General features: G+C 44.7%; 181 protein-coding genes, 15 tRNA genes, 3 rRNA genes, 2 pseudogenes, 2 riboswitches and 1 other annotated feature (2 of these 204 only partly in view). Of the genes and pseudogenes, 146 read left to right on the top strand and 55 right to left on the bottom strand.

Annotated features, from left to right (window positions below; translation table 11 throughout):
• The 20 genes from R50345_RS31795 to R50345_RS03890 form a co-directional block, all read left to right on the top strand.
• A protein-coding gene (locus tag R50345_RS31795) for an S-layer homology domain-containing protein (RefSeq protein ID WP_081953992.1) crosses the window boundary here: on the top strand, nt 1-3,416 show its 3' portion. It extends 949 nt beyond the left edge of the window; 3,416 of the gene's 4,365 nt are visible here — the last part of the coding sequence; the start codon falls outside the window, past its left edge; the stop codon is at nt 3,414-3,416.
• A gap of 469 nt (nt 3,417-3,885) precedes the next feature.
• Nucleotides 3,886-5,443 (top strand): 16S ribosomal RNA (locus tag R50345_RS03800).
• 333 nt (nt 5,444-5,776) lie between these two features.
• Nucleotides 5,777-8,705 (top strand): 23S ribosomal RNA (locus R50345_RS03805).
• Between the two features lie 72 nt (nt 8,706-8,777).
• Nucleotides 8,778-8,894, top strand: a 5S ribosomal RNA gene (gene rrf, locus R50345_RS03810).
• The 16S, 23S and 5S rRNA genes sit together here with 15 tRNA genes alongside, the layout of an rRNA operon.
• A 57-nt stretch (nt 8,895-8,951) precedes the next feature.
• Nucleotides 8,952-9,028, top strand: a tRNA-Ile gene (locus tag R50345_RS03815).
• Nucleotides 9,029-9,031: 3 nt separating this feature from the next.
• Nucleotides 9,032-9,107, top strand: a tRNA-Asn gene (locus tag R50345_RS03820).
• Between the two features lie 5 nt (nt 9,108-9,112).
• A tRNA-Ser gene (locus tag R50345_RS03825) sits at nt 9,113-9,205 on the top strand.
• Between the two features lie 130 nt (nt 9,206-9,335).
• Nucleotides 9,336-9,407, top strand: a tRNA-Glu gene (locus R50345_RS03830).
• Between the two features lie 6 nt (nt 9,408-9,413).
• A tRNA-Val gene (locus R50345_RS03835) sits at nt 9,414-9,489 on the top strand.
• A 17-nt stretch (nt 9,490-9,506) separates the two neighbouring features.
• Nucleotides 9,507-9,583 (top strand) — tRNA-Met (locus tag R50345_RS03840).
• Between the two features lie 72 nt (nt 9,584-9,655).
• A tRNA-Met gene (locus tag R50345_RS03845) sits at nt 9,656-9,732 on the top strand.
• 25 nt (nt 9,733-9,757) lie between these two features.
• Nucleotides 9,758-9,835, top strand: a tRNA-Asp gene (locus R50345_RS03850).
• Nucleotides 9,836-9,851: 16 nt separating this feature from the next.
• Nucleotides 9,852-9,926: transfer RNA gene (locus R50345_RS03855), tRNA-Gln, on the top strand.
• A gap of 7 nt (nt 9,927-9,933) precedes the next feature.
• Nucleotides 9,934-10,009: transfer RNA gene (locus R50345_RS03860), tRNA-Lys, on the top strand.
• A 15-nt stretch (nt 10,010-10,024) separates the two neighbouring features.
• Nucleotides 10,025-10,108, top strand: a tRNA-Leu gene (locus R50345_RS03865).
• A 6-nt stretch (nt 10,109-10,114) separates the two neighbouring features.
• A tRNA-Gly gene (locus R50345_RS03870) sits at nt 10,115-10,189 on the top strand.
• Nucleotides 10,190-10,197: 8 nt separating this feature from the next.
• Nucleotides 10,198-10,274, top strand: a tRNA-Arg gene (locus R50345_RS03875).
• Between the two features lie 30 nt (nt 10,275-10,304).
• Nucleotides 10,305-10,378, top strand: a tRNA-Pro gene (locus R50345_RS03880).
• Between the two features lie 12 nt (nt 10,379-10,390).
• A tRNA-Gly gene (locus R50345_RS03885) sits at nt 10,391-10,461 on the top strand.
• Between the two features lie 102 nt (nt 10,462-10,563).
• Nucleotides 10,564-11,028 carry a YdeI/OmpD-associated family protein gene (locus R50345_RS03890; protein WP_042124249.1) on the top strand — a complete coding sequence of 155 codons (465 nt, stop codon included), beginning with the start codon at nt 10,564-10,566 and terminating at the stop codon, nt 11,026-11,028.
• Nucleotides 11,029-11,130: 102 nt separating this feature from the next.
• On the opposite strand, the gene R50345_RS03895 is transcribed toward R50345_RS03890, so the two are convergent.
• Nucleotides 11,131-11,586: a GreA/GreB family elongation factor gene (locus R50345_RS03895; protein ID WP_042124251.1), complete on the bottom strand. Its 456-nt coding sequence runs from the start codon at nt 11,584-11,586 to the stop codon at nt 11,131-11,133.
• Nucleotides 11,587-11,984: 398 nt separating this feature from the next.
• On the opposite strand from R50345_RS03895, the gene R50345_RS03900 reads away from it, so the two are divergent.
• Entirely contained in the window at nt 11,985-12,179 is a 195-nt protein-coding gene (locus R50345_RS03900) for a sporulation protein Cse60 (RefSeq protein ID WP_042124253.1), read from the top strand.
• 191 nt (nt 12,180-12,370) lie between these two features.
• On the opposite strand, the gene katA is transcribed toward R50345_RS03900, so the two are convergent.
• Nucleotides 12,371-13,825 carry a catalase KatA gene (gene katA, locus R50345_RS03905; RefSeq protein ID WP_042124255.1) on the bottom strand — a complete coding sequence of 485 codons (1,455 nt, stop codon included), beginning with the start codon at nt 13,823-13,825 and terminating at the stop codon, nt 12,371-12,373.
• 254 nt (nt 13,826-14,079) lie between these two features.
• Complete coding sequence (gene glgP, locus R50345_RS03910) at nt 14,080-15,693, bottom strand: alpha-glucan family phosphorylase (RefSeq protein ID WP_042124258.1); 1,614 nt, start codon at nt 15,691-15,693, stop codon at nt 14,080-14,082.
• A 258-nt stretch (nt 15,694-15,951) separates the two neighbouring features.
• Here glgP and rbsK point away from each other — a divergent pair, with 258 nt between their 5' ends.
• Both rbsK and aroD read left to right on the top strand, forming a co-directional pair.
• Nucleotides 15,952-16,887, top strand: coding sequence for a ribokinase (gene rbsK, locus R50345_RS03915; protein WP_231574037.1), 936 nt, complete (start codon nt 15,952-15,954; stop codon nt 16,885-16,887).
• A 46-nt stretch (nt 16,888-16,933) separates the two neighbouring features.
• A complete protein-coding gene (gene aroD / locus R50345_RS03920) occupies nt 16,934-17,698 on the top strand; it encodes a type I 3-dehydroquinate dehydratase (RefSeq protein ID WP_042124262.1) in 765 nt (254 codons plus the stop codon).
• A 74-nt stretch (nt 17,699-17,772) separates the two neighbouring features.
• Here the strand turns inward: aroD and R50345_RS03925 are convergent, their stop codons facing one another.
• The 4 genes from R50345_RS03925 to bglX all read right to left on the bottom strand — a co-directional run bounded on the left by R50345_RS03925 (nt 17,773) and on the right by bglX (nt 22,782).
• Nucleotides 17,773-18,564, bottom strand: a complete 792-nt coding sequence (locus R50345_RS03925; RefSeq protein ID WP_231574039.1) for a MerR family transcriptional regulator — start codon at nt 18,562-18,564, stop codon at nt 17,773-17,775.
• 112 nt (nt 18,565-18,676) lie between these two features.
• Nucleotides 18,677-19,429, bottom strand: coding sequence for a 3'-5' exonuclease (locus R50345_RS03930; protein ID WP_042124264.1), 753 nt, complete (start codon nt 19,427-19,429; stop codon nt 18,677-18,679).
• Between the two features lie 194 nt (nt 19,430-19,623).
• Complete coding sequence (locus tag R50345_RS03935) at nt 19,624-20,592, bottom strand: metallophosphoesterase family protein (protein ID WP_042124266.1); 969 nt, start codon at nt 20,590-20,592, stop codon at nt 19,624-19,626.
• Nucleotides 20,593-20,622: 30 nt separating this feature from the next.
• Nucleotides 20,623-22,782 (bottom strand): beta-glucosidase BglX, encoded by a 2,160-nt coding sequence (gene bglX / locus R50345_RS03940; protein ID WP_042124268.1) that lies wholly within the window; start codon nt 22,780-22,782, stop codon nt 20,623-20,625.
• Nucleotides 22,783-23,373: 591 nt separating this feature from the next.
• Between bglX and R50345_RS03945 the strand changes: the two genes are divergently transcribed.
• The 5 genes from R50345_RS03945 to R50345_RS03965 all read left to right on the top strand — a co-directional run bounded on the left by R50345_RS03945 (nt 23,374) and on the right by R50345_RS03965 (nt 28,915).
• Nucleotides 23,374-24,309 carry an ABC transporter permease gene (locus R50345_RS03945; protein ID WP_231574041.1) on the top strand — a complete coding sequence of 312 codons (936 nt, stop codon included), beginning with the start codon at nt 23,374-23,376 and terminating at the stop codon, nt 24,307-24,309.
• Nucleotides 24,310-24,337: 28 nt separating this feature from the next.
• Nucleotides 24,338-25,234, top strand: a complete 897-nt coding sequence (locus R50345_RS03950) for a carbohydrate ABC transporter permease (RefSeq protein WP_197069743.1) — start codon at nt 24,338-24,340, stop codon at nt 25,232-25,234.
• Between the two features lie 77 nt (nt 25,235-25,311).
• Nucleotides 25,312-26,892, top strand: coding sequence for a DUF3502 domain-containing protein (locus tag R50345_RS03955; protein WP_042124270.1), 1,581 nt, complete (start codon nt 25,312-25,314; stop codon nt 26,890-26,892).
• A gap of 68 nt (nt 26,893-26,960) precedes the next feature.
• Entirely contained in the window at nt 26,961-27,989 is a 1,029-nt protein-coding gene (locus tag R50345_RS03960) for a LacI family DNA-binding transcriptional regulator (protein ID WP_197069744.1), read from the top strand.
• 38 nt (nt 27,990-28,027) lie between these two features.
• On the top strand, nt 28,028-28,915 hold the full coding sequence (locus R50345_RS03965; protein ID WP_042124274.1) for a sugar phosphate isomerase/epimerase family protein: 888 nt from the start codon (nt 28,028-28,030) through the stop codon (nt 28,913-28,915).
• Nucleotides 28,916-28,996: 81 nt separating this feature from the next.
• Here the strand turns inward: R50345_RS03965 and R50345_RS03970 are convergent, their stop codons facing one another.
• The 6 genes from R50345_RS03970 to R50345_RS03995 all read right to left on the bottom strand — a co-directional run bounded on the left by R50345_RS03970 (nt 28,997) and on the right by R50345_RS03995 (nt 36,335).
• The gene (locus tag R50345_RS03970) at nt 28,997-29,779 is read right to left on the bottom strand and encodes a spermidine synthase (protein ID WP_081390062.1); all 783 of its coding nucleotides are present in this window, start codon (nt 29,777-29,779) and stop codon (nt 28,997-28,999) included.
• Nucleotides 29,751-31,250, bottom strand: coding sequence for a response regulator transcription factor (locus tag R50345_RS03975; protein ID WP_042124276.1), 1,500 nt, complete (start codon nt 31,248-31,250; stop codon nt 29,751-29,753). Before R50345_RS03975 ends, R50345_RS03970 begins: the two co-directional genes overlap by 29 nt.
• A complete protein-coding gene (locus tag R50345_RS03980; protein ID WP_042124278.1) occupies nt 31,251-33,104 on the bottom strand; it encodes a sensor histidine kinase in 1,854 nt (617 codons plus the stop codon). It abuts the gene before it with no gap.
• A gap of 30 nt (nt 33,105-33,134) precedes the next feature.
• Nucleotides 33,135-33,968, bottom strand: a complete 834-nt coding sequence (locus R50345_RS03985) for a carbohydrate ABC transporter permease (protein WP_042124279.1) — start codon at nt 33,966-33,968, stop codon at nt 33,135-33,137.
• A gap of 2 nt (nt 33,969-33,970) precedes the next feature.
• Entirely contained in the window at nt 33,971-34,864 is an 894-nt protein-coding gene (locus R50345_RS03990) for a carbohydrate ABC transporter permease (protein WP_042124281.1), read from the bottom strand.
• Between the two features lie 118 nt (nt 34,865-34,982).
• Nucleotides 34,983-36,335, bottom strand: a complete 1,353-nt coding sequence (locus tag R50345_RS03995; protein WP_042124283.1) for an ABC transporter substrate-binding protein — start codon at nt 36,333-36,335, stop codon at nt 34,983-34,985.
• Between the two features lie 380 nt (nt 36,336-36,715).
• Here R50345_RS03995 and R50345_RS04000 point away from each other — a divergent pair, with 380 nt between their 5' ends.
• From R50345_RS04000 to R50345_RS04010, 3 genes are all read left to right on the top strand, one after another.
• Nucleotides 36,716-39,268: a beta-mannosidase gene (locus tag R50345_RS04000; RefSeq protein WP_042124285.1), complete on the top strand. Its 2,553-nt coding sequence runs from the start codon at nt 36,716-36,718 to the stop codon at nt 39,266-39,268.
• Nucleotides 39,269-39,293: 25 nt separating this feature from the next.
• The gene (locus tag R50345_RS04005) at nt 39,294-41,447 is read left to right on the top strand and encodes an alpha-galactosidase (protein WP_042124287.1); all 2,154 of its coding nucleotides are present in this window, start codon (nt 39,294-39,296) and stop codon (nt 41,445-41,447) included.
• Between the two features lie 197 nt (nt 41,448-41,644).
• Nucleotides 41,645-42,628, top strand: a complete 984-nt coding sequence (locus tag R50345_RS04010; RefSeq protein ID WP_156114720.1) for an alpha/beta hydrolase — start codon at nt 41,645-41,647, stop codon at nt 42,626-42,628.
• A gap of 77 nt (nt 42,629-42,705) precedes the next feature.
• Here the strand turns inward: R50345_RS04010 and R50345_RS30110 are convergent, their stop codons facing one another.
• Nucleotides 42,706-43,539, bottom strand: coding sequence for a helix-turn-helix transcriptional regulator (locus R50345_RS30110; protein ID WP_052414455.1), 834 nt, complete (start codon nt 43,537-43,539; stop codon nt 42,706-42,708).
• Nucleotides 43,540-43,709: 170 nt separating this feature from the next.
• Between R50345_RS30110 and R50345_RS04020 the strand changes: the two genes are divergently transcribed.
• From R50345_RS04020 to R50345_RS04035, 4 genes and pseudogenes are all read left to right on the top strand, one after another.
• Complete coding sequence (locus R50345_RS04020; protein WP_042124291.1) at nt 43,710-45,761, top strand: beta-galactosidase; 2,052 nt, start codon at nt 43,710-43,712, stop codon at nt 45,759-45,761.
• Nucleotides 45,762-45,960: 199 nt separating this feature from the next.
• On the top strand, nt 45,961-46,935 hold the full coding sequence (locus R50345_RS04025) for a phosphotransferase enzyme family protein (RefSeq protein ID WP_042124293.1): 975 nt from the start codon (nt 45,961-45,963) through the stop codon (nt 46,933-46,935).
• A 90-nt stretch (nt 46,936-47,025) separates the two neighbouring features.
• Nucleotides 47,026-47,572, top strand: a pseudogene (locus R50345_RS04030) (GNAT family N-acetyltransferase).
• Nucleotides 47,573-47,669: 97 nt separating this feature from the next.
• Nucleotides 47,670-48,655, top strand: a pseudogene (locus tag R50345_RS04035) (phosphotransferase).
• On the opposite strand, the gene R50345_RS32165 reads toward R50345_RS04035, so the two are convergent.
• Nucleotides 48,641-48,763, bottom strand: a complete 123-nt coding sequence (locus tag R50345_RS32165) for a hypothetical protein (RefSeq protein WP_269321979.1) — start codon at nt 48,761-48,763, stop codon at nt 48,641-48,643. The pseudogene R50345_RS04035 and the gene R50345_RS32165 sit on opposite strands and share 15 nt — an antisense overlap.
• A gap of 177 nt (nt 48,764-48,940) precedes the next feature.
• On the opposite strand from R50345_RS32165, the gene R50345_RS04040 reads away from it, so the two are divergent.
• The 5 genes from R50345_RS04040 to R50345_RS04060 all read left to right on the top strand — a co-directional run bounded on the left by R50345_RS04040 (nt 48,941) and on the right by R50345_RS04060 (nt 55,244).
• The gene (locus R50345_RS04040; RefSeq protein ID WP_042124295.1) at nt 48,941-49,444 is read left to right on the top strand and encodes a CYTH domain-containing protein; all 504 of its coding nucleotides are present in this window, start codon (nt 48,941-48,943) and stop codon (nt 49,442-49,444) included.
• A gap of 103 nt (nt 49,445-49,547) precedes the next feature.
• Complete coding sequence (gene thrC / locus R50345_RS04045) at nt 49,548-50,936, top strand: threonine synthase (RefSeq protein WP_042124297.1); 1,389 nt, start codon at nt 49,548-49,550, stop codon at nt 50,934-50,936.
• Nucleotides 50,937-51,197: 261 nt separating this feature from the next.
• Nucleotides 51,198-52,184, top strand: a complete 987-nt coding sequence (locus tag R50345_RS04050) for a Gfo/Idh/MocA family protein (protein WP_042124299.1) — start codon at nt 51,198-51,200, stop codon at nt 52,182-52,184.
• Between the two features lie 19 nt (nt 52,185-52,203).
• Nucleotides 52,204-53,079 carry a radical SAM/SPASM domain-containing protein gene (locus R50345_RS04055; protein WP_042124302.1) on the top strand — a complete coding sequence of 292 codons (876 nt, stop codon included), beginning with the start codon at nt 52,204-52,206 and terminating at the stop codon, nt 53,077-53,079.
• 95 nt (nt 53,080-53,174) lie between these two features.
• Nucleotides 53,175-55,244, top strand: a complete 2,070-nt coding sequence (locus R50345_RS04060; protein WP_042124304.1) for a class I SAM-dependent methyltransferase — start codon at nt 53,175-53,177, stop codon at nt 55,242-55,244.
• Between the two features lie 100 nt (nt 55,245-55,344).
• On the opposite strand, the gene R50345_RS04065 is transcribed toward R50345_RS04060, so the two are convergent.
• Nucleotides 55,345-56,103, bottom strand: a complete 759-nt coding sequence (locus R50345_RS04065; RefSeq protein ID WP_042124306.1) for a hypothetical protein — start codon at nt 56,101-56,103, stop codon at nt 55,345-55,347.
• Between the two features lie 104 nt (nt 56,104-56,207).
• On the bottom strand, nt 56,208-57,098 hold the full coding sequence (locus R50345_RS04070) for an AraC family transcriptional regulator (RefSeq protein WP_042124308.1): 891 nt from the start codon (nt 57,096-57,098) through the stop codon (nt 56,208-56,210).
• 127 nt (nt 57,099-57,225) lie between these two features.
• Between R50345_RS04070 and yicI the strand changes: the two genes are divergently transcribed.
• Together yicI and R50345_RS04080 are read left to right on the top strand one after the other, a co-directional pair.
• Nucleotides 57,226-59,547, top strand: coding sequence for an alpha-xylosidase (yicI, locus tag R50345_RS04075; RefSeq protein ID WP_042124310.1), 2,322 nt, complete (start codon nt 57,226-57,228; stop codon nt 59,545-59,547).
• A gap of 124 nt (nt 59,548-59,671) precedes the next feature.
• The gene (locus R50345_RS04080) at nt 59,672-60,838 is read left to right on the top strand and encodes an SGNH/GDSL hydrolase family protein (protein WP_042124312.1); all 1,167 of its coding nucleotides are present in this window, start codon (nt 59,672-59,674) and stop codon (nt 60,836-60,838) included.
• 99 nt (nt 60,839-60,937) lie between these two features.
• Here R50345_RS04080 and R50345_RS04085 read toward each other — a convergent pair whose 3' ends face one another.
• Together R50345_RS04085 and R50345_RS04090 are read right to left on the bottom strand one after the other, a co-directional pair.
• Nucleotides 60,938-62,599 carry a helix-turn-helix domain-containing protein gene (locus tag R50345_RS04085; RefSeq protein ID WP_042124314.1) on the bottom strand — a complete coding sequence of 554 codons (1,662 nt, stop codon included), beginning with the start codon at nt 62,597-62,599 and terminating at the stop codon, nt 60,938-60,940.
• Nucleotides 62,596-64,416, bottom strand: a complete 1,821-nt coding sequence (locus R50345_RS04090; RefSeq protein ID WP_042124316.1) for a cache domain-containing sensor histidine kinase — start codon at nt 64,414-64,416, stop codon at nt 62,596-62,598. The genes R50345_RS04085 and R50345_RS04090 overlap by 4 nt, the downstream gene beginning before the upstream one ends.
• A gap of 136 nt (nt 64,417-64,552) precedes the next feature.
• On the opposite strand from R50345_RS04090, the gene R50345_RS04095 reads away from it, so the two are divergent.
• The 4 genes from R50345_RS04095 to R50345_RS04110 all read left to right on the top strand — a co-directional run bounded on the left by R50345_RS04095 (nt 64,553) and on the right by R50345_RS04110 (nt 69,748).
• Nucleotides 64,553-65,434 (top strand): carbohydrate ABC transporter permease, encoded by an 882-nt coding sequence (locus tag R50345_RS04095; protein ID WP_042124318.1) that lies wholly within the window; start codon nt 64,553-64,555, stop codon nt 65,432-65,434.
• Nucleotides 65,434-66,267: a carbohydrate ABC transporter permease gene (locus R50345_RS04100; RefSeq protein ID WP_042124320.1), complete on the top strand. Its 834-nt coding sequence runs from the start codon at nt 65,434-65,436 to the stop codon at nt 66,265-66,267. Before R50345_RS04095 ends, R50345_RS04100 begins: the two co-directional genes overlap by 1 nt.
• A gap of 61 nt (nt 66,268-66,328) precedes the next feature.
• Nucleotides 66,329-67,630 (top strand): ABC transporter substrate-binding protein, encoded by a 1,302-nt coding sequence (locus R50345_RS04105; protein WP_042124322.1) that lies wholly within the window; start codon nt 66,329-66,331, stop codon nt 67,628-67,630.
• Nucleotides 67,631-67,756: 126 nt separating this feature from the next.
• A complete protein-coding gene (locus R50345_RS04110) occupies nt 67,757-69,748 on the top strand; it encodes a beta-galactosidase (RefSeq protein ID WP_042124324.1) in 1,992 nt (663 codons plus the stop codon).
• Nucleotides 69,749-70,425: 677 nt separating this feature from the next.
• On the opposite strand, the gene R50345_RS04120 is transcribed toward R50345_RS04110, so the two are convergent.
• Nucleotides 70,426-71,259, bottom strand: coding sequence for an AraC family transcriptional regulator (locus tag R50345_RS04120; protein ID WP_231574046.1), 834 nt, complete (start codon nt 71,257-71,259; stop codon nt 70,426-70,428).
• Between the two features lie 118 nt (nt 71,260-71,377).
• On the opposite strand from R50345_RS04120, the gene R50345_RS04125 reads away from it, so the two are divergent.
• Nucleotides 71,378-73,408 carry a beta-galactosidase gene (locus R50345_RS04125; RefSeq protein ID WP_042124329.1) on the top strand — a complete coding sequence of 677 codons (2,031 nt, stop codon included), beginning with the start codon at nt 71,378-71,380 and terminating at the stop codon, nt 73,406-73,408.
• A 72-nt stretch (nt 73,409-73,480) separates the two neighbouring features.
• Here R50345_RS04125 and R50345_RS04130 read toward each other — a convergent pair whose 3' ends face one another.
• Nucleotides 73,481-74,146 carry a hypothetical protein gene (locus R50345_RS04130; RefSeq protein ID WP_042124331.1) on the bottom strand — a complete coding sequence of 222 codons (666 nt, stop codon included), beginning with the start codon at nt 74,144-74,146 and terminating at the stop codon, nt 73,481-73,483.
• Between the two features lie 176 nt (nt 74,147-74,322).
• On the opposite strand from R50345_RS04130, the gene R50345_RS04135 reads away from it, so the two are divergent.
• A complete protein-coding gene (locus R50345_RS04135) occupies nt 74,323-74,880 on the top strand; it encodes an SLOG family protein (protein ID WP_042124333.1) in 558 nt (185 codons plus the stop codon).
• Between the two features lie 86 nt (nt 74,881-74,966).
• On the opposite strand, the gene R50345_RS04140 is transcribed toward R50345_RS04135, so the two are convergent.
• Nucleotides 74,967-76,424: an amidase family protein gene (locus R50345_RS04140; protein WP_042124335.1), complete on the bottom strand. Its 1,458-nt coding sequence runs from the start codon at nt 76,422-76,424 to the stop codon at nt 74,967-74,969.
• 165 nt (nt 76,425-76,589) lie between these two features.
• Between R50345_RS04140 and R50345_RS30115 the strand changes: the two genes are divergently transcribed.
• Nucleotides 76,590-77,717: a copper amine oxidase N-terminal domain-containing protein gene (locus R50345_RS30115; RefSeq protein ID WP_052414456.1), complete on the top strand. Its 1,128-nt coding sequence runs from the start codon at nt 76,590-76,592 to the stop codon at nt 77,715-77,717.
• A gap of 90 nt (nt 77,718-77,807) precedes the next feature.
• Here the strand turns inward: R50345_RS30115 and R50345_RS04150 are convergent, their stop codons facing one another.
• The 3 genes from R50345_RS04150 to R50345_RS04160 all read right to left on the bottom strand — a co-directional run bounded on the left by R50345_RS04150 (nt 77,808) and on the right by R50345_RS04160 (nt 80,455).
• Nucleotides 77,808-78,302 carry a hypothetical protein gene (locus tag R50345_RS04150; protein ID WP_042124337.1) on the bottom strand — a complete coding sequence of 165 codons (495 nt, stop codon included), beginning with the start codon at nt 78,300-78,302 and terminating at the stop codon, nt 77,808-77,810.
• Between the two features lie 69 nt (nt 78,303-78,371).
• Entirely contained in the window at nt 78,372-79,787 is a 1,416-nt protein-coding gene (locus tag R50345_RS04155) for a HAMP domain-containing sensor histidine kinase (RefSeq protein ID WP_042124339.1), read from the bottom strand.
• Complete coding sequence (locus tag R50345_RS04160) at nt 79,775-80,455, bottom strand: response regulator transcription factor (RefSeq protein ID WP_042131853.1); 681 nt, start codon at nt 80,453-80,455, stop codon at nt 79,775-79,777. The genes R50345_RS04155 and R50345_RS04160 overlap by 13 nt, the downstream gene beginning before the upstream one ends.
• Nucleotides 80,456-80,604: 149 nt before the next feature.
• On the opposite strand from R50345_RS04160, the gene R50345_RS04165 reads away from it, so the two are divergent.
• The 5 genes from R50345_RS04165 to R50345_RS04185 all read left to right on the top strand — a co-directional run bounded on the left by R50345_RS04165 (nt 80,605) and on the right by R50345_RS04185 (nt 83,678).
• Entirely contained in the window at nt 80,605-81,318 is a 714-nt protein-coding gene (locus R50345_RS04165; RefSeq protein WP_042124340.1) for a YceI family protein, read from the top strand.
• A gap of 165 nt (nt 81,319-81,483) precedes the next feature.
• Entirely contained in the window at nt 81,484-81,879 is a 396-nt protein-coding gene (locus R50345_RS04170) for a (deoxy)nucleoside triphosphate pyrophosphohydrolase (RefSeq protein WP_042124343.1), read from the top strand.
• 39 nt (nt 81,880-81,918) lie between these two features.
• Nucleotides 81,919-82,245: a nucleoside triphosphate pyrophosphohydrolase gene (locus R50345_RS04175; protein ID WP_042124344.1), complete on the top strand. Its 327-nt coding sequence runs from the start codon at nt 81,919-81,921 to the stop codon at nt 82,243-82,245.
• A gap of 40 nt (nt 82,246-82,285) precedes the next feature.
• A complete protein-coding gene (locus tag R50345_RS04180; RefSeq protein ID WP_052414457.1) occupies nt 82,286-82,636 on the top strand; it encodes a DUF1648 domain-containing protein in 351 nt (116 codons plus the stop codon).
• Nucleotides 82,637-82,679: 43 nt separating this feature from the next.
• Complete coding sequence (locus R50345_RS04185) at nt 82,680-83,678, top strand: Gfo/Idh/MocA family protein (RefSeq protein WP_042124348.1); 999 nt, start codon at nt 82,680-82,682, stop codon at nt 83,676-83,678.
• Between the two features lie 85 nt (nt 83,679-83,763).
• Here R50345_RS04185 and wrbA read toward each other — a convergent pair whose 3' ends face one another.
• Nucleotides 83,764-84,399: an NAD(P)H:quinone oxidoreductase type IV gene (gene wrbA / locus R50345_RS04190; protein WP_042124350.1), complete on the bottom strand. Its 636-nt coding sequence runs from the start codon at nt 84,397-84,399 to the stop codon at nt 83,764-83,766.
• A 154-nt stretch (nt 84,400-84,553) separates the two neighbouring features.
• Between wrbA and R50345_RS04195 the strand changes: the two genes are divergently transcribed.
• Together R50345_RS04195 and R50345_RS04200 are read left to right on the top strand one after the other, a co-directional pair.
• Entirely contained in the window at nt 84,554-85,036 is a 483-nt protein-coding gene (locus tag R50345_RS04195; RefSeq protein ID WP_042124352.1) for a GyrI-like domain-containing protein, read from the top strand.
• 317 nt (nt 85,037-85,353) lie between these two features.
• The gene (locus R50345_RS04200) at nt 85,354-85,908 is read left to right on the top strand and encodes a pyridoxamine 5'-phosphate oxidase family protein (protein WP_042124354.1); all 555 of its coding nucleotides are present in this window, start codon (nt 85,354-85,356) and stop codon (nt 85,906-85,908) included.
• Between the two features lie 201 nt (nt 85,909-86,109).
• Here the strand turns inward: R50345_RS04200 and R50345_RS04205 are convergent, their stop codons facing one another.
• The 3 genes from R50345_RS04205 to R50345_RS31120 form a co-directional block, all read right to left on the bottom strand.
• The gene (locus tag R50345_RS04205) at nt 86,110-87,888 is read right to left on the bottom strand and encodes a hypothetical protein (RefSeq protein ID WP_042124356.1); all 1,779 of its coding nucleotides are present in this window, start codon (nt 87,886-87,888) and stop codon (nt 86,110-86,112) included.
• Nucleotides 87,889-88,020: 132 nt separating this feature from the next.
• Nucleotides 88,021-88,947, bottom strand: a complete 927-nt coding sequence (locus tag R50345_RS04210) for a hypothetical protein (RefSeq protein ID WP_042124358.1) — start codon at nt 88,945-88,947, stop codon at nt 88,021-88,023.
• Nucleotides 88,940-89,110, bottom strand: coding sequence for a hypothetical protein (locus R50345_RS31120; protein ID WP_231574047.1), 171 nt, complete (start codon nt 89,108-89,110; stop codon nt 88,940-88,942). Before R50345_RS31120 ends, R50345_RS04210 begins: the two co-directional genes overlap by 8 nt.
• Nucleotides 89,111-89,297: 187 nt before the next feature.
• Here R50345_RS31120 and R50345_RS04215 point away from each other — a divergent pair, with 187 nt between their 5' ends.
• From R50345_RS04215 to R50345_RS04255, 9 genes are all read left to right on the top strand, one after another.
• Complete coding sequence (locus tag R50345_RS04215) at nt 89,298-91,115, top strand: vWA domain-containing protein (protein ID WP_052414458.1); 1,818 nt, start codon at nt 89,298-89,300, stop codon at nt 91,113-91,115.
• 79 nt (nt 91,116-91,194) lie between these two features.
• Nucleotides 91,195-94,584 carry a tubulin-like doman-containing protein gene (locus tag R50345_RS04220; RefSeq protein WP_042124360.1) on the top strand — a complete coding sequence of 1,130 codons (3,390 nt, stop codon included), beginning with the start codon at nt 91,195-91,197 and terminating at the stop codon, nt 94,582-94,584.
• A 4-nt stretch (nt 94,585-94,588) separates the two neighbouring features.
• The gene (locus R50345_RS04225) at nt 94,589-96,991 is read left to right on the top strand and encodes a transcription initiation factor TFIID (RefSeq protein ID WP_042124362.1); all 2,403 of its coding nucleotides are present in this window, start codon (nt 94,589-94,591) and stop codon (nt 96,989-96,991) included.
• Between the two features lie 330 nt (nt 96,992-97,321).
• Complete coding sequence (locus R50345_RS04230) at nt 97,322-98,593, top strand: vWA domain-containing protein (RefSeq protein WP_042124364.1); 1,272 nt, start codon at nt 97,322-97,324, stop codon at nt 98,591-98,593.
• A 22-nt stretch (nt 98,594-98,615) separates the two neighbouring features.
• The gene (locus R50345_RS04235; RefSeq protein ID WP_042124365.1) at nt 98,616-99,257 is read left to right on the top strand and encodes a hypothetical protein; all 642 of its coding nucleotides are present in this window, start codon (nt 98,616-98,618) and stop codon (nt 99,255-99,257) included.
• An 86-nt stretch (nt 99,258-99,343) separates the two neighbouring features.
• Nucleotides 99,344-100,606, top strand: a complete 1,263-nt coding sequence (locus tag R50345_RS04240; RefSeq protein ID WP_042124368.1) for a TRAFAC clade GTPase domain-containing protein — start codon at nt 99,344-99,346, stop codon at nt 100,604-100,606.
• A complete protein-coding gene (locus tag R50345_RS04245; RefSeq protein ID WP_052414459.1) occupies nt 100,603-103,587 on the top strand; it encodes a GAP1-N2 domain-containing protein in 2,985 nt (994 codons plus the stop codon). The genes R50345_RS04240 and R50345_RS04245 overlap by 4 nt, the downstream gene beginning before the upstream one ends.
• A 121-nt stretch (nt 103,588-103,708) precedes the next feature.
• Nucleotides 103,709-103,909: riboswitch (cobalamin riboswitch) on the top strand.
• Between the two features lie 176 nt (nt 103,910-104,085).
• Nucleotides 104,086-106,665, top strand: a complete 2,580-nt coding sequence (locus tag R50345_RS04250; protein ID WP_042124370.1) for a DUF4430 domain-containing protein — start codon at nt 104,086-104,088, stop codon at nt 106,663-106,665.
• A 207-nt stretch (nt 106,666-106,872) separates the two neighbouring features.
• Nucleotides 106,873-108,579 (top strand): methyl-accepting chemotaxis protein, encoded by a 1,707-nt coding sequence (locus R50345_RS04255; RefSeq protein WP_042124372.1) that lies wholly within the window; start codon nt 106,873-106,875, stop codon nt 108,577-108,579.
• Nucleotides 108,580-108,653: 74 nt separating this feature from the next.
• Here R50345_RS04255 and qoxD read toward each other — a convergent pair whose 3' ends face one another.
• The 4 genes from qoxD to qoxA are packed head-to-tail and all read right to left on the bottom strand — an operon-like array spanning nt 108,654 to nt 112,519.
• Nucleotides 108,654-108,944, bottom strand: a complete 291-nt coding sequence (gene qoxD / locus R50345_RS04260) for a cytochrome aa3 quinol oxidase subunit IV (RefSeq protein WP_036680878.1) — start codon at nt 108,942-108,944, stop codon at nt 108,654-108,656.
• A gap of 4 nt (nt 108,945-108,948) precedes the next feature.
• Nucleotides 108,949-109,545: a cytochrome aa3 quinol oxidase subunit III gene (gene qoxC, locus R50345_RS04265; protein WP_042124373.1), complete on the bottom strand. Its 597-nt coding sequence runs from the start codon at nt 109,543-109,545 to the stop codon at nt 108,949-108,951.
• Nucleotides 109,542-111,485, bottom strand: coding sequence for a cytochrome aa3 quinol oxidase subunit I (gene qoxB, locus R50345_RS04270; protein WP_042124376.1), 1,944 nt, complete (start codon nt 111,483-111,485; stop codon nt 109,542-109,544). Before qoxB ends, qoxC begins: the two co-directional genes overlap by 4 nt.
• Before the next feature lie 38 nt (nt 111,486-111,523).
• A complete protein-coding gene (qoxA, locus tag R50345_RS04275) occupies nt 111,524-112,519 on the bottom strand; it encodes a cytochrome aa3 quinol oxidase subunit II (RefSeq protein WP_042124378.1) in 996 nt (331 codons plus the stop codon).
• A 483-nt stretch (nt 112,520-113,002) separates the two neighbouring features.
• Here qoxA and R50345_RS04280 point away from each other — a divergent pair, with 483 nt between their 5' ends.
• From R50345_RS04280 to R50345_RS04335, 12 genes are all read left to right on the top strand, one after another.
• Nucleotides 113,003-114,112, top strand: coding sequence for a polysaccharide deacetylase family protein (locus tag R50345_RS04280; RefSeq protein ID WP_042124380.1), 1,110 nt, complete (start codon nt 113,003-113,005; stop codon nt 114,110-114,112).
• 210 nt (nt 114,113-114,322) lie between these two features.
• On the top strand, nt 114,323-115,093 hold the full coding sequence (locus R50345_RS04285) for an amino acid ABC transporter substrate-binding protein (RefSeq protein WP_042124381.1): 771 nt from the start codon (nt 114,323-114,325) through the stop codon (nt 115,091-115,093).
• A 29-nt stretch (nt 115,094-115,122) separates the two neighbouring features.
• Nucleotides 115,123-115,782, top strand: a complete 660-nt coding sequence (locus tag R50345_RS04290; protein ID WP_042124383.1) for an amino acid ABC transporter permease — start codon at nt 115,123-115,125, stop codon at nt 115,780-115,782.
• A gap of 15 nt (nt 115,783-115,797) precedes the next feature.
• The gene (locus R50345_RS04295) at nt 115,798-116,550 is read left to right on the top strand and encodes an amino acid ABC transporter ATP-binding protein (protein ID WP_042124385.1); all 753 of its coding nucleotides are present in this window, start codon (nt 115,798-115,800) and stop codon (nt 116,548-116,550) included.
• A 167-nt stretch (nt 116,551-116,717) separates the two neighbouring features.
• Complete coding sequence (locus R50345_RS04300; protein WP_042124387.1) at nt 116,718-117,107, top strand: GntR family transcriptional regulator; 390 nt, start codon at nt 116,718-116,720, stop codon at nt 117,105-117,107.
• Nucleotides 117,100-118,002, top strand: a complete 903-nt coding sequence (locus R50345_RS04305; RefSeq protein WP_042124389.1) for an ABC transporter ATP-binding protein — start codon at nt 117,100-117,102, stop codon at nt 118,000-118,002. The genes R50345_RS04300 and R50345_RS04305 overlap by 8 nt, the downstream gene beginning before the upstream one ends.
• Nucleotides 117,977-119,998: a hypothetical protein gene (locus R50345_RS04310; protein WP_042124390.1), complete on the top strand. Its 2,022-nt coding sequence runs from the start codon at nt 117,977-117,979 to the stop codon at nt 119,996-119,998. Before R50345_RS04305 ends, R50345_RS04310 begins: the two co-directional genes overlap by 26 nt.
• Nucleotides 119,999-120,374: 376 nt before the next feature.
• Nucleotides 120,375-121,178, top strand: coding sequence for a nucleotidyltransferase domain-containing protein (locus R50345_RS04315; RefSeq protein ID WP_042124392.1), 804 nt, complete (start codon nt 120,375-120,377; stop codon nt 121,176-121,178).
• Between the two features lie 42 nt (nt 121,179-121,220).
• Entirely contained in the window at nt 121,221-122,603 is a 1,383-nt protein-coding gene (locus tag R50345_RS04320) for a 3' terminal RNA ribose 2'-O-methyltransferase Hen1 (RefSeq protein WP_042124395.1), read from the top strand.
• Entirely contained in the window at nt 122,603-125,224 is a 2,622-nt protein-coding gene (locus tag R50345_RS04325) for a polynucleotide kinase-phosphatase (protein WP_042124397.1), read from the top strand. Before R50345_RS04320 ends, R50345_RS04325 begins: the two co-directional genes overlap by 1 nt.
• A 38-nt stretch (nt 125,225-125,262) precedes the next feature.
• Nucleotides 125,263-125,817, top strand: a complete 555-nt coding sequence (locus tag R50345_RS04330) for an RNA 2'-phosphotransferase (RefSeq protein WP_042124399.1) — start codon at nt 125,263-125,265, stop codon at nt 125,815-125,817.
• 38 nt (nt 125,818-125,855) lie between these two features.
• Nucleotides 125,856-126,377 (top strand): mismatch-specific DNA-glycosylase, encoded by a 522-nt coding sequence (locus tag R50345_RS04335; RefSeq protein WP_042124400.1) that lies wholly within the window; start codon nt 125,856-125,858, stop codon nt 126,375-126,377.
• A 399-nt stretch (nt 126,378-126,776) separates the two neighbouring features.
• Here R50345_RS04335 and R50345_RS04340 read toward each other — a convergent pair whose 3' ends face one another.
• On the bottom strand, nt 126,777-127,712 hold the full coding sequence (locus R50345_RS04340; protein WP_042124401.1) for an MraY family glycosyltransferase: 936 nt from the start codon (nt 127,710-127,712) through the stop codon (nt 126,777-126,779).
• A 169-nt stretch (nt 127,713-127,881) separates the two neighbouring features.
• Here R50345_RS04340 and R50345_RS04345 point away from each other — a divergent pair, with 169 nt between their 5' ends.
• Nucleotides 127,882-128,580, top strand: a complete 699-nt coding sequence (locus tag R50345_RS04345; RefSeq protein WP_042124402.1) for a YjjG family noncanonical pyrimidine nucleotidase — start codon at nt 127,882-127,884, stop codon at nt 128,578-128,580.
• 62 nt (nt 128,581-128,642) lie between these two features.
• Here the strand turns inward: R50345_RS04345 and R50345_RS04350 are convergent, their stop codons facing one another.
• Nucleotides 128,643-129,620 (bottom strand): ring-cleaving dioxygenase, encoded by a 978-nt coding sequence (locus tag R50345_RS04350; RefSeq protein WP_042124403.1) that lies wholly within the window; start codon nt 129,618-129,620, stop codon nt 128,643-128,645.
• Between the two features lie 166 nt (nt 129,621-129,786).
• Between R50345_RS04350 and R50345_RS04355 the strand changes: the two genes are divergently transcribed.
• The 3 genes from R50345_RS04355 to R50345_RS04365 all read left to right on the top strand — a co-directional run bounded on the left by R50345_RS04355 (nt 129,787) and on the right by R50345_RS04365 (nt 132,912).
• Nucleotides 129,787-130,593, top strand: a complete 807-nt coding sequence (locus R50345_RS04355) for an AAC(3) family N-acetyltransferase (protein ID WP_042124404.1) — start codon at nt 129,787-129,789, stop codon at nt 130,591-130,593.
• A gap of 96 nt (nt 130,594-130,689) precedes the next feature.
• On the top strand, nt 130,690-131,622 hold the full coding sequence (locus tag R50345_RS04360; protein WP_042124406.1) for a manganese-dependent inorganic pyrophosphatase: 933 nt from the start codon (nt 130,690-130,692) through the stop codon (nt 131,620-131,622).
• A 183-nt stretch (nt 131,623-131,805) separates the two neighbouring features.
• Complete coding sequence (locus R50345_RS04365; RefSeq protein WP_042124408.1) at nt 131,806-132,912, top strand: Glu/Leu/Phe/Val family dehydrogenase; 1,107 nt, start codon at nt 131,806-131,808, stop codon at nt 132,910-132,912.
• Nucleotides 132,913-133,150: 238 nt separating this feature from the next.
• Here R50345_RS04365 and R50345_RS04370 read toward each other — a convergent pair whose 3' ends face one another.
• Nucleotides 133,151-133,834, bottom strand: a complete 684-nt coding sequence (locus R50345_RS04370; protein WP_042131856.1) for a peptidylprolyl isomerase — start codon at nt 133,832-133,834, stop codon at nt 133,151-133,153.
• A gap of 204 nt (nt 133,835-134,038) precedes the next feature.
• On the opposite strand from R50345_RS04370, the gene R50345_RS04375 reads away from it, so the two are divergent.
• On the top strand, nt 134,039-135,244 hold the full coding sequence (locus R50345_RS04375) for an MFS transporter (RefSeq protein WP_042124410.1): 1,206 nt from the start codon (nt 134,039-134,041) through the stop codon (nt 135,242-135,244).
• Between the two features lie 94 nt (nt 135,245-135,338).
• Here the strand turns inward: R50345_RS04375 and R50345_RS04380 are convergent, their stop codons facing one another.
• Nucleotides 135,339-135,743 carry a hypothetical protein gene (locus R50345_RS04380; protein ID WP_042124412.1) on the bottom strand — a complete coding sequence of 135 codons (405 nt, stop codon included), beginning with the start codon at nt 135,741-135,743 and terminating at the stop codon, nt 135,339-135,341.
• A 224-nt stretch (nt 135,744-135,967) separates the two neighbouring features.
• Here R50345_RS04380 and R50345_RS04385 point away from each other — a divergent pair, with 224 nt between their 5' ends.
• Both R50345_RS04385 and R50345_RS04390 read left to right on the top strand, forming a co-directional pair.
• A complete protein-coding gene (locus tag R50345_RS04385) occupies nt 135,968-137,866 on the top strand; it encodes a sensor histidine kinase (RefSeq protein WP_052414460.1) in 1,899 nt (632 codons plus the stop codon).
• A gap of 113 nt (nt 137,867-137,979) precedes the next feature.
• Nucleotides 137,980-139,890, top strand: a complete 1,911-nt coding sequence (locus R50345_RS04390; protein WP_231574218.1) for a sensor histidine kinase — start codon at nt 137,980-137,982, stop codon at nt 139,888-139,890.
• Between the two features lie 16 nt (nt 139,891-139,906).
• Here R50345_RS04390 and R50345_RS04395 read toward each other — a convergent pair whose 3' ends face one another.
• Both R50345_RS04395 and R50345_RS04400 read right to left on the bottom strand, forming a co-directional pair.
• Nucleotides 139,907-140,146, bottom strand: a complete 240-nt coding sequence (locus tag R50345_RS04395; protein WP_170880314.1) for an NHLP leader peptide family RiPP precursor — start codon at nt 140,144-140,146, stop codon at nt 139,907-139,909.
• Nucleotides 140,147-140,240: 94 nt separating this feature from the next.
• Nucleotides 140,241-141,176: a hypothetical protein gene (locus R50345_RS04400; RefSeq protein WP_042124416.1), complete on the bottom strand. Its 936-nt coding sequence runs from the start codon at nt 141,174-141,176 to the stop codon at nt 140,241-140,243.
• A 103-nt stretch (nt 141,177-141,279) separates the two neighbouring features.
• Here R50345_RS04400 and R50345_RS04405 point away from each other — a divergent pair, with 103 nt between their 5' ends.
• The gene (locus R50345_RS04405) at nt 141,280-141,573 is read left to right on the top strand and encodes a hypothetical protein (protein ID WP_042124418.1); all 294 of its coding nucleotides are present in this window, start codon (nt 141,280-141,282) and stop codon (nt 141,571-141,573) included.
• A gap of 41 nt (nt 141,574-141,614) precedes the next feature.
• Here the strand turns inward: R50345_RS04405 and R50345_RS04410 are convergent, their stop codons facing one another.
• Entirely contained in the window at nt 141,615-143,525 is a 1,911-nt protein-coding gene (locus R50345_RS04410) for a beta-N-acetylhexosaminidase (protein ID WP_042124420.1), read from the bottom strand.
• Between the two features lie 84 nt (nt 143,526-143,609).
• On the opposite strand from R50345_RS04410, the gene R50345_RS04415 reads away from it, so the two are divergent.
• From R50345_RS04415 to R50345_RS04515, 22 genes are all read left to right on the top strand, one after another.
• Nucleotides 143,610-144,464 (top strand): AraC family transcriptional regulator, encoded by an 855-nt coding sequence (locus tag R50345_RS04415; protein WP_042124422.1) that lies wholly within the window; start codon nt 143,610-143,612, stop codon nt 144,462-144,464.
• A 316-nt stretch (nt 144,465-144,780) separates the two neighbouring features.
• Entirely contained in the window at nt 144,781-146,427 is a 1,647-nt protein-coding gene (locus R50345_RS04420) for a sensor histidine kinase (RefSeq protein ID WP_042124424.1), read from the top strand.
• Nucleotides 146,428-146,450: 23 nt separating this feature from the next.
• Nucleotides 146,451-147,086 (top strand): response regulator, encoded by a 636-nt coding sequence (locus R50345_RS04425; RefSeq protein ID WP_036676623.1) that lies wholly within the window; start codon nt 146,451-146,453, stop codon nt 147,084-147,086.
• Nucleotides 147,087-147,351: 265 nt separating this feature from the next.
• Nucleotides 147,352-148,092, top strand: a complete 741-nt coding sequence (locus R50345_RS04430) for a YveK family protein (RefSeq protein WP_042124427.1) — start codon at nt 147,352-147,354, stop codon at nt 148,090-148,092.
• Nucleotides 148,076-148,717, top strand: coding sequence for a CpsD/CapB family tyrosine-protein kinase (locus R50345_RS04435; RefSeq protein ID WP_042124429.1), 642 nt, complete (start codon nt 148,076-148,078; stop codon nt 148,715-148,717). The genes R50345_RS04430 and R50345_RS04435 overlap by 17 nt, the downstream gene beginning before the upstream one ends.
• 83 nt (nt 148,718-148,800) lie before the next feature.
• Nucleotides 148,801-149,691: a UTP--glucose-1-phosphate uridylyltransferase GalU gene (galU, locus tag R50345_RS04440; protein WP_036676615.1), complete on the top strand. Its 891-nt coding sequence runs from the start codon at nt 148,801-148,803 to the stop codon at nt 149,689-149,691.
• Between the two features lie 30 nt (nt 149,692-149,721).
• Nucleotides 149,722-150,414 (top strand): sugar transferase, encoded by a 693-nt coding sequence (locus R50345_RS04445; RefSeq protein ID WP_042124430.1) that lies wholly within the window; start codon nt 149,722-149,724, stop codon nt 150,412-150,414.
• 25 nt (nt 150,415-150,439) lie between these two features.
• A complete protein-coding gene (locus tag R50345_RS04450; protein ID WP_042124432.1) occupies nt 150,440-151,375 on the top strand; it encodes a glycosyltransferase in 936 nt (311 codons plus the stop codon).
• Between the two features lie 9 nt (nt 151,376-151,384).
• Nucleotides 151,385-152,731, top strand: coding sequence for an O-antigen ligase family protein (locus tag R50345_RS04455; RefSeq protein WP_042124434.1), 1,347 nt, complete (start codon nt 151,385-151,387; stop codon nt 152,729-152,731).
• A complete protein-coding gene (locus R50345_RS04460) occupies nt 152,728-153,501 on the top strand; it encodes a WecB/TagA/CpsF family glycosyltransferase (protein ID WP_042124436.1) in 774 nt (257 codons plus the stop codon). Before R50345_RS04455 ends, R50345_RS04460 begins: the two co-directional genes overlap by 4 nt.
• Nucleotides 153,498-154,976 carry an O-antigen ligase family protein gene (locus R50345_RS04465; RefSeq protein WP_042124438.1) on the top strand — a complete coding sequence of 493 codons (1,479 nt, stop codon included), beginning with the start codon at nt 153,498-153,500 and terminating at the stop codon, nt 154,974-154,976. Before R50345_RS04460 ends, R50345_RS04465 begins: the two co-directional genes overlap by 4 nt.
• A gap of 22 nt (nt 154,977-154,998) precedes the next feature.
• Nucleotides 154,999-156,327: an oligosaccharide flippase family protein gene (locus R50345_RS04470; RefSeq protein WP_231574048.1), complete on the top strand. Its 1,329-nt coding sequence runs from the start codon at nt 154,999-155,001 to the stop codon at nt 156,325-156,327.
• A 26-nt stretch (nt 156,328-156,353) separates the two neighbouring features.
• A complete protein-coding gene (locus tag R50345_RS04475) occupies nt 156,354-157,211 on the top strand; it encodes a glycosyltransferase family 2 protein (RefSeq protein WP_042124442.1) in 858 nt (285 codons plus the stop codon).
• Complete coding sequence (locus R50345_RS04480) at nt 157,198-158,385, top strand: glycosyltransferase family 4 protein (RefSeq protein WP_042124443.1); 1,188 nt, start codon at nt 157,198-157,200, stop codon at nt 158,383-158,385. Before R50345_RS04475 ends, R50345_RS04480 begins: the two co-directional genes overlap by 14 nt.
• Nucleotides 158,385-159,524, top strand: coding sequence for a glycosyltransferase family 4 protein (locus R50345_RS04485; RefSeq protein ID WP_042124445.1), 1,140 nt, complete (start codon nt 158,385-158,387; stop codon nt 159,522-159,524). The genes R50345_RS04480 and R50345_RS04485 overlap by 1 nt, the downstream gene beginning before the upstream one ends.
• Before the next feature lie 61 nt (nt 159,525-159,585).
• Entirely contained in the window at nt 159,586-160,686 is a 1,101-nt protein-coding gene (locus R50345_RS04490; RefSeq protein WP_042124446.1) for a glycosyltransferase, read from the top strand.
• Between the two features lie 4 nt (nt 160,687-160,690).
• Nucleotides 160,691-162,031, top strand: coding sequence for a UDP-glucose dehydrogenase family protein (locus R50345_RS04495; protein ID WP_042124448.1), 1,341 nt, complete (start codon nt 160,691-160,693; stop codon nt 162,029-162,031).
• Nucleotides 162,032-162,058: 27 nt separating this feature from the next.
• Nucleotides 162,059-162,247: a hypothetical protein gene (locus R50345_RS31805; protein WP_231574049.1), complete on the top strand. Its 189-nt coding sequence runs from the start codon at nt 162,059-162,061 to the stop codon at nt 162,245-162,247.
• 464 nt (nt 162,248-162,711) lie between these two features.
• On the top strand, nt 162,712-164,085 hold the full coding sequence (locus R50345_RS04500; protein WP_042124450.1) for a sugar phosphate nucleotidyltransferase: 1,374 nt from the start codon (nt 162,712-162,714) through the stop codon (nt 164,083-164,085).
• Between the two features lie 136 nt (nt 164,086-164,221).
• Nucleotides 164,222-164,301, top strand: a riboswitch (cyclic di-GMP riboswitch).
• A 12-nt stretch (nt 164,302-164,313) separates the two neighbouring features.
• Nucleotides 164,314-165,858: a glycosyl hydrolase gene (locus R50345_RS04505; protein WP_042124452.1), complete on the top strand. Its 1,545-nt coding sequence runs from the start codon at nt 164,314-164,316 to the stop codon at nt 165,856-165,858.
• 153 nt (nt 165,859-166,011) lie between these two features.
• Nucleotides 166,012-167,523, top strand: coding sequence for a glycosyl hydrolase (locus R50345_RS04510; protein ID WP_052414461.1), 1,512 nt, complete (start codon nt 166,012-166,014; stop codon nt 167,521-167,523).
• Between the two features lie 51 nt (nt 167,524-167,574).
• A complete protein-coding gene (locus tag R50345_RS04515) occupies nt 167,575-170,280 on the top strand; it encodes a discoidin domain-containing protein (RefSeq protein ID WP_081953995.1) in 2,706 nt (901 codons plus the stop codon).
• 99 nt (nt 170,281-170,379) lie between these two features.
• Here R50345_RS04515 and R50345_RS04520 read toward each other — a convergent pair whose 3' ends face one another.
• The gene (locus R50345_RS04520) at nt 170,380-171,447 is read right to left on the bottom strand and encodes a GNAT family N-acetyltransferase (RefSeq protein ID WP_042124454.1); all 1,068 of its coding nucleotides are present in this window, start codon (nt 171,445-171,447) and stop codon (nt 170,380-170,382) included.
• Between the two features lie 193 nt (nt 171,448-171,640).
• On the opposite strand from R50345_RS04520, the gene R50345_RS04525 reads away from it, so the two are divergent.
• Entirely contained in the window at nt 171,641-173,119 is a 1,479-nt protein-coding gene (locus R50345_RS04525; protein ID WP_042124457.1) for a potassium/proton antiporter, read from the top strand.
• 188 nt (nt 173,120-173,307) lie between these two features.
• Nucleotides 173,308-173,763 carry a Dps family protein gene (locus tag R50345_RS04530; RefSeq protein WP_042124459.1) on the top strand — a complete coding sequence of 152 codons (456 nt, stop codon included), beginning with the start codon at nt 173,308-173,310 and terminating at the stop codon, nt 173,761-173,763.
• Nucleotides 173,764-173,844: 81 nt separating this feature from the next.
• On the opposite strand, the gene R50345_RS04535 is transcribed toward R50345_RS04530, so the two are convergent.
• Nucleotides 173,845-174,549 carry an AIM24 family protein gene (locus tag R50345_RS04535; protein ID WP_042124461.1) on the bottom strand — a complete coding sequence of 235 codons (705 nt, stop codon included), beginning with the start codon at nt 174,547-174,549 and terminating at the stop codon, nt 173,845-173,847.
• Nucleotides 174,550-174,598: 49 nt separating this feature from the next.
• Nucleotides 174,599-175,066, bottom strand: coding sequence for a DUF3450 domain-containing protein (locus R50345_RS04540; protein WP_042124464.1), 468 nt, complete (start codon nt 175,064-175,066; stop codon nt 174,599-174,601).
• Nucleotides 175,067-175,292: 226 nt separating this feature from the next.
• On the opposite strand from R50345_RS04540, the gene R50345_RS04545 reads away from it, so the two are divergent.
• From R50345_RS04545 to modB, 5 genes are all read left to right on the top strand, one after another.
• Nucleotides 175,293-175,979 (top strand): M50 family metallopeptidase, encoded by a 687-nt coding sequence (locus R50345_RS04545; protein WP_042124466.1) that lies wholly within the window; start codon nt 175,293-175,295, stop codon nt 175,977-175,979.
• Nucleotides 175,980-176,171: 192 nt separating this feature from the next.
• Entirely contained in the window at nt 176,172-176,858 is a 687-nt protein-coding gene (locus R50345_RS04550; RefSeq protein ID WP_042124468.1) for a hypothetical protein, read from the top strand.
• Nucleotides 176,859-177,056: 198 nt separating this feature from the next.
• A complete protein-coding gene (locus R50345_RS04555) occupies nt 177,057-178,022 on the top strand; it encodes a helix-turn-helix transcriptional regulator (protein ID WP_042124470.1) in 966 nt (321 codons plus the stop codon).
• A 239-nt stretch (nt 178,023-178,261) separates the two neighbouring features.
• Entirely contained in the window at nt 178,262-179,050 is a 789-nt protein-coding gene (gene modA / locus R50345_RS04560; RefSeq protein WP_042124472.1) for a molybdate ABC transporter substrate-binding protein, read from the top strand.
• A 34-nt stretch (nt 179,051-179,084) separates the two neighbouring features.
• Complete coding sequence (gene modB / locus R50345_RS04565; RefSeq protein WP_042124473.1) at nt 179,085-179,747, top strand: molybdate ABC transporter permease subunit; 663 nt, start codon at nt 179,085-179,087, stop codon at nt 179,745-179,747.
• Nucleotides 179,748-179,874: 127 nt separating this feature from the next.
• Here the strand turns inward: modB and R50345_RS04570 are convergent, their stop codons facing one another.
• The 4 genes from R50345_RS04570 to R50345_RS04585 all read right to left on the bottom strand — a co-directional run bounded on the left by R50345_RS04570 (nt 179,875) and on the right by R50345_RS04585 (nt 182,704).
• A complete protein-coding gene (locus R50345_RS04570; RefSeq protein WP_042124475.1) occupies nt 179,875-180,846 on the bottom strand; it encodes a helix-turn-helix transcriptional regulator in 972 nt (323 codons plus the stop codon).
• Between the two features lie 66 nt (nt 180,847-180,912).
• Entirely contained in the window at nt 180,913-181,662 is a 750-nt protein-coding gene (locus R50345_RS04575; RefSeq protein ID WP_052414462.1) for a polysaccharide deacetylase family protein, read from the bottom strand.
• 52 nt (nt 181,663-181,714) lie between these two features.
• On the bottom strand, nt 181,715-182,347 hold the full coding sequence (locus R50345_RS04580) for a class F sortase (RefSeq protein ID WP_042124477.1): 633 nt from the start codon (nt 182,345-182,347) through the stop codon (nt 181,715-181,717).
• Nucleotides 182,348-182,389: 42 nt separating this feature from the next.
• The gene (locus tag R50345_RS04585) at nt 182,390-182,704 is read right to left on the bottom strand and encodes a hypothetical protein (protein WP_052414463.1); all 315 of its coding nucleotides are present in this window, start codon (nt 182,702-182,704) and stop codon (nt 182,390-182,392) included.
• 189 nt (nt 182,705-182,893) lie between these two features.
• Here R50345_RS04585 and R50345_RS04590 point away from each other — a divergent pair, with 189 nt between their 5' ends.
• The gene (locus R50345_RS04590) at nt 182,894-184,303 is read left to right on the top strand and encodes a deoxyguanosinetriphosphate triphosphohydrolase family protein (protein WP_042124479.1); all 1,410 of its coding nucleotides are present in this window, start codon (nt 182,894-182,896) and stop codon (nt 184,301-184,303) included.
• 308 nt (nt 184,304-184,611) lie between these two features.
• Nucleotides 184,612-189,384 carry a glycosyl hydrolase gene (locus R50345_RS04595; RefSeq protein ID WP_052414464.1) on the top strand — a complete coding sequence of 1,591 codons (4,773 nt, stop codon included), beginning with the start codon at nt 184,612-184,614 and terminating at the stop codon, nt 189,382-189,384.
• Between the two features lie 171 nt (nt 189,385-189,555).
• On the opposite strand, the gene R50345_RS04600 is transcribed toward R50345_RS04595, so the two are convergent.
• The gene (locus R50345_RS04600; protein WP_042124481.1) at nt 189,556-190,512 is read right to left on the bottom strand and encodes a D-2-hydroxyacid dehydrogenase; all 957 of its coding nucleotides are present in this window, start codon (nt 190,510-190,512) and stop codon (nt 189,556-189,558) included.
• Nucleotides 190,513-190,600: 88 nt separating this feature from the next.
• On the opposite strand from R50345_RS04600, the gene thpR reads away from it, so the two are divergent.
• From thpR to R50345_RS04615, 3 genes are all read left to right on the top strand, one after another.
• Nucleotides 190,601-191,203, top strand: coding sequence for an RNA 2',3'-cyclic phosphodiesterase (gene thpR / locus R50345_RS04605; protein WP_042124483.1), 603 nt, complete (start codon nt 190,601-190,603; stop codon nt 191,201-191,203).
• A 77-nt stretch (nt 191,204-191,280) separates the two neighbouring features.
• Nucleotides 191,281-192,186 carry a cell wall hydrolase gene (locus R50345_RS04610; protein WP_042124484.1) on the top strand — a complete coding sequence of 302 codons (906 nt, stop codon included), beginning with the start codon at nt 191,281-191,283 and terminating at the stop codon, nt 192,184-192,186.
• 74 nt (nt 192,187-192,260) lie between these two features.
• Nucleotides 192,261-192,944, top strand: coding sequence for a metal-dependent hydrolase (locus R50345_RS04615; RefSeq protein ID WP_042124486.1), 684 nt, complete (start codon nt 192,261-192,263; stop codon nt 192,942-192,944).
• Nucleotides 192,945-193,013: 69 nt separating this feature from the next.
• On the opposite strand, the gene R50345_RS04620 is transcribed toward R50345_RS04615, so the two are convergent.
• Nucleotides 193,014-194,201: a UDP-N-acetylglucosamine--LPS N-acetylglucosamine transferase gene (locus tag R50345_RS04620; protein ID WP_042124488.1), complete on the bottom strand. Its 1,188-nt coding sequence runs from the start codon at nt 194,199-194,201 to the stop codon at nt 193,014-193,016.
• A 267-nt stretch (nt 194,202-194,468) separates the two neighbouring features.
• On the opposite strand from R50345_RS04620, the gene R50345_RS04625 reads away from it, so the two are divergent.
• From R50345_RS04625 to R50345_RS04645, 5 genes are all read left to right on the top strand, one after another.
• Complete coding sequence (locus R50345_RS04625) at nt 194,469-195,044, top strand: TetR/AcrR family transcriptional regulator (protein WP_094871433.1); 576 nt, start codon at nt 194,469-194,471, stop codon at nt 195,042-195,044.
• A gap of 205 nt (nt 195,045-195,249) precedes the next feature.
• Nucleotides 195,250-197,604, top strand: coding sequence for a YhgE/Pip domain-containing protein (locus tag R50345_RS04630; RefSeq protein WP_042124492.1), 2,355 nt, complete (start codon nt 195,250-195,252; stop codon nt 197,602-197,604).
• Between the two features lie 363 nt (nt 197,605-197,967).
• Nucleotides 197,968-202,563: a glutamate synthase large subunit gene (gene gltB / locus R50345_RS04635; protein ID WP_042124494.1), complete on the top strand. Its 4,596-nt coding sequence runs from the start codon at nt 197,968-197,970 to the stop codon at nt 202,561-202,563.
• A 213-nt stretch (nt 202,564-202,776) separates the two neighbouring features.
• Nucleotides 202,777-203,688, top strand: coding sequence for an ABC transporter ATP-binding protein (locus R50345_RS04640; protein ID WP_231574220.1), 912 nt, complete (start codon nt 202,777-202,779; stop codon nt 203,686-203,688).
• Nucleotides 203,681-204,469 carry an ABC transporter permease gene (locus tag R50345_RS04645; RefSeq protein ID WP_042124498.1) on the top strand — a complete coding sequence of 263 codons (789 nt, stop codon included), beginning with the start codon at nt 203,681-203,683 and terminating at the stop codon, nt 204,467-204,469. The genes R50345_RS04640 and R50345_RS04645 overlap by 8 nt, the downstream gene beginning before the upstream one ends.
• Nucleotides 204,470-204,478: 9 nt before the next feature.
• Here the strand turns inward: R50345_RS04645 and R50345_RS04650 are convergent, their stop codons facing one another.
• The gene (locus R50345_RS04650) at nt 204,479-204,928 is read right to left on the bottom strand and encodes a bactofilin family protein (protein ID WP_042124500.1); all 450 of its coding nucleotides are present in this window, start codon (nt 204,926-204,928) and stop codon (nt 204,479-204,481) included.
• Nucleotides 204,929-204,968: 40 nt separating this feature from the next.
• A complete protein-coding gene (locus tag R50345_RS04655; RefSeq protein WP_052414465.1) occupies nt 204,969-206,087 on the bottom strand; it encodes a M23 family metallopeptidase in 1,119 nt (372 codons plus the stop codon).
• A 207-nt stretch (nt 206,088-206,294) separates the two neighbouring features.
• Here R50345_RS04655 and cls point away from each other — a divergent pair, with 207 nt between their 5' ends.
• A complete protein-coding gene (gene cls / locus R50345_RS04660) occupies nt 206,295-207,725 on the top strand; it encodes a cardiolipin synthase (protein ID WP_081953996.1) in 1,431 nt (476 codons plus the stop codon).
• A 240-nt stretch (nt 207,726-207,965) separates the two neighbouring features.
• A complete protein-coding gene (locus R50345_RS04665; protein WP_231574223.1) occupies nt 207,966-208,805 on the top strand; it encodes a YitT family protein in 840 nt (279 codons plus the stop codon).
• Between the two features lie 217 nt (nt 208,806-209,022).
• On the opposite strand, the gene ligD is transcribed toward R50345_RS04665, so the two are convergent.
• Nucleotides 209,023-209,907 carry a non-homologous end-joining DNA ligase gene (ligD, locus tag R50345_RS04670; RefSeq protein WP_042124503.1) on the bottom strand — a complete coding sequence of 295 codons (885 nt, stop codon included), beginning with the start codon at nt 209,905-209,907 and terminating at the stop codon, nt 209,023-209,025.
• A 146-nt stretch (nt 209,908-210,053) separates the two neighbouring features.
• On the opposite strand from ligD, the gene R50345_RS04675 reads away from it, so the two are divergent.
• The 6 genes from R50345_RS04675 to R50345_RS04700 all read left to right on the top strand — a co-directional run bounded on the left by R50345_RS04675 (nt 210,054) and on the right by R50345_RS04700 (nt 215,327).
• The gene (locus R50345_RS04675; protein WP_052414466.1) at nt 210,054-210,632 is read left to right on the top strand and encodes an RNA polymerase sigma factor; all 579 of its coding nucleotides are present in this window, start codon (nt 210,054-210,056) and stop codon (nt 210,630-210,632) included.
• Complete coding sequence (locus R50345_RS04680) at nt 210,596-211,780, top strand: hypothetical protein (protein WP_042124504.1); 1,185 nt, start codon at nt 210,596-210,598, stop codon at nt 211,778-211,780. Before R50345_RS04675 ends, R50345_RS04680 begins: the two co-directional genes overlap by 37 nt.
• A 656-nt stretch (nt 211,781-212,436) precedes the next feature.
• Complete coding sequence (locus tag R50345_RS04685; RefSeq protein WP_042124505.1) at nt 212,437-213,249, top strand: hypothetical protein; 813 nt, start codon at nt 212,437-212,439, stop codon at nt 213,247-213,249.
• A 29-nt stretch (nt 213,250-213,278) separates the two neighbouring features.
• Nucleotides 213,279-214,082 carry a hypothetical protein gene (locus R50345_RS04690; RefSeq protein ID WP_042124506.1) on the top strand — a complete coding sequence of 268 codons (804 nt, stop codon included), beginning with the start codon at nt 213,279-213,281 and terminating at the stop codon, nt 214,080-214,082.
• Nucleotides 214,083-214,176: 94 nt separating this feature from the next.
• Nucleotides 214,177-214,575: a helix-turn-helix domain-containing protein gene (locus R50345_RS31810; RefSeq protein ID WP_042123336.1), complete on the top strand. Its 399-nt coding sequence runs from the start codon at nt 214,177-214,179 to the stop codon at nt 214,573-214,575.
• The gene (locus R50345_RS04700; RefSeq protein WP_231574225.1) at nt 214,527-215,327 is read left to right on the top strand and encodes an IS3 family transposase; all 801 of its coding nucleotides are present in this window, start codon (nt 214,527-214,529) and stop codon (nt 215,325-215,327) included. Before R50345_RS31810 ends, R50345_RS04700 begins: the two co-directional genes overlap by 49 nt.
• Before the next feature lie 70 nt (nt 215,328-215,397).
• Here R50345_RS04700 and R50345_RS04705 read toward each other — a convergent pair whose 3' ends face one another.
• Nucleotides 215,398-216,345: an ATP-dependent DNA ligase gene (locus R50345_RS04705; protein ID WP_042124509.1), complete on the bottom strand. Its 948-nt coding sequence runs from the start codon at nt 216,343-216,345 to the stop codon at nt 215,398-215,400.
• Between the two features lie 12 nt (nt 216,346-216,357).
• Nucleotides 216,358-217,326 (bottom strand): non-homologous end joining protein Ku, encoded by a 969-nt coding sequence (gene ku, locus R50345_RS04710; RefSeq protein ID WP_042124511.1) that lies wholly within the window; start codon nt 217,324-217,326, stop codon nt 216,358-216,360.
• A gap of 140 nt (nt 217,327-217,466) precedes the next feature.
• Here ku and R50345_RS31130 point away from each other — a divergent pair, with 140 nt between their 5' ends.
• From R50345_RS31130 to R50345_RS04745, 7 genes are all read left to right on the top strand, one after another.
• The gene (locus R50345_RS31130) at nt 217,467-217,637 is read left to right on the top strand and encodes a hypothetical protein (RefSeq protein WP_156114724.1); all 171 of its coding nucleotides are present in this window, start codon (nt 217,467-217,469) and stop codon (nt 217,635-217,637) included.
• A 31-nt stretch (nt 217,638-217,668) separates the two neighbouring features.
• Nucleotides 217,669-217,854, top strand: coding sequence for an H-type small acid-soluble spore protein (locus R50345_RS04715; RefSeq protein ID WP_042131867.1), 186 nt, complete (start codon nt 217,669-217,671; stop codon nt 217,852-217,854).
• A gap of 212 nt (nt 217,855-218,066) precedes the next feature.
• Nucleotides 218,067-218,549, top strand: coding sequence for a tRNA (adenosine(37)-N6)-threonylcarbamoyltransferase complex ATPase subunit type 1 TsaE (gene tsaE, locus R50345_RS04720; RefSeq protein ID WP_042124513.1), 483 nt, complete (start codon nt 218,067-218,069; stop codon nt 218,547-218,549).
• A gap of 5 nt (nt 218,550-218,554) precedes the next feature.
• Nucleotides 218,555-219,388, top strand: a complete 834-nt coding sequence (gene tsaB, locus R50345_RS04725) for a tRNA (adenosine(37)-N6)-threonylcarbamoyltransferase complex dimerization subunit type 1 TsaB (RefSeq protein WP_042124514.1) — start codon at nt 218,555-218,557, stop codon at nt 219,386-219,388.
• Nucleotides 219,385-219,909 carry a ribosomal protein S18-alanine N-acetyltransferase gene (gene rimI / locus R50345_RS04730; protein ID WP_042124516.1) on the top strand — a complete coding sequence of 175 codons (525 nt, stop codon included), beginning with the start codon at nt 219,385-219,387 and terminating at the stop codon, nt 219,907-219,909. The genes tsaB and rimI overlap by 4 nt, the downstream gene beginning before the upstream one ends.
• Nucleotides 219,906-220,955, top strand: a complete 1,050-nt coding sequence (tsaD, locus tag R50345_RS04735; protein WP_042124518.1) for a tRNA (adenosine(37)-N6)-threonylcarbamoyltransferase complex transferase subunit TsaD — start codon at nt 219,906-219,908, stop codon at nt 220,953-220,955. The genes rimI and tsaD overlap by 4 nt, the downstream gene beginning before the upstream one ends.
• A 389-nt stretch (nt 220,956-221,344) precedes the next feature.
• Nucleotides 221,345-221,628, top strand: a binding site (T-box leader).
• Between the two features lie 239 nt (nt 221,629-221,867).
• Nucleotides 221,868-223,403 carry a 2-isopropylmalate synthase gene (locus tag R50345_RS04745; RefSeq protein WP_042124522.1) on the top strand — a complete coding sequence of 512 codons (1,536 nt, stop codon included), beginning with the start codon at nt 221,868-221,870 and terminating at the stop codon, nt 223,401-223,403.
• Nucleotides 223,404-223,809: 406 nt separating this feature from the next.
• Here the strand turns inward: R50345_RS04745 and R50345_RS04750 are convergent, their stop codons facing one another.
• The gene (locus R50345_RS04750; protein WP_042124525.1) at nt 223,810-225,750 is read right to left on the bottom strand and encodes an ABC-F family ATP-binding cassette domain-containing protein; all 1,941 of its coding nucleotides are present in this window, start codon (nt 225,748-225,750) and stop codon (nt 223,810-223,812) included.
• 244 nt (nt 225,751-225,994) lie between these two features.
• On the opposite strand from R50345_RS04750, the gene R50345_RS04755 reads away from it, so the two are divergent.
• From R50345_RS04755 to groL, 7 genes are all read left to right on the top strand, one after another.
• On the top strand, nt 225,995-226,630 hold the full coding sequence (locus R50345_RS04755; RefSeq protein WP_042124527.1) for a 5-formyltetrahydrofolate cyclo-ligase: 636 nt from the start codon (nt 225,995-225,997) through the stop codon (nt 226,628-226,630).
• 3 nt (nt 226,631-226,633) lie between these two features.
• Nucleotides 226,634-227,107, top strand: a complete 474-nt coding sequence (moaC, locus tag R50345_RS04760) for a cyclic pyranopterin monophosphate synthase MoaC (protein ID WP_042124529.1) — start codon at nt 226,634-226,636, stop codon at nt 227,105-227,107.
• A 79-nt stretch (nt 227,108-227,186) separates the two neighbouring features.
• The gene (locus tag R50345_RS04765; protein WP_020429419.1) at nt 227,187-227,672 is read left to right on the top strand and encodes a MogA/MoaB family molybdenum cofactor biosynthesis protein; all 486 of its coding nucleotides are present in this window, start codon (nt 227,187-227,189) and stop codon (nt 227,670-227,672) included.
• Nucleotides 227,673-227,809: 137 nt separating this feature from the next.
• A complete protein-coding gene (locus R50345_RS04770) occupies nt 227,810-228,052 on the top strand; it encodes a twin-arginine translocase TatA/TatE family subunit (RefSeq protein ID WP_042124532.1) in 243 nt (80 codons plus the stop codon).
• Between the two features lie 150 nt (nt 228,053-228,202).
• The gene (gene tatC / locus R50345_RS04775; RefSeq protein ID WP_042131868.1) at nt 228,203-228,973 is read left to right on the top strand and encodes a twin-arginine translocase subunit TatC; all 771 of its coding nucleotides are present in this window, start codon (nt 228,203-228,205) and stop codon (nt 228,971-228,973) included.
• Between the two features lie 458 nt (nt 228,974-229,431).
• On the top strand, nt 229,432-229,713 hold the full coding sequence (groES, locus tag R50345_RS04780) for a co-chaperone GroES (protein WP_036676506.1): 282 nt from the start codon (nt 229,432-229,434) through the stop codon (nt 229,711-229,713).
• A gap of 78 nt (nt 229,714-229,791) precedes the next feature.
• On the top strand, nt 229,792-230,686 hold the 5' portion of the coding sequence (gene groL, locus R50345_RS04785; RefSeq protein ID WP_042124534.1) for a chaperonin GroEL. It continues 734 nt past the right edge of the window; only the first 895 of its 1,629 coding nucleotides appear in the window; it begins with the start codon at nt 229,792-229,794; its stop codon lies off the right edge, out of view.

The raw sequence follows: 230,686 nt of genomic DNA on the forward strand, positions 1-230,686 counted from the left end.
ATAAGGTCATTGCCGACAAATTGCAGCCGGGAACGGAGTATGCTTACCGTGCTGGGGATGGACAAGCTGACAATTGGAGTGACATCGGAACGTTTACAACAGAAAGCTCCAGTAATCAGGCCTTTAAGTTCTTATATACAACGGACTCTCAAGGAACAACTGAAGGTGATTTTGATATTTGGAATCATACCCTTCAAGAGGGATTGGCTAAATTCCCGACAAGTGAATTCATTCTGAATTCCGGTGATTTGGTAGACAACGGTGATATTGAGGAGCAATGGGGATGGTTCTTCAATAAACCAAAGGATATTCTAGCAAATATTCCATTGGTTCCACTGGTAGGTAATCACGAAAGTAAGAGTTATAGCAATTACACAACTCATTTTAATTTACCTAATATCTCAAATACGGGCGCGAAACCAGATGGCTCTGTTTATTCTTTTGACTATGGTTCAGCACACTTTATGGTTATTAATACAGAATATTATGGTGCTAGCTCGAATCTTGAGAATAATGAAATTTACAATAAACAAGTAGAGTGGCTACGCAGTGAAGCCGCGAAAAGCGATCAGAAGTGGAAGGTTGTGCTCTTGCATAAATCACCTTATTCTGTTGCCAGTCACACAAATGATACAGATGTACTCTATTACAGAGCTAATTTGACAAAGGTATTTGATGAGCTTGGTATTGACATGGTTATCGGTGGACATGACCACACCTATACTAGAAGCTATCAAATGTACAACAATCAGCCGTTGACGGATATTAAGCCGGACAAAAACGGAGTGGTAACTGATCCTAAGGGTACGCTATACCTGATTACAAATGCTGCGGGCAATAAAAAATATAATGTTGGCGCAGGTCCGTTTCCTTTTGCAGCTAAATACGAACAGCCTGGTAAGGAAATGTTCACAGGAATGACTGTAACTAACGATGAATTCTCGTACGAAGCCTACACCACAACAACTGGTGGAACTACAGACTTGTATGATAAGTACAGCATTCATAAGTCTGACGTAGCTGTTAAACCTGTGCAGAATGCAAAAGCTACTGTAGCAGATGGCGGTAAAATCACGTTAACTTGGGATGCGCCTGCATCCGGTGCACCAGTATCGGGATATCGCATTTATGAGCAAAATGATCTGGTATCTGCAAATTGGACGGTCAGTGTTCCTAATGTAGAAGGTCAAACTTCTTATAGTTACACTGTAGAAAATACTAATCCAAACCAAACCTATCAATTTGTTATCAAAGCTGTAAGTGACAGAACAAATTCAGAAGCTAAAGTTGCTTCTACCGATGCTATCAAAAAAGTTACCGTTACCTTTAACGGTGACCCAGTTAGTGCTAAAGGATTCACTTGGTACACAGCGTTGAAATCTGCAGGAAGCGACCTGCAGGTTGTAGAGAATACGGGCGTTACTCCAGACTTTACAAAAGCTGCTGAGTTTACAGGACGTTCAGCTGTTTCCAGAAATTCAAAGAATGAATTAGTTCATAAAGCTGAAGCTTCTGACCTTAAGGCTGATACGAAATACTACTTCCGTGTAGGTGATAAAGCACTAGGATTGTGGAGTGCAGTGGGAACTTTCGAAACTGCTGCTAAGACAGGTGCATTTACTTTCATTGATCTGGCAGACACACAGGCTAAGACGGAAGATGAAGCGATTCTTTCCGGTGAAACGATGGCAAAAGCACTTACGACATTCCCGAATGCAGAGTTTGTGGCGATTAACGGAGATATCGTAGATACTGGAACCAATGAATCACAGTGGAATTGGTTGCTTGGCCATTCGCAGGAAACCTTGCTCAATACGACTGTTGTTCCAGTTGCGGGGAACCATGAGGATAAAGCGAATGCCTTCTATGAGCACTACAATATTAAGGAAGCAGCAGGCTCACCGACAGAAACAGGAGCATACTATTCCTATGATTACAGCAATGCGCACTTTGTAGTCTTGAACACGAATGAGAATTCGGACGAATATGCTAACTTCAGCAAAGCACAGTTGGATTGGATGAAGGCCGATGTAAAAGCAGCGAAGGCTGCTGGAGCGAAGTGGATTATCGTCGCTATGCATAAAGGACCATACACAACCTCTAACCACGCTACTGACAAGGATATTATGGGTGCAAATGGAGAAAGAGCGAAAGTCGCTCCAATGATGGCTGAACTGGGCATTGACTTGGTTCTTCAAGGCCACGATCATATTTATGCACGGACGAAGCCAATCAAGGCTGACGGAACTGCAGCAGACACAGTGAAGATCAAGGAAAGCTTCAATGGTCAAACTGTGGAGTACACAGTAAACCCAGATGGAACGATCTATCTGATTCCAGCTACAGCAGGAGCAAAGGTTTACTACAAGAACATGAAACCTGAGTTGGGAGATGCGTACTATAACCTCTTTGAAGTAGCCAATGAGAATACAGCTGCTAAATACGGAGCGGACCCAAGTGATGCTACGCGTCCAATGCGCGGTCAAGTTCAGACCTTTGTTGGTATCACTGTAGATGCAGGGAAGCTGACAGCTGTATCTTATGAGATTGATCAGAATGTTAATGAGGCTAAACCATATGTTCTTGAAGAGTTCGGCATTGTTAAAGGTGATGAGAATGGTGGAGTTACACCAACACCAACACCAACACCGACGCCAACAACAGAGCCGACAACAGCACCAACAACAGCGCCAACAACAGCGCCAACAACAGCGCCAACAACAGCACCAACAATAGCACCAACAACAGCACCAACAACAGCGCCAACAACAGCACCAACAACAAAACCGACAGCAACACCAACGCCAACAGTAGCGCCAACAGCTACACCAGCACCAACAACGCCGCCTTCCCCAACTGCAACGCCAGTTAGTAAGCCATCTTTAACGGATACTAGCAATCACTGGGCAGCTGCTGTTATCGAGAAAGCAGTAGCAGCTGGTTTTGTTAGTGGTTATCCGGATGATACTTTCCGTCCGAATCAGAAAGTAAATCGGGTTGAATTTATCACAATGCTGGCGCGTGCTTTGCAATTGCCGGACAATGGTGATACATCAAGCTTTAAGGATTCTGCGAAGATTCCAGCATGGGCAAAGTCTTTTGTAGCACAGGCTGTATCTTTGCAAATTATCAGTGGCTATGATGATGGGACATTCCGACCTACACAGGAGCTGACGCGTACAGAATTAGCAGTTATGGTTGTTCGTGCTCTTGGCATTACAGTAGATCCTAAAGCGACATTAACCTTCAATGATGCTAAGGATGTACCAGCATGGGCTGTGCCGTATATTGCAGCAGCAGCGAAATCAGGCCTTGTGAATGGTGTAGGGCAGAATAAATTTGCACCTAACCAAAAGGCAACAAGAGCAGAGGCAGTTACTATAATCCTTTCCTTGTTAGAAAAAGGGCAGAAATAAACTAGTATCAGTGTGAAATGATCTCAAGCTTACTAAGTATCAAACAAAGGGGCTCAGCTTATCTGCTGGGCCTCCTTTTTGTTTATTGCGGTTTTTAGAAGAACTCTTAAACTGTTCAAACCCTTACTAAAGTAAGCGGAGGCGGAAGAAGATGAACTAACGGAATGCGAAGTAATATTAATTTATAAAAAAGTGTTGCAATCAATCTCTATACATGATATATTCTAATTCCGGCCAAGAAATACACATGCCGAGCTCGAAAAAGAATTTAAAAAAAGAGCTTGACATTAAATAGCCGAACATGATATAGTATAAGAGTTGCTGCTGAGACATTAAACGGCGCCAACGAGAACTTGATCTTTGAAAACTGAACAACGAGTGAGTAGGAAATCACGAAAGTGAATTCCAAATTAGAGAATTAATTTTCTCGTCAGATGTTTCAAAATGAGCATATCGCTCTTTTCAATACTAATTGGAGAGTTTGATCCTGGCTCAGGACGAACGCTGGCGGCGTGCCTAATACATGCAAGTCGAGCGGAGTTATTTTGAAAGCTTGCTTTCGAAATAACTTAGCGGCGGACGGGTGAGTAACACGTAGGCAACCTGCCCCTTAGACTGGGATAACTACCGGAAACGGTAGCTAATACCGGATAATTTCTTTTTTCTCCTGAAGAAAGAATGAAAGACGGAGCAATCTGTCACTGAGGGATGGGCCTGCGGCGCATTAGCTAGTTGGTGGGGTAACGGCCCACCAAGGCGACGATGCGTAGCCGACCTGAGAGGGTGAACGGCCACACTGGGACTGAGACACGGCCCAGACTCCTACGGGAGGCAGCAGTAGGGAATCTTCCGCAATGGGCGAAAGCCTGACGGAGCAACGCCGCGTGAGTGATGAAGGTTTTCGGATCGTAAAGCTCTGTTGCCAGGGAAGAACGTCCGGTAGAGTAACTGCTATCGGAGTGACGGTACCTGAGAAGAAAGCCCCGGCTAACTACGTGCCAGCAGCCGCGGTAATACGTAGGGGGCAAGCGTTGTCCGGAATTATTGGGCGTAAAGCGCGCGCAGGCGGTCATTTAAGTCTGGTGTTTAAACCTTGGGCTCAACCTAAGGTCGCACTGGAAACTGGGTGACTTGAGTACAGAAGAGGAAAGTGGAATTCCACGTGTAGCGGTGAAATGCGTAGATATGTGGAGGAACACCAGTGGCGAAGGCGACTTTCTGGGCTGTAACTGACGCTGAGGCGCGAAAGCGTGGGGAGCAAACAGGATTAGATACCCTGGTAGTCCACGCCGTAAACGATGAGTGCTAGGTGTTAGGGGTTTCGATACCCTTGGTGCCGAAGTTAACACAGTAAGCACTCCGCCTGGGGAGTACGGTCGCAAGACTGAAACTCAAAGGAATTGACGGGGACCCGCACAAGCAGTGGAGTATGTGGTTTAATTCGAAGCAACGCGAAGAACCTTACCAGGTCTTGACATCCCTCTGAATCCACTAGAGATAGTGGCGGCCTTCGGGACAGAGGAGACAGGTGGTGCATGGTTGTCGTCAGCTCGTGTCGTGAGATGTTGGGTTAAGTCCCGCAACGAGCGCAACCCTTAACTTTAGTTGCCAGCAAGTAATGTTGGGCACTCTAGAGTGACTGCCGGTGACAAACCGGAGGAAGGTGGGGATGACGTCAAATCATCATGCCCCTTATGACCTGGGCTACACACGTACTACAATGGCCGGTACAACGGGAAGCGAAGCCGCGAGGTGGAGCCAATCCCATCAAAGCCGGTCTCAGTTCGGATTGCAGGCTGCAACTCGCCTGCATGAAGTCGGAATTGCTAGTAATCGCGGATCAGCATGCCGCGGTGAATACGTTCCCGGGTCTTGTACACACCGCCCGTCACACCACGAGAGTTTACAACACCCGAAGTCGGTGGGGTAACCCGCAAGGGAGCCAGCCGCCGAAGGTGGGGTAGATGATTGGGGTGAAGTCGTAACAAGGTAGCCGTATCGGAAGGTGCGGCTGGATCACCTCCTTTCTATGGAGAATCGTCTTCTGCAATGAAGACATTCAAATCGGAAGTTAAACTTCCACAATCTCAGGTTTAGGCCTGTTACTCACTCGTTGCTCAGTTTTGAGAGTTTAAGCTCTCAAGTAAGACTTGATCCTTGAAAACTGGATACCGAAACGAATTTGCGTTTTAGAACATCTTTTAGCTAGAACTTGTGTGAACAAGTTAAATTAGTTATTGGCTGGAAGCGAAGATTTTCGATTGTGAAACGACCTTTGGCTTTGAATGATTCTGCGAACGGAGTAATCCGGTAGCGACACTCAAAACAAGATGAGTGAACAAGCGAAACATCGGAGCGATGGTTAAGCTAATAAGAGCACACGGAGGATGCCTAGGCGCCAGGAGCCGACGAAGGACGTGGCGAACAACGAAACTGCCTCGGGGAGCTGTAAGCAAGCTTTGATCCGGGGGTGTCCGAATGGGGAAACCCAGCTGTGGTAATTCGCAGTTACTCATACCTGAATACATAGGGTATGTAGAGGCAGACCAGGGGAACTGAAACATCTAAGTACCCTGAGGAAGAGAAAACAATAGTGATTCCGTCAGTAGCGGCGAGCGAACGCGGAACAGCCTAAACCTAAGAGCTTGCTCTTAGGGGTTGTGGGACGTCTCACATGGAGTTACAAAGGAATATGGTAGGTGAAGAGGTCTGGAAAGGCCCGCGATAGAGGTAAAAGCCCTGTAACCTAAACTGTGTTCTCTCCGAGACGGATCCCGAGTAGTGCGGGGCACGTGAAACCCCGTATGAATCCAGCAGGACCATCTGCTAAGGCTAAATACTACCTGGCGACCGATAGTGAAACAGTACCGTGAGGGAAAGGTGAAAAGCACCCCGGAAGGGGAGTGAAATAGAACCTGAAACCGTGTGCTTACAAAAAGTCAGAGCCCTATTAATGGGTGATGGCGTGCCTTTTGTAGAATGAACCGGCGAGTTACGTTTAACATGCAAGGTTAAGTCGAGAAGACGGAGCCGCAGCGAAAGCGAGTCTGAATAGGGCGAATTAGTATGTGGACGTAGACCCGAAACCGTGTGATCTACCCCTGTCCAGGGTGAAGGTGCGGTAACACGCACTGGAGGCCCGAACCCACGCACGTTGAAAAGTGCGGGGATGAGGTGGGGGTAGCGGAGAAATTCCAATCGAACTCGGAGATAGCTGGTTCTCCCCGAAATAGCTTTAGGGCTAGCCTCGGTATAAGAGTAGTGGAGGTAGAGCACTGATTGGGTGCGGGGTCCGCAAGGATTACCAAGCTCAGTCAAACTCCGAATGCCATATACTTATTGCCGGGAGTCAGACAGTGAGTGCTAAGATCCATTGTCAAAAGGGAAACAGCCCAGACCATCAGCTAAGGTCCCCAAGTGTGTGTTAAGTGGGAAAGGATGTGGAGTTGCACAGACAACCAGGATGTTGGCTTAGAAGCAGCCACCATTGAAAGAGTGCGTAATAGCTCACTGGTCGAGTGACTCTGCGCCGAAAATGTAACGGGGCTAAACACACCACCGAAGCTATGGCTAGATACGTATGTATCTGGGGTAGGGGAGCGTTGTATGTGGGTTGAAGGTGTACCGTAAGGAGCGCTGGACAGCATACAAGTGAGAATGCCGGTATGAGTAACGAAAAGATCAGTGAGAATCTGATCCGCCGAAAGCCCAAGGTTTCCTGAGGAAGGCTCGTCCGCTCAGGGTAAGTCGGGACCTAAGGCGAGGCCGAAAGGCGTAGTCGAAGGACAACAGTTTGAAATTACTGTACCACCGTAATCCGCTATGAGCGATGGGGTGACGCAGGAGGGTAGTGACGCGGACTGATGGATATGTCCGTCTAAGCAGTGAGGCTGATGTGTAGGCAAATCCGCACATCATTAAGGCTGGGCTGTGATGGGGAGCGAAAATTGTAGTAGCGAAGGTCATGATCTCACACTGCCAAGAAAAGCCTCTAGCCAGGAGAAGGTGCCCGTACCGCAAACCGACACAGGTAGGCGAGAAGAGAATTCTAAGGCGCGCGGAAGAACTCTCGTTAAGGAACTCGGCAAAATGACCCCGTAACTTCGGGAGAAGGGGTGCCCCGGTAGTGTGAATAGCACGAGGGGGCCGCAGTGAAAAGGCCCAAGCGACTGTTTAGCAAAAACACAGGTCTGTGCGAAGCCGCAAGGCGAAGTATACGGGCTGACGCCTGCCCGGTGCTGGAAGGTTAAGGGGAGTGGTTAGGGGTAACCCGAAGCTATGAACCGAAGCCCCAGTAAACGGCGGCCGTAACTATAACGGTCCTAAGGTAGCGAAATTCCTTGTCAGGTAAATTCTGACCCGCACGAATGGCGTAACGACTTGGGCGCTGTCTCAACGAGAGATCCGGTGAAATTTTAATACCTGTGAAGATGCAGGTTACCCGCGACAAGACGGAAAGACCCCATGGAGCTTTACTGCAGCTTGATATTGAATTTGGGTACGATCTGTACAGGATAGGTGGGAGCCGTAGAAATCGGAGCGCAAGCTTCGGTGGAGGCGCCGTTGGGATACCACCCTGATCGTATCTAGGTTCTAACCTAGTGCCCTAATCGGGTACGGGGACCGTGTCAGGCGGGCAGTTTGACTGGGGCGGTCGCCTCCTAAAGAGTAACGGAGGCGTTCCAAGGTTCCCTCAGAATGGTTGGAAATCATTCGAAGAGTGCAAAGGCATAAGGGAGCTTGACTGCGAGACCTACAAGTCGAGCAGGGACGAAAGTCGGACTTAGTGATCCGGTGGTACCGCATGGAAGGGCCATCGCTCAACGGATAAAAGCTACCCTGGGGATAACAGGCTTATCTCCCCCAAGAGTCCACATCGACGGGGAGGTTTGGCACCTCGATGTCGGCTCATCGCATCCTGGGGCTGAAGTAGGTCCCAAGGGTTGGGCTGTTCGCCCATTAAAGCGGTACGCGAGCTGGGTTCAGAACGTCGTGAGACAGTTCGGTCCCTATCTGTCGTGGGCGCAGGAAATTTGAGAGGAGCTGTCCTTAGTACGAGAGGACCGGGATGGACGTACCGCTGGTGCACCAGTTGTTTCGCCAGAAGCATGGCTGGGTAGCTACGTACGGACGGGATAAGCGCTGAAAGCATCTAAGCGTGAAGCCCCCCTCAAGATGAGATTTCCCAATTAGTAAGACCCCTTGAAGACGACGAGGTAGATAGGTTGGAGGTGGAAGTGCAGTAATGCATGGAGCTGACCAATACTAATCGGTCGAGGGCTTATCCTATACTTAAAATGCAAATTCAATTCGGATTCAGTTTTCAGGCGATTAAGCCTGAGCATTACGCTGTAATGTCCGTTTGGTGGCGATAGCGGAGGGGTTCCACGCGTACCCATCCCGAACACGACCGTTAAGCCCTCCAGCGCCGATGGTACTTGGACCGAAGGGTCCTGGGAGAGTAGGACGCCGCCAAGCGGACAACCACATTACCCGTGGTATTTTTTTTGCCCTTAATATTCGTATGTCTTAAAAGGGCCTTTAGCTCAGCTGGTTAGAGCGCACCCCTGATAAGGGTGAGGTCGGTGGTTCGAGTCCACTAAGGCCCACCATATTCCCTGATAGCTCAGTTGGTAGAGCACTCGACTGTTAATCGAGTTGTCACAGGTTCGAGTCCTGTTCGGGGAGCCATTTATGGAGAGGTGTCCGAGTTTGGCCGAAGGAGCACGATTGGAAATCGTGTAGGCGCCACAAGCGTCTCGAGGGTTCGAATCCCTCTCTCTCCGCCATGAATTTACTTCCCTGTTAGGGATGAGAAGCCTAGGTGGTTCGTTGAAGCATAAGCTTCGTTAGGAATGCTTCGCAATCTCGATCGTAGTGAGAGTATCCCTCTCTCTCCGCCATAAAGTTTATTAGCATGGCCCGTTGGTCAAGGGGTTAAGACACCTCCCTTTCACGGAGGTAACATGGGTTCGAATCCCATACGGGTCATAACATGGAGGCTTAGCTCAGCTGGGAGAGCATCTGCCTTACAAGCAGAGGGTCGGGGGTTCGATCCCCTCAGCCTCCACCATATTCATTTAAGAACGACGCGGGGTGGAGCAGCCCGGTAGCTCGTCGGGCTCATAACCCGAAGGCCGCAGGTTCAAATCCTGCCCCCGCAACCAAATTTTCCTTAAGCATGATGTTTTGGGACTAGCTGGCGTAGTGTAAATGAATAGTATATACTTATTAAATGACGCGGGGTGGAGCAGCCCGGTAGCTCGTCGGGCTCATAACCCGAAGGCCGCAGGTTCAAATCCTGCCCCCGCAACCAATTTACATTTATGCATTATGTCTGTGGAACCGTGGTGTAGTTGGCCTAACATGCCTGCCTGTCACGCAGGAGATCGCGAGTTCGAATCTCGTCGGTTCCGCCATTTAGTTAATTATTGTTGGGGATTAGCCAAGCGGTAAGGCAACGGACTTTGACTCCGTCATGCATAGGTTCAAATCCTATATCCCCAGCCATTTATGAGAGCCATTAGCTCAGTTGGTAGAGCACCTGACTTTTAATCAGGGTGTCGAAGGTTCGAGTCCTTCATGGCTCACCATTATTTTTAAAGTGTGCGCGTGTGGCGGAATGGCAGACGCACCAGACTTAGGATCTGGCGTTTCACGACGTGGGGGTTCAAGTCCCTTCACGCGCACCATATTTTGCGGAAGTGGCTCAGCGGTAGAGCATCGCCTTGCCAAGGCGAGGGTCGCGGGTTCGATTCCCGTCTTCCGCTCCATAATTTTTGCGCCCTTAGCTCAGCTGGATAGAGCGTTTGACTACGAATCAAAAGGCCGGGAGTTCGAATCTCTCAGGGCGCGCCATTTTTATTACTAAGTCATTACATGTTTTGACGGGATGTAGCTCAGCTTGGTAGAGCACCTGGTTTGGGACCAGGGGGTCGCATGTTCAAATCGTGTCATCCCGATTTTATACCTTTGCGGGTGTAGTTCAATGGTAGAACTTCAGCCTTCCAAGCTGATAGCGTGGGTTCGATTCCCATCACCCGCTTATAATTAAGAAACACCTGTCTATTATAGGCAGGTGTTTTTTTGTATAGTTACATTCATATGGATACAATAGAACTTAGGGCTTTTAGTTGAGGAGGTAGCTATGTTTGAATTCGAAGCTAAATTAGTGCGACCTGATGCAAGTGGGAGCTGGACTTATCTTAACGTCCCTTTTGATGCCGAACAAATATTTGAAACAAAGTCCAGGGTACAGGTAAAAGGAACTGTAAATGGAATCCCCTATAGAGGAACGCTTATGCCCCATGGAAACGGAAAGTATTTTATGGTGGTAAAGAAAGAACTACGGGATCTAGCCAAAGCTCAACCTGGTGATATTGTGCGTGTGACGATGGAGCAGGATCATCAATTACGAGAGGTAGAAGCTCCAGAGGATTTACTTGATGCGCTGAGTAGCCATGAGCAGGCAGAAGCTTATTACAACGGTCTGGCTTATTCTTATCAGAAGGAATATGTATCTTGGATCGAAGCGGCGAAAAGACCTGAAACCAGAGCATCTCGTATCGAGAAATCAGTTAGCAAGCTCGCAGATGGATTGAGGCTAAAATAAAAATACGAATAATCGATGCAAGGTATGAACATAAGAACAGCGTCCCTTTCCCGTCATAAGGAAGAGGACGCTGTTTACGTTGGTGGATATGCGTGGGTTGGCTTAAATAAGAACGGCTACCTCACCACAATTCACAAACTTAATACTTTCGATCATTACCGACAGTTCACCTGAAGGTATGGCTAACTGGCATGTGCTACCGATCTGAGCTAACAGTAGCTGCATGCCAATAGGCGAGAACATTGAAATCTTGTTATCATTGGGTTCAGCCTGGTTTGGAAATACGATGGTGTAGGTATCTGTAGTATTGTCGTCTAAGTAACGAAGCTGAAGCTGACTTCCAATCAATACGAGTGAGTTCAATTCTTCTCCATTAAAACGGGATAGTAATTGTTCCAGCTCGGAGCAATAACGGGACAGCAACGTTTCAGCATGGCTTCTTTGTTTACTTCGTTCCGGGAAATATTGATTTAGAAATGCGATTTTTTCCTCATCAAAATATATAAGCTGCTGGACCAATTGTGTCCTTGAGCCTTCATAAATTAGACTATGGTTCATAGTAGATTTCACCCCCTCTAAGTAGCACATTCTTTGCAAATTTGTTATGACGCGTTGCCATATTAAAATCCCTCCTATACAAATAGAGGTCCCCTAGAGGGAACCTTCTGATCAGTATAACAGCTTCTATATGTAAATCCAATCCATTTTGTAAAGGCAATTAATTCTTACTAAATATTGTATTTAAAACGTTTGACTATTACATATTTGGGTGCTATGATAGGCTGATGTTATAGGCATTTCGTAGAAAACTGCGGAATGCCTATACTATATTTCGATGATGTTTTTACATTAATGTTACCAGGGGAGTGATACGCGCCATGTACATTTCGTTGAGTTTACCTATAGAATCTAGACATAAAAATTAACTAATAAATTTATCAAAAGGAGAGATCAGGATGATTCAAGTAAAAGAGTTTGTAGATGCGGATAATTCGTATGCTGAGAATAAGGCAAATGAGTTCTTGGCAGGGCTGCGGGAGGAACAGATTGTGAATATCTGTTATGGTTCGATAGTTAAATCTTCACGTGATGGGGCAGAGCATCAAAGAAGCACAATACTGGTCGTGTATAAGACAAATGAAAGGCAATAACTGGAATACGTTTTTTTCATGCTTATCGGTTGTGTCCACGCTGTGCATCGTGATCGTTCTTATGTATTATATGTTTAGCTAATTAGCCCCTAAATTGGAATACTTAAATCGATAACTTTTCCTACAAACAAAGAGGACCTTTCCCATTATGGGTAAAGGTCCTCTTTGTTTGTATAAGTGCATTTACAGTCTTACACTCCGTCTGGGACAGATAATCCTAAACCGGATGCGACACGCTGTCCCAATTCTGGATCAGCTTTATAAAAATGTACAATTTGACGAAGTTTAATATCGTTACTTTCAACGGGTGTCATAGCGCCTACGATATTTTGAACAAGACGGGTACGTTCTTCTTCACTCATCAGGCGATACAAGTCACCAGGTTGTGTGTAATGATCATCACTATTATAGGAGACACTGTCGGCATCTCCAGATACTTCGAATGGTGATGTTTTGTACTGTGGTGCTTCTTTAGGTCCACCTAAGCTGTTAGGCTCGTAATAAGCACCTGATCCGCCATTGTTGCCGAGTGCCATACCGCCGTCACGTTGATAGTTCTTCACTTCTACCTTTGGACGGTTGATAGGCAGGCTGTTATGGTTAGGTCCTACACGGTGACGGTGAGCATCGCCGTAAGCAAACAGTCGACCCTGTAGCAATTTATCAGGAGAAGCTTCAATACCAGGGACGAAAGAGCCAGGAGAGAACGTAACTTGCTCTACTTCCGCGAAGTAGTTCTCTGGATTGCGATCCAATACCATGCGGCCAACCTCAATTAATGGATAATCCTTTTGTGACCATACTTTGGTTACATCAAATGGATCAAAGCGGTAAGTCTTTGCATCTTCGATCGGCATAATCTGTACGTAGAGCTTCCACGCAGGGAAATCTCCTTTATCAATAGCATTGAACAAGTCCTCTGTATGATAATCTGGGTTCTCCCCAGCGATTTTGGTAGCAAGTTCTGGATCAAGATTCTTAATCCCTTGTTCTGTTTTGAAGTGATATTTCACCCAGACGGCATTGCCTTCGGCATTTACCCACTTGAAGGTGTGGCTTCCGAACCCGTGCATATGTCTCAGCGTAGCTGGAATTCCGCGATCTGACATCAAAATCGTAACCTGATGTAGAGATTCCGGTGATAAAGACCAGAAGTCCCAAACCGCATTAGGGTTCTTTAAGTGTGTCTGTGGATCACGCTTCTGTGTATGAATAAAATCAGGGAACTTGATTGCATCACGAACGAAGAATACAGGTGTATTGTTACCTACGAGATCATAGTTTCCTTCTTCGGTATAGAATTTCACAGCAAAACCACGAGGGTCCCGTACAGTATCAGCAGAACCTAGCTCACCAGCTACCGTTGAGAAACGGATGAACAGAGGTGTACGCTTGCCTACCTCAGACAAGAAATTTGCTTTTGTATATTGGGTCAAATCTTGAGTGACCTCAAAGTACCCATGAGCGCCAGCGCCTTTAGCATGAACGACGCGTTCAGGAACACGTTCTCTGTTAAAGTGGGCTAATTTCTCAAGCAGATGAACATCTTGCAGCAAAGTAGGACCGCGATCACCGGCTGTCATTGAGTTTTGATTGTCGCCTACTGGAGCACCCCAGCTGGTTGTAAGATTATTATTGGAGCTCATTAATAGAATCACCTCGTAAGATTTGATTTTAGATTTAGTATAAGTTCTATATTAATGTTTTTTGGAGAAAATGCAATACTTTTTGAATAATTGGCACATTACAGTATGTGGTAATCGCCGTCATATTCAGAAGTATATGATAGATCTAGTGATTAATTGCTAACCAGAATTAAAAAAGAAACAGCGTGCCTCTACCATCGCTGGAGGGGTACGCTGTACTTTTTTGAAAGAAAGATATCCGTTTTCTACACTTATTATTTAATATACATTCTGTTGTAATATTCATCTAGCATTCGTTTGGTGGCAAATTCGGTACGAGTCGTTTCAATACTCTTCTTCATCATTTGTACCCACTTGTCCTGATTCTCGTAATAGGTAGGGAGTACACGATTTAATAAGGTGTCGTATAACGCATCACTATCATGCTTATCCAGAACCTCGAAGTCGGTTGTCTCAAAGCCGTCTCCAATCTGCCAGCCATTCTCGCCATCTATACAGGCTTCCGGCCACCAGCCATCTAGTATGGAACAGTTCAATACGCCGTTCATAGCTGCTTTCATCCCGGAGGTTCCGCTTGCTTCCAGCGGTCTACGCGGATTGTTGAGCCAAATATCAGAACCGCGCGTCAGCTGTGCTCCGATAGTCATATCGTAGTTCTCCAAGAAGACAACACTTTTCGGATATTTTTTCATCATCGCCACTAGATTGCTGACAATTTTTTTGCCGTTATCATCGAGCGGATGGGCTTTGCCAGAGAAGACGATTTGTATTTTTCCAGACTCCAGATAAGGCTCAATAATTTCCGGCTGCGAGAAAATCAGGTCACTACGTTTATAAGGAGCAGCTCTGCGTGAGAAGCCAATGAGTAGATTGTCAGCATTTAGACTAATGCCGGACCGTTCTTTGATAAAATCAATCAGTTCACCCTTAATTTCTTGATGTACTGCCCATAGATCGCCATTTTCTTCATAGGCTTGCGTGATTCTTTCATCTACCCAAGTAGGGGTATGAATAGCATTAGTAATACCAATGATGTCCGATCGTCCAGCAACCTCTTTCCACATTTTATTAGCTGTATCCGCATGAAGCTGCGCTACTGCATTAGATATGCGGGAGAGTCGCAGACCGGCAACCGTCATGTTGAACGGATCACCACCGATTCGCTCCATCTGCTCGCGGCTTAAACCATTGAATGCACTCATGTACTCTAGACGATCTAGCGGATGGGTTTCGTTGCCTTCTTTTATCGGCGTATGTGTAGTGAACACAACCTCTTCCCGAGTAGCTTTCCAAGCTTCCTCAAAGGTGTTGCCTCCTGACATTTTCTCACGGATTAGCTCGATGGCTGCTAAGGCTGCATGACCTTCGTTGAAATGATAGACATCAATCGGAATTCCTAGCGCACGCATAGCTTTGACTCCACCGATACCCAGTACGATCTCTTGTGCGATTCGTTCCTCGCCAAACCAGCCGTACAATTGTCCGGTAATCCAGGCATCATTATTCTCGGGGATATCCGTATCCAGTAAATACAACGTGCTGTTGCCAAAATAATCAGTCTTCCATACTTTGCACACCACATCGGTCTTTCTGACTTTAACGGTTACCTTAACCCCTGTATCTTCTAGAAAATCATAAACATAATTGTGATAGGAGTCGTACGGATTTCCGTTCGCATCAATCTTTTGGTCCGTATAACCTTGTTTCCACTTCAGCCCAATAGGGATGATAGGAGCGTTGATATCTTTGGCTCCCTTAATGTAGTCACCGGCAAGAATTCCAAGCCCTCCGGCATACATTTTGAAATCGGAATGTAACCCGTACTCCATACTGAAATAAGCTACTGATGGTAATTTTTGTTCGTTCACTTGATAAGCCTCCTAATCGCGGATTAGATTGAATTGCAGTAAAGCTGCTGGCATTATCTACGATGCAAACGTTTGCTCAAAAAACAGTCAACAATCGTTGTGGAAGCGATTGCACAACATTATTCTAGCACACTTTATCTGTGAAAGCATAACGTCGATTTGGTGAAAATAGCCAATTAGGGGCAAAATCGACGGAAGTGATTGATAAAGTGAAGGGAAGACCCTAAGATAAAGAGATTGAAGAAATAATTAATGGTGGTGTCTAAGTTGGGTATAGTTGTGATTGGAAGCTTAAATATGGATATGGTAGTACGTACGAACCGGGCACCGAATGCAGGAGAAACACTTATGGGACAAGCATTTTCTCTATCTCCCGGTGGAAAGGGAGCGAATCAAGCCGTTGCTGCAGCCCGTCTAGGTGCTGAGGTTAGTATGATCGGCAGCGTCGGAAAAGATACCTTTGGAAGCGAAATGCTGGAGATTATTAAGCAAGAGGGTATTCATATAGAGCATATCTCGGTGAGCGAAACTGAGGCAACGGGCGTAGCCTCAATCGTTATTGAAGAAGATGGAGAGAATCGGATTATCGTTGTACCCGGAGCGAATATTGATCTATCTGTGGACGATATACAGGCGTTAGAGTCTGTGATTAGCCAGGCTGAGATGATTGTGATGCAGCTTGAAATGGAACTGGCGATGAGTGAGCATGCTATTGCTATTGCACATCGTTATGGAATTCCGGTCATTCTGAATCCAGCACCAGCAAGAGTGCTTAAAGATGAGATGCTGGGTCAAGTATCGTATCTGACTCCTAATGAGACTGAAGCGGGGATTTTGACTGGAATGACGGTAGATAGTTTAGAGACTGCTGAACAGGCGGCCCGTATTTTGCTGCAAAAGGGTGTTAAGAACGTTATCGTTACCTTGGGATCTAAAGGTGCATTAATCGTTAATGCTGAGGGTGCTAAGTCAGTTCCGGGATTCCCGGTCAAGGCGATAGATACGGTTGCTGCGGGAGATTCATTCAATGGGGCATTAGCCCAGCAATTGGTTTTAGGCAAAACGTTGGAAGAAGCTGTAAGCTTCGCTAACGCTGTTGGAGCACTGGCTGTAGGGAAAGAAGGCGCAATCCCATCGCTGCCGAAGTTATCAGAGGTTGAACAGTTTCTAAAACATGTATCGGTAGTAGAATAAACAAGTACAGAATCTATAGTAGATGACTGGATAAGGGGCTGAAATTATGAGCAGAACAGTAACTGTTAAAAATGTAATCATCGGCGAAGGAATTCCTAAAATATGTGTTCCGTTGATTGGAGCTACCTTGTCTGAATTGAAACAGGAAGCCGAAGCGTTGAAAGAACTGAGTCCCGATTTGGTGGAGTGGCGGACGGATTTTTTTGATGAAGTTGAAGACGTAGAGGCGGTTAAGTCAGCGTTAAAACAAATTCATTCTGTAATTCCGGAGTTACCACTGATTTTTACTTTTCGGAGTGCCAAAGAAGGCGGCGAAAAGCAGGTCAGCACGGAATATTACATAGCGTTGAATATAGCTGCTGCCGAAAGCGGATTAGCAGATATAATAGATGTTGAATTATTCAATGAGGAACAGAATGTGAAGTTACTAGTCGAGACTGCTCATACTCATAACGTGGCTGTCATTATATCGAATCATGATTTTCATGGAACACCTTCTCAAGAGGAGATCATCTCGCGGCTATGCAAGGCACAGGAGCTTGGCGGAGATTTGCCCAAAATCGCGGTGATGCCTCAGGATGCGGGGGATGTACTGACATTACTAGAAGCTACCCATAAGATGAAAGAACAATATGCGGACCGCCCGATTATAACGATGTCCATGGCGGGAGCTGGGGTAATCAGCCGTTTAGCCGGAGAAGTTTTCGGTTCAGCGCTAACCTTCGGAGCGGCGCATAAGCCTTCTGCACCCGGTCAGATTGCTGTGGTTGAGCTGCGCAATGTACTGTCGCTGCTGCATCGCAGTCTATAGGAGTTATTGCAAGGTTCCGAATAATAGAAATAGAGCGGCAACCGGATTTCCGATGTCGCTCTATTTCTATTTCATTATTTTGTTCCCGTGTATACGTGAACAGCATCCCTTAAGAAAGCAGCAAGTCCAGGGCTCCGCTTGTCATAATACTTGGTAAAACGCTCATCATCAACATACATTTGCGCAACACCAGCATGCGCCTCTTTGGAATAGGAATCCCAGTAGAAGGAGAGCCACTGGCGGTGCAGGTCAGCACTTTTTTGCGCCAATACACTGGCAGGATCTCCATGCTCCATTGCCTGCACTAGCGTCTCGAACATCTCCTCCTCAAGCTGCTGTATAGTCGCATATTGCTCCTCTGTCATGCCTTTAAGCTTCTTGTTGGATTGATCCACGGTGCTGTCCCCGTATTTCTCCCGAATTTCTTGACCGTATTTCTTCTCGTTATCGTCTACCAGCTTTTGCTTAAAGCCTTCGAATTTTTCAGCGTCACTCATGGTCATTCTCCCTTCTTGGTGAGCCAGCGTCTGTTCGACGTTAGCAATTAATAGGTCTAATTGATGTCTCTTTTCAAGCAGCTTGTCATGATGATCCCGTAGCGCCTTGGCCCCGTCGAAGGACGGTTCGGTCATTATAGCTTTGATTCGTTCCAGGCTTAAGCCGAGCTCTCGATAAAATAAAATTTGCTGTAGTAGATCTACTTCGGCACGGCCATAGATACGATACCCCGAGGAGTTGATTCTCGCCGGCTTAAGAATGCCAAACTCATCGTAGTAGCGCAGGGTTCGCGTGCTGATTCCAGCTAGCTCTGCGAGCTTCTGTACTGTGTATTCCGTAGTATCACCTCCTACAAACTCAATGTACACCTTTACGTAGCGTGAAGGTCAAATGTTTTTTTAGCGTACCCAAAACAGCGGCAGTTACCCGCTGAAGATCATTGGGAAGACTGCCGCTGTTATAGTTTGCTGATGTTTGAAGTTATTTTTGACCCATCTGCGCCGCAAAATAATTCTGTAATTCCTCTAATTTCCGAGGATCGGTTAGGGTGGTTTTGTCTGAGAAGTAGTGTTCAAGAACAAGGTCCCAGGTTGGCACTATTTTTTGTGAGTTCATCGCTTTAATGGCGATTTTGACCGTCTTGCGTTCTTTGGCATTAGAGAAGGTATCTACGTAATGCTGTGAGCGCTCGAAATCCAGATCCTTAAATACAGCACGGAAGATCTCCGAAGTCATCTTTGCATCATCCAGTGCTCGGTGAGCAGATCCAGACGGCTCAAGTTCAAACAAAGCCATCGCGCTTTCCACGCTGACATCATTGCTTAGGCCGCGAGCCCGCAGTACACCCTTCAGTAAATCAAAATACGTTGCGGACATCCAGTAGGAATCGTCCATTTTATGCATGCGCACATCCTGAATGATACGCTTCATGTCCTCGCCGCCCCAAGTTAGTAGCAGAACTCCATCTGTACTTAGATCAAGCCACTCTCTAAAAGCAGTGATGACTTTCGGGAAGCGGGGTGCAATATCGATTTCCTCTTGGGGAATCCCGGTTTTTTTCTTAATAAAAGAATTAAGGGTAGAGAAATATATGGGTTTGATCAAGGAAGAGAATTCATCCTTATACTGCAATGAAGAGTCTAACCGGACAGCTCCAATCTCAATGACCTCCATAGGGTGCTCGCTGGCAAACTTACGGCCGTTGAATTCGATGTCCAGAATAATATAATCCACAGGTACTTGCCTCCGTTCCATGACTGACGCTGTAGTGCTTAATACGTCGACTACTCTATTTTAACAAAAAAAGCGATGTAATGGGGAGTATGGGAACAAGCTAATATTGGAACATAAAAAAGAACCTGCACTATGCGGGTTCTTTCTATAACTATAAATGAGCAAAGATGATTGCAGACAATAAAGTAAGACGATTAATGCTCTGGAACGGAAGCAGGTTCAGGCTGATGAATTGGCTGTTCCAGCAGGACAGATCCATCTTCAAGACGAAGCCAGGTATCGAAGTCTTGGGTGCCTTGGGTCAGTCTGATGACGCGTGCGCCCCGCATAAAGCCTTCTTTTCCATAAGTATTGTAGCCGGTAGCACGGCCATAGGAAAGACGTATGCCATACAGGCTGCCCGTAAAATCATTGATATGGTCATGTCCGCAGAAGGTGCCCAGCACATCACCCATTTCAAGCAAAGCCGAGAATAATCCCGAGTTAACCTCAGGTGAGCATACACGCTCATACTTATACCCATGACAGACTTGTGTAGACCAGACCTCACGATATTCGGGAATCGGGATATGGAAGAAAGCTAATGCAGGCAGCCTGTTCTCAGCAGTTTTAGGATTCAACCGAGCGGATTCAGCAGTTAGCCAGTTAATCTGATTCCGGCTAACCCAATTGTAGCCAGGGATATGCTCCATCTCGGAGTAGCTGCCGGAGTCAACAAAATAAAGGACAGCGGCTGCTTGGCCATCCTGATCTTTTATTTCAAGTGTGTAATTGCCTGAGCCTTCAAGTTCCTCTGGACCGGCTTCGGCCAGACAGTGGGGATGTTCCAATGCAATCTGCATCAGTTCACTGCGGGAAATCAGAGTTTCTGTATCATGGTTGCCAAATACGAAGGCCCAAGGGGTACCTGTTTTCTCAACAGCAGCGACAGCATCCCGAAATGCTTGGGCAGGGTCTTCACACGCCTGTTCACCAGGTGAGACAGGGGCAGTGTAAATCAGATCTCCCGTGAAGACCACAAGATCAGGTTGTTCCGCTTCCAGAACGCGTTCCATCAGTTCCCGAGTACGCTGATCTTCGGCTCTTCCATCCATCCAGTGAAGATCAGTGAACTGTACAATTTTCAAGGTTCCATCTTGCTGAAATGATAAGCTGTGTCTCATTGGGGGTATCTCCCTTACTGTGTAATATTGTTAGCCGATCCAGATCCGCTGTGTGAAATGATCTCCGGAGTTTCTACCAATCATAATATCAAATTCTCCGGGCTCGTAGACCAATTGATCGTCTTTTCCGTAGAACATCAGCATATCTCTAGTGATCTCGAAAGAAACCACTTGTTTTTCATGCGCTGCGAGTGTAATTTGCCGGAAGCCCTTCAGTTCTTTGACAGGGCGAACGACACTTGCGCTGACGTCGTGGATATAGAGTTGAACGGTTTCCTTACCGTCGATGTCTGAAGTATTCTCCACCTCAATGGAGGCAACAATCCGATCGGCAGCATCAACATTGAAGTTGCTGTAATCAAAACTGGAATAGCTCAGACCATAGCCAAAGCAGAAGAGAGGGTCATTAGGGCAATCCAGATATCGAGTTACATATCGTACATTGGGATATAGGGGATCATAGGGACGCCCCGTCTGATAGGCATTGTAATAGATAGGAATTTGTCCAACCGAGTAAGGGAAGCTCATAGATAAACGACCGGATGGATTATAATCTCCGAACAGCACATCAGCTAGTGAGTTTCCGGATTCTGTACCCAGAAACCAGGCTTGCAGCAAAGCGTCGCTGGCCTCAAGAACAGGTTTTAGTTCCAGTGGTCGGCCGCTAAATACAATGGTAACAATCTTTTTGCCAGTATCTTTCAAACGCCAGATCAGCTTCTCCTGATTGGTCGACAAGCGCAGATTGGTTTTGCTTCCGCCTTCCCCGGTATCCTGCTGATTCTCACCTACAGCAGCGAGAATTACATCGCAATCCTTCAGGCGCTGGAAGGCTTCTTCGATTTCATCCTCTACATCAAAAACACCCTCCAGCATGCTTCCCAGCTCACCAGTCATGGCCGTAATAATATCTGCGGCAGATGTTTTTTGAGAAATGCCGTTGTAGAGTGATACGGCCGGGTCTTTTTCCGTTCCAGACCAGCCGCCCAGCACATGAATAGAGGTAGCGAAGGGACCAGCCAATCCAATTTTCATACCACGTTTAAGGGGCAGAGCGTCATTATCATTTTTCAGCAGTACCACTGAGCTGGCACCCAGCTCTCTCGCTGCTTGTAAATTCTCCGTGCTCGGCGTGGGCGCCTCATCTACTAACGGGTCTGCATCCTTGAACGGATTGTCAAACAAGCCGAGGGCATCCTTAAGTTCTAGAACTCGGATAACGGCTTCATCGATCAAAGAGACATCCAGCTTGCCTTCCTCGACCAGACCGGCACCGTGGTTTAGATAATGGGTGGACATCATTTCAATATCAAGTCCTGCAGCTATACTTTTCTCCGCTGCTTCACGGCCATCCTCAGCTGCACCATGAGGGATTAGCTCATTGACGGAATTGAAGTCGGCAATGGTAACGCCGTTGAAGCCCCATTCCTCACGCAAAATTCCCCGGAGAAGTTTGGAATTACCGCTTGCTGGTATGCGGTCAATCGTATTGAATGCGGCCATCACCATGGCTACACCAGCATCTACAGCAGCTTTATAGGCTGGTAGATAGAACTCACGTAATACGCCGAGGGACATATCGACCGTATTATATTCTCGACCGCCTTCGGGAGCGCCGTAACCGGCGAAGTGCTTCACACAGGCAGCGATACGACCTTTTTCATTTAGGTCTTTGCCCTGATAGCCTCGTACCATGCTCTCAGTTACACGGGCATTCAGATAAGGATCCTCACCGGATGTCTCCATCACCCGTCCCCAGCGCGGATCGCGTACGAGATCTGTCATAGGTGAGAAAGTGAGATGGATGCCGGCAGCTGCGCTCTCTTTGGCTGCAACTTCAGCAAATCGCTCGCAAGCTTCCATATCAAAGCTACAACCTATCGCAAGCGGGATCGGAAGAATTGTTCTGTAGCCATGAATGACATCCGCCATGAAGAGCAGAGGAATCTTCTGACGACTGGCTTGCAAATGCCGGGTCTGCAGATCAATCACATTTCTAGCTCCAATACCATTCAGAACACTTCCTATGTTCTCCATCACCTGTGGCTGAATGTTCAGTTCTTTAAATGGGCCGGTTAAATCCACGGTATCATCCAAACCCCAATAGTGAGGGCCTAGCTGGGTTAATTGGGCCAGTTTTTCTTCCAGAGTCATATCGTTCACAAGATCTTGGATAAAAGATTTAGTCATGGTTAACACCTTCCTCGTGAGCGCATTGATAGTTATTGTGACAATTAGATGTGCTATACCAATAAGAAAGCGCTTGCGATTTCTGTTCGCCGCTGCTTTAAGCGGGAGAGGATTCCGAGTAAAGGATAGCTTTCAATACCCTGTTCCGTGTGCATACGCAGATTAATATTATTGGATGAGACATGTAATAGATCGGTACGGGGAGTTCAACGTCAGACGTCATAGATAGAGGCTGACATGTTTATGAAAGAACAGATAGAAACGTTTCCATAAACGATACATATCGATCTTAGTCCGAAGGCCATAAAAAGTCAATTATCTTCGTGAAATCGGCCGATTCATTATATTTAGGTTGTAAAATGTGATTTTTATTACTAGAAAAACAAAAATAAAATGAATTGACAGCGCATACATCTAGGGAGTATGATTTTCGTACAGGGAGTTTCAAAGAAATTATGGAAACGTTTCTATATCATCCGATACGCTTTATCATAAAGGATGAGCAATCAGTTTTAAGCTGGTTGCGGGACAGGAAAGGAAGCTAAGTTATGCATCTGACGAAATGCATTTTTCAAATTGGAGGTGGGCTCATTGGCAAGAATTAAGCTTGCGGGTGGAAATATTGTCCGGGAAGTCATTAAGAACAAAGTGCTTTTTCTAATGTTGCTGCCTGTAATCCTATACTTCATTATTTTTCACTATGCGGTAATGCCTGGCGCTTACGTCGCATTCGTAGATTACAAGCTCAATAAGGGTATTTTCGGTAGTAATTTCATTGGCCTTAAGAACTTTGAGTTCCTGTTTCAAAACGGTGATCTCTGGAATATTACCAAAAATACACTACTCTACAATGTTGTATTTCTTGCCTTGGGGAATATTATTCAAATCGTTTTCGCCATTATGTTATCTGAAATAGCAGGTAAGTGGTTCAAGAAGATAACGCAGTCCGTCATTCTTCTTCCAAACTTTATCTCAATGGTTATCGTCGGTGTATTTGCCTACAACTTGTTCAACTTCAACTCAGGTTTTATTAATACGATGTTTGTAAGCTTGGGGTTAGATCGTTATGAATTTTACTCTGACCCTGGGATTTGGAAGTATATCATTGTTGCCTTTAAGATTTGGGCTGGAACTGGATACGGTATGATTGTCTATTTGGCAACCATTACAGGAATTAATCATGATTTGTATGAGGCGGCCTATATGGATGGGGCTACGACGTGGCAGCGGATTCGCTACATGACTCTTCCAATTCTGAAGCCTACTTTTATTCTATTGCTGTTGTTCGGATTGGGTGGCATTCTTAAAGGCTCCTTCGACCTATTCTACAACCTGATTGGTACTAACTCCGTGCTGTATCCGCAGACGGATATCATTGATACCTATGTCTTCCGTTCATTAGTGGGGCAATTCAACTTCTCCATGGGTGCGGCAGTCGGCTTCTATCAATCCTTATTCGGTCTGATTCTGGTACTGGTGATAAACTTTATTGTTCGTAAGGTCGAACCAGACAGCGCATTATTCTAAATTCAGAAACGAAATAGGGGTGATATCAGTGGAACAATCAAAAATCAAGCAGGATTCTGGCAGTATTCTCATTAAAGCGGTCAGCTATCTCTGCATTACAATCTTTGCACTATTTTGTGTATTTCCTTTTGCATTAATGATCTCTTCCTCGTTCATGAATGAACAGGAAATTGTCCGTGAAGGCTATAAGCTCTGGCCAAAGGAATTCTCAATAAAGGCTTATGAATTGCTGTTAAATAACTCTGGCAAACTAGTAAGTGCTTATCAGGTTACGATTTTTATCACCGTAGTAGGTACGGTACTTGGACTATTCATGATGTCAATGGCTGGGTTCGTACTTAACCGAAAAGATTTCAAATATCGTAATTTCTTCTCCTTTATGATTTACTTTACAACGCTTTTCAGCGGTGGTTTGATTCCAACGTATATCCTGATGGTCAAACATCTTCATATGAAGGACAGCTTATTCGCCATGATCCTTCCGGGTGTAGTGGGCGCTTGGTCCATCTTCCTAATGCGTAACTTTATGAAAGCTATTCCGGATTCTCTATATGAATCCGCTACAATTGACGGCGCCGGTGACTTCCGCATCTATTGGCGGATATTCATTCCACTAGCAGTTCCATCCTTAGCTACGATTGGATTGTTCTCGGCACTGGGCTTTTGGAATGAATGGTATAACGGAATGTTGTATATCGACGATCCGACGAAGTATCCGCTTCAATACTTCTTGCAGCGAATGGTCAATCAGGCGAATCTCGGAGCGCTAGTCAATTCGGGGGCGGTAATCAATACTGCTGATCTTCCGACGCAATCCATTAAAATGGCTACAGCTGTGCTAGCTACTGGACCTATTATTCTTCTATATCCATTTGTGCAGCGTTACTTCGTAACAGGCCTCACAATCGGGGCAGTAAAGGGTTAATGGACGTTTCCTTTTCATAGGGCGTTTATTATAAATCAAGCAATCATTATTAACAGAAAAAAAGGGAGGTTTACCTAATGAAAGGTAAAAAAACGGCGTCTTCTTTACTAGCTGTCCTAATGCTTACGGGGGCACTTACAGCTTGCTCATCATCCAAAGACAATGCTTCTAGCAATGATGCAGCAGCTACTAAATCACCAGAAACATCTGCTAACAATACAGGAGGAGTCGATACTTCCAAAGAAGCTAAGCTGACGTACTACTTGTGGGGCAGTGAAGGTGTTCAAAATAAGGCGATTCTAGCTGAGATTAACAAAAAACTCAAGGCAGATATCAATACAACTTTAGAAATTAAATATATCGACTGGCCAGATATTGCAACGAAATATCCATTGCTATTTGCTTCTGGTGAAACATTTGATTTGTCACATGCTTCTCCTGGAGCACCGGTAAACTACTATACATTAGCAAGTGAAGGTGCATTGGTAGACATTACTGACATGCTCGACAAAGTTGCTCCTAAGCTGAAGGCAGAAATTCCAGCAAGTGTGTGGGAAAATACGAAGGTCAAAGGTAAAATCTATGGTGTTCCGAGTCTTTATAGCGAATATACACCAAGCGGTTATGCTTATCGTGTAGACTTGCTGAAAAAATACGGCATGGAAAAAATTGCATCTATCGACGATATGGTTAAATACATGGACAATGTAGTTGCCAATGAATCATTCCCACCTATTAATGGTAAAGCTGAAGATGCACAAAATATGTTCAGAATGCTCGTAGATACTACTGGTCAGTGGCTTAATGCACCAGGGATCTCAACAAATGAAATCAATTTAGTGACTAAGAGCGCAGAGGACTACAAAACAGTGTTCTCTCCAGCCTACACCCAAGAATTCGAAGATTGGGCTGTGAAGATGCGTGAATGGGCAGACAAGGGATACTGGGGCAAAGATGTACTGTCCTCATCACTTGGAAGCAAGGATAACTTCAGAGCAGCAAACTCCGCGGGTTACTTGACTCATACTCAGGACTGGCTCGGTCAATATGGCGGGGATAAGACGGCACTACCAGAGGTAGAAACTGATTTCTATACTTTTGCAGAAGCTAACAAGAAGATTAAACGTAAAATGGGTGTTGATAACTCTACCGTAATTAGTGTCAACTCTGAGAATCCAGAGCGTTCTTTGATGGTAATCGAGAAGTTCATGACTGACGAAAGCTACTACAACCTCATCCAAAACGGTATTGAAGGTAAGCAATATGTCATGGAAGATGGAGTTAAAAAGCAGCCTGCAGGCTTCAACGAAAAAACAGACGGCGGAGGTTTCGCTGCTTGGTCACTTCGTAATGACAAATTCGTAGTTCCTACGGACACAGAGAACCCAATCCGTAACTCTCTGTTCGCAGAGTGGGATAAAGTGGCTATCAATGATCCATACAACGGCTTTACTTTCGATCCAGCGAATGTAACTACAGAAATTGCTTCCATCTCCAACGTGAATTCCCAGCTTGGTATTCAATTGATGCTTGGTAAAACAAGCAAAGATCCTAAAGCTGCTGTAGCGGATTACCGTGAGCAACTGAAAAAAGCAGGAATTGACAAGGTTATTGCCGAAGTAGAAAAGCAATTGGCTGAGTTTGTTCCGGTGAACTAAAGAACGTTAAAAGGTGTGAGGGAGCTATAGTTTCATATAGCTCCCTTATTCATAAGTGGGGGAGTATAGTGGACGTAAATATCAAGGATATCGCGCGGATTTCCGGTGTGGGCATCTCGACGGTTTCCAGGGTCATCAACAACAAGGGGCTGGTGAGCAAGGCTACACGGGAAAAGGTTCTAAATGTTGTAAAGGAATATAATTACATTCCCAATTCGAATGCAAGAAATTTAAAAACTACGGAGTCTAAGAACATTGCACTTATGGTCAAGGGGATTACGAATCCGTTCTTCTCCAATATGATCAAAGAAATCGAGCGCCAGGCTAATCTGCGAGGTTATCCTTTCCTTATTCATCAGGTAGAGGACGGTACGGATGAAATCAATGCGGCGATTCAGCTGATCAAAGAAAAAAATCTATGCGGGATCATCTTCATGGGGGGAACCTACAATCATTCCGAAGAGAAATTCAAGCAGCTGACGGTTCCGTTTGTACTGACGACGATCACCTCCACGCAAGAGGTAGACCCGGATATCTTTTCTAGTGTCACCATTAATGAATTGAAAGAAGCATATAAAGCCACCAATTATTTGATCTCACTTGGGCATGAGAATATTGGTTTTCTAGCCAAGTCCCCACTGCTGGATGAAACTACAGGGAACCGGCGATATTTGGGCTACAAAAAAGCACTGGAAGAACATAATCTGCCTTATGATCCACAGCTGGTAGAGGATTGTGAATACAGTCCTAGCTCGGGATTTGATGCAGCACGAAGACTGCTTAAAAGGAATAAGGGAGTAACCGCAATATTTGCGGCTTCTGACACGATTGCTATCGGTGCTGCCAAAGCTGTACTTACCGCGGGGTTGTCTATCCCGGATGATATTTCAATCATTGGCTTTGACGGAATTGAGATGGCTGAATATTTTCATCCTTCACTCGATACGATCAGCCAACCGGGTACAGAAATGGCCTTATCTAGCGTGGGCGTCCTGTTTGATCTTATTTCTGGACGATCAGGCCATCAGCATATTGTCTACGATGCGGTATTGCTCAAACGAGGCTCTTGCAAGATGCTCAAAACACTTAAGGTATAATACTGGCTATAAACGCTATCATTGGAGTGGTAACCCAAATGCAAGACACATTAAGAATAGGTACTCTAGTTCGTGGCGGGGAGGCCGTCGCCGTTATTCCGCAAATTGTTCAGCATGGGTTTGAGTCCTTTAACTTGAACTTTTGGCAGACCACCGGTGAAACCAATCTTGTAGAAACAGCTGCACGACTTAGGGAACTGGCTGCTGAACATGATTTTGTCATCTCTTCTGTTGGGATTTATGGCAATCCACTATCAGGAACAGGCGACAACGCTGACACACTCGCCAGCTGGGAGCGGCTGATTGATCATGCGCATTTATTCGGCACAGATATTATCGGCGGATTCACCGGACGTCTTCCAGGTTCTTCGATTGACGAGTCGATTCCGAGATTTGCAGAGGTGTTTAGTGAATTGTCCAAAAGAGCAGCCGATCGAGGCTTAAGAATTGCTTTTGAAAATTGCTCTATGGGTGGAAATTGGCAGGCCGGAGAGTGGAACATTGCTCATAATCCTTTAGCCTGGGAGAAGATGTTCAATGCGGTTCCAGCAGATAATTTAGGTCTGGAATGGGAACCGTGCCACCAGCTGATCGGTCTGATTGATCCGATTCCGCAGCTACGAAAATGGGTGGATAAGGTATTCCACGTACATGGCAAGGATGCCACCATTGCTTGGGATATCGTCAAGGAATATGGGATTCACGGACCTAAGTCTTATGTGTGGGATCGGACACCTGGCTTTGGAGATACGAATTGGGTGGATATCATCACGATTCTGCGCCAAGCCGGCTATAAGGGAACTATTGATATTGAAGGCTGGCATGATCCTGTCTATCAAGGTGAGTTAGAAATGACTGGACAAGTGCATGCGCTAAATTATCTGAAGTATTGCCGAGGTGGCAGTTTTGTCCCTAATCCGGTGTAAAGGATATCAGATAGTAACAGCCCAAAAATGACCTCAACATCCACAATGAAGTGGAGGATGAGGTCATTTTTAATATATACTTTAATCCCGAATAAGATATCCTTGCCCAAGCTGGATTTCATTAAAGCCTGCCATGTGGCGAGCTTGAAAGCGAATCGGCTTAAATCCACCTATAATAATGATGTTTTTGATATCCGCAGCCCCTTCTGAAGCCAGCGCAAAGGATTTGATGTAGGTGAATTCTTCCGCAAGCGTGGTATGAATCGCGTTAATGTGAGGGTCATTTTCTCCTTTTCCCATAAGATTCATAAGGAGATACCCTTCGGCATTCAGTTTTGAATACGCGATGCTGAAAAATTCACTGGAGATTAAATGTCTCGGTGTACCTGCGGCGGTGAAAGCGTCCAAGATGATGTAATCATATTTCTGGTGTTCCTCACCTTCAAGGATCTGACGTCCGTCACCGATCACTACGTTATCTTGTGTGTATCCGAAATAGCGGCGGCTTAATTCGACTACTTCACTGTCCACCTCAGCAACTTTGAATCTTTTGTCTAGAAAATACCCAGCAATCGTTCCAATCCCATGACCAATAAGAAAGGCATCCTCGAAAAAGGGAGCGTTAATTTCCATCAAGTGAATAATGGCTCGCGGATACTCAAACACAACTCGTTCCGGGTGATTGAGATCCATTGCACCTTGAATGGCCTGATTGGAAAACTGCATGACGCGGAACATACCTTTTTCACCATATAGTTCTGTTGTGTCATAGACGGTGATTGTTTCATGATTATCGCTACTCGTGTGAAGCTGTGACTGCAAGTGATCAATCTCCTTATACGATAGAAATTCGTTTATATTCATTGGGTGTAACACCGACTACACGTTTAAAAAGCTTATTGAAGTAGGCAGGATCGCCATATCCAACTTCTGCACCAATCTCGTGAATCTTTAGGTCAGGGGCATTCTTGAGCAGATGCTTGGCTTTACGCAGCCGGATTTCCGTGATGTAGTCCGTTAAAGTAAGTCCAGTCTCTTGTTTGAACAGCTTACTTAGATAGCTTGGTGTCAAAAAAACCATATTCGCCAAGGTGTTTAGATCCGCATGTTGATTATAGTTGGCTGATATCCAGCGCTTTATGGTTTCTACAGCTGTACCGGACATCTCTAGGCGATGGGCTCTGATCTCAAACAGAATGCTAGAGAATTGGTCGGTGAAACCACGCTCAATTTCACTGAAGCTCATACTGGACGCGATGCTTTCATCCAGCCCGAGAGGGCGAGCATCTTTGTAGAGGGTCTCGAATTCCTGCAGTTCTTTCTGCGCAGATTCAATAACCCATCCACAGACACGGAGAATTTGATCGGGCGCAGCTTGTTGTGATCTCAGTACTGAGAATAAGCTATGCACACGTTCTAAGGCACCCTCCATATTCAGAATCTGCAGATCATGGATTAAGGGTTCCTTGATCGCATTAAAAGGCTCTAGAATATTTATCTCAGGCTGTCGAATGTCCTGAATATTCACATAATGCAGTCGATCTGGATTATAAATACCGACACTGCAGGCTAACTTAGCATCTAGATATGCTTGTCTAAGCTTGGTGGTATCATTATATGAACGGCTAGCACCTATATGCAATATCATACCATTGGCAGAGATACGGATCCTGTCACCCATGTCATTCCAATCGCTGTTTGAGAGTGGCTTTGTAGAATACAGGATACAGACGTGCAGACCATTCTGAATCTCTAAGCTGTCGATGCTAAATGTCCTCTCTTGCCTCAGACTGTCTACACAGAAACAGACGGTCTCTCGGGGTCTTCCTTTGAACACAAAGACCGAGAAATAAGGCTGGGGCAAGATAAGACTCGACAACAGCAAGGGGGAAGGGGGCTCATCGACTTGAAGTAGGGTCAGCAAGAGACCAGAACGGTGACGTACCTCCTTGTCATGAGAGAACTGTTGCTCTTCCTCCAATTGATAAAGCAGCTCGAATAGTTGCTCCTTATCGATCGGCTTTAATAAGTAGTCTACTGCAGAGCTGCGTATGGCTTCTCTGGCATAATTAAATTCAACAAATCCACTCATCAGAATGGAGCGGATTTGAGGGTGACTGGTTTTTAACTGTTTAATTAATTCCAAGCCGTTGATTTGCGGCATACGAATATCAGTAATCACAGCATCAAGTTGAAGTGAAGGTAACTCGTCAAGCAAGTGTTTCCCATCGGGGTAGGTGCCGATGACCAGGAATTCAGTGTTTTCTTTGCTGATCATTCGGGCTAGACCTTCGCGGATCAGGATTTCATCGTCAACAATTGCAATTCGCAGCAATCAGAGCATCTCCTCTCCGTAATTCATGTCATCTTCACTATGCGTAGTGAAGGTAATGTCCTCAATGCGTAGCGTAACACGAGTACCCACTCCGAGCGTGCTCTCTACAAGGAGCCCGATTGAGCTGCCGTAATGCAGGCGGATTCTCTCATTCACATTTCGTAGACCAATACCGAACATTTCACTTTCAGTCCCATTTTGCAGACTATTATTTAAGGATCGAAGGGTAGCTTCATCCATCCCGATCCCATCATCTTCTACACAGAATACGACTTTTCCATGCTCACTCCATGCGGTGATGCGCAAGGTACCGAGCCCTACTTTTTGATCCAAGCCATGAAAGACCGCGTTCTCCACAATCGGCTGAAAGACAAGCTTGATTACAGGAAAATGTAAAAATTTCTCGGGCACATCAATGTCTAGACTAAACTTATCTGGGAACCGGATTTGCAGCAGATGATAATAATTTCGTACATGATCCAGCTCTTGTCTGATCGTAACGGCTTCTTCGCTTCGGACAATACTGTAACGCATCTGAAGTCCAAGCAAATAGGTAAGCTTCGCTACACGTGGGTCATCATTACTCTCTGCCAGCATACGGATAGACTCCAGCGTATTATAAATAAAATGTGGATTGATCTGGTTCTGAAGTGCTCTCATATCGGCCTTTTGCTTACGCTTCTCGGTGAGGGATACTTCCTGCAGCAGATCCTTGACCCTTATGATCATTCGATTAAAATGACTGCCGAGCATTCCGATCTCATCATTGTATTTGGAGTGCTGCCAGACATCCAGATTACCGTGCTGTACCCGTTTCATTAGACGGACTAAAGATTTAAGAGGTTTGGTCAGCGCATGTGAGATAATCGTCGCAACACAAAGTGCAAAAGCAATAATGATCAGTGTAGTCAATATAAGAGCATTGCGATTCTTTTGTACAGGTGACAGGATACGGGCCAAAGGAATCGTAACCATTGTCGTCCAACCTGTCTGTTTCGAAACGGTATACACTGCAAGATAAGACTGGCCATTGATTTCTATTTGAAAATGATCCTGTTGCTGATTCACATGCTGCAGCAAAAGCTGCGTGTTCAGACTTTGCTCCTCGCCAGCTTGCATCGAGTCTGCGGACTCTTCACCGGCATAGATCAGTTCTCCGTTATTATCTACAATTAGTGTATTGCCTTGCGTTACCGCATTTACGGGATCGATGATCCCCTTAAACAAGTTGATGTCTACATCAAATACGAGAATTCCTATATTATCTAGCGTGCTTACAGAATTAATGGTACGAAGTACACTAATAACCTCTCTATGGAGATTGGAGTTTACACGAATCGTATGTTTGCCTTGAATGACAGGAGCGGCCCCAGCTTCTTCACTTAAGGTCCTCCACTCAGCTAATCGTTCCTCAGGATATAGCTCGTGAATTCCTGGGACTCTATCATAAAAAACAGAACCGTATTGATCCACCATGTACACGGCGATGATCTCTTCCTTCGTATGCTTCAAGTAGCTCAGGAACATCGCCATGCCAGTATTTTTATCCCAGTCGGTATTTTGCTGAGTAAGGTAGAATTGTACATCGGTATTATACAGCGGCAGCGCAGTATATCTTTTTAGATCGGCGACATAACGGTCAATGGTATCAGAGGCGTTCGATGTCATTTGGTTCGCGCTTTCCGTTGCATTCACAAGAACAGAATTAAACATGGAGCGGGAGGACAAATAACTAACATAAGTGATTGGAAGCGAGATCAAAAAGATAAATACGACGATCAGTTTCCGCTCCATCGGAAGATTGGCAAGGAACAACCACATTTTACGTAAGACTAGCCGGATGAATGATACCATTTGCGTTGTCCTTTCTTAAAGTGAGCTTCCTTATTTAACTGCACCGCTGGTTACGCCTTCAAAGATATAACGTTGTAGGAAGAAATATAGAATTATTGTTGGAAGTAAGATAAGTAGAATGGCCGCACAGATCAAATTCCACTCTCCTGAATTGACCCCCTGAAAACGCATCAGTATCGTCGTAACTACGCCCAGGCTTTGTTTTGGCATATATAGATAAGGGATGTACATGTCATTATAAATACTAATCGTCTTCAAGATAATCAAAGTAGCTGTAGCCGGCGTCAATAGTGGGAAAATAATCGAGCGATAGATTTTGAAAAGAGATGCGCCTTCAACCATCGCATTCTCATCGAGATCTACGGGAATATTACGGATAAATTGCAAATAAAGAATAATTTGAATCACATCTGCTCCGATGTAGAGCACGATAGGTGCGCCGAGCGTGTTATAAAGCCCCATGCTTTTGATGATACCAAAAGTCGCTACTTGTGTCGTGATGCTTGGAATAATAGTGGCTATTAAATAAGCACCGAAGACAACAGGTTTTAATTTAAAAGAGAAGCGACCCAGTACAAATGCTACCATAGTTCCAAATAGAATGTTCAGAATTAAAGTAATAGCAATAATAATTAACACGTTACCAAAGCCGTTAAGTAGACCCCCACGCTGGAAGACTGCAATGAAATTATCAAAGTTTAAAAAGCTTGTCGGCAACGCCATGGAGCTACTGCTGTTGAATTCATCAGTTGATTTGAAGGCGTTTACGATTACAACATAAGGAGGAAAGAGTACGACAAATACGCCGATTATCAGCGAGAAGTATTTAATAAAGTCTGTGAAGCGAAACTTGGAGTGTGTCATGTCTATTTGTCTCCTCCCCGGCTAAGAACTAGTTGTTGAATTAACAGTACGATAACGACAAAGAAGAGCAGGATAATACTCATGGCAGAAGCGAGACCATAGTTGTTGTAAGCAAATGCAGTATCCACAACTTTCTGAACGTAAGTTTCGCTGGCACCTGCAGGGCCGCCCTTGGTCAGTACGAAGGGGAGATCGAATACTTCCAGTGCCCCGGTGACGGTAAGAAATAAGTTGAGCTGGATGACTGGCTTCATATTGGGTAAAGTGATTCTCCAAAGCGTCTGAAAAGGTCCGGCACCATCGATCTTTGAGGCTTCATAGATATCGTTTGGTATGGCCTGCAAAGAGGCGATGTAGATGACCATGTTATAGCCCATGAAACGCCAAAATCCTGTGGACGCCAGAGAGTAGTTGACCAGACCTTCTGTTCCGAGCCAGCTGGTCTGTCCTAGTCCGGTTAGACCGATGCTATTCAGGAACATGTTCAATGAGCCGTTAGTAGTGTCAAAGACATAACCAAACATAAAAGCAACGGCAACCCCGTTCATGATGTAAGGAAGGAAAAGTAAGATTCGGAATGCATTTTTACCTTTGAGTTTACTATTCAGAACAACTGCAAAATAAATGGCGACAATGTTCTGAATAATTCCCATAGCGAAATAAGCAAAGTTATGTGTAAATACTTTGAAAATATCAGGATTAGAAAAGACCTCGCGGTAATTAGCAAGACCAACCCAAGGTTTCTCAGGGCTATAGCCATCCCAGTTGGTAAAGCTGTAATAGATCAGCTTAAGCGCTGGATAATACGTAAACGTCGCAAGGAGCAACAATGGGATCGTGAGGAATGATACGATGATTATCATTTTCTGTTTGTTATAGGAAAGTGTTCCGAACATCGCTAGCCCTTCTTTCATAAAAGCTTGATATGGAAAGGCAAAATGGATTATCCGTAAGGGCGATAATCCATTTTGCGCCGTAGTGTACTTCTATTTCATGAGTGAAAAGATGCCTTAATTAATAGCCGAGGTCTTTCTTGGCTTTTGCCCAAGCCTTGTTCCACTTGTCTATTACAGATTGTGGGTCCTTAGCAAGCACGAATTCTTGAACTACTGCAGGTAGATCCAGTTGTGCCTTATTGCCGATCTCTGTAACCTTCGCATCATCGACAGTTCCTTCTATAAGCTCTACTCCAGTAGCTTGGAATTCTTTTAGCTGAGCCAGATTAGATTCTTTTCCTTTTAATGGAGAGATAAAGCCGGCAAAATCCTCATATCCCGAATCCTCAATCATCCATTTTACAAATGCTTTTGCTGCCTCTAAGTTTTTACTGTTTTTGGCGACAGCATAGAAGAAGTCAGGGCTGAGGGTAGCAGATGGTTTGCCCGAATTATCATAAGGCAACGGGAAGAAGCCAACATTGTCTGAAGGAGCTCCGACTCCAATAACTTGGTTAATAACCCAGTTTCCGAGATAGTACATGGCGAACTTGCCGGAAGCGATGTCTTTTTTCGATTGCTCCCAGTTAGTAGAGTTGATGTCTTTTTCCAGATAGCCTTTTTCGTTAAGCTCTCTCAGCAGACTAAAGGCTTTCCCATAGCCGTTATCCATCGTGAATGGTGTTTCTGTGTTCAATTTCTCGTTAGGGAAGTCAGGATTACCTGCAATCAGGCGTGGTGTATCATAAGCCCATGTACCAAGCGGCCATTTATCTTTGAAGTTAGAAGCCAGTGGAATGACACCTTTTTCTTTCAGCTTCTCGCAGGCAGCTAAGAATTCATCCCAAGTCTTTGGTGTTTCTGTGATACCGGCATCGGCAAATGCTTTTTTGTTATAAACAATCCCGGATGTAGAGTTCCCTGTGGTAATTCCGTACAGCTTGCCATCAAAGGATTTAAAGTCTTTAAAGGTGATTTGATCGTTCAGGCCAAGATCATCCAGTGAAGCGAAGTATTTCGGCAGGTCGGAGTTAGGGATGGTAGGTACGAACATAACGTCTGGAAGCTCGCCGCTGGCCATTCTGACTTTAGCTTGTTGATTATAGTCGGTCTGAGAAGCTTCGAATTCGACTTTGATATTCGGGTATTTCTCATTAAAGCGCTTTAAATATTCGTCGTATTCTTTGCCAATCATATCTGTTCTGTTGGTCAGGAAGGTGATTTTTCCGCTAATATCAGCTCCCGCTGCAGGCTCAGCTGTTGCGGTGTTTGTTGAATCACCACTTGTATTTTCTGTATTCGTTGCTGCAGGTTTATCTGTTGCGGAAGCCCCGTTATTTGTGCTGTTGCCGTTGTTCGAGCCGCAGCCAGCAAGCGTTGATGATAAAACCATAATCATAACAAAAGATAACGAAAATAACTTATTTCTCATAACTTAATCCCCTTTTCATTATTTTGTTAGCGTTTACATGAACATTATAGCTTTGAATAAAGCGTTTAGAAATGTATTGTATTATTATTTATTGTCTTTATTTGTTTTGTTTGAGCGATTATAATTAGTGCATACCTAACGAATGGATAACAAAATACAAAGAATATCAATTGACTTCAATGAAATGCTAGAAGAGGTATGCTATTTTGAAAGATGAATAGGCTTACAAAACTTAAGCTGCTGCTTTCGAAGTGAGTTTTGTACGAAGTCGTTCAAAGAAGTGTATGCTATACAAAACTTTAAGCAAATGCTTTCGAAGTGAGTTTTGTACGAAGTCACTCAAAGAAGCATATGCTCTACAAAACTTTTAGGAGGATAAAATGAAACAGCTAGAGATGAAGCTTGCAAAGTGGGAATTTAGAGGTTGCGGAGATGAGGAGTGGCTTCCGGCTACTGTGCCAGGCACGGTCCATACGGATTTACTGAAGAACGGAAAAATTGAAGATCCCTTCTATGGGACGAATGAACATAATCTACAGTGGATTGATAAGAAGGATTGGGAATATCAAACGACTTTGCAGCTTGGTGAAGAGTGGGCGGGGCTTTCTTGCACGGAGCTGATCTTTGAAGGTCTTGATACCTATGCTGATGTTTATGTGAACAATGTACATGTACTCGCGGCAGATAATATGTTTTTGGCGTGGAGAGTGGATGTCAAAGATCAGCTGAAGATTGGTGAGAACAATATTAGAGTGAGGTTCCGCTCTGTAGTCAAAGAGGATTTGCCTAAACTAGCAAAGCTGGGATATACATTGCCTGCACCGAATGATCAATCCGAGCTTGGGGGGCTGGATGAACAGCGGATTAGTGTTTTTGCCCGCAAAGCTCCTTATCATTACGGCTGGGACTGGGGCCCGCGTTTCTTGACCAGTGGCATATGGCGTGAAGCATCCCTTGAGGGACGTGACGAAGTTCAAATCACAGATCTCTATATCCGTCAAAATGTGATCACCAAGGAAGAAGCTCGACTGACCGCAGTTATTGAAGTGGATGCTCCTACTGCTTGGCAGGGAATGCTGCGCATAAGCGCCGATGGCTTAGAATGGATGCGAACAGTTACATTAGAGGGTGGCAAACAGCAAGTAGAGATGGATATCGTGATAGATCAGCCGCAGCTCTGGTGGTGTAGAGGGCTAGGCGAGCCTCATTTATATACTTTCCAAGCCGATTTGGTGCAAGGTAAGGAAGCTATAATTAGCAGAAGTGTAAGAACCGGACTGCGCAGTATTCAATTGATTCGGGAACGCGATGCCAAGGGAACTTCATTTTCTTTCGCGCTGAATGGAGTGCCGGTCTTTGCTAAAGGTGCCAACCATATTCCAAATGACAGCTTCATCACAGAAGTTACCGAGGAGCGGTATCGGCATGAAATTGTCACGGCGGTAGAATCAAACATGAATATGCTGCGCGTATGGGGCGGCGGTTTTTATGAAGAGGAGATTTTTTATAAGCTTTGTGATGAATATGGTCTGCTGGTCTGGCAAGATTTTATGTTTGCTTGCAGCATGTATCCGGGGGACGAGGCATTCCTTGCAAATGTGAAGAAAGAAGCGGAGTATAACGTCAAAAGATTGCGCAATCATCCCTGCATCGCCTTATGGTGTGGCAATAACGAGATTGATTCGGCCTGGTCACAGTTCGAGGAAAATATGGGCTGGGGCTGGAAAGAAAAAATCGATGCTGAACATAGAGCGAGCATGTGGGCTGATTATGAGAAAATATTCCACCATATTCTGCCGGAGGCTGTTACCGCTTTCCATCCAGGAGTAGACTATTGGCCGTCTTCGCCGCTGCGGGATCTGACGGGCAATATGGATCAGCATGCGACGCGGATGGCGGGGGATGGGGATGTTCATTACTGGGGCGTGTGGCACGGAATTGAGCCTTTTGAGAATTATAATACAAAGGTTGGCCGCTTTATGAGTGAGTATGGCTTCCAGTCGTTCCCGGAACTGAAAACCGTAATGAGTTATGCCGAAGAGCAGGATTTGGAGCTTACTTCAAAGGTGATGCTGGCTCATCAGAAGAATGGCCGCGGTAATCTGCTGATCAAAGAATATATGGATATGTATCTGCCGCAGCCGAAGGATTTCAAAGCATTTCTATATATGAGTCAAATTCTGCAAGCTGAAGCGATCCGAATTGCGATTGAAAGTCATAGAAGAAATAAACCTTATTGTATGGGCACTTTATATTGGCAGATGAATGATTGCTGGCCGGTTGCTTCTTGGGCGGGTATGGATTACAACGGGCGCTGGAAAGCTTTGCAATATACTGTACGCTCAAGCTTCAAGGATGTCTTGTTGTCTATTGATGGTACGGACCGTGAGCGGATTGACGTTCATGTCGTTTCTGACTTAAGAAGAGCAATAACTGCTGAGCTGATGCTTAGGCTGTATAAGTTTGACGGCTCGGTGCTACGAGAGTGGACACATCCGGTTGAGCTCGGAGCCGATTCTACGGCTATTGTATTCTCGTCTCCTGTGGTGGAATTGCTAGAAGGTCATGGATCAGGCGAGGTAGTGTTAGAGATTAGCTTGCAGGCTGATGGCCAGGTGATAGACCACAAGGTACATTATTTTGTCCCGGAAACAGAAATTCAGTTGCAGCATTCAGTGATTACGATAAAGGAAACTCCGGATAGCGGTGGTTTAAGCTTCACTGTGACAAGTGATGTGTTGGCTAGGGGCGTATACCTGATCTCAGAGGATGAAGGTATATTCTCCGACAACTTCTTTGATCTTCTCCCAGGACAGTCCAAGACGATAGTATTCTCTCAGCGGGGCAAGGATGGAAGAGACTGGACTCCGGCCGTTCCTAAGGGGCTAAAGGTTAAATCTATGGTTGATTTTGTTAGCGAAGATTTACTGTAAATCTTAAGGAGAGAAGGACTAGCGCATGGGGATTTTAATTCAGGAAGATCAGGGACTTTTCCATTTACAAAGTGCAGGAATGAGTTATATTCTTCAGCTTATCAATGATTATCCGGCACATGTGTATTGGGGCAAGAAGCTACGGAGTGACAGTAATTTGGAAGGGCTGTTGAATCTGGGAGGAAATACGGGGCTTGACCGACTCCCGCAGGAATACCCACAATACGGTACGGGAGATTTCAGAACACCTGCTTATCAAGTTCGGCTTGAAGATGGCACTCGTATCACGGAATTGAAATACAGTGGATACCGGGTCATGAAGGGGAAACCAGCACTTGCCGGGCTGCCTTCAGTATATGTGGAGTCCGACCAAGAAGCGCAGACGCTGGAGCTTACGCTCAAGGATGATTATGCCAAGCTAACTGTTATTTTACGATATACCATATATGAGGATTCTAACGTGATTACCCGCTCTGTGGAGTTCACAAATGGTGGAGATGCCCAGCTCCAATTACAACGTGCACTGAGTGCCAGTGTCGATTTCTCGTCTGGCGAAATGGATATGATCTATTTGGCAGGGGCTTGGTCAAGAGAAGGTAATCTGACTCGCAGACGTCTGGTGCAAGGGGGTACGACCATTGGGAGCCGCAGAGGGATGAGCAGTCATCAGTTAAATCCATTTGCAGCGCTGGTGAAACCTGAAACGGATGAAAATCATGGAGAGGCCTACGGCTTCAGTCTTGTATATAGCGGAGGCTTTGAAGCCGAGGCAGAGGTCGATTCCTTCGGGATGACAAGGTTTACGATGGGGCTGAACGCTTTTGATTTCTCATGGCTACTGGAGCCGGGAGAACAATTCCAGACCCCAGAAGTAGTTATGGTGTATTCATCTGAGGGGATCGGGGAAATGTCGAGAACCTATCACCGTTTGTACCGGACCCGTTTATGCAGAGGGGTATTTAGAGATAAGGAACGGCCTATTCTGGTCAACAATTGGGAAGCTACCTATTTTAACTTCAATGCGGACAAACTGGAGTCCATTGCGGCCGAAGGCGCGAAGCTTGGGATCGAGCTATTCGTGCTGGATGATGGCTGGTTTGGCAAAAGAGACGCTGACAATTCCTCTCTCGGAGACTGGGTGGAGGATCTACGCAAGCTTCCAGGCGGATTGTCTGATGTTGCCCAGCGTGTGAACCATCTAGGTTTGCAGTTTGGCCTCTGGTTCGAGCCGGAAATGATCTCGCCAGACAGCGACCTCTATCGTAAGCATCCCGACTGGTGTCTGCATGTGCCGGGACGCCGCCGCAGCGAAGCACGCTGGCAATTGGTGCTGGACTATACACGGGAAGATGTGCGCCAGTACATTTATGAGTCATTATCCCGAATTTTCTCGACGGTGCCCATTAGCTATGTGAAATGGGATATGAACCGTTGTTTAACGGAGATTGGCTCTGCAGAGTTACCCCCTGAACGCCAAGGGGAGACTGCACATCGTTATGTCCTTGGTCTGTATGAGCTATTGGAGCGAATCACTTCAGAGTTTCCACATATCCTGTTCGAGAGCTGCTGTAGTGGTGGTGGACGCTTCGACCCGGGTATGCTGCATTACATGCCGCAGACCTGGACCAGTGATGATACCGATGCTGTGGAACGGCTAAAGATTCAATATGGAACAAGTCTGGTATATCCGGTTAGTTCGATAGGCGCGCATGTGTCTGCCGTACCGAATCATCAGGTAGGACGGATCACCCCGCTTTCCTTTCGTGGAGATGTAGCTATGTCCGGTAATTTTGGTTACGAGCTGGATCTTACGAAGTTTACAGACGAAGAGAAGGAGCTTGTGAAGGAACAGGTTGCGAACTATAAACAGATCCGCAGTCTTGTTCAGCAGGGCAATCTGTATCGTCTGCAAAGCCCCTTCGAGGGTAACGAGACGGCATGGATGTTCGTCTCAGACGATCAACATGAGGCACTCATTTATTACTTCCGGGTAATGGCTGTGCCGCATCCGCCACGCCGCAGCTTGAAGCTGAATGGCTTGAATCCGGAGCTGAATTATACTCTGGAGGCAAGCGGTGAGGTCTACGGCGGCGACCGGCTAATGCAGGTCGGACTGGCTCTGCCGGATATCCAGCAGGATTTTGTCAGCGGATGCTTTAAATTGAAGGTGCAGGAATAGACCGTTTATTTCAAAAGGTAGCAAGCCATGAGCCCGGCTCTTGGCTTGCTTTTTGTATGGGTATATAAGTATTTATTTTTGTCTGTTCATATTCCGTTCATGATGACGTCATGGGGAGTACATCTTCATTGGTTAGCCTTAGCTTAACAGTGGTTTAGGGCAGTCCAATACACAGAGGATGACAGGAGAAGATACGAGTGAAAATAAGAGAAGCGATAACAACGAAGGTAAGCACGAGAACAAGCAAGATACTAAATATTCTAGTTAAAATATTAGGAGCAATAATCATTGCCATCGTGCTGTTTCTCGCCATTGTGTATACCGTTAATCTGATCAGCAACAAATCGGAACAAAGAAGAATAGAACCTTATGGTCAGCTAGTACCTGTAGATGGGAAGAACATGAATGTTTTGATTCAAGGGGATGGCGAAGAAACAGTCGTGCTTCTACCGGGCTATGGCACAGCAGCACCAGCTCTTGATTTTAAAGCATTAATAGATGAGCTATCCCCGTTTTACAAAGTTGTTGTGATTGAGCCTTTTGGGTATGGATTAAGTGATCTGACCAAAAAGGAGCGCAGCACAGAGAATATTGTAAGTGAAATTCATGAAGCTCTACAGGGTCTTCATATTGACCGTTATATTCTAATGGGTCACTCCATTTCTGGCCTTTACGGAATAGATTATGTTAACAAATATGAAAATGAAGTGAGTGCATTTGTCGGGCTCGACAGCAGCGTTCCATCGCTAAGTGAGCGGAAGATTGAAGCCTCGGCATTGAGAGCTTTAAATCTACTCAAAAAATCAGGTCTCATCAGATTGCAAATGAAACTAAGTGCTGACCCCATTGCTGAACTGCCATTTGATGATACAACAAAAGAACAAATGAGATTGATTAATCGCCAAAACATATATAATCCTACCCAATTAAATGAAGCCGGAAGTATGTATACTAATTTTAAAGGAGCTGAAAATTTATCGTTTCCCAAAAATCTTCCTCTAATCTTATTTGTACAAGCGAATCATCCAGTAACGGATAGATGGTTACCAGAGCATGTAAATCAAGTGAAAGACTCTGTAGATGGAAAAGTGATAACCTTTGAAGAAGGACATTATTTATATCGTACGAAAGCAAAAGAGATCGTAGAAAACTTCAGATTATTTATGAAAGAGATTAAATAAATATACCGTTGCGCCGAACGTACTTCAGGATTATCTCTGATTGTCGTTCGGTTTTTTCTCGTTCATCGTTTAAGGCGTTAAGATCCAAAAGCCTGACGGTACTTTACGGGAGACATTCCCTCAAACGTTCTGAACACTTTAATAAAATAGCTGGACTGGGAAAAGCCGGATTGTATCGCAACCTGAGCAATGGAGAGTCCGGTAGAAACCAGTAGAAGCTTAGCTCTGGCCAGTCGACAATCCGTTAAATAACGGTTTGGGGTTTTACCCATAACCATTCGGAACAGCCGCAGAAAATGATAGCTGCTATACCCGGTTAGTCTTGCCATTGACTCCAGTGACCAAGGGCGGGCACATTCGACGTGTATGATATCTGCGGCACTGCGGATAGACTGCCTGACCTCGTGGGGGACGGAGCCGTGAAGCGGTTCCGAGTTCTGCAGCAATTTCACTAGAAGCTCATAGAGTAGCGCGGATAGTCTTGGCTCACTACGTGTTACATAGGAAGCGCTCAGCAAGTACATTTCCTCGAACAGCTCGTCCAGCTTGGCCTCTAAATCAAAAGTGAACAGGTATGCACGTGACTGGTCCACTTCTTCTAATAAGGGGAGTACAATTTCAGTACTAAAATGAACCCAACGAACATCCCAAGGCTCTCCGGGATCAGACCCATACTGCTGATAAGCACCTTTAGGGTAAAGAAAACCTCGTCCTCTGCTCATCGGAATACGTTCACCCTCATGGAATACATAACCTTCCCCACCAAAGATTAAATGCAGGTTATAGCTTCCCAGAAACCCTTCACTTCTTCTCTCAGTATGCTGTGGAAAGTGAGTGTAGTGCCCCAAAAATTCAGGATAGCAGACATATTTTGAAAAAGCCGGTGTCGGCAAATACCATTGTTTCTTCATGATTGACAGCACCCATTTCTATCGCGCTGCAGAGCGCTAGTTGGATTAAGGTAATTAACGCAAGATTGTTATACGATCGCAATATTTTGTTATATAAGCCTTCTTATCACTGATACTACAATAGAATTATAAAATACTGAAAGCATATTTTTAATACTTTGGAGGTAATCATGAAGAAACCTGTCGCAACAGAAAAATTCGAGCTTGGCGTCTGCTATTATCCGGAACACTGGTCAGAAAGCCTGTGGGAGGACGATTATCGACGGATGCGGGAACTGGGCTTCACGATCATTCGGATGGGGGAATTTGCTTGGTCAATTTTTGAACCTGCTGAGGGTGAATTCCAATTCGGACTCTTTGATCGGGCGATTGATTTAGCTCATAAAAATGGTCTGCAGGTTGTTCTCGGAACTCCGACGGCTACCCCTCCAGCTTGGTTGACCCATAAGTATCCAGAAGTATTGAACGTGACGTATGAAGGTGTTACCCTTCAGCATGGCATGCGTCGTCATTATAATTACAGTAGCCCCATATATCGGGAGCTGTGTGCAAGGATTACTGAACAGATGGTTAAACATTACGGCAATCATCCAGGTGTAGTCGGCTGGCAAATTGATAATGAGCTCAACTGCGAAATTAGTGAATTTTACTCCGAGAGTGACCATAAGGCTTTTCGGGAATGGCTGCAGCAGAAATATGTTACGCTTGAGCATTTGAACGAGGCTTGGGGAGCTGTTTTTTGGAATCAAAGCTACAGTGACTGGTCTCAGGTCTATCTTCCACGGCCTACTCCAGTATCTAAGCAGCCTAATCCCCATCAGGCTTTGGATGAAAAACGGTTTATATCGGACAATACGATCTCTTTTGCCAAAAACCAAGCGGATATCATTCGTAAACATGCTCCAAAACAATGGGTAACCACGAATGGTCTGTTCGGGCATCTCGATAGCCATGAAATGACGGATGAGCTGCTGGATTTCTTCAGCTATGATTCTTATCCGCAGTTCTCTACTATTTCTAATGACCCGAACGAGCGGAATCCGCTGAATGATAGAGGCTGGGGGCTGTCGTTATCTGTTGTCCGTTCGATTTCTCCGAATTTCTGTATTATGGAGCAGCAATCGGGGCCGGGTGGCTGGGTGAACCGGATGGATATGCCTTCTCCGAAGCCGGGACAGATGCGGTTATGGACTTATCAATCGATCGCTCATGGCGCCGATATGGTGCTGTATTTCCGCTGGCGGACAGCTACGATGGGTAATGAAATCTATTGGCATGGCATTAACGACTATCATAATCAGCCGAACCGAAGAGTACGGGAAGCGGGACAGATCGGACAAGAGCTCGCGGCGGCAGGTCAAGCACTTATCGGTACTCGTAATCAGGCTAACGTTGCTATCGTTCGTGATTATGATAATGAGTGGGATGGAGAATACGATGTGTGGCATGGTCCGTTTATGTGGAAGAGCAACAAGGAGTGGTACAAAGCGCTCCAGCGGAAGCATATCCCGAATGACGTATTCTATTTACGCAAAAAGACAATGCTGGAAGAGCTCGCACGATATGATGTGCTTATCTATCCTCACCCGGCGATCATGACAGATGAGACAGCGTCACTACTGGATGAATATGTTCAGCAAGGTGGAAAACTGATCTTCGGATGTAGAACCGGTTATAAGGATGAACGTGGTCAATGTTATATGCGTCCGTTCCCAGGTGCTGCCAGGGATCTATGCGGGATCACAGTCGAAGAATTCACAATGGTTAAAGGCAGTCGTCAACCAACAACGATTAGCTGGTCAGGTGTGGCCGAAGTGGTCACTGGGGCAGATGATTTTAATGATATTCTCCGAATTGAGGATGATTCGGCCGAAGTCATGGCGGTTTATGCTTCGGACTATTACGCGGGAAAACCGGCGGTTACGAGAAATCATCGCGGCAAAGGCGAAGTTTGGTATCACGGAGCAGTCTTTAATGAACAAGCAGCGTCTATAATCATTGATCAAATCGGTTTGCAGTCGCCAGCAGAGTGGATCGAGCTTCCAGCAGAAGTAGAGCTGCAAATTCGTAGCGCGGCTAATTCCAGTTATACTTTTTTACTTAACTATAGTGAGACGCCTGCCTCCATACATCTACATGAGACCAAAACGGATTTACTGAGCGGAACAACATTATCGGGTGAGGTTACTTTGGAAGGGTTTGGTGTATTGATTTTGCATTAATGCAATGAATAAAAGCTAATGCAATGAATAAAAGCTAATGTAATAAATAGAGTTACGTATTAGGAAACTAATATGTACCTCTATTTTTTTATAAGAGTCATCAAAGAGATAGTTTAAATATAGTTATTTATTCCAACAAAATACAACGAACAACAGGTACAATATAAAGGATATTCTAGATTCAAAGGAGGGAAGTCTTGTGATTATTGAAGCTGAGAAAGTATTGTTGCAGTATTCGTTTATTGATCCAATCATTGAATTCATTAGACATAATGAGAATATTACATTTAAAGTGACCAACCAGCTGGATAACAAGAAGTACTTATTACGTATACATAAACCAATATCGGAAGGGTTCTCAGGCTTACAACATACTCGAGATGGATTGCAGTCCGAAATGTTTTTTCTGCGGGAAATCGATCAGAAGAACATACTGAAAGTTCAAAGACCGGTTGTAAATCAGAAGGGGCAGATGGTTACTGAATATAGTTCGGAGCGATTCGGTACCAGCTTGGCAACGCTTTTAGAATGGATTGAAGGCTTTACGCTTACCCAAGATGAAGACAACATTGAAAAGATTGTTTATAGATTAGGTAGAAATCTTGCCAGTTTACATGAATTCTCACGAACGCTAATGCCCTTGGAGTTACATAGACCTGTATATAACGTCAAAAAGATTGATGAAACTTTAATAGAACTTGGAAAGGGAGCAGACAATGGAGCCCTTAATCAGGAGGATTACGATGTTATTCGTAGCGTTCTACTCGTAGTAAAAGAGCAGTTAGCAGAACTAGACGCTAGGGAGAACTCATGGGGATTCATTCATGCTGATTTTCAGCTGGGGAATGTCGTTGTGTCAGAACAAAACCCGATCTTAATAGATTATTGCTTATTTGGTTATGGATATTACTTGTTTGATTTGGGCTCTGCATCTTCTATGCTGAAAAGTGAGCTCCGAAAAACGCTTTTGGAGGGTTATGCTTCTAAATCTAGCTTTTCGCTTAATGAGATTCGGTACATTGAAGGACAAATATTTATGGATATTTTTATTAGTTACGTATTTTTTATTCATGATTCTGAGAGGAGCGGCTGGATCAAAGAGCACGCCTCCAAAATATGCAGCACCTTATGTCAGGATTTTCTTAAGGGGAAAGAGGTATATTATTCGTTTTAGAGATGATGTGATACTCTAATAGGGAATGATAAATGAAGGGACTGAACTATGCGCAGAGATCATTATTTTTAAACCAACTATTAAAATTTAATGGAGGTAAAAATAATGTTAACTACAGAGTTACACACAGAACGATTACATTTAAGAAAAATGAAGGTTTCGGATTCGCCAAGTTTGTTTAAAGTGTGGTCTGATCCAGAGGTTACCAAGTTCATGAATGTCGATTGCTTTACTGATGAAAGTCAGGTAAAAGAGATGATACAACTGCTTGATGAATTTTCTCGAGATAACAAAGCTATTCGTTTCTCCGTAATTGAAAAGGAATCCAATGAAATCATAGGTTCTTGTGGGTATAATTTCTTAGATTTTGAAAATGAAAAAGCAGAGATTGGATATGATATTGCTAGAGCATTTTGGGGAAGAGGGTACGCTTCAGAAGCTATAAGTGCTTTGTTAGAATGCGCATTCTCAACCTTGAAGCTGAATCGAATCGAAGCAAAAGTGGAACCCGAAAACGTGAATTCAATAAAAGTCTTGCAAAAGCTAAACTTTATGTTTGAGGGAACCTTAAGAAGGTAAAAAAATAAACGGAAAGTTTATAGATCTCAATATGTATTCCAAATTAATAACAGACTAATTAGGTTTTATTTACAAAACTTAGATTTATCCAAAAGGTTATATTGGTCTCCATAAGGAATAAAAACTTATACACTCTAAATATAGGAGTTGACCCAATGGAGACTATATTCACAGAGGAAATGATCCTGGAAGACCTAATAAAAACATTTCATCAAAGTTTCGGTCTGAATGTAATAGAGACTACTTCAATAAAACGAGGCTGGTTAAATTTAAAGTGGAAAGTTACGACGGATGCAGGGGAATTTTTATTTAAACAATATAACAAAGAAAGATATAAATTATATAACCCAGAGGAGCTATTGTTAGCACTCTCTCAACAGATTAGATTATATGATCAAGGTCTAGCATGCCCAAAGTGTTAACACAGAACGAAAATATTTTTCTTGAATCTGGTAATGGAGAACGTTTCATAGTGATGGCATATTGCCAAGGAAAAATAATGTCACCAGGTAAAACTAATATCCATCAAATATACGATTTAGGTCGAGCAACAGGAAAAATGCATCGATTGTTAAATGACGGGACACTTGGTATGAATAACAGTCCGCAATTTAATCCCCCAAGCCGGGAGGCGCGTTTAGCACATTGGAATGTAGTTTGGCATGAGTGTAAGGGAATTGGTAAACCTCTGCTACTTGCTGATATAGAAGCTCAAATAAAAGCTACAGAAGAAATGAATATAGAACTACTCGAACTACTTCAAACAGGATGGGCACATCGTGACCTTTGGGTAGATAATCTTTTATTTAATGATAATGGACTATCTGCAATTCTAGATTTTGATCGACTAAAATATGACTATCCGCAGCTTGATGTAGCTCGTGCTGTTATGTCTTGTGCTTTAGATGATGATTTAGATGTCTCTCTGGCTTCGGCGTTTATGGAAGGGTACAGTGAGGAACGTGAAGTGATAGAGGGCTATTTAACGCATTCATTACAGTTGTTGTGGTATATGGAAAGTACATGGTGGATTAATGCTAACATGGATCAACATAGTATACCGCCAGCTCGCTTTGCGAAGGAAATGATTTGGCTCGCAGAAAATCAAAAAAATATGTCCTCTTTGTTAGGAAATATTTAAAATGTCCATAATTAGCAGCGACAGTCTAGGGCTTGCTTTTCCACGTCCATGACCGTCGCTGTTTCTATTATTATCCGCGCTGCCTTCTGGGTCCGGATAGTTAGACAATGCGTACCCCCGCCAATCGTAGATCCTGAACCTGGACAGTCACAGGTTGATCGTAACAGTTTCATTTTTTGATAAAAGCATAACCTATTTCTCTGTAATCTACATTGACTTGGGTTTGTCTCACCCCTATGATGATTAGTAATATAAAATAAATGGCACGAAGAGGAGCGAAACATCATGGCTTTGGAGATCGAACGCAAGTTTCTGCTGCCGGAATTTCCGGAGCGGCTTATTCAAGAAGGCGAATTGAAGATTATTACCCGGCATAATATCGATCAGACGTATTTGGCGATAGATGGGGGCCAAGAGCTGCGTGTGCGTAAAATTACGGATCTGGACTCAGGCGAAGTAACCTACACGCATACGTTTAAGGACGGCAAAGGGATCAAACGTGAAGAAATCGAATATTTTATCTCAGAGGGTTTATATAATCAGATGATTGAGGCAGTAAATGCGGTAGCCTTGGTCAAAGAGCGGATTACTGCAGTGTGGAAGGGCACAACGGTTGAGATCGACGTGTATTCTCAGCTGAAATTGTCCGTTCTGGAGGTTGAATTTGAATCTTTAGAGGAAGCGGAGAGCTTCAAGGCACCGGAATGGTTCGGTAAGGATGTCAGTACAGAACGGCAATACAGCAACAAAACTGTCTGGAAAGAGCTACAAAATAAGACAAAGAATTAACGGACTTTAGCGCGTAAACGTGGTAGTATATAGGGAAAACAAGCAGCTATAAAGTGAAACTTATAATTTATATATATTTATAGAGGGGTTCAGGAGGATGAGCATGAAGTATATAAGCACAAGAGGCAATGTGGAACCTAAAGGCTTTATCGATACGGTGTTGATGGGACTTGCGGATGATGGCGGATTAATGGTCCCAGCCGAGATTCCTGTCGTTTCAGCAGCTACTTTGGAAGAGTGGAGAAGTCTTAGCTACCAGGAGCTGTTCCTGAAGATCTTCGCTTATTACACTAATGATGAGATTCCTTACGAGGATTTACAGGACATGGTCAACACTAGTTATGGCAATTTCCGCACGCCGGAAGTAACGCCTATTCACCAAGTGAATGATTCCTTATATGTCTTGGAATTGTTTCATGGCCCTACTTTTGCCTTCAAGGATGTAGCGTTGCAGTTTATGGGTGAGCTGTATTCTTATATTTCCAAAAAGCAGAACAAGATCATCCACATCCTCGGAGCAACCTCAGGGGATACCGGGGCGGCTGCCATTCAGGGCGTTCGCGGTAAAGAAGGCATCAAGATCTGTATTCTGCATCCGCATGGGAAGGTAAGTAAAGTGCAGGAGCTGCAGATGACTACGGTAGATGATAGCAATGTACTGAACCTGTCTGTGCACGGTAACTTTGATGATTGCCAGAAGGTAATTAAAGATCTGTTCGCGGATCTCGACTTTAAGGGTCGCTATCATCTGCGTGCAATCAACTCCATTAACTTTGTGCGTATTCTGGCGCAGACCGTCTACTATTTCTATGCGTATCTACATGTCGATGGCAGCAGTGAGAAGAAGATTAACATTAGCGTGCCTTCCGGCAACTTCGGTAATATTTTCTCCGGATATTTGGCGAAGCAAATGGGATTGCCGATTAACAAACTGATTATTGCCACGAATGAAAATAACATCTTGGAGCGTTTCGTGAACACCGGGGAATACAAACCGGGCAGCTTCACAAGCACATACAGTCCTTCAATGGATATCCAAGTGGCGAGCAATTTTGAGCGTTATCTATATTATTTGGTAGGCGAGGATTCCGAGAAACTATCCGCGTATATGTCCAAGCTCCAAACTGAAGGTAAGATTACGGTTGAAGGCGATGTGCTTCAGCAGGTGCAGAAGGATTTTGCAGCGCTGGGTGTGAAGAATGACCAATGCTTGAATACAATCGCTAAGTATCAAAAAGAATATAACTATCTGCTTGATCCGCATACTGCATGTGGAATCGCGGCTTACGAGGCTTTTAATGGCTCGGACGAGATTGGAATTACCTTTGCGACGGCACATCCAGCTAAATTTGATGAGGCGATAACCCTGATCGATATTAAGCAGGAATTCCCGGCACAAATTAAAGCGTTGTTCGAGATGCCACAGCATCAAACCGTAGTGGATCATGACAAGGATGAAATTGTGCGTCAATTACAGGCTTTTTATAAATAAGCAGTAACTCTATATGGCTCATAAGGCTCCTGTTCTTAAGTTAAGAATGGGAGCCTTTTTACTGCATCCTTCGACAAATTATGTCGCAGTCTACCAGGAATAGTTTCTTATCGACAAAAGATGAAGGAGTGGTGCTTTTTTTCACAAGGTGGATCTATCAGAATTTGTCGGAAATTTGTCCTGAAAAGTAGACATTACTACCCAGAGAGTGAGAAAATAGCATATAGAGATTTAGTAAGAACTAAAAAGGACGGGATTATCATGACAATTCGTTTCGGGGTCATTGGAACAAACTTTATTACAGACCGCTTCGTGCAAGCCGGCTTGGAGAATGAGGAGTTTATCCTGACAGCCGTGTACTCCCGCACAATGGAGAAAGGTCAGGCCTTTGCTGCAAAATATGCTGGAGCTACAATTTATACGAATTTGGAAGATATGGTTTCCAGTAAAGATGTCGATGCTATATACATTGCAAGCCCGAACTCCATGCATGCTGAGCAGGCGATTATGTGCTTAAATCATGGCAAGCACGTGCTCTGTGAGAAACCAGCTGCCTCAAACAGTGCGGAGCTAAGAGCAATGATTGAAGCTGCGAAGAACAATGATGTGTTGTTGGTAGAAGCAATGAAATCGACATTCATGCCGAATTTCGGAGTGATCAGAGACAATTTGTATAAAATCGGCCAAGTTCGCCGTTATTTCGCGAGTTATTGTCAATACTCATCGAGATATGATGCTTATCGGCAGGGAACGGTGTTAAATGCTTTTAATCCGGCCTTCTCTAACGGCTCGCTCATGGATCTTGGTGTTTATTGCTTGTATCCTATGGTAGTGTTGTTCGGGAAACCGAATTCTGTACAGGCTGTGGGTCTTATGCTATCTTCTGGTGTGGATGGTGAAGGAAGTATTGTTATGCAATACGATGATATGGACGCAGTTGTGATGCATTCCAAGATCGCTGATTCCTATCTACCAGCCGAGATTCAAGGGGAAAGTGGTACCATGGTGATCGATAAGATCAACCAGCCTTACCAAGTGAAGATTCAGTATCGCGATGGAACCGTCGAGGAGCTTACGCAGCCTCAGGTGTTCGAGTCTATGTATTATGAGGTTGAGGAATTTATTAACTTAATTAAGAACGGTGACCGGGAAAGCAGAATTAACACGCATGCAAATTCCTTGGCGGTAGCAGAGGTTATGGAGGAAGCCAGAGCACAAATCGGCCTCCGCTATGCCGCAGATCTATAAATAGAATGGGGAGCAGCACTTGAAGACTTTTAAAAAGGTATACATTGAGATAACAAGCGTCTGCAACCTGGCCTGCAGCTTTTGTCCACCAACCGCCCGAACGAAGAACTTTATGAAGCTCGATACTTTTAATACGATATTAGATGAAATTAAGCCACATAGTAATCATATTTACCTTCACGTAAAAGGTGAGCCATTGCTGCATCCCAAGATTGGTGAGCTGCTGGATGCGGCACATGCCAAAGGGTTCAAGGTCAATATTACTACCAATGGTACGTTAATTCATAAGGCTGGCCCTAAGATTCTAGGCAAACCTGCACTACGACAGATGAACTTCTCTCTGCATAGCTTTGATGGACATGAAGGATCTGAGAACCGCGAAGGGTATTTGTCGGAGATTATTTCTTTTGTACGAGAAGCCTCCGCGCAAGGGGTCATTATTTCCTTCCGGCTGTGGAATTTAACGGAGGATAATCTGACCAATCTGGAGAAAAATCGGAACCGTGAGACCCTTGCTGTGCTGGAGGAAGCCTTTAACCTTGATTTCAAGATCGAAGAAAAGGTTGTACCTGGCAGCGGCGTCAAGGTTGCCCCACGGGTATATCTCAATCAGGACCATGAGTTCCGTTGGCCTGCACTGAACGAGCCGGAAGATGACGGAAAAGGGTTCTGTCATGCGCTGCGCAGCCAAGCGGCAATCCTTGTGGATGGTACCGTTGTACCGTGCTGTCTGGATGGTGAAGGCGTCATTAACCTCGGAAACATTCATGAGACTCCGTTCTCAGAAATCGTAGAGGGTGAACGAGCGAACAATCTATTTTACGGGTTCTCTCGTAGAGAGGCGGTAGAAGAGCTGTGCCGCAAGTGCGGATATCGGCAACGGTTCGGAACTTAAATGTGTGAATGCAAACAGAATCGGGACATGGGTATTTCATGAGTCCTGGTTCTGTTTTTTATTATCATCTCCGCTTTGGAGCGAAGGAGGAGTATATGCTGAAATCGTTGGAAGCTATCACCTTATACCGTGAAGGCGTGCAAGAACATTTAGAAGATCATCTCTGGCTGAAGCTTATTGTTCAAGCGGAGGAGCAAATTGTAAATCTGGAACGTGTGGCATCTTTGGAGGAGCTGGACCACAGGAATTCTGTGCTGGACTATGTGGAACGCAGTCTGAGGATTCTGAATCAACTTCCCTGTTCGATTTGGGTAAAAGAGCTTGTAGAAGAAACATTAATTTGGTCAGAATCGGCTAAAGGCGGCACATTGAAGGAGCGCTTACTTTGGCAGGAGGAAGGCATTAACTGTTTTGTACATAATATTGGTTCCGCTCAGTTATATGAAAGGCATTCGGGCAGGACAGTCTCCGAGAAAGGCGCAATGGTTCAACGACTTATTGAAACCCATGGGCTAATAGGACAGCAAATTCGTGGGGAGGTCCCACCAGAAGTGAATAAGCCGCTGCATGATATTGTAGAAGCGCAGCTGCTGACGGCGGAGGAACTGGAACGGTTGCTGACGGTACTTAATCAGTGCGTTATCGGCGCTGTGTCCCCCGAGCTCTGGCTGAATGTAGAGCATGAAGTGAAACAGCTTATCGCTCTGATTTCATCCGGTGAACTTGCTAGTCCAATGCCGATGAAAGAAAGACTGCGCAGAATGCGGCTGGGTCCGATCTCCAGAGGGGAGGATTTCACTACGGAATGGGCAAAGCTGATGCACGAAGGCTTCCATGCGGAACGATTGGACGCCTTAAGTAAGATTACCTTCTGGTATGTGGAATCAGCACTGCAGACCTTTTCGCTGGAGCAATTTCTGAAGTTGATGATACTTGCTGCTCATAGGGCCCAGAATGAATCCCTAAATCATATCAGCTTCGAGCATGTCATGAACAGCATTTACTACGACTACAAGGGTGTTAAGAAGATCAACGTTTATAAGAAGCGGGTTATCGAAAAATATTTATCGGAGCTTACATGGGAGGATATCGAACAAGGGACTTTGCCTGCTGAGAACCCGCATCTAATGCTTCGTCAATATGCTAAGGAGCATCTGCCAGACACGGTGTTTTTCCAGTTCCAATTCTCGGCAGCAGCAGAGAAGCTGATTGAATTTTGTATGGAAGCTGAAAAGTCGCCTTTGTATGAACGTGCAGTATTGCTGTTGTTCGACCTGTTCGAGCTGCGGAGGGACGCATTCGACCGTTTTCATAATGAAGATACCTACTTAAGTCAGATGAATAATACAGCAGATTATAAAGCCGTAATTCTAGAACATGTTACTGGTCAAAAAGTGCTTGATATCGGTCCGGGCGGCGGTGTGCTGCTGGATTTGTTGGAAGAGCGTATGCCAGATGTCACCCCTATCGGTATTGATATATCGAGCAATGTAGTGGAAGCTCTGCGGCAGCGTAAGCAGCGGGAAGGTCGTCAGTGGGAGGTCCTGCAGGGAGATGCGCTGAACCTTAAAGATTTCGTGGTGGCTGGAACAGTGGACACGGTAATCTTCTCTTCCATCTTGCATGAGCTATATTCTTATGTGCCGTTTAATTTTAAAAAGTTCAATCATGACACCGTCTCCGCAGCCCTGCGAAGTGCCTTTGATGTATTGTCAGCAGGTGGGGTTATCATTATTCGTGATGGGATTATGACCGAACCCCCATCATTGCTGAGGAGAGTTCGCTTTCTGGAAGAGGACGGTCTGGTGTGGCTGGAGCGATATGCGAAGGATTTTGCCGGACGTCAGATTCAGTATCAAAGATTAGAGGCGCAAGAAGTTCTTATGCCCGTTAATGATGCCATGGAATTTTTATATACGTATACTTGGGGCGAAGAAGCTTACATTCATGAGGTCCAAGAACAGTTTGGATACTTTACCCCTACGGAGTTCGCCTCATTTATTGAGCAGAATTTAGGAAAGCAGGCGAAGATTGAAGTCTTCCGGCATTACTTGCAAGAAGGGTATACCGAAGCACTGTGCGACAGAGTAAGATTCATGGATGAGAGCGGACAGGAAGTGGCCTTGCCAGACAGCACCTGCTTTATCGTGATTCGGAAGGAATAGTTGAACAATAACATCATCTGCATTTAAAAAAGCAATCGGTAGACCCTTTGATGTAGTAGAGGTCCCGATTGCTTTTTCTATATAGAGAATTTTGTCTTTGTTAGATTAGTATTTCTAGCTGCGACTTATCAGAATCTTCGGCTAAACGCTGAATTCCTTGGTAGGTGGCTAATTTCTCAGTCCGTTCCTGATCTTTAATTTTATCTCCGGTGTCTTTTATGGTATTGCCTAACGTTTCATTCATTTCCGATATTCTATCTTCGATTTTGGATAACTGCTCACGTTTGGCTGTTGCAGAATGAGTAGAACGAGCTTCATCCGATTCGATTTCCTTGGTCAGAACTCTTGCCTCGCCATGCATCTTAGAATGGGTGGAAGAAACTACCTCCATTTGTGAAACATTTTGGCTTATAGCAACAATCGTATTCAATCTTTCGTTTTGTGTCTCTTGCTCGGTTTTAGGTTCATCCGATAGATCTTCTTTTTGAGCTTTTTCTAAGTTCTTTTGTTGCTCTTCAAAGGTGTACTTCGCAATTTGTTGGTCAATCGTTTGGAGCTGCTTGTCGAAGTCCTTAAGTTGATCTTGAATTGAATCCAGACTGTGAGAGCTTTGGGTAGTTCTTTCAATCAAGCTGTTCTTGCTATCGATGATACTCTGTTTTTGTTTAAGTAGAGAATCAACCATTCCGCTCATTTTAGATTGATTTTGAAAAGCTGCTTTTGCAGATTTGCTTATCGATAAGTGGTCTCCGCTACCACTTGTCTTGCTGTTTGAATTTATGGTTTTATCGTTAGTTTGGTGACTAACAGCTACATTAAGTCTCGTTCCCATAGCAGAGGTCATATTCGTTATATGCATGGCTCATTCTCCTCCTACGACGATAAGATCTATCTATAATATATCGGTAGATGAACAGGAAGAATTAATAAAGAGAGCCATTAGCTAAGTCGAACAACAAGATGTCAACGGGACCCCTTCCTAAACTCCGAAGGCGAGCATTTCATCGCTCTGCGAAACACTTTAATAAAATAGCTTACATTATCAAATCCGACTTCGAATGCAATGTCGGATATTTTTCTGTCGCTTTGTTGCAGGAGATCGGCGGCTTGGCGAATGCGATAAGAGTTAATGTAATCCACTGGAGTCTTTCGGGTCATCTCTTTGAAAAAACGGCAGAACTGTCCTTCACTCATGGGAATCAGCTCAGAGAGGTCTCGAGTTCGAATCGGCTCCTGATAGTTATCCTGAATATAGAGAATAATCTTCTTAAGACGATTGATCTTAGTAGTATCAGCGTCATCCAGCTGGCTGCGGTTAACAAAACGATCTTCTGGAGCAATCTGGGAGAGCATGATGAGAAGTGTGCCTTTAATAAAAGCTTCAAAACCGGGGGGTTTTGTAGCGTAGGCGTCCATCATACGTTCTAAATGTTGCAGAAGTTCTTGTTGCCATTGCACAGCTGATGTAAGGTGGCGAGGAAAGCTCTGTCTTTTCTCCTGAAGGGGTAAAATGGCATTTTGCTGGATCGCATCATATTGAGCGCTAGCCAACAGATCAGGGAGAAACACAAGTGCGCAGAATCTGCAGGGAGTATCTTCATTCAGAACATAGGCGGCATGAATATCACCGGACTCGATAAATACAGCCTCGCCGGCCTTAAGAGGGAAATATTCGGTGTCTACCTGAAACAGAATCTCTCCTTCTAGCAGCATAAAAAACTCCGCTTCTTCATGCCAATGGGTATCGAGTACATGTGTTCCTGCAGGTAATTCGATCCAATAAGCTGCAAGCGGAAACATGCTATCGCCATGCACTCTGTCTTCTTTTAGCAAACTCTGGGTTGTACGGTCCATAAATGTCACTCCTTTCGGATAAAACATCAAAATAGTGTTATAAATGAGCTATATAGTATTAGTTTTGTGTATTTTTTATCGGTATAATGCAACTATAAACACCAAATTGAAAGGTGGCAAGTACACAATGAAATTTACTGATGGTCTCTGGCTGGTGCGTGATGGTATCACGATTAACGGCGCAGTTCAAAATTATGTTGTAGAAAAGACTCCAGAAGGATTAACAGCAATTACTCAAACGACTCCAATCACAGGACGTTCAGCAACGCTGAATTCAACCCTGCTTACTGTTAAATTTCATTCCCCGCTTCCAGGTGTGGTAGGGGTTAAGATTATTCATCATGATGGCGTACAAGAACGCGGTCCAGTCTTCGAACTTACGAAAGGTACTGGAGATCACGTTAAGATTGAAGAAAACGATTCCGAGACTGTGATGATCAGCGGAGGACTTCGGGTAGTGATTCGCAAAGGCCAGCAATGGGCTGTGGATTTCTATCGTGGAGACGAGAGAATTACAGGCAGCGGTTTCAAGTCCATGGCTTATATCACGGATCAAGACGGCAACACGTATATGCGTGAAGAGCTGGATCTCGGTGTAGGTGAATTCGTATATGGTTTGGGTGAGCGCTTTACCGCTTTTGTAAAGAATGGACAGACCGTAGATCTTTGGAACAAAGACGGTGGTACTAGCTCCGAGCAAGCTTATAAGAATGTTCCTTTCTATGTAAGCAGCAAAGGCTACGGCGTATTTGTTAACCATCCTGAGCTGGTTTCTTATGAAATCGCTTCGGAAAAAGTGAAAAAAGCGCAATTCAGCGTATCTGGAGAAAGCCTAGAATACTTTGTGATTGATGGTCCTACCATTAAGGAAGTTATCAGCAACTATACATCACTCACTGGCAAGCCTGCACTTCCGCCAGCATGGACATTCGGCCTGTGGCTGACGACTTCTTTCACTACCGACTACGATGAAGCAACCGTAAACTCCTTCGTAGATGGTATGGCAGAGCGCGATTTGCCGCTGAGCGTATTCCACTTCGACTGCTTCTGGATGCGTGAATATCAATGGACCGATTTCCAGTGGGATGAGCGCGTATTCCCTGATCCGGTAGGTATGCTAAAACGCCTGAAAGATAAAGGCCTGAAAATTTGCGTATGGATCAACTCTTATATCGGCCAACGTTCCCGCTTGTTTGAAGAAGGTAAGAAGAACGGTTATCTGCTCAAAAAACCTAACGGCGACGTTTATCAATGTGATTTGTGGCAAGCGGGCATGGCGCTGGTGGACTTCACTAACCCTGCAGCTTGTGAATGGTATGCCGGCTATCTGCGTGATTTGGTAGATATGGGCGTAGACAGCTTCAAGACAGACTTCGGCGAACGTATTCCTACAGATGTAGTGTACTTCGACGGATCTGATCCGATGAAAATGCACAACTATTACACTCAACTGTACAACAAGGTTGTATTTGAAGTGTTAGAAGAGAAGCTTGGTAAGAATGAAGCGGCATTGTTCGCACGTTCTGCAACTGCCGGTGGCCAACAGTTCCCAGTTCACTGGGGCGGTGACTGCTACGCAGATTATGAATCCATGGCAGAGAGCCTTCGCGGTGGATTGTCCCTAGGCTTGTCCGGTTTCGGCTTCTGGAGTCATGATATCGGCGGCTTTGAGAACACTGCTCCTGCGCATGTATTCAAACGCTGGCTGGCGTTTGGACTATTGTCCAGCCACAGCCGTCTGCATGGTAGTACTTCGTACCGTGTGCCTTGGGCTTATGATGATGAAGCTTGTGATGTTACCCGTTTCTTCACGAAACTCAAATGCAGCTTGATGCCTTATCTGTATGATGTAGCAGGACAGGCGCATGAACATGGCTGGGCTTCTATGCGGGCTATGGTTATGGAATTCCCGGAAGATCCTACTTGCGAAGTATTGGATCGTCAATACATGCTAGGTGAATCCTTGCTTGTAGCTCCTATCTTCCAAGAAAACGGAGAAGTGAAATACTACTTGCCGGCTGGTCGTTGGACGCACCTGCTTAGTGGTGAAACTGTACAAGGCGGATCATGGCGTAAAGAGAAATATGATTTCTTCAGTCTGCCATTATTCGTTCGCCAGAATTCCTTGCTGGCAATCGGCAGTGTGGATAATAAACCGGATTACGATTATGCGAATGGCGTTAAATTTGGCCTGTATTCGCTTGAAGATGGCACTAGCACTACTGCAACGGTTCGCGATCTTAAAGGTACTCCTGAATTGACTGTGAAGGCTGACCGTAAAGGCAGTATCGTAACAGTTACTGCAGAAGGCGGCGGTAAAGAATTCTCGCTTTCTCTTAAAGATCTCGGAACGATCGCTGCTGTAGAAGGTGCAGAGCAAGTAGATGAAACTACAGTAAAAGTAAACGCAGGTGCGAAATCCGTATCGTTTACAATTACACTGAAATAAGCTCGTTTCTCAAAGCATATTGATATAGCCATAACCTCTCTTGTAAACTGGGTGGACGATCCGTTCCCTGGTTTATAAGAGAGGTTTTAGTGTTACAATCTTATTGAATGACGGGGGAAACAATATGAATGCTAATTTAACTAAGGGAAGTGGAGTATTGAACCAGACGGATTATACCTCAGCAACGGTTCTTTCAACCGCAGCGAATTTTATAATGAATAGGCAAGAACCGTTTACACATACCTTCAGGACATATATTCGTTTGAGGGAAAATGGTTCGTTGAAGCTAAAATTTTGGCATAGTAACGCGGTCGATTCTACATGGGATCAAGGGCAAGAAGCTGTAGGCAGTGAACCTGGAGGTGACTGGGTGATCGAGACAGCTTATATCGCTGACGGTGGAACCGTACCAGACGGAACGATTACCGAAAAGACACAACATGCGCTTACTTTTGAAGGTAATGTCTCTAAAGCCGTTTCGGCTGGCGAATGCTTCTGGAGTGATGAGGCAAGCATTGATCTGCCGGAGGGTCATTACTTAGCGTTTACATGGACGATTAAGACGCTCACAGCGGGTAAATCGATTCCTTTCAATGTAGAAGGGATGCTGGCAACAGCCTATGACGCGCCCGGAAATCTTACTGTGCAGGAATCAGCGGAAGGTTTCACAGAATCTGATAAGCTGTTAGTTCTGCCAAGTTTTATCGGATATAAGAAATCTGTTAACAAGAGACTAGTATTCTTGGGTGATTCAATTACTCAAGGTGTGCGGACATTAAAGGATGAGTACGAATATTGGGTAGCGAGAATTGCTGATGGTCTTGGTACAGATATTGGTGTATGGAATATCGGCTCGGGCTGGGCTAGAGCTTATGATGTTGCCGCGGATGGTCCATGGCTTAACAAGGCTAAACAGAGTGATGAAGTAATGATCGTACTCGGAGTAAATGATATTGATATTGGCTGCCGTTCGGCGGATGAGCTTCTTGGTGATTTGACGACTATTATTTCTAAGATCAAGGCTGAAAATGCAGAAGCAAGTATTATTCTAAGTACAGTACCACCGTTCAATTTTCAGGGTGAAAGAGAAGAGACTTGGCGCAAGGTGAATCAAGAGATATTGACCAATCCGCCTATAGGCGTGAGCCGTGTGTTTGATATAGCAAGCCTATTGTCGTTACCTGCACCAGATGATCACCGGATCAGACCGGAATATATGAGCGGAACAGACGACCCGCATCCGAACGGATTAGCCGGTACGACAGTTGCGGACGCCTTTTTAAAAATATAAGTAAGAATAAGTTTCACGCTATACATTATCCTTATACTTCTACGAGAAACGGTTGTCTTCCATAAAGGATGACAACCGTTTCCTGTAGAGTGATATTAATCAAATCTTAATCTGGTTTCGGTAGTCCTTGGGTGAAGTACCAACCTGTTTCTTGAATACCTTGCTAAAGTATTTCACATCATGAAATCCGACCATTTCAGAAATTTGCGACAGCTTCAAACGAGGGTTCTGCAGCAGCAATTTAGCTTTATCTATCCGCATATTAACGATGAAATCGGAAAAATTAATGCCGTATTCCTGTTTGAACCGACGCGAAATATATTCGCGGCTAACAAAGAACTTTCCGGCAATCTCCTGTAAGGAGAGATCAGAGGAGTAATTGAGTTCGATATATTTCACGATATCATGCATAGGATTGTTTTCTTTAGCTTGTTTAGCGGCAATCACTTCTGACATACGCTGCATCAGGTCAAATGACCAGTCACGCCAGGCAAATAAGGAGAACGAGTAACCATTCGTATAAGGAGCTGGGTGAAGCTGGTCGGCCTGTTCTAACTCGGCTAGTGCGCTATCGGCATCAGGACCTAACGTTTCCCGTACCAACTGGGAACGAAATAAGAGTGCATCATTCTTCCATGAGTTTAGAATCTCCGGTGTAACAATTCCGCATCGGCTAAGCTCGTCCACCCAGTGTTGTGCTGCCGCGGACAATACTTCAGTGCTTCCGCTGATGACCGCCATTTTCCAATCTTCCTTCACATGTGCGAAGATCGTCGGCGATGCATGTCCTTGAATTTCTGTCTTTGCGGTTTCATTCCGCTCTTTAAACTCTTCGGAGGAAGTGGAAAAATGGCAGTAATCCTCATGTATTAATAAATTTCGACGTTGTAAGGCTTCGGCTACTTCTGCACGCTGATAAGGTAATTGCTTAGTCAGGTTGCCGATGCAGCTAATCCCGAAATGCATTCTTACCTGCAGAGTAGCGTAGATACCTTGATTAATTCTACCTATAAGCTCAGCAACGGACGTTTGAATATCCCACAGAATAATAGCAATTTCCGAAGGACCTCCCCAGTAACGAAAAGCCACACCCTTACGCTGACCTTGCAAAAATTCATTACAAATATTGACGATAGCGTAGTTCAGGAGACCGGTGTCTCCTCCAAAACGGTTAAGTAGGAGATTATTTCCTGTATCTGTCTGCACCAGTATTAGGCGCGAAGAGAGGACGTTTTCCGGGATAATGCCATCGCTTCGCAACCTTCGAAGAGATAATTCCGAGTTGATCGGATCATCGATTAGCGCGGATAGCAGTTTTTCTCCGTAGATGGGCTTGAACTCATTAAGCTGAATGTTCTGCTTCTGTCGTTCTCTACGGTCAGCTTCCTCTGAACGCCAAGCAGCCACTGCCTTAGCGATTGCTACATTGATTGCCTCCGCTTCAATGGGCTTAAGGATATAATCAATTCCACCATGACGAACAGTCTGGCGCACGAACTCGAAATCATTATGTCCGCTGACCACAATGAATTTGATGTTGCCGGCAAATTCGTTAACCCATGTCATTAATTCTACGCCATTACCGGATTCCATCATCATGTCCATAATGACCAAGGCTGGTTTCGCTTGCCGAATGATCTCAATAGCTTCATTTCCGTTTCCGGCTTCCAGAATTTCATCTATTTGATGTGCGTCCCAGTCGACAAGAAGTCTAACAGCTTTTCTAACTCTCGCCTCGTCATCAACAATTAACGCCTTCATATCGTCTCACGCTCCGCTATAATGTCTATTTCCAGTCTTACAACCACTCCACCTGCTCTGAGGTTGTCCACCGTCAAGATGGCGCTATCTCCGCATACGAGCTTGAGCCGAGCCAGAACGTTCGGCAGACCAATACCAGATCCAGTAGCTTCCTTGTCTTGCTCTGTATTTCTTAATAAATCTATATCTGTTCTAGTGGAATGTTGAAGCTTCTGCCGCAAAAGATCCAGTTTCGTTGAAGGAATAGCATTTCCGTTGTTTTGAATACAGATTTCCATTCGCTTGTCGCCCAATTTGGCAGCGGTGATCTCAACAAATCCGTCTGAGCGGGAATGGTTAAAACCGTGTTTGAAATAGTTTTCTACAATAGGCTGCAGAATCATCTTAGGCATAAATGTCTCTAAAAGAGCTTCCTCCATATCGTAACGGAAACTGAATTTATTTTCAAAACGTTCCTTCTGTAGTTCGATGTAAGCTTTGACATGATCCAGTTCATCCTTAACCGTGACAATCTTCTCCTCATTGTACATGCTGTAGCGCATCATTTTCGCTAGTGCAGAAAGAAGAGAGTAGATTTGGGGTACTTTAAGCTCCAAGGCAAGCGTACCGATGATCTGCAAGGTGTTGTTAAGAAAATGCGGATTGATTTGCGCTTGCAAAGCCCGCAATTCATTCGTTTTATTAGTTAATTCCAGCTTGTATTCTCTTAAGATCAGATTGTTGATCGTATCCATCATACTGCGGAACCGTTCTGTAACGACACCGATCTCGTCTTTGCCCATGGGGCGGATATCGATATCAAGCTTCCCGGTCTGGACCTGATTCATATAGCGGGTCAATTGCTTAATCGGGGCGGTGATTCGAAAAGAGATTAGGATCGTTAGCGTTGTAATTGTAATCAGCAGCAGGACCATCAGTGCTATATTGATCGTTGCCGCCTCATTGGCTTCTCGGAAAAGATAAGATACGGGAATCTGCTTCACCAGCGTCCAATTCAACCCTGGACCTTCTATATTCTGGTAAATAAACATAGCTTTGTCCTCTTCAAAGTATCCTTGTGAGCTTTGCTTGTCCCTGATATTCGTATCGTACCAAGTTGTATTCAGTTTCTTGCCGTATTCTTCACTATTGTCCCCGTAGACAATGTTTCCGTTGCCATCCAGCAGCCAGATTTTCTCCTGCTTCTGATCATATAACTGACTGATGATGTCGGTTAGAGCCGTTAGCTTGACATCAATCGACAGGTAGCCAAGCGCTTTTGTGGTAGGGACTCTTTCGATTCTTCTGTGTAAGGTAAACACTGGCTCCGGTATAAATTGCGGGATCGGTGCCGTTAGGCCGTAGCTATGACTTAAATGCGTACTCTGTAAGGATACCGCAGAATCGGTAGTGATCTTGGAGTCAGGATAAGGTGGAACACCCTGCCAACGTTTCGGTGTATTTTGGGTGAGCAGAGTGGCTTTGCTGTCCTTGACACCGTATAAATAGACCTGAGATATGTCAGGCATAGATGATGAAATGTAATTCAGAGAAGAATAAATTCGTGCATTTGCTAGCATATCCTCGTATCCGGCTTCGAGTGATCTATAGAATTCTGAGTCTGAATAGACGATAAGGGAGAGTCGATTGATTTCCTGAATCAGACTTTCGATATTTTTAGTGCCCTGAAAGAGAAGGTTCGTATTCTCATCTACTGCTCTTGTTCGTAAGGACTGGGTACTAAAGTGATAACTTATAAACATCGTGGTCATAATACAGATTAACGTTGGGAGTAGGATAAAAACGATCATTTTTGTGCGAATCGTGTTCCATTTCATCGAAATTTGTCACATCCGATCAATATTTTACACCTGAAAGATCACTTTCGTAGGTGTGAGGTGCGCTCAAAAAAACAGATAATATGTGTATAAAGCATAAACAAGTAAGTGAGCAAAAGAAAGGGGGGGGCAATAAATGCGCGGCACTAAGTTGTCCCAGTTAGGTCAACAGGTATTCTTCGTTGGTCCTGCAGTCTTGTTTTTTACCTTAATAACGATTATCCCATTTATCATGGGGATGTATTACTCCTTCACAGACTGGAACGGTGTATCGGGTAATGTAAGCTGGGTCGGATTTCAAAACTTCTCCACTATATTTACAAATGACCCCGACTTCTGGTCTTCCTTTTGGTTTACAGTAAGATTTACTGTGTTAGGTGTAATTTTGACTAACGTGGTAGGGTTTTTCCTTGCTTATCTGTTAACGAAACCATTAAAGACACGTAACATGCTTCGGACGATTTTCTTTATGCCGAACGTTATTGGGGGATTGTTGCTCGGGTTTATCTGGCAATTTATCTTCATCAAAGGGTTCGCAACCATGGGAGAACTCACAGGCTGGTCGTTCTTTAATCTTCCTTGGCTGGGTGATGCAACAACAGGCTTCTGGGCGATTGTAATGGTTTTTGTTTGGCAGTCTTCCGGTTATCTAATGGTTATCTACATCGCTTCTCTCAGTAACGTATCGAAAGAAGTATTGGAAGCGGCTGATATAGATGGTGCCTCCCGTTGGCAGGTACTACGCAGCATTGTAGTTCCATTGATTATGCCTGCTGTAACTATCGGCTTGTTCTTGGCTATCTCTTGGTCCTTCAAAATGTTCGACCTTAACCTTTCATTGACGAAAGGCGGACCATTCAAATCTACAGAATCAGTTGCAATGAATATTTACAATGAAGCCTTCCTGAACAACCGTTACGGTCTGGGTACTGCTAAAGCGCTGCTGTTCTTCGTTATCGTAGCGATTATCACCCTGATTCAGGTCCGTATTACGAAGAGCAAGGAGGTAGAAGCTTAATGAACGCTAAGTCAAAAAGCAGATGGAATATCGGCGTAGAAGTGTTGATGATTCTTCTTGCCCTTCTCTTCCTCTCTCCATTTTATTTCTTGCTAGCGAACTCAGTGAAATCCTTCGGTGAAATTCTGAGTGATGCCGCAAGCTGGCCGCAGGCATTCATGTGGTCGAACTATACAAATGCTTGGAAATTAGCACGTTTCGGTGAAGCTTTCCGAAATTCGGTAATCATCACAGTGATCAGTGTTATTCTAATCTCTCTGTTTAGTGCGATGGCTTCCTATCGTATGGTTCGGGCGAATACGAAATTCAATCAGATTTTGCTGCTATTGTTCGTAGCCGCAATGGTTGTTCCGTTTCAAACGATCATGATTCCTATTTTGAAGGTCGTAAATGTACTTGGAGTAAATAATTCCTTCCTGGGTTTGATTATTACGAATCTAGGGATCAGTGTTCCAATGGCAATCTTCCTTTTCCACGGCTTTATCAAATCCGTTCCTCTTGAAATTGAAGAGGCGGCAACAGTTGATGGATGTAATCCAATTACCGTATTCTTCCGCATAGTACTTCCTTTGCTGAAGCCAATGGTAATGACAACGATCGTGCTTAATGCACTTGGGATATGGAATGACTATCTGCTGCCATCTTTGATTCTTCAGGCACCAGAACTTCGTACCATTCCGCTGGCGACCTTCTCCTTCTTTGGTCAATACACCAAACAATGGGATATGGCGCTTCCGGCTCTCGTAATCGGGATTGCTCCAATTATCATTTTCTATCTGTTCATGCAGCGTTACATTGTTGAGGGAATAGCGGCTGGCTCGGTGAAAGGTTAACACCGAGCCCTCCGTTCCAAATATTTTAATAGTAGTCCACTATCTTAAGGGGGAAAATATAATGAATAAGAAACGTTCAGCAATTGCTCTTTCGGCAGTCATGGCGATGAGTTTAGCATTAACAGCATGTGGTGGAGGCAATAACGCTTCTAGTAACTCACAAAATGGAAGCGCTGGCACAGATAAGGGTGAAGTAAAGACCGTTAAGATCTTTCAATTCAAAACTGAAATCGTTGAAGGTCTTAATGAGCTTAAGGTTGAATTTGAAAAAGAATACCCTAACATCAAGCTGGATATCCAAACCGTTGGTGGTGGTGCCGACTATGCTGCAGCACTGAAGACTAAATTTGCTTCCGGCGACGCACCTGACATTTTCTCAAATGGTGGATATGCTGAAATGGAGCTTTGGGGAGATAAGATGGAAGATCTGTCCGATCAACCTTGGGTGAAAGATCTAATTCCTATGGCAGCAGAGCCAATGACTAAAGATGGTAAAGTATACGGTATGCCAATGAACCTTGAAGGAATTGGTTTTGTATATAACAAAGACTTGTTTGAAAAAGCAGGCATCACTGAAACGCCAAAAACATTGTCACAACTAGAAGAAGCAGCTAAGAAATTGCAAGCGATCGGTGTAACTCCTTTTGGTAATGCATATCAAGAATGGTGGCTCCTTGGTAACCAAGGGATCAGCGTAGCCTTTGCACAACAAGATGATGTAAATGGCTTCATTAAGAGCTTGAATGATGGTACGGGTACAATCGTAGGTAATAAAGTGTTTGAAGATTGGAGCAACCTGCTCAACTTGACTTTGAAATACGGACAAAAAAATCCTTTGACTACAGATGCTAACACTCACTTGGCTATGTTTGCTAAAGGTGAAACTGCAATGATGCAAGAAGGTAACTGGGCACAAACCCTTGTTGATAACATCACACCTGACATGAACATCGGTATGTTCCCAATGCCAATCAATGAAGATGCTGAGAAAAACGACAAAATGACAGTAGGTATTCCTGCTAACCTTGTTATCAACAAAGATTCCGGATCTAAAGAAGAAGCTAAAACATTCTTGAACTGGTTGGTAACTTCTGATATGGGTAAAGAGTACATCGTTAAAAAATGGAAATTCATCCCTGCTTTGTCCACCATCGAAGCAACTCCTGAAGATATCGGTAAACTTGGATCTGACGTATGGAACTATGTAAAAGAAGACAAAGTATATGGTTTGCAATCCTCTAAATTCCCTGATGGTGTAACTCAAGAATTTGCTAGTGTTATTCAACAGATGATTGCTGGCAAAGTGGATGTGAATGGCTGGATGACTGGCATGCAAGCAGCTTGGGACAAGCTTAAGAAATAAGTAAAACTCGTTCATAAAGATTAAAATGGACTAGTGGTTAACAAAGGCGTTCTCCGTATACCTCATCATTATGAGACGGGGAGCGCCTTTTATTTGGATGATAACAAGATAGGGGAGAGGGCGCCGATGAAACAATATGATCTTGTTCAGATGGGTGTGGACTATTACCCGGAGCATTGGGATGAATCCATGTGGGAACCGGATATTAGATTAATGAAAGAAACAGGTGTCAAGGTAGTTCGAGTTGCCGAGTTTGCATGGAGCCGGTTAGAGATAACGGAGGGCAATTACCAATTGGGGTGGCTGGACCGCGCGCTGGATCTTTTTCACAAGTATGAACTGCAGGTCGTGATTGGTACACCGACGGCTACACCTCCTAGATGGTTAACCACGAAATTTCCGGACGTGCTGCCGGTATTTGCGAATGGAGAGACCTTTCACCCGGGGGTACGCGGACACCGCTGCTATAATAGTTCATCTTTGCGTGAATACGGAAACCGTATTACTCAGCGTCTTGCGGAGCATTATAGTGAACATCCAGCTGTTATTGGCTGGCAGACGGATAATGAATTCGGTATGTTAGATTGTCATTGTGATGCCTGTAACATAGCATTTCGTACTTGGGTAAAAGCCAAATATGTCACGCTCGATCGGGTGAATGCAGAATGGGGAACGGTTGTGTGGAGTGGGGAATACAGCGATTGGAATGAGCTTACCGTTCCACTGGGCGGATCGCCCCATCAAAATCCATCGTTTCTACTGGATTATCAACGGTTTCAGTGGGATTCAGTGGTAGCATTTCAGAAGATGCAGATTAATATTTTGCGTACGGTTTGTCCACAGCATTTTATTACTCATAACTTTCATAGTTATCCGCAGCGTTTGGATATGTATTCAGTTGGTGCTGATCTGGATGTCGCTGCATTTGACTATTATCCGAATACTTCGCCAACCAAGCAAGGGACAACGCCGTATAGCGGGGCACTTTCACTAGACGTAACCCGTGGCATTAAACGTCAAAATTTCTGGATCATGGAGCAGCTGAGCGGATCACCGGGTTGTTGGATGCCGATGTGGAGAACGCCGTATCCTGGGATGATTCGTGCTTATGCCTGGCAGACGATTGCAAGAGGCGCGGATACCGTCGTTCATTTTCGCTGGCGTAGTGCAGTTGCAGGGGCAGAACAATTCTGGCACGGACTGATTGATCACAGCAATGTCCCTGGACGCAGATTTGCGGAGTTCACTCAGTTATGCCGGGAAGTTAATACGCTTGGGGAGAAGCTGAATGGAACGACGCTAAAGAATGAAGTGGCGATTCTTCATTCTCATGAAGAGAAAGCAGCACTGGATATTCAGCCTCAGGCCGAGGGATTTGATTATTATGAGAACATTAAACAGATTCATCGTGCCGTGACGAAGCTAGGCATGGGCTGCGATGTGATAGACCTTAGGCAGCCACTGGACGGATATAAAGTGGTGATTGCTCCGAATTTATATTTGCTGGATGAGGAGATCGTACGTAGTTTGGAGGATTTTGCACTGACTGGCGGAACCTTGCTTGTTACCAACCGAAGTGGCGTCAAAAATACTAATAACATCGCAGTCATGCAGCCATTGCCGGGGCTGCTTAGCTATTGCACAGGGGTTGAGGTGCTGGAGTATGATCCGATTGGTACTGAAGCCCATAAGGTCGTTGATGCTGAGGGTAACCAATATGAATGCACACAGTGGTGCGATATCCTAAGACCTGTTGTGGCATGGCCGATTGCTTGGTATGGCGATGATTTCTATAGTGGAACGCCGGCTGTAACCGTGAATGCCTTCGGAAAAGGTCAGGTTTATTATTTTGGGACTCATATGGAAGAGAGATTCTGGTCCGTATTATTGGACCGCCTATCTAAGCAGCAGGGGTTGTTTAGATTTGAGGGATTACCGGATGGAGTACAGGCCTCTGTGCGATCAGGTGATCATGGAAGCTTCTTATTCTTGCTTAATTTGAGCCGGGAGCCGGTGACGGTCCCGTTGCCACGGGAGTATAGCAGTCTGCTGGATCACTCACTTCGTTCAGGAGAGCTGCAGCTTGAGCCGTATGGTGTAGAAATTCTGGAGATGTAGGGATTCTAAGTAACCGATGATGGGAAGGGCATTCTTATCTTCTTCGGCGTATGATCGAATCCTTGTGCTTGTGAATGTGAATGTGAATGTGTTTGTGATTGCACTCTGTGCAATAGAATTCCTTTTTGGGTGGGTGGATTTGAGATCTGTTGCAGATTGCGCAATCAGATTGGCAGGAAACGTCCATTTTGATGGGTTTCACCAGATTCTAATGCACGAAGTGCAATAGAATGCTCGAAATGAGATGGAAAAGGGCATTCTAATGTATGAAGTGCAATAGAATACTCTTTTTGGCGGGGACTGCAGCTGTCGAGACAAGCCAGTTGGTACGATGCGGAATAGCTGAATTGGAAGGAATGGAGAGTTGGTTTGATACAGAATAGCTGTACTTTCTACACTTATTTTGTGCTCTCGGTTTATGAAATGGATTTAGTTGTATTTAGTGCAGCTATAATGCGAAATATCGCGGTTCATAGCCAAATGCTGAGAATATAACTGCACAGAATACACTTATATGGATATATTCTGCTGAACAGGCTGATTTAAGTGTACAAAATGCAGTTACTCTGACGCACATGCCCATACTAATGAGATTCACACAGCGATAAGCTCTGTCATCACAACCTTATGTAGCATTTCACTACGCAGAAGGCGATTAAGCTGTATACCTTAGAGTATTAGTGAAGTCGTCTAAACTGCTCCGGTGTAGTCCCAGACTGCTTTCGAAAGGTGGCTACATAATGGCTGACATCACGAAACCCGACTCTCTGTGAGATGACCTTTACTGTGAGATCAGGCTGGCTAACGAGCATTTCTTTGCTTTTGCGGATACGTAACCGTACGAAATAGGCATAAGGAGATAGCCCAAAGGTTTGTATGAATAGATTGTTGAGATAACGCCCAGATACTCCGAGCTGATCGGCCAAATCGTCAAGTCCGAGATCAGGATCACCATAATGGCTGTCCATCCATTTCAGCAGCGGCTGCAGCTTATCCACATTGCGGGAGATCGTGGTGTTGTTATGTAATTGCCCATATTTGCTTAAAGTAAGTAGAAAGCGATAAGCATCAGTGGAGGCGGTCAGACCAAACATGTCCTGTGAGGCATCATATTGATCCAGTATTTCTCTTAGCAATTTAGAGAGAGGTGCCTCTTTTTCCCAGCGGTAAAAAGAATTCATATTCATCCCCAGCGTCTCCAAAATAGACCCTGCGGAGCTGCCGCCAAACGTTAAATAAGAGGTACTCCAGTTAGCAGCCGATGCTTCATAGCGATGTGGGGTATAAGGAAGAAGTAATACACCGCTGCCTGCGGGAAGGGAAAAGGTTTTATTGTCAAAATGAATCACCCCTTCACCGGACGCCGTTTGGAGCCAATGATAGGTTTCGTAGCCATCTAAACGTGATACTTTTTCCTGTTGATGATTGTGACCGATGCTGTCTAATGTGATAGGTAGATGTTGTCCGCCCTCATGGGGGAACACAATTCTACGATGCACGATTCCCTTCAATGACTTCATCTCCTCTAGTTCCATATTCTTATATGCTGTGAAGATTATTTTATATTTATAGCGTGAGATTAACCGATTACAATATATATATAATTATACTATAAAGGATGTGCGAAGTGTGATTAACGATAAATTACCTAAGATTTGGTACGGTGGAGATTACAATCCAGAGCAATGGGATGCGCCTGTATGGGCAGAGGATGAGCGTATGTTTAAGCTGGCAGGAATTGATGTTGCCACAATTAATGTATTTTCCTGGGCGCTGATTCAGCCTTCCGAAGACACTTATGATTTCTCATCACTAGATGAATTAATGGATAGACTATATAAAAATGGTACTTACGTATGTCTGGCAACAGGTACAGGAGCGCACCCAGCTTGGATGGCTCATCGTTATCCTGAAGTGACTCGTGTTGATGTGAAGGGCAGAAAACGCAAGTTCGGCGGGCGTCACAACTCGAATCCAAACAGTCCGGTTTACCGCAAGTTTGCAGCGAAGCTGGCAGGAAAGCTGGCTGAACGTTATAAAGATCATCCGGCACTGGTAGCTTGGCATGTTTCGAATGAGTTCAGTAACTATGATTACTCTGATTTATCTGAAGCGGCGTTCCGTGTCTGGTTGAAGGATCGTTATGGTTCTCTGGATGCATTAAACAAAGCGTGGAATACACGTTTTTGGGGCCACACCTTCTATGATTGGGAAGAAATTGTTCTGCCTAGTGAGCTGAGTGAAGAATGGGACGGCAACCGTACCAACTTCCAAGGCATTTCATTAGACTTCCGGAGATTTATGTCACATAGCTTGCTGGAATGCTACAAAATTGAGAGCGATGCAATTAAGGAGCACAGTCCTAACGTACCTGTTACCACTAACTTGATGGGCTTTTATGATGAACTGGACTATTTTGAGTGGGCTAAACATATGGACGTCATTTCTTGGGACAACTATCCTTCACTGGATACACCGGTCAGCTTCACAGCCATGACGCATGATCTCATGCGTGGACTTAAGAATGGACAACCGTTCATGCTGATGGAGCAAACACCTAGCCAGCAGAACTGGCAGCCATACAACTCGTTGAAACGTCCAGGCGTTATGCGCTTGTGGAGCTATCAGGCTGTAGCGCGTGGTGCAGACACTGTTCTGTTCTTCCAACTGCGCCGTTCGATTGGTGCATGTGAGAAGTATCATGGAGCTGTTATTGAGCATGTGGGACATGAGCATACGCGTGTATTCCGTGAATGCGCTGAGCTAGGGAAAGAGCTGGGACAGCTTGGTGATCAACTATTGGATGCGCGTAGTGCAGCAAAAATAGGGATTATGTATGACTGGGAAAATCGCTGGGCGATCAACCTTTCAAGCGGACCATCCGTTGCTTTGGATTATGTAAATGAGATTCATAAATATTATGATGCACTCTATCAGCAAAATATCGAAGCCGATATGATCGGTGTCGAAGAGAATCTGTTCAAATATGAAATTGTAATCGCGCCTGTGATGTATATGGTTAAGCCAGGTTTTGCTGAGAAGGTTGAGGCCTTTGTAAAAGCAGGCGGCACATTCATTACAACTTATTTCAGCGGTATTGTTAATGAGAACGATCTCGTAACCGTAGGCGGCTACCCTGGGGAACTGCGTAAGGTACTTGGTATCTGGGCAGAGGAAATTGATGCACTGCTGCCAGGGATGAGCAACGAGATTGTGATGGACAAAGCATGGGGTGATTTGAGTGGTTCTTACAAATGTGATCTGCTCTGCGATCTGATTCATGCCGAGGGTGCTGAGGTTTTGGCAGAGTACGGATCTGATTTCTATAAAGGAATGCCTGCTTTGACTGTGAATACCTTTGGTGAAGGTAAAGCTTACTACGTGGCTACCAGCCCAGAAGCTGAATTCCTGAAGGGATTCTTAGCCAACCTGTGTGCCGAAAAGAACATTCAGCCGCTAGTAACTGCACCGGAAGGTATCGAATCTGTGCAACGTGTGAAGGAAGGCGTATCCTACCTATTCTTGCTGAACCACACCACTGGTGATTTGAGTGCGGATATTGGTGCTGCTGAGCGTACGGATCTTCTGACTGGCAATAAGGTTAGCGGTTCTGCAGTTGTGCCAGCCCGTGGAGTATTAATTTTGTCGGATAAGAAATAATTTGATGTATATAAAAGATCTCCGGGGAACCAGCTTGTCCCCGGAGATCTTTTTTTTGTGTGCAGCATTTCATTAGCTGCTGCTGTTGCTCGTGCTGCCATCTGGAGCGGTTCCTCCGGGATTACCATTACTTAAAGTAATGCTCTCCGCCACGGTGGAATCTGATTTAAGCGTATATTGGATGATATCATCGGCTTTCAGCTCTGATAAGGTGATCGCATTTTCTTGACGCGTGCCATTATCGAAGGTAACCGCTACGATTTTCGTGTCCGCATCAATCGTAATGTCTATAGTTTCATCGGAGAAGCTTTGCTGCATTCTGCCTCCCTGTCCACGACCTTGTCCACCGCCCTCCCGCATTTCCCCCTGTGGCATCCCGCCCTCCGGCGCAGCGCCATTTCCTGTACTTTGCTCGCCATCAGGTCTTTCCGGCGGCGTGCCGCCTCGGCTGTTTTGCTCGCCACCTTCCCCAGCACCCTGTGGTGTTGTAGGCATGTCAGATGTATAAATGGTAAGCGTAGTATCGCTGACACTCTTAATCTTGCCGAAATTCATGGACATATTAGGTCCGCCATTCTGCTGATTCCTGTTAGCTTGTGTCTGCTGAGCTGATGAACCCGTGTCTGCTTGGTCATTTGCAGCAGCTGTTTCTTCAGTCTCGGAATTCGCGCTGCAGCCAGCCAATAATAGTGAAGCGAGTAGGCTTCCCGATATTAGAATAGGGACTAACTTTCTCATTTTTTATTCCTCCTTAGTAGGTTAAAGATAGATTAGAAGAAATATAACAAATGGTTCTGAAAGATTACTTAATATTAGCTGAAAGTTTGCCTAAAGAAATGAAGGATGCAAATGTTATATAATGAACCAATATATATAGTTAAAGGATAAGCCAACATTCAGGAAAGAGGCAGCACATGAAGACTTTACTAGTAACGGGGTATCGTGCGCACGAGCTCGGTATTTTTGACAATAAGCATCAAGGGATTCCTTATATCAAAAAGGCACTCGCTAATCGTTTAAAACCATTGATCGAAGAAGGCGTGGAATGGGTGATTACACCCGGACAATATGGTGTGGATCTTTGGGCTTGTGAGGTGGTAAGTGAACTCAAGACTCAATATCCTGAATTAAAATTAGGAATCATTACAGCGCATACCGGACAGGAAGAGAAGTGGAAGGAAGAGAAGCAGAACGAGTATCGACGTATTATTGCGGGTGCGGATTTTTTTGGCGCAGTCAGTAATGCTCCTTATGACGGCAGCTGGCAGTTTCGGGCCAGGGATGATTTGTTGTTCCGCAAAAGTGACGGAATATTGCTCTTTTATGATGAGGATGCGGCGGAGGGAAGTCCGAAGTTTTTTAAAGAGCGGGCGCTGAAGCTGCATGCTGAAGGGGAGTATGAGTTGTTTCTAATTCACTCCGATGAAATTCAGAATATTGCCGATGAAGAGAATCAGCGTGACTATGAGTAAGCAATCGTAGAGTATAGAAAATGAAAAAGCCCGTAAATAGTGGATGAGACAATCACTGTTTACGGGCTTTTAGAGATAAGCGGTGTTCAGATAAAGCTTTTTAGCGAAGGTGCTTTTCGTACCTTGTAATGCTGCTCATAGGCATACGCGAGCTTGATGAGGGTAGGCTCTTGATAAGCTTTCGCTGAGAAAGTTACTCCGAAGGGAGCGCCGGCTGAAGTATATCCGGAAGGCACAACGATGGACGGATAACCTGCTCTGGAGGTAATTCTGGCACCAAAATCGGCGGGGAACAGCAGGGCATCCAGATTATATTCCTTCATGGTGGCGTCGATGCCTTCTTCCTTACATAGCTTCAGGTCAGTTGCGCGGTGTCGCAAATATTTGGGTTCGGTTTGTGTGCCGGAAGAGGTGTATTCCGCATCTATTAACGTAGCTTGACCATATCTCAAGGTCTCCACAGGATGTGCATGATTAAAATCAATAATATCCTTTAAGGTTCGCATCGGTGCCCCAGGTCCCAAACGAGATAAATAAGCGTTTAGTGCTGTTTTGAATTCATTCAAAACCACTGAAGAATAACTTATTTCGCGGGCGGTCTTAATATCCGCAGGATCAATGATGGTTGCTCCAAGCTCTCTCATCCTGTCTACGGAAGCGTTGAACAGTGCGAGTTGTTCATCTGTTAGCTCTTCGAAATAATAATCACGCGGGATACCTATACGGGCACCTTGCAAGCCGTTCTCGTCTAGGAATATAGTGTAATCTTCGTGGATTTTACCTACATTTGTTCCCATGGCTGCATCGTGATTATCGTTGCCCAGCATTGCATTTAGCAGCAGGACGGCATCGCGAACCGTTCTGGCCATTGGGCCAGCAGTGTCTTGCGTGTTGGAGAGCGGAAGGATTCCCGACCGACTGAGCAGTCCAACGGTTGGCTTAATCCCAATAATGGAGCCCAAGTTACCGGGGTTAAGGATTGATCCTGAGGTTTCTGTGCCCACAGAGACTGTACAGAAGTTACAGGCTACAGCTACTGCTGAGCCAGCACTGGAGCCGCCTGTGGGTGTAGATATATTGTAGGGGTTAAGGACTTGCCCGCCGCGGGAGCTGTAACCGGAGGGCATACCGTTCGTCATAAAATTGGCGAACTCAGTCATATTGGCTTTCCCCATAATGATTGCTCCGGCTTCACGCAGTTTGGTAACTATAAACGCATCTTCTCCGGCAAAAGAATTTGCCAAAGCCAGCGAACCCGCGCTAGTATGCATTTTATCCCCAGTGTTGATGTTATCCTTCAATAACACAGGTATGCCGTGCAAGGGGCCGCGGGAGCCTTTAATCGCACGTTCCACATCCAGAGATTCTGCGATAAATAATGCATCCGGGTTGATCTCCAGCACAGAGTTAATCGTCAGGCCGTTTTTGTCATGATCAGCTATGCGTTCATAATACATGAGAACTAGTTGTTTTGACGTGATATCTCCGGATTCTAATGCAGCTTGGATCTCCGGTATAGTGGCTTCTACGATTTCAAAACTCATGTGCGTTCACGCTTCTTTCCCTATAGGATATAGCTTCCTCTTCATCTAACCATAATTTGGGTTTGGTGGGTAGTTTTCTTTTTAGATTTACATTATGAATTGTCTTTTGGTATATTCAGGTTTGAAATGTAGATTTTAATCCTATAAATTGGGAGCTGACAGAACATGAATAATAACAGCTATTTTTCAAAAGTCATCATCCTTATCTTTGTGATGCTAACGTTTACTTTTTGTGCTTCCATTCCAACATATGCTGAAGACAAGGATATTCAATGTTTTTTAGATGGTAAGCTACTGCATTTTGAGGTACGCCCTATAGTGAAAGAGGGAGTTACATATGTACCGATGCGGGCGATTTTTGAAGCTCAAGGTGCAGTTATTGAATGGAATAATACCGCAAAGACGATTTCAGCCGTAAGAGGGGATATTCACGTTTTTTATATGATTAAGGAAGGTAAGGTATTTGTTAACGGCAAGGAGAATGCACAAGTAATGAAGGCGGTCAGCCTTCAAAATAATACACTCGTTCCCCTGAGATTTATTAGCGAAGTTTTGGGCAGCAAGGTCTCATGGGATGAAGGAGCGCATTCAGTTTACATTACATCACCAGTTGTTGAAGAAAAAGTCGTTCCGCCAGTGAATAGAACAATTACATTGGGAGCCCAAGAAGTTTCAAAAACACTGACGGATGAAAGAAATCGATTTGATATCATAGTAAAACATTATGGAATCAAAAATAATCAGCTGTATAGCTTGATAGAGTTCTCTAATATGGACAATAAAGAGATTTCTATAAATTTAATGTCCGGCGATAAAAAGTTAATAAGAACGATCACAAAAGAAAAAGACCCCATGCCCATTCAAAAGCTAGAAAATTGTTCGGAAGCCACCAACAAAGTAATAATCGATAATATTAGCGGGAAAATATATAATATCCCGGAGATTTCATTGAACCAGGCTTGTGTCAGCTCAAACCAAGCTCAACAAGATGCTTTTGAAGAATGGCGGAAAAATAATTCAGGCTTCTCTGTAGTAGGCAGTAACCTCGTGTCCGTTCGTAGATATGTTCAAGATTCATCGGGAGGTCTGCAAAATTTTATAATACCGGCAAATCGCACCGAGCAACTGATATTAGTAGCACCGGTTGGAGGAGAAGCTAGATTAGCTGTGGAGGGAAGTTATTCCGTTAGTGGCATTATAAATAAAACTATAGAGTTTAAATTAGATTATGAAGTGGTTTCTGAGCTTGATTTAGGAATTTATAGCTTTTTTTATACTCAACCTGTTTATTAAGGACGCCTTCCATTGAAAAAGAGGTGCCCGAATCGCCACGCAAAATGGCTGTTAGGGCACCTCCTTTTATTTTTTGTCAGATCGAAGTTATTATAACTCCTGCGCTGTAAATCCCTCTTCGGCTAAATATTCTTTAGCTTCCTCATGCGTTTCAAAGGCCATTTCCAGATTGAGGTCGGCATAGACATACCATAAATCATCCTCAAGCTTAAGTGTCAGCGTGTGTCCCTCATCATTAGTCCAGATTGAATCGGCAGCAGCTGCAGTCTTTTTCTTTCTTTTACTGACTACAGGAGCTTCTGGAATGTAAATAGACAGTGAGGTGATGGAGGCATCCAGCAGACTCCGCAGCTCGGATTCCGAGTAATCGCGAATGTTCACAAAGCCCTTATCATCTGTTTCATAGCCGCGCAGTAATCCTGCGAATACATAACCATTCCCATTTGGATGCAGGTGGTAAACAACAGTTTTCTTATCATGCTGGCTTTCCTCGTAGTGATAGTTCACGCGCCCAAGGGATACATTTTTACGCTCCAGTTGGGGGTAAGAGTCGAGAATCGCTAATTTTTGTTCAAAAGTAAGCATATACAGCCTCCGGTTTTCGGTGTGATTGTGCACATGATTATACCATGACGATGGCCCGCAGACTATTTTTTAGTGATCAAGCGGCAGAGACAGTACGAAGATACAGCCTTCCTCGGAGTGCTTCTCAAGCACAAGGCTCCCATTCATAGATTCCGCCAGCAGACGGCTGAAGGTGAGACCAAGTCCCAGACCACGTAGTGTGCTCTGTTTGTCGCTACCTCGGAAAAAAGCCTCGAAGATATGCTCACTATGATTCGATGAGATGCCAAGGCCATTATCTTGAACACGGATTTCGGCCAACCCATGGCTATGCTGTTCAAGCAATTCTACCGTAAGCTGTACTTTTCGATCTGGAGCTTTTGCTTGTACACTATTATTAAGCAAATTAACGATAATTTGTTGAATCCGAAGCGAGTCTCCACGCAAAAACAAGGGATTTCTCGGCATATGGAGCACAGGCTCAGCAACTGTTTCCTCTTGTGTCAGCTTCCATTGATACACGATTTCTGATAACAGTGGCACGGCATCCAGTCGATCGTGACGGACAGAAACCATTCCTGCAGTCAGTGCGTTGTAATCAAGAAGATCCGCCACCATCCGCTGCAATCGTCCAGCTTCCTGCAAGGCAATATCTAGAAATTCCACAGCCTCATCGTCTTCGACAACCCCTTCACGGACGGCATGGATTAGACCCTTTATAGAGGTTACTGGTGTCTTTAATTCATGGGATACTCCGGCTAACATAATAGCACGGGAATGCTCAAATTGTTGTAACTTACCCGCCATCTCTTCAAAAGACAACATCAACTCATGAATTTCTCGTTCCTTCGCATTCTTATCAAGTACGATATCATATCGACCATGGCTGATTTGTGCCGCCGCGGCCGCAACCTTCTGAATCGGTTTTGCCAGTTTACGCGACAGGAGGTAAATGGTTAGCCAACTTAATATGATTAGAAATAGCAGCAAAACGGAGAAGAAAATGATTTCATCCTGCGGAATATGCCGCAGCGATTTCTTGGATTGAAGGACAATCACCTGTCCCAGTGTTTCGTTATCTGAACTAATTGGGGCAACTGCAGCTTTGAATTCCGGACTACGTGAATCGTTCAAGCTATCATTAAGTTTATGCCTCATTTCATCGTCAGTTAGAGGCGGCATAGAGAACAACATCTGGCCTTGTTGATCCGTAATAATTACACACATCTCTACAGTTAGCTTGAAGAAACGTTTTCGATCTTCAATGAGCTTTCCAAGATTTTGGCTGATCTCGATTGAACCCTCATGATTTACGCTCCGGTCGGCAATCTCCTGTGCTAATAATCCGGTGGTCTGCATCCGGTTGCTCATAGCTTCTTGTTGGATCCACCAGAACGTCGTTAGCGCAGTTAGCAGGAGACCGACACTGATGATGAGCAAGTAACGAACCGTCCAGTAGGAGAGGATGGAGGTACGTTTTGGGCTGCTTTTCTTTAAGTTGTCCATAATTGATATCCAGTGCCTCTCAAGGTACGGATCTCCCCTTCATCTATTGGCCAGTGCGACAGCGCTTGGCGAAGTCTTTTAATAGACAAATCCACTGCTCGGTCACTTCCTTCGTAATCCATCTCCCAGACATGCTCTATTAATTGTTCACGAGTACATATTTGATTTGGCCTTTCGGCTAAAAATAACATGACCGACATATCGCGTGGACTAAGGTTCAGCTCAGCCCCGTTCAAAAAGACAGCACGCGCTGTAAAGTCGATAAACAAACTGCCATAATGCCGTTTCTGGCTGCCATCAGACCACTGCGAGGGACGGCGTAATACAGCGTTCACACGTGCCACCACTTCTTCTGGAATAAAGGGCTTAGACATGTAATCATCCGCACCGCCGTCGAGACCGGCTAGTCGGTCATTGATCCCGTCTCTTGCTGTGAGCATGATCACGGGGCAGCTGCTTTTTTCACGGATGAGCTTGAGGAGTTCAAAGCCGTTCATGTTTGGCAGCATGATGTCGAGTAATACTAATGATGGAGGTGATATAGCAAAAGACTCCAGCGCAGCGCGTCCATCGGCTACACGGGTGACATGAAAGCCTGCTTTTTTTAGATAAGCACTGAGGACCCTGGAGATAGCTTCCTCATCTTCAACAATTAGAATGGATTTCATCATGTGGTTGGGCCTCCAGTCTATAAAATTACGACAATTTTAACACATCATAGCTCGTTCTGCTCTGACTTCTTCCCGACATATTGCTTTGTTAGAATGAGGGACGAGCTTAAAAATATACAGAATATTTGAATATTGGAGGGAACAGGATGAAGAGAAAAAGAATAGCCTTGATCGCGGCCGGAGTTATTATCGTAGGAGTAGTCACGGGTTATACATTGCTGGATAAATCACTGGGCAATAATGTTGAGATCGAGTCCGTGATTCCAGGGCAAGCCACCACAGCAGGTAATGGAGAGAGCACAAATAACACTGGAGCATCAGCAGGTGCGACGGTTACAGCCGAACAATTAAACGGTGACTGGACAGTTGCAGACGCTTCAAAAGTATATTGGTCAGTAACAACCTCTAAAGAAACAGTCAACTTCGTGGATAACAAAGTTCAAGGTACCTGGAAAGTTAATATAGAAGATTCTACTTCGATGGCTGGGGAAGGAAGCGTGGATATGAGCGCTCTGGACTCTGGCAATGGTCAAAGAGATGAGCATGTAAAAGGAGAAGACTTCCTCTCCGTTACGGAATTTCCACAATCTACGTTTGTAGTGAAATCATTCTCGGAGCTGCCAGCGGAATGGACCGAAGGAGCAACTGTGCCGGTTGAAATGCAAGGTACGCTTACAGTGAAGGGTGTGGAAAAGGATGTCACCTTCCAGTCTCAAGCCGCGTATAGCGGGGGACAGCTGATGCTGTCGGGAACGACAACAGTAGCTTTTTCTGATTTTGGCTTAAGCAATCCACACACCGTTGTGCTGGATACGGAGAACAATCTTGAGGTTCGCTTGGAGCTTGTGTTGACGAAATAGCAGTCTTTCCGTAAGAAAGACTTTACTGTGAAATTTATAGAGAGACTGTACGGAAGAGACTTTCCCGGGCCTAATGGCTTTTGGGAGAGTCTCTTTGGTTTGGAATGAAATGTATGTTTTAATAGAAGTATCTGTCTACTAATTGCAATAAAGGAGGTGTTCCTTGTGATCCGGGTGGCGGCAGCGATTATACATAATGAAGTAGGACAGATTCTTATTGCTCGGCGCAGGCAAGGTAAATCACAGGCAGGTCTGTGGGAATTTCCTGGCGGCAAAATAGAGCAGGATGAAAGCATCGCAGATTGTCTGCAAAGAGAGCTTCAGGAGGAGATGCGGATAACAATCCTTCCCTATGAAAGCTTTGGCGTGAACGAGCACAACTATGGAAGCGTCGAGATCAGACTGTTTGCTTGGAAAGCCCGATATCAGGGAGGTGTAATTGATCTTGTCGATCATGACGAATATCAGTGGGTGCTTCCGGCTGAACTGAATCAGTTTACATTTGCTCCTGCAGATCTTCCTTTTGTAGAACGTCTAGTGATGGAATCGAAGTCAGGTTGAAGGAGATAGAATACATAGCAGAAGAAAGGAGGAACTCAAATGCCTGTATATCGAAAGCTAGTTCGTGACGGGATCCCCAACTTAATCACTGCTCAAGGTGAAAAATATAGAGTAAGGACACTAGAGCCTAAAGATTACATAACTGAACTACATAAAAAATTGAAAGAAGAGTCCGAGGAGTATTTTCAGGCTGCTAGTGATGAAGAAGCTCTTGAGGAGCTTGCCGATATGCTGGAAGTAATCCAAGCTCTGGCAGAGACACACGGGAGTAATAGCGTAGAGCTGGAGAAGCTTCGTGCGGAGAAGGCTGAACGTCGTGGTGGATTTAAGGATCGGATATTTTTAATTGAAGTGGAAGGAGAATAGACGGTTAGATCCTATCTTCATGCTCAAGGAGGTTATAGCGTTGTTTAAAACCAAACTGACGATGATCTTAAGCAGTGTGGTAGCCTTGATTCCTGTGGCTATTTATCTATTTTTATATTCTAAAATGCCGGATATGGTCCCGATCCATTACGATGGGAACATGGCTGATAGATTTGTAAGTAAGTCTAGTCTGGAGGTTATTTTACAAAGCGGGCTTGGATGTTTGGGATTTATAATCATGAAACTGTTGCAGTTCCTTGTGCAAAAAGCGTTTGCTCAGAGCTCTAACGAGCATTCAGAGGCTTTGAGCAGGATATGGAATATCGCTATTTTGGTGGTGACAGTTGTGTTCGCGGGCATTAGTTCCTATACATTCATTAGAATGGTCTGATAGAATCAAACAGTAGAACCAGTAGGATGAGGAGGACAATATAATGGATAAAGACAACGCTTACAAGGTAAGATGGGGAATTCTTAGTACAGGCTGGATTGCCCATCAGTTTGTTACTGATTTAGTTCATGCCAGCAATGGTGTGGCATATGCCGTGGGTTCGCGATCTCAGGAAAGTGCGGATAAATTTGCACAAGATCATGGAGTACCGCATGCTTACGCAACCTATGAGGAATTAGTAAATGACCCGAATGTAGATGCGGTTTATATCGGAACGCCACATCCTTTTCATAAAGAAAATGCATTATTGGCACTGCGTGCAGGCAAAGCTGTCCTGTGTGAGAAGCCTTTTACCGTGAATAGCGAAGAATTGGAAGAAGTAGTGGCCTATGCGCGAGAACATAAGCTGTTCCTGATGGAGGCGATGTGGAGTCGCTATATTCCGGCGATTGTCAAGGTTAGAGAATGGATCGCAGAGGGTAGAATCGGTGAAGTTCGCTTGGTGAAGGCGGATTTAGGATTTCGCACCGACTGGAATCCGGAGAGCAGATTGCTGAATCCGAAGCTCGGCGGAGGCGCACTGCTGGATGTTGGGATTTATCCGGTTTCTTTTGCCTCGATGGTGTTTGGGCCTCATCCTGAATCTATAGCCAGTACTGTGCATATTGGTGAGACTGGTGTGGACGAGCATTTCTCTATGCTGCTGTCTTACGGTAATGGAAAAACCGCTTCATTGAACGGCGGTATTCGTCTTAATATGCTGGAGGAAGCACATGTATTTGGGACAGAAGGCCGTATTATTGTAGAAGGAACGTTAGTGAACCCGAAATCTGCTTCGCTCTATATAGGAGATGAGAAGATAGATAGCTTTGTGGATGATCGAGCTTCTATCGGATATTGCTTTGAAGCAGAGGAAGTAGGACGTTGTCTCCAGGCGGGACTTACAGAGAGTCTGGTGATGTCACTCGATGAGTCTTTAGCGATTCTGAAACTGCTGGATCAAATACGTGCGCAGTGGGGCCTTAAGTATCCTGGAGAATAATTTTCAAAAAAAAAACACCCCTCGGTTTACATGCTACTAAGGTAGCTCCGAGGGGTGTTTGCTATATCGAACGATAGGTGTAAGCCTAGTTCTGACTATTGGCGTTTTTGCCTGCTAGGACCCAGCCTGCAACTTCAACGGTACGCTTCGCTTGATGAAAAACAGCGTCACGGATCCGATCCTGATCTTCAATCATTTTACCGTCTCCATCTACACTGACGCTTGTTCCGTAGGGGTTGCCTCCCGCACCGAATGTGACTGGATCGGTATAACCTGGTGCTGCGACAATCGCTCCCCAGTGATACATCGATGTGTAGAGTGCTAAAATCGTAGCTTCCTGTCCACCGTGTGGATTCTGTGCTGAGCTCATGGCACTGACGACTTTGTTTACCGTTAGTCCTTTGCCCCAAATGCCTCCGGTTGTATCAAGGAACTGTTTCATTTGAGAAGCAATGTTACCGAACCGGGTAGGAGAACTGAAAATAATCGCATCTGCCTCCACAATATCGTCGGGTGTTGCCACGGGGATATCTTTTGTTTTCTCCGCTAGGGCTTTCATAGCCGGATTGGCGGCAATTTTGTCCTCGGGAACCAGCTCCTGTACCTTCAGAAGTTTTACCTCAGCCCCCGCCTTCTCGGCGCTTTCCGCGGCCCACTGTGCTAGCTGGTAGTTAGTTCCTGTGGCACTGTAGTAGATGACGGCTAATTTGATTTTAGACATGGTGTTGTCATTCCCTTCGAGTGTAGTTCCATACTATTAATTACCCCATTGAAGCATTTATAACCCAAATTACTAATTGTAAGATGAACTGGACAGACAGCTGTCCACTTTCCTTGTGTATACTAAGCTCAATCACAGGAAATGAGGGAGAATTATGGATACTTATTTTGTACAAAAACCGAAAATGACCGTGGCTGGAGTTAGCATACGCACGACTAATGAAGTGGAAATGGGACCTGATGGGCGCTTGTCGCAGCTGTGGGAAACGTATTTTCAGAATAATATTGCGGGGCAGATAGATACGGCTCAGCCTGAGTATATCTATGCTTTGTATACAGATTATGAGAGTGATGCGTCGGGTGCGTATACCGTTGTAATTGGGCATGAAGTCGCTATGGAGAGTCATGTAGAGGGCGGCGCCCTCGCGTGTGCGGTTGTTCCGGAGAGCAAATACATGGTGTTTACGACGAAAAAAGGACCGGTATTCGAAGTAGTCGCGCAAGCGTGGGGGGAGATTTGGGCGTATTTTGAGGCGTCTACGGAGGTAAGAACTTATACGGGCGATTTTGAAATTTACGATTCTCGGAATTTTGATCCTGCTAACACGCAGGTTGAGATTTATATTGCGATTAAGTAGATCCGGTGAGGGATTTTTCAGCTAAATGAAATGTTTCGTGGGATTTGGGGGCTGCCGAGAGGCAGCTCCCTTTTCCGCGCCGATGAGCTGAATACCTCGGGAGAAGGGTTACTCAACGATTGAAACGAATATATATCAACAAAAGGAATGAGCAAGGACTCTTCATTCTATGGCAGATGTGCTGTTAACCAGTGAACGTTAGAAAATTTTGTATCCTGCGCTGTGTTTGGCCGAAATGGTGCAAAAGAAGGGTAAAAGGAGTTGAACAACCCGCCAAACAGCCAACACACAAACCACAAAGAAATGGAGAACACCAAATGGGAAAACAATTCGCGGCTATGCTACCTGTACATGAGGAGTTTATTCTTCGCCAGCATCTTTTTTTTGTAGGGTCAGCGCCCCTTTCTGAAGAAGGGCATGTTAACCTTTCGCCTAAGGGTCATGATTGCTTTCGGATTTTGTCTCCTAATCAGGTGGCTTATCTTGATATGACCGGTAGTGGCAATGAGACCAGCGCACATCTGATGGAAAATGGAAGAGTGACGGTTATGTTTTGTGCGTTTCAAGGACCGCCGAACATTCTGAGACTGTATGGAACAGGGGCGGTAATTTTGCCTGGATCATTGGAATGGGAAACGCTGTACCCTATGTTTACACCTCTGCCGGGAGCTAGACAGATCATTTTAATCGATGTTCATAAAGTACAGACTTCCTGTGGATTTTCGGTCCCATTTATGAGTTATGATGGTGAGCGAGATACGTTACAACGTTGGTCTATCCAAAAAGGGGAAGCAGGTCTAAAAGAATATAGACAAGAGAAGAACAGTACCAGTATAGACGGACTACCAACCCCCCTTGGACAAAAAAAATGAGCGGACATGGCCGCTCCAAGGTTTATGCATCTTGTAAAATATCCTTACTAATCTTAGGTTTGCTCCTTTAATTCACTATAGCCGATTATTGCTCCAAGGGCTTGCTCTCTCAGGCAATACATCTACGCCACAAGCTGAAGGGACTCTCATTCGTCACGACGAGAGATCCCACAATTCGACTAAGCAGTTATCTCATATGTTCTACTGTCTAAAACTCATACTACCCACGGATTCCACCACAAACACAGGCACATATTGCTCTCCCATGTCCGTTCCAACAAGCTGATAACCGTTCTGATATTGACCACTAACTAACGCGTTACCTGTAACGGAACCTAAGTCTCCTTGAAGTAAAATATAAACTCCATTTGAGTAAGCAAGCATATTACCGAAGTTATCTGCGACGATTTCACAGTGAAAAGATACCTTTTCAAAAGGATGAAGCGCTACATCGGAAGCTGAAATTACAGCATACTCCTGAACAATCTCAGCAAACTGATAGCTGCCGTCTACTTTACGGTAACGTGCCGTCTGTCCATCGACACCGTCTCCGAGATCCGCGTTAGGTACGAGTATGGAATCATCGGACTGTAGTTCGTAGCTATCGCCAGACATTGAGAACAACTGGGAAATACCATCCGATTTCATTTCATATGCTGTAAAAAGGGTACGTCCACCTTTGACCTCGGATTCAGCCAGAACTACGGGGGCACCAGAGCCTGAAGAGGCAGCGAGCTGATCATTAAAAGTAAGACTGCGAAGGCTCTCGAAATTCGGTAAAATATTTCCAGTTAAAGTAATGACACTTTCGTCGTTATTCATTGCTGCATAATAGAGTACACCATTGCTATCTGTTCCAGCCACAATGACCTTTGTACCATGTAGTCCCTTGCTGGAGATGACGTTCCCATATTTGTTTTGCTCTTCACCGCCCGGAAGAAGGCGCACAGGTTCGGCGATATTCCAAGCCAACCTTGTAGCGGCAATGATGGAAGAAGTATCCTCTAGCGGAGCAAGATCGCCGTATAGCTGGATAGCTTCAGCATATTGACCTTTACTTATCATGCGCTTGGCATTTTTCAGTAGTTGAGCTTTACTAGTATCGACTAAGGTTAGTACTTTAGATGAGGTGATATTCGCAGATCCCGCAAAATTACGATAGGCTACAGCATGCCCAGCAAAAGCGGTTATGTTATTGCCCTCTAGGTCTTTGTTCAGGATGATCTTTCCACTGCTTTCTGTCTGTAGAAGTACCCATGGAGCATCGTAACTATGCTGGCTGTAAGCATTCATCATAGAGAGTGCGCTCTCCAGCATGCCTGAAAAGTTTCCTGTGCCTGCTAAGTTTTTTAATTTAGCTGTATCATGGCTTTTGAACTTGGAGGCTAGCAACTCATTCTTGGAAGCGGCGCTTCCGTAATAAGCATCGGGAATCAGCAATAGATTCCATTTAAAAGTGTCCTCTTCACTCGTATTTCCACTCTGATTCTGAGCAAGCTCGGCAAGAAATTGCTCCTTAAACTCACGGAAGTAGGTTGTGAACTGGTCAGAAATGCCTGAAGCGGTTGATAACTGGCGATAATAGGATTCATAAGGCCCACCGGGCTTCATATATGTAGCTTTTAAGCTGAGGAGAGTATCATAACTTTTCATGAATCCGGTAAAATCCTTAGTCGCTGCTTGTGCTTTAGCGGATGATACCAAGGCATTCAAACCTTGGCGGATGGCCGTAATGGGTGACAGCTCATCAAGCCGCTTCGCAACCTTCTCTTCCATATAAAGAATGGAATGGTTTGCTGCCGCTAAGCGATACTGATTCTCTGCACTAATCAGATCGCCAGCAGCATAGAGACGGTCGGCTTCCTTGGTTATTTGTATTTTATCAGCGATGAGAAAAGCCTTCTGTCCAAGCAACACAAACATGCTTATACACAAAATGATCATAAAGTTTCGCAGGGTTATTAATTGTTTGAACGTCATATAGAGTAGCCTCTTTTTTCGAAATATAAGAAAGCATAGTTTCACATCATTCTTTATCCTTATATTTCTACGAGAAACGATTGTCATCCATAACAGATGCCAATGCCGTTTCTTCTTGAAATATAAGAATGTCTATTGAACTTCCGGGTCCCAGCGATATTTAGCTTCTCGAATGTCAGCTACTCTATGGTCCAGTCCGTTCCATGGTTCATGGGGATTCGCAGCAATGAGTTTGGACAACCGCATAAAGCGGTCTTTAGGTAGATCTTGCACGTATCGGCTGATCATACTGGAGTAGAGCAGGGCATAACGCTTCATTCTTACTGCGGCTCCGGCAACTCCCGTAAGGATGGTCATACCATTATCCATATGACGGATTTCTTCTTCATAGTTCTTTACGTATCGCAGTGTACGATCTTTGATCAGATCAGGGCGGACTTTAGCGATCTCGCCGATATATTCGGCCAGCAGCGGCTCGAAATCCTTCAGAAGTAGCTGTTCCAGTTCTAAATCCATGTCCTTGCGAAGCAAAAAACCATGCAGCAAGGCGATCCGTTGCCGTGCGATCCGGTCACCACGAAGCAGGATGGAGAGTTCACGCAGCTTCTCGTAGGCAAGGACATCATCCTCACGGAGTACGGAGACAGCCTCCTGGCGGTTGATCTCTAGCCCCTCTTTGATGATGCTGATCCCTCGGCCAAGCAGCTCGTTAAGAGAACGAAGATTCTCGTTCTGCCGTACTTTTCGCTGCGTATAGTACAATAGTCCAGCGAGGAGAACCCCTCCGGCACCACACAGGATCATCTGCTCTATGCTATTTCCAAAATAGACGGATGCTAATGTGAGCAGTAAGATGAATAGGAGGCGTGTATGCATTTTTCTTCCTGCAATGGATGCGGCTTGCTGCTCTACCGTAATAAGTGAGGCTCTGCCGCATTTGGTGCATCGATCTTCACCGAGAGCGGTGTATTGCCCGCAGTGGCGACAAATGCGCAGCTTGTCATAAGCGTAACGAGGGGCCTTGAAAGGCCGAAAGGTAACAGGTCTTTTCTTATTCACGGCCTTTATCGCCTCCGTTCAAAGCGGCCAGTAGGCGGTCGTTAATATCATCACGTGTTAGTGGTTTACGCTGGCGTGAAGCATAGATGGAAATCTGAATTACGGCAATTAGGAACGTAATCCCAAGAATGACGTATGAAATCATGGAACAGTCCTTTCTCATGGACGCCTCGCAGTCTGGATGGCGCATAGAATGATCATTCTATGCAGCATTGCTACTTTGGTCCGGCGGTCCTAAAGTTGAAGTTTACAAGGTTTAATTATATCATAATGGCATACTATTTACAGATTTTAGCGACAGTGCTGAACCTGTCATATGTGCCTAATATAACACAAGAGGAGCCCTATTTATGCTTCGTAAATATCAAAGTAACAGAATAACTAAGACGCTTTTACAACGTATCTTCCCGGCATTACTGCTGGCTCTATGTCTTGCTGCCTCACCTTTTGCAGCTGTTCAGGCCTATGCGGCAACGTCCGCGCAATCTCACATTGATGCTGTGCTTCTTATCGATGTCAGCAACTCCATGAAGACTAGTGACAAGAACAAGGTCGCGAATGAAGCGATGAAAATGTTCATAGATATGCTATCTACCCAAGGTGATAAAGTAGGTATTGTTGCCTATACCGACAAAGTGCAGCGGGAGAAAGCTCTGCTGCAAATTAGTTCAGAGACAGATAAGCAGGATTTGAAGGATTTTATTGACGGACTGGACCGCGGAGCGTATACCGACATTGCTGTCGGTGTAGAAGAGGCTGTGAAGGTGCTCCAGAATGGCAGCGATCCGAATCATGAGCCAATCATCGTAATGCTAGCGGATGGCAATAACGATTTCAACAAATCAACAGGCCGGACGCAGAGCGAATCGGATAAAGAACTGAATGCCGCTGTGGAGGTCGCCAAGAAGAATGGCTATCCCATTTATACGATTGGGCTTAATGCAGACGGCAAACTGAATAAACAGAAACTCGCCGATCTGTCCAATGAGACAGGTGGTAAAGCATTTTCGACAGACTCCGCGGATGATCTTCCGCAAATACTCAGTGAGATTTTTGCTAGTCATCTGAAGCTGAAGGTAGTTCCTGTGCAGTCGATCACTGCAAATGGGGATTATCAGGATGTGACCGTCAACGTGCCTAACGGCAGTGTTTTGGAAGCTAATATCTCAATTATGTCGTCTCAGCCTGTGACCGCTAAGTTAACGGATCCATCAGGAAATGCTGTCGCCATCCCGTCCAAGGACGTTGTGCTGTCCAAGTCTTCCACTTATAGCTTGATCAAGCTATTGTCACCGCAGGAAGGAGATTGGAAGCTTCAGGTCAAAGGTGTGCCAAAGGATAAAATTGATATTAATCTAGTTTTTAACTATGATTTGGAGCTTAAGATCGATGCGTTGCCATCAGCTACCTATAAAAAAGGTGATAAAATTGATATTACCTCCCACCTGTTCAGCAATGGTACTCAGGTAACACTCAGTAATTTGTATCAAGATATGAAGGCGGTACTGCTTGCTACAGATATCGATACAGGTGATGTGCAGGAAATCGAACTGGATAACTCCGGGAATGTTTTTAAGGGCACCTTCGAGGTAAAAGAAAGCCATGACTATGAGCTGAAGGTTCGTGCAGAGGAAAGCAGTTTCTATCGTGAAAGTGCTCCTGTAAAGATCAGCGCGAAGACAGGTGGCACTGCTACTACAAGTCCTTCGACAGGGAATGGCACAGAAGAACCTTTGAAAGAAGCTTCGTCCAAAACCTTGTATTACATTATAGGCGGAATTCTTCTGGTATTGGCTGCCGCTGCTGCATGGTATGTGCTGAATAAAAAATCGGCACGCGGTTTTGTTGGACAGCTGGTAGTCGAGGTTAAAGACGGCAATACGGGTGAGAAGACCTACCCACAATATAAGAAGCTTGCTGGATTCAGAGGCAAATTTACCCTTCATCAGCTGCTGCAATTAGCGCCTGAGCTGAAGGAAAGCGAAAGTATTATTTTCACACCAGCTAAGAACGACCGATTGCTGCTACGCAGCGGAGAAGGTGTTACTGTAGAGAGATCCGGACGTGCTGCGGATGCCTCACGTGGTTTGGAGCTGAAGAGTGGTGACCGCGTTTCGGTATCCCTACACACGGTAGATAAGACGATTTATCTCGAATATTTAGTATAGCAGGCATCAAATGCCAAAGAAGTGGTTTTGCAAGAGATCTGAAGTACAGCTTCCGCAAAACTTTTAGGAGGATAAGCATATGAAACCAGTAGTAAGAGAGCATATACAGCAATTGGATGTATCACTAGGCGGAGGGATTGTCAGTGATAAGATAAGGGTGGATACGATTGATAATCCGATCCTGATTATTGGACTAGGCGGCACGGGCATTGATGCCCTGCTGCGTCTTAAATATCAGATTAACCGCCGCTTTAAGCTGCCGGAAGATCCGATATCCAAGAAGAAACGGGACAAGCCGGATAATGTAGAGTTCCTAGCTTTTGAGACGAATGAACAGGATCGCGGAAAAAAATACAAAGGGATCGGGCTCGATCCTCAGAATGAATTTGTATTACTAGCGAATGCTGAGATCGGCGGATTGCTGCAGAATCGCAGTATTCTTGACTCGTATATTACGGACTGGCTGTCGCCTGAGCTGAGCATTACGGATGGTATGAACGGTGCTGCTGGTGTGCGCCAGGCCGGACGTCTGCTCTTGTTCACCAAGATTAATCAGGTGGTAGGCGCGATTGATAAGAAAATTAAGACATTATCCGTAGGTACTAACAAAAAGCTGATGGTCTTCCTTTTGACAGGATTGTCAGGGGGTACCGGTAGTGGAGCTTTCCTTGATATTGCGTATATCGTACGCGGTATTATTGAACGTGATTATGGATCAGCTGGTATTGACCGTGTGAACACACTGGGTTATCTCTTTACACCGGACGTGAACCTGTCTAATAAAAGTCTAAGTGAGCATCCGCGTGAATATATTCGCAAGAACGGTTATGCGGCGCTAAAAGAGCTGGATTACTGGATGAATGTAGACAGTCGTGGCGAGCGATTCCAACAGCAATACGGTAATATTTTGACGGTGAATTCACCGCTGCCTCCGTTTAATCTATGCCATTTGATCTCTGCAACGAATACCGAAGGTAAGCTGCTTGAGAATGCGTACGATTACTGTATGAATGTAACGGCGGAGAACATCACGAACTTTATGGCAAGTGAAGAAAAACAGTCTGGTGAAGAATTCGCGATCCATGACTATATCAGTAATATCCGCACCAACATTGCGCAGATGAATAAGACATATCCAGCTAACTATGAGTACAACATTATCGGTGCCTCGTCTGCCGTGCTTCCGATTGAGGAAATGACGACTTATCTGGCCTTCCGCTTGTTTGACAAAATGGAAAAAATGTTCCAACAGGCGCCTGGTCAAGAGGATGTAGAGAAATTCGCGCGCAAGCTTGGGATAGATCTCGACAGTATGATTAAGACGTTTGAATCCCGTGTGCCTGAGCCATTGCCAGGTTACGAGAACAGTGAACGCTTGAGCCATGCCAACGTAGTTAAGAATCAGGTTGTGAGCATGGATACAGAGCTGGAGCAGAACTTCTTGGCTCGTGCCCGTGAAGAATATATCAAATCGAAAAAACAATTGCCTGGCGAAATAGTAGGACGTTTCAGTGAAGAGCTGGAGCGCATCTTCCTGCACCCAGAGCAAGGGCCGTTCTACGTTTCCCGTTTGCTGTACACTGAGAAGGGCTTCTGTATTTTGAAGCTGATTCAGTCTTATATTGAAGCGTTACGTGAAAGCTTGCTGCGTTTGCCACGCGATATTGAAACGGCACAGGACAGTGCGGATGAGAAGCTGAGCGATGCTCGCAGCGCTTTTGTATCCAAAGAGAAGAAGAAAAATGCCTATATTGAAGCTAAAATCAATGAATATTGGTTGCATGCCGATGTAGAACGCACAGAGCAAATGATTCAATTCTATGAGGACTTATATGAGCTCTTAAATGATGAAAACAATCGGATTTATGGTGTGTTTACAGAGATTCTTAGTGCGCTTAGCTCGATTTTTGCCAAGAATGGAGACATCCTTATCAATGGTGAAGAGCAGGCGGATTATAAAGGAAACAAAACGTATTATTGGAACATTGTTAACGTGCCGGACATTTCGGCGACCATCTCCAAAATCATGGATCAGAAGGATGGCGACGATCTGATTCGCGACTTCACCCGTGAAATGCTGAAGCATTCCGGACGTTGGGTCAAAGAACAGGAGATTGATATCGTTCGTTCGATTTCGGAGTTCCTAAGCGATAAGTTCGGGGATTTGATCACCCGTTCGATGGAAGACTTCCTTGTGATGAAATTCGGTCATGAAGAACCGCTAGATAAATTCGTAGAGCGAATTATCGCAGGTAAGTTGGACGAAGAGGCTGTGCCTACCTTCCACCTTAGTAATAGCTCAGGCAGCTTGCATTTTCCATCATGGGGCTTCGTTTCCGTGCCTGTTAAAGCACCTGGTATTCTGAAGGGGATTCGTAATTATCAGAATAATGCGCTGGGTAAATCGCAATTTACGATCAAAGAAAGCCAAGTGAAAAACCGTATTTTCTGGCTTAACACCCGTAATGGTGTGCCACTCTTCGTATACACGCCGCTGCGGGTGTTTGAAGAGAACTATGAGCGGACCATTCTTGATAAGGAAGGGATCGGCCGCCATCTGGTGATGACGGATAAGAACAACTGGACGTACCTGCCTTCTCCGATTCCGGAAAAATCATGGGGTGACACCTATGTTAATGCCCGTGTCCGTGATTATAACGCCCGTGTGCGTGCAGACTTTGCAAAAGCGTTGGCCAGCGGCGTGATTATCGAAAAAGGTGTAGACGAGAATACAAGCAACAGATATTCTGTAGTGTTCACGAAACCATTTGATATGGATGCTCTTTTGAGCGGATTTGATTTGCAGTTGAATTCTTCACGTCCGAATCTCGGCGAAGTGAAGAAGGCGGCTGATGAACTTAAGAATCTGCGTGAGAAGGGCTTGGAGCGGGAAAGCATTAAAGATATCTTTGGCAGCATTAACAAAGAAATGGCGCAGGAGAATCTTATACGTTCACCACAGCTCATTTCTCGTGTTCGCGCGGAGCTAGCCAAGTATGCTGAACTGACTGCCAAAGCTGCTGAGCTTGAAAGTCTGCTCCATCAATATTTGGATGAAGATAAGTGGATGGATCAATTCATCGAGGCGCTCTACACGGACAGCATTATCAAGAAAGGCGCTCTCTATGTTTATGATCGTGATGAAGAAGAGGACGCTTGGGAGCCGTTTGCCAATTTGATGAAAGAGCGCAGCTACGTGGAATATGCCGTGTATCGCCATTTCCGGGAGCTGGATGAGAAGAGCCGCAGCGTTCTGCTGCGTAAGGCAGCTCGTCGTGCAAGTGAAATGACTGCTGCTGAGGATGTTACTCCATTGCTCTATAAGCTGGAAGGATTGTATGTATCGTTCCTGGAAGCACGCGACAGCTTGGAGTACGAACGGGTAGAGTATGAGAGCGGCGATGAAATGTACAGCTTCTACAAGAGCATGACAAGTAAGCTGGGCAGTATCCGCAGAAAGTTGAAATAATCCTATGATCAAAACACAGGTATTATCTTATGGTGAACAATATGCGGCACAGGAAGAGGCAAGGCGCAGCATGGGGGATGGACGCAGCAGCATCCATTACCCTGCCCTGTTTCTGTTCGTAGGCGACAAGGTTGCTCCGGCTATCGGTCCGGTGCTGGATAGCTGCGAACGGAAATGGGATAACGCCGGCGGTGTTATGGCATTACATGCTGTCTCAGGTGCGAAGAGCGAGGGAACAGACAGAAGCAAAAGTGGATCTGATGCGGGAGGAAGAGACCGGGTGCTGGCCATGGCCTTGCCGGATATGGCAGGGTCAGATCCACGGACTGTGCGTCATGAGCTTTACCGCAAGTTTCATGAGGATACACGTTATCTTGCTGAAATGAATAAAGTTGTCCGGCGGCTGAGCAACAGTATAGCGGATTATGGACGTCTATATTCATCTTTTGACGTGATTCATCTTTCAATCATTACGCGGGTCGATGACCCGCTTAATGTATTGTTGCCGGAAATTACACTGCTGGCTCGTGCAATACTCAGCCAGTCCTTTAAGTCGGTTCAGACGGATCTCTACGCTCTAATCAATGAGCGGGAGCAAGGGGATAATTTTGGATATTCCAGCTCGGTAGGGCTGGCTTTTCTGCGTGAATTGGACAGAATGCAAGCAACGGACTATACGTTTAATGCACCGCTGCTTGTAACCGAAGATGGTCTGTCGATTCCGGTTGGCCATGGTCCTTCTGCATTATTTGACCTTGTGTATTTGCTCTCTGATAAGAATGAGCGCGGCATGATGTCTGCTCACGGCATGGATGATAACTATGAGATCATCTCCCATATCAGTCTACTTAAGAATCGTGTCCGTCCGACTTCTGATCAGGCAACCGGACACGGTGGCTATAACAATATGACTTTCAAAAGCGGTATCAGAGGCAGTACAGGAAGACAAGGGTATGCTTCTGCGGGCTTTTCTGGAGTAAGAAGACCTAATGTTCAGATTGCATTGGCAGTGCTGTATCACACTTTCCGGCGCCTTGCAGCGGATATGCGTGAGGGGAGTCCGTGGACTATGCGTGAGCGTCAATCCCTATTAGGACTGGATCCTGACAGTTTGCGGGAGCATGCGACGCAGCTAGTTCCGGAGAAAGACGGCCTTAGTGAAATGACGGGGCTAATGAGCCACGGGCGTCCGTCCTACAATGAGCTGAAGCAGTTATCACTACGTGAAGCTGAACAGCAGCTGTTCGGTGACGGGGGAGAAGCTTATTTCCGCAATAATTTTGTCGCAGAGTCTAACCGGAGAGTAGAAGGTATTCATCCGCTTCGTGGATGGCGCACTATATTGGCGGCACAGGAAACAGCTACGCCAGCAGTAACATTCTATCAGCTTGCGGAGTGGACAGCTGATCGCGATGAGGGTGGCAGTGTGTTGCATGCTTTACGTCAGCATATGACTGGACTACGTTCAGCAATGGTCTCCGCACAGGATGAGCTTGAAGATCTTTATGCGGAAAGTGTGGAGCGCCAGCCGTTCCAGCGAGTGCCTCTTTTTGACAAACGAACGGTACGTAACTTCATTCATTATTTATTCTCAGCGGTTTATGGTAAAAGATATGAGCTGTTATGTATGGAAAGTGAGCTTGCGCTATGCAGTCGTTTGGAATCTGCGCTTGAGCAGCTTCATGTGGAAAGTGTGGCTCGTGTGAAAGCTATGGAGACGCTCGAAGAAGAGCTGCGTATTACTGTGATGGACAGCATTGGGCGAACGAACGAAACCACTGGCCAGAACGTGATGGAATACTACCGAGTCGTCACAGAAGAAGTGATGAAAGAGATCGAAACTCGGCGTGGCCCAGGGATTTTCTTCAGTGAGAAGTATATGGGCAGCATTTCTAAGCTCTTAGAGCAAGGCAAAGAAGCGGTAGCGGAGCGCTTGATTAGCATTTGCCAACGGGAAATATTAGCGGCAGATCCGTTTGCCCTATCTTTCGAGGAAGAGCTTCTGCGGCGTGCGAATGTTGCGGCTGCTTATGAGAACCGTCAGGTTCTATCGAAGGAAGAGCTGTTCAAGCGTCTGTATCATAATCTGGAGGATGGCGCGACGATCAATGTTCGTCTGTTCGAATACACGCAAGAGCATCGTCATGAGGAAAAATATTTCTTCGGAGACAGCGCATCTGAATTTCTGCGTTACGCATTTGGTGTGGATGAGACGACTCGCATTTACCGCTTAGGCTTCGTGCATGAACAGCGTAGAAGTGGAGTGGAGAAGCTAAATCTGATGGGCGGTTTCCATTTAGAGGATCTGCTCTATTACCGTAATGGTAAGGTTTATTATGAAACGTACGCTCAGAATGGCTATCAGCTTCATGGATTGAGTGAGGATCAGCTTCCAGAAATGCGCTGATGGCGTAATAGATAGGTACTCTCATGTTGAGTCTCTTATTGTAGTTTGTGCAATAGAATCATCGGATACAGCCTTTAATTAGAGTTCTATTGTATTTAGTACATTAGATTTAAGAAGATATCTGAAATAGGGACATTTCTCCTTATTTCCAATGCACATTATGCAATAGAATTGAAATAGATGTGATTTCTGTTCCATTCTATTGCACAAAGTGCAATCTGGGGGATGATAACACATCCGGGTAGCCCGTTTATCAGGCAGCATAACCCCCGAACAATGTTAAAACCATAGGAGTACAATTCAGGTTTCTCCCGGAAAGGAAGTATAAAGATGCAGCGAAAAATCAATCTGCTCCTGCTCTTCTTCAGTCTGATCGGCGGCGGGGTCGCCTTTCTTTTTGGAGAGTGGCTGCTAAGCTGGTACAATGATATGCCTTCCATTTTGCTCGTAGGCATTTATTTTGCCATAGTAGCGCTCGGTATCGGTATCGGTTGCCTGCTAGCGGAGATGATCTCGCCTCGGTTAAACGGAGCCTCATGGAAGCAGCGCTACCTAGGTCTATCCTGGAAGCTGCTGCCAATAATGCTTGTACTTGCACTTGGGGTAGGTGCATTAACGGAGTTTGTTTATGAGCTGAATTTTGGCGGTGTGAAGCCGATTAAGAATGTAGTTATGGCTATCGATGACTCTGGCAGTATGGCGCAGAGTGATCCTGATAACAGCCGTTATTCAGCCGCTAAGGCGTTAATTGCGAGAATGGACAACGACAATCAGGTAGCGGTGGTGACATTTAACCACGAAGCAGTAGTCGTCCAGCCGTTAACACCACTCTCAGATTCGCAGAATCGTGAGAAGGTGCTGACTGCAATTGATAATTTGAAGCCAACTGAGGGTGGCACGAACATTAGCGGTGCGATTTCGGAAGCACTTAAAGAGATAGACAGTGACGGCAAAAAGAATCAGGGCGCTATGGTCATTTTGCTGTCGGATGGCGTAAGCAATTTCGATACTTCACGAGAATTGCAGACCTATATAGATCGTGGAATTGCTGTAAATACCATTGGTCTGGGGATGCAGGATCCTGCGGGTACCCAGTTGCTGCAGGATATTGCGAAAATAACAGGCGGTCACTATTATGATGTGACAGATACGGCCCTTTTGGGTGATGTATTCCAGCAAATCTATGATCGTTTGGGAGATCGTACATTGCTTACGGTGCGCAGTGATGCTACAGCAGATAGTCCATACTATGCTGCAGTTCGTATTTTGTCGCTGATGCTAATCGGTGCTGGACTTGGACTCGGACTTGGCATTATGTTTGATAATCGTCATTTAGCAAAAAGCTTCGGGATTGGCGGCGTAATCTCAGGGTTGTTCGCAGGACTTGTTCTGGAATTCGGACTTAGCGGTCATAATTTCACTGATGGACTTATTCGCCTCCTAGCTGTTCTTATATTGGCTGCAATCATCTCATTATTTACAGGCGTCATTCCGGTAGGAGAAGGACGTATTTACCGTAATAAAAGAAATAATGCAGCGTCAACTCCAACGTCAGAAAGCTTTCCTGGCCGACGGAGAAATCGGAACAGCAAAGGATTCTAGTAGTTGAAAGGGGCTTACAGTAATGAGGTACGCCGAGGATAATGTTTCCGCTCTGGTAATAACGGATGTGACATCTCAAGTGGATGACCGGTTCTGTGCGCTGAGATGGCGCTGGCCGGACGGCGTGCAGGCAGTGTACATCCACAAGACCTCCGCAGAAGAGGCTTCCATGGGAACAGGAGATATTCCGCCGGTCGGAATGAAGCTCTATACTCGTGAGGAATACAAGTCTAACAATGGATACCGTGACCGATTGGATGAGATCGGCCTAGTCTCCTATACCATATTTGCTCGCCTTGCTGAGAACGGAGAGACACTGCTGGTGAGGCAAAGTGACGGTGCGAACCGTGTGGTGGTCAGTGCAGGCAAAGCCAGAATTTATTATTCCATTCAACAAAAAAGAGGATTATTCGGAAAACAAAAGACCGTACATATGGCAATTACGGCAGAAGTTCCAGTAGCCCGGGATGTCCTCTGTTATGTTAAGAAACGGGGAGGACATCCCGCAGGGAAAGAGGATGGTATTCTCTTTCCCTTTGTGCAAGATTTCGCCCCTGGACGAAACGTACTCCCGCCGATCGAGATCGGTAAGGATGATTTTGTACGCATCTTTTTCACCGATGGTCCTAAGTATGGGCTTTATTACGAGTTGGTGCCGGAGTAAGATATCAGTCTACGCGTACAAGCGAATGTTGGACATTGCCTGTCCGTAGCAAGATACGCAGATACAACTTTTGGGAGGATGAGTAGATGTCTTTTTTTAGCCGTTTTATGAAAAAGAATCAGCCGGAGCCAAGGCCGCTTTTTTACGATATAGTGTGTCCTTATTGCTTCACCAAGTTCTCTCCGGAGGATGTGGTCTTTCGGGCTATGCATAGCCGAGAGGACGATGAGAATTACGCGCTGGGCGAGGATGACGCCTTAAATAAATACCGTGAGCGCTTTGGGCTCGATACGGTGGATGACATAGAAGCGATCATTAATCCGGCGGATATTCCGGAAGAATACCATCATTATACCGATCATGTGTTAACAGGGCTTACGGATCGCTATGGAGTGCTCACACGCAGACGGCTTTGTCCATCCTGTCATAACGAGCTGCCTGTGACTGCAGGTAAAGTTCCTAGTAACATTATCTCGATTATCGGTGCTTCCCAAGTCGGGAAGTCGGTGTATATGACCGCGCTGATTCATACCTTGCAGCATACGACAGCAGGTCATTTTGATGCCGCTTGTATGCCGCTTAATGCAGAGATTAGCCGCAAGTTCCGTACGCTATATGAAGAACCGCTTTTTGAGCGTGGGGATCTGCTTGCTTCTACACAAAAGGAAAAAATGCAAGAGCCGTTTATTTTTCAATTCGTCTTTAAGGATGAAGAGAAGCCGCCGCTGACACTCGTGTTCTTCGATGTAGCAGGTGAGGGTATGGTGGATCAGGATTATCTGGGACTACATGGTCAGCATATCAAGAACTCTGCCGGTATTCTGTTTATGGTCGATCCGCTGCAAATCCGTTCGATCCGTGAGAAGATTCATATTAATATCGGCGATCGTCCGGGAGAATGGGTCTCGCAATATGACGAGCCGCGTGACGTTGTGCTGACAATGTTCGGTGATTTTATCGCCTATCAGGAAAAGAGCAAAACAGACATTCCAACAGCAGTCGTTCTTGCAAAAAGTGATATGCTGCATTCGCTGAAGGATGAGGATGGCGATTACATCAAGTCTAACAGTAATGTATTCAATAACTATGTTCATCGCAAAACATTGAATATGGATGAGTTCCATAATATCGACGGAGAGATTCGCAGATTTATTGGTAAAGTGGACAGACCTTTTAAAGATACGATGGATGTTTACTTCTCAAATACGGGCTATTTTGCGGTATCTGCTCTGGGCAGTAATCCTGTAAATCAGAAGATTGAGGGTGTGGTAAGCCCGATTCGTGTAGACGAGCCATTTATTTGGCTGCTGCATAAGCTGAAGTATATTGAGGGGAGCGACGGCCCGTGAATGCATTCTCAGGGTCTAAGATCGCCCAACAGATGTACACCCGCGAACGCCGCGGATTGTTTCGTTCCACAGAAGGCTTTGATACGGTCGCGAAGTCGGACAGTCTAGACAATAATTTTATCAAAAAAACACTGCATCCCTTCTGCCTCTATGATGCTCCGGCTGAGCTGGCTGCGCGCGGAGAGAAGGATGAGTCTGTATATCCTAGTGCGCTGCACCTGTTCCATGCAGAGAATGGCGACACAGTCATTGGGATGAGTCGTTATCAAGCAACGGATTTTACGGGCCAACGCAGCGCTTTTTTCGCACATAACTTTGTAGTTCCTGCCTCACGATCAGAAGAGATTGTTCAGAACTACGGAGATTGGCTACATGCTGATTTCGCAAGAAGCTATGACGGAGAGCTAGGCGGAACCTTGCCGGAGCTGTCTGATATTCCAGTTATACGTACGGATCGTCGCCCTGATCCTATAGCGGGCTTACGCTTGTTAGGAATTAATGAAGGAATATTTAAGGCATTGCTGCAAGCGGTGATGCTCTCTGTGGCAGGTAAGAAAAAAATCTATATTGCCCTTAATGTATCTATCACGGAGTTGTCCGCACGTGCGGTGGAGCTTACAGAGATTTTATATAGCGTGCTGCCGTATGAATTCCGCCGTAGATTAGGCGTGATTACGTATGCCAATGAACCGCAAAGCCGTAAATATATTCATCTTAGCTTTGTGGAAAAAGGTTCGCTTCGTCCCGGTGATCGCAACATCGAGAAGGATTTTACATTTGATTTGGTTTCAGGTCGGATGGGGAATGTGGATTTTGGAGAGTCTCGTCAGCCGTATGCTGATTTGGTTTGGAAGCTGTTACTTCTAAATCCAGGGGATCTTGACGATTTCGTAAGTTTTGCTGATCAGATCCTGCGTGGAGAAAGCCCTGAGCATAAGCTATCGCTCGCTTTTTATAATGAGTTAGCTGTATTTTATGAGATTGAGCAGGGGAATGAGCATTTATATACAGAGAATAAGAGCGCGGTGCTAAGCGGATTGCTCTCTTACCTTAAGGCGGAGGGTGCTATTCATTCCAGAATCCGACTGAACGATATTTTCTTGGAGCGGTTCGACCGAGAATTTGATTTAGTCCGGCAAAGGAATGTTCCAGAGCCTGCTATTATGGAGTGCTTTAAAGATTATTTTATGCTCAAGGATCATAATTACAAAGTCAGAATCGTTGATTATTTCATTAATGGAATGCTTCATAGCGTGGAAGCGGGACGCAAAGATGTTCTTAATGCAGCTTACGGGATCATTGAAAATAATGATGAGCTAAGTGCTGCGTTTTTTCAACGGGTAATGTCTGAATCGTACTTCCGCAAGCAGTTATTAGAGCCTTATATGGAGTCAAGACTAATTGCTGCATCTAAATCTGTGGACATTCTGAATTTTGTACTCCATTGGGGCCGTTTTCTGCCGGCTGCGTTAGAGCAACCTTTTGCTCAGGATGCAGTAAGGGATTACTTGCTAGAAAAGCTACAACTGGAGACGGATCCAGTTGCTGCGGTGGCGGAAATTCATAGCGCTGTAGATAAAGCGGAGAAAGATCGACGTAGAGGGACAGGCGTATCTCCTAAAGTACTCTCGCTCATGCAGGATCTTGCAGCATCTGCAGACAGATTCTTGCTGAATCGACTATCTCTTACTGAAATGACGCAGGAGGACTTATTAGAGGTTGTTTTCTTACGTTATGGCAATGTCGTGGATTGGCAGCCGCCACTAGATAGAATTAGCAAGCAGAAAGAAAATGCACTCCGCGCTGCTTATCGCTGGTTTGGTGAAGAGAAGCCGAATGAAGAGATATTTGCAGGCTTGTCTCCGAAGGAGCTGGATGATGTACAGCTGCTCGGTCGCCGTTTACTAAAGGAAGCTCGGGTGTTAGAACCGTTTGAACGTCTTCCACTAGCTTTCTACTACACGAGTCAACGCGAGGGTGGTCCGCTGGATTATGACGCATTGCTGGAGTTAGTTAAGCATAAAGCTGGTAACGACAAGGATGTGATCTATCGATTCTTTGCATGGTCTCAAGGAAATTCTTTATTTACGATATCGAATAAAAAACTTCACCCGGGATACCGCCGGGCGATTCTGAAGTATTTCCAGAGCAGTGACCGCGAGGCATTCAAGAATCGTGAATTTCGTAAAAGCTATGTCGCTACAGCTCGGCCTGCTCTACAAAATGTCTACAATGAGGCTCGCTCCCAGCTGGCTTCCCCGCTGGCGCGCTGGATCAGCCGCAGCCGATTTCGACTCCTGATCTCCGGTTCCATCACAGGCATTCTGGTGATTATCGCAATTATCGTGTTCAGTATGCTGCGTCCGGAAGATCGGAAGACGGCCCTGCCTGGGACAACCCCTGCACCGACACCTGTTCAGAGTGCAGGCAGTATGCTTCCTCCGGCTTCCGTATACCTGAAGGATCTAGGTACCGAAGGAGATAAAGGAAGCAGTGTATTGGTGTTCACGTTTGCCAACGCGGATGATTGTGTGCAATTTAATCCGACGGAGATTAGTTTAATGACTTCATCCGATGTAGTGGATAAGAGCTTTAAGGTTGCTGCTAGCACTGGGACTTGTTCAGTGCCGTCAACGGATGGAGACTTATCTGGCGATACGAACGCCGCTGATACGACTGCGGGGACGGCGGAAGGCGTAGATGCTACTAATACTGCAGACGAGGCCTCTCCATCTCCTACACCTTCCTCTGATGCAGAGGGCAGCACAGTTGTGCCGTCCGCGACAGCTATTACAGAAGGTGAGCAACCTTCCTATCAGGTGGAGGTTACTATGGAGCCGGGTGCGACAATCGTCGAGCATAGCATGATCAAGGCTGGTAGATTTACGTTGATCGTAGATCCCGCTCCAAAGGATACAACGGGTGTTAACTCAAGTGCTGAACCTTCAGCGACTGCAAGTCCGGAAGGAACAGCCGAATAAAGTAATTTCTGATCAGCAGGACGATACCGAAAGGTTTGGTTCTGCTGTTCTTTTTTTGTTGCTCATACAAAGCTTTTCTATAGACATGCTGTGTATTAATAGATATGATTATGAAAATAAGATAATACATATTGGAAAAGGTGCAGACTCCCCTAAATCAGAGTCTGCTTAAAAGGGAAGTCCGGTGTAAAATTCCGGCGCGGTCCCGCCACTGTAAATGCGGAGCGTCTCTTCTATGAACCACTGTCAGCAGTTAGGACGGGAAGGTGAAGAGCGGCAATGAAGCATTAGCCAGGAGACCTGCCTTTTTCGTGAGCGTTTCTATTCTTCGTGGGGTAAGAATGTGGAACATATACAGATAGACTGTGTGGTCGTAGAGGTTCACGCGCCCCAGCCTCGATTTGTTATCTTCCCGGGCCGCCCTTCATAGGGGCGGTCTTTATGTTGTGCGCTCTTATTTTGTGTAGTATCCATTCCTTTAAAGAAAGAGGCTGAACAATGAAGAAAATATTCTCCTCCAGGTTTTTTGTACTTGGACTGGCCGTATTCATGGTCATATCGATTCTTGGAACATCTCTTGCTCCGGCAGGAACCATCTTTGCGGAGGCGGGCGTTAGCTCCGGGCAGGAAGCATCTGGCGATTCTGCTGCTAATGTAGAACGGATTAATGTTGCGGATGCGACCTATACGGCTGCGGAATTTATTTTAAAGGGTGGCGTGCAGTCGGATTGGCAAGCGATTGGACTGGCTCAAGCGGGATACAAGCTGCCAGTAAGTTATCGAGCAGCTCTTGAGAAAAAGGTGAAAGATGCAGAGGGGAATTTCGCGAGCGTAACGGATTACGCGAGAATCGTACTCGCAGTAAGAGCAATAGGAGCCGATCCTACCAGCTTTGCTGGAAGCGGAACAAGTCCTGGCTATAACTTAATAGAGAAGATCTATAATCATGACAAAATCAGTGGACAGACGCTTAATAATCCGGTTTATGCTTTGCTCGCACTGGACTCAGGGAAATATAATATTCCTAAAGATGCTAAATGGACAACGGATAAGCTTCTTGCTGAGATTCTTTCCAAGCAAAATCAAGACGGTGGCTTTGCCTTAACTACAGGCGCCAGTGAGCCCGATATGACAGCAATAGCTTTGACCGCTCTATCGGCACATAAGAGTAATCCGGAAGCTTACACAGCAGGACTACAAGCCGTATCTTGGTTATCCAAAGCTCAGGATAGCCATGGAGGTTACGGAGATAGTGCTGAAAGTGCAGCACAAGCTATTCTAGGTCTCACATCCTTTGGTGTAGATCCAAGTGGGTTAGAATATACCAAGAATAAAGTGAGTTTGATCGGTAATCTACTGAGCTACCGTCTCGCTGACGGCAGCTTCGCTCATAGCCGTGGCGGAAGCAGCAATATTCTGGCTACAGAACAGGGCCTTCAGGCGCTTGTAGCTTACAATCTACTCCATAAAGGCAGCAACAGTAAACTGTACGATTTTTCTAAGTCATCCGTTCAGAATGCACTTATCTATGCACCGATTACTGTAGAGGGTCCTGAGAGTACTTTAGCACAGGGATATGGATATGCTGGCAACGTATTAGGTGCACTAGAAAAGCTGGCTCTTCAGACGAAATTGCCAATCACGAATCCTTCCGGTGCTTATGTCACTGGAATTGGAAGTATTCTGGCTGGAACCTATGGCGGTTACGATGGTTGGATGTATGTTGTATCCCGTAATGGTCAATGGATTAATCCAGATGTTGGAATGAACGATTTTGTGCTTAAAGATTCAGATCAGGTTCTGGTCTATTATGCCGGAGATGATACTAAACTTGTTGATTCGGTAACGGTGTCCAAGCCAAGCCTCAAAGAGGGCGATTCTTTTACTGTAATAGTGACTAGTAAGACATGGAAATGGGACGCTGTAACGAATACGTCCTCTCCGGTAATCGCCAAAGCTTCTGGCGTTCAGGTCCAAATTGGAAATCGCATCGTAACAACGAACGCAAAAGGTGAAGCGTTATTCTCAGGGAATGTTCCAGCAGGTGACTACAAGCTGACTGTAACAGGCTATCGTGAAGGAAAAGCACCATCGATTGCTAAATATACTCAAGATCTAAAGGTGATTCCAAAGAATGTAACGGCTTCACTTACCGTTGAAGGTCCGCAAGGGCTGATCGGTGAGGGGACTTTAAAGGCTTCCAATGCGCTTGAAGCACTGCAGCAATTGGGGGCGTCTAAGGATTTTAAAGTAGATATCACGAAATCGTCGTATGGTAATTTTGTATCTGGCATTCATGGCATTACGCAAGGTCTTTATGACGGTTGGTGGAGCTTCGTTGTATGGCGCAGCGGAGAATGGATCTATCCTAGTGTGGGCATGGACAGCTTTGAATTACAGGAATCCGACCGTGTTCTTGTCTATTATGCCGGAGAAACCACACAGGTTGTTGATACTGCTGTTGTATCTCCTGCACAGCCGAAGCCGGGTGAAGCTTTCACAGTAACAGTTTCTCAGAAAAAATGGGTGTGGAATAAGGATACCTTTACTTCCGATCCAGTGACTTCTCCAGCCGCTGGCGTGCAGGTCTTGATCGGTGATCAGAAGGCGACCACAAATGCCAAGGGTGTAGCTGCATTTGACCAAGGTCTACCAGAGAATACCTATACGATCATTGTTACCGGATATGCTAAAAATAGTGTGCCTAGTGTGGCTCGTTATACTCAGTCACTAAACATGGCTTCAGGTGTTGTTACTCCCGCTAAAGCTACGGCCACCCTGTCAGTCATTGGGGATAGCAAGAAGGGAACGATCCTTAACAATACTACAGTAGCTCTAAAAGAAGGTGAGACAGCTTATAGCTTACTGATCAGTCAATTAGGGGATAAGGTAGTATCATCCGGAAACGCTGGTAGTAAATACGTGAAATCTATAGATGGTTTGGCCGAATTTGATGGCGGACCTAGCAGTGGATGGAAGTACAAGACAAATAGAGATGCTGATCCAAGTATAAGTGCAGACAGCTACATTTTAGAGAACGGTGATACGGTATATTGGTACTATTCATCGGGTGAATAAGCGTTTGATTAATCGTAAGACGGGCACTGCGATTCGGAGTATTAGCGGATCGAGTGTCCGTTTTTATTTTCGTTCGTTGCAATATTTGACAACAGACACTTTTTTTCGACAATTTCATTCATAATTTTATTTAAAATCATCAAACAATTCACTTCTTTAACCGATAAAAATAGATAGTGAGTTAGATTATGTGAAGGCGGAATGTAGATGAAGAATATGAAAGTGAAGTTCAAGATTGGGATTCTTTTAGTATTTTCTGTAGTCATGTTGAACATCGTGGGGGTAACTGGCTTTACCACCATGGACAAAATGACCCAAAAAACAAAAGAGACGTACAATGAAAACTTGTTGCCAATTTCTTACGTGGGGCAAATGCGTACAAATAATCGGGCCATTGAAGCCTTTCTTTTGGAGCGTTTGATTAGCGTTGATGCAAACAAGAACAAAGACTTGTTAGAGAGCATTAAGGGAAAAGTTCAGGAAAATAATGATCTATTGAACAAGCTGAAGACCGTCCAGTACAATGATAGTGCCATTTTGAGCAAAATAAAGGAATATGAGTCCTCCCTAACAGACTATCGTGCACAAAGGGACAGTATTATTCAGATTGCCGATAGCAAAGGTAGAGAAGAGGCCTTTCAAGTATTCACGGGGGATTTTAGTATTTCTCGTGAGAAAATGATCAATATGCTTAAAGGAATAAGCGATTCGTTGCTAAAGGGAGCTGGAGAATATAACTTAGAGTCCACTGCTTCCTCTGAAAGAATGAAGACTAAAAGTATAGTATTGATATCGTTCTCTTGGATTATTTGTATCGTGCTTAGTGTTGCAATCATTCGACTGATTACGAAACCTCTTAAGGAACTGCAAGGTTTGATGAAGCGGGCGGAAAATGGAGATTTAACCGTCATAGCAACGTATACCGCTAAGGATGAAATCGGCCAAATTAATAGCTCATTTAACAATATGCTGGAGAGCTTACGAAAGATGATGCAAGGTATCGCGGAGAGTGCAGAGCTGTTATCAGCCTCATCGCAAGAGATGAGCGCTAGTGCTGAGCAGACCTCGCTGGCTTCGCAAATGATCGCCGAATCTTCAGGTGAGATTGCAGCGGGCTTTGATGAACAGACGGAAAGCATTAATCGTACCTCTCAATCTATACAAGCTATGACCAATAATATTTCGGCCGTAGAAAGTAGCAGTTTTGAAATGTCCGACCTTATGGGAGTTGCTTCTGGTTCAACAGATCGAGGGGTAATCGCCGTAGATAACATTATTGAACAGATGAAGGAAATCGACTCCAGCGTAACTCAGAGCCAAGAGATTATTAGTAACCTTGGGGAGCTGTCACAGGATATAAATACAATAATTACTACGATTAACGGAATTGCAACACAGACAAACTTGCTGGCGCTTAATGCTTCAATCGAGGCAGCGAGAGCTGGAGAACATGGACGTGGCTTTGCTGTAGTTGCTGGAGAAATTCGGGGGCTTGCAGAAGCGACGCGAAACAGTTCACTGAAAGTAACAGATATTATTACGCATATTCAAAAGCAAACTGAAAAAGCAGTAGAATCAATGGCTTCAGGCTCTGAACTAGTCTCTAACGGCGTAGTTCAAAGTCAGTTCGTATCTCAAGCGTTTCATGAGATTCAAAGTTCCATTAAAGAGGCTACGCTGCAGACGGAAGAGATTAGAGAGGCGGTTGCACATGTCTCCTTAGAGTCACAAGGTGTAGCGGCAGCAATGGAACAGGTCAATGCTATATCCAATAGAGGGGCAGTGGGTGTTCAGGACACCAGTGCAGCTAGTCAGCAGCAACTGTCTGCTATGGAGGAAATGTCCGCATCAGCTCAGTATTTAGCGGTGCTGGCGGAAGATCTGCAGAAGACTTTAGCGCGATTTAGATTATAACGCGAAATGAAAAAAAGGACGTCCCAGAGCCATTTAGGCTTTGGAGACGTCCTTTTGTGTGTTATTGAATGGAATTAAGCATACCAGCCCCATACGAAGATGAAGAGCGTACCAAAGATCGTAACTAAGCCAACGAATAAGGCATAGGCGATATTGATATAAAGTTCTTTCTTGGTATCCGCTGATTCTCCAATATGCATGAACAGGAAGAGCTGCAGGGAAGCCTGAATGAGGGCTGTAACAAGCAGGATAGCCATGTTTGCAGTATTGGATAGATCCAGATAGATTACGGCAAGTGCAGCCACAGAAAGGACAAGAGAGGCTAAGAAACCCATCACATGGCGAATTGGAAACAGTTGCTTCATCATGCTACATCAGTCCTTTCAGATAGACGAAGCTGAAAATAAAGATCCAGACAACGTCCAAGAAATGCCAGTACAGCGAGAAGATAAAGGATTTATTGGCCGTAGCCGGATTAATACCTTGACGCTTCAACTGGATTAGAATAGCCGCACCCCACAGGAACCCGAACGATACGTGAGCTCCGTGTGTTCCCAGCAGTACAAAGAGACTGGATAGGAAACCACTGGTTTGAAGTGTAGCCCCTTCGTGAACATAAGTGACAAACTCCGTGATTTCAATACCAAGGAAGCCGAGACCCATTAACAGGGTTAGTCCGAAGAAGACCATCATGGCTTTTTGGTAGCCATGTCGCATGGCATGTACAGCAAGACCGATTGTAAACGAGCTTGTCAAGAGCAGCAATGTTTCGATCATCACTGGACCAATCTCAAAGAGGTCCGGCCCGCTAGGGCCGCTAGCAAAGCGGTCTACCATTACAAAGTAAACAGTGAACAACGTAGCGAACAGTGCAATCTCTGCTCCTAGAAAGACCCAGAAGCCAAAGATTTTATTACTATTCTCCTCTGTTGAGTACTCAAGCGGCTTAGACGCATCTATTTTCATACTGTCTCACCCCGCAATTTCTTTTCAGTAGCAATAACTTCTTCTGCTGGGATGTAGAATCCGTGATCCCGATCAAAGGACATAGCAGCTAGAACGATGAGGATACCAACTCCGGAGATAATGGCTGGAATCCAGAGACTGAATACCAGAGAGAATCCTGCAACGAAGAAGATAACACCCAGAATAAATGGTTTTCCTGTATTGCTTGGCATATGAATCTTAGTAATCTTGTCTTCGTATAGAGGTACTTTATCTTGTTTAGAGAACCAGTAGGCATCGCGTGTTTTTACGGTTGGAACCACTGCGAAGTTGTAAGCTGGAATCGGACTTTTCGTTGCCCACTCCAGTGTACGTGCATCCCATGGATCTCCATTTGTATCTCTTGGTTCATAACGTGTACTCCAGTAGATGTTATACACCAGAATTACAAATCCGACTGTAAGACCTATCGCCCCTATGAACGAGACCATACTGAGCGGACCAAATCCGGTATCCGCAGAATAAGTGTATTGTCGACGTGTCATTCCCTTAAGTCCGAGAAGGAACAGTGGGAAGAACGATACGTTAAAGGAAATAATAATCCACCAGAAGGCATGTTTACCAAGACGTTCGTTTAGACGGAAGCCGAATACTTTAGGGAACCAGTAGTGGAAACCTGCGATTACGGCGAATACAGCACCTGGAATGAGAACGTAGTGGAAATGCGCTACTAGGAACATTGTATTATGGTACTGATAATCGGCGCTGGCCATGGCCAGCATGACACCTGTTACCCCACCGATCGTAAAGATCGGGATAAAGGCGAGCGAATATAGCATCGGCGTCGTAAATGATATTCGCCCTTTTCGTAAGGTGAATAGCCAGTTAAATATTTTCACACCTGTTGGAACAGCAATGGCCATGGTAGTAATCGAGAAGAAGCTGTTAACCATAGCGCCTTGACCCATTGTATAGAAATGGTGAGCCCATACTAAGAAGGACAAGAGGGAGATGATCAACATACTAAAGACCATGGATGTATATCCATACAGGTTCTTTTTGGAGAAGGTGGCGATAATTTCACTATAAATACCGAAGGCAGGTAGTACAACGATATATACTTCTGGATGTCCCCATACCCAGAAAAGGTTGGCCCATAACATATCCATACCGCCGTTGGCCATCGTGAAGAATTGAGAGCCGAATAACCGGTCGAACATCATCAAAGCGAGCGCTACCGTAAGCACTGGGAATGCGAATACGATAATTACGTTCGTGATTAGTACGGACCATGTAAACATTGGCATTTTCATCAGCTTCATGCCAGGAGCACGCATCTTCAGAATCGTTACAATAAAGTTAACGCCTGTGATGAGTGTACCGATACCTGATATTTGCAGCGCGAGCGAGTAGTAGTTGTTACCCACCGTTGGACTGAACTCTATACTTGCCAGCGGGAAGTACGCAGACCAACCAGCATCTGGTGATCCCCCGATAACAAAAGAGATGTTAAGCAGCATTGCTCCGAAGAAGAAGAGCCAGAAGCTGACGGCGTTAAGACGTGGGAAGGCAACGTCTCTGGCACCGATTTGTAGCGGTACGATAACGTTCATCAGACCGATAATAAACGGCATGGCCATAAAGAGGATCATGATCAAGCCGTGTGTTGTAAATACCTCGTTGTAATGCTGTGCGTCAAGAAATTTCATGTCTGGGGCTGCGGTTTGTAGCTTCATCATAATAGCGTCAACGCCGCCGCGGAAAAGCATTAGTAGCGCAGCGAGGATATACATAACCCCGATACGTTTGTGGTCAACGGTAGTTAACCATTCGCGCCATAAATATCCCCATTTTTTAAAATAGGTTAGGCCGACGATAATCCCGATTGTAGCCAGAACAATACTTGCCATTGCCCCGTAAATCAGGGGTTCGCCGTGGACCTTAAATTTATCCCAATCCATTAGGAATCGCTCCTTTCAAGTTGCTCAATTAACATTGACTAATGTCCGTCATGTGTAGTGCTTTGTTCATCCAGTTCTGGATTAGGTTCACTGTTGAATTCCGTCTCGCTAGATGGTGCAGGAGTCGGGTGAATTTCTTTATTATCCTGGTGTTCCGTCGTTCCATTATCCATATCCATTTCGGTGCCATTATTACTCATATGGTCGCCATGATCTCCCGGAGGAGGGCTAAAGGATAAGTGAGTATTGGTGTACGTTTTACGTCCGACATATTCCATTTTCAAAAGATTTTTGAATTCATCTTCGGTCAATGGACCTGCTGTTTCTTTAACGTCTTTTACCCATTCCTGATAGTCCTTATCAGTCATCGCAAGGGCTTCAAACTCCATGTGGGCAAAACCCTTACCATTAAAGTTCGCATTTCTTCCGGTATAAGAACCTACAGTATCTGCTGAAAGATGCAGTGTTGTAAGCATGTCACTCATCGCATATTTCTGTCCTCCCAATTGTGGGATCCAGAGACTTGAGATCGTACCGAAAGAGTACAATCTGAACTCGACAGCACGGTGAACTGGAATGTTCACGTAGTTTACAGTTTCAATACCTTCCTCTGGATAGCTGAAGTGCCATTTCCAGTTGGAGGAGGAAGCATAGATTACAAGCGGTTTCTGATCTTTATAATCCGCTGCAACGTTTTCTACATCTACTGTCGTTTTGACAGTGACCACGGAGAGGAATGCCACGATAATAATCGGAATCGTAATCCAGATGGCCTCCAGCCATTTGTTTCCTTCCTCGTGAGGAGGAATATAATCTTCGTTACTTTTCTTAGCGCGGTATTTCAATAGTACGAAGACATATAAGATGTAGACAACTGCTAGAACACCGAGCATCACAACAATGGAGAGGATGATCGTGTCAGACAGAGTTCTCGCAGCCGGCCCCTTCGGATTCAGAACAGCGATTGAACTGCATCCTGGCAAGAGTAAAATTAGGCTGAGAAATAAAGCGTATAACGGTCCCTTTTTCTTCATGCTTAAGCTCCTTCCTTCAATACTTCTATTAATTAACCCTCATCATTACCTTCATATATAGTAAGAATTAATGAGAAAGAAAGCAAAAGACTTATTTTGCCATTTTAGCCACAATAGTCCTTAAAAATGGCGATCAAGTTAAATATGTGTGATCAATTTGTTACAAGTTCCTAATGATATGATAAAGATCACTGTAGCCACGGCGTTTGCTGGTTATTTAAATCCGTTCAAACTTTGTTCAATAATTTACTAAAGTTGCTAATTTGGACACATCTATTTTGCGCAAAAGGACTGGAATTTAACCATTTTTGTTGGTGTGTTAGGAATTAGTTAGAATACGTCATTTGCGAAAAATGTCGAAATATCTGTGAGTGTCAAAAAGGGTAACAAATTATTATGTATTAAGTTACAATCTCTCAAATTTCTTTCTATTAATCTATGGTAATGTTATAGATAAATATACGAGATGGGAGATTTTTTGAGATGTTTAAAAAGAAAGTGTGGCTATTATTTATAGTATTGTTCGTATGTACTGGTTTGGTACGAGAAATAGATTCAGTAGATGCTGCTGGTGCAGGATCCCTGAAATTAGGTGTAAATGATAAATTAACTGACATTGATGCAGTGTCGATAAAAGATACATATTTTGTTCCGTTACGTGATTTGTCTGTGGAACTGAATCTTCATCTAATCGCTCAGGGCGATGGCATTAATGTTAAGGGAAATAATGGATCTATTAAACTGCTGAATGATCACGCAACAGCTCTTCTTCCTAATGGAAAGACAATCGCCCTGAATACATTTATTAAAAATGGAAGAACTATGGTTCCGGTGAAAATGACAACTTATCTTGGATTCTCAATTTCGTTTAAACCAGCTCAATCTTTATTAAGAGTTCATAATTCCGGGGCTAAATTAGACGACGCTGCATTTGTGAATCAACATAAAAAAGCTTTGCAACAAAATGTAACTACAGGCACGAACGGTAAAGTTGTTTATCTTAGCTTTGATGATGGCCCATCCGCTACAACCTCTCAACTACTTGATATCTTAGCTAAGTATGATGCGAAAGCTACGTTCTTCATGCTAGGAAATAACATGAACGCACATGCGTCTCAAGTGAAACGATTAGTGAAGGAAGGACATGCACCTGGTTTACACGGTATGACACATGTGAAAGATAAATTTTATGCTTCTCCTGCTTCTGCGTTAAAAGAAATGAATGACGATAATGCCATTCTGAAGAAGATTACGGGTCAAAGTACAACATTGATTCGCACACCTTATGGTAGTAAACCTTATTTAACCAAATCTTATAGAGATAAGATACTAACACAAGGATATCATCTGTGGGATTGGAACGTTGACTCTGAGGATTGGAGATTTAAGAATGATAGTAACTCCATCTATAATACGGTTATGAGAGAGGTTCATAATCTGAAGAAGAGCAGCCCAGTGGTTCTAATGCATGATCAAAAGGCTACACTTAAAGTTCTTCCACGCATCCTAGAGACGCTGAAGAAAGAAGGCTATGCGTTTCATATTATTACTTCGGATATGGAACCTAACAACTTCTGGAATGATAAACGTTAATTCTGGATACTAAGATCAAATGATTCCTATCATTGAGGCGACAGATCTAATCTGTCGTCTCTTTTTGTTGTCTGAATCTTTGTAGATTTGACACATGTAGGCTTCTCTAATCTATCGACGTAGTTAATCTGTCGTGTTATCATGATACTCTGATAACGTATTAGCGAACTAAAGCACACGCAGTTGTGTCAACGATGGGGGATAAAAGAAATGAAGAAAAATGCATTGCTAATCTTATTTATGATCATGGTAATTGGAGCTTTATCAGGCTGCTCATCTTCTGGGAGTAAGGATGGAAAGCTGGTGATCGGGATTGATGATAAGTTCGCTCCGATGGGCTTTAGAGATGAGAACAATGAAATTGTTGGGTTTGATATCGACTACGCCAGAGCTGCAGCTGAAAAAATGGGTAAAGAAATTACTTTTCAGCCTATTGACTGGTCCGCTAAGGAGTCAGAACTGAATAGTGGTCGTATTGATATGATTTGGAATGGCTATACCATCACAGATGAACGCAAGGAAAAGGTATTATTCACGAAGCCTTATCTTGAGAATAGTCAGGTAGTAGTCGTATTAGCGGATTCCTCTATTTCAAAGCTTGAGGATTTGGCTGGTAAAGAGGTAGGGCTTCAAAGTCTATCCTCCGCTTCCGATGCTTTAAATGCTAATCCGATTAAAGACCAAATTGCTAATCTGTCGGAATTTCCGGATAACGTCCTAGCGCTCACTGACTTGAAGACTAAGCGTCTGGACGGTGTTGTGATTGATGAAGTTGTAGCTAGATATTATATGTCAAAAGAGCCGAATACCTTTAAGCTGCTAGATGAATCGCTTGCTCCTGAGCAGTACGGTATTGGAATAAAGAAAGGCAATGAAGCCCTGCTAGAAGAACTTCAAAAGGCTTTGGATGAAATGAACAACGATGGAACGGCTGAGAAGATCTCCACAAAGTGGTTTGGTGAAAATAAGGTATTGAAATAGAAGGTCAATATACAGAGTTTATTGGAGAAATGAAAATGGATTATATTATACAAATTTCCGGGCCGATGTTAGAAGGCGCGCGTACAACTGTTTTATTGTTCCTTATTGTTATTTTAGTGTCGATTCCGCTCGGGTTCCTAGTCACTTTGATGGCGAAGAGTGTGATCAAACCCTTGGCATGGATTGCACATACTTATATTTATGTCATGCGGGGAACCCCTCTTTTACTGCAATTGTTATTTTTTTGCTTTGGCTTACCACAGATTCCGGTGATTGGTCAGTATCTGGTTATGGATCGCTTCGTTGCTGCGAGTCTTGGATTTATTCTTAACTATGGAGCATATTTTGCAGAGATCTTCCGTGGGGGCATGCTCTCCATTGATAAAGGGCAGCATGAAGCAGCTAAGGTGCTAGGACTGAGTAAATGGCAAACGCTGCGTAAGGTAATTCTGGCACAAATGTTCAGAGTAGCTTTGCCAGCTGTGGCCAACGAATCAATTTCATTAGTAAAAGATACGGCACTACTGTATGCCGTTGCTGTACCTGAGCTACTGAACTATGCCAAAACAGCAGTAAATCGAGACTTTACAGTAACTCCCTTTGTAGTAGCGGGCGTGATTTACTTACTGATGACGCTAGTGCTTACTTTATTCTTCAAAGCACTGGAGAAACGTTTTAAATTTGAGTAGAAGGACTGTCCGAATATGAGTAGCATGATAGAAGTAAGGGATTTACAGAAATCCTTCGGCAATTTGGATGTATTGAAGAAGGTTAGTTTCAATATCGAGGCGGGTGAAGCTATTGCTGTTATCGGGCCTTCGGGTTCAGGTAAGAGTACGATGCTACGTAGTTTAGTACATCTAGAGGAAGTTACAGGCGGAAGCATCTCGATCCAAGGCAATCCGCTCGTTGAGAATGGGAAATACGCTAGTGGAGCAAATATTCGTGAGATCACGGCGTCCATGGGAATGGTGTTTCAGCACTTTAACTTATTTCCACACCTAACGGTGCGGGGCAACCTAGAGCTAGCTCCAAGGATGCTGAAGCGGGAGAGCGTGAAGAAGATTACGGCTAGAAGCAAGGACTTGCTCTCTAAGGTAGGTCTTGTTGAAAAAGCGGATGTGTATCCTGCTAATCTCTCCGGTGGACAGAAGCAGAGGGTTGCCATTGCGAGAGCGTTAATGTTGAATCCGGATATTTTATTATTTGATGAACCCACCTCCGCGCTTGATCCCGAGCTTACAGGCGAGGTGCTACGTGTTATCCGTCAGCTTGCTGAGGAGAAGATGACGATGATTGTTGTCACTCATGAGATGAACTTTGCTCGTGACGTAGCGGATCGTGTGATATTCATGGATAACGGTGAGATAACGGAGTCTGGAACACCGGAGCAGATTTTTGACAATCCGCAGCAGGAGCGAACCCGGGTTTTTCTGAGCCAAGAATCGAGGGTGTGAATACCTCAGCTGATAAATTGTCTATTTATGAGAAAAAATCCCCGCAGTGGCTATATAACCGCGGGGATTTTTTGCGTTGACATAAAGGACAAACTGTATTAATAATAGTAGTACAGTTAATACACGTCATAATGGGTTTATTGTAAGATAGTGGGAGGAGGAAGATTATGTTCGAATTGGATGTTCGCAGTCGCAAGCCGATTTATGAGCAGCTGACCGACAAGGTCAAGGAGATGATTTTACATGGTATTTTGCAGACTGATGAACAACTGCCCTCGGTAAGGACATTATCCCAACAGCTAACCGTGAATCCCAATACGATTCAGAAGGCTTATCGTGAATTGGAGCGTGAAGGGTATATCTATTCATTGCAGGGGAAAGGCAGTTTTGTAGCCCCAATGAAAAAAGAACAAAATGAGGCCAAAAAAGCTGAAGTCCGAGATGCGCTGCTCAGACTGATGGCAGAAGCTGTATACTTTGGATTCACCGCAGCTGAGATTAGTTCATTGTACAAACAAGTAGAGAAGCAGAGAGAAGGAGGGAAGAGCGATGATTGAGATTCGAGGAGTCAGCAAGTTATTTCAAGGCGAGAAGGCAGTCGACGATATCTCTTTAACAGTACATAAAGGAACCATTTATGGGCTGCTCGGGTCTAATGGCGCGGGTAAAACTACGCTGCTGAAGACCTTGGCGGGCATTTACTCTCCAGATAAAGGGACCGTGAAGGTGGATGGTGAAGTGGTGTTCGAACACCCGAAGTCTAAGCAACGGGTTATTTTTATGCCGGATTCTCCGTACTTTTTCCCGCAATCTACAATGCTGCAAATGGCAGCCTTCCATCGCTCGATCTATCCGAGTTGGAATCAGAAGCGTTTTGAAGATTTGGGAACTGTATTTCAGCTCGATAAGAAGCGTAAGCTTAGTCGTTTCTCCAAAGGAATGCAGCGGCAAGCGTCATTCTGGTTATGTTTAAGCTGTATGCCGGATGTGCTTATTATGGATGAACCGATTGACGGGTTAGATCCGGTCATGCGGCGTCAGATCAAAAATCTGCTGTTTCAGGAGGTAGCTGAACGCGAGCTGACAGTAATCATATCCTCGCATAACCTTCGTGAGATTGAGGACCTGTGCGATCATGTCGGAATTATGCACGGCGGGAAAATGCTGATTGAGAAGGATCTCGATGATCTTAAGGCGGATACACATAAGATTCAAGTGGCATTCCGAGATGAACGGCATGAAATTCCGTTAGCAGCGAAGCTGCAAATTCTGCATCAAGAGCGCCGGGGAAGTGTGAACCTATTCATTGTAAAAGGGGACCGTGAACGGATCAAAGCGGCTTTTCAGGTATACGAGCCATACGTATTCGATTTGCTTCCATTGACGTTAGAAGAGATCTTTATTTATGAAATGGGGGATGTCGGATATGACGCGCAGCCGTTACTACTTTAATAGCAGTGTTTTTCGTCAAAACTTCCGCCAGCACGGTTGGATAGGGATTATATATGCACTTGGCTTATTGTTCGCACTTCCATTGCAGCTCTTCATGAGCAACAATCCAAATGCAAAGCCGCAGGAAATTGATCATTTATTTCGAATCGCTGGTAGTGTGCAAGCATTGTTCATTATTACGATCCCTGTTGCGGCCGGACTATTCTTATTCAGATACCTTCAGGCGAAATCACCCTCAGATCTTTGGCATAGCTTGCCTTTACGCAGAGAGCATTTATTTACAGCTCATCTGACAAGTGGACTTACCTTACTGTTGCTACCGGTTTGGTTAACTGCTGGGGTGGTTGCGGTTGTTAAGTCATGGAGTGGTAATTTTTATATTTTTCAGGGCGCAGATATTTGGCAATGGTGTATCACAGTTAGTATTCTGACTTTGTTTCTCTTCTGCTTTAGTGTTTTTGTGGGAATATGCACAGGTCAATCTATTCTTCAGGGAATTATCATTTATATTTTGCTTATTCTGCCTGCTGTACTGATCTCATTAATCAATAGTCATTTAGCCATGTATCTTTATGGTTATGCGAATGCAAATGTAAACTTACGTGATTCTAGTTTGCAGATGTGGTCTCCGTTTGTTCATATTGTATATTATTATACCGGCAAACCATTCTCCAATACAGAATTATGGGTTTATGGTGTATTGTCACTTTTGTTTATTGGATTATCCTATCTTTTATACCGTAAACGTAATACGGAAAAAGCCGGTCAGGCTATCGCTTTTGGATATTTCAACCCGCTGTTTAAAGCAGGGGTTATGTTATGTGCCATGCTTATTTCCGGTAATTATTTTGCGCAAATGAAGCAACAGCAAATGGGCTGGGTGATTAGTGGATATGCCATTGGAGCCATTATTGGTTATATTGCTGCAGAAATGATTATTCGGAAAACTTGGCAGATTATGACGCGTAAAGTGGTAGCCGAGTTTGCAGTTTATGCAGTAATGTTAGGGCTGCTTGTGTATATCCCAGTATCAAGTGTTACCGGGTATGAAGCTAGAGTGCCTTCTAGTGATAAGATTAGCGGTGTTTATATGGGATCTAACTATCGGATGTATACCCCAACGGATGATTTATACACTACACCCTATATGGGGCAGGACCCATTTTCCAATAATAAAGATTATATAGAAGCTGTCCGTAAACTTCATCAAGCGGTAGTTGCAGTACGCCCAGAGCTTAACTCACAACAATACGTTTATGAATATTTTACTCTGGCCTATCAATTGGAGAACGGTGACAAGCTAGTGAGGGAATACTGGATCCCTAATAAGGGGTTTGAATCAGAGCTCAAGGCGGTTAAGGATACCGAAGCTTACAAGTATGAAAAGTATAATTTAGCTCTCTTAGACAAAGACCTGGATTATATGTGGGTTACTAACAGGAATAAAAAAGTAGCCATCTCTGATCCTCGGGAAATTTCAGAGCTAAAAGAGATTATCAAACGCGAAATTTCGAATATGTCCTACGAAGTACAGATAGATAAGGTCGGGAAACCTGATGTGGCTGGTATCCAAACAGAGGTAAAGGTAAAAGAGGAAAGTAATCAGCCATCTTCAAGTTATGGTTATTATTATCCGTGGAAGTCATCTTTTCATGAGTTAGAGAAATGGATGATTGATAAAGGATATGCGGATAAAATCCGGACAACCGCTGAAGATATACAATCGGCAGAGATAATAAAAGATGACTTTATGGATAAGCAAACACCTAAGAATCCTACCAGTCCTGAACAAAGAGTAGTGCTTGCACGTGAAAAGAATCGTACAGTTGTTACGAAGGATAAGACGCTATTAGGGGATATTTTAGATCAACGTTTCAATTATGGAGTAGAGAATGGCAACTATCTTGTGAAATTGCTATACAAGGAGGGTTATAGTGATTTCGTAATGTTAAAAGCATCGGAAATGACGTCCGAATTGAAGGCATTACTAAAATAAGGTAAGGGATAGTGGTAGGTAGAAGACTACAGAGAAAAGACTACTGGTTGACAGAAACTGGATAGTTAGATTATGCTTTTGGAGATGTGTTAGGTAATAAATGGAACTGAGTGTATACAAAATGATCAGGGGGTAAGGACAGATGAATGAGAATATGAATAATCAGCTTTCGTTTTCGTATAATGTTTTTTCATATGTTCGTCCATCTCTCACCTTGGCTTACAGGTCAACCTCAGAACCAGTGTATTCATTTCCGGTTAAATAACATTTCATTATTACCCGGTAAATATAACTGTAATCAGGTTGAAGCCCGACCATGGACGATGGAGTCCGTGGTCTTTTTTGCATATTCAGAAGTTAAAAGGGAGGAATTAAGATGAAGGGAATTCATCAATCGGTCATTCAGCAGCTTCGGACTATCGAATCTGAAGAAAATGTTCGCATTCTGTATGCGTGTGAATCGGGTAGCCGGGCCTGGGGGTTTCCATCCAAGGATAGTGATTATGATGTTAGATTCCTATACATACGGAGACCTGAGGCGTATTTATCCATTTTTAAGCACAGAGATGTAATAGAGCGGCCGATCAGTGAGATGCTTGATATTAACGGTTGGGACTTGAAGAAGGGGCTTAATTTATTTCGAAAATCAAACCCACCACTGCTGGAATGGCTAGAGTCCCCTATCCGCTATGAAGAGAAATACGCTGTAGCCGAAAGGATCCGTGCACTCTCACCACAAAGCTTTTCGCCAAAATCATGTATTTACCACTATTTGAACATGGCGCGGGGAAATTACCGGGATTATCTGCAAGGCAGTGAGGTTAAGATTAAGAAATATTTTTACGTATTAAGACCACTCTTAGCATGCGCTTGGATTGAAAAATATAACGAAGTGCCACCACTCGATTTTAACATTCTTGTACAGGATCTGATTCCGCATGGTTCTGAATTACAGGAAACCGTACAGAACCTGTTATCTCGCAAAATGTCAGGTGAGGAACTAAATCTGGAGCCGCGCTTGGATGTAATCAACATGTACTTGGAGGAACGAATTGTTCATTACGAGGCGGTTGCTTCTGCTTTTGAACAGAGCGTAGGTGTTATGGATGAAGCGTTAGATGACTTGTTCCGATCAGCACTGATAGAGGTCTGGGGGGAAACGGGGCAGTGGAGCTGGTAAATCAGAATTTCAATAATTGTTAATTAAGGAGAGGTGAAGTTTATGCATTTGATCATCAAGGCGACAGGTGCAGGGGCGGGGATGTTGTCCCACCTGTTGGCCAAAAACCCGCATAATTTATATGACAGGAGCGATAAAGAAGCTAGAGTGCGCATAGTGTTCACCACCGCTTCCGACGAAGAGACAGAGGCTGTTATCTATGTCACACCTGATCCAATTGCTCTAGTCAAAGGAAATGCTTCTCATAATGACATCACACAATATATAAACGACCGGGAGTTTGTTACGAGCAGCCGCTTCTGCTCCTATATCCGTCCAGCGCTAGGTACAGCTCTTAACGGAAAGCCTAAGGAGGCAATTCTGCCTTGGGTAGATCACAAATTCCAATTGGAACTGTCCTTTGGACCGGTAGCATCGAACTTGCCTGATCATACGATTGAGGAATTATTTCATGCGCTTGGTTACAAGCTTGAGCTTGAAAGAGGAGATGCAGTGTATTCTTTTGATTTAAAAAGCCGAAGTTTTGCTCGATACATTAAGCTGCGGGGAGAGCAGACGCTGCAAACGGCCCTCCGTCAATTGTTCATCCTGATTCCGGCATTGGATGATGATAAGCATTATTTTATTAGTGATGATGAGATCGAAAAAATCAAGCGTTACGGTGAGGGGTGGCTGGATAGACATCCGTTGCGTGCGTTAATTCTCAAACGGTCACTACGATTTGCTAATCTTATTAAGCAATTTGATGGTGATGAACCAGACTCTTTTTCTGAAAAGGTGCCTGTTACTCCTGCTGAGATTTCAGCTGAGCCTAAAGTCAGATTAAATGATCTGCGTTATGCGGCGATTGCGAAAGTAGTTGAAGGAATGGACTTCAAGAGTAGTATCGTCGATTTTGGTTCCGGTGAAGGAAAGCTTTCGGCAAGACTCGGCAGTGTGCCTGGTGTAAAGCAGATTTGGGCGGTTGAACCTTCCGCTAACTCACAGCTGCGAGCAATGGATCGCTTCTCGAAGCTTGAAGATCGGGCCGGAGTTACAGTACCAACGCCAGTTACCGGCTCTTTGTTTTACTTCGATGAATCGCTGCGGAACAAGGATATCATGATTCTATGTGAGGTTATTGAGCATATCGACGAATTTAGACTGACTCGAGTGATGGAGACCATTCTGGCGGAATATTGTCCTAAGGTATTAATTCTGACAACACCGAACAAGGAGTATAACGAGGTGTATGAGATGGATTCGGAAGAAATGCGGCATGGAGACCACCGGTTTGAGTGGGGACGAGCAGAGTTCTCAGCTTGGTGTAACCTCTGGACGAGCTCCTTTGATTATTCGGTTAATTTTAAAGGGATTGGCGAAGCTTCGGACACTTTTGGATACCCGACGCAGATGGCGATATTTAGTAGGAAGGAGACGTTGTAATGACTATAGAAGAACAAAAAGAAAGGCAGCGAACCATTCCTTTTCCACATGCAGGAATTATTGTATTGGTCGGTCCATCCAATAGTGGGAAGACTACTTTACTGCGGAGATTAGTCGATGAAGGAACGCTATTGCAGACTGAAATTGTCTCGTCAGACGATTACCGTACTATGCTTGGTGACACTGATTTTATGGAGTGGAAGAATCGTCCTCGCGAGGAAGCGGATATTATTTTTAATGATTATCAGTTGCTCTCGAGTTTAGCATTTGAAGCAATGAATTCAACGATTGCCATGCGCTGTCGACTAGGGAAGCTGACAGTAGTGGATGCTACACATCTGCAAGAGGAATACCGTAAGCAATATTTAGATTTGGCAGACAAGCATAATGTTCCATGTTTGGCTTGGGTGCTCGATGTTCCAGAGGAAACGCTGCTGCAGCGGGATGTTCAGCGTGAGCATCCGCGTGGTCGTCAGCGGGTCAAACAACAATATGGTCAGTTCAAGCGTTCGTTGCGCAGCATTAAGGACGAGGGCTTTACTTCGGCTTATTTTTTGAAACATGCTGAGGAAGTGCTTTTTGAACGTAAGCAGAACCCGCTATGGGTTGAAATCGGCGCAGGGCTTGATATTATAGGTGACATTCATGGTTGTTACGAAGAGATGATCGAGCTGCTAGAAAGATTGGAATATGCGGAAGACGAGCAAGGACTGTACAAACATCCCGAGGGCAGGCTGTTAGTTTCTGTGGGTGATGTGATGAGCAGGGGACCTGAATCGCTGAAGACGATGAGGTTCTGGAAAAAGCATGTAGATGCTGGAATCGCCCGCATGATCGACAGTAACCATGGCTGGAAAATCGCCCGTTACTTAGACGGACGTAAAGTTACATTGAGTCATGGAGACGAGAATATCGCCGCTGAGCTGGAGGCATTTGCACTAGAAGCAGGCGATGAGGAAGCAACAAGGCTTAGGGAGGAACTCAAACAGTTTCTATTGTTCGCACCTAGTCATCTAGTGTTTGGTCGCAATGGTGTACGACGAGTTGTAGTTACCCATGCCGGAATTTGTGATGAATATATCGGCAAGCAGTCCAAACGGATTCAGGACTTCTGCCGATATGGGGACACTGATGGAATGGATGGCAAGGGTGCTCCTGTAAGGAAAGAATGGTATGTCGAACACGAATCTGGGGAGATCATCGTCTGGGGGCATGATCCTAGACCTTTCCCGACAGTAGTGAAAAATACAGTGAACATTGATCAAGGCGCTGTTTTTGGCGGATCTTTAACTGCGTACCGTTACCCTGAAGGGAAATTTGTTAGCGTTAAAGCGAAGCGCGATTATGCAGGTGATCCGGATAGTCCGTTAATTCGTTGGGAGCGTGGAAGATTCTCGCCGCCTAACCTGCGTAAATTCGTGGAGGGATACTCGGTCCAGACTGATCTTTATGGTGAGATCACTGTACGTGGAGAATTTGTTAAAGCAGCGATAGATACGGTTTCCCACTTCACGGTTCCACTAGAGGAACTGGTTTATATCCCCCCGACCATGAGTCCGCCGCCTTCAGTGTCTATAGATGAGAACTATCTGGAGCATCCGCGTGAGGCTTTTGCTTATTTTCGCGCACAAGGTGTTAAGACAATGATTGCGGAGAAAAAACATATGGGCAGCCGGGCCATCCTATTGTTATTCCGGGATGAAGAGGCAGCGTTACCGTATGTGGGCAGGCCGTCGTTAGGCACGATTTATACACGTACTGGCAGAGCTTTTTTTGACAGGGATACTGAATCTGAAGTGTTACGTAGGCTGAACGCGGATCTCGTGCAGGCGAATTATTTTGCGAAAAATAACACGGATTTGCTGCTCCTAGATGCGGAAATCGTACCGTGGAACTTGAAAGCGCGTGAGCTGATTTCCTCCCAATATGCACATGTGGCTGAAGCAGCACTGTTAGATCGGGAGCATCTTTTGGAGAAACTGCGTGAGGCTGAAAGATCAGGGCGAGATGTTACCTCGTGGATACAGGAAATGGAGGAGAAGCTCCAGAATGCTCATCTTTTTAAGGAAGCCTTCCAAAAGTATTGCTGGGACGTAAGTGGATTAGAGGGGATTAAGATTGCTCCCTTCCACACGCTTGCGCATAGCGGACAAACTTTCTTTGTGCACAGCCATCTTTGGCATATGGAGCATAATCGTGAACTAGCGGGGTTGTCACCTTTATTTATGGAGACTGAATACCGCACGGTATGTAATGAAGCGGACGAGGAACAGATAATCCGTTGGTGGGAAGAGATGACGGAGGATGGGCATGAAGGGATTGTTATCAAACCGGAAACATTTATAACACGTAATGGAGATAAGCTGGTTCAGCCTGCACTCAAGGTGAGAGGGCGTAAATATCTGCATATTATCTATGGAATAGATTATTTACAGCCGGACAACCTTGTGCGCCTCAAGCAGCGCAAAACGAGCAAAAAAGAACGTCATGCTTTGATGGAATGTGCGCTTAGCCGGGAATCGGTAGAACGGTTTATTCGAAAAGAACCGATAGAACGTGTACATGAATGCGTGCTTGCTGCGATGTCTCTGGAGTCCGATCCGGTAGATCCGCGGCTGTAGAAGAATAGAAATGAGTTATGAATTGAGGTAGAAATATAATGTTAAGCAATGCTACAGAAGTGTCGTTAAGCAAATTTATGACTAAATTGCTCCGGCATACTCCAGAGCAGTATGGCCTTATTTTGGACCCTGAGGATGGTTCCTGTACGTTAGACGAATTGCTGTCCGTGCTTGTGAAGTCTCCTAGATGGTCTGAGGTAACTGCGGGAGATATTCGGCAAGTGGTTGCAGGCTGTGAGAAGCAACGGATTGAAATTGAAGGTGAACGAATCAAAGCGCGGTATGGGCATAGCCATACGAAAATCACTTATGAGCCGGGGACTCCTCCACCTACGCTATATCACGGTACCCACTCTGGTGCGCTTCCTGTCATTATGGAGGAAGGACTCCGACCAATGGGACGGCAGTATGTTCATTTGTCCGAGGGGACACATTTTGCCAGTCTGGCTGGAAGTCGTAGAGGGAAATTGATTTTGCTGACTGTTGATACGATTAGCGCTGGTCAAATGGGTGTAACCTTTTATTATGCAGGTAATGAGGTCTGGCTGGCGGCACCAGTTCCGCCTTCCTGTCTTAGTATTTACACCCAATAGGGAAATAAGAGCGTTGTTTTGGTAGGAGGTAAAATCACATGGATGAAATTCCAGATCATTTAGATCACGGACTACAGATCGTATTTATAGGTTTTAACCCGAGTATCCGCTCAGGTGAAGTGGGGCATCACTACGCAAATCCGCGTAATAATTTCTGGAGAATCTTGCATCAGTCGGGACTTACGCCTCGGTTGTACGACGCTTCTGAGGACGGGGAGCTGCTTAAGCTGGGTTATGGTTTTACGAACATTGTTGCTAGGCCTACACGCGGAATCGATGATATTACTCGTGAGGAATATAATGAGGGCCGCGAATTGCTTCGCTCCAAGCTGGAGTTATATCGCCCACAGGTGGCTTGCTTCGTTGGAAAAGGTGTATATACAGAGTTTAGCCGGAGAAAAAAAGTCGATTGGGGATTCCAGGGAGATGTGTCTCCTACGGTAGATGGTGTACGTGAATTCGTCGCCCCCTCTTCCAGTGGATTGGTTAGAATGCCGATGGATGAGATCATTGGCATTTACAGTAGATTGGCTGAGTTTACGCAAGAAAGTGACATCTGAGATGATGTGATGTGTTTGGATGCGTAGGCAGGGAGTTAAATTTGGGATATGAGTAGATACACTGAAGAGAACATTGATTAGCGAACTAAGTAGAGGTGCGATTAGTGGAATCAATGAATTGAGACTTTGCGAGTGTAGCTAACGGACTCAGGTGTCGTTATTGGAAGGGAATCGTCGACGAATAACGCTTCCTGGGTCAGACAGCCCCAAGGTTAGTTAGATCGGCGTACGCACCACAGCCCAACTTAGATCCCGAGGACCATAATAATCCGGATTCTTCAAGTAGCTTCAAACAAGAAACGAGCAAGTCTCCATACTGGAAACTTGCTCGTTTTTATTACTTCAATGGCCTTCTTGATGATACTTTGTTTATAACGATATTCCTTCGCTAACAATACATCAAGTCTCGATCAACAACAGAATGATAGAGGATAGGGATAGACAAACGCTGATCAAGCATAACACGGCAACGACTTGCTTCTGGCTCAGACCTGCACGGAGCAGGCGGTAATGAGCCTGGGTAGCATCAGCCTGATAAATAGACTTGCCTTGGATAAAGCGCTTGACGACGACGAAAATATTGTCGAAGATCGGAACGCCCAGCGCCAGAATCGGGATGAATAGCGACAGGGCTGTGGCTTGCTTAAACGCGCCGTCGAGTGCTATTACCGCAAGAATGAAACCGAGGAAGGTTGCCCCGGCGTCGCCCATAAAGATTTTGGCAGGCGGTTTATTATAGCGTAGATAAGCAATGGTAACGCCGACGAGTGCAATCGCCATAATCGCAGAAGAGGATTGCCCCTTAGTTAATGCGACAATAAATAGTGTTATAGCTGAAATAGCCGTCAAAGCACCAGCCAGACCATCCATGCCGTCCGAGAAATTAATGACAGTGGTTACGCCAAAGATCCAGATAATCGTTAGCAGAAACTGTAATACTACGGGTAGAACGATATAATCCCCTGAGAAGGGGTTGTAGAAGCCTGTAAATGCGTTGCCAGAAAGATATACAAGGACAGCCGCACTAACCTGAACAATCATTTTTGGCAGTGCCGGGAAATCTTTACCTTTTGTTTTGTACCAGTCATCTATGGTACCTATGGTTAGCAGCAGCACGCCTCCTGCAAACAGTGCGACGGTCTCCATGGAGAATTCACGGGCAAATACCAGATAAGTGATAAAGAATCCGATGAATATGGCGTAACTGGCCGTTAGCGGTATAGGTTCTCTATGGATTTTACGCTCAACGTCTTGACGGGGCTTGTCCACAAAATCAAGCCGGAAAGCCAGTCTGCCGAGCGGCGGAATTAGAAAGTATACGATAGAAAAAGACATTAGAAACGATAAAACGTATAATATGACGCTCACCACCGTTTTCTTTTTAAAATAACACAGTTCGCTTAAAACTACCTTAAAAAAGTAAATTTTTGTCGTCTGGCTGATAAGTTGACTTGATTGTATCACTGTAGTACCTTTTTGAGAAAAGAGTTTTGGGGGATATTGTATGAAATACGACGTTATTTTATTCGATGCTGATGATACACTGTTTGATTACGGAATGGCAGAAAGCCACGCACTATCTAACGCATTTTTACACTTTGGTTTGCCAACAGGTGCTGAGGACTATGCTGCAAGTTATCAGGAGATCAACCATGCGCTGTGGCGGGATTTGGAGCAAGGGAAGATTAGTTCGGCGGCATTACGTGTGGAACGGTTCAATCGGTTATTTGCTGCAAATGCGCTGGAGCTGAATCCTGAGGCTTTTAGTGAAGCCTATCTACGTTTCTTAGGCGAGGGAACTTTTCTGATTCAGGGAGCGATTGAGCTGTGCGGGGAACTTGCGGACTGCCGATTAGCAATCATCACGAACGGAATTAAAGAAGTGCAAACCTCCAGAATTCAAGGTTCGCCGCTTAGTGAAACATTTGAGCAGATCATTATTTCTGAGGAGGCTGGCTGTCAGAAGCCGGAGACAGGGATTTTTGATTATGCTTTTGCTAAATTGGGGATTTCGGATAAGGAAAAAGTGCTGATTGTTGGTGACTCCTTAACCTCTGATATCCAAGGCGGAATCAATTATGGGATCGATACTTGCTGGTTTAACCCGTTGGGTAAAGAGAACACGTCGGCTGTTCAACCGAAATATGAAATTCGAGATCTGTCGGAGCTATTAGACATTGTAGGGAAGACAGCTAATCTTTAATGAAAAAATAAGGTGTGAGCGCATAAGCGACTCACACCTTTTGTTAAATGAACTGAAGAATCTTACTGCCGAGTATTCAGCGGTTTAAGATAAGCTTCGATTTGCTCGCGTTTGGATTCAAGAAAAGGTGGCAAGGCAAGGGATTCGCCTAGGCTTTCCATCGGTTCATCAGTAGCAAATCCAGGTCCGTCAGTAGCCAGTTCAAAAAGAATACCGTTAGGCTCACGGAAATAAAGGGAGCGGAAGTAGAAACGATCCACGAATCCGGAGTTAGGAAGCTGAGCTGTGCGTATATGTTCGACCCATCGCTTTAATTCCTCCTCATTATCCACGCGGAATGCGACATGGTGCACACCACCTCGTCCTAAATGCTCCTGATCTAGATCATTACGTTCCTCCAGGTGAACTTCTGCGCCCGATCCGCCTTCTCCAGTCTCGAATACGAGCACATCTGGCTGGCCCGCTACGCTTGAAGGATAAGTGCCTTTGCGGCGGAAGCCAAGCAATTGCTCCAGTACAACCGCTGTATGCTCTGCACTTTCAACAGTAAGATGTGCGGGACCTAGACCGATAATCCCGTACTCAGCAGGTACTGGGCTTTTGGCCCAAGGCATTCCGCCGGCTACACCGTAATCATTTTCGTCAGATACGAGAATGAAACGTTGCCCTTCGTGATCGCGGAAGGATAAAGTCTGGCGACCGCCGAGTGTTTGAATCGTTCCGTGCTCTACGTTAAGCTCAGTGAAGCGTTGCTTCCAATAGGTAAGTGCGGCATCACTCGGTACTCGAAGAGAGAGCGCGGAGATGCTGTTATTACCTTTACGGTTGCGACCCGCCATCGGGAGTTCAAAGAAAGTTAATTCGGTTCCGGGATTACCCTTCTCATCACCATAGAATAAATGGTACACTGAAATATCATCCTGATTTACTGTCTTTTTAATGAGACGCAGTCCAAGGACTTCGGTGTAGAACTTGAAGTTTTCCTGCGCTTTGCCTGTAATTGCGGATACGTGGTGCAGTCCTTTTAATGTTAAAGTCATGTGAAATTACCTCCGTGTAAATGCTGAATGTGAGCAAGTTATATTGTGATCGTTCTATAATTAGTGAATATTATTAAGTTACTATAATTTTAATAGTAAATCAAAACAATTGCAAGTTTATATTTATGAATCGCAAAATCTATTCCATACATAAGGAGAGCGTACAATGCACACAACAACTAGCTTGATGAAACAATTGCAGGAGCTGAAGCTTGATCCACACGGAACCATTCTGGTTCACTCTTCATTAAAAAGCGTTGGCGAAGTAGATGGAGGTGCGAACACAGTACTGGATGTACTCAGTGAGTATATGAAGGACGGACTGCTCGTATTGCCAACACATACATGGGCTTATATTAATGCGGATAATCCGCGGTTCTCAGTTCTAGATTCCCCATCTTGTGTAGGTATATTACCGGAACTGTTTCGTAAACGTCCTGATGTCATTCGCTCTTGGCATCCGACACATTCTGTAGCGGCTTTAGGTGCAGATGCTGAGCAGTTCACTACGGGAGATGAACGCTGGGATACGCCGTGTGCCCGTGGCTCAGCATGGGGCAAGCTGCTTGATCGGAAGGCGGAAATTGTACTGCTGGGCGTTGATCTGCGGCGGAATACGTTCATTCATGGCATTGAAGAGTGGGTCGATATTCCAGGTAGAATGACGGATAGTCATGAGGAGTTATACATGGTGACACCGGATGGAGATGAAATCATGGTGCCTTCCCGCAGACATTGTGGTCTCTCTTGGTCGGAGCATTTTTGGAAAGTGGAACGCGAGCTTGAGGAAGGTGGTGCCATGCGAAAGGGGAAATTTGGAGATGCGCTGGTTAGGGTATGCGGGACGGTAGAAACTACGAATATTCTGAGTCAGATGTTGAAGGAAAATCCAGATCTTTTCTCGGACAATGAACCGCTGCATGGTGAAACCAAACCAGATCCGCTTCCAAAGACTAGACGTGAACAGCCTTAGAATGGCCATAAAGCATTTTTTCAAACTGGACAATCTGGAAGCCGCTATCAATGTATGGTATATTAATCTCACTAAAACATAGTAAGGAGATTGGAAATGGAAAAAACTTTGGTTTTTGGACACAAAAATCCGGATACGGATACCATTTGTTCTGCAATTGCTTATGCTGCACTCAAAAAGGAATTGGGTTGGGATGCTGAGGCCGTTCGTCTGGGCGACGTTAGTGGTGAAACGCAATTTGCGCTTGATCATTTCGGAGTCGCTGCTCCTCGTCTGGTAGAGAACGTTGCTGGTGAAGCCAATCAGGTTATTCTTGTTGACCATAACGAACGCCAACAAAGTGCGAATGACATTGATCAAGTACGTGTGGTTGAAGTTATCGACCATCACCGGATCGCAAACTTTGAAACTGCACATCCGTTGTACTATCGTGCTGAGCCAGTAGGCTGTACAGCTACTATTCTTAACAAGTTGTATAAAGAAAACGGAGTTGCTATCCCTAAAGAAATCGCTGGATTGATGCTGTCTGCCATCATTTCCGATTCCTTGTTGTTTAAATCACCGACATGCACAGCGGAAGATGTAGCAGCAGCACGCGAGCTTGCTGAAATCGCTGGTGTAGATGCAGAAAGCTACGGTCTTGATATGTTGAAGGCTGGCGCTGACCTTAGCGACAAGAGTATCGCTCAACTGATTTCCTTGGATGCAAAGGAATTTAAAATGGGTGAATACAAAGTAGAAATCGCACAAGTAAACGCGGTGGATGTTAATGATGTTCTCTCCAAGCAAGCCGAACTGGAAACTGCACTTACTTCCATTATTGCTGAAAAAGAATTGGATCTGTTCCTGTTCGTAGTTACAGATATCCTCAATAACGATTCCGTAGGTCTGGCTCTGGGCCGTGTTGCAGGAGCAGTAGAACAGGCGTACAACGTGAAGCTTGATGACAATAAGGCACTTCTCAAAGGTGTAGTATCCCGCAAATCGCAAATCGTACCTGTTCTTACAGAAACCATTGCTAAGCTGTAACGCATGCTGACCCTTGCACTCTATTCTGTGCAGTAGCATTCATATAAGAGCCGCGTCATCCATTAGAAGTTATGAGGGTGACGCGGTTCTTTTTGTTTTACGACGCATTCTGCTACAATACTTTGAGAGGTAAGAGTAATCACCAACATGTGGAATATAACAAAAAGACAGGGGATATTAAGAATGGAATTGTTTGCAGCAATGGAGCGGGACGATTACGAAGAACTGTTGTTTTGTCAGGATAAAGCATCAGGGTTAAAGGCCATCATTGCCATTCATGACACAACACTGGGGCCCGCACTGGGTGGTACACGGATGTGGACCTACGCTACAGAAGAGGATGCAATTGTTGACGCACTTCGATTAGCAAAAGGAATGACATACAAAAATGCAGTATCGGGTCTGAACTTAGGCGGTGGGAAGACAGTAATCATAGGAGATCCCAAGAAGGATAAGAACGAAGCGATGTTCCGTGCTTTCGGAAGATACATACAGGGCTTGAATGGACGCTATATAACTGCCGAAGATGTTGGCACAACAGAAGAAGATATGAACATAATCTATCAGGAGACAGATTATGTTACAGGTACATCACCTACATACGGCTCCTCGGGCAATCCGTCACCAGCTACGGCTTATGGCGTATACCAAGGGATGAAGGCAGCGGCCAAAGCGGCATTTGGCAATGATTCACTCGAAGGGAAGACTGTCGCTGTTCAAGGCGTTGGAAATGTAGCTTTTTCACTCTGCAAGCACCTTCATGAAGAGGGCGCTCAGCTTATTGTAACTGATATTCATAAAGAAGCTGTGGCGCGCGCGGTAGAGGCTTATGGTGCTAAAGCCGTCGATCCCGCAGATATTATCAGTGCAGATTGTGATATTTATGCTCCATGCGCACTCGGAGCAACGATCAATGATGAGTCTCTTCGGGTAATTAAGGCGAAGGTGATCGCAGGTGCGGCCAACAATCAGTTAAAAGAGGCCTATCACGGCGATACTCTTCACGAAATGGGCATTGTGTATGCTCCTGACTATGTGATTAATGCCGGTGGCGTTATTAATATCGCGGATGAGTTGAACGGTTATAATAGGGAGCGTGCGTTTAAGCAGGTTTCGAAAATTTATGATAACATCACCCGCGTACTGGAAATCTCACGTCTAAATGGGATTCCAACTTCTGTCGCGGCAAATCAGCTTGCAGAGGAACGGATATCCTTATTAAGAAATACTCGTAGTACTTTCCTGCGTAACGGCCAACATGCTCTTAGCAGAAGATCACTACGGGGATAAGTTGCATAGGTACTTAAATTAGTCTTTTCACATAAAAGCGCCATTGTCGTCCCTAAAGGACGGTAAGCTTATATTTTCAAAAAAAAACTCGGTAGTCCCTCCGAATCACATTCCGGATGGGAGCATACCGAGTTTTTTTAAATATAAGAATTTATAAGTTTCACGTTATATTATCCTTATATTTTTTCTCGCATAAACGCTTACCGTCCGTTAAGGACGCCGAAGGCGTTTTTGCTCGTTATTGTACCTTTTGTGGTTCCGGGTAAGTGACGCCTAGTGTGTCGACGGTTACTTTCTTCATCACCGGTGGCTCTTCCGGACGATCTGAACTGTCTGTTTTCAAACCGACAATAGCTTTAACCACGTCCATGCCTTCGGTAACTTTACCAAAAGCAGCATAGCTTCCATCTAAACTAGGATATGCTGCATCCATAATAAAGAACTGGGAACCGGCAGAATCTGGAGCCTGCGATCTTGCCATGGACAGAACACCCTCCGTATGCAACAGGTTATTAGTAAACCCGTTTCCGGAGAATTCTCCAGCTATACTATACCCTGGGCCACCCATACCTGTACCATCAGGGTCACCGCCCTGAATCATGAAGTCAGGAATTACTCTATGGAATATGGTGCCGTCATAAAATCCTTTTTGAATCAGTGAGATGAAATTGTTCACAGTGTTAGGGGCAACTTCAGGATAAAGCTCGGCTTTGATGATGCCACCGTTATCCATCTCAATGGTCACTATGGGGTGGCTTGCTGTAGCTGAAGGAAGTCCTTCGTTAGCCCCGGAATTTGTCTCAGTGCTTGTGTTATTTCCTGCTGCTCCGCTGCTGCTTCCATTATTACTGCTGGCATTGTTATTGGTAGGCTTATTCCCGCAACCCGCTGCAATAACCATCACCAGGCATAACATGACCATTAGGATAGCAGATCTTGCTCTTGTAAACTTCACTAATCAATCTCTCCTTTTTCTTGAATAATCTCGTAGGTACTTCTCATAATAACCTCTTTGTCCCTTTACATGCAAAGGTCAGTTGTGACTTGTGGGATTGGCACATTCTTAAAAGAGGTTTACAATAATAGGAATGTTTCCGCGAGAACATCAAGAAAGGATGTGTAGATCATGCGCTTTTCATGGAAACGGAACTTAATCGTGCTTTGGGTGGGTGTCTTTTTTTGTAGTACGGCGTATTCGATCTCTATTCCGTTCCTCTCTATTTTTTTGAGTGACGAGCTTGGGGTTACGAATCATTTGGAAATTTGGTCTGGGGTTAGTTTTGGCATAACCTTTCTAGCCAGCGCTTTAATTTCTCCCTACTGGGGTTCCCTCGCCGACAAATACGGTCGGAAGCCGATGCTTATTCGCTCGGGCTTTAGTTTGGCAGCCTTATATCTGATTAATTACTTCGTGCATGATCCTTATGTCTTTCTAATCGTGCGCGTACTGCAAGGGCTGCTCGCTGGATTTGTTCCCGCTGCGATTGCCATGGTGGCCACGAACACTCCTGAAGATAAGACAGGATACGCGCTGAGTATTATGTCTACGGCCGGAGCAACAGGTAGTATCATTGGTCCGTTGATCGGCGGTTTAGTGAGTTTTTACACTAGCAATCGGGTTGCTTTTTTATTCTCAGCAGGTATTGTGCTTGTTTCGGCACTTATCGCTACTTTCTTTGCTAAGGAGGAGAACTTTGATCGATCTGCTCCGAGATCCCATGTAAGTGATGATATCAAGGAAGCGAGAAGTAATCGCGCATTTATGACTTTGCTATTGTTGGCGGGGATTAGCACCTTTTCAGTTATGATTCTGGAGCCGCTTATTCCGATACATTTGCTAGACATGGGAATCGCCAAAAGCAGAGCCTCGCTTAGCTCAGGAATTGTATTCTCTGCTGTGGGTATTGCTACTGTGCTAATGGCTCCGCAGTGGGGTAGAATCGGAAGCCGTAAGGGCTTTGGAATGATCTTGTTCATTGGTTTAATTGGTGGAGGTATCGGTAATATTCTGCAGTTCTTTGTTACAGGTTATGTGGAATTCGCCGTTCTTCGTTTTGCTTATGGCTTGTTTTATGCCGGTGTACTTCCATCTGTAAATGCAATGATTGTACAAGTGATTGAGCCCGGATTTCGTGGACGTGCTTTTGGTCTCAATCAAGCGGCATCTCAACTCGCGACAATGGCCGGGCCTATTATAGGCGGCTTACTTGGGGCATTTATCCAGATTCGTTGGGTGTTTGTAATCAATGGGGTGATGCTGCTTGTAGCAGCGGTATTGGTGAAGACCCGCAAGCTGGATGCACAAATCGCAGCAGCACGTTCAGCAGAATAACCATAGTGCTTCAATAGTAACCCTTACTGAGGTCAGCACTTGTATTGAAAAACAAATAAAGCCGCCGGATTCTAGCCCGGCGGCTTTATTTATTCTAATCTCCATGTGATCCGTTTAAGACGTCTGTTCCGGGCATGCCATCCACTGGCGGTGAAGCAGGATCGATGATGGATCCAGGATACACCTCATCTGCATCGGGAATATCCTCCAGTGGCGGATCCTCCTCTTCCATCTCTAGTAGCTCCTCGTCCTCAGCATCATCCATATCCCTGCTTGTTAGTCCTGCCGTTTCAGCAGCCAGGAATGCATCGGATTCCAGTAAGTCATTTCTTTCGAGTGTTTCCTCAGGTTGGTTTAAACCAATATCCGCCGCCAAATATTTATCTCCAACCAACACGGGGTCGGCATCTTCATTGACAACATCATCTACATCAATATCTGCTTGTATATAACGCTCATATACAAAATCGGCTTCAGTTTTATTAGGTGTATCTTCCATAGCCGTTCACTCCCTCAGTAGGATAAGATTTGGACTTCTCTTATGTATCTTTACCCGAATGCCTATGATCGAATCGTTTTACAAATAATCAGGGAATTAACGCTGATAAATAACGTCTTTTTTCGAGAAAATTTACAAGAATAGGCAGGAATAGTGCGAACGTTGTCGAAATTAAGAATCATATATGATCATTTAAACAACTAATGAATTACTGAGGTGCTACGATGAAGTTGCCAAAACCAAAGATAGCGGCTACTTTGCTATTATTTCTATTGCTAACAGCAATAGTGCCTTACGGTGCGGCGATAGTGAGTGCTGGATCATCAGACTCTGCGCTGCCGGGTTGGGAAATTAGATTTGGAAATACTGAAGTAGAGACTGTCGAAGAAGCTGTAGCAGCTTCAGATGATGAATGGATTCGCGTAACGCCTCAAGATAATAAACCAGAGACACCAAGAGGTGTATCCTCAGCGTGGCTCCGGTTTTCTTTGCCGCAATTAAGTGACAAATCAGCATTGTTCATTAATAAGATATATGGAAATAGCGTTAAGGCTTATCTGAATAACGCGTTAGTATACGATTCTGAGGATAAGTATAATTTCAACGGCAGTAAAATTCTAATTCCTCTATCCAAAGAAGATGGAGGGCAAAAACTATACATATGGACCCAGGGAGGAAGCAAGGATTTAGGGATTGAAGGTGAAATAAGAGTAGATCGTTACAGTACGTTGTTGTCCATTTATGTGAAGCAGGGCTTACTGGATATCATCATTGGGACGACGTTTATCTTTGTAGCTATTGTGCTCTTGATTTGCTCGCTATTCATGAGAAAAGGATTTTTTACAGACGGATTTTTGCTGGTGCTAATTCTTTTATCCATTGGAGTAATAGTGGTTACGTATTCTTCGTTCTTGCCGATCGTCCTCGGTGATTATGGGAAAATCGTGCTTGTTTTTTTTGATTTAGCTTTGTATACCTTATTGCCATCCTTAACATTTTATTTTGAGAAAATTTTCGGTTCAGGGAAAAAACAAATCGTCACCCGATTCCGTAAATTTCAAATGGTTTATTCTATATTCTGTTTTTCTCTAATGGTTGTTAATATCCTTCTGTCGTATCAGCTGGAAGACTTTTATAGATTTATGACAACTAACGTTCTAGGCATCTTTATGATTTTGCAATTTATATTATTGGTAAGCTTGGCGTTTATTCATACTTATCGCGGCAATGCAGATGCCATTGTTTTCACTACAGGGTTTACTATATTTTCTTTTGTATCTCTTACTGAATTGGTCGTGTACTACATATCCAGAGAATCCTATCAATTATATTGGTGGAAGTGGGGGTTGATGTTTTTCGTATTATCTTTAATCGTCATACTAGGGAGAAGGTTTACGAGAAACCATGAACAACTCGTTGAATATTCTCGTAGGCTTGAGAAGTTCAATAATGATTTGCAGCGCTCCGAGAAGATGGAGATTATTAGTGAATTAGCGGCTTCTGTAGCGCATGAGGTACGAAATCCCTTGCAGGTGACCCGTGGTTTCCTTCAGATCCTAGGGGAACGGTCAGATCATAAGGAGAGGGAATATATGCAGATGGCCATCGCAGAACTGGATAGAGCCACAGTTATTATTTCAGACTTCCTTACCTTTGCTAAGCCGGGCTTGGAGACTATTGAAAGGCTTGATGTATCCGAAGAGTTACGCCATGTTTCTGGTATTCTTTCTCCGCTTGCCAATTTACAAGGGGGAGTGATTGAACTCAACCTACAGTCAGATCTCTGCGTAATTGGGTCATCTGCCAAATTCAAACAAGCCTTTATTAATATTATAAAAAATAGCATCGAAGCTTTGCAGGATAATGGACTGATTAGAGTTACAGCCTGGGAATTCGGAGCTCATGTAATGATTAGTGTACGTGATAACGGGGAAGGGATGAATGGCAGTGAACTAGCCCGATTGGGTGAGCCTTATTACTCTAATAAAACAAAAGGAACAGGGCTTGGACTTATGGTCACCTTCCGAATTATTGAAGCGATGGAAGGGACAACGGAGTTTCAAAGTGAGAAGGGGGAAGGAACGGAGATTATCATCAAGTTACCAAAGTATAGAAAAATTTAGGAGAAATTTATGATTATTCCGTTTTTTAGGAGGAAAGGGTAGTGTAGTGAGCGAAGTAGTACACACAGAATATTGTTTCTGAAACTTCCTTCTGAGGTGCCTATATGCGCTTGATGGTTAAAATACTCCACATTGTTATCATCCTTTCTTTCCTCTGGATAGGTTTAGATTCTATTATTGTATCGGCGGCAAACCCATATTCATCTCAAGAAATTACAAAGTGGCAAATGAAATGGGGGCCTGAAACAGGAAATACAGAAAAAGAGGTTCCGTGGAGTGAAGGCCAGCAAAGCTGGATGAACGTAGATTCTAAGAAGGGAATCCCAGATTTACCTTCAGGGGTATCCTCTTCTTGGACCCGTATTGCCTTACCTGATCTTACATATGTATCTCCTTCGGTGTATATCGATACTTTATATGCTCTTGATGTAAAGGTTTATGTGGAGGAACGTTTGATCTTCGAGGAAGATCGTAATTATATCAAGGATAATTATTCTTTGCTGTTGCCTTTAAGTAAAGAAGATAAAGGGAAAACACTATATATCTGGACAGCAACGATGCAAGACAGAATCGGAATTAAAGATAGTGTTGTGATTGGTGAACACAGTCAATTAATAAATAAATATATTGAGAATGGACTAAGCGATGTGATTCTGGGCTGCGCTTTTTTTCTGGTGGCCATTGTTCTATTTATAAGTGCCTTTTACATAAACAAAGAATATTTCTCCAGTGTTGCCTCATTAGCAGTGGTTATAGCGTCTACAGGCATCCTTTCATTAACCTACTCCCCCTTCATTTATACCTTTTACAGTAAATTGGGACCAATCAGCAATGTCTGCTTGGACTTAGCCCTTTTTTCACTTTTACCGGCCCTCACCTTTTTATTTGAAAAGTTATTCGGTAGCGGTAAGTTCAGTATCATTCAAAAATTTCGTAAATTTCAAGTCCTTTACTCCTCTTTTTGTTTCCTATGTCTTTTTATCAATCTCCTATCAAATAATCGTTATATTGAGTTCTATTATTTTGTTTCTACCACTATTATAGGGTTCATCTTCATCCTCCAATTCATCCTATTAATCGTATGTGTGGTGATGTTCTCACTTAAAGGAAATAAAGATGCTGATGTTTTTGCTATTGGATTTGGGATCGCAGCGTTTACAGTAGTTGCAGAGCTACTATGGTATTACATCCAAAAAGGGAACTATGATTTGTTCTTGTGGAAGTGGGGGCTTGTTGTTTTCATTATTTCCTTGATCGTAATCCTGGAGCGGAGATTGGCCTATAGCCATCAACAGGTTGTTAATTATTCTAGAGAATTAGAGCGTTTCAACAATGAATTGGAGCGTTCAGAAAAAATGGAGATCATCAGCGAGCTTGCTGCATCCGTAGCCCATGAAGTGCGAAACCCACTACAAGTAACTCGAGGCTTCCTTCAGCTGATTAGCGAGAAGTCCGTTAACGAAGAACAAATTTATATGTCAATGGCCTTAAGCGAACTTGATCGCGCATCTAATATAATTACCGATTTCTTGACCTTTGCTAAACCAGAATTTGAGACGATCTCTAGCCTGAATTTATATGATGAATTTAAGCATATTGAGAGCATTATGCAGCCTCTTTGTCACATCAATGGAGGAAAGATGATTCTGGATGTATCCGGTCCATTATGGGTAAAAGGAAATTCCTCGAAGTTTAAACAGGCGTTCATCAACATTATCAAGAACAGTATTGAATCTTTCAGAGAGGAAGGGTTCATTTATATGTCGGTGTACGGCGAAGATGATAAAGTGATTATTCACATCAAAGACAATGGGGAGGGAATGGACGCTGATGTTCTGCACCGACTCGGAGAACCGTATTTCACGAAGAAAAATAAAGGAACAGGATTAGGCTTGATGGTTACTTTTCGTATCATAGAAGCTATGCATGGCGAAGTAAGATTTACAAGCAAAAAAGGAGTAGGAACCGAATCCATCACCATACTGCCATTGGCAGAAGCTCCGGATGATTCCTACTCCCTATGAGGTTAATCTTGCTGTCTTACCAAGAACCGCGTGGGGCTGCGGTTGCTTTCAATACATCTGATGATGGACTTGGTGGGATTACAAGATAGAATTCATTTGAACCTTCTTCAACGGCTTTCAAGGTAACGCTGTCGGGAATGATTACGCCTAGCGCTTCTTGGAGAGCTGCTTTTGGATCTGCGAGTAGTCTTTGCTTGAAACTTGGATCTTCCCATGCCTTTTGAATGACTTGATTTCTAAGAACTGCTTCTGACATAATAATCACCCTTTCCGAAATGTATATATTTACCTTAAATAATATAACATAGCAATTGTGCTAATACTATTCTTTTTTCTACAAAATAATAGAATTATTGTATATTTTTTGAAAGATAATAAAATAAGCCTCCACCTTGTAATAGCTGCTTTTCTGCTTCAATTGAATCAGAGATCTGTTGTAAGTTCGTCACTAGCATAGAATGAAATGCAAGAAGATGAGGTACATCTAAGCTGGAAGCTATCACTTTATGATGTGTATCCTGCGCTAATTCGGTATAGGTATGTAGTCCGCTTGCAGTGAATAGGAAAAATTCGACCTCATTCGATGTGAGTGAGGTTTCTTTATCAGTGGATAGATTACTCCGTGTAAGTGAGAGTATACAATTATAGCTGCCTTCTGCTAAATCTTCTTTCCAGTCTTCATAGTCGTCAAGCATTTGTAGGGTAAGTAGAACGGAGTCGATCATTTCCTCAGTCTGCGGGACAAGAGAATCTTTACCAGATAGAAGAAGGGCAGCAGTGCTGGATAATTTGAGCGGACTGGCTTTATAAGAGATTTTGATTCGATCGCTAAGAAAATAATCGCTGGTGGATTCATTACTAACACTGTCTGCCCATTGAGCAATATAGCGATTAAATGAAGTCCAGAAAGAGGAGTCATTCGGAAATAAACCTCTGTAGATATTCAAAAATTCAACATAGAGCAGGTTCGCCAAAGGTAGTCTTTCGTATGTAGAGGATTCTTTGCTATCCATCAGGTCATCTTGTATGAAAAAATATAGCATAAAGAAGACATTGCCCATCGACATTTGACGGGTAATTTCTGCTGAGAGTCCGCAGCCTTTCTGAAGCCAAAAGGGTAATAGATAACATATGTAATTTTTGTGGCTTTCCGCATTAAATACGTTAAAATGTTCAAGATAGGACATGCCTTGTGAATTTAGAGGCGCTGGAAATTCGGAGATGATCTTTTTGCTCTCTTGAAATACTAAGCGGAGTTCTTCTTCGTAATCATTTAGCCAATCCATTGCATCTCTCCTCTAATGAAATTACAAAAATCTGGTTCTTTCGCCCTGATTATATCCTTCTCTTTATTCCATTACAACTAAAATTTAGGAGGTTTCAGGACAAATGGAGTGCTATACTTTGGGTCAAATGCTTATGACGATTCGAATGGGGCAAAAGGCTGAAACGCCAGACGGCCGCATTGTGATGCGTACCTCTACGGGTCTTATTTGGAGAAACGGGATCTTGAATGGAAAAACAGTAGAAATCAAGGATTATTTGTTCTCTGATTTGTGGCAAATCTATGAGGATGAGGAAAGTATGAAAGAGGGAATTGGCAGAGAAAAGCATGAGGAGCGGGAGCGGGAGATGCTTGAAAATCAATATGAAGAGCTGCGCTTAGCGAGTCGAAAACGCTAGATTTAACGTTAAACTCGCCAAGCGCAGCTAGGATGAGGAAATTACTTCGATTTCAATGCTTCGTATTGACCTCTTAGACGTAGAAGTCTCCAAATACTTTGATCCAAGCCACCGAGTCGGTTGCGCTCGGTCCACAATAGACGATATTGATGAAGAAGAACATTCAAATCATTGATTTGCTCCGTAATCAGGTTAGGGTCAATCGAATCTGGTGAGGATGCCAGCTGCAGTTTGATTCTGCCAAGCTGCACAGCGTGTTTCACAAAATGGATTCCGTTACTCAGTTCCTTTAGGACAAGATCAGCATCATCACATTGTAGATCAAGTCCCGAGAGACGTGCCTCGATAGAGAGCATGTATTCTTCGAGATTGTTGAAATGTTCTTCGGTAAGTTTCTCTACAATTAACAAATTGTCGAGATTAGTGCGAAGAAGCAGGGACATTTCCGTATCATTTGAACGAATAATCTCGGATTCAAGCTGATAGTAATTGCCGAGATCAAGGAGTAGTTGACCAATACCCTCGGAGCGATCGGCAAAGATGAATGTATTTAGGTACTTTGCAGTGTTCACTTTTAGATTGTTATCTACATTCCAGGCAAGTGCAGCACCGTAAACATATCCAGTATAGCTGATTGGGAGATGCTGCCAGTGTCCGTGATCCCCCCAATCGGTAATGAGATAGCCGATGGCACCGTTATTCTTGCCATGAATAGCAGCGCTACGCAGATTGGCAAACATATTGTCGCTACGCCCTGTAATGGAGTTCCATGAGCTGGTGCCTGGGCAGACATAGAAAGGAATACCTGCTTCACGGAATTTGAGGGTATCCGACTCGAAAGGATGTTCCGCACTATATCCCCATTCCATTGCAATAATGTCTTTAGGAAGATGAGGAATCAGCTCGGGATGCTGGATAATAATATCACCCCAGAATTGCATCGTTTTGCCGCGTTTCGTAACGAGTTCATAAATCTTCTGAAGAAAAGATAAATAGATCTGACCTTTGCCTTGTGATTCAGCTAGCGCTTTGCTTTTGCCAAGACCTAGCTCATACGTCTCATCACAGCCTACATTAAACTGATTAGAGGTAAAGTAAGGAAGCAGATCATCGAACATTTTTTCTAGCAGAGGGAGTACGGCAGGGTCTTCGGTGTCAAACGTACCGGGATGCATAAATAACCCTTCTGGATATACATCTGCCATGTACAATTCCTTAGGAAGCATGAATCCCTCTGGAATTTCCGCCATAGCATTGAATTCAGGACGGGAAAGCCAGCCTTCCATATGTCCAAAGCTGTTCTGGTTTGGAACAAGCTCAATATATCGCGCCTTACAATAGGCATCTAGAAGCAAGATTTCCTCGCCAGTAATCGGAGTTTCAAGCTCCCACACTTGAGGGAAAGATTCATACGCGAACGGAGCACCTTCTATATATAGCTGAACTTGGTTCATCTTCAGATCGGCCATAAGGTCAATGATTCGGTACAAGGTTTCTTGCTTTGGAATTTTATTGCGGCTGATATCAATGGTAATCCCGCGAGCTCCAAAATCAGGTTCATCGTGAATATGCAGATGAGGAATAGATCTTCCGCTTTGCTCAATAATTTGTTTCAGGGTTGCTACGGCGTAGAAAGCCCCGACAGGTGAGCTATAGGAGACAACGATACCGCTTTGATCAATAACAATCTCATATGCCTGCTCTGATAAGGATGGCACATAGCTAAAGATACAAGCGGATACTACCGTTGGGCGTATGCCAATGGATAAAGTTAAATGAAGATTTAAGGCTTGTTTAATCACAGCTTGCAGCTTTTGTGCAGCCGGCATTGCACCTTGTTCTCCCATACTAGGAAGCACGATGCTTCCGCTTATTGGGAAACGGAATGAACCTTCGGACAATGTGATTTCACGCGGATTAGGTACAAGCAGTAGTGTAGAATGATTAAGCATAGCGTGGACACCTCTTATTCATGTAGAATATGATCAACTTCACAATAACCTTATCACTACTAAACAAGGGGAGGAATGTCTATAATGTCCAAGCACATGGATTATATGATCAGTCCATATCCAATACGAATTATTGATCCGAAGGTTGAGTCCTCCAAGCTGAAGCTTAAAAATATAAGAGTAGGACAAGCCGGTCATTTGCCGGGAAGAACGTTATTCCGGTCGGGCGTAATCTTTGAACACTGGGCAATTGTTTACATAGTATCTGGTGGCGGCACTTATATGGAAACTTCGGGTAAAGAACAGCAGGTGCGTGAGGGCAGCTTATTCTTTTTTCGCCCAGGATACAGTTACAATTTCGGTCCACCATCTGGAGGGAGCTGGGATGAGTATTATATTAACTTTAATGGGACACGTGTATCGGAATGGCTGGAGTCGGGTCTAATTGCTGGCGGGAATGTGTTCCAAGCAAATTCGATCATGGGTCTTTCGACCTTATTTGAAGAAGTGCTAGAGCGTATGGAGAGTGGAGAACCTGCAGATGCGGATCGGGCCGCATTACTCGTTGAAAGAATGCTATTGGAGTGTTCATTTATAATAGAAGAAAAAAGTTGGAATGCCCAGGCAGATTATATGCGTCAAATCCGTGAGGACCTTAATTTATGCATTTATGGTGAAATGGACCTAGAACAAATTGCGGCTAAACATCATATTTCGATGTCTACACTTCGTCGTCTTGTTCGTCGTAGTAGCGGTTATCCGCTTCATGAATATATTCACCGTCTTAAAATGGCAGAGGCTAAAAAGCTGCTTCTCAACACCTCATTACAAGTGAAAGAAATCTCTGGTATGCTTCATTATAATGATCCGTTCTATTTTTCACGTTTATTTAAAAAATATATGGGGATCGCGCCGCAACTTTGCCGAAGCAACATATAAAACGACATGACTCTACTAGAGTCCCATTGACAATTATTTAAATTTGTATAATGGTGTCGTTTTATAAGTTATGTTGAAAATAATGGATGTATTTTACATATATATGTTAGTTCTTATTAACTATAACGGAATAAATACCAAAATTTAGGAATAAATCCTTCTAAAAAAATAATAAATTTTTTGTAACTATTTTTCAAATGGAAGCGCAAACATGGATAATGTCAACTTGTTATTGTGATTTTTCTCATGTATGATGCTTTTATCGAACACAGTACAATCTCGCATTTTCCAAAAAACTGGAGAATAGGGTGGTGGGATGAGAATCAAGCCAACTGCAGAAGACAAACTGATTGCGTATTACAGGTACTTCTCTTTGTCCCTCACATCGCTCATGTATCTTCTAGATCAAACGGGACCTTCCGTAATTTATAAATGCCTTGTTATTGCCATACTCTTTCTGTTTGCACAAACGTTCTCATTTTGTTATCGGAGGTTACGAAGCAGGCCAAAGACGCTCGTCCTGGCTGTTAGTGTAGAGATGGTGGGAATTATTGCATTGACCTTGTTTACCGGTGGATACGAGAGTTCGTTTAGGCTCTATGTGCTAAACCCTGTATTGATTGCTGCGGGCTCATTGTCCATTTATTTTGGATGGTCGCTGCTCTTAAGTTACATCAGTATTTTCGCGGTGCTTTGTTATTTTGTTATCAATTCTGCGAACAAAACTTTTCTAGAAATTGTATTTGTGAATGGGAATCTGTTTCTAACACTGGTACTTACGGTTATAATAATGCAGATCGTTAATCGGATGAAGCGGCAACGTGAAGAATCGAATGCTCGCACGAAAGAGACGATGGAGCATATCAAATCGCTGTACCATATCGTGGAAACCTCAAGCCAACATGATTTCATGAATATCGGTCAAGTGATCACCGATTATGTTGTTAAGCTAACGAAGCTAGACAAGGCTTTGTTTTGGTTCGCCAAGAAAAGCGGAGAACCAGCTCCGCAGAGCAGGCAGACCGGCTGGCAGCAGGAAGAGGAACAGTTCCTATTCTCAGAGCTGGGAAAACATGAGCATGAATGGAGATTGCAGCGAGAGCCTATTTTTAGAAATCTTCCGGGATTAGGAGATTTCCTGCTGATGCCTGTACGGATGAGCACCCGTTTTGTAGGGATGATTGGACTCAGGCTGGAGTCTGCAGAGGGGCTGGAAGGCCGCAGATGGTATATTCAACAATTGATATTCTTATCTGAGCTAAGTGCGAATATTCTTGAAAGGCATGAGCTTGGTGTGATCGAGAACCGGTTGATCATCACGAACGAACAGAACCGGATTGCGGATGAAATGCATGACAGTGTATCGCAGAGCCTTTTTGGCATTGTGTATGCGACGCATTCGCTGAAGGAATCGTGGAAGAGAATGTCAGATCATGAGCTAGAAGAACAAATTGAGCTTATTCATGACTCTGCTACCAAGGTTGCTAAAGAACTGCGGATCACGATCTACAGTCTTAGCTCCAAGAAGAGCGGCGGGCCTACATGGTTGGGCATGGTAAGATCACATTTGAAGAGCTTATCCAGATTAAATGATGTTGATATTGATTTAAAAATAACGGGAGATGATTTTAGTCTCCCTTATCCTTACCACAAGGCGCTTTTTCGGATTATCTCTGAAGCCACTGGAAATGCCATCAGGCATGGCGCTGCCAGTCGAGTGGATGTAGAGCTATCTCTGAAGCCGACTTGGATCCGATTATTGATTTGTGACAATGGTGTTGGTTTTGATACTGATTTGTTATGGATTGAATCCGAAGATAGTGTAAGCGGGCTTGGCATGAAGAATATGCAATATTTGACCCAGTCGCTCGGTGGCGACTTTCAGTTGTCCAGTAATGAAAGTTCAGGAACAAGAATTATGATTTCAATTCCTGTCGGTGTAGCTGAATTAAAGAATGCATAAACTTTAGGCGGGAGGTCGTTTCTGTGAAAATCGTCATTGTTGATGATCATCCTTTAGTTAGAAGAGGACTGGCATCTGTCATTTCCATGCAACCGAATGTGCAGTTTGCGGGTGAGGCAACGAATGGTCAAGAAGCGCTTCTTGTGATTGAGGAGACGCAGCCTGATCTCGTACTGATTGATCTTAAGCTAGCAGATGAATCGGGGCTGGATGTCATCAAGACAGCACGTGCTCGTGGTATCGTTAGTAAGTTCATTCTGTTGACGTCATCTGCGAGCAGAGAAGATTTCCTGAAGGCTGAAGAGGTACTGGTAGATGGATATGTACTGAAAGAGGCGCTGCCGGAGGAGTTACTGTTTGCTATCCAATTAGTGCACAAAGGCAGGAAGTATTACGATCCTGGTCTGATGGAAGATAAAATGCGCATGAGCGGAAGCAGCCCAACGGATGAATTGACACCCAAAGAGAAGGAAGTTCTGATCGAGTTGGGACAGGGCGCTTGCAATAGAGAAATTGCCTCACGCCTTTTCATTAGCGAATTTACGGTGAAGAAGCATGTCAGTCAGATTTTAGCAAAATTACAGGTGGCTGATCGTACACAGGCGGCGCTTTATGCAAATGCTGTCGGTTTAACCAAATATGAAATGTCTTATGAGTGAAAATTGAAATAATTCATAAGCATTGTACATGAACACGGACAGGATGTCCGTGTTTTTTTGTGCGTCAAAACTTAAATTAGCCCTAAATATGGTACTAAAGTATACCATCACCCCCTCTTACGGTGTAAAACACCTTACTCCAAAGTGAACAGGAAAGTAATGATATGACCCATGTGGCGAATGATGTGGATTGATAGAATTAAAGCAACAACTGAAACTTTCATGAATTATTTCAGAATGTAATTTATGCGGAAGGAGGGTTACTGTGGAAAAGACGATTCTGGATTACATTAACCTGATTAAAAAAAGGTTTTGGCTCATCATGGTGTTCGTTTTGATCTCCTGTGCTACGACTTACTATGTTAGTAAAAACTTCGTTGAACCCGTCTATTCCGCTTCCGGACAGTTGCTTGTCAACAACATTGCCAAGGCTCCCGAGAGCAACAATCTTAACGATTTGAGCTTTAGCCTGAATTTAATTGAGAGTTACAAGGAAATTATGAAATCACCGACCATCATGAAAAGCGTAATAGAAAATCACCCGGAGTTTGGTCTGACGGCTGATGAACTAAGCCAGAAGCTTGAGATTAAAACTTCAGAGAAGAGTCAGGTGATCAACCTAAATGTACAGGATGAAAACTACACCAAAGCTGCCGGGATCGTAAATGCGGTTTCGCAGACATTCATTCGTGTATTGCCATCGCTGATGAGGGTAGACAATGTTACCTTGCTGACACCGGCCGATCCGACTGATGTTCCAGGGCCCTCGAACGGCGGGTTTGCGATGAATCTCATTATAAGCTTTGTTGTATCGCTTATGGCTGCTCTAGGAATTATTTTGCTGATGGAAACACTTAACGGCACATTAAGGTCTGAAAAGGAAGCGGAATATGACCTTGGTCTTCCGGTAATTGCTTCGATCGCAACCATTCGTAAACGCGATTTGGGTAAGGCGGCAGGCGGCAACACAAGAGTGAAGGAGGGTGCTTATGTTACGGCTAAATAAGAGTCTGGTTACGGACGTTAATCCATCCTCGCATATCTCGGAATCGTTCCGATCGCTACGCACATATATACGCCACCTTGGATTAGCACAGGATAGCGGAGGAAAAGTGCTGCTCTTTACGTCAGCAGAAGCCGGAGCAGGCAAGACAACGATTTTGTCGAATCTGGCGGTGTCTTTCGTCCAGGATGGGAAGAAGGTAGCGGTGGTGGACTGCAATTTGCGACATCCCGGTCTTCATACAGTGTTTGAAGTAGAGGGTAGTGACGGGCTTGCGGCTTATTTAAGTGGGCAAGAGGAAGCGGATAACATCGCTGTTCTCGGAAATCTGGCCAATCTTTCGGTCATCCCGGCGGGTAAAACTCTTGTTAGTCCGCCGGATTTGCTAGGTAACCCTAAAATGACCGCTTTGCTCGAGGAACTAAAAGAAAACTACGATCTGATCCTAATGGATTCACCTTCGGCTGTCGACTTCAGTGATGCTCGTATATTGGCACCACAAGCGGACGGCGTAATCTTAGTGGCCAGATACGGAAAGTCCAAACGGGAATCGATTCGCAAAGCGAAGACGCTGCTTGAACAGACCGGCTCTAATCTAATCGGAATTGCCATGAACCAGGCGAAGTAAATGTTTATGCTTTCGAAGTGAGTTTTGTACGAAGTGGGATCATTGAAGCTAATGCTCACAAAACTTTTAGGAGGTAAAGTGCGATGAAAAAAGTAAAAAAAGTAATCATACCCGCGGCAGGACTAGGTACGCGCTTTCTTCCTGCAACGAAAGCCATGCCTAAAGAAATGCTTCCGATTATCAATAAACCAACGATTCAATACATTGTGGAGGAAGCTATTGCTTCCGGTATCGAAGATATCATCATTGTTACTGGTAAAGGTAAAAGAGCCATTGAGGATCATTTTGACAATGCGTTTGAGCTGGAGTCTAGGCTTCTGGAAGATGGAAAGCTGGATCTGCTTAAAGAGGTTCAGCGTTCAGCCAAAGTAGAAATTCACTATATCCGCCAGAAAGAACCAAAGGGTCTGGGTCATGCCGTATGGTGTGCAAGACGATTTATCGGAGATGAGCCATTCGGTGTCATGTTAGGCGATGATATCGTCACAGGAGCCGTACCTTGCCTTAAGCAGCTGATCGATCAATATGAAGAAACACAAAACTCGGTTATCGGAGTTCAAGAGATTCCTGATGAATTCACGAATCGTTACGGTATTATTGAACCGGATTTGCAGGACGGTAAATTGTATCGGGTTAACAATTTTGTAGAGAAGCCGCCACTTGGTACGGCACCTTCCAATCTGGCGATCATGGGCCGGTATGTGTTTACTCCGAAGATCTTTAAGTATCTTGATTTGATGGAAGAAGGCGCTGGCGGAGAGATCCAGTTGACAGATGCTATTCAGAAGCTGAATCAGAGCGAACGGGTATATGCCTATAATTTTGACGGAACAAGATATGATGTCGGCGAGCGGCTTGGATATATTTTGACCACACTTGAATTTGCACTGCAGAGCGAAGATTTGCGCTATCCGGTAATGGACGCAATGTCGGAATGGCTGAATAAAATGGGACAAACCAGCTTGAGTAGTTAAGTTGAGTTCGCAAAATTTTAGATGAGGAGGATGAGCATGCAAAAACTGCCGGAAGACTACGAGGCGGTCCTGCCGAAACTTTACATGCTGCATACCGATGAGAGAAGGAAAGAAGCGGAGTCCTATCTGATAATGAAACGGATGATCGATATCTTTTTTTCCGCTCTTGGTCTTCTCGTGTTAATGCCATTATTTGTTGTCGTGGCGATTCTGATCAAGCTGGAAGATCCGAAGGGTAAAGTGTTCTTTCGGCAAAACCGGGTTGGCAAGAATGAAAAGCAGTTCCCTATGTATAAGTTCAGATCCATGGTTAGCAACGCTGAGGAGTTAAAGGAAAACCTGATGGCCTATAACGAAGTGAGCGGTGCAATGTTCAAGATTAAGAACGATCCTCGGATCACACAAATAGGGAGATTCCTGCGCAAGACGAGCATCGATGAGCTGCCTCAGCTGTGGAATGTGCTGATAGGTCAAATGAGTCTGGTCGGTCCTCGTCCTCCGCTGCCTGAAGAGGTGGCTCAGTATACGGAATATGACAAACAGCGTTTGACGGTTACACCAGGCTGTACCGGATATTGGCAAGTGAATGCCCGAAACAGTGTCGGCTTCGACGAAATGGTACAGCTGGACTTAACCTACATCCATATTCGGAGCACCATGCTGGATCTAAAAATCATTGCTAAAACCGGACTGATGTTACTCGGTTCAAAAGATGCTTATTAATAATGTGGAAATTAGGTGAATGCCGATGCGTGAATACGGAGACGTTCCTAAGCTTTCCATTATCATCTGTACCTACAACAGAGCACCTTTATTGATCAAGACGCTTCAGTCACTTTTAAAGTTGGATTACTTAGAGCAGGCGGAGATCATTGTTGTGGATAACTGTTCCAAGGATGATACTGAAGCGTGCGTCAAAAAGTTCATAAGAACCCATGGAGCTGATGTGGATATCCGCTACATGATGGAACCTATACAGGGGCTGTCAGCGGCTAGGAATACAGGGATTCTGGCTTCCAAATCCCAGCTGATCGCCTTCCTAGATGATGATGCGATACCTTGCCGGAGTTGGATTACAACGATTGTCAGTACTTTTCAGAGTAAACCGGAGGTTATGGCTATGGGAGGCAAAATCTCTCCTATCTTCGAAAGTAAACGTCCGGATTGGTTGATTAAGCCCTTCGAACTTCCATACACCATTGTTGACTTAGGCAGCCGGATTAAGGAATATCCTAAGCAGCTTCACCCTTGTGGAGCCAATATGGCAATGCGGAAGCTTGTATTCGACATCAGTCTTTTTCCTTTAGACCTAGGAAGGAAGGGAGATTCTCTCCTCTCTGGGGAAGAGACCTGGTTATTCGGACAGATTCAAAAAGAAGGGCATTCCATTCTTTATCATCCGGAAATGGCCGTTGATCATTTTGTTCCAGCGGCTCGTTTGACGGAAGATTGGATCATGAGGCGGTATTATAGCCAAGGAATCTCAAATGCTATGAAAAGCGAAGGAATAAAAGGCAAGCTGCTTCTAATGGGAAAAACAGCCGCTAAGCTCGTGTATATCCTGGCTGATTCTATTCTTTCACGAAGCAAAGGGAGAAGACTTTTGAACAAATGCAGGCTGGAGAGTATTCGTGGAACGCTTCATATGATTCTCAATCGGGAGAGGCATTCCGCAGCGGGGTGAGGGATTAACATGACTAATTTTGAGTGGGGCTCCAAATTAAATGTTTTGCCATACGGGATGCTCTATCTCATGTCGGCCCTGTTCTTTGGAACGGCGGTCATCTACCAGCCGATGATTGCGATAGCTGCAGTGCTTCTGATTATTTTGCTGGGAATCTCGATTTCACGGCCGGAGTGGATCAGTTATTTCGTTTTAATAACGACGGCAATATCGATTAACTTTTTATATGATGGCAGCATGTTCGGAATGGAAATACTGTCACTTTATAAATTGGTTATCGTGATGCTGCTTGTTCCTTGTATTCTGGTCAATGGTTTGCGGTTTCGTCTGAGTCACCCCTTGTGGGCAATGGTGGCGCTTCTAGTGATTACCTTTGGATCTTCGATTTGGCTGCCAGAAATGACCTCATCCATTGCTGTTAAAGCTTTTATCGGTCTATCTATTCCATTCGTATTTTTATTAATTAACTGGAAAAAGAATGTAGCCGAGCTGCAAATCAAAATTATCTGTATGCTTCCCCTTGTTAGCGTAGTGGTTGGTTTGTTGCTGCAGCTTGCGCATGTTCATAATTTTCTCAACATCGAGTATACAGGCGCTGTACGGATTCAGGGGGCTAATATTCCTGCGCATCTAGCGATGCTGGCCTTTATGGGAGTAGCGATTCCATTTATAGAGGTGAAGCGGAATCCGCAGCAAGCACGCTTTTTCTATATCATGTTAGTTCTAAATTTCTTTATCTTGATTGGAACAGGAACAAGAGGGCCTATATTGGCACTTGGACTTACCGTTCTCTATTACTTCTATGATATTCTTCGTCAATATTTGAAGGGTAGAACCTATCTGCTAATTCCGTTGTTGGGTGCATTTTTCCTGATTATGGTCGCTGTCTTCTGGCAGCTCGATAATTTTGAGAAACGTTCCTTTGAGAGACAGACAGATACGGCTGTTGATTTATCAGGAAGGTCGGAGGCATGGGAGTATTTCTTAAATAAGGCTGCGGATTCTCCTTGGTCTGGCAGAGGGCTTGGAGCAGTGACGGTAGCAAATGATGGAACGTTGTACAAGGGTTTTGTAGTTCCGCACAACGAGTATATCCGCTTTTACTTCGATGGGGGATATATTGGCGCTATTCTGTTGATGTTCTCTTTATTGGCTGTATTTATTCTGGTGTACAGAGCATTGGCTCCGCCGATCAAACCTTATTATCTGTTATTTATTGCAGCGTTTTTAATCTACTCATTCTCCGATAACACGCTGTCGACGGTCCAATTTATTATTCCGTTCTGTTGGTACCTGAACTGCCTGTATCGATCTTCACAGCCAACCGATTCCCCACAAAAAGAAGTGATACGATGAATCAAGTGAATATGTTCGATGTCAATTTTGATAATTATGATTTTATGGATCTGCTTGATTACATTGATAAAACCATTCAGGAGAGGAATCAGTCTTATATCCTCACTTGCAATGTAGACCATGTGATCAAGCTTCGTAAGGATAAAGAATTTCAAACGGTGTATTCGAAGGCAGGCGCAGTTGTTGCTGACGGAATGCCACTGATCTGGGCATCCAAAATGCTAGGCAAGCCGCTTAAGCAAAAGGTATCCGGAGCGGATCTATTTAATCGATTGGGCAACGCCTTTGAGCAAAGGAAGTACCGGCTGTTCTTCTTAGGCTCAGCTGAAGGCGTAGCGGAACGGGCAGCGATGAATTTGAAAACAGCGCATCCCGGAATAAATGTGGTTGGCTGTTATTCTCCATCCTATGGATTCGAGCACAATGAGGAGGAGAATGAACGCATTATAGAGATGCTGACTGAGTGCCAACCAGATATCGTGTTTGTTGGTGTAGGAGCGCCTAAGCAGGAAAAGTGGATTTATCGCCACTATACCTCTTATCAAGCTCCGATATCGATCGGAGTGGGAGCGACCTTTGATTTTCTATCAGGCTCAGTGAAACGAGCGCCTAGCTTCATGCAAAAAACAGGGTTCGAATGGTTCTGGCGGCTTAGCCAAGAGCCGGGTCGACTCTGGAAAAGATATCTTGTAGATGATGCACAATTTCTACTTTTATTACTTAAGGAACTGCGTAAGCGGGATAAGGTGAAGGAAGGAGGCTTGGAATGAGTGTATTTACGCCCCCATCTGTTAGGTTTATCAAGGCAGCTGGTATAACAGGGGGAACTGTTGCTGTAGGTGTCTCTCTTCCGCTGATCATCGGATTCTCCAGTGCGATGCTGAGTTCATCGAACAGTCTGCAGGGAGCCATTCTCTCAGCCATCCTATTCCCAGCCTTCTTGTTAGCCATACTTAGACCCAAAATGCTGGTTGCGTATACCTTGCTAATCTGGGCAGTTGCTCCAGAGCTACGCCGCATTGCTGACTGGTCAGAAGGAGTGTATCACTCTGTATCCTTGCTAAGTTTAGCCCCCTTGTTAACCGGTGTAACCTTGATTATTCCGCTGCTGAAGGAGATTCACAATATTCAAAAAGCCTCCACGCGGATCATGTTACTGTTCGCAGTTGCACTGGGTTATGGAGCTTTAATCGGCTTGGCCAAGAATGGTATGGGCTCAGTTTATGACTTAGCAAATTATATTGTGCCACTGCTGCTATTGCCGTACTTTGCCGTCACAAAGTTCAAGCCGAGGGATATCGATCGATTGCTTAAGGCTTTTTCCAATATTGCCGTCCTAGTTGCCATTTACGGGATTGTTCAGTATTTGACGGTGCCACCTTGGGATGTGTTCTGGATGAAACATGCGGACATGATGTCCATCGGAAATCCATATCCATTGGAAATTCGAGTGTTCTCCACACTCAACTCACCGGGTCCGGCTGCAACATTCTTAGCATTTGCTTTAGTTCCAATGATACTGGAGAAAAAATGGCGGGGAACATTGCGCTGGATTGGTGTTCTGCTGGTTGTAATCTGCCTTCTGACTACCTTAGTACGCGCGGCATGGCTGATACTTCTGGTGATGTTGCTCATGTACATTGGAACCTCTCCTTCTAAGGGAAAATGGAAAACCTTGATCCAATTAGTTTTTGTGGCTGCTGCGTTGTTCTGGGTAGTACCGAAATTGCCTGGTGCCGAAGGACTGGTGGCCCGGGTAGAGACACTTTCTTCTGTTCAGGAAGATCACTCTTATAATGAACGACTAAGTTTATGGCAAAACATGCTGCCGATGGTCGCCGCCAATCCAGTAGGTCAGGGAATTGGTAGTGTAGGTCAAGGGACTAAGCTTGGTAACGACGGTGAGCTTGGAGAGTATGGAATTATGGATAACGGAGTTATCGCCTTACTGCTAACCTTTGGTGTTCTGGGTGCTATTTTCTTCTTCGGAGCTTTAGGCGCAGTTGTCAAACAGATATTCGCTAGAGTAATCAGAAGGGACCAATTGCAGCCATACGCCCGACTTGCGTTAGCTACTTGGACCGGTGCGATAGTCAGTCTGGTGTCAGATAATGGGTTTCCCGGACTCAAGGGATACTTAATCTGGATGCTAATCGGTCTTGGCCTCAGCGCAAGGGAGATTACTCAGAGTAGAAGGAAGGGAACACCGTATGCAGCAGTTGAATGCAAAGTCTCTCCCCACTAGAACAATCTGGTCATCCTTTAGAATGTTCACAAAGAGTAAGGACAACAGCTCGGCAGCCGTAAAAACTATGTTTGTCAGTGTCATGATCCTACTGATTAACATGTTAACGGGTGTACTGACCGCCCGTTATCTTGGGCCGACAGGGCGTGGGGAACAGACGGCAATGATTAACTGGTCACAGTTTCTGGCGTTTAGCATGAGCTTTGGGATTCCGTCAGCTCTGATCTATAACGCTAAGAAAAACCCGGATGATGCCGGAGTGCTTTATCGTATGGCATTGCTGCTTGGTATCATTTTTGGGGTCATAGCGATGATTATTGGTATCGTGGTCTTGCCTTACTGGCTGAAATCCTTCAGTCCGGAGGTCGTGACCTTTGCTCAGTGGTCTATGATTCTGTGTCCGATTATAGTGATCTCTCAAATTAACAATGCAGCTTTTCAATTCAGAGGAGAATACAAGAGGTTTAATTGGATTCGCTATCTAGTCCCATTGCTTACACTGATAATGATTGGGATATTGATCGCGCTGGATCAGATGAATCCTTTTACAACTGCAGTTGCCTATCTCCTTCCGGGAGCGCCACTGTTTATCGGAATGACGATTTCCTTGCTTCGCACCTATAAGGTGAAGATGAGAGGGGCCTTTCAGAATTTAAAAAGATTATTCACTTACGGGCTGGGTTCTTACGGCAATGACTTGCTTGGTAATTTCTCTACCTATATCGATCAGATCGTAATTGCCGGTTTGTTACGACCTGCTGATCTGGGGCTGTATGTAGTGGCTGTGAGTCTATCGCGAATGGTTAATTTTTTCTCAAGCTCGATTACGGTCGTGTTGTTTCCTAAGGCTTCTGAGCTGTCAAAAGAACAGGCAGTTGAGTTAACATTCAAAGCCTTCCGAATAAGTACGACCTTCACCATGTTTGGCGGAGTAGTCCTGATGCTCTTAGCCCCTTTAGTGATTCCGCTGATGTACGGCAAAGACTTCAATGCAGCATTAACCGTGTTTCGCTTGTTGCTCCTTGAAGTGACCATTAGCGGAGGGACGATCATTCTGGCGCAGGCCTTTATGGCGCTAGGCAAGCCGAAAATTGTTTCGATGCTTCAAGGTTTCGGCTTACTCTTGGTTATCCCAATGTTGTTCCTGCTCATCCCTAAATTTGGCTTACTCGGAGCAGGGATAGCGATGTTGTCATCATCAATCCTGCGATTCTTCTTCATTGTTCTCAATATAAAGTACACCTTAAAAGTTAAACTTCCACGGTTACTCATTACCCGGGAGGACATCCAGTGGATGAAGACGACGATGAATTCTTACATTCGCAAGAAACCGATGGATATGAATGGATAATGCGAAAGACAAAGGAGGAAACCTTCATGGATTCAGTAAAAAGCGTGGTAGGCGGCCAAGGCGATTATCCAATATCGGCTGTCATTATCGCTCAGGATGACGAAGTTCGAATATCTAAAGCCATACAATCCTGCAGGTTATTCGCCGACGAAGTGGTTGTGATTGACGGAGGCAGCAAGGACGGGACAGTACAGCTTTCCGAAAGCTTAAATTGTCGAGTATATGTCAACCCATGGCCCGGATATGCGAAACAGAGGGAGTTCGGAGTAGAACGCGCGGTTCATGATTGGGTCTTCCTTATTGATACTGACGAAGTGGTGAGCGACGAGTTGGCCGCAAGTATTCTTGAACTGAAACCGGGGCTTATCGATCAATCGGTTGCCTATTCTATCTATCGGATCGGCGACTTTATGGGCAGATGGCTGGATCGTGGCGAATATCTAGTGCGCCTTTACAACCGTAAAGCTTATGGCATTCGAAACAGCTTGGTGCACGAAATGCCCGAGGTTTCTGAAGAGCGAACTATACGTTTGACAGGAACGCTCTGGCATTATGGGTACCGCAGTATTAACGATCATGTGGCACGCTTCAATAAGTACACTGACTTGGAAGCTGAAAGTGCGTATGCCAAGGGCAAACGATTTCGGGTCAGTCATCTGCTGGTAAGACCGCCAGCCCGGTTCCTGCAAAAGTATTTCTTACACGGGTTGTTCAAGAAGGGAATGTCAGGTTTCGGTGTATCCGTATTCTGGGTCATGTATGAATTCATGGTCGGCTTCAAGCTTTACGAATTAATTAGATCGGGAAAGCTGACTCAGCACAATGCGAAGAAGAGTCAGATTGAGAAGGAGAATAAAGGAGAGAGAAGCTATGCCGTACAGTGACGGATTGAACATTATGACGACTGGTCTTAGCTGGCCGTCGCTACAGCCGGGTGGGCTTAACACGTATTTCAAATCCGTTTGCGAGCAACTCTCCTCACGTAATCGGGTGCATGCGTTGATTTGCAGTCAAGAAACGCCTGCTACACCCGAGGAATTGATTATTCACAATGCCGGAGATCCAAAGGATGGGATCTGGAAACGTAAGGATGCTTTCCAGCGTAAAGCGGCTGATCTGATGGGAGAGGGCAGTGGTCGTATAGATATTTTATACACTCACTTCGCTCCTTACGGTATTGGTCCAGCGCTGGAAGCAAAAAAACGTGGGATTCCTGTAGTGATGACTTTTCATGGTCCTTGGAATGAAGAAATGAAAATTGAAGGCCAAGGCATTAAGCACCGGGTCAAGACAACTATCGCCAAATCCATTGAACATAGAGCTTATAAGCTAGCGGATAAGTTCATCGTGCTTAGTGAGACGTTCCGCGATATTCTCCATAAGCTGTACGGAGTGCCTCTACACAAAATTATAGTGATACCAGGAGCAGCTAATGTGGAACGTTTTATTCCCGCTACGAATCGATTGGCGATTCGCCGAAGCTTAAATTTACCTGAGGGAGCAACAACCGTGCTGACTGTCCGGCGGTTGGTCAATCGGATGGGACTACTCCAGCTGCTTGAAGCTTGGAAGCAAGTTGCGGAGCGTTTCCCGAATGCGATGCTGCTGATTGGTGGCAAAGGGCCGCTGCGGGGGGAACTTGAAGAAAAGATCGCCGACTATGGCTTAAGCAACAAGGTAAGACTGCTAGGCTACATTCCCGATCATGAACTAGCCTCTTATTATCAGGCAGCGGACATGTTCGTGGTTCCCTCACAGGCATTGGAGGGCTTTGGTTTGATTACCGTTGAAGCCTTATCTTCAGGATTGCCAGTGATGGCTACACCGATTGGCGGCAATAAGGAAATCCTGCAAGGCTTCCGGCCGGAATTGCTATTTAAGAGTCCGAGTAGTGACCACATGGCCGAAGGCATGATCCATATGCTTAGCAATCGAAAGCTGCTTCCGAGCCGGGATGAATGTAGAGAACATGTACTGGAGAGATATACCTGGGAGCATGTTACGGATCAAGTAGAATCCGTGTTCCTACAAGCCTTAGGAGAGGAGGTGACCACGTAATGCTTAGAGTGGCCTATATAGATCACACTGCTAAATGGAGTGGTGGAGAAGTTGCCCTATTTAACATCCTTACCCATATTGGAGAACAGATTGATCCACTTGTAATCCTGGCCGAGGATGGTGCGCTGGCTGAACGGCTACGTGAAAAGGGAATGGATGTCCGTATTATTCCGCTAGATGAGAGCATCAGAAGTCGTGGTAGAAATGCAGTCAACTTGGGAGCACCTGCTGCAGCCTTCAAGCTGTTGGCTTACGGTCGTAAGCTTGCTCCGCTCTTAAAAGCGGAGAAGGTAGATTGCGTGCACACCAATTCTCTGAAATCTGCATTATACGGAGCCATCGCTGCTAAAATAGCGGGCGTTCCATTGATTTGGCACATCCGAGACCATATTGGAGCTCCTTATTTAAAGCCTGTTGTTGCTAAAGGAATTCGTTTACTGTCGCGCCTGCTCCCAAATGGAGTCATCGCGAATTCACATTCTACGCTGAATGCTTTGGAGCTGCCGCGTTCGAAGAAAACGCTGGTCGTATACTCCGCATTCGCTAAAGCGATTGGTAATGGGATCGGCATGCGGGATCAGAAGGAATTTAACGTATTGCTAGTTGGTCGATTGGCGCATTGGAAGGGCCAGCATATTGTGCTGGAAGCCGCAAAAAGCTTTAAGAACGAACCTCGCGTGAAGTTCTGGCTGGCCGGAGACGCTCTCTTTGGAGAAGAGGCTTATAAGCAGGAGTTGCTTCAAAAGATAAAAAACGACGAGCTTACTAATGTAAGCATGCTAGGGCATGTGGATGATATTCAAGGCCTTATGAATACCGCTGATTTACTGATTCATACTTCGGTAACTCCTGAGCCTTTTGGCCAAGTGATCGTTGAAGGAATGGCAGCAGGATTACCGGTTGTTGCCTCCAATGAAGGCGGGCCGGTAGAAATTGTAGTTCCAGGTGAGACAGGATTACTGATAGAGCCTGGAGACGCGGCGATACTGGCAGACTCCATTAAATGGATGCTGGATCACCCAGAAGAAAGACGGCGGATGGCGGACAATGGGATGAAACGAGTGAAAGAGCAGTTTGTTATCGAGAATACGGTCAAGGACATCGTTGACTACTATAAAGGTTTGTTGGCGAGCACCTGACAGATGAGATGACACGGTAATTCTGAAGATGATGCTCCATAAAACTTTGAGGATGATTCACATGAAAATTGCGATAGCGCACGATTACTTAATCCAAATGGGCGGCGCGGAAAGAGTGGTGGAAGTCTTTCATCACATGTATCCCGAGGCTCCAATCTACACAACGGTTTTTAACGGAAGCCGCCTTACTGACAATCTCAAAGATGCGGATATACGTGCCTCTTGGCTGCAAAAGATACCGGGGGTAAAGACCAATTTTAAAGGGGTGCTGCCACTTTACCCAATGGCCATCCGTGATTTGGACTTTCGCGGTTTCGATATCGTCCTGAGTTCCAGCAGTGCTTTTATGAAAAGTATTCAAGTTCCTAAACATACGTTTCATCTTTGTTACTGCCATACGCCTATGCGCTTTGCATGGGATTATGACACCTACATGGAACGTCAGTCGAATTCCGGGTTGTTCAAGAAAATGCTTAAGGTATACATGCAGCAGCTCAAATCGTGGGACCAGCGGACTTCTAAAAATGTGAATCAGTTCGTAGCCAATTCTTCAGTAGTGAAGACAAGGATTCAGAACTATTATCACCGGGATGCAGATGTCATATTTCCACCGATTAATACAGCCCGTTTCACAAGCTCTTCTAGCATTGGTGACTATTATTTAATAGTATCTCGACTTGTTTCCTACAAGCGGATTGATTTAGCTGTAGAGGCTTTTAACCGTAACGGTCTTAAGCTGTACATCGTAGGGGATGGACCAGATCGTAAACGTCTCGAAGGCATGGCTAAGGACAATGTATCGTTTTTAGGCCGGCTAGAGGATGAGCAAGTAACCGGAATGATGGCACAGTGTAGAGCATTTATTTTTCCGGGAGAAGAGGACTTTGGAATCACACCGCTGGAAGCGAACGCTGCGGGAAGACCGGTCATTGCTTATCAAGCAGGTGGTGCACTAGATACTATTATTCCTTATGTAAATGGTGTGTTCTTTCAGCATCAAGAAGTGGAGGATCTACTAAAGGCTATTTACGAGGTAGAGTCCTACGCTTGGGATATCGATCAAATTATGGAGCATGCACGTAAATTTGATGAGCAGGCGTTTATGGTTAAGTTCAAGCAGTATGTTGAGCAGGCCTACGTCAATTTTCTAAAAGGAGGATGATTGTATGAAGCTGACAGTAATCGGTACTGGGTATGTGGGTCTTGTATCTGGCGTATGTTTTGCACTGGGCGGACATCATGTCATCTGTGTGGATAAGGACGAGGAAAAGATTAAGAAGCTGAAACGGATGGAATCACCCATCTATGAGCCGGGAATTGAGGAACTGATTGAACTGAATCTTCGTGAGGAACGATTATCCTTTTCTGCGGATCTGCAGGATTCGGTACGTCGTTCAGATATTATCATCCTTGCAGTAGGTACGCCATCGTTGCCTAATGGTGAAGCAGACTTAACCTACATTGAGAATGCAGCTGTTGAAATCGCTAAAGCGATGGAAGGGCACAAAATTATAATGACAAAATCTACAGTTCCCGTAGGAACAAATGAGAAAATCTCCAACATACTTTCTAAATCTACCCATCATTCTTTTGATATCGTGTCTGCTCCCGAGTTTTTACGTGAAGGGTCAGCGATTCGCGATACCCTCCATCCCGATAGAATTGTCATTGGTCTCGATAATCCAGAGCTGGAACCAACTATGCGCGAGCTTCATAAGGGTTTCACAGTAAATGTATTTGTAACAGATATACGCAGTGCTGAAATGATCAAATATGCTTCGAATGCATTTTTGGCCACGAAGATTTCCTTTATTAACGAGATCGCCAATATTTGCGAAAAAGTGGGAGCTGATGTAACCGAAGTAGCACAAGGAATGGGTATGGACCAAAGAATCGGGTCATCCTTCCTGCAGGCTGGCATCGGTTATGGAGGCTCCTGTTTCCCGAAAGACACTAATGCGCTCATTCAAATTGCGGGCAACGTCGATTACGAATTCAAATTATTGAAATCTGTAGTCGAAGTGAACAAAGGACAACGGTTTATGATCATCTCCAAGCTGCATGAATCACTTGGCAGTCTGCGCAGTTCGACGATTGGGATCTGGGGGCTTGCTTTCAAGCCTAACACTGATGATGTCCGCGAAGCTCCCGCCAGAGAGATTGTTGAGGCGCTGGTGGCTGAAGGGGCTACGGTTAAACTGTATGATCCAATCGCAGCTACAAATTTCAGGCAGCAATATGATCATCCGCAGCTTCGTTGGTGCAATCTGCCAGAGGAAGCGGCTGAGGGCAGCGATGCCGTATGCCTGCTTACCGATTGGAGCCTACTCAAGGACATTGATCTGCATCAGCTGGCGAAAAGCATGCGTAATGGGGTGCTGATCGATGGACGCAATGTGTATTCCAAGGAGCAAATCGAGGGTACCGGCCTCGTTTATCATTCTGTCGGCCGCCCGCAGATGGGTGGATTGAGCGGTTATTCTGCTAGTGTGGCTGGAGCGGTTTAATCTATATATATTGAACTTGAGATTTTTGTGTTAAGTGTCAGTCGCAACTGCGGTGAATGTTTGGACTTCCAGCCGCTGTTGTCTGCAGATTTCCTGATTCTAACCGCTAATAGCGGTAGAAATCCGCAGACAAAGGCGGACGCTATCGCTCTTACAGTTCCCAAATTCCCCTCCGTCACTCCATTCCTTTATCTTAAGTTTCTAAGCAATTTATAAAGTTAGGTACTCTGATTGTTTATCGCAGTAGCAGATAACCTTGTTGTAGTAGTACTTGCGTTGGCTGCTGCCTCCATAGGAGCAGAAGCAAATCTTTAGAAAAACGTGCTGCCTTCCGGCTGGTACAGCCCGGTGCAGTACGGTTCAAGCATTTAGAGGAAGTTGGTTAGGTAAAGAACGGAAAGGGAATTTGGAACTGTAGAAACGGAGTGTTCGCCCGAAAGATTTCCGTAGGAAAGCTAGCTTCGAAAGCATATGCTATCCTCGGATTTCTACCGCTGGCGGCGGTTCAAATCAGGAAATCTGAGGATAACAGCGATCGGAAGTCCAAAATCCCTTGGAGTGGTTCATACCTAATAAATTTTTAAAAAATGCATCCGCTCGAACTAAGGCTAAGCGGAAGCTATACGTTTTGATAACAATTTAATTATGCTCATTTCCATATATTAAGGAGGGTTCATTCTATGAAAATGGTACTTCTATCAGGCGGTTCAGGTAAACGGTTATGGCCGTTGTCCAACGACTCACGTTCAAAGCAATTTCTAAAGGTACTTGAAAGCCCTCAAGGTGAACCAGAATCCATGGTACAACGTGTCTGGAGACAGCTGGAGGAAGCGGGAATGGCAGAATCATCTTATCTGGCCACCGGCCGCGGCCAAGTAGAAATGATACAAAGCCAACTGGGAAGTCATGTGCCGATTATCGTTGAACCGGAGCGTCGGGATACTTTTCCGGCTATCGCCTTAACAGCTACCTATCTTTATTCGGTTGCAGGTGTTTCTCCAGCGGAGACGGTAGCGATTTTGCCTGTTGACCCTTATGTAGAAGCATCCTTTTTCGATACCATAGCTATGCTTGAAGGGACTATGCTAGAAAGTGGAGCAAATCTGGCTCTAATGGGTGTTATTCCTGAACACGCCTCAGAGAAATACGGATATATCATTCCTACCACCGAAGAGGCGGGGGAGAACGGTTTTATGAAGGTGAGTCACTTTCAAGAGAAGCCAGACCGCATACAAGCAGAACAGCTTATCGAGCAAAATGCATTGTGGAATTGCGGAGTATTTGCCTTCCGTCTAGGGTACTTGTTAGATATTTTGCAGCGTAAAGGGTTGCCTTTAGGATATGAAGAATTGCAGAAGCAATATAAGCTATTGTCTTCCATCAGCTTTGATTATGAAGTGGTGGAGAAAGAAGAACATATTGTGGTACAGCCGTATGATGGATTCTGGAAGGATCTTGGAACGTGGAATACGCTAACAGAGGAAATGAGCAGCAAGCATGTAGGCAAGGGTTTTGTGACGGCGGATTCTGAGGGGACTTGCTTGATTAATGAGCTGGATATTCCAATTACGGTAATTGGTGCGAAGGATCTGATCATCGCGGCTAGCCCGGATGGGATTCTAGTTACCCATAAAGCCGAGAGTCCACGGATTAAAGAAGTGCTGAAGACCTTTGAACAGAGACCGATGTACGAGGAACGCCGCTGGGGCCATTACAAAGTTATTGATTATGTGAAATATGACGAGGGCAATGAAGTGCTGACTAAACGGATTTTTATATCCGAGGGGAATAATATCAGCTATCAGTTACATCGCAAACGTAGTGAAATTTGGACAATCGTCAGCGGCGAAGCAAGTATTGTGCTGAATGAGAAAAAACATAATGTGAAGGCTGGGGACGTGGTACGTATACCGGAAGGAACGAAGCACGCAATCCTTGCTTTGACGGATGTTGAGTTTATAGAGGTACAGACGGGTTCTGAATTAGTAGAAGAAGATAATATTCGTATTACTTTAGACTGGAATGATATAGAACTACAACAATTCATTTCATAGGTCTAACCTATCTATTTAACCAATTCGGAATTTCTTAAAACAGGTAAATTGACTCAATTATCAAAAAAAGTCATAAAAACACTAAATATATCATTAATTGTCGTCGATACTTACGGTAAGAGAGATTATTTCTCTTAAATTGAAAAGGCAAACCTATCGAAAGGTAGGGACGCAAAGCTATAGGGCCTTCGAAAGAGTGGCAGCCTGGCTACCGAAAGGGAGATTATTTTGAAAGCTTACCGTACGTATCGATTGTTTGGTGCATTTCTGTCACTCGTCCTGTTTCTGACTGCACTTCCGCTTACTGTTGGAATTTCGCCGTCTGTTGTCATAGCTGCTTCAAATTCTGGAACGCCAGTTACCCCAGGAGCCTCACCTGAAGCCGTAAAGCTGCTTAACTATTTTTACTCAATCTCAGGAAAAGGAATCCTTGCTGGCCAACATGACTATTTAGAAAGTCCAGATGAAATTAACAATATGCTGAAGGGAACCAGCGGACAGTATGCAGCTCTTCACGGTTATGAAATGGGTGCGATCAGTGGCCAGTCTGAAGGAACGATGTCCTGGCAGCGTAAAAATGTGGTAAACAGCGCCATCAACTGGAATAAAGCGGGCGGAATCGTAGCTATGACTTTTCATGCTAACCTGCCGGGCACCTCTTATGACTGGGATAATGTTAAAAAAACGCTTAGCCAAAGTGAATTCGATAGTTACGTTACACCGGGTACCAAGCAATATAACAGTCTGATTGCTGAACTTGATAAGGTGGCAGTATCTCTAAAAAGCTTGCGAGATGCGAACGTCCCGGTACTTTGGAGACCCTATCATGAAATGAACGGGAACTGGTTCTGGTGGGGGAAGAAAAATAACTTTTCTAAACTTTGGAATATTATGTATGACCGTTTTGTTAACGTTCATAAATTAAATAATTTGTTATGGGTATGGAGTCCGAATGCTCCCAATGTTTGGTCAGATCCGTATGCGTTAACTTATCCAGGAGCTGATAAAGTAGATATCCTGGCAGCAGACATATACGAAAATGATTACCAGCAAAAATACTATGATAGCTTGTTGAGTCTAGCCGCGGGCAAACCGATTGCGATCGGGGAAAATGGTGAAATGCCTAATCTGGAGAAGCTTCAACAATCACAAAGTAAATGGACTTATATGATGAGCTGGGGAAAAATGCTTTATGAGAATAACAGTGCAGATACAATCAAAACTTTTATGAATAGCAGCTATACCCTGACTAGAGATAAATTAAATAATAGCTTGGTACCCACACCTAGCGCCGCACCGGCACCTCCCGAAGAAGAGGGAGAGGCAGCAATTCCTCTCGCGAAGGGGCTTGCAGGAGAGTATTACAACAACATGCAGCTATCGGGAGCAGCAGCTCTTATTAGAACCGATGCAATAATTGATTTCAATTGGCGGCAAGGATCGCCGGATGCCGCCCTTGGGATTGATCGTTTCTCCATACGTTGGAGCGGTAAAGTTAAGCCCTTATATGATGAACAATATACATTTTACACTACATCAGATGATGGCATCCGTGTCTGGGTGAATGGGGAATCTGTGATTGATAGTTGGACGAAGCAAAGTGGCACTGAGCGTAAGGGCAATATTACGCTGAAGGCTGGTCAGCTATATGATATCAAGGTGGAGTATTACGAAAATGAAGGCGATGCGAGAGTCCGCTTGATGTGGGAAAGTGCTAGTCAAGTTAAAGAGACAGTTCCAGCAAGTGCGCTTTTTCTTCCGGATGTCTCCTGATTGATGAAAATTAAAGGTCGATCCTTAGTAGCTCTGCGTTATTGCAGAGCTACTAAGCTATAGTCCTCATTAGGTCAGAAGACGATTGTCCGATAACAGGTATGTTTATTTATTACCTGTGGAGGCAGTACAGCTACCGAAAGGAGGATTTATTTGCGTAAATATTATAAGCAAAACAGATTGTTGTTTACTATATTACCGGTGTTTATTATTTTTTCCTTGCTGCCTTGGGGAGAGGTTAAGAGTCTTCCGAAGGCTATGAGTGTTTCTTCCTCTCTTCCCCCGGCTATACCAAGCAATCCATCAGCTTCTGAAGAAGCCAAGCAACTGTTGAGTAATTTGGTGAATCTACGTGGCAAAGGTATCCTGTCTGGTCAGCATGATTATCTAGAAAGTCCAGATGAACTGGTTCATAAGCTGAAGAATACTTCGGGACAAAATGCCGTTCTACATGGTTATGAATTAGGGGCGATTAATAATCAATCCAAAAGGACAATCGCCGAACAGCGGCAAGCAGTAATTGACAGTGCAATGGAGTGGAATCAGACGGGTGGCATTGTAGCCATGACATTCCATCAGAGTTTGCCAGGAACTTCTCCAGAATGGTCCAATGTAAACAGAAGTCTCAGTCAAGAGAAGTTTAATGCTTATGTTACGCCTGGGACGGCTCAGTATAAGAGTCTAATCTCTGATCTAGATGAGATCGCTGGATATTTAGAACAGCTGCGTGATGCTGGGGTTCCAGTCTTATGGCGACCTTACCATGAAATGAATGGCGGTTGGTTTTGGTGGGGGAAAAAGGACAATTTTTCAGCGCTTTGGAATATTGTCTATGATCGTTTTGTAAACACACACAAACTGAATAATCTACTGTGGGTGTGGAATCCAAACGCGCCGAATGAATGGGCAGATTCTTATGCCGCCTATTATCCCAGTGCAGATAAAGTCGATGTTCTGGCTGCGGATATCTACAATAATGATTATAAGCAGTCCTACTATGAGGACCTGCTCACACTTGCTGAAGATAAACCTATCGGAATCGGGGAAAGTGGGCAGCTGCCGAACCCGGATGTATTAACCAACAAACAAAATAAATGGGTTTATATGATGACCTGGGGCAAATTGCTGACAGAAAATAATACGCCACAGTCCATCAAAAGCTTCATGAATAACTCGTTTATAGTATCGAGAGAGGATTATGTTCTCACAACAGAAGTCCCTTCGATAGCACCGGTAACCCCAACGGGTTTAACTGGAGAATACTATAACAATACTGATTTAGAGGGAGAACCGGTGCTTATCCGCAATGACCGTAAGATTGATTTTAATTGGCATGGTGGGTCACCTGCATCAGAGATAAATGAAGATCACTTTTCTGTACGCTGGAAAGGGAAACTCAAACCCAAATTCAGTGAAAAATATATGATTTCGGCATCCTCTGATGATGGAGTCCGTGTCTGGATTGACGGAAAGCTGATTATCGACAATTGGAAAAATCAAAGTTCAACCCTTCATAAAGGTAGTATCCCGCTCACAGCAGGAACGCTTTATGATATCCAAATTGAATATTATGAGAATGAAGGGGATGCCAATCTTCGCTTGCTATGGGAGAGTTCCAGCCAGAAGCAGCAGGTGATTCCACAAGGGGCATTGTACCTTCCTTAATCTAATGAAATGATAGGGCAAGACATTCCGAAAGAAAGAGAGGACCTATGGATGGGAATAACGAGGAGAATATCTAATAGAAAAAATAAGATATCAGCAAACAAACCATTACTGTTATTACTAAAATTCGCCGCATTAACCGTCTTGTTTCTGTTGTCTGTCTCAGTTTTCGGAACGAATAGAACGAATGATTATAAGGTAGGTGCCAATATACCGAGACTGTCTACAGGAAGTGATCTTGCAGCAGAAATACCGGATGGTACTGTGATCTGGAATCTGGGACAACATGATGGCTCAGCAGCTGAATTTGCTGCGAGTGGCACTTCCGGCAGCAAGAAGGAATTTAATGTTACTTCTTCAGTGCTCAAATCATCGGCTTTTCAGAGCTTGCCTGCAGGCTTAAATGGAAAGACCCAGCCGGAATTAACGATCACATATCAGCTAAATAAGATCCCGGAGAACGGGGTCTTATTTAGCGTAGGTATTCTAGACGCTTATAAATCTGTGCCGCAAATGAGTGTGTTTTCCAATCATCAATTGTCGGGGATCATTCAAATTGCGGGCGTTGCTGGCACAGAAAGTAAATATAGCTTTCAAAAGACCTATGAATTATATATCCCCAAGGAGCAATTAAAGATAGGATCAAACGAATTGAAGCTGCAAACGGTTCGCTGTTTATATTGCAGTGACAAAGAAGACGAATATTCCTGGTGGACATGGGATAATCTCCGTTTAGAGTCTCTTAACGCTCCAATTTCCGAGCCTATTCATGGCAGCTACACACTGACCGGAACAGTAGTGAATAATAAGCAGTTTTATTTTGATGAAGGTGCAGTTACGCACTTGCCTTATGTTATCAAATGGCTAGGTATGGCTTATAGCGGTAATGTGATGCGTACCAGCTGTGCTAGTGATGTCGGGAGATCCTGCTCGAATATGATGGAATATTACAAGGTATTGCAGGATTACAACATGCAGGCGGTTGCTCTGTATTTGCATACTGGTGATATTAAGCTTAAGACAGATGGATCGTTGCCTGCTGATGCGGAGAAAAAGCTGACAGATTATTTTGAACAATATAGCCCCTATTTTCAATACTATGAGGTAGATAATGAGCCAGGGCTATTCAATCGTTCTAAGGCAGTAAATTTGGCGATTGCGGACTGGCTAAATAAAAAGGGCAAGCAAATCGCGCCCCATTTACAAACTGTTGCTCCAGGATGGGCGTATTGGCCGGGCTACAGTGAGGACTCCTGCGGTAATCAGAAGGGAACTGAGAAGGCATGTGGAGATCCGGATGGATGGGAACGTGATCCAGAGCAGCGTATGGAGCTGGAGAAGGTTACGGATTTGACCAATGGACACTCGTACGGCGACTCTTATATTTTTAGTAACGGGGGAAGCTTTACAGAGAATTTGAAGACTTTCGCTGGCGCAGACAATGGACTCGGCAAAAAAATGCTGACCACTGAATTTGGTACCTCGGACAGTCATGTGGACGCCTATCAATACGGGGCAACGGAGCGGACAGCCGCGGTATTCGATCGGATCATGCGTGCACATATCGGTTATGCGGATATGTTTGTGCAGCATGCTGCTTTTTTTAAGGATTTCAGTTTATTCAAATACGGGTTTAATTTAGAAGAACATGATCCGGCGACCACAGAGATTTATTATACAAAAGAAAATGAGGATTCACGTGTCAGCATCATGAGAAGGCTTAGTCTTGCTTATGCTACGCATGGAGCTCCATTAACTTATCAAGTTGCAAATAAAGATGTGTTAGCCGATAAGTTGGTTTATGTTCGGGCCGTGGATACTTCCACGTTGAAGCCTCTTGCGGGAAGCGGAGCGACCTCGAATAAGGTACTGGTTAATTTCGTTAACTTTGAGTCTACTCCGCAGACCGTGAGTGTAAATGTGACTATGCCGAAAAACGTTATATATGAAGGGGAACGTTTTGGAAACGGGGATACGTATGAAAAAGCAAGAAGTTATGTAACAGGGAAAAAGGCTACTCCCACGTTAACCTTTACGGAGAAACTTGCTCCGGGAGAGGCTGTACAGTATATTTTGCAGCCTTCCTCTGAAGTAAAACCGTCGGCGCCTAAGGGATTCAAAGCCGCGGCAACAAAAGGTTTATCTGTGAAATTAAATTGGCTGGAGGCACCGGGAGCAAGCTACGAGCTGCTTCGTGCTGAAGGTAGCGGTGGGGAAATGAAGGTGGCAGCTACTGATGTGAAGCTTACAGAATATACGGATCATAATTTACGTGAAGGGACGTTATATACCTACGCGGTAAGGGTATCTGGCTCCAATTTACTGTCCGATAAAGTTCAGATTACAGCCACCGGACTGGTTCCTCTGGATCGTACGAAATGGAAGGTAACCTCAAATGTGAATACGGCAGCCTCAGCTCCGAGTCTTGCCATCGATGGGGATCGGCGCACGCGCTGGGATACGGGGAAACATCAGGTTTCCGGAGAGTATTTTCAGATTGATCTGGGTGAAGCACATGAAATTGAAAGAATAGATTTGGATAGCACGCTTTCACCTTTTGATTATCCAAGAGACTATGTAGTCTATATTTCTGACGATGCTCAGAACTGGAACAAACTTACCTCTGGAAAAGGCACGAAAGAGCTTACTAAAATATCCTTCTCTAAAGTGAAGACGAGGTATATCAAGATTGTACAGAACGGAGCTGGCGGGAATTATTGGTCCATTCAAGAGCTTCAGGTGTATTCCAGAGAATAAGGCTACCATTTGAATTTATGTAATCATTTATAGCGCATACTAAATAACCTCTGCGAGACAATTCTCTCGCAGAGGTTATTTTTATGCTTTAAGTTGCTTCTAAATAAAATGGAGACCTGACATATAAGGTAAGGGAATTGCCTCTGACTCCCCCGAGGGATCAGAGGTGTGAAGCGGACTCGCTGGATCAAAGAGCAGCGATATCAGCTCCTTGTCGTCCTGGACGGACGACAAGTCGTGACCCTTGCGGCAGCCTTCGGTCTGCCGCAAAAGCGCTGCCCGGTCTGCGATGCAGACCGTCCCGCTGTTCGCGCCGGCGCTTAAGGAGGCGTCGGCCTCACGCAGGAGCGCGAGCAAGCCGCGCTCCTGCCACGGCACCGGCACCTGCAGCGCGCCTACGCCGCCGCACAGTGCCGCCTTGGCCAGCAGCGCCGCTACCGCGCTCGGCTGGCCGGCCCATTCCACCGCCGTCGCCGTGCTCGGCGCGGGCACATCTGCCGCCGCTGGCACAGCCACCGCGGCGAACCCCTCGATGCTGCCGTCCCGAACGGCTACGAGTGTGCGCTGGGCTAAGCCCAGCACACCCGCGTAAGCCTCGGTCCCCAGCAGCAGCGCCAGCTCACCCGGACTATACACATGTCCGGTATCGCGTTCATTCAGCAGCCGGTTGACGGCGAAGAAGTCGCCCGGCTGCATCGGCCGCAGGGTCCATTCTTCCCCTGCTGCGGCTGCAAGTGCCTGAGCCGAGCCTTCGTTCAGCTCGGCAAATTGCGTACCTCCGAACGGTACGCATCCTGCTCGGGTGTACAGTGAGCGATCACCCGAGACAAAAATCAGCGATGCGCCCGCTTCCGCAGCATGGGCCTGGCATTTCTCCAGTAGCTGACCGGCTAGTCCTTGTCCACGAAATGCAGGTGCGGTGCAGACTGCACCTATGGAAAATACATTCAGAATAGCATCACCAGTTTTGATCGTAGAGGGTACGAGTCCCATGAAAGCTGCAACCGTTCCGTCCTCGGTAATAGCCGCATACGAATGACTGAGTCCCGGGCGGAAAATAAGTGGAAACAGTTCTTTCATTGAAATGGCACCCGGTTCACGAAAGATGGAATCTGCAAGCAGAGCTGCTTGATCCAGCTCCGCAGGTTTAATTAATCTCAATTGCATAACATTCAGCCTCCTATATGTACACACGATGGGGAGAAAGCATTTACATAAAGTATAAGGCCAGGGGAATGAAATCTCCAATCTTGTTTATATTATTCAATGTCTCAAAAGGATATGGATAAGGGTAATAAAGTACATAAATAAGGAAGCTTCTTATATTTTAAGCTAGAAGTGAAAGGGAAGTGAATAATCGGTGTCCCAACTTGCAGATAATATTATATTATTACTGGCTGCGCTCCTGCTTGTAGGCGTATTTTCCACCAAGTTCTCCACTAAATTTGGAATGCCGGCTTTAGTGCTGTTCCTTGCTGCGGGTATGGTGCTGAGCCAATTTATTTTTTTTAACAATGCTTCCTTAACACAAATGGCCGGGATCTTCGCACTGGTTGTCATTCTATTCGAGGGGGGGATGCAGACGAATATTAAGGATATTAAGCCTGTTATTCGTCCAGCATTATCCTTATCAACGGTAGGCGTAATAATGACGACAGTCATCGTAGGGGTATTCGCCAAGCTAATTCTCGATGTGTCATGGGCAGAAAGCTTTCTGTTTGGAGCGATCGTTGGATCGACAGATGCGGCTGCAGTCTTCTCGGTTCTTGGCGGTAAGAACATTGATAAACGTTTGACCTCTACGTTAGAAGCGGAATCAGGAAGTAACGATCCAATGGCGGTTTTCTTAACCGTATCGCTGATCGAATGGATACAGCATCCGGATATCGCGATATGGGGGCTTTTGTTGTCTTTTATATGGGAGATGGGAATTGGCTTAGTACTGGGTTTTGTGCTGGGTAAGATCGCAGTTTACTGCATCAATCGAATTAATCTGGATTCAACAGGTCTTTATCCGGTAATGGCTATTGGTTTTGCTGTTCTGACCTATGGTTTATCTGCATGGGTACACAGCAGCGGATTGCTGGCTGTTTATGTTATGGGCCTTACTCTTGGCAATTCCGAGCTCATGTATCACCGTACCATTATGAATTTTAGTCACGGCTTTGCTTGGATGATGCAAATATTCATGTTCATCCTGCTGGGCTTGTTAGTATTTCCTCAGGAACTGGCGGAAGTGGCTTGGCAAGGCATCTTGTTATCCGTCATTCTGATGGTTGTAGCAAGGCCAATCGGTGTATTTATAAGCCTGCATTTTTCCAAATTCTCAATTCGTGAAAAGACATTGATTTCTTGGGCCGGACTACGTGGAGCCGTTCCGATTGTGTTAGCGACTTATCCGCTGCTGGCTGATCTGCCACACGGACGACTATTCTTTAATGTTGTATTCTTTGTCGTGCTGACCTCGGCGGTGATTCAGGGAACTAGTATTTCACCGCTAGCTTCCCGATTAAAGCTTGTGGGGCAAGAAGATTCAGATCAGCCTTCACTGATGGAGCTGGTTGCTCTTGGCAAGACAGACTCGGAGTTCAATCATATTGGAATTAATCCTAATATGCCGATTGCTGGACAGAAAATTTCAGAAATAGGTCTGCCAGACGATATCTTATTTACGGCAATTATCCGCAACAAAAAGATTGTCACCCCTCATGGCAGTACTGTTATTGAGCCTGGGGATACTGTGTATGTACTAAGTCCAAAGAGCAAACGCGATGAGATGAGGGCTTTCTTCCGCAGTAGAAAAGGAAAGACCGCGGAGGAGGATGTTTCCTTAATCTAAAGAAGAGGACCTTTTTTCCAAAGTGTGACACACATAATAGGCCTAATAACATAAGTTGTGCTAGAATCGGCACAATATATATAATCTCCAGAATAGTTGCAAAACGCAAAAGAGTGTGTTAAATTGTATATAGATTTAGAACGAGTCTAAATACAATTACAATAAATGAACCATAGGAGGTTTTATTAATGACAACACAACTAAAGAGCCATACTGAACTGCAAGCTGCATTGAACCGCCAAACCGCAAACTGGTTCCTGCTCGGAGTAAAGCTTCATCATTATCACTGGTATGTTAGCGGATCTCAATTCTTTACACTGCATGAGAAGTTTGAAGAGTTATACAATGAAGCTGCAGGTTATGCGGATGATTTGGCTGAGCGTTTGCTTTCTATTGGTGGACAACCAGCCTCCACGATGAAGCAATATCTTGAACTGTCCGACCTACAAGAAGCACGCGGTGGCGAAGATGCTAAGGGTATGGTGCTCGAGCTCGTTAGAGACTTTAAGACGGTTGCTAAAGAACTGCAAGAAGCAATTGCAGCTGCAGAAGAACTAGGTGATCAACCAACTGCGGATCTGTTGATTGGCATCAGAAGCAGCATTGAGAAACATGCTTGGATGCTGAATGCTTTTATCGGTTAAGACAATCCCCTTATAAGGGATAGAACATACAAAGAGCGCCTGCGTATCGTTAACGCATGGCGCTCTTTCTTTTGAATACTTCTATTTAATAAATACTCCACCAAATGGCACGGCTTCGCGCAGGAATCGTTTAATAATACCATCATCGTTATTATCTCTTTCAAATCGGCGATTCTGGCGTCCAGCTTGAAAAAGCACAGGTCCATGGCCCGTCATCTTCCAGTGATAACTCATATGCTGGCTAGCTAAATGGTTGCCGTAAACGGTAAGCTCCAGCTTCGCGTTCTCAGGATAGGCAATTATGCTGCCTGCATCCACATAGAGTGGATTGTACGGATGAAGCTCAGCTTCACAAACCGTTCCTTCAGTCAGTATGCCAATGATACCATTACCCGTAAATTTAACCTTCACAATATCTCTTGTAACGAGCACATTCTTCATACTCAGTACCCGTGTATTCATCGTAACTCCTTCACTGTAGAAGAAGAGATGTTTAAAGTCGTACAACAAATCGCTCTTACCATCAAGCTGTAGAATCTTTACCCGATAACCCGGTGGAAGGGCGGCGACAAAATGGCAAGGACCAGACATATCTGAACGAATTAACTTTTGCTTGCGATAGATGCCCTTCACATCCATAAATCTGTCTGCTCGTCCAGTGGCAGGCCCTTGATAAGCGATAATTTGCTGTGGGTGCAGCACATGAACCTCTTCCTTCTCCACGAGAGTGAAGGCTACGGCTTGTCCGCTCCCGCTGTCGCTTTCATCTTGGACATCGATGTTCATATTTCATCTCCCTCATGCTGTAGGCGTTAGCTTTACTAAATGTTCAAGATTAGCGCAGACGGTCTCCTTTTCTAGAACGGTGAAGCATGCTGAAACGGATAATCCGGATGAGTATAAAATACCCTAGAATCAGACCGATCCCCGTAAAAATAGTCACTTTAATTTTATGAAAATATTCTTCGCGTGCGGTCCGGTCATTTTGCAATGCATCAACCATCTGCGTCAGTTGGCGATTCTGTTCCTGCAGGGCTTCGTTCTGTGTCCGGTAGGCTTCCATTTCCTGCATGGTATTCGCAAGCTTATCTTTAGCTTGCTGTAGCTCTTCTGCTGTCTGCTGAAATCCTTCTTTCAATTCATTGACTTCGTTTGGAAGCTCAGAGAAACTTTTGAATCCATTATAGATATCACTGAATATATTGGCTTTTGCTACTGGAGCTGGAAGAGCTATGGAAAAGGTCAGCAGAAGCAGGAGCGAACATAACAGCTGTAGATATTTACGGTATTTATGTTGTTTCATCTATATAATCACCACCCGATTTAGGCTTTTTATTTCTTTTATTTTAACACAGCTTGACAGCTTCTGACAGCGTACGCTAAGCGTGAATGGTGTATCTAGTGTCAGTAATATTTGCCTGCTAGATACGATGTTGCACTTCCTTATAGAGCTCTATTTGGCTGAGTCTTCATGATTGAGAAGAGGGACTATTTATCGTATACTTTGGACGGGAAGGGGCTGCTGCGAAATGAATAAATGGCTTAAGACAATGTTATTTTTGGTCGGATCTGCTTTTTTGACGAGGTTGATTCCGTTCTCATCTTTGTTTCGGAATTTAGACACGATGATACATGAATTTGGTCATGCGCTGGTGACTTTACTGTTGTCAGGCAGTGTGCTGCGGATTGAGCTATACGCGGACCATAGCGGTGTCACTTATTCAGCTATTCAAGATGGAGGCAGAGCGATTCTGGTATCGCTGTCCGGTTATTTGCTGGCATCCTTATTCGCATTGCTGCTCTTCTATCTCTATAGTAAAGGACGGCATGACTGGGGTCTTATCTTGGCTACTACGGTTGCATTGATGATGCTGTTAATGTACGTTCGGGGAAGCTTCGGAATGATGTGGTTGAGTGGGTTTATTGCGCTGAACGTTTTAATGCTGGTGGTTTGGAAAAAGGCCAGCAAATTTTATTATCTGTTATTAGCTTTTTTGACCTTGGAAGAGTCTGTAATGGGGAGTTTATTTCTGGTATACGCCGCCGTTGTATCCCCGTCTCGCGCGGGAGATGCCAGTAATCTGGCAAGGATGACTTCGGTGCCGGCCATATTTTGGGCAATCCTATTTTTTATGTTTTCTCTGCTTTGCGCCAAATGGGCGCTGGGCCTATTTTTTAAGCGGGAACGAGTGCAGCCTAAACTTCAGAGCCGTTAAAGATAAAAAGCTTAAAATTTTCGTCATAAACAGACAAAAGGGGTTATTTTTGTGAGAGTCAGTCTACTTAGTATGTAGAATGGCTCTTTTTTTGTCGATAATATAGAACCGAACATACATTCCATGACATGGAGTTGTCCGCCATTATTGGTACATTAATAGAAGACCCAAAAAAAGAAAGAGGTGGAAAATATGATGGAAAGTATTCATCCTACATTTACGTGGGGTCAAGATCGTATTTTTGCAGGTGGCAATCGCGATGCTGTTTTGCTTGTCGAATGGAAAGGAAATATGCCTTCAGAACATAGCCGACCTATGAGCCATAAGGTGGTAGCACGTGATATTGAACTACAAGTTTGGCTTGAGCCGCATCTAACTTTTAAGCGCTGTTATGGATGTGAGATGGAGGCTGGAGAAGGTCATTCGCTCTTGCTTAAACTTGGCAAAATAAAAACAGGACAACGCAAATTCATAGGGCTGGAGTTCAGTACCTCTAGTTCTGTAGCCGGTAAATATGAGGCGCTCTCCCTACAATGGAAGTATAAAAAGCCAACTGTAGAGCGTGTTCGTGAACTCCCTGTGAAGGTGCTTGAGCTGGAGTACGCGCATCATACCCGCATTCTGAGCGATACTTGCTGCTTTTATGTTGAGAAGCATCTGGAACTGCTAAAGACGTCTGAAACGGTTGAGGAGGCTGCTGCGTTACGAAATAAAGGACAGTATAGTGAAGCTCGGGAGAAGCTCAATCGTCATGCGGATAAGCTTTTGCTGCTCGCGGTACGCTCTGGAGATCCTTTGCTGCTGAAAGAGGCTGAAATGTTGTATAAGCAGATAGGTTTCGAGCATCAGCTTCGTAGTAAAGCCGTTGGTGGTATTTAATATAGGACATGCTGATCGGGGATGCACATAAACGAAAAAAGACCTATACATAAATTGGATTTTCAAGCGGATTCGGCGGAAAATATTCAGAAGAATTGTAATATAAAATGTGGTAACATAGTAAAAAAGTTCTATCACAATTTACTTTTTTTCATAAAATAATGGGTCTATTTAACCATAAATCAAGGGGAACTGAATATGACAGACCGATTAATCCGACTGATGCGCATTATTACACTTGTTCAAGCCAAGCCAGGGATATTAGCCCGTGAATTGGCGGAACGCTGCGGCAACAGCGAGAGAACGATATACCGGGATATGGACGCGCTTAGCGCCATGCATATTCCCATAACCCACCTGGGGCATGGAAAAGGTTATGCTTTTATTGGGAATTTTGCACTCTATCCCTTGGATTGGTCGGAAGAAGAAGCAACCGCATTTTCGCAATTACGCTATATTATGAAAGATATAAAACCGGTACTACCTATAGATTTTGAAAGCGCGTATGAAAAAGTAGTCGCAGCTGAATATAAACGGAAGGCGGAAAGAGAAGAAACAATAGAACGTGCAAGAAGAGAAGTAGGGGTGGGGTGGGCAGAAAGGAACAGTTCGCAGATGGAACAACACTCTTTTCTTACTCCGATCCTGGAGGCTTTATTAAAGCAAAAGAGTATACAAGCGAATTATAGTGAAAATGCATTAGAAGAGAAAGGGATCACTATTGATCCTTATTGTCTGGTCCCGCTGGAAAGTCGTTTTCATCTCATAGGATTTTGTCATCGCCAGGGTGTTATTCGTACATATCATATCAACGATTTTTCTAATGTGAAGCCATTAAATCGTTTTTTTTCGAAGGAAGCATTTGATGTGCAAGCCTTTATGAAGCAGAAATGGTCACTCGATCGGGATAGTTTACAGGTAGAATTCAAAGTGAAATTCTCGGAACGGATAATGGAAGGAATTAAGAAGGACGAATTGCCTTTTAAGCCAAGTAAAGTGGATCGTCAAGCTAGATGCTTTCACTTTAAGGTTTCAGTGGAACAAGATATAGGATTTGTCCGCTGGATTAAGAGATTTGAAGAGGAAGCGGAAATCATTGAACCGTACTATTATCGTGAAGTAATCAGGCAGCAGTTGGAAAAATGGAGTTCGCACTATAAATAGTGATACGCTCATTTGACCTTCGTTCAATTCGAAAGATGGGGTGCTTGTGCAACCATTTAAATGGTTGCCGGAGGCATCCTTTTTTTGCGAGTAGGTCGAAGATGTAATCCTTTATAACTCTCTAATCATAACAATATATAACTAAACATAACTAAACACAACTCAATCTATAGAAAATCGAAAAAACGTATGCTAGAATAGCATCTACATATATACATATGAAAATGGGAGGAATGGAAATGTTTAAGAAATGGTCAATCCGGATCTTTGGCGCATTAGCAATTTTTTTGGTTGTGAATTTATCTGCGGGCGCAGTGGTAGAGGTAGAGGCAGCCGCCAAGAAGACAGAGATTATAGTATCGGCTGCAGCCAGCTTGCAGGATAGTTTAGATAAAATGGCGCTTCTCTATGAGAAGAAGCATCCCGATATTGATTTGGTCTTTAATTATGCTGCATCCGGCACATTACAGAAGCAGATTGAACAAGGTGCTCCGGCTGATCTATTCTTCTCTGCCGGGGATAAACAGATGAATGCGTTAGTGGATGCTGGACTGATCTCTGACCATAAGGTGCTGCTTAAGAATCAGTTGGTTCTGGTCGTCCCTTCGAATTCAAAAGCTTCATTAAATACGATCACTCAGCTTACGGACAAATCGTTTAAGAAGATAGCGGTAGGACAGCCTGAATCTGTACCCGCAGGCCAATACGCTCAGCAATCGTTAACTGCGAAGAAGGTATGGGATACGCTGCAGAACAAGCTTGTATTCGCGAAGGATGTCCGTCAGGTTCTTTCTTACGTCGAAACGGGGAATGTCGATGCAGGCTTTGTCTATAAGACAGATGCATTGACTTCGAAGAAGACGAAGATTGCTCTTACCGTGGGTCCGCATGTTCACAAAGCCATTAATTATCCGGCAGGTATCGTGAAGAATTCGAAGAATCAGAAGGAAGCTAAGGAATTTTACAGTTATCTTCAGAGCAAGGAAGCCAGTGATATTTTTACAAGCTATGGCTTCTTGCTTCCTTAATATGAAATCATGAGTAGAAGCGGGGTGAATAAGGATGGAAATAAACTGGACTGATTTCTTCGCCCCGGTATGGCTTTCCATTAAAATATCAGTAATTACCAGTATTATTGTGTTCATTCTGGCAACAGCTGCAGCGAAGGCTATGGCAGGTCGGAAATTCCCAGGTTATACCTTGGTCGAGACTGTAATGCTACTCCCTCTCGTATTGCCGCCGACCGTTGTAGGATTTGTTCTGTTGGTCGTTTTAGGTCGACGCAGCTGGATTGGCAGATGGTATGAACAGATGACGGAGCATACGATTCTCTTCACATGGGGGGCTGCGGTTATCGCCGCGGTTGTTGTAGCCTTTCCTCTCGTCTACCGCACGGTGAAGGCGGGCTTTGAAGGCGTGGAAGCGGATCTTGAAGATGCGGCGCGTGCACAGGGAGCGAGTGAACTTCAGGTACTGCGATTTGTCACATTGCCCCTTGCAGGTCGCTCACTAGCTGCAGGGTATGTGCTGGGTTTTGCTAGAGGGCTGGGAGAATTCGGTGCTACGATCATGGTAGCTGGTAATATTCCTGGCCGTACACAGACTGTTCCTACAGCGATCTATGTCGCGGTGGATGGCGGCAACATGACGCTTGCTTGGATGTGGGTGTCCTCCATCATTGTTATGTCTGCTGTGATGTTGATGTTTGTGAACCGGCGTACTTAATTTGGGGCGTGAGAAGTGGCTCCGCGAACGGACTGTTAATCCATCATTCATTAGAAAAATAAAGGAGCTATTCTCCGGTAATTTGGAGAATAGCTCCTTTGTACTTTTAACGGATGTACCCTTTTTATCAAGTCTCGTAAATAATCGTCCCTGTTTCCGTGAGATCGTATCCGTGAATGGACCCAAGCTCACTTTGAAAGGCTGGCGAGCGCAAAATATCAATCACAGCGGTGATCCACTGCTCATGCTCCGGTTTCTTTAGCATTACGAGATCATAACACTCTTGAATCAAGGGGATGAAATCAATGCCGTCGACAATTTTGGCAGCTTTTTCGGTACCGATGGCCACATCGGCTTCTCCTCGTGCCACTTTACCAGCGACCGCTAAATGGCTATTCTCTTCCTGCTCATATCCAGATAGGCTTGCAGCAGGAATGCCGTGCAATCGAAGTTGTTCATCCAATAAGACGCGTGCGCCTGCGCCTCGTTCTCTATTGATCAGTGTAAGTCCATCCTGTTGGAGATGAGACCACTCATGGAGACCTCTAGGGTTTCCCTTTTGAACATATAATCCTGCACTCCGAGTCAACAGACGGACTACAACATAAGGGAAGCCCACAAGTATTTTACGGATATAGGGAAGGTTATATTCTCCAGTATCGCCGTCGAGCAGATGAGTACTAACGATGTCCGATTCTCCATGATACATGGCAATTAAACTATCGAGACTACCCGCGTAGGAACGAAGTGGGCGCTCAGTAGGCAAGGAACGTTCCAAATATGTGGCTAGAATATCGAGTGACATATCCTGACCCGTAATCACGAGGCTCTGTCCTGCAGCTTTACTGTTAACGTGGCCAGAATGTGAGGCAACTTGAGTTAGATTCGCCCCAGCAAAAGTCAGTGGTAATGTCGATGGGGCAATGCCACTCCGGGTATTTTGTTTGTAAGCTTCTAAATCGGATTGATCGACTCGCATCTGTTTTCCTACACGGTAGGAGGGAAGCTCCCCTTTTTTGATCAGGTCATATACTTTTAATTTAGAGATCTTTAGTAAGCGTGCGATTTCCTCAGCCGTATAGGATGTATTATCAGACATGATAAAAGCCTCCAGAACTTCATAATAGGACAAGACTACCTTATTTTGAAGTCCTGTGCAATTAGGCTATTGTGGTTTACCCGCCTGCTGTGTGTTGGATAATTTGATCAATTCTGATACGGTGACAAATCGATAACCTTGCTTTTCTAATTCCGGTAAAATAATTTTAAGCGCTTCTCTGGTCTGAGATTGACCATGTACATGGTCATGAAACAGAACGATGTCGCCATTATGTGCATTTCGAATAACCTTATTCGCGATACTCTGAACCCCAGGGCGATTCCAGTCCCGTGTATCCTGATGCCAGGACCATAAAATAGGCTTTAATCCCATATTATTCGAAATATCAACTAGTGTCTCATCATACATTCCACCTGGAGGTCTGAACAAAGAGCTATGCTTTCCAGAGACCTTTATAATTTCTTCCTCAGTTAATTTCAGCTCTCGCTCAAACTGGGCCTTATTAATAGGTTTTCTAAAATAAACGTGATTGTAGGTATGGTTAGCTAATTCATGCCCTTCGGAAATGACTCGTTTCGCCACATCTGGATATGTTGCAATTCTTTTTCCAATAGCAAAAAAGGTGCATTTTGCATGATATTGACTCAATACCTTTAATATTTGATCGGTTTCAGAAGGGTCAGGACCGTCATCAAACGTCAATGCAATCACTTTTTGGTTAGTATGTACTTCCCAAATCATGTCTCCTCTTTTTTCGTAGTAGTCGCGGTTTTTACTTGGGCTACCTAGAGCAGAGTTCGTGAAGCATAACAAGAGAGAGAGGGTAGTCATCATAATTTTGCTGCTAGTTTTCATGAATTCACCTGTTTTTTTTATTTTAGAATGCTCCTTTGAATGGTCAAAATATTCATAGTTTCAGTTTTGCAAAGACAATCAGCCTTTTTTCATGTTCTTTCTTCTTTCTGCTATATCTGCCTGTGCAAGTAATAAGATTCATTCTAGCTTCAGTAGACTTTCCGAAAATTCGTTCCAAGGGTGCTTCAGCAGTATTGAAGATTTCTACAGACTCTACAATATAAGTTAGTTTTCGTCCGTCTGAATTAGAGACGGTAATTTCATCACCATGCTTGAGCTTTTTGAGTTTGAAAAAGACAGCTGGACCTATATAACTGTCCACATGTCCGTCTATAATTACATTGCCCTTTGCACCTGGCAAAATTCCTGGGTATAGAATTCCGGCAATATTGGTGTCTGTAGGGACGTCCATTTGTCCATCAGAGAGCAAAGTAACCGGTTCTATTTTGGCGCTTACCTTAATCGCTGGAATGTTTAGCTGAGTAGGCATAATAGGTTTGGGTAATGATGGTTTAATATTAATATCATTCTTTCGAATAGCTGTAGTAGGAGTTATTATCATTTCTTGTTGCTTTGTTTGCAACGGCTTAGTTTCTGGACTGCTTTCCTGTGAGTGTGAGTCATTACAACTGGCAGTGGTTAAAGTGATGACAATCAAGATTAATGAATATATCCATTTTTTCATGTTTAAGAAAAGAAAGAGGGGATTCCCCCTCTTTCATCCTCCCTATTCAGTTTGTTCGCTAGCACCGCCGTGGCCTGTTTTTGGCATTTTAGTTGCTTTCATTTGAATGCTTTTAGTTTTAATGCTTTTTGCTTTTAAGCTCTTAGCCTTCATGCTCTTTGCATGAATTCCTTTAGTGGAGTGACTCTTCATATTCATTTTCTTTTCATGCATTTTATGTTCTTTTTCTTTCTTTATTTTCTCAGCATGTACTTTTTTCTCATGTTTCGTTTCGACTGGTGCAGCGGAAGCCGCAGAAGCAACGGATAGCATTAAGCAAGTGGATAAAAGAGCTACGGACAATTTCTTCATAATCATTTAGTGGATTCCTCCTAGATGTTTTTTCCCTACGAAGATTAATATCTCCATTTCAGTTGCTTTTAGATTGGTGGATTACTTCCATTGGAGTTTGGGATTGGCATAGCAATTGTATTTTGATGTGAAAATTGTTATGAAAATGCCTTATAATGAAGTTCAATATACAGACATTTGGTTAGGGGTGGGAATATGACACTTATTGAGAAAAGAGAACACCGGCAGTATCCGGAAATTACCCGCCTAGAAACGTCGAGAGCTGCTTATGAGCGTGATTACTCACGCTTGATTCATTCGCCTACTTTTCGTAGGCTGCAAGGCAAATCTCAAGTGTTCGGGGCTGGCACGGGTGATTATTACCGGACACGCCTAACTCATTCACTTGAAGTCGCACAAATTGCTCGAGAGGCAGCGAAAAGTCTGCTTAGATCTTACCCAGAGGTGGAGACAAGTAAGGCGGAGAATCCGGGGCTTGTTATAGATCCAGAGGTCGTAGAATGCGCGGCCATAGCACACGACTTTGGTCATCCGCCCTTCGGTCATAAAGGGGAAGAGGTGCTGGATAGCATACTGGAGCAGCTAATTGAAAAAAAGACGAATGAGGCTGCACAACAAGCTGGTGCAACGGGTGCTGATAAGTTGTTCATTCATGAGCAGATGAAGCAGCGCTATGAACATTTTGAAGGCAACGCTCATAACTTTCGATTGATTATGTTTCTAGAGAAGCGTGAGAACATTGATGGACTAAATCTGTCGGATGCCGTGCTCCTCGGAGTTAACAAATATCCTTTTCCCGGCACCTCGTTAAAAAAGGGGATGTACCTTCATGAGTGGGCATATATTTCGGAGATTCGCAAAGAGTGGGGAATCCCGGCAGGGAAGAAAACGTTGGAAGCTCAACTGATGGACCTTTGCGACGATATCGCCTATTCTGCACATGATTTGGAGGATGGAATTAAGGCTGGAAAGATTGAAGTGCATGAACACTTTATGCATGATTCCTATATTCAACGACTAATCGTGGAGAAGATCACAACGTTAGAGGATTTCTTTTGGAAGGGTTGGGAGGAGGAAGGTATTCGCGCTAAGGTTGAAGAGGTGCTTAGTTCATTTCTTAGAGTATGGATGGAAAAGATGCCAACTTGCGAGAATGACTATTCCAGAACTCGGCGTGAAGTTAAGGCTTATTGGGTAAGCACCTTTGTTGCAAGTTTAGGTGTGATTCCTGATGGAGACTGGAAGAAGGTCACCTTTATAAAGGAAGGAAAAGAAGATGAGGATATGCTGCGGACCGTAAGCGTGCTGAAAAGCTTTGCTTGGGTTACGATGATTCGTGATCTACGTGTGCAGCGGCTACAGAAGCGTAGTGAGTGGATTTTACGCCGTTTATGGGGAGCTTTTCTTGATCCGCAGACGTCCAAAGCCATTATTCCCTCAGATTGGCTGCAACGCTTCGAGAAAGATCAGAAACAAGCCAATCCCATCTGGACTTGGGAACATATGGTGATTGATTATATCGCAGGGATGACGGATGCCTTTGCTGAAAAAATATATAATGAGCTATATGGATTGAAAGTCGGATCGATTTATGATTTGGATTAAATAAAGGTGAAGATTAAAGCAGGTCTCCAATGAATTGGAGACCTGTTTTTTTGTCTTTTGGTGAACCATAAATATTTTGTTAGTATTTTGTTAGCTATTCTTTAAATGTATAAATGCCAATTAACCCGCTTAACGACTCTATTTTCTAACAAAACTATTATTTTTGTGAATAAGTTATTGTTAATATAGGTGTTTGGTGCTAATATAATAACTAAATTGTTATTGGAAATAAATTGGGAGGTTGATAAAGAAGTCGAGTTTTGTACTTGAACAAAATGAAAACCTTTACAAAACAGGAGGTAAATTGAATGAAGAGGTTCAAAAAAAGCTTGATTCTATTTCTTACAGCAATAATGCTTGTTACAATGGCTGCACCTGCGTTAGCTAACGGAAAAACAAAAGAAAACCTCAAGACGCACTGGGCTGGAGAAAGTGTAGATAAGTGGCAAGGTAACGGTGTTGTTCAAGGTTATCCGGACGGTTCTTTTAAGCCGGATCATAAAGTTACGCGTGCTGAGCTTGTAAGTATCATTAATAAGCTATTTGGATTTAGCACTCTTTCGGAAACGTCATTCTCGGATGTGCCTGCTAAAGCTTGGTATGCAAGCGCTTTATCTATTGCGAAGCAAGCTGGTTATTATAAAGGTTTTCCTGACAATAAAGCGAAAGCGGATGCTGAAGTCACTCGTCAAGATGCTGCAACATTACTTGCTTCTGTTTTTTCACTGGAGCCAGGGACTAAAGTGAGTACCTTTGCAGATCAAGCATCCATCAGCGTTTATGCTAAAGATGCGATCGGGGCATTGAGCGGAATTCTATCCGGCTATCCAGACGGTACATTTCGTCCAAACGACTCGATTACAAGAGCAGAGGTAGTTACTATCGTGGACAGATTGGTTAGCGGCTACTACAATACAGCGGGTACATTCACTGGAGGAGATATCCAAGGGAATGTTGTCATTAACCGTAGTGGGGTTGAACTTAAGAATGCGGCTGTCTCAGGTAATCTTTATTTAACCTCCGGGATAGGTAATGGTGAGGGTGTTTTAGAGGATGCAACTGTGAAAGGTAATGTTTTTGTATCTGGTGGTGGAGAGCATTCGATTCATTTGAAAAACTCTAAATTGGCTTCTGTAAAAGTGAATCGTCCTGAAGGGAAAGTACGGGTCGTTGTAGATGGCGGGACAGTAATCACTCAGTTGACTATTGATAGCGTTTCTATTATAGAAGTAGGTTCAGGTTCTATAATTGATCAGCTTGTGATTGGTAGTGCTGCTACGGGAACATTGATTACAACTAAAGGTACCATTAGTAAGCTTGTAGTAGGTGCTTCCTCTGTTGTCTTGAATGGAGTGACTTTAGTAGCGGGAACATACACTGTGAAGGATGGAGTTCTTGTTGGACAAGGAACAAGCACGCCAGCACCTGGTGGCTCAGGGGGTACGGGTATAGCGCCTACAGCAACACCAGTACCGACGATTACTCCAGAACCTACGGCAACAGTTGCTCCAACGGCAACACCGGAAGCTGGAATTCATATCGTTGACGTTGATGCATCGGCCGCTACCAAATCGCTGTTTGCTTATCTGGACAGCATGAGCGGCAAACAGATCATGTTCGGGCATCAGCATGATACTACTGTCTCTTTTGCTGGTAAGGATAAGAATGGAAATGTTATTTCTGACGTATACAGCTCCACCGGTGATTATCCTGCAGTTTTTGGTTGGGATACACTTAGCTTAGATGGATATGAGAATCCTCCTGGAGTTAGCGGAGATTATGAAGCGAGTAGATTAGGACTATCCGCTGCCATGAAGCAGGCACATGATTTGGGTGGTATTGTGACGCTAAGTACACATCCTTATAACATGGTGACGGGTGGAGATTTTAAGGATACTAGTAATACTCCGGGAGCGAGTCATTCGGTGGTATCGCGTATATTGCCGGGCGGAGATAAGAATGGAGAGCTTAATAAATACCTCGATCGTATCGCTAATTTTGCCAATAATCTAAAAGATGATGAGGGCGACCTGATTCCGGTCCTGTTCCGACCTTTCCATGAACAAAACGGAGGTTGGTTCTGGTGGGGTGCGGCTACAACGACGAAGAGTGAATACGCGGAACTGTACAGATATACAGTTGAATACCTGCGCGATGTTAAGGGCGTTCATAACTTCCTTTATGTCTTCTCACCAAACGGATCTTTTAATGGAAATGAAAGTGAATATTTAACGACTTATCCAGGTGATCAGTTTGTTGATATTCTTGGAATGGACCAGTATGACAATAAGGAGAATGCCGGTTCGGAAGCTTTCCTGGGTGGTCTTGTTAAAGACCTTAAGATGATTTCTCAGCTTGCTCAAGACAAAGGTAAGATTGTTACCCTATCTGAATATGGTTATAGTGCTGCTGGTATGAAAACAACAGGCAATAATGAGCTGGAATGGTTCACTAAAGTATTAAATGCGATCAAGGCTGACCCTGATGCGGCAAAAATATCGTATATGCTGACTTGGGCAAACTTCGGTGAAGGTAATAATCTGTATGTTCCTTATAAGAATGTTCCTAACAAAGCAGATCATGAGTTGCTTCCCGATTTTGTGAATTTCTATAAAGATGATTTCACGGCTTTTGCGAGTGATGTGAAAGATGATAATAAGTACAATCTCGAGGTTGAAGTAGCAGGAAAGAAACCTTTCATGCACATCGTAACTCCAAATAATATCAGTACAATAACAGATGCCGTAACCGTCATTCGGGCCAAGGTATTAAATGCAGTGCCTAGCAAAGTGACTTATACTGTGGCTGATTCTGGAGTAGAGGTGGAAATGACGCTAGGTGCGGATGGTTACTATAGCGCTTCATGGCAGCCAGACGCTGGTCTCAACGGCAGTTCAACTGAGATTACAGTGAGAGCATACGGAACCGGAGATGCTACTCTTACGCAAACTAACTCCGTATTCTTAAAAATCAATGAAGTGCCAATAAAAGTGATTACTTTTGATACGGAGAAGGATTTGGAGCAAATCCAAAACAATGGTACTTGGTCTGGGCTTACAAATAACGCAGAAACGATCAAGACTGTATTACAACATGCGTCACTTGATGCTGACGGTAAGCTCGTTATTAACATTACAGAAGGGCTATCCGACGAGGATACTTGGCAGGAACTGAAGCTGCAATTGAATGATCTGGCGCTGGATGGAGTAGATCTCTCCCAAGTTACACGTGTGAAGTTCACAGTGTTGATTGCTGAGACTGCACAAAATGGGGCTAACAATGCTGCGGTACGCAGTGTGATTCAGTTGCCGCCAGATTGGGATACGAAGTATGGCATGGACTCATCCTATAAATCTTTGTCCGATTTAGAGAAAGTTATCGTAGATGGAACACAATATTATAAATTTGATGTTTCGATTGATCTGGATAATGCCGCTAAATCAGCGGAAGCGACAGGACTAGCAATATCTATTGTTGGCAGTGGTTTGGAAGTCGAAGGTGAATTGCCAATCTACGTAGATCAAATCGGTCTTTATAATACGTATACTGCTCCTGTTGCTGATAAGGCGCTGGTGGATAATTTTGAAGCTTATGGCTCCAGTAATGAAGCTTTAGCAGCGAAATATCCTAAGGCTGGTGGAGATGATGTGAGCGTATCTTTAAGTACTGAGCATAAAGCATCCGGGGATTACGGGATGCAGTTGCACTATACGATTAATAATGCAGGTTATACCGGAGTAGGTAAAAGTCTTGGTTCATTGGACTGGTCCGACTATAATGCACTCAGTATGTGGGTAGCTTCTGATGGAGACAACGCTTATGCTGAGAAAGGTGAGCCGCTTAAGCTAGTAGTACAGCTTGTCATTGATGGAGGATATTTCGAAGCTTATCCGGTCATTAATCCTGACAAGAACGGTAAAATAGTACTAAGTCTGAAGAATTTGACTGAGATGAGCTGGGGAAAAGCCGGAGAGCTTACTCAGGAAAGACTGAAGCAAGTTCAGAGCTTCAATTTGTATGTGAATGCGATGGACGGACAGAGCCACGAAGGTTCGCTTTACTTTGATGATATTCAAGCGGTTTATGATGGGACACTTCCGGATATGTCGGAAGAAGGAAATGGAGGTTCACAGGGACATGCGCCCGGCGTGTTATACGCCTTCACTAAACAATCTGATATTGCAGGGTGGGTTATAGACCACTCGTCTGCCAATGCTCAGCTTCCAGTATTTGATGCCAATGAAGAAGCGATAGGCGTACAATTCGATTTGATTAATACCGGTAATAATGCAAATGGCAGCTCCAAAGAATCCTTTGAACTTGCTATTAATCCTGAGAAGCTAAATATCACAGGGTTGGATTCAATCAGTGCTAAGATTAAGCTTTCGGGTGGTACAGCTAAAGCGCGTCTGTTCATCAAGACAGGTGCGGACTGGAAATGGACCGATAGTGGCAATCCTGTTCTTGTAGAATCAACGGGTTATACGACATTATCTATCTCACTACCGACCGCAGGAGTAGACTTGGCTGCTGTGAAGACGATTGGGATTATCATTGAAGAAGTTTCCAATGATGGAGGAACTTCGAATCTATATCTGAAGGAAGTATCTCTGGAGAAAGCTGTCCCAGCTGTTCATTATGGCTTCGAAACAGGAAATGAAGGCTGGTCCTTGAATTCTGGTTCAGCTACAGTATCTTCTGATGTGTATGCGGAAGGGAAGCAATCTTTGAAACTTGATTTCACATGGAACGGAGAGGATAAAGATCCTTTTATAGCAGTCTCAAAAGCAGCTGCTCTTGATCTGAGCTCATTCTCTAAGCTTGCTGCTAAAATTAGAATCGTCTCCGATCATCCTGACGTACAAGCTAAGCTGTATCTTCAATTAGGAGGCTATGCAGTATGGGTAGATTCGGGTGCTAAGATAGCTTCTCAAGATGGATTCACGGAGTTCACAATTGATCTCAGCAATCTATCTCTTGAGAATTTGAAAAAAGTAGACGCTATTGGCATTCAGTTTGTTACACCTTCTACAGCTGGTACGGCTACAGCTTATATTGACGAGATTATAGCTTCTAAATAAGAGCACTGCGATTTATGTGTGAAATAAGGGTCCCTGCTATCCATTAGGATTGTCCTAATGGATAGCAGGGACTGTTTCGTATGGTTAGTTTATAGCTAAGCTCTCTTTAAGTGTGATCCCAGGATTTTTTTTCATTATAGAACAAGTGTTCTTAAAAATCAAATGTTAAATTTAATATTGGCGGGCATAATCAACGAGATTCAGGGATGGAGTGCCAGTAGATAAATAGGAATTCATATTTTCGGTAAAAATATTTACGATCCGATTAGCGTATTGATCGGTTACGCCAGCGGAATGAGGAGTGATGACTACCTGGTCCATAGTCCAAAGCGGATGATCCTGCGGAAGCGGTTCGGTTTCGAATACATCTAATCCGGCACCTCTAAGCTGCCCGCGGTTCAGTGCATCAATTAGAGCCTCAGTATCCGTAGTTGCACCACGTCCAACGTTAATGTAGTAGGAGCCTTGTTTGAAGGCAGAGAAGATTGCAGTATCGAATAAATGCTTAGTTTCATCGGTAATTGGGAGTATATTGATAATAAAGTCACCTTGGCTCACAGCTTCTGGCAGGTGGTCCGTGGTATACACTTGATCAAAATCAGCGAGTGGCTTGCCTGAGCGACTTACTCCGATCGTCTTCATCCGGAAAGCTTTAGCAATTCTGGCTGTTTCGCTGCCGATGGCTCCAGTCCCGACAATAACGGCTGTCTTACCGAATAACTCACTTTCACTGCCGTCAGAATTCCAGTAGCGGTTCATCTGATTACGAACAGCTGTATGCAAATTACGCGTGAAGAGAAGCATGAAGCCGAAGATTACCGCAGAAATAGGTTCGGCGTGCACTCCGCTCCCGCTAGTTAACAGGATTCCACGTTCCTTAAAACGCTCCAGCGGAAGCTTCTCAATTCCTGCAGACCAGGATTGAACCCAGCGAAGGGGAGAATCTGGACGAAGAAGCGTATCGGCGATGCCTTTGCCCCAACCGATTACGATTTCAGCATCAGCGAGCAGCTGCAAATCCGGATTTTTCCCGTCTCCTTGAGTGAATGTATAACCGGGTGCTGCTGCTTTGACCCTTTCTTGTTGCTCGGCGGTAAGTGGTTGTAAACATACTATGGACTTAGTCATGATGTATTCCTCCTGCTCTACGGTTTGATGAAAATGGATAATGTTATAGGATAAGGATACCAAATCTATAGGAGAAGGTGAAATTGATATGAACGCTAACGTGTCGGATAAAGATTCAGAACGGTTGTTTATTGCTGTGAAATTACCCTCAGCACTTCAACAAGTTGTGGCGGAAGAGTGCTCTAAACTATCTCAAGAGTATCATTTTGCAAAATGGACTCATCCAGCGGATTATCATATTACCCTGCAATTTTTGGGAGACACTCCAAAGACGAAGATCCCGGATTTAATCATGGCGTTGAAGCAGATGGCAGGGCAATGCCGCCCCTTTAAACTATCCTTGGACAAATGGAATACATTTGGTCTTCCAAAGGCTCCAAGAGTGTTATGGGTAGGGGTTTCTGGTGAATTAGAGGAGCTGAATTTACTAGCTGAGAGAGTACACACTGCGACACTTCCATTAGGATTTTCAGCCGAATCTAGGGAGTACAAACCGCATCTCACAGTGGCACGAAAGTACCTTGGAAAAATTTCATTTGATGATAAATTGCTGGAAAACTTACTGAAATTGGATGATGAAAAAAGATCAGAAATCTTTCATAGAGACTGGACGATTGATAGTTTTGTGTTGTATGCTACCAGAATGTATGCCATTCCTATGTATGAAATGATTGAAAATATTACATTTTAAAATCGGTATTTTAGTTTTCAAAGCTTCCGTTTTCGGTTACATACAATAGGAATGTGCCGTGAAATAGGAGGAATATCATGTTAATCTTTAAACAAAACCGCTATATCGCGTTGCTTGTTGGCGTTATACTAGTGTGTTTCTCTGCCATAAGCTTAATGCTACCTAACCAGGTTGCCGAGGGGAAAATAGATAGTGTGCAGATGGATAAGTTGCAATCCACCAGCCGAGCATCGGTAATTAGTTATTTGCAAGAAGAATCAACAGCTAGTAAGACGAGGGGCACTAATAAAGTTTCACAAACGAATAAGCTTTATAACACAGTTAACCTGTTCAGTTCCGCTTGGAAACCAGAGCAGGGTGTAGAATGGCTTAGTAAGAATAAAATAAAGCTACAAAATACATCGCAAGCTTCCATAGTTCGGGTAAAGGCTGATGTAGTACAATCTAGTCCAACTGCGCAGAAAGCGACGCAATTGGCGGAAACAGCAACAAAGAGTGCTCAGACTGTAGTTAAGACAGCCTCAGCATCTCAGAAAAACCCCCTCACAACATTGTACTTCTCTCGGACCGAGCTATTAAGCCAGGAGCAGCAAAGTAAAGCAACCCGGCGCTACGCAGTATCCGAAGAAGAACTGCTTCTGCTACAAAAAATTGTAATGGCAGAGGCGGAAGGTGAACCGTACCAGGGCAAGGTGGCAGTTGCCAACGTTGTTCTGAATAGGCTACGGTCAGCCAATTTCCCCGACACGATATATAAGGTCATTTATCAAAAGCACCAGTTCAGTCCTGTAGCTAACGGGCGTCTTAAACGTGTGAAGCCTAATGATGATAGTATTAAAGCGGTGAATGCTGCGCTTTCTGGCGTGAAAGAAGTTCCCGATGATACTTATTTTTTCCTATCACTTAAGCTTGCGGAGGATCTTACCGTGCATCATTCACAGGAGTATGTTAAGACCATTGGCAATCATACTTTTTATAAATAAATGACCGATTCTGTGAACCTCAGCTATTTATAGGGTAAACTAGACTATATAACCCTGGAGGTGGAACAATTGTCATGAAGATCACTTATTACGGACACTCAGCACTGCTGGTAGAGACAGAGCAAGCGAAAGTTATTATTGACCCTTTTTTGTCAGGAAATCCGAACTCCGGTATTTCACCTGATGACATTACTGTAGATGCTGTTCTGCTGACACACGGTCACTCTGATCATTTTGGAGATGCTGTGCAAATTGCCAAACAGAATGATTGTCCGATCTTTGCTGTTTTTGAGCTTGCAGAATACTGTCGAATGAAGGGTGCCAAGGTTAAACATATGAATATAGGTGGCAGTCATATTTATGGTGCCATTACCGTTAAATATACTCAGGCGTTTCATTCCTCATCGATTCAGGAAGGCGACCTTTGGATTTATGCTGGACAGCCCGCTGGGATTTTATTGACGATAGAGGGGAAGACGGTATTCCATGCAGGTGATACCGCACTGTTCAGCGATCTGCGTCTGATTGGTGAGAGAACTGCGATTGACTTGGCAGCTCTGCCAATAGGCGATATGCTGACCATGGGACCGGATGATGCGCTCCTTGCTGCGCGCTGGCTGCGAGCAGATAAGGTCATACCGCTTCATTACAATACATTTCCGGATATTGCTCAGGATGCTGTGGGTTTTTGTGATCGGCTGCGCCAAGAAGGGGTAGAAGGATTCCCGCTTAAAGCTGGCGAAAGTATAGAAATATAGTAAATCCCGATTACATGTTAACACAAAAAAAGCAGGTATCTAGGGAGTTCCCCGGTTACCTGCTTTTCTTTATGGTGTAATACACACAGCTTCTTCGCCTCGGGCTTGAGCTCTTGCCCCTCTGATGTCAGCTGTTTTGTCTACCGGATTGCCTAACATCTGCAGAACAGTAGTCGCGCAGGTTTGCGGTTGATGCTTATCTGGAGCAAGACGGCGTTTACGCTGCTCTTCGAGAACAGAATACTCATGGAGCATCATAGAGAACCATTTGTCCACTACTTCAGAGTCGAGCACCTCTGCTAGCCCTAGCTCTACGAAATATTGGCAGTTTTTCTCTTCCTGACCTGGAATAGCTTTATAGAAGAGCATTGGAATTCCCTTCGCCTGACCTTCCGTACAGGTCATGCCTCCAGGCTTTGTGATCAGTAGGTCGGAAGCATCCATCAGTTTATTGATTTCACTGGTGTATCCAAGAATCCTGACGTTAGGATGATTGAGTCTTGGATTGGACTTCATTTTGGCTATAAGCTTCTCGTTGCTACCCATACAAAAGATAAGCTGGATGTTATCCATTCTAGCTGTGAGTGAATTCATAATCTCTTTGCCGAACATCAGTCCCCAGCCTCCACCCATTATGAGTACAGTAGGGATATCTGCTAGACATAGTTCCTTACGGAGCTGCGTCTTGTTGGAACGTTCCCAGAACTTTGGATGCACTGGAATGCCGGTGACTGTTACAAGCTCTGGAGCGATCCCACGGCCTGTGAGAATAGATTTGACACGCGGGGTAGAGACGAGATATCGGTTGACCTCAGAATTTACCCAGCTACCGTGTGCATCATAATCTGTAATTAACGTATACAGCGGTACCTCCAATCCGCGACGCTTTAGTCTGGAAATGACAGCGGCTGGAATGGGGTGGGTGCAAATAATCAAATCAGGCTTTAGCTGCTCGATTACTTGTGAGGCATGTGTATAAAAAATCCGGTGAAGTGCCATCTTAGTCAACGGGTTCAATGATTTATGATATTGTGTCTTATACATCATGCCGACCAGCTTGGGCTGGCTGCTAACTGTTTTTCGGTAAGCGGAAAGAATCCATGGGGCGACCATCGGGTTAAGAAATTTACCTAGCTCGATGACTCGGCACTGGACATCCGGATTCAGTAGCTTTATCCCTTCGGCCAGAGCATAGGCTGCTCCTGTGTGGCCCGTACCGAAGCCTTCCGAAAACAGCAGTACTCTTTTCTTTCGCATAAGTTCACCTGCTACTTTCCTTTTCAATAGAAATGCGGAATTTCTTCTAACTTAGATTAGGGAAAACTGTTCTCTACTCACATTATACAAATAAGACGTAAATAGAAAGTTAAAACCCTGCAATAAATAAAAAAATAAAAGATTTTCTAAAGTATTGCAAACTGCTGAGCTACATGTTAAAGTAATGAATGACCAATTGACCGGATTAGTAAAGTGGTCAGAAAGTCGGCGGTAATGATATTTTCTGGAGAAAGGAAGTGGGCACGGGTGGCAGTGGTGGATCGAAGACAGCAGGTACTTCAGGCCGCAGCAAAATCCTTTTCATTATTCGGCTATAAGGCGACTACCATGGATCAGGTTGCAAAGATCGCAAATGTTGGAAAAGGAACCATTTACACCTTTTTTACAAACAAGGAGCAATTGTTTGATGAGATCCTGCGCGATATGATGGTAGAAATGAAGATGATTGCTGATCGCGAGATCAGGCGAGACAGACCTTTCTTTGATAACCTGCATCGTGTGCTGGATGCCCTGCTGGAATTTCGAAGTGAGCAGGAGTTATTCATCAAACTTTCCCAGGAGAGTCGCGAATTCGGAACGCCGCAGGCAGGAGAAGGGCTCGAGAAGATCGAGAACTTAGTTTTAGAATATTTAGAACGGGAGGTGCAACAAGCGCTCCAAAAGGGAGAAATCAAACCTTGCGATCCTAAAATCGTATCTGTAGTCATGTTCAGGTTATATATTGTATTGACTGCTGAACTGAATAAAACACATACTCCCTTGGACAAGGAACAGATTAAGATGTATTTTCATTTGTTTCTCGCCGAAGGATTGGCACAGTAAGCGTTGATTCAGGATAGGGATGGCGTTATCAGATTCGCTTTCCCTTAACAATTTTCAAGCTGTTTTAGGCATTGAAGAAGAGCCGAAAGGCGTTTTTTTTATCCCCTAAATTGACCAAATGGGGAAAACAGTCACTTAGTGTTACGCAATATTTCGTAAACAAAGCATTTTAAAGAGAGCATAAGCTCATAAGGAGAGAACCAGAATGAAATCATTATCCGTATTTACCAAGGATCTTGGCGCAGCCCTGAGAAATCCAAAGGTGCTGATTCCGATGATTGCCATCCTATTTATTCCGGTGATGTATAGCGGATTCTTCCTAAAGGCATTCTGGGATCCGTATGGCAAGATGAATGAATTACCGGTTGCTGTGGTCAACCAAGACGTCGGTGCTAATTATGAAGGAAAACAACTTCAGGCCGGAGATGATCTGGTTGAAGAGCTTAAGGTAACCGATGGCTTTCAATGGAACTTTGTTTCACTAGAAGAAGCGCAAGCAGGAATGAAGGACAATACCTATTATATGGCGATTATTGTTCCAGAAGACTTCTCTGCTAAAGCAACTACGCTTTTGGATGATGAACCACAGCCGGCAAAAATTATTTATGAGCCGAATGAAGGCTACAACTTCTTGGCCGGTCAAATCGGTGGAACGGCTGTAGCAGAAATTAAATCTAAAGTATCCGCTAAGGTAACAGAGGCTTATGTAGATTCTGTGTTCAATCAGATCACTGATGTATCTAAAGGACTCGGTGAAGCGGGAGATGGAGCTAACAAGATCGCCGACGGTGCAGGCAAGCTGGATGACGGCGCATTGAAGCTGAAAGAAAATCTTCTTGTACTGACTGAAGGAACCGGCAAGCTTCAAAATGGTTTAGAACCACTTACTAAAGGTGTATCTGACTTGAATGCAGGTGCTACGGCTCTGCAAACTGGATCTAGTACATTGGCAGGCGGTTTGCAACAATTATCAGACGCTCATACACAGCTTCAAGATGGTGTTGCACAAAGTGCTGCCGGTAGTAAACAGCTTAGTGATGGCTTGCAGCAAGCTGTAACAGGTGCTACACAGCTTCAAGCAGGAACGAAGTCTGCTGTAGATGGTACTACTAAACTACAAGCAGGAACACAATCTTTAGTTGACGGCAGCGCGAAGCTGAAAGAAGGTCTAACCTCTTCCGTTGATGGCAGCGCGAAGCTAGAAGCAGGATTACAGGCTTCCGCAGAAGGCAGCACTAAGGTTACTGAGGGCGCTAAAGCGGTCGCTCAAGGTTTGCAGCAATTGGCACAGGCTAGTCCTGAGTTGGCACAAAATCCAGCCGTACAGAAGCTCCTAGCAGCCAGTGCAGCTGTTGCACAAGGTAGTGAACAACTGCAACAAAGTCAACAACAGTTGGTACAAGGAGCAAGCGCACTTCACAGTGGGCAAGAGCAGCTTGTACAAGGTGCCACTCAGCTGCATGCTGGTTCGCAGCAGGTTGATGCTGGTGTAACTCAATTGCATGACGGAGCAAAGCAATTAAATGCTGGTAGCACTCAGCTCTTGGCAGGACAACAAAAATTAGCACAAGGTGCATCTGCACTTGTAACGGGTGGCGATAAGCTGCAAGCAGGTATGCAACAATTCGGCGCGAAGCTTAGTGAAGCTGCAGCTGGGGGTAGCAAACTTGCTGAGGGTGGTAAAGCTCTCGGAGATGGTACAACGAAATTACTCAGTGGTGTTGGTGAACTAGGCAGCGGTATTGGTGCTGTAGCTGACGGTTCCAAACAATTGGCTGACGGTGCAGGCGAGTTGAAGAATGGGATGGATGATCTGAAATCTGGATCAACAGAACTAGCAACTAAGCTTGGTGAAGCTGCTGAACAAACAGGCAGCGTGAATAAGTCAGATAAAATGATGGAAATGTTCGCACAACCAGTTGTAGTTGAGGATCAAGTTGTAAATCATGTACCGAACTACGGCACAGGGTTTGCTCCTTACTTCTTATCCCTTGGGTTGTTCGTAGGTGCTCTGATTTCTACGATTGTTATTCCAATGCGTGAATCAGCAGTTATTGGCGCTAGCCGCCTGAATCGTTTTATCAGCCGTACGCTTACTTTCTCAATCATGAGCTTTATCCAGTCTATGCTGGCTGCTGTGGTTGTATTGTACGGACTTGGACTAGAAGTACAAAGTGTTCCATTGTTCTTCCTATTTACATTCTTGACTAGTTTAGTGTACACATGGGTAGTTCAATCCATTGTTACTTGGCTGGATCAACCGGGACGTTTTGTTGTTATCGTTATTCTTATTTTCCAATTAACAACTAGTGCCGGAACATTCCCGCTTGAATTGATCCCGAACTGGATGAAATTCTTTAACCCACTGCTTCCAATGACTTACACAGTTAGTGGTCTTAAATCAGTAATTTCTACAGGGGACTTCAGTGCAATGTGGAGTGACGTAGGTGTACTTGCAATCTTCGGTCTTGGATTCCTTGCTCTTACTTTCGCTTACTTCATGACCCGCAGTCGGGACAATGAAGCTGGAATGAAAAGTGAACAAGCTATGACTGTATAATTTGAAAAAAGTATAAAAAAAGCGTCTCCTTCGGGAGGCGCTTTTTTTGAGTTCAAATCATTAAAAACCTTTTTCTTGCAAACATTCATAGGTGATGAAAATCCTTGAAACGCTTTCATTGCATAAGTTCTTATGCGTTCCTTGTGCATAATTATGCAGAGTGAGGTTTTTTTAAACTTTTGTCCACTAAAGCTGTGTCGCAAAAAGAAATGTTAATCAGCATCATAAAAAAGTTTAAATTGCGCTGTTGTCACCTCGGTGATAAAATAATAGCACTAATCTGGCTTGAATAATTATTAAAATTTTAATCTGAAAAATTTTCCTAAGATTACGCCATACTTTATAATAGAAAGGTTGCGTTCGATGAGACACACTGAACTGCCCGGAAAACAGGGCCTGTATGATCCCCAGTTCGAAAAAGATGCTTGCGGCATGGGATTTGTAGCCCATATTAAAGGCAAACCGTCCCATGATATCGTTAGTAACGCTTTGACAATGCTCTTTAACATGGAGCATCGGGGAGGACAAGGTAGCGAACCCAACTCTGGTGACGGAGCAGGTATTATGCTGCAAGTTCCGCACCGTTTCTTTGCAAGTGAAGCTGAGAAGCTAGGCTTTGCATTGCCTGAACAAGGCCATTATGGCGTGGGTATGATTTTTTTATCTCATGATGAAAAGGTTCGGGCTCAACATGAAACTCTCTTAAGCACAATTATTGCTGAAGAAGGTCAGGAAGTACTCGGCTATCGTGATGTACCTACCTATGATGAAATGCTTGGCAAGACAGCGAAAGCTGCTAAGCCTTTTGTGCGCCAAGTGTTTATCGGTCGCTCGTCCTCAGTTACGAACGAATTGTCTTTTGAGCGTAAGCTTTATGTCATCCGCAAGCGTGCAGAGCTTGCGATTCGCTACGGTGGTGTAGAAGAGGCTGAATCCTTCTATATTCCAAGCTTATCATGCCGTAAGATCGTATATAAAGGCATGTTGACTACAGAACAAGTCGGACAATTCTACCTGGATTTGCAGAACGAAGAGCTGGAATCAGCGATCGCGTTAGTTCACTCCCGTTTCAGTACAAATACCTTCCCAAGCTGGGAACGTGCGCATCCCTACCGCTTTATGATCCATAACGGTGAGATTAATACCTTGCGGGGTAATGTGAACTGGATGCATGCTCGCCAGTCGCTGTTCAAGAGTGAAGTGTTCGGCGAAGATTTGAACAAGATCAAACCTGTTATTAACCCGGATGGATCGGACACTGCAATGTTCGATAATACCTTTGAATTTCTGTACTTGAGCGGACGCTCCTTGCCGCAGGTAGCTATGATGATGGTTCCTGAACCATGGAGCAATCATGACAGTATGGACGCTGACAAAAAAGCTTTTTATGAATACCACAGCACTTTGATGGAGCCGTGGGACGGGCCTGCTGCAATGGGCTTTACGGATGGCGTACAAATTGGCGCTATTCTAGACCGTAACGGCTTACGTCCTGCTCGTTATTATGTAACGAAGGACGATATGATTATTCTCTCCTCCGAAGCGGGTGTTCTGGACATTCCAGCAGAGGACATCTTATATAAAGACCGTCTGAAACCTGGACGCATGCTGCTCGTGGATACCAAAGAAGGCCGTATTATCTCCGATGAGGAAGTCAAATCGGCTATCGCCTCCGAGAAGCCTTACCGCCAGTGGCTGGATGAGCATTTGATCAGTCTCGAGGAGCTTCCAGATGCGCCTGAGCTGCCAAATCCTAAGCATGACAATGTGCAGCAGCTACAACAAGCATTCGGCTATACTTTTGAAGACTTGCGCAAGGTGCTTGAGCCAATGGCATCTACCGGTGCTGAAGCTGTCGGTTCCATGGGTTATGATGCACCGCTCGCTGTGCTTTCGGACCGTCCGCAGCGCTTATATAACTATTTCAAGCAAATGTTTGCCCAAGTAACGAATCCTCCAATCGATGCTATTCGTGAAGAGCTGGTTACCTCCACAACAACTACGATTGGTCCTGAGCGTAACTTGCTAAAACCAGAACCAGAAAGTTGTCGCCAAATTTCGCTGCACACACCGATTCTTTCGAATGAAGATTTTGCTAAAATTCGTCATGTTCGCCGTGCGGGCTTCAAGTCGATGTCTATTCCAATTCTTTTCCCAGCGGAGCTCGGTGCAGAAGGAATGCGTATCGCGCTTGAACGTATGAACGAGGCTGCTGATCGCGTTATGGCTAAAGGGCATAACATTCTGATTCTGACGGACCGCGGTGTAGACAGTGAGAATGCTGCGATTCCAGCTCTACTTGCGGTATCGAGTCTGCATCACCATCTAATCCGTCAAGGAACCCGGACAAAAGTTAGTATTTTGCTCGAATCCGGTGAACCTCGTGAAGTCCATCATTATGCACTTCTACTCGGTTATGGTGTGAGTGCAGTCAATCCATATCTGGCATTTGAAAGCCTGGATGATATGATCGGCCAGGGCCTACTGCGTGGAATCTCGCATGAGAAGGCTGTGAAGAACTATATTAAAGCTGCGACTAAGAGCGTAGTTAAGATTCTTTCCAAAATGGGAATTTCGACTATTCAATCCTACCGGGGGGCACAGATCTTTGAAGCTGTGGGTCTGAACTCGGAATTCGTGGATCGTTACTTTACTTGGACACCTTCCCGCATTGGCGGTATTGGCCTAGAGGAAGTGGCAACTGAGGCACTTATTCATCATAACCGTGCTTTCACGGATAAAGACGGAAATGATAAAGTGCTTGATTCCGGTGGTGATTATCAATGGCGAAATGATGGGGAAGAGCATTTGTTCAACCCACAGACGATTCATCTGCTTCAGCACTCTGTGCGTAGTGGAGATTATAAGATGTACAAGAAATATGCTGCACTTGTTCAAGGTGAAAGTGAGAAGCATCTGACGATTCGTTCCTTATTGCAGTTCAAGTCTGCTTATGAACCGATTCCAATAGAAGAAGTAGAACCAGTTGAATCTATTATGAAACGGTTTAAGACAGGCGCGATGTCCTTTGGCTCCATTAGTAAGGAAGCGCATGAGACACTTGCTATTGCAATGAACCGGATTGGTGGTAAGAGTAATACTGGTGAGGGCGGAGAAGACCCAGCCCGTTATATCCCGGATAGCAATGGCGATTCCCGTCGCAGTGCGATTAAACAAGTAGCCTCCGGACGTTTTGGGGTTACCTCGAACTACCTTGTTAACGCTGATGAGATCCAGATTAAGATGGCTCAGGGTGCTAAACCAGGGGAAGGCGGACAGCTTCCAGGTCGTAAAGTTTATCCTTGGGTGGCTGAAGTGCGTGGCTCAACAGCTGGTGTGGGCTTGATTTCTCCTCCACCGCATCATGATATTTATTCGATTGAGGATTTGGCAGAGCTGATCTATGATCTGAAGAATGCAAATCCACGTGCTAACATTAATGTTAAGCTCGTATCTGAAGTCGGAGTAGGTACGATTGCTGCTGGCGTAGCCAAAGGGCGCGCTGATATTATCCTGGTTAGCGGTTATGACGGAGGTACAGGTGCCTCACCGATGAACTCCATCCGTCATGCAGGTCTTCCATGGGAGCTTGGCTTGGCTGAAACGCATCAGACGTTGATGCTGAACAATCTGCGTGACCGTGTTGTTCTGGAAACAGACGGAAAAATGCTTAGCGGACGCGATCTGGCAGTAGCTGTATTACTGGGTGCTGAAGAGTATGGCTTCGCTACTGCTCCACTAGTAGCTGTAGGTTGTATCATGATGCGTGTCTGCCAAATGGATACTTGTCCGGTTGGCGTTGCGACACAAAATCCAGATCTTCGTAAGAACTTTACGGGTGATCCGCAGCATGTGGTTAACTTTATGACCTTCGTGGCGCAGGATTTACGCGAAATTATGGCGAGTCTTGGCTTCCGCACGATTGAAGAGATGGTTGGCCGTACAGATTGCTTAGACGCTGCTCAAGCTTCGCAGCATTGGAAGAAGAAGGGCGTAGATTTGAGCAGTCTGCTGCATACACCTGAAATGCCAGAGGGAAGCACACGCTTCTGCAGTAAACGTCAGAATCATGGTCTGGAAGAGACACTTGATGTCTCCAAACTGCTGGATCTGGCTGCACCTGCACTAGAGTCTGGTACGGCTGTAGAAGCATCGCTGCCGATTACGAACGTTAATCGTGCTGTTGGAACCATCCTTGGCAGCGAGTTGACTCGTAAATACGGGGCATCCGGCTTGCCTGACGATACGATTCGTCTTCATTTCACTGGTTCAGCTGGTCAAAGCTTGGGGGCATTCGTGCCTAAGGGGATCACGCTTACGGTGGAAGGCGATTCCAATGACTACGTTGGTAAAGGACTGTCGGGTGGTAAGATTATTATCAAGCCTTCTCCGAAAGCTACCTTTGCTGCTGAAGACAATATCATTATCGGAAATACTGCATTCTATGGAGCAACAGGCGGAGAAGCTTATATCAGCGGTATCGCTGGTGAGCGCTTTGCCGTTCGTAACTCTGGAGCGAAGGTTGTTGTAGAAGGCGTGGGCGACCACGGCTGTGAATACATGACTGGAGGCCGTGTGGTTGTCCTTGGCGAAACAGGTCGTAACTTTGCGGCTGGGATGTCTGGCGGTATCGCTTATGTCTACGACCCAGATAGATCCTTCGTCGGCCGCTGCAATCTCGAAATGGTACTGCTCGAAAGAGTAGAAGAGCTTGAAGAGATCGAAGAGCTGCGCGGGCTGATTAGCCGTCATGTAGAGCTTACAGGCAGTGAGGCAGGAGCGCGAGTTCTGGATCAGTGGGCAGATTGCTTGCCGAAGTTTGTTCGTGTCATTCCGAAGGATTACAAACGGATGATGGAGCAGATTCGCAAAGTGGAACAAACCGGGTTGACCGGAGAGGCTGCTTTGATGGCTGCATTTGAAGCGAATATGCGTGAGCTTGCACGTGTAGGTGGCTAATTTGTTGCCGCTGAAATAATGAAATATTGAATGAAGTGATATAAGGGACTTGGACTTTTCCGTTTGCGGGAGGCCGGGTCCCTTTTGTTCAAATAGAAATGAACCTACGGTCTAAAGAACGTTAAACTGTTTCCTTTTTGTAATTTTCTGAAAAAAGCTGTATGGTAAACTTGTTTGTAAATGAAAGGAAGTGATACTGTGTCGAGTACAGAGATTTTGTCGGAGCCGGTTGCCCGTTTACAGGGAGTTACTAAAAAAATAGGCTCTAAGACGTTGGTGAGCAATTTAACGCTAGATATCCCACCGGGTCAAATATTCGGTTTTTTGGGACCAAACGGAGCAGGGAAGACGACTACAATACGGATGATGGTAGGATTAATTTCCATTAGCAGTGGGGATGTCCTGATTAGTGGCCATAGTATTAAAAATAATTATAAAGAGGCTATCGCGAGTGTCGGGGCTATTGTAGAAAATCCTGAAATGTACAAGTTCCTGTCCGGGTATCAGAATCTTAAACAATTTGCACGGATGGTACCGGGAGTCAGTAAGCAACGAATTGACGAGGTTGTGGAGCTGGTCGGGCTTGGTCAAAGAATTCATGACAAAGTGAAAACTTATTCCCTAGGTATGCGTCAGAGACTTGGAGTGGCTCAGGCGCTACTAAACCGACCGAAGCTACTGGTTCTAGATGAGCCGACCAATGGACTTGATCCACAAGGCATACGTGAGCTTCGTGACTATCTGCGCCTACTCTGTCGTGAAGAAGGAACAACTGTATTTGTCTCTAGCCATTTACTTTCCGAAATGGAGCTCATGTGTGACAGTGTAGCCATTATTCAGAATGGGCAACTGCTTGAGGTAAAACAGCTAAAAGAGGTAGGCAATGTTACAATGCCTATCGGAGAAACCTTGTTTGAGGTTGACGATGCCGAAGCTGCACTTGCTCTCATAGGACAAGGAACATTTAAGAGCGGTGGACTTGTAGTTGAGGCGGCACGTGAAGATATTGCTGAGTTTAATGCCAGACTAGTGGCTGGCGGGATTAAAGTGTACAGTATCAAATCACTTGCCCGTACGCTAGAGGATCAATTCTTAGAGGTTACAGGAGGTGAAGGAATTGAGTAATTTTACAGCGTTGATACATAATGAGAACATCAAGATATATAGTCGTGCTCGCACATGGATTATGCTGATTATTCTAGCAGTATTTAGTGCGTTTCTTCCGGCTCTTATGTATTTCACAACGGATAACCCTGCATCACGTTTAGGCGTTTGGGACAGCTTCCAAATGATAGTGAGTGTTGTATTCTTCCTGAATACGATCTTCGTTGTTGTTATAGCCGCTGACTCCGTAGCGGGCGAATTTACCTGGGGAACCATAAAAATGCTGCTGATTCGCCCGTGGAGTCGTTCCCAGATCTTGCTCTCAAAATACATTAGCATTGTGTTGTTTAGCTTGCTTTGTACTGCAGTATTGATTGTTTTTGGTTTAGCTGCATCGTTTGTTTTCGCCTCGCCAACTGGAGACACACTGTCTTCAATTGTAGCTTGGAGCCCTGCTGAGTATTCCTTTATGGATCTCCTATGCCGCTATGTCACTCTTTTCTTGACGGTTACGCTTGCTTTTATGATCTCTTCCGTATTCCGTGCAAGTGGATTGGCGATTGGTTTATCTATGTTTATTATGTTTGCCCAAGGTATTTTCGCGGCTTTGCTTAATCCGGATGTGTTCGAATGGGCGAGATATTTAATTTTCACTCATATGGATCTAAGGGTCTACATGGGATCTGATGTTGGTCCAGGTGGTGCTACACTAGGCTTCTCCATTGCTGTGCTGGCAGTGTATTATGTGATATTCTTAGCAGTTTCCTGGTTTGTCTTCCGTAAACGGGACGTTGCTGGATAAAAATCAGGCTTAACCGGCTTCAAGCGTTCCTTCTGCTTTGGAGGAGCGTTTTGCTGCCTTGTCCTTTTTCGTATTACTTTTGAGCTCACCTGCTTGTTCAGAGGTGGGCTGTTCTTGCATGGCGATGGACCCATTAAGCAGGCTGCCCTCCATAATACTGAGTGCTCCTGCAGAAATATTACCGTGTAGCTCGCCGGTACCAGTCATAATGAGCCTACGATCTGCGGTAACATCTCCATATACTTTACCAGCGATAACGATTTCTTCTGCTCTAATACTGGAGCGCACCGTGCCTTCCTCACCTACAGTGACTACACCACTGCATATAATTTCACCGCTAAAGGTACCTTCAATCCGCAGGTTCGTATCGCAATGCACTTTACCCTCGAGCGTACCCCCGTGCCCGATCAGAGAGTCAGTAGACTTGAAAGGGACTCGTTGCTGCCGCTTGTTCCACATGTATATATTCCTCCTAATCATATAGTTATGACATTAATACTTAAGGTTTAACATAATTCAATGGATCCACAGTTTTATTCTGCTTCACTACTTGAAAATGAAGATGAGGTCCTGTGCTGCGACCCGTGTTTCCAAGTAACCCAATCTTCTGGCCTTTGCTAACCTTGTCCCCTGGAGATACAATCATTCCCTTCAGGTGCATATACCAGGTTTCCAGACCGTTCGAATGCTTAATCACGATATATTTGCCTCTTGCGCCCATCTGCTCGGCGGTAACGACCTCTCCATCTAAGGCGGCATATACAGGATCGCCTAAGTTCCCGGCTATATCGACACCCGAATGGAACGCGGATAAGCCCTTAAAGGGATCTGTTCGATAGCCGAAGCTTGAGGAGATGACCCTGGAATCAGTTGGCCAGAGCACTGCCGCATTTAGTCTGGCTTGTTCTGCCTTAGCCTTTTTTGCCTGTTGATTTGCTTGTACTTTATTTTCATGCTCCGCTTGAGTGATGGTCTGCGTAATACTTTCGACCATTTCATCGAGCATACTGTGAATCTCTTCAAAGTCGTCTTTTGTTTCTTCCACCAGATTTAGCGATTCGCTCTGATAGGCCGCGATATATTCTCCGCCTACCTGTGGTGTTATTGCACTTTTAAAGGATGTTTCATTAGGTATGGGTATAGCATTACGGCTTGATAAGCCTAAGGTTGAATTTGAAGCGGTTGAATCAGTTTTTGATTCATTGGTTTCTGCGGCGGAGTCTTTGCTTTTGTTAATCAATGACTGCAGCTCCTGTTCCAGCGCGTTTACACTCTTCAGCTTGTCTTTAATACTGTCTGCCTCTTCTGATAGTTCGCTGACTTGATCACGTAGCTGCATAAGATCTTTATCCTTATCAGCGACCTTCATTTCCATGCGGAGATTGGTTAGTGATAGTGCGGCTGCCTCAGCTTCCAGTTGTGAGATCGACTGCGAGGCATGGAAATGCATAGAGGTGACCAGACTGGAGAGGGACAGGGCTGCTGCTGCCGGCAGGGCGAACGCAAGTGGCTTGGAGATCTGGAGTTGTTTGACGGGGCGCCCGGCATCCCTTACGACGAGCAGCGTAATCCGGTTATGATCTGGCTGACTCTTCATGGCTTCTCCTTTCTGCGGCATATGGCAGCCGCCTTACGATACACGAAGCTAACGACCTTACTTCCATTAGGCTCATCCCGAATTGTCTTACTACTCTATGTATTCCATATCTTTCGGGAACATGACAACGGTTTGTTTGAATAAAGAAAGAGAGTTACGGCAAAACCTGTACTAGAGTCGTCGCAGCGAGTCTATTGCAACTGTTTTATTAATGGAGGAGGTAGTGAATTGAAGACCTTTGCGATAATTCTAAGTCTTTTTATTATACAGATCGCAGTAATTGTATTTATGGAGTTCCGTCGCCCACAAAGAGCTATGGCATGGCTGTTCATTTCATTCTGTTGTCCACCGCTTGGCCTTGCATTCTATTATTTTCTGGGCCGTGATTATAGACAGAATCGAAAATTAAATAAAAGATGTATTTCACTCTTTCGTGAAATTCGTTCGCATGTCTCTGGCAATATTAAGGTAGTAAAGGATGTTACTGAGAGTGGAAACGCTCAGTTTGAGAATAATAAAGGTCTATTGGATTTGCTCTCAAAAATCGCAGAAGGACCGATTACTGGTCACAATAAGAGCAGGGTATTATCTACTGCTAGAGAAGCATATGATGCTATGCTTGAAGCAATGGAAGAGGCGAAAGAACATATACACATGGAATTCTATATTTATCGGGATGATGAAATTGGGGAGCAGTTTCAAGATGTTATGATTCGGAAGGCGCGTCAGGGCGTTAAGGTGCGGTTACTTTGTGATGGTCTGGGCAGCCATCATTTAAGCCGAAGATTCATTCGTGTGTTGAGAAATGCGGGAGTAGAGTTTCACTTTTTTTTACCTCCGATTAGTTCTTTATTGGAGCGTCGTTTTAATTTCCGCAATCATCGGAAGATTCTGGTGGTGGATGGGCTCGTTGGTTTCACGGGTGGAATGAATATAGGGGATGATTATTTGGGGAAGGATCTCAAAATGGGATATTGGCGTGATACCCATCTGCGTCTAGAAGGAGACTCGGTATATTATATTCAGCATGTCTTCTTAAAGGATTGGAGATTGGCCTCTGGCGAAAGTATGAGCCATCCGCGTCTGTTCCCAAAACATGCTTGTGAGGCGCAAGAAGCCGTGCAGATTGTTGGGAGTGGCCCAGATGCTGCAATTGACGCTTCTCAAGAGATGTATTTTGCCGCTTTATGCGCAGCGAAACATCGGATTTGGATCACATCTCCGTATTTTATTCCTGATCCTTCCATCTGCCGGGCTTTGAAAAGCGCAGTACTTCGTGGAGTGGATGTAAGAATTATTATTCCGGCGAAGCCTGATAATATGCTTGTCTATCATGCTTCTTTGTCTTATTTAGAAAATTTACAAGACGCAGGGGTGAAATTCTACCGCTATACGAAAGGATTTATGCATGCCAAGATCATGATTATCGATGAGCTGATCGCTACGGTGGGGAGTGCAAATCTGGATATGCGCAGCTTTTATTCTAACTTTGAATTGACTGCTGTGCTTCTGCATCCGGATGCTATATCTCCACTTGTCAGAGGATTTGAGAAGGATCAAAAGCACAGTGAATTTATTGATCCTGTAAAGTTTAAGGAGAGAGGGAGAATTGTCAAACTCGGTGAAGGGCTGTGTCAGTTGTTATCTCCGCTATTATGACTGGAAAGGGGACTTAATCTGAATTTTTCGAAGGATATATCGTGTTCCATTCATTATTAGGGCTTATTTTGTGATATAATAATTGTATAAGAAGAAATGTAAGAAAGTATAGATAATAATTATACTTCCGAATGTTTCAAAACTATACTGTTAAATTGTAGGGGGAGTTCTATGAATGTGAGTCCACAAATGATTGCCAACGAGGAACAGAGCAAACTCCAGAAGACTGGAACACATAAAATGGCTAAGTTCGCCCAGCGAATGATCATGTTATCCATCGGGGCAGCAATGATGGCCGTTGCACTAGAAATATTCCTCGTACCGAATGAAATGATTGATGGTGGAATTACAGGTATCTCCATTATTTTATCATATCTTTTCGATATTCCTCTGGGGATTTTATTGACGCTGTTAAACCTTCCGTTCTTGTTAATTGGTTATAAGCAAATCGGTAAGACCTTTGCTTTATCTACCTTATATGCAATCATACTTATGTCTATTGGGACTTCATTGTTGCATCATGTGAGTGCCTTTACGGTTGAGCCCATGCTTGCTGCCGTGTTTGGCGGTATTATTCTTGGTGTTGGTGTAGGGTTAGTTGTACGTTTTGGCGGATCTTTAGACGGTACAGAAATCGTTGCTATTCTAGTAGCGAAGAAGCTTCCCTTCTCTGTAGGTGAAGTTGTTATGTTCTTCAACCTGTTCATCTTATCCGGAGCTGGATTTGTGTTCGGTTGGAATAATGCGATGTTCTCACTAATTGCTTATTACATTGCATTCAAGGTAATTGACATTACACTTGAGGGTCTCGATCAGTCGAAATCGGTATGGATTATCAGTGATAAATTCCGGGATATCGGTGAAGCTTTGACGGAGCGTCTTGGACGTGGTGTTACTTATTTAGATGGAGAAGGCGGATTTTCCGGGGAGAACAAGAAAGTGATCTTCGTGGTTATCACCCGTTTGGAAGAAGCTAAGCTTAAATCCATTGTTGAGGATTGGGATTCAGGTGCATTCATCGCAATAGGTAACATTCATGATGTTAAAGGCGGCCGCTTCAAGAAGAAAGCAATTCATTAGTTTAAATTATGTTAGCTTGGCACTTTAGTATTATTATCTGAAAGAAGGTATTTTTACGAATAATGGAGCAATAAATACGGTGAACAAGACTCGATATGCCGTATTCTTATACAATATACCTTCTGTCCTTGAGTGGGACGCCTGATAAGCCCGTAGCGTGAATTGATGCTGCGGGCTTATTGCTGTTTTTGGGGTTTATTATTTGTGGGGTTTACCCCTATGGAAGTTTAGCGATGAGCTGTTGGACAGGCTGCGGCGGCACTTTTTCCAGAAGATCCCCCATACGTTGCAAGCGTTCCTCAATATTGAGCAAATGAAAATCAGTAGGGGATACGTTCTGCCGAACCTCCTCCCAGAGCAATGGTGTGGATACAGTAGCGAGCGGCCTAGCGCGTGGTGTATAAGGTGCAGCTAATGTTTTGCCACTGTAATGCTGGAGGTAGTCAAAATATATTTTATCTCCGCGATTTTTCTTCAGACGCTCTAAGGTGAATAAATTGGGGTGCTTCTCGGTGACATAACGACCGACAAAGTGTCCGATTTTTCGCAATCCGTCAAAAGTAACACCGATCTCGATAGGGACTATGATCTGCACCCCTGTAGCGCCGGAGGTTTTGGGCACAGAAGATAAACCAAGAGAGGTTAAGACCGTCCCTACGATTGCAGTTGCTTCCATGATCCGGGGCTCGACTTCACGTGACGGGTCTAGATCAATCATCCACTCACAAGGCAGCTCGCTGCCTACATAATGCAAAGAAGGGTGAAACTCCAGAGCAGCCAGATTACCCAGCCAGATCAGCTCAGCTAAACCTTGCAGCTTGATATAATTAATATTCTCGTGAACAGCGGTCTGGACAAAGGCCGGCAGAGGATCAGGGGCATTTTTCTGATAAAAGGACATTCCCGAGACACCGTGCGGATAACGAATGACAGTAAGCAGCCGATCGCGGCAATAGCGCAGCAGGTAGGGAGAGAGGGCGGCGAGCTTTTCCAGATAGATCCGTTTTGTAATTCCGCAATCCGGCCATAGCAGCTTCTCTGGGTTGGTGATGGTTATCTCTTGGCCGTCTACGGTAATTGTGCCTTTGATGGCTGCTGGCATCCGGAAACTCCTTTCTGTTATAGGAATGAGGGTATTATGTGCCAGTCTGTTTCTTTTCATGAAAAATATATTTCCAAAGTGTCCCTTTTGGATGATCATAAGAGTTATAAGGTTATACGGTTATGTGAAAGGGGAGTTTGCTGATTTTGGACGGGATAGAACACACCGTCGTTCGGGTACAGGCAGGCGAGGTAGAGTCCTATGCCCTTATCGTCGAAGCTTTTCAAAAACCGATTTACCGCTATTGCAGCCGGCTGCTTGGGAGCCGCACGGAAGCGGAGGATGCGGTGCAGGATATTCTGGTGAAGGCATATCAGCATATAGGCACGTATCGTCCCATCGCGAGCTTTTCTTCCTGGTTATATAAAATTGCCTATCATCATTGCCTCAGTCTGATCCGCAAACGTCAAAGACATTTGAGACTTATGGCGCTTTTTCAACCAGATCCGCCTGCAGAAAGCCCGGAACAGTTGATGGACCGTTACATATTTAACGAACATCTGACTTTTGCTCTCGCGAAGCTGAAGACAGAGGAGCGAAACTTGTTAGTGCTGCGAATCTTTGAGGAACAGAGCTTCCCGGAAATTGCGGAGATCCTCGATAAGAATACGGATGCTGTGAAGAAGAAATACAGGCGAACGATTGCGAAGCTTGGCAAAACGATGAATGCTCAGAAAGGGGGGACGGAATGGTGGGGCAACGAAGCTGTGTTGAAGAGAAAATGATAAAGAAAATGGACGCATTGGGGAACTGCGACGAACTAGATGTAAAAGCAGCAGTTATGAATCGGGTAATGGCAATTCATGATCAACAGAAAACGATGGGCGGAGAAATGACAAATCTCAGAGACGAACGGGAGTCATTCTCAGAGACGGGAGATCCCGTTATGCAGAAGCAAGCGAAGATACTCCCGCATCCATCTAAATTTAGAAAAAGACTTCTCTCAGGGGTCTCCGCAGCTGTATTGCTGGGGATGCTCGGATTTGGTGCCCTTCAGCTGTCTGGACTTGGAGATTTAACGGAACATGGTAGCCAGTCTACAATTGATATCACGCAACCTCCGGATGGAGCTATTACGCTAGTGAACAGCGGAGGGAAGGCTATTGTACAGACGGTGCACTATAATACTCCTATTCCTTCGACCTCTCCTGCGATAGAGAAGTATCTGAGTTTATTGGCGACTTATAAAGAGCAGGTGCTTGCTCACTTGAATGCTGGAGAAATGGCTGCTTATTATGTGAATGATACTGAGTTTACTAAGTTGGCCAAAGGTTTAGGCTATGGAAATCAATTGCAGTTCGCTTTCAGTTCTCCGGTGTATTCTAATCATCAAGATTTCGTGAAAAAATTAAAAGGGACTGGGGATTTCTGGCCCGAGCTGCCTTCCATACTCGCTAATGGTTATGAATTTGAGTACGCCACTTTTAAAGCTGCTCCTCCTTACTGGCCGATAGACAAGGAATATAAAGAAATGCTTGAACAATTTCTAAAAAAAGCAAAGGTCGATAAAACAGGCCAAAAGCTGTTTATGGAGAAGATCGCTGTGAATGCCATAGAGAGTGCTGAGGTTACCTACCATAAGGGGGATCAAACAATTGAACTATCCTTAAATCAGAGCGCCTATATGGGTGGTATATCGCAAGTGTCTATCTTGGAAGGTCAGACTGCCGAAAAATGGTCTATGACAGGTACTGGTAAAGAAGCAGTTTTTATCGCAGCGAGTACAGAGAAGGGGGAGCAGACTTGGTCTTCCCGGAATCTTTTGTATTGGTATGATGAAGCCAGCCAGACGATTCGTAGTCTAAATGATGGACTGAATGAGAGTTTAACCCGTGAACAATGGCAAGTGATTGCTAACAGTTTTATTCGCTAGCTACTGTTGTTCTATTCGTACAATATGAGAAGCTGTCTCAAAAGTAGTGAAATCTACTTGGGAGGCAGCTTTTTTTATGGAATAGGAAAAGTAATGGATTTTACTGTACCATGTGACAATATGCCACGCGTAGTGTTCTATGCTACTGGTTGGGGCGGTGGGCGATGTGCTATGTATGATTTACTTGCGGCTTGCAGTAGATGATTTGTGGATTACTGATATATGTGACGGTGGACTATGGGCGATACGTTCTGTGTCTATGCAATGTATAGAGTCCTTTAAATTAATTAGGGAAAAACTCCCTAAAAATAACCGATATTCGCTCTAAATGAACGGAATCAGGGAATTCCTCCCTAATAATCATAGGAATTTCTTTATTCGTTGCCGAATAGGCCAAATTTCAGGGAAGTTTTCCCTAATTATAAGTCCGATGAACAGAAATTTCTGAATTTTAGGGAGAAATTCCCAATTACTCTATAGGTGCTTCACATATTGCATCCCTTGGCGCGTCACTTGTAATGTTAAGAACAAAAAAAGAGGCTGTCCCAAAAGCCATGATGGTTGCTTGGAGCGGCTTCTTTTTTTTGTAAGAAAATGTCCCTTTTTCTCATGCTGGAGTGTTATAGAAGTGTAATTAGAAGGAGGTGATTTAGAAATTGAAGCTAAATGATGAACTCAAAAAAACACTGATCGTGCTCTCGGCAGCAACCTTGTTAGGAACAGGAGTAGTTGTGAGTGGGGGTGCGTCTGGCTTGTCCCTTTCGGTCGCAGCTGCCTCTGGACAGCAGACTGCAGTACCAACCGATCAGAAGCTCCAGAAGGAACTGCAGACCCTGGTTGGGGGATTGAAGGAAGGTACGTACTTGGCCTACTACGTACGTGACAAAGTCTCTAACCCTCAGGATACGATCAGCTTCTCTGGCAAAGGATTTGTCTTTAAAGACTACAAATCCTTTGCTGCTAAATTCAAAGCGTTGAAGGGCCCGGCTACTCCACAGCCCGGAAATCTTCCTAAGGGCTTCGCTCTGGCGACAGCCATTATTTATCCACCGTCTGTAGCAAACGATTCAGAGCTGTATTTACAATTAGAGCAGGAACTAAAGGCAGCGGCGGCAGGTGATCCCAAGAATCAGTTGTTTAGCAAGATCATCAGTTGGAGCCAAACGAACTTGTCTATGCAGCTGTATGCCAAAGGAAAGGCCAGTTTTAGCATTGTAACTGGAGTGCCGCCTGCCAAACTCCCCGAAGGTGCGGTCCCTTTTGTACGAGCTTCGGAAACTAAGAAAGAACTGACGGTCAACGGGAGGAAAGTAATTCTTACAACCGATTCGGCTAAAGATGCAAGCTTCAACACTAAGCTAGTGTGGCTGGATAAATCAGGCGCGATACAATATACCCTTTCAGACAATCGGGTCAGTAAGCTGACGACAAATGAAATGTTGGCTGTAGCTAAAAGCATGATCAAATAACCAAGAAGTTAAAGGAGGATATTATAAAGATGATTAAAAAAAGTGCGGCCATCACGGGTTTGAGCCTGCTAGTGTTAATGAGCGCGGTAAGTGGAACGGCAGGCGCAGTGCCTGCAGGGAGTAATAATAAAAGCAAAGCTACTGCACCCATTGAACAGAACACGCCGGTATCGCCTACGATTGAAGCTTTGATTGCCAAAGAAAATATAGTTCCCTTAAAAGCGGGCGAAGTTAAAGTCCTTTATGTAAACGACAAGAAATCTAATCCAGATGAAACCTTGAGTATAAGATATATGCCGTACAGATTCAGTTCTACAAATGAAGCGGCGCAGAAGTTATCCTCATTAAGCGGAAAGTCACTCTTGATACCAGTTTCGCTCCCGGAGGATTATAAGCTGCAGGATGTCGTTTTAAATCCAGTGCTTCCGAAGTTTTTCAGTGTAGAGTATAAAGCCCTCAGAGATCAGGTAAAAGCTAAAGCACAAGCTGCTGGTAAAAAAGTGATTTCACAAAGCTTTAAGTGGAGTGATACAGAAACCTCTATCACTTATCTACGAAATGGGGAGAGATTAAATTTAAAATCAGCTCCAGCATATACGCTTCCGGAAGGGGTTACTTTAGCGCAGCTGCCTGGTGACCAGGATGAAAATTTGACCATCAACGGGGTTGAAGCAGTCTACACGGTGTTTGGTCCTCACCATGGAGATCTAAAAGTTCAGCTTGTATGGTCCAGTGCGGATGGAAGTATTGATTATACGCTGACGAATACGAAAAATACTGCGCAGACTAAAGCAGAGCTGGAGGCTATTGTGACGACTCTTACAGCGCAATAAGAAACGTCCTCTCGATAAGTGAAGTGCACCCCTTAGAATAGACATTGGAAAAAACCCCTGGTTTATCCGATGAAATTCTAGGGGGTGCATTTTTATGGCGATTAAAGGACAGAAGTTTAAAAATTACTCAGATGAGATTAAAAAAGAGGCCATTCGTTTACATGTGGAGGAAAGATGGACTTATCGGAAAATTACGGAGCATTTTGAGATACAAGATCAAGGACGGGTAAAGAGATGGATGAAGAAATACCGAGAGCTAGGGGAATTTGGGCTACTAGATCAACGGGGGCGTCGTATTGAATATATCGATCAAGATAGGTATGTTCAAAAGCTCAAACGGGAAAATGAAATGCTAAAAAAGTGTTTGGAAATCTGGATGCAGGAGGTGAAACGCACAAATATAGAGTCATTGAGAACGCTGCAAAAGAGTATGCCGTTAGCAACCTGTGTAAACTCTTTAGGGTCTCTAGAAGTGGATACTACGCTTTCATGAAGCGCAAAGGAACAGATCGGGATCAGGAAGCAAAGGCGCTCATTCAGAAGGTCTATGAAAGGTATGAAGGAGTCTACGGTTATCGCCAAATTCAATTGTTCTTGCTACAAGACCACGGGGTTTGGATGAATCATAAGAAGGTACTCAGAATTATGCGGGATTTAGGCATTCGTTCGAGGATCCGCCGAAAACATCGTTGTAATTATGCTACTTCTGAAGGAGACCGTGTGGCGAAAAATATTTTGAAACGGGATTTCAAAGCGGATGCTCCCAACCAAAAATGGGTGACAGACATTACGCAATATCGTGTAGGCGAAAAGTGGCTCTATCTTTCTGCGATTAAAGATTTATTCAATAACGAAATTATCGCTTATCAAATGAGCGCTAGGAACGACAACGAACTGGTTCTCCGGACCTTTGAGCAGGCGTGGAGTCAGCAAAAAGACGTGACTGGACTGATCGTTCACAGCGATCAGGGATTCCAATACACGTCTCATGCATACCACGACATGCTGCCAAAGGTTGGGGCCCGAATCAGCATGTCTCGCCGAGGCAATTGTTATGACAACGCCTCTATGGAGAGCTTCTTCTCGCATCTCAAAACGGAAGGACTCTATCCTTATGATATCCGAAATATGGATGAGGCACAAAGGAAAATTGAAGATTACATTCGATTTTATAACCAACATCGGCCACAACGAAGGTTAAATAAGCTGCCTCCGGTAGAGTACCGGAAACAGCTTATTGCCTAGGGTCTTTTTTCAGTGTCTATAAAATGGGGGCTTGACCATAAATTCGGGAGGACGTTTTTTTGGAAAGAGTTTATCCTTTTTGCTCCATAGTACATGATTCGGGAGGAAGATCTACCCTAGCTTGAGTAACCGGCTGACGAAGAGTGCCTGAGGTATTCCATTCCAAAAAATGAACTTTGAAGACAAGCTTCGGTTTTATCCAAAAAGCACCCTTCCCTCGCTGGGGATCAGCTGTAAAGGGCATTTGATCTATTTTTAAATGCTGTACCTCTGCAGTTAAGTCGCGTTTATCCTGTACAGTCAATTTTCCTGGCCCGGCATGTCCGATATAATGCAAATTCCCTTTATCATCATACAGCCCAAGAAGTAGCGCATTGACGATGCCGTCTCGGAACGTTACACCCCCGGCTACTGCCGTAAGATCAGAAATGATTTTGCGTTTCTGCCAGCGTTTATCTTTTCCACCGGGAGCATAAGTACTGTTGATATCCTTACAGACGATTCCCTCTAAGCTCTGACTCTGAGCAGCGGCGAATAATTCTGTGGGATCGGTATAACTGGGTACGGCCTGAACATGGGGATGCGGCAGCAGAATATCGTTTAGCAGCTGCTGCCGTGAGGATAAAGGCTGATCCATCGGCGATTGGCCATTATAAAACAGAATATCAAAAATCATATAAATGACAGGAACCTGATGCCTAACGACGGAAATGGTGGAGCCATTCTTTAAGCTGTCCCTCCGCATTACCTCGTGAAATGAGGGCTTGCCGTCCTTGAGTGCAATGATTTCACCATCAAGAATAACGGAATCAGCCTTGCAGTAAGCAGATACATCAGTAAGCTCAGGATATTGCGCTGTACGGTAATTTCCACGTCTGTTAATAAGCTGAGTAGTGCTTCCGTTGTAATAGGACAACATTCGAACGCCATCCCATTTAATCTGTGCAATCCACTGGTTGCCTGCTGGAAGCTGCCCAGCCAGTATAGGTTCAAAAGGAATAATAGGCTGAAGCTTCATCAGCAGAGCCTCCTAAGATACGGTTGTTTTACTTTTTGGGCTGCGGCGTTTCGGTTTTGGTGCAATGACAGGAATAGTTCCAGAAGCTTCGTTTTGCTGATCGGCAGGCTCAGCTGCTGTCTTAGTCTTGGAAGTTTTTCTTTTGGCAGCCGGAGCCGCTTTAGTCTTGGTCTTCTTGGTACCTGTTAAGGAAGGTCCAGGATCTGTTGGGATATGCTGAACAGCCTGAATACTGGCCTGCAATGCAGCCATTAGATCAATCACATTGCTCTCCTGTTTAGCGGGAGCGATATGAAATTCCTCGCCTGCAATCTTATGTGAGATTAGATCAAGCATGCGCTGACGATAATCATCGGTATATTTTGCCGGATCAAAAGGCGTGGATAGCTGTGAAATGAGCAGCTTGGCCATATCCAGCTCTTTATCATTCACCGTCCCTGCTTCGGGCAGGCCAGGCACTTGCGAGACCGGTCGCACTTCATCAGGATAAAAAATAGTCTCGATGGCGAGGCAATCCTCCAGTACACGAATAGCAGCCAGACTGCTTTTTGAACGAATCGATATTTTGGCGATGCCAATTTTACCAGTTTGACGCATGGCCTCCATAAGAAGGCGATAGGCATTTGTGCCTGCCTGATCGGGGGATAAGTAATAGGTTTTTTGAAAATAAATGGGATCGATCTCCGTCAGGTCAACAAAGTCGAGAATGGTAATGCTTTTGCTGCTTTCGTCAGTTAATTGATCCAGTTCCTCCTTGTCGAAGAGAACGAATTTCCCTTTTTCATACTCATAACCCTTGCCGATTTCTTCCCAAGCCACCTCTTTGTCACACACCGGACATTTACGTACATACGACAGTGGGCTGCCGCATTCCTTATGGATATAACGCAGAGAAATGTCCTTGTCTTCTGTAGCGGAGAACATCTTAACTGGAACATGCACTAGCCCGAAGCTGATGGCTCCTTTCCAAACGGTATGCATGAGTAACGCCTCCTGATCTAAGTTATTCTGCTTTGGGTTAGTATGAGGCAGGAAAGGCTTTTCTAGCCGGGTGCATTTTTTGAGAAGCATGGGAAAATATAAAATCAGGCCTTTAAAGCTGAGGAGGAGAATACAAAGGGATGGAACCAAGAGGTAATGATTGGAGCGATGCGCTGAGCGAGCAGGATATACCGGCAACAGTAGTGGATTGGGACAGCATAATTGCTCCCCCGGAGGCTAGTCAGGTATCCGATTCGGAGAAGCTGGATGCAGAGCGAACGATCGAAGATACATCACCCTTAGAATCGTAAACTTTGAGAACAATAAAGGAGGAGAACAGTGGTGGACGTCAAACGAGCACAGGATATTTATGCTTCAAAAGAGACGGTAAGTGTACATTTGGATGGAGAACCTGTATGGATTGAGCATGTGGATGCACAGAACGGAATGGCTACGGTGCAAGTAGGCTCAAGACCAACCAATACGCATACAGTAGGCGTGGAACGGTTAGAGGAGCAAGAACATTAACGAATGACTACTCAGAGTGTGTGAATAAGCGAAATCAAACCTGTATAAAAGAGACTCTTTATGCTTATTTTTGCGTAGAGGTCTCTTTTTCTATTGTAAGCATACTGACATGTAAGATTGAACAGGGACAGTTGTTGCGGTGGATGGAGCATACCGATATAATTAAATGTAATGGTTTTTGGCAGGTATATATTAAAAGGTGGTAGTTGTAGTTGGACAATACAGACGAAACGGTGTTCACTTACCGTTCATACAGCCTCCAGGATACAGAGTTGCTTGCAGCTGCTCTAGCTACTGCTTCGTCGCCTGGGATGGTTATAGGTTTGGATGGCGATCTGGGCGCAGGAAAAACGGCATTCTCGCAAGGGTACGCTCGGCATCTCGGCGTAAAGGGGATCGTAAACAGTCCTACTTTTACAATTATTAAAGAGTATGAGGGCCGTCTACCGCTATATCATATGGATGTATATCGGATTTCGCTTCAGGAAGCGGACGAGCTTGGACTAGATGAGTATTTCTACGGGCAAGGCGTCTGCTTGGTGGAATGGAGCAGTATTATTACGGATTTAATGCCGCCGCGGCATATGCACATATACATGGAAACAGTCGGGCCGGATGAAAGAATGATTACGGTGACCGGAATTGGGGAGCCGTATGGTGAGCTTTGCCGGAAGCTGATCCAGAAGTGGGGTTAAGGAAGATGACGAATCAGAATACAGAGCCGCGCAAGCGGCTTTTAGCGCTGGATACATCAACTGCAGTATTAGGCGTGGCAATTACAGAGAATGGGGAACTACTGCATGAAATTAATGCTTCCGGAGAACGGAATCATTCAGTACATTTACTGCCGATTATAGAGCAGGCGCTGCAAGCTACGGGAACTACTGCTGCAATGCTGGGAGGGATTTCTGTAGGTGTGGGTCCTGGATCGTATACGGGAACACGTATCGCAGTTACTGCAGCCAAAACGCTGGCATGGGCATGGAATGTCCCGGTAGTTGGTATTTCGAGTCTACATGCAGTGGCATGGGGCGGATATCAAACAGCCCTCAAGAATAAGGCGCAAGAAGAGTTAGGACAAGCTAATGAGAACAGTGGCTTCGGGCCTGATTGGATCATTCCACTGATGGATGCACGTCGAGGACAGGTATACACCGGACTTTTCGCAGCTGAGAGAAATAACGCTCCTAGCCGTCTTGAACCTGATGCCATCCGTCTGATGGCAGACTGGGTAGATTATTTAGCTGAACGTTTAGAACAGGCGTCAGTTGAGGGTAATAAGCCCGCTGTTCTTTGGTTTGTTGGGGAGACTGCTGTGCATGGCAGCGAGGAATCGCTTCGTCCATTGAAGGATCTTGGTGCTTCTATTGCAGTTCCTTATGAAATGGAAGGCCGCTGGACAGGATTTCTTGGAGAAGCGCGGATTCTGGTAGAGAATGATGATATCCATAGTTTGATCCCTAACTATACTCAGATTTCAGAAGCGGAGGCCAATCTGCGGTTAAGCAGAGAAGGAGGCTTAAAGAAACAATGACGGAAGCGGAATCAATGGGAGCTCAGGAGGCTGAACTTGTTTTTCGTTTGATGAAGCTTACGGATATTCCTGACATTCTTATCATTGAACGGGAAGCCTTCACGATGCCTTGGACGGAGGAAGCTTTTCGAAACGAGTTGACACATAATCATTTTGCAAAATATATGGTTATGGAGCTGGCAGGTCATATTATCGGTTATGCCGGTATGTGGGCCATCGTGGATGAGGCGCATGTGACGAATATAGCCTTGCTCGAAGCCTATCGTGGACGTAAATGGGGCGAACGCCTGCTCGAAGAGCTTATGAAGACGGCGTCTTATGTGGGGATGAAATCGATTACGCTTGAAGTACGGGTATCGAACGAGGTAGCACAGAATTTATATCGTAAAAAAGGCTTTCGTTCTGCCGGCACACGCAAAGGATATTACTCCGATAATCGCGAGGATGCGCTCATTATGTGGGCGGATCTGCCAGAGTACGAGGAGCATGGCAATATGGAAGGAAGCGTGGAATTAAAATGAAGACAGAAACGGGCGCAGCTCAGCCTGTACTTATACTTGCTATTGAGACGAGTTGTGATGAAACGTCGGTCGCTGTGGTTAAAGATGGCTCTGAAGTGTTATCCAACATTATCTCGAGTCAGATTGAGACGCATCGCGCCTTCGGGGGCGTGGTACCAGAAGTAGCTTCCCGTAAACATGTGGAAGTGATTACGCTGGTGATAGAGGAAGCACTCGCTACAGCAGGGGTTACACCAGATCAATTGTCGGCGGTGGCAGTTACGCAAGGCCCGGGTTTGGTGGGGGCTTTACTTGTCGGGGTAGTAGCAGCCAAGAGTCTTGCTCTCGCATGGGGCAAGCCGCTGATTGGCACTCATCATATTGCAGGACATATTTATGCTAACCGTTTAGTGGCAGAGTTGCAGTATCCCTGCATGACACTAGTGGTATCCGGCGGACATACTGAATTGGTTCATATGGAGCGGGAAGGTCAGTTTCGAATTATCGGACGCACCCGTGATGATGCGGTAGGCGAAGCCTATGATAAAGTGGCACGGGCACTGGGATTCCCTTATCCTGGCGGACCTCATGTAGACCGTCTTGCACGAGAAGCGGCGGAGGTTGTAACGTTGCCAAGAGTATGGCTTGAGCCGGATTCTTATGATTTCAGCTTCAGTGGCCTAAAGTCGGCTGTGCTGAACGTTGTGAATCAGAGTAAGATGAAAGGTCTCACACCAGATGTGGCGGGTATTGCCCGCGGGTTCCAAGAATCTGTGGTTGAGGTTCTGGTTGAAAAAGCAGTACGTGCTGTTAAAGCTACTGGCTCCAAGCAGTTATTGCTGTGTGGAGGCGTTGCTGCTAATGCTGGACTCCGCTCGGCATTGATCTCGCGCTGTGAAGCGGAAGGCATTGAGCTAATTATTCCACCTCCGGTATACTGCACGGATAATGCAGCGATGATTGGAGCGGCTGCTTACGTTAAGTGGCAGCATGATGGCGGTACACCGCTGGATATGGTTGCAGACCCAGGGTTCTCACTGGAACAATGGTCTGTATCCGCCTATTGACATCATTTGGAGCTAGCGAGTATAATCAGTTCAATTATACAAGGAAACGCGATGAGCAGAAGTAGTAAGGATACTCTGGGATAAGAGAGCTGCGGGTAGGTGCAACGCAGTCGAAGGAGACCTGAACTCGTCTAGGAGCGGAGCGGTGGAAACATTGCCGGCAATTGTCGCCGGAACGTTCGTACACTGTTTACGGGTAACCTCCGTGAAAGGGTGGTCGAGTATCTAACATACTGGACCGTAGAGTGGATGTTCAATTGGGATCGGCAGTAATTTAACCGGTACAGAGCATCAACAAGAGTGGTACCGCGAAGGTTAACAGCCTGTCGTCTCTTGAATGAGATGGCAGGCTTTTTTGTATGGATTTAGAGTAGTGAGTAACTTATATACAACACGCTAGGAACGGGAGTAGTAGAGAAAGATGGTGAACAGAGAGCTGCGGGGTGGTGCGACGCAGTCACCGGATGTCTTGAATCTCGCCCGGGAGCGGAGCGGCGGAAAGAAGAGTACGCTGCCTACGGCTGTCCCCGTTATCGGACCTTTCCGGTCCATCCTGATATCCTCAGGATGGACCGGGAAGAAGAGCTGGACGCAGCTTAACGGCTTGAATTATTTTAATAGCCTATGCGTCAAAAAGAGTGGTACCGCGGAGGGGTAACCCGCCGTCTCTTTATTAGAGACGGCGGGTTTTTGCGTTCTTATAGAAGCGGTTCCGGTTACGGACTCAGGCGCTACATAAGACGCCAAGAGTGAACCCTCAGCACATTCCAAATTGTGCAGTGGATTCATTCGTATCAGCTGCCGGCAGCAGTGGGTGGGGAATTTAGCAGGACTACAAGTCGACGTGTGGATCTGCGCTGAAGCATAGGCTAGGGTAAGGAATCTAATAAGAGGAAAACAGGAGGAATTCAGATGATTATTCCAGTAAAGAAACGTATACAAATTTTCGATACGACTCTGCGAGACGGTGAACAGGCTCCGGGCGCAAGTCTGACCCCAGAGCAAAAAATACTGCTGGCCTATAAGCTCGCAGATCTGGGTGTTGATGTGATGGAACCTGGATTCCCGATATCGAGCCCTGGTGATTTTGCAGCAGTACAGACGATTTCACGTAAGGTGCGAAATGTGGAAATTTGCGGTTTTGCACGGGCGGTTAAAGGGGATATTGACGCGGCAGTCCGGGCAACCCAAGATGCTGAACGGCGGCGGATTCACCTGTTCATCTCCTCTTCTGATATTCATTTGCAGCATCAATTGCGTATGAGCAGAGCTGAAGTCGTAGCCAAAGCCCGCGAGATGACGGCTTACGCGCGTCAATTCTCTGATGTCGTTGAATTCACGGCGATGGATGCTGCGCGAACAGGAATCGATGATCTGATTGAAATGGTTGAAGCTGTCATTGAGGAAGGCGCTTCTATTATCAATCTGCCCGATACGGTCGGTTACGCCTTGCCACATGAATACGGGGAAATGTTCCGACGAGTGCGGCTGGGAGCAAGAGGCGGGGACAAAGTAAGCTATAGTGCCCACTGTCACAATGATTTGGGGCTGGCTGTAGCCAACAGTCTGGCGGCGATTGATGGAGGCGCGACACAGATCGAAGTCACTGTGAACGGAGTAGGTGAGCGTACCGGGAACTGTGCACTAGAAGAGCTTGTGATGGCGCTCGAAACCCGCGGGGATGCGATTGGGGCAGAGACAGGCATTGTGCTAGATAAGTTGTACGATACTTCACGGATGATCAGCGGGGCAATGCATTTTCCAATCGCCTATAACAAGCCAGTCGTTGGAAGAAATGCTTTCCAGCATGAGTCAGGGATTCATCAGGACGGTTTGCTGAAGGATCGCAGCACCTATGAGATCATGGATCCGGAACGGCTGGGCATCCCACGTAGCATGATCATTCTGGGCAAGCATTCTGGCAGACATGCGCTGAAGGACCGGGCGGCGAAGTATGGCATTACGCTTGAGCCTGCGGAGCTGGATGCATTGTATGAATCGTTTAAAGAGACGGCTGACCGTCAAAAGGTTGTCAGTGATGACCAACTGCTGCAAATGGTAAGCACTACTACTGGACAACAAGCTCAGGTTTATGAATTGGGCGAGGTTCAGGTATTGGCAGGTAGCGCCCAGCGCCGGGTGGCCGCTGTTACGGTTCGCCATTTGAAATCTGGACAGGAAACTTCACATACTAGTACTGGGGATGGTCCGCTTGAGGCCATTATCGCTGCTATTGGCCAAGGGATAACAGAGGACATAGATTTTGCGGGACTTGAACTGCATTCACTTGGAAGTGGAGAGAATGCCCAAGCGGAAGCGGCTGTGATGGTAGAGTGGGAAGGTCTTAAATTTAGAGGCACAGCTACGCATCAAGATATTATCATGGCAGCAGGAATTGCTTACATTGCAGCCTGTAACGCTGCGCTGCTCTCTACACAAATTGTTTAATATATATAGACCCGCTGTCTGATTTAGAGGTAGCGGGTTCTTTTTTATCATAAAATGAAGGGTTTTTGGAGCGGTTACGTCTTTTGTCAAGTTGTGGACAACGTTATCCACATATTCTGTCTGAGTTGTGTAAAAAGTGCGTAAAATCAGCAATGTCGGCGTTTTTTTTAATGCCTCTATAACCATTTTTGTTAGCAGTGAAACCTTGTGGGAATTGTGGATAATGTGGATAATTCAGTGGATAATAATTCCTGGGAATTGAAAATACCGATTTATCGCATAAAAAAAGCCCCTAAGGGGCTTTTTTAGTAGGTAGTTATACACGAAACCTGTGCATAGAGCTGTGGATAACTATTTATGAACAAATCGAGAAATATGAAAAAATATTTATGAAGTGGATTTTACATTATTCGTCAGCAAGGATTTCCCATTCGTTAAATAAATCTGTAAGCTGCGTTTTTTTGTTTTTTAGGTCCTCTTCATAACCTTGAAGTGCTAAATAATCCTGATAAACTTCAGGTTTAGTCATTTCATTTTCTATAAAAGCGATCGACTCCTCTAGTGAGGCAATGCCTTCCTCGAGCTCAGCGATACGCCGCTTCCGGTTACGCTCTTCACGCTTGGCTTGCTTATCCGCTTCGAAGGAGGAAACAGTGCTTTTTTCAGGAACTGCAGCATCCTTGTTGACGTTCTTGGAGGCTAACTCGGCGGCATCTTTCGCTATCTCTTCTAATTCTCGTTTTTTCTCGATATAGTCATCGTAGTTACCAAGGTATTGGTCGATCCCCTCGGGATGAAGCTCCAGCACGCGTTCAGCCATTTTGTTGAGGAAATAACGGTCATGAGAAATGAAGAGCAATGTACCTTCGAAATCGATTAAAGCTGATTCCAGCACCTCACGACTGACCAAATCTAAATGGTTGGTTGGCTCATCGAGAATGAGCATATTTGCGCCGCGCAACATGAGCTTCGATAATGCCACGCGTGCTTTTTCGCCGCCGCTCAGCGCGGAGATCTTCTTAAGAACATCTTCACCACTGAAGAGGAAATTGCCAAGAATTGTACGGATTCTGGCTTCCTCAATCATTGGGTATTCACTCCATAGCTCTTCCATTACCGTATTTTTCGGATTAAGGCGTGTTTGCTCCTGATCATAATAAGCAACCTTGACTTTCGTGCCCCAATTCACGGTTCCAGCGGACGGCTCCCGGGTTCCGGTCATACACTGCAGCAGTGTAGATTTACCGATACCATTGGGACCGATGAGTGCCGCGGTTTCTCCACGCCGCAGTTCAAAAGAAGCATCCTTAAACAAAGGTGGACCATCATTAAAGGAAACGGCTACATTTCGAACTTGCAGCACTTCTTTACCAGACATGAAGTCGGGCTCAAAGGAGAAGCTGGCTTTCTTCAGATCGCCCATCGGTCGATCTATGCGGTCCATCTTCTCAAGCGCTTTGCGTCTGCTCTGCGCACGTTTCGTGGTAGATGCTCGCACTATGTTTTTCTGTACGAAATCTTCCATTCTTGAAATCTCATCCTGCTGTTTCTCATACTGTTTCATTCGTGCTTCATATTCAGCAGCCTTCAAATCTACATACCGGCTGTAATTGCCTGTATAACGTCGAGATTGATGACGTTCGATCTCTACAATAGTAGTCACAAGCCGGTCCAGGAAATAACGGTCATGAGAAACAACCAGAATTCCGCCAGCATAACTGCGAAGATAATCCTCAAGCCAAGTTAATGTTTCAATATCCAGATGGTTCGTAGGCTCATCCAGCATTAGAAGATCGGGAGCCTGAAGCAAAATGCGGGCTAATGCGAGCCGAGTCTTCTGGCCACCACTAAGTGTGGCGATGGGTGTATCCGGTGGGAACTCGCCGAAGCCCATGCCGTGCAGGACACTTCGGATTCGTGTATTCATTTCATAACCACCGTGATCCTTGAACCAATCTGATCGGCGGGCATATCGTTCGAGCAGCTCTTCGTACCGTTTTGGGTCTTCTGCCAGCTTAGGATCAGCAATGCTTACTTCCATCTCTCTTAGCTCAGCCTCGGCTTCGATTAACGGTGCGAAAACGGCCATCATCTCTTCATGAATGGTTTTGTCGGATTGAAGTCCGCTATTTTGGGCTAAGTACCCGATTGTAGTTTCTTTTGATTTATGAATTTGACCGCTGTCGTAGGACATTTCACCAGCCAGAATTTGTAGAAAAGTTGATTTTCCGGCACCATTAACACCTACGAGTCCAACACGTTCCTTTTCATTTACCTGGAGGCTTATGCCGTCTAGTACGTTCTGTATACCATATGATTTTGTAATTCCTGTCGCTTGAAGAAGCATAACGATGAAACCTCCACCCTTGCATATTTCGCCTTGGTATTTATACCTCAGCCGTATGAACAACTTATTCTATAGTTTACATGAAAAGCGTTTCCCAAGCGAGAGCTCGATATATCGGAAGCAAGGAATAAAGACCTGGCTCGGAAACACAGTCCTATCCACCTTGGCGAACCGGGGAGAAGAGTGGTAAACTGGATTTACAAACAAGGATAAGCTTGGGATAAATATATGGGGGTGACCGACGATGTCAAGTAAGGGGTCGGTGATCTCCAAAATAAAGCAACAACTAAGAACTGAGAAGACCATCGCCCGAAACGAGCTCTCCTCGGACCAGAAAAGGGAATTGTCTTTTCTGGTCTGCAAGCATGCATCAGAGTGGCTGAAGACGAAGGACATCGCCTCACTGATGGCTTATGTATCTTTCCGTTCTGAACTCGATACCAACGCGCTTCTTACACAGGCGTGGAAGGATCAGCGCAGGGTACTGCTGCCGCGTGTTATTCCGGCAAGTGGTGCAATGAGTGTTCATAGGGTGAGCGCGTGGAGTGAGCTTGAGCCGGGGGCGTTTGGTATCCATGAACCTATTGTATCCGGCAAAGATTCACAAGAAATTGAAGTTGTTACACTACCCGAGGTTGTGTTTGTTCCGGGGCTGGCTTTTGATCTCCAAGGGGGTAGGCTTGGTTACGGCCGAGGATACTATGATCGATTGCGTGCGACATGGGAGACGGAAGAGTATGCCGCTGCGAAGCCGCCTGTCTGGATCGGGCTAGCCTATAGTATGCAGCTGGTTCCGAAGGTGCCCATGGATGAGCATGATGCCTTTATGGACATGCTGATTACTGAAAATGGCATAGTGCACTGCCGAAAAGGAGAGTGAGCCGTGGAATTGACCCATTTTAACGAGCAGGGAAGAGCTCGTATGGTGGATGTGAGTGAGAAGGAGATTACGAAGCGGACAGCTGTCGCGCGGAGTAAGATCAAGATGGCAACGGAGACGCTTAGTGCCATCAAGGAAGGTAAGATCAGTAAAGGAGACGTACTTGCCGTTGCGCAGATCGCTGGGATTATGGCGGCCAAGAAGACGTCTGACTGGATTCCGATGTGCCATCCGCTCCCGCTTACCGGTATTGACATCAGCTTCTCCGATAACAGCGAAGATGAACTTTATATAGAAGCAACAGTCCATACCACCGGAAAGACCGGAGTTGAAATGGAGGCGTTGACCGCTGTTTCTGCCTCAGCATTAACGGTATATGACATGTGCAAGGCTCTTCAGAAGGATATGATTATCGGACCAACGCTATTAGTGTCTAAAAGCGGGGGCAAGAATGGAGATTACGCGCTTGAACCTTGATCAGATCTTATGTTCGATGCGCTGAAGCAAGCGGGCTGCACTGTACAGCTAATTATACATAGAGAGGGAGGACAAACCTATGGCGTGGAAAACAGCAATCCTAACGGCCAGCGATAAAGGGGCCAGGGGCGAACGGGAAGACACGAGCGCCCAGGTTATTCGGGAGCTGGTGGAAGAGGAGCTTGGGGGCGAGATTGTTGAATATCGGATCGTGCCCGATGAACAAGATGAGATTATCGCAGCTTTGATAGAACTGACAGATTATTTTCAGGCGGATCTGGTATTGACGACCGGAGGTACCGATCTAGCAATACGCGATGTGACTCCGGAGGCTACTCGGCGTGTAATCGAGCGGGAAGTACCTGGACTTTCAGAAGCGATGCGAAGTACAGTGATGCAAAAAAACCGTGCGGTGATGCTGTTCCGCGGGATATGCGGCATTCGTGGACGCACGTTGATTGTTAACTTACCGGGTACACCGAAGGGTGTTCATGAGAATTTGGCAGCCATTATGGATCAATTACCGGAAGCGTTACTAATGGTAACTGGCCAATACCGCCAATAACATTGTCATATTCTTGTCACGTCACAAGGATAAACTATTTATAGAAGATAGTGGATGTAACTGTGACAAAAGTTATGGTATTATTAGTTTATCGTAAACGATGCCATGATCGGATAGACGGACAAGGAGGAATAATAATGTTTAGTGGAATTGGAACTCCGGGTATTATCTTGTTGGTTATACTGGCACTGCTCCTCTTTGGCCCGAATAAACTGCCAGAGTTAGGCCGCGCAGTTGGACGAACCTTCCGTGAATTTAAGGAAGGCGCACGTGAAATCATCGGTGATACTGATCCGGTGAAGAAGAGCGAAGCTCCTGTGCCGACGGCCCCGCAGACGGTCGCTGCAGATATTCCTCAGGACAAACGCCTGCCGGAATAATAATAAGTTTAACAATGGGGCTATCTCACAAGTCTAATAGACTTAGGAGACGCCCCTTTTTCAATTTGCTTGTTGCTTTCTGCAGAAACGGGCACAGCTTTACACAAAGCTGGTGTAATGTTTCTACTCTTGTCATGGGATGGTGTCAGGATGTCTCTCGAAACGGAAGAAATGTCGGTGGTGGATCATCTCACCGAGCTGCGTAAACGGATTATTTATGTGCTGATTGTATTTATTCTTGGATTGGTAGGAGGTCTGTTCTGCGCCAAGCCCATTTACGATTATTTAATTAGTACAGATCTAGCACAGGGCTTTGTTCTGCATGCGTTCTCATTCTGGGATGGTATCGGGATGTATATGAAGATCGCGATGGCGGTTTCGCTTGTCATTTCAATCCCTTTTATTGCTTATCAATTGTGGGCTTTTATTAGTCCAGGCCTTCGACCAGAAGAGCGTAGTGCAACATTGCGTTATGTTCCATATGTTTTTGTTCTTTTTTTAATCGGTCTTTCTTTTGCTTATTATGTGGTTTTTCCAATGGCGCTTTCGTTCACGATCTCAATCACCCGGAGTATGGGGCTGGAAGAGACCTACGGAATTGCGCAATATTTTAACTTCATGTTCAGTCTGGTGCTACCTTTAGCGTTGTTGTTTGAGCTTCCGCTGCTGGTGATGTTTCTGACCAAACTGCGGGTTCTTAATCCGATACGCTTGCGTAAAATGCGTCGATACGCCTATTTCACGCTTGTCTTTATCGCCGTAGTCATCACTCCCCCAGATTTCATCTCGGACTTTCTGGTGACAATTCCACTGCTCATTTTGTATGAGTTCAGTGTATTCTTATCTGCATTTGTCTATCGCAAACAGCTTGCTGCAGATGCAGCGAGGGAAGAACAGTATGTTAAGAGTGAGGAAGAGTGATTAAGGGCTGTCGCTAAGTAGATATTTCTACGAAAGAGACAGCTCTTTTATTTTTAAAACGCCTTTAAAGTAAAGATGTGTTTAGTCTTTTTGAAATGTTCAAGCGTAGGTGGTACAGTTGAAACTACTGGGAATCAAACGCATATTTTCACACCCTGTGGATAGAATGTTATAGAGTGTGTGCCTAGGACAACCGGTGAAACGTTGTTTTTACGAAAACAAATGCGAATTTGTGTAAAAGGACTTGAAATTCGGGCTCAAGTTGAGTATCATAAAAATTGTTGTTAGCACTACAGACCGTCGAGTGCTAACGCTTATGGAAAATATGAGATGGACCAGAGATTTGTAGCGTCCAATTGATATTTTTCATAAACATCAGAGAGTTAGAAGTAAGGCCAGCAAGTTCTAAACTATGTTTTGAAGCAAAATAACATAATTTTAAAGGAGGCTATTTTTTCATGATCAAACCTTTAGGTGAACGCGTATTGGTGCTACCGAGCGAGCAGGAGGAAACCACTTCATTCGGGATTGTGCTTCCGGACTCCTCGAAAGAAAAGCCACAAGAAGGAACAATTATTGCAGTAGGCAGCGGAGCTTTGAAAGATGGAGTACGTGTAGCGCTTGAAGTAAAAGAAGGCGACCGTGTTCTTTTCTCAAAATATGCAGGAACAGAAATCAAATACGAAGGCAAAGAATATTTGATTATGAAAGAAAGCGACATTCACGCGATTCTTGACTAAGCGAGATTCGATCATAAGCTAAATCTAAACTACTTAAAGTAACGTGATATACAAAAAATTCTAGGAGGTAATTACACAATGGCTAAAGAAATTAAATTTAGTGAAGAAGCTCGCCGCTCTATGTTGCGCGGTGTAGATGCTTTGGCAAATGCGGTAAAAGTTACACTCGGACCAAAAGGCCGTAACGTGGTGCTTGAGAAAAAATTTGGTAGCCCGCTTATCACTAACGATGGTGTAACTATCGCTAAAGAAATCGAACTTGAAGATGCATTCGAGAACATGGGTGCTCAACTAGTTAAAGAAGTTGCTACTAAGACTAACGATGTAGCCGGTGACGGTACTACAACTGCAACGGTTCTGGCACAAGCTATGATCCGTGAAGGTCTGAAGAACGTAACTGCAGGCGCTAACCCAATGGTTATTCGCAAAGGGATCGACAAAGCAGTTCGTGCAGCAGTTGAAGAATTGCAAAAAATCGCTAAGCCAATCGAAGACTCCCAAGCTATCGCTCAAGTAGCTGCTATCTCTGCTGCTGACGAAGAAGTGGGCCAATTGATTGCTGAAGCTATGGAAAAAGTAGGTAAAGACGGTGTTATCACTGTTGAAGAATCCCGTGGATTCGCTACTGAGCTTGAAGTTGTAGAAGGTATGCAGTTCGACCGCGGTTACATTTCCCCGTACATGATTACTGATACGGACAAAATGGAAGCTGTTCTGGAGAACCCATACATCTTGATCACTGATAAAAAAATCAGCAGCACTCAAGAAATTCTTCCATTGCTTGAAAAAATCGTTCAACAAGCTAGACCGCTTGTTATTATCGCTGAAGATATCGAAGGCGAAGCACAAGCTATGTTGATCGTGAACAAACTGCGTGGAACATTCAACGCTGTTGCTGTTAAAGCTCCTGGCTTTGGCGACCGCCGCGAAGCTATGCTGCAAGATATCGCTGCTCTGACTGGTGGTCAAGTGA

Source organism: Paenibacillus sp. FSL R5-0345 (assembly GCF_000758585.1).
Taxonomy (GTDB): Bacteria; Bacillota; Bacilli; order Paenibacillales; family Paenibacillaceae; genus Paenibacillus_AQ.

Coding starts and splice junctions, on each gene's coding strand:
- R50345_RS03890 (WP_042124249.1), top strand. CDS start 10,564: ATGTTTGAATTCGAAGCTAAATTAGTGCGACCTGATGCAAGTGGGAGC.
- R50345_RS03895 (WP_042124251.1), bottom strand. CDS start 11,586: ATGAACCATAGTCTAATTTATGAAGGCTCAAGGACACAATTGGTCCAG.
- R50345_RS03900 (WP_042124253.1), top strand. CDS start 11,985: ATGATTCAAGTAAAAGAGTTTGTAGATGCGGATAATTCGTATGCTGAG.
- katA (WP_042124255.1), bottom strand. CDS start 13,825: ATGAGCTCCAATAATAATCTTACAACCAGCTGGGGTGCTCCAGTAGGC.
- aroD (WP_042124262.1), top strand. CDS start 16,934: ATGAGCAGAACAGTAACTGTTAAAAATGTAATCATCGGCGAAGGAATT.
- R50345_RS03935 (WP_042124266.1), bottom strand. CDS start 20,592: ATGAGACACAGCTTATCATTTCAGCAAGATGGAACCTTGAAAATTGTA.
- bglX (WP_042124268.1), bottom strand. CDS start 22,782: ATGACTAAATCTTTTATCCAAGATCTTGTGAACGATATGACTCTGGAA.
- R50345_RS03955 (WP_042124270.1), top strand. CDS start 25,312: ATGAAAGGTAAAAAAACGGCGTCTTCTTTACTAGCTGTCCTAATGCTT.
- R50345_RS03965 (WP_042124274.1), top strand. CDS start 28,028: ATGCAAGACACATTAAGAATAGGTACTCTAGTTCGTGGCGGGGAGGCC.
- R50345_RS03970 (WP_081390062.1), bottom strand. CDS start 29,779: ATGAATATAAACGAATTTCTATCGTATAAGGAGATTGATCACTTGCAG.
- R50345_RS03980 (WP_042124278.1), bottom strand. CDS start 33,104: ATGGTATCATTCATCCGGCTAGTCTTACGTAAAATGTGGTTGTTCCTT.
- R50345_RS03985 (WP_042124279.1), bottom strand. CDS start 33,968: ATGACACACTCCAAGTTTCGCTTCACAGACTTTATTAAATACTTCTCG.
- R50345_RS03990 (WP_042124281.1), bottom strand. CDS start 34,864: ATGTTCGGAACACTTTCCTATAACAAACAGAAAATGATAATCATCGTA.
- R50345_RS03995 (WP_042124283.1), bottom strand. CDS start 36,335: ATGAGAAATAAGTTATTTTCGTTATCTTTTGTTATGATTATGGTTTTA.
- R50345_RS04000 (WP_042124285.1), top strand. CDS start 36,716: ATGAAACAGCTAGAGATGAAGCTTGCAAAGTGGGAATTTAGAGGTTGC.
- R50345_RS04005 (WP_042124287.1), top strand. CDS start 39,294: ATGGGGATTTTAATTCAGGAAGATCAGGGACTTTTCCATTTACAAAGT.
- R50345_RS30110 (WP_052414455.1), bottom strand. CDS start 43,539: ATGAAGAAACAATGGTATTTGCCGACACCGGCTTTTTCAAAATATGTC.
- R50345_RS04020 (WP_042124291.1), top strand. CDS start 43,710: ATGAAGAAACCTGTCGCAACAGAAAAATTCGAGCTTGGCGTCTGCTAT.
- R50345_RS04040 (WP_042124295.1), top strand. CDS start 48,941: ATGGCTTTGGAGATCGAACGCAAGTTTCTGCTGCCGGAATTTCCGGAG.
- thrC (WP_042124297.1), top strand. CDS start 49,548: ATGAAGTATATAAGCACAAGAGGCAATGTGGAACCTAAAGGCTTTATC.
- R50345_RS04050 (WP_042124299.1), top strand. CDS start 51,198: ATGACAATTCGTTTCGGGGTCATTGGAACAAACTTTATTACAGACCGC.
- R50345_RS04060 (WP_042124304.1), top strand. CDS start 53,175: ATGCTGAAATCGTTGGAAGCTATCACCTTATACCGTGAAGGCGTGCAA.
- R50345_RS04065 (WP_042124306.1), bottom strand. CDS start 56,103: ATGCATATAACGAATATGACCTCTGCTATGGGAACGAGACTTAATGTA.
- R50345_RS04070 (WP_042124308.1), bottom strand. CDS start 57,098: ATGGACCGTACAACCCAGAGTTTGCTAAAAGAAGACAGAGTGCATGGC.
- yicI (WP_042124310.1), top strand. CDS start 57,226: ATGAAATTTACTGATGGTCTCTGGCTGGTGCGTGATGGTATCACGATT.
- R50345_RS04080 (WP_042124312.1), top strand. CDS start 59,672: ATGAATGCTAATTTAACTAAGGGAAGTGGAGTATTGAACCAGACGGAT.
- R50345_RS04085 (WP_042124314.1), bottom strand. CDS start 62,599: ATGAAGGCGTTAATTGTTGATGACGAGGCGAGAGTTAGAAAAGCTGTT.
- R50345_RS04090 (WP_042124316.1), bottom strand. CDS start 64,416: ATGAAATGGAACACGATTCGCACAAAAATGATCGTTTTTATCCTACTC.
- R50345_RS04095 (WP_042124318.1), top strand. CDS start 64,553: ATGCGCGGCACTAAGTTGTCCCAGTTAGGTCAACAGGTATTCTTCGTT.
- R50345_RS04100 (WP_042124320.1), top strand. CDS start 65,434: ATGAACGCTAAGTCAAAAAGCAGATGGAATATCGGCGTAGAAGTGTTG.
- R50345_RS04105 (WP_042124322.1), top strand. CDS start 66,329: ATGAATAAGAAACGTTCAGCAATTGCTCTTTCGGCAGTCATGGCGATG.
- R50345_RS04110 (WP_042124324.1), top strand. CDS start 67,757: ATGAAACAATATGATCTTGTTCAGATGGGTGTGGACTATTACCCGGAG.
- R50345_RS04130 (WP_042124331.1), bottom strand. CDS start 74,146: ATGAGAAAGTTAGTCCCTATTCTAATATCGGGAAGCCTACTCGCTTCA.
- R50345_RS04135 (WP_042124333.1), top strand. CDS start 74,323: ATGAAGACTTTACTAGTAACGGGGTATCGTGCGCACGAGCTCGGTATT.
- R50345_RS04140 (WP_042124335.1), bottom strand. CDS start 76,424: ATGAGTTTTGAAATCGTAGAAGCCACTATACCGGAGATCCAAGCTGCA.
- R50345_RS30115 (WP_052414456.1), top strand. CDS start 76,590: ATGAATAATAACAGCTATTTTTCAAAAGTCATCATCCTTATCTTTGTG.
- R50345_RS04150 (WP_042124337.1), bottom strand. CDS start 78,302: ATGCTTACTTTTGAACAAAAATTAGCGATTCTCGACTCTTACCCCCAA.
- R50345_RS04155 (WP_042124339.1), bottom strand. CDS start 79,787: ATGGACAACTTAAAGAAAAGCAGCCCAAAACGTACCTCCATCCTCTCC.
- R50345_RS04160 (WP_042131853.1), bottom strand. CDS start 80,455: ATGAAATCCATTCTAATTGTTGAAGATGAGGAAGCTATCTCCAGGGTC.
- R50345_RS04165 (WP_042124340.1), top strand. CDS start 80,605: ATGAAGAGAAAAAGAATAGCCTTGATCGCGGCCGGAGTTATTATCGTA.
- R50345_RS04175 (WP_042124344.1), top strand. CDS start 81,919: ATGCCTGTATATCGAAAGCTAGTTCGTGACGGGATCCCCAACTTAATC.
- R50345_RS04185 (WP_042124348.1), top strand. CDS start 82,680: ATGGATAAAGACAACGCTTACAAGGTAAGATGGGGAATTCTTAGTACA.
- wrbA (WP_042124350.1), bottom strand. CDS start 84,399: ATGTCTAAAATCAAATTAGCCGTCATCTACTACAGTGCCACAGGAACT.
- R50345_RS04195 (WP_042124352.1), top strand. CDS start 84,554: ATGGATACTTATTTTGTACAAAAACCGAAAATGACCGTGGCTGGAGTT.
- R50345_RS04200 (WP_042124354.1), top strand. CDS start 85,354: ATGGGAAAACAATTCGCGGCTATGCTACCTGTACATGAGGAGTTTATT.
- R50345_RS04205 (WP_042124356.1), bottom strand. CDS start 87,888: ATGACGTTCAAACAATTAATAACCCTGCGAAACTTTATGATCATTTTG.
- R50345_RS31120 (WP_231574047.1), bottom strand. CDS start 89,110: ATGAGAAAGGACTGTTCCATGATTTCATACGTCATTCTTGGGATTACG.
- R50345_RS04215 (WP_052414458.1), top strand. CDS start 89,298: ATGCTTCGTAAATATCAAAGTAACAGAATAACTAAGACGCTTTTACAA.
- R50345_RS04220 (WP_042124360.1), top strand. CDS start 91,195: ATGAAACCAGTAGTAAGAGAGCATATACAGCAATTGGATGTATCACTA.
- R50345_RS04225 (WP_042124362.1), top strand. CDS start 94,589: ATGATCAAAACACAGGTATTATCTTATGGTGAACAATATGCGGCACAG.
- R50345_RS04230 (WP_042124364.1), top strand. CDS start 97,322: ATGCAGCGAAAAATCAATCTGCTCCTGCTCTTCTTCAGTCTGATCGGC.
- R50345_RS04235 (WP_042124365.1), top strand. CDS start 98,616: ATGAGGTACGCCGAGGATAATGTTTCCGCTCTGGTAATAACGGATGTG.
- R50345_RS04240 (WP_042124368.1), top strand. CDS start 99,344: ATGTCTTTTTTTAGCCGTTTTATGAAAAAGAATCAGCCGGAGCCAAGG.
- R50345_RS04250 (WP_042124370.1), top strand. CDS start 104,086: ATGAAGAAAATATTCTCCTCCAGGTTTTTTGTACTTGGACTGGCCGTA.
- R50345_RS04255 (WP_042124372.1), top strand. CDS start 106,873: ATGAAGAATATGAAAGTGAAGTTCAAGATTGGGATTCTTTTAGTATTT.
- qoxD (WP_036680878.1), bottom strand. CDS start 108,944: ATGAAGCAACTGTTTCCAATTCGCCATGTGATGGGTTTCTTAGCCTCT.
- qoxC (WP_042124373.1), bottom strand. CDS start 109,545: ATGAAAATAGATGCGTCTAAGCCGCTTGAGTACTCAACAGAGGAGAAT.
- qoxB (WP_042124376.1), bottom strand. CDS start 111,485: ATGGATTGGGATAAATTTAAGGTCCACGGCGAACCCCTGATTTACGGG.
- qoxA (WP_042124378.1), bottom strand. CDS start 112,519: ATGAAGAAAAAGGGACCGTTATACGCTTTATTTCTCAGCCTAATTTTA.
- R50345_RS04280 (WP_042124380.1), top strand. CDS start 113,003: ATGTTTAAAAAGAAAGTGTGGCTATTATTTATAGTATTGTTCGTATGT.
- R50345_RS04285 (WP_042124381.1), top strand. CDS start 114,323: ATGAAGAAAAATGCATTGCTAATCTTATTTATGATCATGGTAATTGGA.
- R50345_RS04290 (WP_042124383.1), top strand. CDS start 115,123: ATGAAAATGGATTATATTATACAAATTTCCGGGCCGATGTTAGAAGGC.
- R50345_RS04295 (WP_042124385.1), top strand. CDS start 115,798: ATGAGTAGCATGATAGAAGTAAGGGATTTACAGAAATCCTTCGGCAAT.
- R50345_RS04300 (WP_042124387.1), top strand. CDS start 116,718: ATGTTCGAATTGGATGTTCGCAGTCGCAAGCCGATTTATGAGCAGCTG.
- R50345_RS04305 (WP_042124389.1), top strand. CDS start 117,100: ATGATTGAGATTCGAGGAGTCAGCAAGTTATTTCAAGGCGAGAAGGCA.
- R50345_RS04310 (WP_042124390.1), top strand. CDS start 117,977: ATGACGCGCAGCCGTTACTACTTTAATAGCAGTGTTTTTCGTCAAAAC.
- R50345_RS04315 (WP_042124392.1), top strand. CDS start 120,375: ATGAAGGGAATTCATCAATCGGTCATTCAGCAGCTTCGGACTATCGAA.
- R50345_RS04320 (WP_042124395.1), top strand. CDS start 121,221: ATGCATTTGATCATCAAGGCGACAGGTGCAGGGGCGGGGATGTTGTCC.
- R50345_RS04325 (WP_042124397.1), top strand. CDS start 122,603: ATGACTATAGAAGAACAAAAAGAAAGGCAGCGAACCATTCCTTTTCCA.
- R50345_RS04330 (WP_042124399.1), top strand. CDS start 125,263: ATGTTAAGCAATGCTACAGAAGTGTCGTTAAGCAAATTTATGACTAAA.
- R50345_RS04335 (WP_042124400.1), top strand. CDS start 125,856: ATGGATGAAATTCCAGATCATTTAGATCACGGACTACAGATCGTATTT.
- R50345_RS04340 (WP_042124401.1), bottom strand. CDS start 127,712: ATGTCTTTTTCTATCGTATACTTTCTAATTCCGCCGCTCGGCAGACTG.
- R50345_RS04345 (WP_042124402.1), top strand. CDS start 127,882: ATGAAATACGACGTTATTTTATTCGATGCTGATGATACACTGTTTGAT.
- R50345_RS04350 (WP_042124403.1), bottom strand. CDS start 129,620: ATGACTTTAACATTAAAAGGACTGCACCACGTATCCGCAATTACAGGC.
- R50345_RS04355 (WP_042124404.1), top strand. CDS start 129,787: ATGCACACAACAACTAGCTTGATGAAACAATTGCAGGAGCTGAAGCTT.
- R50345_RS04360 (WP_042124406.1), top strand. CDS start 130,690: ATGGAAAAAACTTTGGTTTTTGGACACAAAAATCCGGATACGGATACC.
- R50345_RS04365 (WP_042124408.1), top strand. CDS start 131,806: ATGGAATTGTTTGCAGCAATGGAGCGGGACGATTACGAAGAACTGTTG.
- R50345_RS04370 (WP_042131856.1), bottom strand. CDS start 133,834: ATGGTCATGTTATGCCTGGTGATGGTTATTGCAGCGGGTTGCGGGAAT.
- R50345_RS04375 (WP_042124410.1), top strand. CDS start 134,039: ATGCGCTTTTCATGGAAACGGAACTTAATCGTGCTTTGGGTGGGTGTC.
- R50345_RS04380 (WP_042124412.1), bottom strand. CDS start 135,743: ATGGAAGATACACCTAATAAAACTGAAGCCGATTTTGTATATGAGCGT.
- R50345_RS04385 (WP_052414460.1), top strand. CDS start 135,968: ATGAAGTTGCCAAAACCAAAGATAGCGGCTACTTTGCTATTATTTCTA.
- R50345_RS04390 (WP_231574218.1), top strand. CDS start 137,980: ATGGTTAAAATACTCCACATTGTTATCATCCTTTCTTTCCTCTGGATA.
- R50345_RS04395 (WP_170880314.1), bottom strand. CDS start 140,146: ATGTCAGAAGCAGTTCTTAGAAATCAAGTCATTCAAAAGGCATGGGAA.
- R50345_RS04400 (WP_042124416.1), bottom strand. CDS start 141,176: ATGGATTGGCTAAATGATTACGAAGAAGAACTCCGCTTAGTATTTCAA.
- R50345_RS04405 (WP_042124418.1), top strand. CDS start 141,280: ATGGAGTGCTATACTTTGGGTCAAATGCTTATGACGATTCGAATGGGG.
- R50345_RS04410 (WP_042124420.1), bottom strand. CDS start 143,525: ATGCTTAATCATTCTACACTACTGCTTGTACCTAATCCGCGTGAAATC.
- R50345_RS04415 (WP_042124422.1), top strand. CDS start 143,610: ATGTCCAAGCACATGGATTATATGATCAGTCCATATCCAATACGAATT.
- R50345_RS04420 (WP_042124424.1), top strand. CDS start 144,781: ATGAGAATCAAGCCAACTGCAGAAGACAAACTGATTGCGTATTACAGG.
- R50345_RS04435 (WP_042124429.1), top strand. CDS start 148,076: ATGTTACGGCTAAATAAGAGTCTGGTTACGGACGTTAATCCATCCTCG.
- galU (WP_036676615.1), top strand. CDS start 148,801: ATGAAAAAAGTAAAAAAAGTAATCATACCCGCGGCAGGACTAGGTACG.
- R50345_RS04445 (WP_042124430.1), top strand. CDS start 149,722: ATGAGCATGCAAAAACTGCCGGAAGACTACGAGGCGGTCCTGCCGAAA.
- R50345_RS04450 (WP_042124432.1), top strand. CDS start 150,440: ATGCGTGAATACGGAGACGTTCCTAAGCTTTCCATTATCATCTGTACC.
- R50345_RS04455 (WP_042124434.1), top strand. CDS start 151,385: ATGACTAATTTTGAGTGGGGCTCCAAATTAAATGTTTTGCCATACGGG.
- R50345_RS04460 (WP_042124436.1), top strand. CDS start 152,728: ATGAATCAAGTGAATATGTTCGATGTCAATTTTGATAATTATGATTTT.
- R50345_RS04465 (WP_042124438.1), top strand. CDS start 153,498: ATGAGTGTATTTACGCCCCCATCTGTTAGGTTTATCAAGGCAGCTGGT.
- R50345_RS04470 (WP_231574048.1), top strand. CDS start 154,999: ATGTTCACAAAGAGTAAGGACAACAGCTCGGCAGCCGTAAAAACTATG.
- R50345_RS04475 (WP_042124442.1), top strand. CDS start 156,354: ATGGATTCAGTAAAAAGCGTGGTAGGCGGCCAAGGCGATTATCCAATA.
- R50345_RS04480 (WP_042124443.1), top strand. CDS start 157,198: ATGCCGTACAGTGACGGATTGAACATTATGACGACTGGTCTTAGCTGG.
- R50345_RS04485 (WP_042124445.1), top strand. CDS start 158,385: ATGCTTAGAGTGGCCTATATAGATCACACTGCTAAATGGAGTGGTGGA.
- R50345_RS04490 (WP_042124446.1), top strand. CDS start 159,586: ATGAAAATTGCGATAGCGCACGATTACTTAATCCAAATGGGCGGCGCG.
- R50345_RS04495 (WP_042124448.1), top strand. CDS start 160,691: ATGAAGCTGACAGTAATCGGTACTGGGTATGTGGGTCTTGTATCTGGC.
- R50345_RS04500 (WP_042124450.1), top strand. CDS start 162,712: ATGAAAATGGTACTTCTATCAGGCGGTTCAGGTAAACGGTTATGGCCG.
- R50345_RS04515 (WP_081953995.1), top strand. CDS start 167,575: ATGGGAATAACGAGGAGAATATCTAATAGAAAAAATAAGATATCAGCA.
- R50345_RS04520 (WP_042124454.1), bottom strand. CDS start 171,447: ATGCAATTGAGATTAATTAAACCTGCGGAGCTGGATCAAGCAGCTCTG.
- R50345_RS04530 (WP_042124459.1), top strand. CDS start 173,308: ATGACAACACAACTAAAGAGCCATACTGAACTGCAAGCTGCATTGAAC.
- R50345_RS04535 (WP_042124461.1), bottom strand. CDS start 174,549: ATGAACATCGATGTCCAAGATGAAAGCGACAGCGGGAGCGGACAAGCC.
- R50345_RS04540 (WP_042124464.1), bottom strand. CDS start 175,066: ATGAAACAACATAAATACCGTAAATATCTACAGCTGTTATGTTCGCTC.
- R50345_RS04545 (WP_042124466.1), top strand. CDS start 175,293: ATGAATAAATGGCTTAAGACAATGTTATTTTTGGTCGGATCTGCTTTT.
- R50345_RS04550 (WP_042124468.1), top strand. CDS start 176,172: ATGATGGAAAGTATTCATCCTACATTTACGTGGGGTCAAGATCGTATT.
- R50345_RS04555 (WP_042124470.1), top strand. CDS start 177,057: ATGACAGACCGATTAATCCGACTGATGCGCATTATTACACTTGTTCAA.
- modA (WP_042124472.1), top strand. CDS start 178,262: ATGTTTAAGAAATGGTCAATCCGGATCTTTGGCGCATTAGCAATTTTT.
- modB (WP_042124473.1), top strand. CDS start 179,085: ATGGAAATAAACTGGACTGATTTCTTCGCCCCGGTATGGCTTTCCATT.
- R50345_RS04570 (WP_042124475.1), bottom strand. CDS start 180,846: ATGTCTGATAATACATCCTATACGGCTGAGGAAATCGCACGCTTACTA.
- R50345_RS04575 (WP_052414462.1), bottom strand. CDS start 181,662: ATGAAAACTAGCAGCAAAATTATGATGACTACCCTCTCTCTCTTGTTA.
- R50345_RS04580 (WP_042124477.1), bottom strand. CDS start 182,347: ATGAAAAAATGGATATATTCATTAATCTTGATTGTCATCACTTTAACC.
- R50345_RS04585 (WP_052414463.1), bottom strand. CDS start 182,704: ATGATTATGAAGAAATTGTCCGTAGCTCTTTTATCCACTTGCTTAATG.
- R50345_RS04590 (WP_042124479.1), top strand. CDS start 182,894: ATGACACTTATTGAGAAAAGAGAACACCGGCAGTATCCGGAAATTACC.
- R50345_RS04595 (WP_052414464.1), top strand. CDS start 184,612: ATGAAGAGGTTCAAAAAAAGCTTGATTCTATTTCTTACAGCAATAATG.
- R50345_RS04600 (WP_042124481.1), bottom strand. CDS start 190,512: ATGACTAAGTCCATAGTATGTTTACAACCACTTACCGCCGAGCAACAA.
- thpR (WP_042124483.1), top strand. CDS start 190,601: ATGAACGCTAACGTGTCGGATAAAGATTCAGAACGGTTGTTTATTGCT.
- R50345_RS04610 (WP_042124484.1), top strand. CDS start 191,281: ATGTTAATCTTTAAACAAAACCGCTATATCGCGTTGCTTGTTGGCGTT.
- R50345_RS04615 (WP_042124486.1), top strand. CDS start 192,261: ATGAAGATCACTTATTACGGACACTCAGCACTGCTGGTAGAGACAGAG.
- R50345_RS04620 (WP_042124488.1), bottom strand. CDS start 194,201: ATGCGAAAGAAAAGAGTACTGCTGTTTTCGGAAGGCTTCGGTACGGGC.
- R50345_RS04630 (WP_042124492.1), top strand. CDS start 195,250: ATGAAATCATTATCCGTATTTACCAAGGATCTTGGCGCAGCCCTGAGA.
- gltB (WP_042124494.1), top strand. CDS start 197,968: ATGAGACACACTGAACTGCCCGGAAAACAGGGCCTGTATGATCCCCAG.
- R50345_RS04650 (WP_042124500.1), bottom strand. CDS start 204,928: ATGTGGAACAAGCGGCAGCAACGAGTCCCTTTCAAGTCTACTGACTCT.
- R50345_RS04655 (WP_052414465.1), bottom strand. CDS start 206,087: ATGCCGCAGAAAGGAGAAGCCATGAAGAGTCAGCCAGATCATAACCGG.
- R50345_RS04665 (WP_231574223.1), top strand. CDS start 207,966: ATGGCTAAGTTCGCCCAGCGAATGATCATGTTATCCATCGGGGCAGCA.
- ligD (WP_042124503.1), bottom strand. CDS start 209,907: ATGCCAGCAGCCATCAAAGGCACAATTACCGTAGACGGCCAAGAGATA.
- R50345_RS04680 (WP_042124504.1), top strand. CDS start 210,596: ATGGTGGGGCAACGAAGCTGTGTTGAAGAGAAAATGATAAAGAAAATG.
- R50345_RS04690 (WP_042124506.1), top strand. CDS start 213,279: ATGATTAAAAAAAGTGCGGCCATCACGGGTTTGAGCCTGCTAGTGTTA.
- R50345_RS31810 (WP_042123336.1), top strand. CDS start 214,177: ATGGCGATTAAAGGACAGAAGTTTAAAAATTACTCAGATGAGATTAAA.
- R50345_RS04705 (WP_042124509.1), bottom strand. CDS start 216,345: ATGAAGCTTCAGCCTATTATTCCTTTTGAACCTATACTGGCTGGGCAG.
- ku (WP_042124511.1), bottom strand. CDS start 217,326: ATGCATACCGTTTGGAAAGGAGCCATCAGCTTCGGGCTAGTGCATGTT.
- R50345_RS31130 (WP_156114724.1), top strand. CDS start 217,467: ATGGAACCAAGAGGTAATGATTGGAGCGATGCGCTGAGCGAGCAGGAT.
- tsaB (WP_042124514.1), top strand. CDS start 218,555: ATGACGAATCAGAATACAGAGCCGCGCAAGCGGCTTTTAGCGCTGGAT.
- rimI (WP_042124516.1), top strand. CDS start 219,385: ATGACGGAAGCGGAATCAATGGGAGCTCAGGAGGCTGAACTTGTTTTT.
- tsaD (WP_042124518.1), top strand. CDS start 219,906: ATGAAGACAGAAACGGGCGCAGCTCAGCCTGTACTTATACTTGCTATT.
- R50345_RS04745 (WP_042124522.1), top strand. CDS start 221,868: ATGATTATTCCAGTAAAGAAACGTATACAAATTTTCGATACGACTCTG.
- R50345_RS04750 (WP_042124525.1), bottom strand. CDS start 225,750: ATGCTTCTTCAAGCGACAGGAATTACAAAATCATATGGTATACAGAAC.
- R50345_RS04755 (WP_042124527.1), top strand. CDS start 225,995: ATGTCAAGTAAGGGGTCGGTGATCTCCAAAATAAAGCAACAACTAAGA.
- R50345_RS04765 (WP_020429419.1), top strand. CDS start 227,187: ATGGCGTGGAAAACAGCAATCCTAACGGCCAGCGATAAAGGGGCCAGG.
- R50345_RS04770 (WP_042124532.1), top strand. CDS start 227,810: ATGTTTAGTGGAATTGGAACTCCGGGTATTATCTTGTTGGTTATACTG.
- tatC (WP_042131868.1), top strand. CDS start 228,203: ATGTCTCTCGAAACGGAAGAAATGTCGGTGGTGGATCATCTCACCGAG.
- groES (WP_036676506.1), top strand. CDS start 229,432: ATGATCAAACCTTTAGGTGAACGCGTATTGGTGCTACCGAGCGAGCAG.